Genomic DNA, 208,825 nt, shown 5'->3' with positions numbered 1-208,825 from the left:
CAACGGATAAAAGGTACTCTGGGGATAACAGGCTGATGATGCCCAAGAGTCCATATCGACGGCATCGTTTGGCACCTCGATGTCGGCTCATCTCATCCTGGGGCTGGAGCAGGTCCCAAGGGTACGGCTGTTCGCCGTTTAAAGAGGTACGTGAGCTGGGTTTAGAACGTCGTGAGACAGTTCGGTCCCTATCTGCCGTGGGTGTAGGATACTTGAGAAGAGTTGCCCCTAGTACGAGAGGACCGGGGTGAACGGACCACTGGTGGACCAGTTATCGTGCCAACGGTAGTGCTGGGTAGCTATGTCCGGACAGGATAACCGCTGAAAGCATCTAAGCGGGAAGCCCCCTTCAAAACTAGGTATCCCTTGAGGGCCGTGGAAGACCACCACGTCGATAGGCTGGAGATGTAAGCGCGGCAACGCGTTCAGTTGACCAGTACTAATTGCCCGATTGGCTTGATTTGATCCGGTAGAAGCCAGACCTCTGGCTCCGATCATAATCAAAAGCTGCATAGCAACTTGACTTGAAATCATCGCTTCTTCCTCGGTTTGGTGGTCATAGCACGAGCAAAACACCCGGCTCCATTCCGAACCCGGCCGTTAAGTGCCGTCGCGCCAATGGTACTGCGTCTTAAGACGTGGGAGAGTAGGTCACCGCCAAACCTAGAAAGAAGCGATGAAAAATCATCTCTCAAACAACGATGACAAACAAAATCCCGATCGCAAAAACATAAAGCCCTCGGGAAACAAACGCGGGATCGAGCACCCCGCAATCGCTACAAACTCTCCGAAAGAGTTTGAAAAACGCGATCGCCTCGTCAGGCTCATAACCTGACAAAAAAGGCAAACGCTCAACGGACGCGGGATGGAGCAGCCCGGTAGCTCGTCAGGCTCATAACCTGAAGGTCGTAGGTTCAAATCCTACTCCCGCAACCAGTTTTAGCGAACAAGCCGCACCCGAAAGGGTCGCGGCTTTTTTGCTGTCCGCAAAGCTCAACAGTTCCAACAGCTTGCCTTGAAGTTCGAGGGTGTGAACGCGCGAGTCTTCGTTCCAGGCGACAACAACCGTATCGACTAGCCTGTGCAGCTCGTCAGCTGCGGGACCTGCTACCGCCTCGTCGCTGAGCGTGCCCACCAGATCCCCGACATACGTTCTATAGAGCGCCGGCAGATCATCCGGCAGCTCAACGGGGGAGGGGACGAGCTTTTCGCGCTCGGCTCGCAACGTCGCGAGTTCGAGATCGACCGCATTCAGTCGTTTGATCAATGCATCCGAGAAGGTACCGCTTTCCACGGCGCGCAGCAGGTTAGCATGGGTCTTCACCGTCTCGCGAATCCGGTCATCATGTCGGCGCAGGGCCTCGCCAGACTCACGCTCCTGAGCGCGCATCTTCTCGACGAATTTCTTCCGGAAACCCTCATAAGCGGCGTCTTGCATAAGTCCGGAACGCAGGCCGCCGAGGATCGTCTCCGCCGCATCCTTTTCTGCAAGCCCGGGCATCCCGGCGCAGACGGCGGCACCCTTTTCCTTGGCATTCGCGCAATAGTACCTGCGCCTGTCGCCTTTCCCGGCGACAGTGAGATTGCCGCCGCATTGGCCGCAGCTCAGTAGCCCTGAGAGCAGATACTTCCGTCTGCGTGCGCTTTGCGCAGCACCAGCGCCAGACCGGCCATTGGCCTCTGCGCGGGTGCGCTGACTGTCGATCCCATCCTGCCGCGCCTTGACCTTGTCCCATAGCGCCTCGTCAATGATCCTCAGCTCTGGCTTCTCGGCGGTGAGCCAGTCTTCCGGTCGGTTCGGCTTCGAGACCCGGCGACCGGTCTCCGGATGTTTAGAATAGCTTTGACGGTTCCAGACGTGGCGCCCGATGTAGAGTTCGTTGTTGAGGATGCCGGTGCCGCGTGCGCGGTGCCCGTAGATCGTGTTGGCCTTCCAATGACCGCTGCCAGCGCCGCGTCCGCGCGGGGCAGGGACCGCAGCCGCATTGAGGTCCGCAGCGATCTGTCGGGGGGACTTGCCCGCAGCGTATTCCGTGAAGATGCGGTGAACGATATCGGCTTCGTCCGGCTCGATCTCCATGACGCTTCCGTCCGACTTCCCGCCTCTTTGGGGGAGCTGCTTCGAACGATATCCGTAGGCCCGTCCGCCGGTGTTTTTGCCGGACTCGATACGGCCGACGAGGCCGCGACGAGTCTTGTGAGAGAGTTCCTCCAGGAACAGCTGTGCAAAGGTCCCGAGGATTCCGATATCGAAGATCCCGAGCTTCCCGCGATGAAGCTGGTGCATCTCGACATCGGCGTAGCGTGCCTTCTTGTAGAACAACATCAACAGCTCAAGGTCACGCGCAAGCCGGTCAAGGTGCTCAAACAGGACGATGTCGCAGCCGCCCTCCGCGACGAAAGCCTGCAAGGCGTCGAAACCGGGACGGTCTCGTGTTGCCCCGCTGATGGCCACGTCGTCGAATACCTTCACCACCGTCCAGCCGTTCTGTTGATCTGCATGCTGACGGCACAGACGTACCTGGTCTTCGATCGACGTCGGGTTTTGGAGGTCGGTCGAATAGCGAGCGTAGATGGCGACGCGAAGAGGCTGAACGGATTGAATCATTTGGTGCTTTCAAAAAAAATTTGGAGCAGAGCTGCGAAAGCTGGTGCATTCCAGCGGCCTTGTCCAGCCGCTACCAAACCACGGATCCTGGGAGCAAAATATGACGCCAGCGCCATTTTGTTGCCCTATTCAATGCCCAGAGAGATCGGACCGCGTCCGGAGTGTCCGCCTTCGTGTTGCCCTCCCGGGCAGCCCGCTTGGCGGCAACTTCGGCGATGAGGTCGATCAGGTTTGCGAGGGCCATCGGTATCTCCTTCGGCTGTGGACAGCGAAGACCGACAGACCGACGAGACCCGAGCTCTCGCGTGTGATCGTCGAGCCCGTGCGGGGATGACCCGCACGGGCTTTTTTGCTGGCGCGCCGACATCTGTAGCAGCAGAAGGGGCGTCGGCGCGCCCTGCCGCGGGTGTTCAGTCCCGCGCGTCTCATCAGGCTGCGGAGCGCAGCCCCTCCAGCGCCTTCTCGGCGCGCAGGATGTCGTGCACCGTCGAGAGGGAGGCGTAGAGCTCAATCAGCACCGCCAGGGCGTTCGACAGCCGATCAGCCTCCGGGGTGAGGCGTTCCTGACCCCAGGTTTTGCAGTTGGAGACATTCTCCGGGCTGTGATCGTAGTGGGTCTCGATGTGGGTCCCCTCGGCGATCTCCGCGTCGAGAACGCCTAAGAGCTCATGCAGCATCGCAAGAGTGCCGTTGTCGAAGATCTTGCCAGCATTCAGGAGCGCGGCCAGCTTCTTGGCCTCCTGCTTGGGCTTCGGTGCGACGAGATCGAGCACGTCCTCTTCGATCGCGGTCGCCGCAACCCGTGCCAGCGGGAAGCACGAGGCGGCTATGGCGGTGATCTCGTCGAGGGATTTGAGTGGCATGTTCATTGATCAGTTCCTTGTGTTGATAGAGGGGAGGAGCAGCGGCGAGAGCGCGGTTCCCTATTGGAAACCGCACTCTCCGCGCGCCTGCTCTTCCCGCTGCCGTTCTTCGCGGTAGTAGGCCGCAATGTCGGCTTCGGCCCGGATGCGTGCCCGAACCGCATTCATCCGCTCCATGAGCGGCGCGTCCAGCCGACCGACGATCTGCGGGCCTTTGGTCCGGCCGTCGAAGCCGCTGTGGTTGGCATGCACGATGATGCGTCGGGCGCAGACGAACCGCGTGGGCTTCGTGAGTCCCGCTGTCGCACGCGCGCACGGGCGTTTGACGATTACCTCGTAGCCGCGATTGGCAGGCGTATCCGCCGAAGTGCCGTAGGCGATCTCGAAGAACGGGGAACCGCCGATGCTCAGGGTGTCGAGCACCAGACAGGGCCGTCGCTTGAGTGCGCCCGGTTCGGCGTCTTCCTCCGCGAGCGGAAAGCGGAAGAGCACGATGTCGCCGCGCTGTAGTTGGTTCGTGGTGCGCGCCGAAGCGAACGGTTGGGAACTATGGTACATAGAGGCCTCCTATGGCGTGAAAAACGACGCTCACTGGGAGAGGCTTTCTATTCGGGCCCCGACCAATTTCGTGCGTCAATCAACCGCACGAAATTGGTCGGGGCGCAAATCCTGAAGAGGCGCACTTCAGGTGAATTTATTTCCAATGGAAATCAAAGTCGAAAGTAACTTTAATACAAGTCGTCATATTCGAGGATCACGACGTCTTTGCCCACCGTCGAATAGCTCTCAACATTATAGACCTCAACTTCGGCATAGCAGAGTTGAATCTTAGGATTCCGCTGGGCTACAACGCCAGCGGCGAGAGTGGAGATTTTCGTGTTGAGTGGCGCCAAAATTATATTGTAGTCGCTAAGATTCCCCAGCAACTTAGTTAAAATTTCTTTTACAGAGGATGGGCTCGTTGCCGAAAAATCAAACTCCGTTCGTATCTGGTCGAAGTGAAGAGTCAGAAAGTTTCGTAGCTCCAGATTCTTTTCGTACAGTTGCGGAAGCACTGACTCACTCTCTGGGACCATGCCAAGAGAAACGCTAAATGGCTCGTAAGCCTCAATTATCGCCTTTGCCCTGTTGAGTTCTATACCGGACATAAGAATTAGATGGTTTTTTTTAAGGCTGTCAATCTCGCCTGCATATCCAATAACTGACCGAACCTCGCGGACGCTCCCGGAAAGCCAATTTGCCATAGAGCCGGCTTTGCCGTACAAAAACACCGTCCTATGCAGAACCGATCCGTCAAGTTGTCGGAGCTCATTCAATAGAATAAGTAGTTCTTCGCGACGAAATGTCGTAATATCAACTACTAGCCTCTCAAAGTTAGCGCCTCGAACTTTTTTGATGGCATCTGAGATGCAACATTGGCATTGGATCGGGTTGTCGGTCTCTAAAAAAGAGAAACTAATTTTGGGACCGTCCAAATCCAGGCGGAAATTTTTCGCCTTCTCTGTTTCATTTTCCGACGCAAAGAAAATCGCCTCGATTGGTAGGCTCCCTAAGAGAGCGTTGTAAATCGCAACGGATCGGTTTTCAAAGCTCACTCGCCCCAAAAAGAAAACGCTCGAATTATCCAGCGCTTTAGAAAGCTCGGAATAGGGGTATGCCAACGGCGTGCTCATGTATCGTCTCCAAAATCTAGTGATTTCTGTGGACTTGCGTTCCCCTCCGATCTAAGACGTGCTTTAACAAACGCCCTGGGGTCTCTTAGAGCTAAGAGTAAGTCAGCGCTTTTTACGGATAGATGCGCAGCATAACCTGACACGTCGAGCCGATAATATGGCCCAAGGCGTCGAGACAGAATATAGCGAGGACGCCTTCCGCCTGCGATCGACTTCGACGCTAAATCCGATTTTTGTAAATAACCCAATCGAACGCCGAGATGAAGAATGTTCTGTAGATGAGTGGTCGGGAGATCTGATAGAGCAAACGAGAAAACCCTTTGTTCACTTGCAGAAGGATCGAGCAGTTTTTCACGACACAGTAGGCCAATCGCGTCTAAAAGGTTGCCAAGTTCCTCATAGGTTTCCTTATTGTGACCTGCCGTATGGAGAGACGCTTCAGCATCATCAAACTCATCGTTGCCAGGGTCGACTGTCAACTTTTCTCGAAACGACTTAGACCATTTGAGTATTTCCGAGTCCTGGACGCCAACAGGAATATTTTCAGGTTTTCCTGTCGAGCGCATACTAGCTACTTCGTTATACATCTGTCCGGCCGGTTCAAGAAACCAACGAACTACACCGGAGGACAAATCAGTGAGGGACTGCAGTCCTGCGTAACTAAAGGTGTGGGCAGACTTTCCCGAGTTGAGCTCCCTCATTAAAGCAGGAATGGCATATCTTTGCGCATAGTCCCTACTGCGCGCAGGACCAGTTCCACGAAGCGAAAGATAGCCCTCTGTTTTGTTTTCTGATAAGTCGTCCCAAATTTCTTGTTTTCTTAGATCTTGCGCTGCATCCGAAGGAAAAAAATCTTCTGGAGAAGTGCTGATTCCGGCGTTTTTAAGCCTCTTATCAACAATCGCGCGTATTCTTCGAGCAAAACTCGCCTTGCTGGATGTGTAGACGCTTCCAATATTAACTTCTGAGAAGTCGTGGGGGCTCTCGATGATCCTATTGTCGATTGTCTTGTATGTCTTGTAGCCGAGCTGTGTAGTTACCTTGAAGCAAACATGTTGTGCTGCTCTTGTCGATATCCAGCTATTTAGCACCCGCTGCAATATTTCTGAAAGATTGTCAGCATCATCAATCATAAGGCAAAGAGGGAGAGGGCTGTTCGTAAATATGTCTTTTTGAACAAGCTGAATTATGGGAAGTAGGCAGTCGGAAAAACTAGCGAGCGCACCAGAATATATGGGTGCGTCACCGGTTGGGGGTAGCCTCACATAGTATTGGCGCACACGGCCGTTCTCTCGAGCACAAAAGCGCGCAAATTTGTCGAATGAACTTAGTGAAAGGATCTCGTCAACTTGTTCTTCGCCACCGCAATCTTCCCAAATTTCCGAAAATGCCTCAGTAAATGAAGTTGAGGGTGCGTTCTTGAGTTCTTGAATGGCAAAAAAAATATATTGCAGAACGTAAACGCATAGCAGGTGTTCTCCAAGCGCTGTGCCTTTCCAATCCCTAATTCTGAGATACTCAGGATTAGAAAAGAATGATCTCTTAATTGGGACGTGAATGGCGAAGAACGGAAGCTCTCCCTTGTTTTCCGGTTGGAGAAGACGTTGAACGGGTAATTCTAAGCTTCGGAGCATTATGCTCTTACCCGCGCCGCGCGCGCCGTGGATAAACATGTTTACCGGCTCTTTGAGCTTTGGAAAGTCAGTATACATCTCGACGAAATTTTGTGCGATACTTTCCGGAGTAAGCTGCTCTGGCGTGTGTACGATGAATGGATCTGTCATGACTTCATTCAACCTGTTCTATTTTGCGGTACATTTCGGCAATTTTTTCGCCGGAGAATTGTTCGTTTCCCAGGTCGAGATCATCATCAAGCTGGGGATATCCGCTTTCCTTCAGTTCGAAATGTTCATTGTGGAAATCGATATGCTCTTTCAGAAACTCAATATTTACACGAGTTTCGTGGAAAGTCGCAAACCCCCGGATAAACCGGTCACAATACCGTCTTTCAAGTTCAGCTTTCTTGACTCGCTTTATGATGTAGTCAACAAAGTACATTTTCGTACCTGTTTCGTCAGCTGAATAAAGTTCGCAATCTTTGTCAGAGACTGTGAAATCTAGCGAAACTCGCCTGCTGTCGTAGTCGATCCTAATGGATATGCACTGACAATAGCGGTTAGGATAATCCGAATCATCATTCTCGCGATAGTTGGATCGTCTGCTATTTTCCGCGAGTTCATCTGCATAACGAAGGATTGCGGCAAGGCGTTGAGGGTAAACCTTTGAGCTCTCTACTCCATCTTCAATTGGAAGCTCACCTATGGTGTCTTTACTGCCATTGCGCGCTTTACCACCGTGAGCTCGCGCTATGCGCGCGATCAAGCTTCGCTCTTTTTGTGGCAGTTCCGGGGCAACATCGCTCAATGCCTTGCGCCCGCGTTGTTCGTGTCCTGATCTACCACTGATGTTTCCGGAATCGTGGATCAAGCACGCCACCAGCAGAACAAAAATTTCGAATGATTTTAGCTGCGATATTGCCGGAGTGTCAGCATCTGATCCGCTTCCAAGCAGCTCTCCTGCCCTTCGAATTACATCGTCAACATGACCTAAATCGTGTCGCGTGAATGCTGCTCCCTGAGAATCGGCGGTTAGCGCGCTCCCAATATCGCGATAGTATTTGTCGTTTAAACTAGACTTTATTTTTTTATAGAGATCAAATCTATTAACTCCAATCGGAGGGAAGTCGGAGGGATCGTTGTTCGACGAGGCTCGGGCTTCCAACGCTCGTTCGAGACTGCTATCGAAATTGACATCATATCCGTTTGGCATGACCATTTGCCTCAATTTAATTGATCAAAAATGCACCGAAATACCTTTTCGGCCATAATTGGTGGTACTGCATTGCCGACCTGCTGCTGCTGCTGGCCTATTGTTCCCATGAACTCATAAGAGTCTGGAAAGCTCTGTAGTCTGGCAGCTTCACGGACCGAAAGGCCTCTGTCTTGTGTCGGGTGTATAAGCATATTCTTCCGGAAGTTTCCAAGGACAACCGACGGCTCGGTCGCGCTCAGCCGACGGTAGATTCCTGTGTGGCAGCGACTTGCATCTTTATAGCTTCCCATCAATCTCGGCGGGATATTACTCCAGTTTCCACCCTGAGGGACGTATTTATATCTCTCCACAATATGTGGTGCATTTTTTGTGACGATATGGCCAGTAGAAGCGCTTAGGTCTCCGCGTAGGGTCCTGGCGTAACCGGATATTGGTTCTCCGTTGTATGGTTTAATGTCTTCAGTATTCCCAACATCTAGATGTGGAAGATCAGCTATCGCATCGTGAACTGTTACTATCTCTGCGGTCTTTGAAATTTGCGAAAGCATAATTTTTTTTTGCTTTGCTGCGACGCAAAAATAGCGAACCCGCCTTTGAGGCAATCCTAAATCTGTTCCTTCAGCGAGGATTGATTCAACTTGGTAGCCAATCGCTTGAAGTTCAGATTTAAGTGAGCGTTCAAAAAAACCGCCCGCGGTATGAGTAATTCCAGAGACATTCTCAAAAACGACTACGTCAGGTTGTGTCTCGCGAGCAATTCTCACAAATTCCGAAAATAGCCAGTTGTTTGGATTGTTTAGATTTCTATTCTTCTGGTTTGACGTTGAGAAGCCTTGGCAAGGTGGCCCGCCAAAAAGTATCAGCGGTCGGCCTGATACGACGAAGTCCGCACCAGAGACTTTTCGTATGTCCTCCACGAGAACGTTCGTTGAAGGGTGATTGTGGGAAAAAGTCTTCGCTGCTGGCTCGCTAAAATCCACCGCGTGGGTGACTTGTACGCCTGCCCATTGCGCTCCGAGTGAAAGGCCGCCAGCACCGGAGAACAGCTCGATTCCAAACAATAAACACGCCTCCGGATTCCCTCACCTTTCAGTTACACCAATGGATTGCGTTGGGCAATCCGAGCGCATTGGTTCGGACTCATCGCTCAAAGTCTTGGGGTGCAGGGGCGTGGCGAACTGCCCCTGCGAGCAGGCGGGGGTTCGGGGGAGGAGTGCGGAACGACGCTCCCCCGGGAGCAGCGGTTGCAAGGAGAGTGCGGAACGACTCCTTGCCGCCCTCCGCGTAGGAGTGCCCGCCGCATAGGCGCCCCCGGAGGGCGGGGGGCCGGGGCAGAGCCCCCGCCGAACGACAGACCGAACGCAGGCACCGAAGGTGCCGAAGTGCGGGCTGTTTAGTGAGTAATGACTAATGACCCCACACATCCGTTCACGATCCCCTATGCCTGATTTCTCCGGTGCCAAGAAACATCAACCCATTTCCTGACCTCAACGTTTGGAGGTCAGACATGGCAAGCAAGAAACATCCGGTGGTCCTGCGGCTCGAGGGAATGGACCCGAGCGATATCGGTGGCTACGAGGCGCACCGCTATCGCAAGGGCGGCGACCTCGGACACATCGATCGCAACAAGCCGAAGCCCCGCCGCCTTCTCGGGACTGCGACGTGGGCCGAGGAGGCCCGTGCCGAGATCGAGCTTATGAGGGTCGAGACTTTCTCAGCGGAACTCGTGGCTCTCGACCGGCGGAACCGGCGCAAAGATCTCGAAAGGCGGCGAATCGAAGGACCTCGGGAGCCTTGGCGAGCTTCGCGCCATGGCCCGATGCGCGAGCTCCTCCTGACTGCCAACAAGGACTGGTTCGAACAGACCGAGAGCAGCGACGTGGAGTTCAGCACTTCTCGGCAAGAGCTCTTCGAAGAGCGAGCAGTCGCCTGGTTGCGCGAGAACTTCGGCGACGATGTCATCCATGCCCGCGCCGATCTCGACGAACAGGCCTACCACATCCACGCTGTCATCATGCCGCGCGCGACCGTCAAGAAGTATGGGGTCGAGTGCAGGGTTTTGCAGCCATCGATCCATCCACTCATTAAGGACTATGAAGCCGCGCAAGACAGTGTCGGCGAGTGGTTCAGCGAGATTGGCCTCGCGCGTGGGGAGCGTCGCAAGCAGGCAATCCGTGACGCGTTGAATGACGGGCGGGAACCGCCGTTCAATCCACGGCATGTCCGTCCCGCGGAGTGGCGCGCGAAAGAGGAAAAGCGCCTCGCCGAAAAAACTGCTGAACTCGAGATCCGCGAACGGGACGTTGTAGAGCGCGAAGAAAACGCAGCAACTGTCCTGGCTTTTGCGGAGGCGGTGTCCGAGGGCGAGATCGACACCAACGGACGTCCGGCGAAAAGCACCAATGCGAACCAAAACCCGCAAAAGCACCCACCTCTCGCAGCGGCAACTTTCGGTTTTGCCACTGCGCGCAACGCTTTCCGGGCCGTCGCAAAACGGCTTGGTGCGAGAGCAGAAGAGAAGGCTCGTCGTGAGGCCCAGGAACGCATTGCGTCCGAGGTCGCAGAGATCCGCGCAGCGGATGAAATCATCCTCGAGATCGCCCGCTCGTTCTCGCAAGACCAGCGAAATCGGATCGCACTTATCCGGCGCACTTTGACAGCGAAAATCATGGCGCTCGATCCGCGGACGAAAGGTCGTCCGGACGCGTTGCGGCCGGGCCCCGGAGACCCGAGATAGGCGCGTCTCTTAAGGTGACTTTCATATGAAATCGCAAATTTTCTTCTTCGTTTTTCAAGTGTTTGTGTCGTGCACTCGAATTTTTTCCTTCGGTTTGCTGAAGTCCAGAAGTTTGCGTTCCGATATGTTTTTTAGCCGGATGCGGCGGGCGACAACCCCAAGGCTCCGGTGACATCGAAACCGAACAATTGGAGTATCCCATATGAAGAAATCGCTGTCCCAGAAACCCGTCCGAAAGCCCCGCGCATCGCAGTTCGAGATGAGCCCCGCTATGCAGGCTCGCATGCATAAGGCGATGGTCTCGATCGGCAATATCGCGGACCAGCAGGCCCGCAAGAACGACAAAATCCAGCGCGAGGCCCGAATGGCTATCGCCGAGACCTTCGACGCCTGGCTCGACTGGCTGGCGGAAGCCGCACCCGAGCGGATTGAGGAAACCTTTTTCGAGCTCGGCTGCTTCGCGAGCGCAACCAACCGCCGCCGGATGTTCAAGCACGCGAAGGCGCCCGAAGGCGTCGCGGAACGTGCGCAGAACCAAGTTGATCAGTGGAAGGCTGAGGAAGAAGCAGCCAAGGCGGCCGTGACCGAGGACGTTCAACCAAAGCCCGACGCCACCGAAAGACACGCGTAATGATGTCGCCCCGCGCGCAGACAACGCGCGGGGGTGGAGGTCACCGTTTTAACTGCAAAATCGTTCGCCAAAGACCAAATCCAGCTCCCGCAACCAAATCTTCTGAACTTGGATCAAGACGCTGCGCAGCTTCAGGCTGGGCAAGTCCAATGAGCGCCGTGATGGCGCCCTCGAGTTCGACTGTCACCTTCTCTCCATCGACATGTATTGTCACCGAACTGATGAGACCTCGGATGGTCTCCAGCGCCGCCGTGCGGATTTCTGGGTCGGAAAGCGTCTGTGCGAGGTCCGTAACCTTGCGTCTATAAATCTCGCTCAGCCCCGGGTGAAGACGCACCGGAGAAGGTTGGGGCGCTGCCAGTTCTGCCTCGACGGAGATCTTGCGCGCTTCCAGGTCCTCGAGCTTTGCCATGAGCCCGGCCGTGCGCAGTCCGTCAGCAATGGCTTCGTAGAGGCCTTCCAACCTACGAGTGAGCTGTGCGAGTTCAGCCTAAAGGCGCGCCCGTTTGGCGGTTTCCTCCGCGCGCCCAGCATTCACCTCTTCTCCGTAGGCGGCAATGAAAGCGGCGACCGCTCTGGGCTGCATCAAGCGCTCGCGGAGCAGGTCGAGAACAAGGGCCTCAAGCTCTCCGCGCTTGAACGAGCGGCGCTGCGTGCAGGTGCCGAGCTTGCGTGCCGCCGAGCAGGCGAGGTAATCCTTGCCCACGGCCGCAAAGCCACCCCCGCAGCAGCCGCAGCGCAGAAGACCCGTCAGCAAATGGACCTTGCGCTTCTTCTCCCAGAACCTTGATGCTCGGATCGCCTGTACTCGGGGCTCGGCATCGATCTCGCCCTGCCGACGCTTCACCGCTTCCCAGAGGTTGTCGTCGATAATCCGCAGATCCGGGACCTCCTTGATGATCCATTCCTCCGGCGGATTGCGCCGCGAGACGCGTTTGCCGGTCTCGGGATCTTTCATGTAGCGCAACCTGTTCCAGACGAGGCGCCCGATATAGAGCTCGTTATTGAGAAGCCCCGTGCCCCGGATCCGATGGCCACGGATCGCGGTATCACGCCAGAGCGCGCCACGCGGGCCGGGGACATGGTCCGCGTTCAGGCGCTTGGCGATGGCTTTGGGCGAAAGGCCTTCGTTGAACTCTTTGAAAATGCGCCTGATTATCTCGGCCTCAGTGGGGTTGATCGTTCTCTCTCCCGTAACCGGCAGGCCGTCTGGCCCGAGGCGGCGCACCACGTCATAGCCATAGCTATTGCCGCCACCGGAATGCCCGCTTTCAACACGGCCGCGCAGGCCGCGGCGGGTTTTGGCTGCAAGATCCTTCAGGAAGAGCTGGTTCATCGTGCCCTTGAGGCCCACATGCAGCTCGGTGACTTCGCCCTCGGCAAGCGTCACGATCTTCACCCCATGAAACGTGAGCCTTTTGTAGAGCGTCGCGACATCGGCCTGGTCGCGGCTGAGGCGATCGAGGGCTTCGGCGAGCACGATGTCGAAGGCCCCGCGGCCCGCTTGCTCGAAGAGGCTTTGCAGCCCCGGGCGCAGGATTGTCGCGCCCGAAAGCGCCATATCGGAAAATACCTCGCTCACCGTCCAGTCGTCGCGCGTGGCGCGTTCCTGGCAGAGACGAACCTGATCTTCGATCGACGCTTCGCGCTGCAATTGGGTTGAGAAGCGGGCGTAGATAGCTACCCGGGTCATGATTTACCTCCCTTCAGGCTTTTGACGAGTGCCGCGTAATCGCGGCCGGCCTCTATAGTCTGGGCATGAATGTAATGGCGTTTTGCCGTCTTGAACCCTGAATGCGCCAAGACCGGGCGGATCAGACGCGCTGCATCAGGCGAGAGCCGCGCCAGCGTCGTCGCCGCGGCATCGCGGAAGAAATGCGGCGGGATCCGTTTGCCGGTGAGCCGCATGGTAAGATCGCCAATACGGGATCCCAGATAGTTCTCCTTCGGAATTTCACCCTTCTTGCCCACCCAGAGTCGGGCATGGTCCTGATTGCCGCGCGCCATCAGGTAGGGGCGGACATCTTCGATATAGCGACGCAGGACGGGCTCGACCTGCGATGGGACGGAGGCTTCCCAAGCTACGCCCGTTTTGGTCATCTCCTCGGAAAGCGAAATGGTGATCTCGTCATTCATGACGAGAACCGATTGCCCGAGCGTGAGCTCACAGAAGGACCGACGGCGCATCGGCATCAGGGCCAGCAGCGCGATCATCGTTCCATCGCGACGCCGCTTCATCGCCTCGAGCGGAGTCTCCGCTGCGTCGGCGTGCGGCCCCGCGTGGTGCAGGCCTGCCTCAAGCAGCACTTTTGTGGAGACGATGCGGCCACGCTTGCGCGCGGGTTCGCCGCGACCCGCGTCAAGCTTCAGAGCCCCGCGTAAGCGGCGATGCATGACCCAGTCCGCATCTGGTGCAGCGGCGCTGAGGACACGAATGACTCCGTCGACAAACATCAACCGGGTCATTGGCGCAGTATGTGCCAAATCCACGAGCCAGGCTTGAAGGCGCGGCAGGGAGGCACGTTCTGCAGGCGGCAGACCCAAGGCATCGCGTTCTGTGCACGAGAGCCACCCCAGCCAGCGGCCATATCTTATGCCCAATGTCTCAAGGGTACTCGCGCGCAGATGCGCGAGTGCGCCAGGATCGTCGAGAGGCCCGCCTTGCGCGCGCAGCGTGGTCCACATGGCCCGATCTGCTTCGGGCCAGTCTTCGATGGGAAGAACGAGGCTCATTTGCGAGCGCCTTTCTTGCGGTCGACGAGTTCGGCGAAGGCCTTTGTCGCTGCCTTGTTCTCAAGGCCGGAATACATGTTGATGGTATGGCTCACCTCGGAATGGCCAAGGAGGCGGCGGGCGGCCTCATAGGATCCGGGGCTGGCATCGAGCCAGTTCATGACCGCGAAATGGCGGAAGAGATGCGCATTCATCTCTAAGCCCGTCTCCTTGCGGATCCGCTTTTTAATCCGCTCTGAAAGTTGGTTCGGGTCGACGGAGTTGGAGCCGTCGCGGCGGGGGAAAAGCCACGGCGTACCTTTGGGGCACAACTCCGGCGCACGGCTTGCGAGATGCTTCTCGATCATGCGGACGACCTCGCACGGGAGCTCGAACTCGAGTGGTTGGCCGTTCTTCACCTCGTCCTCGGTCAACACTAGAAATACGCGGCCATCGCCGGGACGTTGCAGGTGCTGCTCGAGATGGATCCCCGCCAGGTTCCGGATCCGGATCGGGCAGTAAAGAAGGATCGCGATCGCGAGGGCATCCTCGCGGGCCAATGCGCGCTGATAGAGACGCGCTCCCGTGCGCGGCGACTGGTTGAATAGGTGTTCGGGAAGGTTGAGGAGACGTTGCGCCCAGCGTTCATCCTGAAGCACGCGCAGACGGTCCCGGTTCTTCCGTGTGATCCCCCGCTGCGGGCTGGTTGCCACCTTGCCCGCGAGGCCTTTGAGGCGCTTCTTCACATCCTCTGATTGGCCGGTAATGTTGCCCAGATTGCGCAGAAGGGCGGCAACTTCGCTAATCATCTTCGTTATCGAGTTCTCCGTGCGTGATAGCATTTGGCGCAACCCACGTTCCGCCATCGTCGGGTCGAGAAGGACGTCGAGGCTGGTCAGCGTCTCAGGCGAAACGCCGGAATGCACGAGCTCGGAGGCAAAGCGGATGAGTTGGCGGCGGTATTGCTTGAGCGTGACCGGGCGCAGGGCCCGTGTGCGCCCGTCCTCTGCTAGAGGGTCAGGCGTTGCTAGCCGCGCCATAAGTGCGTCGAGATCCGTGATGAAGCTCTGGGGCAGGGCCGCTTCATCAAGCTTGATGACGTTCTGGCGCGAGGGGAGAGACAAGATGATGCGGGGCCACTCGGGGATGCGTTTGACCGCCAGGTTCCAACCGTTCACAGCCGCGCGGTAAGGAACTTCGGGGTTCTTGCTGATCTCGTTGTGGATCAGCGCCTCAAGATAGGCGTCCGCGTCCTCGCCGGATACGTCCGCAGGGAGGGTGCCCCGGTTGCTCAGGAAAAACACGAAGCGGCGAAGTGCCAGCGGCAGGGTGGGATCCTTGGCTTCAAGCACGATCTGCCACAGGTGTTGCCATTCTCCGGTCAAATCGTAGATGCGGCTAGAACGGCGTTCCAAGATACCGACATGCGCCATCGCGGCGCGCGCGTCACTCACGGCATTCTGCCAGCTCTTGGAGGTGAGGTTGAGGGACGCCGGGGTGATCTTTGCGAGCCGGGGTTGCAGCCAGCGTCCGAAGCAGGGGACGTCCTGAGGCGGACGGCCAAGCGCTTTGGCGACGCGGCTAAGGCCGGAGATCATATCGCGGCGGCGGATTTCTTTGGGGGTCGCAAAAAGAAGCGTGAGCCAAGTGCCGAAAAGCCACTCTCTTTTACTTCGAGCAGGAGAGGCTCGGACTAAAGTATTCCACACTGTCGCAAGTGACCTGCCACTGAAGTTTCATCCAGCCGCGACCGGAGCCCAATTGGCGTTGATAAGATCAGGTTGACGCTCTTATCTTCCTACGTGAAACAAGTGCTTGTTCGGTCAAGGCCAATGCGAGCTCCCGCAACCAAAATATACATATGAATTACAATGTGATGGCGCCCTAAGGGGCGATGTCTTGCGTTCGTTCGTCGAACGGCAGACCTAACCATGCAGGCAAACTGGAAGCGCCAAGTGCATGAAAATCCATCGGAAGTGCTCAGGAGACGCCTCAAGACGATGCCTGCATCTCGGTTCCTTTTTGTAGTCTATTGACGCATTCGATGGCGCAAGAAGACGACGAAAAACGTCTCTTGAGGCAATCGCGCCCATGTGGGCCAAACGCGGCCTCAACAAGAGGCCCTTCTGAAAGGAACCTCAGAATATACCGAATTTGCGCTTTTTCTTTGGGGCGGGTGGCCTCAGGGCGGCAAGGTACTGACCGAAGTCATGCTCGCCCCGGATGACTCCGTCCGCCACCTCTTTGAACAGGGTGAGCGACGAGGCGTGGCGGGATTCAAAGAGGTGGAAAAAGTCGAGCTCACCATAAAATGTTCCAATGCCAAAGATCCCTCGATTGCCTAACGGCCACTTCGGCTGGATTGCGAACCGCGGGGCGATCATTTCGACGGTGAGACCGTTTTCCTGTGCCACATGGGTTAGCGGTTGGCCAACGTCCATATCCTCTGTGTCAGCCAGTGACGGTTGCCCTATGGCCGCATATACTTCCGATGTGCAGCCGAGGAACATTGGTCCAGCATAGGAATCGTTCCTTCCAAAATGGTTGCACACTTGCTCTAGCCCCACGATCGAACCGGCCCGGATTCGTTCGACAAATGCGACGAATGCGGGTCGATTGAGGGGGAAGGCATCGACATCGCAGACGACGATCAAGTCTTCGGTTTCTCCGAATGTCTTGTCCAGCCATTGGGCATGCGTCTGGCTATCGTCCAGAGTTTGAATCAACTCGATGCCGAGATGTTCAAAGACACGCGCCTGTGCAGTGATGATGTCAGTTGAGATATTGCTCCGGTAAAAAGTCCTGACCGGGGGGAGCTTTTCTGCCATTCGGAGTTTGCTCGCTTGCTTCAAGATGCCTCTAATTCTCGTAAATTACATGCTATTAGGATGCACGTCGATCCCGTTCAGGCTCTGTTGAGCCGCATAGCTGCTGGCATGCATTGCAGAATTTGGGCGGAGTAGGCTTCAGCCTTTCCAAGTCCATCATGGCGGAGGCATGAACTACCGTTCCGCTGGTGCAGCTGCAATTCGTCGACATTCAACCCCTACTCCCACCTGACCTCTCTATGGGGTGAATTGCCTTGCTGCAAACCTCACCCCTGCACTGGCCGCAGCCTGCGCAGTATGCCCCAGGCTCCCGTGTCGAGGAAGGCCGTTGCCCCGCCGCTCGCCTGAAACCGCGATCAGACCGTACGCATCAGCCGCAGGGCATCGTAGATTGCCGCATGGGTGTTGCGCGCGGCCACGGCGTCGCCGATGCGGAAGAGCTGATAGGCGCCGTTCGGATTTCGCGTGACCGTTTGCGGCTGGCCGGCGATCAGGGCTTCGTAATCGACTTCGCCCTGATTGATCGCGTCTTCGCGCAGGTCGAAATAGATGTCGTCCAGCGGTCGGGTGCCGTGATTGACGACGACCTGATCGACATGCCGCTCGCGGGTGAAGGCGCCATAATCGCTGCCGACGCTCGCGACCAAACCGTTGCCGTCCTTCGCCACGCCCGTCAGTTTCCAAAGCACGGTGAAAGTCACGTCCCGGGCCTGCAATTCGCGCAAAGACGGGGTCAGCGACATAGCCATGACCTCGGAGGAGAAATTGCGGTCGCGCGTCATGATCTCAACCTTCGCGCCGCTGGCGGCGAGGGTCTCGGCGGCCTGCAGGGCGGCGTAGTCTCCGGCGTCGTCATAGATCAGCACGTTGCTGCCGGGGCGGGCGTCACCCGAGAGGATGTCCCAGGACGAGACGACAAGATCGTCGCCTGCATCCAGAACTTCGGTATGCGGCAGGCCGCCGGTCGCGATCACGACGACATCGGGCTGTTCTGCGCGGATGGTGTCCGCGTCGGCATAGCTGTTGAACCGGAAACTCACGCCGAGTCGCTCGCATTCCGCGAAACGCCACTGGATCAGCTGGATCATCTCATGGCGGCGCTTGGATTGCGCGGTCAGGCGCACCTGTCCGCCGGGATCGTTGGCGGCCTCGTGCACGATGACCTCATGGCCGCGTTCCGCTGCCACCCGGGCGGCCTCGAGCCCCGCCGGACCGGCCCCGACGATGACCACGCGGCGCGGCGCATCGGCCTTGGCGATCTCATGGGGGACTTCCAACTCGCGCCCGGTCGAGGGGTTGTGCAGGCACAGCGCCATGCCGCCCTGATAAATCCGGTCGAGGCAGTAATTCGCGCCGACGCAGGGGCGGATGCGCTCTTCCTCGCCGCGCATGATCTTGGCGACGATATGCGGGTCGGCCATATGGGCGCGGGTCATGCCGACCATGTCGAGCTTGCCCTCCGCGATCGCGTGCCGCGCGGTGGCGACATCCTGAATCTTGGCGGCGTGGAAGGTCGGGAACTGGGTGGCGGCGCGGATCTCTCCGGCGAAATCGAGATGCGGCGCGCTGCGCATGCCCTGCACCGGGATTACGTCGGTCAGGCCCGCATCGGTGTCGATATGGCCCTTCACCACGTTGAGGAAATCGACCATGCCGCTGTCTTTCAGACGCTGCGAGATTTCCAGCCCCTCTTCGCGGGTGATGCCGCCGGGCAGGTCCTCGTCGCCGGTGTAGCGCACGCCCACGATGAACTCCTCGCCCACCCGCGCGCGGATCGCTTTGAGCGTGTCGAAGGTGAAGCGCAGGCGGTTCTCGAGGCTGCCGCCATAGGGACCGTCCAGATCGTTGGTCAGGGGCGACCAGAACTGATCCATCAGGTGGCCATAGGCTTGCAGCTCGATCCCGTCGAGCCCTGCCGCTTTCATCCGTTCGGCGGCGTCGGCATAGTCCTCGATGATGCGCGCGATGTCCCAATCCTCGGCCTTCTTCGGGAAGGCCTTGTGCGAGGCCTCGCGTTCGTGGCTGGGCGAGACGACCGGAAGCCAGTCGGCCTTGTCCCAGCGGGTGCGGCGCCCGAGATGGGTCAGCTGGATCATCACCGCGCAGTCGTGCTCGTGGCAGGCATCCGTCAGCTCTTTCATCCAGCCGACGACCTCGTCTTTCCACGCGAGGATGTTGTTGAAGACCGGCGGGCTGTCGCGGGCGACGGAGGCAGACCCCGCGGTCATCGTCAGCGCCACGCCCGCGCGCGCGCGCTCGACATGATAGGCGCGGTAGCGATCCTTGGGCATCCCGTCCTCGGGGTAGGCGGGCTCGTGGCTCGTGATCATCAGGCGGTTCTTCAGCGTCAGATGCTTGAGCTGATAGGGCTGCAGAAGCGGATCACTGGACATGGGCGGACTCCTTGAGGTCGGGTCTTGAGGGTAGGGGCGTCAGGCGTCAGGCGTCGATCGAGACGTCGCCGATCGGGTTCGAGCAGCAGGCGAGAACGTAGCCTTCCTCGATCTCGTCATCGGTGATGCCGCCATTGTGGACCATGTGGACCTGACCGCCTTTGGTCTTGATCTTGCAGGTGCCGCAGACCCCGAAGGTGCAGCCCGAAGGCAGCGGCACGCCCGCAGCTTTCGCGGCGGCGAGCAGGGTCTCGGTCTCCTTGATCTTCGCGGTCTTGCCGGATTTGGCGAAGGTTACCTCGACGGCAGCATCCTCGTCGGGGGTCACGTCGTCTTCGGGCTCGACCGGGCGATCGGCGATCGGGGCGTTGAAGCTCTCCTGATGGTAGTGGTCCATGTCGAAACCCAACCCGGTCAGCGCCTCGCGCACCGCGCGCATGAAAGGCTCGGGGCCGCAGCAGAACACCTCGCGCTCGAGATAATCGGGGGCCGCGAGGCCGAGGATCAGCTGGTTCAGCTGCCCCTTGATCCCCGTCCAGGGCGCGTAGCGGTCCTGTTCCTCGACCACCCAGGTCAGCGCGATCCCCGGCAGGCGCGAGGCCATATGCTCCAGCCGCTCGCGGAAGATGATCTCCGACGGTCGACGGGCGCAGTTGATGAAAACGATGTCCGGGTCGCTGCCCGCGTCATAGAGCTGCGTCGTCATCGACATCATCGGGGTGATGCCGGAGCCTGCCGAGATGAACAGGTATTTCGACGCCGGATGAACGACGTTCGAGAACATCCCCGCCGGTCCCAAGGCCTTGATCCGCATGCCGGGGCGCAGATTGTCGAGCATCCAGCGCGTGCCGAGCGAGTCCGGCTGCGCCTTCACCGTGACGGTGAGCGAGGTGGGGCGCGACGGCGAGGAGGAGATCGTGAAGGTCCGGTGCAGCGGGCCGCCCGCCACCGGCAATTCCAGCGTCACGAACTGCCCGGCATTGAAGTGGAACAGCGCCCCCGAGGGCGGGCGAAAGGTGAAGCTCGCCGTATTCGGGGCTTCGGGCAGGAAGTTGACGCATTCCAGCGGTTCGTCATCGGTCCAGAACTGAAGGAGCGGTTGAGCAGTTGCAGCCATGAGCCTACTCCGCCGCGACGCTGCGCGGGGCAATCGCGCGGGTCATGGTGTCGGCATACCAGTCGACGAACTGGATCACGCCGGACTCCCAGTCCGGGCTGTAGGGCCCCGGCGTATAGGCCGGAGAATTGATGCCGCGCTGGTTGTCCTCGACGATCTCGCGATCCTGATCGTTGGTGGCGATCCAGACTTCGGTGAGGCGATCCAGATCGTAATCCACGCCTTCGACCGCATCGCGATCCACGATCCAGCAGGTCGTCACCTCGGTTTGCGTCGGGCTGATCGGCATGACCCGGAAGGTCAGCGTGATGTCGGGCAGGAAGTGGTTCCAGGTCGACGGGTAGTGGAATTTGAGAAGCGATCCGGCATCGGGCAGGGCAACACGACCGAGGGGACGTCGCACTGCCGCCTGACCGTCCATCGTGTAGCTGACGGCATTGTCCTGCAGCGGCATCCGCGCCAGACGGTATTGGCCGTCGCCACCCAGACGGAATTGCGCCGGCGCGCCGGATGCCTCGCAGCGGTCGAAATGCCCCTGAAGCCGGGCCGAGATCGAACCATCGGCGGAGACGCCCGCGACTTCCGGGTCGAGCGGGAAGGAGTTGCACAGCTCGGGGTGGTTGCTCGAGCAGTGATAGCACTCGCGGTTGTTTTCCCAGACCAGCTTCCAGTTGCCTTCTTCGATGATCGACGAGGTGAAGGCGACCTTGCCCCGGTGCAGGTCGTGGACCTCCAGATAGGGGCGCGCCATCGCGGCGAAGGCTTCGAAATCCGGGGCGTCATCGGCCAGACAGATATAGATCAGACCGCAGAGATCGCGGGTCTGAACGGCATGCAGGCGATGCTCTTTCGGGTCGAATTCCGGCCCCATCTCGCGCGCCCAGAGCAGGCTGCCATCGAGATCGTAGGTCCATTGGTGATAGGGGCAGACGAGCTTGGCCACACGGCCCGCAGACGCCTTGCACAGGATCGAGCCGCGGTGGCGGCAGGTGTTGTGAAAGCCCCGGATCTCGCCGTCGCTGCCCTTGACCAGAATGACGTCATAGGCCCCGATCTTCAGGCGCGCATAGTCGCCGGTCTTGACCAGCTGGCAGGCCGGAATCGCATAAAGCCACTCGCGGTAGTAGATATGCTCGAGATCCGTGTCGAAGATGCCAGGGTCGGTATAGAAGGCCCGGTCGAGCGAATATCCGGGTTTGCGATGTGCGAGCAGATCGGCAAGAGGAGGTGTCACGGACGCGGCCTTTCCTATCCAAGCGTGATTTCACCTCATTTCAAATTTGCTTTTCTATGCCACTCAATGGCATAAAAACTCATCATGGATGAATTCAGTTCATCTTGGTAATATTTCGACGCAGAATGGTTCGAAACCGACATCATGCAACGTCCTTATGATCTGCCCTCGCTCACCTCGCTGAATTGTTTTGAGGCGGCTGCCCGAAAATTAAGCTTCAAGGCGGCCGGGTCGGAGTTGAACGTGACCCCGACCGCCGTCAGCCATCAGATTCGGGCGCTGGAGACCGAGCTGGGCCAAGATCTGTTCCGGCGCCAGCACCGCGGCGTCGAACTGACGGAGGCCGGGGCCTATCTCTTCAACGCCGTGCAGCGCAGTTTTGAAGCCATATCCGACGTGGTTCGGGATATGCGGGGCCCTGCCGCGGAGGATGACGTGATGGTGCTCGCCTCGACCGCGGTCAGTTCTTTGTGGCTCACGCCCAGATTGTCAGAATTCTGGCTGCATCATCCCGACATCAACGTCTCGCAGATCGTGAGCGACGCCGCCGACCTCGACGCGATCGTCGATCTGAGCCTTCACTATGGCGTGTTGCCCGAGGGCGACCAAAGCTGTGCGCAGCTCTTTCAGGATCGCATTTGCGCGGTCAGCTCTCCGGGTTTTGCCGAGCATCATGCAATACGCTCCGCGCGGGATCTGCACCGTGTCCCGCTGATCCATGTCACGCGTGAGCGTCATCCCTGGACTGAATGGCCCGATTGGCTATCCGAACTTGCCTGTCCGCAACCGACAGGCAAACGGGTTACGGTCAACAATTACATGATCGGGCTTCAAATGGCCAAAGAGGGTATGGGGGCCTTGCTTGGCTGGGACGGCCTTGTGGGGCACATTATCGAAGCTGGGGAACTGGTCACGCTTGGCACGGAAAGCGTCGTTTCGCCCCAGTGCTTCTACATCAAGACCCACCGTCGAGCGTCCGCGAAGGCGAAGAAATTCCGCGACTGGCTCGTCGCGCAGAGCGCCAAGGGGGAGGGCGGCTGACCCGCAACGCCCGCGTCGGGCTGGCGGCCATCCAACACTGAAAGCCCCCCGGTTGACCCGGATGGGTCTTCCGTGTCAGGCACGCGACCTTTCATGATGCACCTCGGCGCGCCTGTGCCGGGCCCAGCCGAAGGAAGGACATATGGCACTCACCCTCCGTCGCAACCGCGAGCGCGACCTGACCCCCTTGGCAGCGATGCTGCCGGACGCGGAAATCCCCTTGCTCAATCCCAATGCGAAAGTTCCCTTCGATGAGATGGAATGGCATCGCAAATGGCTTGGAGAGCATGAGGATGTCTCCTTCTACCTTCAGGATGCTGCGGGACGGGATGTGGGGTTTTTCGCCCTGCGCGAGGGTGTCGGGCCGGAAGTGCGCCACCTCACCTATGTCTATCTCGTCGAAGAGGCGCGCGGGGGCGCTGGCGCGGAGCTGACGGAACATGTGGAGCAGGCGGCGCGGGACCTTGGTGCGCTGACCCTGACCTTGAAGGTGGAGCTCGACAACGCGCCCGCCCTCAACGCCTATCTCTCGGCGGGCTACGAGGAGCTGTCGCGTCGTCAGGGCATGGCCACGATGCGGCTTGATCTGGAGGAGCGGCGCGCCGTGTAAGCGGCGCGTGGCCCGCGCGCGCCACAAAGGCCATTCGTGCCGCCCGGTGCCGGGGGCGCAAGAACTCGCCCCCGTCAGGCGGAAGACCCTCTACTGATAATGCAGGGCGTCAATCGGATCGAGCCGGGCCGCCCGACGTGCCGGAAAGTAGCCGAAGACCATCCCCACCACGGCGGAGAAGCCGAAGGCGAGGGCGATGACGTCCAGGCTGGGCGAGAAGGGGATCGCCATGATCTGCGCCGCGACATAGGCGAGGCCGAGGCCGAAGAGGATCCCGATGATCCCGCCCAGAACCGACAGCACCACCGCCTCGACCAGAAACTGCATCAGGACCTGATGCGCCTGCGCGCCGACCGAGAGGCGGATGCCGATCTCGCGGGTCCGCTCGGTCACCGAGACGAGCATGATGTTCATGATGCCGATGCCGCCCACGAGCAGGCTGACCGCCGCGACGGAGGAGAGCAGGCCGGTAAGAACCGAGTTGACCGAATTGAGCATCGAACTCAGTTCGGCCATATCGAAGACCGAGAAATCGTCGTCTTCGCCGATCGCGATGCGGCGACGCTCGCGCATCAGGGCCTCGATATCGGAGGTCGCCCGCTCCACGGAGGCCGTCCGGGCCACCTGAAGCGAAATCGAGGCGACGTCCTGACTGCCCATCAGCCGCCTTTGGACCGTTCGGACCGGCATCAGCACGAGGTCGTCCTGATCCTGCCCGAAGGACCCGGCGCCCTTGGATTTCAGCACGCCGATCACCTCGCAGGAGATCGACTTGATGCGGATCTTCTCGCCGGTCGGGTCGGTCGCGCCGAACAGGGTTGTCCGCACGGTCTCGCCGATGATGCAGAGATTGGCGCCGCTGCGATCCTCCGCCGGGGTGAAGCTGCGTCCGAGCGCGATCGTCCAGCCTCCGATCTCGAGATAGGGTGACGTCGTGCCGGTGATCGATGTCGTGCGGTTGTTGTTGCCGAAGACCACGGTCGCCCCGGTCGAGACGACAGGTGCGACGGCCGAGAGGCTGCTGAGGTCCTCCAGCGCTTCTGCATCCGATAGCTTGAAGGGAGGCGCTGTATCGCGCGATCCGGGCCCCATCATCCGCGCCCCCGAGCGCAGGACCAGCACATTCGTCCCGAGCGACTCCACATTGGCCGAGACCTGTTCGGAGGAGCCTTGCCCGACGGTCACCATCGCGATGACGGCGGCGACCCCGATCACGACGCCCAGCACGGTGAGAAAGGACCGAAGCGCGTTGCGGATGATCGCTGTCAGCGCGAGGCGGATGGTTTCCCAGAGCATCACAGGGCTCCTTCGTGCATCTTCTCGTCGCGCACGACGCGACCGTCGGTGAAGACGACCAGACGGGAGGCATAGGCGGCCATGTCCTCCTCGTGGGTGACCATGACGATGGTCAACCCGGACTCGCGGTTGAGGTCCTGCATCAGGTTCATGATCTCGACGCTGCGTTTGGTGTCGAGGTTGCCGGTGGGCTCGTCGGCGAGCATCACCATCGGCTCACCCGCCAGCGCCCGCGCGATGGCGACGCGTTGCTGCTGACCGCCCGAGAGCTGCGACGGCGTGTGATCCTCGCGCCCCTCGAGCCCGACCCGCGCCAGAGCCTGACGGGCCCGCGCCACGCGTTCGGCCTTGCGCATCCCCTTGTAGATCAGGGGAAGTTCGACATTTTCCAGCGCGGTGGTGCGCGGCAAAAGGTTGTAGCCCTGAAAGACGAAGCCGAGGTAGTGCCGGCGCAGAAGCGCGCGTTGATCGCGGTTCAGGGTCGCGACCTCGACGCCGTTGAACAGGTAATTCCCCGCGGTCGGCCGGTCGAGACAGCCGATGATGTTCATCGCGGTCGATTTTCCCGACCCCGAGGGCCCCATGATAGCAAGGAATTCCCCCGGTTCGACGCGAAGATCGACGCCGTCGAGGGCGCGCACGAGGGTTTCGTCGTGGCCATAGTGGCGCTCGATCCCGCGCAGCTCGAGAAGCGGCTCACTCATCGCGCCATGTCCCGCTGATCGGTGATGACCTGATCGCCGACGGCCAGATCGCCCGCGGTGACGATCGTGAACTTGCCATTGGTCGCCCCCGGCGTGACCGCCACTTCGACGGGGGTGCCGTCGCGAAGAACCCAGACGGATTTCCCGCTCGCGGTGCCGCTCTCCGAACTCGGTCGGCTCGGTATCACGAGCCCGATGAGCCCGCTCGCGCCATTGCCCGCATCTTCGACCTCTTGCGGGGGCGCGTAGCGCAGCGCCGCATTCGGGATCAGAAGCGCGTCCTTGGCCTCGTCCACGGTGATCGTCGCCGTCGCGGTCATGCCGGGGCGCAGGAGAAGATCGGAGTTGTCGACCGCCAGCACGCCCTTGTAGGTCACGACATCGTCGGTGGTCTCGGGGGCGTAGCGCACCTGCGTGATCGTCGCCGGGAATGAGCGCCCGGAATAGGCGTCGACGGTGAATGTCGCGTCATTGCCGACCGCGACCTGCCCGATATCCGCCTCGTCGATATCGACCAGCAACTGCATCCGGCGCAGGTCCTCGGCCAGCGTGAACAGGGTGGGCGCGGACAGCGAGGCGGCCACGATCTGACCGGCCGAGACATTGCGGTCCAGAACGACGCCATTGATCGGGGAGCGGATCACCGATTTCTCCAGATCGTCCTTCTCCAGGGCAAGGTTCGCCTCGGCCAAAGTCAGCGACGCTTTCGCGGCTTGAACAGCGGCCACGGCGCGATCGCGCTGCGCGATATAGGTGACGAAGGTGCTATGGGTTGAGACGCCGCGCCGGTCCAGCTCGGCTTGTGTCTCATAAAGCGCCGTCGCTTCTTTCTGCGTGGCCTCGGCCTGTGCGAGCTGCGCCTTGGCGGCCGCAAGCGCGGCTTCGGCATTGGCGACCTGCGCCTTGAATTTCGTGTCGTCGAGCCGCGCGAGCACCTGACCCACTTTGACCTCGTCGTTGTAATCGACGTCGATGCTATCGAGCGTGCCCGACAGCTCCGAGGAGACCTCAACCTCTGTCGTGGGCTGCACCGTGCCGGTCGCGGTGACCGTGACGGTCAGATCGCCGCGCGTGACGGCTTGCGTCACATAGCTCGTGCCGGTGGTGTCGCCGGAGGGCGCAAGCCAGAGCCACGCGCCGATCGCGATCACGACGGCACCCGCGCCGAAAGCCCAGAGTCGCCAGGGGCGTCCGCTCTTCGCAGTGGACAGCATTTGTTCGATTTCGTCGCGGCTCTGGCTTGGCATAGGTCTTCCGTTCCGGTGTCTCTTCCCGCAGGGCAGGGCAGGTTTACTACGTGCCGGAGCATGAACCCCGTCGCCCGCTATGGCTTTGCTCTAGAACAAGAAAGGAAAAAGAAACGCGCTTGTGATCGTCGGAATGATGAATTTGTGACCTGTCTTCGCCCTCGACGCGGAAAGCCTGCGCAGGAGAGTGTCAAAGGACGGTGCGTGTGAGGGTCTGGATCACCGTTTGAGAACAGCCGTCAGCTTCCACGGTGCTCACCTCCAGATCGAAGCGGCTGCGGCTCCCGTCGGGGGCGAGGACCGTGAGATCGTCGATATCCGAGGCGCGCTCCATCTGGTGACGCGCATATTTCGCGCCGCGCAGGTTCGGCGGCAGCTTCGAGTTGATGAGCCCCGCGATCTCGTCCGCGCCAGTCAGCACGCCGAAGGGAGAGGCGGTCGACCAAACCCCGTCGGGGTGAAACAGCTTTGCGGCCGCCGCACCGTCGCGCCGGTCCACGCAATCCAGAAAGCGCATCAGCAGCGAGCGCTCGGAATGTCTGGCGGCGTAATGGGTGTGAAGCAGGCGATGCGCGGTCGGGGAATTCGGCGCGCCCAGTTCCGAGGCATAGAGCGCCTGCACATCCGCATTCTCATAGGAGCGGCGGCGCGGCGCCTTCGCATCCACACTGTAGATCGCCTTGGCGCGTTTTTGCAGAATATGCGGGTCCATGGATTTCGGCTCGCCGCCGCCGCCGAGGCAGCCGCCGACGCAGGCCATGACTTCGATCGCGACATAGTCGTCGCGCCATGCCTCGTCTTCGAGCATGCGCTGGGCCGACGCGATCCCGTTGCACACGGCCACCGTGCCGACGCCGGGAATGGTCGCGGTCTTCACGCCCTCACGGACGCCGCGCAGCGCCTCCCATTCCAGCGGCAGATCGTGCTCGACCCCTTTGAAATGCGCAGCCGTGCGGACCATCGCCTCCATGACCCCGCCGGAGGCGCCGAATATCTGGGCGGCCCCGGTGCTCTCGCCCAGCGGGCTGTCGAATTGCCCGTCCTCGGAGAGCGCCCCGAACGGGATCCCGCGCGACCGGATCATCCGCGCCAGCTCTCGGGTGGTGAGCACATGATCCACATCGCCAGAGACGCCGGGGCGCTGGGCTTCGTCCTTCTTGGCGGTGCAGGGCATCACGCTCACGACATAGGGCTCGGCTTTGCCGTCTGCGAAATCGGGCCCCAGAGACCGTGCAAAGCGGCCCCGTTTCGCAATCGCGCCATGCATCTGCTGGGGGGATTTGGTCGTGCTCAGATGCGGCAGAAGATCGGGGCGGTTCAGCTCGACCCAATTCACCCAACCCGGACAGCAGGAGGTGAACAGCGGAAGCTCCGTCCCGGCCTCGAGCCGCGACAGCAGTTCGGTGCCTTCCTCCATGATCGTCAGATCGGCGGCGAAATTGGTGTCGAACACGTAATCGAACCCCAGAAGCCGCAGCGCATTGATCAGGCGCCCCGTGCTGACGGTGCCCGGCTCCAACCCGAATTCCTCGCTGATGGCGATGCGGGTCGCCGGGGCCACCTGAACCACGGAGACGCGCCGATGGGCATCGAGCGTTTGCAGCACCGCGTGCCAATGCGGCGCCTCGATCAGCGCGCCAACCGGGCAGACAAGCGTGCACTGGCCACAGGAGATGCAATTGGTCTGCGACAGCGGCACGTCGAAGACCGTGACAGGGCGGCGGTCAAATCCGCGATTGGCGAAGCCGATGACATTCTGGTTCTGGACGGCGTCGCCGCAAACCTCCGCACACAACCCGCATTCGATGCATTTCGACAGATCGCGCCAGATGCTGGGAGAGGTGTGATCGGTCGCGAGATCTTCCGAGGCGGCAGGCGCCCCGGCGGGCATCTTCGGCCAACGCTCCTCCCACTGGTTCTCATGGACGAGACGCTGCAGCTGGCACGCCCCGTTCACCTCGCAGCGCATGCAGTCATTGGGGTGGCGCGCTAGCAACCATTGGGCATCGGCTTTCCGAAAGGCTGCCAGCGCCTCGGTGTCCGTCGCCACGACGTCGCCCTCCTTCGCCAGAGTGCGGCAGGCCGGTTGCGGATTCTGGGTGCCCTCGATCTCCACGAGGCACATGCGGCACACGGCATGGGCGGGCAGGCCGGGGTAATAGCACAGCGTCGGGATATGGATGCCCGCCTGCTTCGCCGCATCCAGCAAGCTGGTGCCCTCGTCGACTTCGACGTGCCGTCCGTTGATCGTAAGCGTGATCATGCGAAGGGACCTCCCGTCTTCTCAGTATAGCAGAGGCCGTCGCCGTGGCAGAAGGCCTGCGTATTCAGCACTGTCTCACAGTGCCGTCACTTTCGGCAAATTCCCATTTTCGCGGCCAGCTGTGCTAGGCTGAGACTCGATGGTGCTCGAAAGGACGGCGTAAATGGCCAGAGCCACCCGGATAATTCAGCCCGCCTCGCACTGGGGGCTCGGCAGCTACTGGCAGGGCGACTGCCCGCCTTGGATCGCGCTCGTGGTGGTGCTGATCGGTGGGCGGTTGGCGGTCGCCGAGTTGTGGCAAGCCATGTCGTCGCCGCTCTCGATGCCGCTTTTCGCGTTGCTCTTCCTCGCAGACATGACACTGGCGCTGTGGCAGCTGGTGGGCGCGTGGCGCAGCCTGTCGCATTGGATCGACGCGCAGGCGCGGGGCCATGTGCTGCTCGCCGGACGCGTGGCGGTGGTGGCGGTCGCGGTGGTGACGGTGACCCATGCGCTCGATCAGGCCGCGCGACAGACAGCGGCCTTGGTGCCGGCCGCCTATGCCGGGCCGCAGCCGCTGGAGGTGCGCAACGGCGTCGCTTATCTGACCGGCGATATCGGCTACGATCTTCTGGCGCGGTTCGAGGCAACCCCGGCGACGGGCGTCTCGGCGGTCGAGCTCGACAGTGCCGGCGGGCAGGTCTTCGCCGCGCGGGCGCTGGCGCAACGCGTGCTGGCGCGGGGGCTGAACACGCAGGTGACGAGACGCTGCTATTCCGCCTGCACGTTGATCTTCATGGCGGGCGCGCATCGCGATCTTGGCCCGGAGGGCAGGCTGGGCTTTCACGGCTATAGCCTGGAAGCCTATCCGCTGCCGATCGACGTCGCGAAAGAGGAAGCGATCGACCGCGCCTTCCTGCGTGATCGGGGCGTAACGGCCAGCTTCGCCACACGCGCCTTCGCGACGCCACACCGCGATATCTGGCGCCCGGACCGCAACGCGCTGGTCGCCGCCGGTGTGCTGCGCGACTAAGGCTCGATTAAGCTTCGTATCTCTGAACTCGGCCTGAGCGGCGAGGACCGCCGCCCGCTTCAGGCGTCGACAGGTTTCACCTTGGGCGGGATCGGGGCCTCGGACGGGGTGATGCCGTGTTTGAGCAGCGCCTTGTGCATGTAGCTGCCGCGCCGGGGCCGGTTGTTCTCGGCCTCTTCCAGACGGGGCTTCATCCGGCGCGCCCACATATGCACTGCATAGGTGTCGTCGGTCAGGAAATCCTTCTCGACGTCGAAGCGCGACATGATCATCTTGTTCCGGTCCTTGAACGAGATCGGATAGAAGGCCTGTTGCGAGAGCGCATGGTCCCATTCGCCAGTCTCGCGCAGGAAGTGGCTCAACGCGGCAGGGCCGGTCAGTCCCCATTCCTGCTCGGAGAAATGCACCGGTGCGCCGCGATCGCGGGCCGCGCGCAATTCCTCTTGCTGCTCTTCCTTCAGCCACGGCCCGATCGCATAGGGATCGGCCACGAAATCGAGCAGCCCGCGCAGCGTCTGCGATTCCGCGGGCAGGCGCATCACCGCGTTGCAGATCAGGTGCGACTTCTCCAGCCCGAAGACGTAATCATCTTTGAAATCGAAGGGCTTCACGCAAAGCACATCGGCATCGACCCAGATGTAATCGGTCTTCTCCATCAGGTGCAGACGCCACAGATCGGCATGGATCGCAGGGCTACCGGTGCGCTTGTGGCGGATGATCTCGTCGCCCGGAAAGATGTCGCGCGCATCGCGCAGCGTCACCCCGGGCGGGGCGTTCGGGATCAGGTTGTAGCAATAGAGCAGCGTGTCATGGCCCGCATCGACGAAGGATTTCAGGCTCAGCTGTTCGAGCCAGGACAGGCGGTCTCCGATCCACAGGGTCGCGATCGTCGGCAGTTGGGACAAGGGTAGGCTCCTGATTGGGAAGGTCTTTCGCGGCGGTCAGGCTGCGGGAGGGCGGTGTCCGGTATGTCCGGTGGAGGTGTCGAGCGTGCAACGCGGGCGAGACTGCACAAAATAGCGTTCACAATATGACGGGTTCGACCCACTCCGCATTCTGCGGCTCAGGCCACGTTCTGCGCTCCGCTCCACTGTTGCCATAAATGTGCCCGATCTCTTTAGTTTTTCTTATGTCGCCCTCGCCGTGACGATAGCATTAAAACATCCGTATGTAATTGATCGGCGCAAGAAAAAATGTCAGACCTCAACCGATCCCGAGCAGGAAAAAGCGATCTCGATGGCCGATGATTTCGAAGACGACACCGCAGGTGGCGAAACCGGGCTCGAGGAGAAGCTGCCCGATTGGTATCGCGAGATTTTCCCCGCAGGTCCCTGCGACGGGTTCTTTGAAAAGCTGGGCGAACACGCGCTGATCCATGTCGCGCGCGATCCGGCCACGCTGGTCGTGACGTTCGACAACCTCTCGGATGCGGGCTATCCGGGCTATGACATCCGGCCCTGGGCCGAGAAATTCATCCGCGACAATGGCTGGAGCCATCTTGGCGTGGTCGCGCAGGGGCCGACTTGGTTTCGCGACGCACGGCTGATCGCCCGGATGGAGGCTTTGCGCGATCAGGGCTTTTTCGAAGGATACGCGCGGGTCGTGATGGCGGGCACCTCGATGGGCGGCTTCGGCGCACTGGCCTTCGCCGATCTCGCGCCGGGCTGCGAGGTGGTGGCCTTCAGCCCGCAGACGACGCTCGCGCGGGCGCTTGTCCCGTGGGAGCGGCGCTTCGCCCGTGGGCGCGATCAGGACTGGTCACTGCCGCGCTCGGATGCGGCTGAACATAGTGGTGCTGCGGCCAAGGTCTGGGTGATCTGCGATCCGTTTCTGCAAGAGGATATGCGTCAGTTCGGGCGTCTGCCGCGCGATAACGTCACGCTGCTCAAGGCGTTCGGGCAGGGGCACAAGACGGCGCTGGTGCTGCGCCGGATGGAGCTTCTGAAGGCGGTCCTTGCGCGCGCGGTCACGGGCGAGCTGAGCGAGGCCTGGTATTATCAGTCGACCCGAGGCCGCAAGGACATCTACCTTTATCGCAAGGTGATGGAAGACCATCTCGCCAGTCGCGGCAAGGAGCATCGCATCCCGCGTCTGGTCGCGGCTTTCAAGGCGCGTAGGCAAGCGCAAAGACAGGCGCGCGCCGCGACGACCTCGCCCGGGTCATAACGCCTTTTGAGGTGTGATACGCCGGGGTAGGGCGGCTTGCCTGCGTCTCAGCCGGACGTCGCCTCGCGTACCCGGGCGGCCTCGTGCATCATCGCGGTCAGCCGGGCGACTTCGGGGCGTTCGGTCATCTCGTGCTTCATCGTCAGCCCGACCGCGCCCGACATGAACTGTGCGCCCAGCGGCAGGCTCACCAGAAGCCCCGAGGCCAGTTCGCGCGCCACCACGCCGCGCGAGATGAACCACAGCATATCCGACCCTTCCAGCAGCCCGAGCCCGGTCGCGAGCGACACGGTCTCGATCGGGCAGCGCGGCTCGGTGATGCCCTGCGCGCCCAGATAATCGTCGACGATGCGCCGGATGATCGCGCCGCGCGTGGGCAGGATCACGTCGCATTGGCGCAGTGCCTCGGGGGCGGGGCTGTTCGCGAAAGGATGGCCCGCGCGCGCCGCGAGGATGACCTCTTCCTCATAGAGGAAATCGAAGCGCAGCCCCGGCATGTCCCCCGCCGCCGGCATCCGCCCGATCATCAGATCCAGCGCGCCGGAGCGGATCCGGTCGAGCAGATACAGGTTCGGCCCGGTGCTGATCGAGAGCCGCGTGCCCGGATGGGCGCGGCTGAAGTCGAGCGCGACGCCCGGAAAGATCGAGCCCGCCACGGTCGGCAGCGCGCCCACATTGATCACGTCGCCGATCCCGTCGCCGCTCAGCGCGGCCGCCCCGGCTTCCAGTTCCTGCAGCGCCTGTATCGCATGGCGGCGAAACGCCTCGCCCGCGGGCGTCACGGTCAACCGCCGTCCGCGCCGCTCCAGAAGCGCGCCGCCCAGCATCGCCTCCATCTCGGAGAGGGTTTTCGACAAGGCAGGCTGTGAAATCCCCTGTTTGCGCGCCGCAGCCGACACGCCGCCTGCCTCGATCGTGTCGAGAAAGGCGCGGATGTGCCGCAGCTTGAGACCTTTATGCATAGCCATGGGGTTATGGATTAACGTGCATTTTATATTTGGCTCAAGCGAAAACTTCAGAAAAGATTATGGTGGGAGGACGAGGATGCACGCACTTATTTGCGACTGGGGGCATATCCATTACCGCGAAGACGGTGTGGCACAGGGCGTTCCGGTTATATGTCTGAACTCGCTGGGCACCGATCTGCGGATGTGGGATGGGCTTGTCGCCCCGCTCTCCGGCTATCGTCTGGTGCGCATGGACAAGCGCGGCCACGGGCTGAGCGCGACCTCTGACGCTGCCCCCACGATCACCGATCTGGCGCGCGATGCGCTGGCGGTGGCCGATCATCTGGGCATCGAGCGGGCGGTTTTCGTCGGCTGTTCGATCGGCGGCATGATCGCGCAGGAGATCGCGCGGATCGCCCCTGAACGCGTGCGTGCGCTGGTGCTGAGCAACACGGCGGCCAAGATCGGCACGGAAGAAAGCTGGGCCGAGCGGATCGCCACCGTGGAAAGCCAGGGCCTGCCCGCGATGGCGCAAGGCGTGATCGCGCGCTGGTTCGGCCCCACCTTCCGCGCCCATCCCGATTGCGCGCTCTGGGTGACGGAGGTCGCGCGCACCGATGCCAAAGGCTATGCGAATTGCTGCGCGGCGCTCGCCCGGGCCGATCTGCGCGACGCTCTGCCCAAGATTACCGCCCCGACGCTGGTAATCGCGGGCAGCCATGACGGCGCGACCCCGCCCGAGCAGGTCATGGAGATGGCCGCAGCCATTCCCGGCGCGCGGGCCGAATTGATTGAAGGCGCGGGGCATATTCCCGCAATCGAGGCGCCCGAGCAGGTGGCGCGCCTCATCACTGAATTTCTGAAGGAGCACGAGCGTGTCTGAGCGATATGAAGCAGGGATGGAAACGCGCCGTCGCGTGTTGGGCGACGCCCATGTCGACCGCGCCGATGCGGGCAAGACCGAGTTCGATGCGCCGTTTCAGGAATTCATCACCGAAGGCGCCTGGGGCTCGGTCTGGTCGCGGCCCGATCTGACGCCGCGCGAACGTTCCATCGTGACGATCGCGCTTCTGGCGGCGCAGGGCAATCACGAGGAGATCGCGATGCATACCCGCGCCACCGCCAACACGGGCGCCTCCCCCGAGGACCTGCGCGAAGCGATGCTGCATGTCGCGGTCTATGCGGGCGTGCCGCGCGCCAATCACGCGATCAAGATCATCAAGGAAACGCTGAAGGAGATGGGCCAATGACATTCAACCTGATCCCGCGCGCAACCGTCAGCTTCGATATCTGAGCCATGACCCAGGACCCTTGCATCATCTGTGTCGCGATCACCGGCTCCGTACCGCAGCAATCCGACAACCCCGCCGTGCCGATCACGATCTCCGAGCAGATCGAGTCGACGCAGGCCGCGTTCGAGGCGGGCGCGACCATCGCGCATTGCCATGTGCGCAACGAGGACGGCTCGCCCAGCTCCGACCCCGACCGCTTCGCGCGGCTGATGGAGGGGCTGCACCAGCATTGCCCTGGCATGATCGTGCAGCTCTCCACCGGCGGCCGGTCCGGCGCGGGCAAGACGCGGGGCGGGATGCTGCCTTTGCGGCCCGACATGGCCTCGCTCTCGGTCGGGTCGAACAACTTCCCGACGCGGGTCTATGAGAACCCGCCGGATCTGGTCGATTGGCTGGCCTCCGAGATGAAGACCTACGATGTGCGCCCCGAGATCGAGTGCTTCGATCTCAGTCACATCTTTCAGGCCGCGAAGCTGGTCGGCGACGGGCGGCTGCCCGCGAATGTCCATGTGCAATTCGTGATGGGCGTGAAGAACGCGATGCCGGTCGACCGCGCGGCGTTTGATTTCATGCGTGAGACCCGTGCGCGCGTTCTGCCCGAGGCGACATGGTGCGCGGCGGGCGTCGGGCCGGGGCAGGCGATCGTCAATCAATGGTGCATCGAGACCGGCGGGCATTGCCGCACCGGGCTGGAGGACAACATCCGGCTCGATCGCGAAACGCTCGCGCCGTCGAATGCGGCGCTGGTGCAGCGCACGGTCGATCTGTGCGAAAAGGCGGGCCGTCCGGTTGCCACATGGCAGCAGGCGCGCGAGATCCTCGCGCTGCCGATGAAGGGGGCCGCATGAGCCTGTCGCCCCTCGACAGCCCGCTCTGGTCCGGTCTCTACGGCGATCCGGAACTGGGTGCGATGCTTGGCGATGCTGCGCTGTTGGCTGCAATGGTGCGGGTGGAAGTGGCGCTGGCCGAGGCCTGCGCGGCCGAGAGGATCGTGTCCGAGAGCGCGGCTGCCGAGATCGCGCAGCAGTTGACCGGCTATCAACCCGATCCGACGGCACTGGCCGCAGGAGCAGCGCGCGATGGCGTGCCGGTTCCGGCGCTGCTGGGCGATCTGCGCGGTAAGCTGTCGGAAGAGGCGGGGCAGGCGCTCCATTGGGGGGCGACCTCGCAGGACATTATCGACAGTGCAACGGCACTTGTGATGACGCAGGCGCTCGCCGTGATCGCGGCGCGGCTGCGGCGCGTGATCCGCGCAACCGGTGTGCTGGCCGGGCGCGAGGCGGAGACGGTGATGGCCGGGCGCACCCGTAGCCAGATCGGTCTGCCGGTGACCTTCGGCGCGCTGGTGGCGTCCTGGGGCCAGCCGCTGATCGACGCGGCGGCGCGTATGGCGGTGATGCAAGGCGCGGGCCGGATCTCGCTGCATGGCGCGGTCGGGACCGATGCGGCGCTGGGCGACAAGGCGCAGGCCGTGCGCAATCGCATGGCTGCGGCGCTGGGCCTGCAGGCCGAGGATCAGCCGTGGCACAGCCGCCGCGACGCGATGGCCGCGACCGGGGCGCAGGCGGTGCTGTTGACCGGTTCTCTGGGCAAGATCGGCACGGATGTCGTGACGCTCGCGCAATCGGGCATCAACGAGGTGCGGATCGCGGGCGGGGGCTCCTCGACCATGCCGCATAAATCGAACCCCGTGGCCGCCGAGGCGCTGGTGGCGCTGGCGCGGCACGCGGCGTATCTGCAGGTAAGCCTCTTCGAATCCGCGCTGCATGGTCAGTTCCGCGACGGTGCCGCCTGGGCGCTGGAATGGATGAGCCTGCGCCCGATCCTCGTGGCCTGCGGCGCGGCGCTGCGCCTTGCCGGAGAGATGCTGGACGGGCTCGAGGCCGACGCGCCCCGGATGCGCGCCAATCTCGAAGCGGCGGGCTTCGGCCCCTATGCCGAGCGCGCGATTTTCACGCTGGCCAAGACGCTGCCGCGCAACGCGGCGAAGACAGCGGTGCAAGAGGCGATGGCCGCACCCGATCCGGCGGCGGCTCTGCTGGCCGCCCATCCCGAACTCGACGGGGACACCCTGACCGATCCGCTTCTCGCGGCAGGGCAGGCCCCGGCGCAGGCGCGCGCTTTCGCGCAGCGCTGCAATGACCTTTGCGGAGGAGACGCATGAAGACCCAAGTCGCGATCATCGGCGGGGGCCCGGCCGGGCTGCTGCTGTCGCAATTGCTCGACCTGCATGGGATCGAGAGCGTCGTGCTGGAACGGCGCTCGCGCGACTATGTTCTGTCGCGGATCCGGGCCGGGGTGCTCGAACAGGGCACCGTCGATCTGCTGCGCGCCGCTGAAGTGGGCGCGCGGATGGACCGTCAGGGCGAAATCCATGACGGCGTCGAGATCTCGTGGCATGACGAGCGGCTCAATATCGACATCAAGGACCTGACGGGCCGCGGCGTGATGGTCTATGGCCAGACCGAGGTGACGCAGGACCTGTATACCGCCCGCGATGCGCGCGGCGGCACCGTGTTGCACGAGGCCGAGGTGACCGCGATCGAGGGGATCGAAGGCGACGGCGTCACCGTGCATTTCACCCATGAGGGCGAGGCGAAGACCCTGACCGCCGATTTCGTCGCGGGCTGCGACGGCTTCCACGGGCCTTCGCGCAAAGCGATCCCGGAAAGCCATCGTCAGGAATTCGAGCGTGCCTATCCGTTCGGCTGGCTCGGCCTTCTGTCCGAGACGCCGCCCGCCGCGCCCGAGCTGATCTACGCGGCCCATGATCGGGGCTTTGCGCTGTGTTCGATGCGCTCGCCCACGCTGAGCCGCTATTACGTGCAGGTGCCGCTGAGCGAGAAGCTGGAAGACTGGCCCGCCGAGCGGTTCTGGGACGAGCTGCGCACCCGCATCCCGGCCGATGTGGCCGAGACGCTGGTCACCGGCGAGCCGCTGGAGATGTCGATCGCGCCGCTGCGCAGCTTCGTCTCCGAGCCGATGCGCCACGGGCGTCTGTTCCTTGCGGGCGACAGCGCCCATATCGTGCCGCCGACCGGCGCGAAGGGCCTGAACCTCGCGGCCTCGGATGTCTATTATTTGCACCGCGCCTTCGACCGGTTCTACAACCACGGCACGCCCGCAGGGCTCGACGCCTATTCCGAGACGGCGCTGTCGCGGGTCTGGAAATGCGAGCGCTTCTCGTGGTGGATGACCTCGATGCTGCACGATTTCCCGGAAACGGGTGCGTTCGAGCGCCGGATGCAGCGCGCGGAGTTCGAGTATCTCCAGATGTCGGAGACCGCACGCAAGAGCTTTGCTGAAAACTACGTGGGCCTGCCTTACTGACGGGCCGAACCGCCCCCGCGCGCGGGGCATAAAGGGAGGAAATAACGATGAAATTTACGAAACTGCTGGGCCTGAGCGCCGCGGCCATGCTTTGGGCAAGCGGGAGCTTCGCACAGGAGATCACCCTCAAGCTGCACCATTTCCTTGGCGCCAAGGCGCCGGTGCAGACGCAGATGCTGGAGCCCTGGGCCAAGCGCGTCGAAGAGCTGTCGAACGGCAAGGTCAAGATCGACATCTACCCGGCGATGACGCTGGGCGGTCGCCCGCCCGAGCTGGTGCAGCAGGCGCGTGACGGCGTGGTCGATCTGGTCTGGACGCTCAACGGCTATACGCCGGGTCTCTTCCCGCGCACCGAAGTGTTCGAACTGCCGACCGTCTTCAACAACGACCCGGCCGCGACCAACCTCGCGATGCGCGACATGTTCGACAAGGAGTTGAAGCAGGAATACGAGGATAAGGGCCTCGAAGTGATGTTCCTGCACGCCCATGCGGGTAACGGCATCCACACCGTGGATACCCCGGTTCACAGCCCCGCCGACGTGAAGGGCATGAAGCTGCGCACGCCGTCGCGCACGGGCGCCTGGGTGATCGAGGCGCTGAACGCGCAGCCGGTCGCGATGCCGGTGCCGGAACTGCCGCAGGCGCTCTCGAAGAAGGTCGTGGACGGCGCGCTGATCCCGTGGGAAATCATCCCCGCGCTGAAGCTGCAGCAGCAGACCGAGTATCAGGTCGAAGGGCAGGACCATTGGCGTCTGGGCACCTCGATCTTCCAGGTGTCGATGAACAAGGCGAAATGGGACAGCCTGCCCGATGACGTCAAAGCGGCGTTCCGCAAAGCCTCCGACGAGGAGTGGCTGAAGCAGGTCGGTGATATCTGGCGCACCAGCGACAATAACGGGATCAAGGCCGCCGAAGCGGATGGCAACGAGCTGATCACGCTCTCGGCCGATGAGACCCAAGCCTTCAAGGATGCGATGCAGCCGGTCGTCACCCGTTGGGAAGACGAGGTGAAAGGCCAAGGCATCGACGGTCCGGCGCTGGTGAAAGAAGCCCGCGAGCTGACCGCTGAAGAAGAAAAGAACCTGGCGAGCCAGTAACCAACGGAGCGGCGACGATCATGCATTCTGCAACTGAGACTTTCTTGCGCAAGGCGATCTATGCCTGGGCCCTCGCCGGAGGCGGGGTGCTTGCAGCGATCGTCGCCGTAAACGTCTGGACCGTGGTGGGCGGCTTTATCGGGCTGCCCTTCGCGGGAGACTTCGAACTGACGGAGATGGGGGTCGCCATCGCGGCCTTCATGTTCCTGCCTTACTGCCAACTCGCCGATCAGAACGTGACGGCGGATATCTTCACCTCGAAACTGAGCGCCGCCGTGCAGCGCCGCTTCTCGTCGATCGGCTCGGTGCTGGCGCTGGGCTTCGCGGCGCTCCTTCTGTGGCGGATGTATTTCGGGATGCTCGACCAGAAATCCTATTCGCTCGCGACCACGATCCTGCAGATCCCGGTCTGGTGGGCCTACCTTCCCGCGCTTGCTTCGCTGGCGCTACTTTTCATCGCCGCAGCGCTGAGCCTGCGGGACAACTGGACGGGGCGTGCCTGATGGACCCGATTACTCTCGGCCTGCTGGGCCTCGCCATTCTCGTGGGGCTCATCGTGATGCGTGTGCCCATCGCCTACGCGATGATCCTCGTGGGCGCTGGCGGCACCGCGATCATCAACGGCCCGGCGATCCTGCTGAGCCAGCTCAAGACGCTCGCTTATGGCCAGTTCTCGATCTATGACCTCTCGGTCGTGCCGATGTTCGTCCTGATGGGGGCGCTGGCGACCAAGACGGGCCTCTCGCGCGACATGTTCCGCGCCGCGAACGCGTGGTTCGGCTGGATGCGCGGCGGCACCGCGATGGCCTCGATCGCCGCCTGCGCGGGCTTCGGCGCGGTCTGCGGGTCTTCGCTCGCCACGGCCTCGACGATGGGCAAAGTCGCTCTGCCGGAGCTGGAGCGCTACAACTATTCGCCGGCGCTCGCGACCGGCTCGGTCGCGGCGGGCGGCGTGCTGGGCATCCTGATCCCGCCCTCGGTGATCCTCGTGATCTACGCGGTGATCGTGGAGGCCAATATCGTCACCATGTTCATGGCCGCGCTGATCCCCGGTCTGATCGCCGTCGTGCTGTTCCTGATGACCATCGCGATCTATGTCCGCCTCGTGCCGAGCGCGGGCCCCGCGCAGGGCGTGTCGGACAAGGAAGAGTTCTGGGCGGCCACGCGCGGCGTGCTGCCGGTGCTGGGCATCTTCGGCGTGGTGATCGGCGGCATCTATGCGGGCTTCTACAACCCCACGCCTGCCGCTGCGATCGGTGTCTTCGCGGTCTTCGTCTACGGGCTCTTCCGCGGGCTGATGTCGCGCGAGGCGATGCGCTCGTCCATTCTCGAGACCGCGGGCACCACGGGCATGATCTACCTGATCCTGCTGGGCGCCGAGCTTCTGAAGATCTTCATGTCGCGGGCAGGGGTGCCGCAGGCCGCTGCCGATATGGCGGTGAATTCCGGCCTGCCGCCGATGATGGTGATGGCGATCCTGCTGATCGCGCTGATCGTGCTGGGCTGCCTGATGGACTCGATGTCGATGATCCTGCTGGTGCTGCCCTTCTTCTGGCCGGTGCTGGTCGAGATCAACGGCGGGCTTTACCAGATGGCGGACGGCTCTGGCTTCGGCCTCTCGACCGACGAGCTGAAGGTCTGGTTCGGTATCCTCGCGCTTGTCGTCGTGGAGTTGGGGCTGATCACGCCGCCGGTGGGGATGAATGTCTTCGTGATCTCGGCGCTGGCGAAGAACGTGCCGATGGGCACCACCTTCCGCGGTGTCTTCCCGTTCTTCCTGTCCGAGCTGGTGCGCGTCGCGCTCCTGCTGGGCTTCCCGGCGCTGACGCTGTGGCTGCCGCGGGTGCTGGGCGGCTGAGCCACCTCAGACAAGCGGATGAGACGAAACGGGGGGCGCAATCGCCCTCCGTTTCGCATTCAGCCCGCGCGCATCGGGGCGAGGGCTTGCCCGCAACAAGAGGTCGCTGTCGCCGGGCAGGGTTTCGCATGGGTCTGGAAACGGGGCGGAAGCGATTGAAAACTGGCGACCTTCGCGGGCAGATGCGCGGATGTGGCGCGCGAAGGCGATCCGAGGCGGGGTGAAGGGATGTACCCCGATTGACCATCCCGGCCCGCGTTGGTCGGCCTATGTCCACAAACTCAAGGAACATGGCGTGCGGATCGAGACGGTCCACGAGCGCCACGAAGGAGCCTTCCCCGGCACTCATCAGACCGACAACAAGGAGAGCAAACGACGCGGACGGGCCAAGAATTGCGAACATCTCCGTTCTGTTCTTTGCGTCCTCGATCTGATTATCCAACGCGGTGAGGCGCGCGAGGCCATCGGTAAAGTCGGCTTTCGTCGCGGCGTCTTGGTGGCTGCTATCCCGCACGTCTCTGAGGTGCGCTGCGAGTTGTCGTGCGGCTTGGTAGTCCTCCCGATAGTCAAAGAAAGCTCTTTCGGGTCTGAGAGCGATTCCGAGCGTGAGAAGCCAAATCACCGACAAAACTAGCCATAGACGAAAGAGTCCGTTCTTCCATCGCATCCTTCAACCGTCCTTTGATGAGTTCATGAGGCCAAGACCGACCAAGCCGAGAAGGCTGGCGATTATAGGGTGTGAGAACTTTGCCCAATCCCATGCCCATGTCGGGATACTCCAAGCGGCAATCGCACCCTCGACCACCGCTCGGAGCGGGATTGCTAGGATGCTCTCAACGGTAATCGTGTCGGACTGAGACAGCGCGAGGAATCCGACCACGAGAATGAGCATCGCCTTTAGCATACCCCAAAGAACGGCAGCGATGAGCCATAGAGGCCAGAGACCACCCAGAAAAAGGAGTGCTGCAATTGTTTCAAGCCACATACAAATCTCGAATTATGAAATTGAGAACAACGTTACCACAGGAGTCCCGTAACGTGGGCAGCAGTTTTCTCTGCACATCTTGGTCTTGAGAGGCAGTATGAATAGCTATCCGAAAGCGGGGTTTCCGAAACCAATACGCGCGCGCATGGGGTGGGGTGTTAGCTTGGACGCTTCGGAAACGGCATGGATCAAGGCACAACTGGCCGCAGCCCTTGCTCGCGAGCGAGCGAGACAGGCCAAGCGCCGTGTGCGCTGCGGAGCCAAGACCCGCAAGGGCCATCCGTGCAAAGCGCTCAGCCTTCCCGGCAAGCGGCGATGCAAGTTTCACGGTGGGCTATCGACCGGGCCGAAAACAGCCGAGGGGATCGAGCGCATCCGAGAGGCGCAGAGGCGGCGCTGGGCGTGCTCGTGCGATGTTGGAAAATGTTGAGCTTGGGGGGCGGCGAAAGGTTGGGAAGCCTGCGACCGGAAACCCGCGCTCCCGGTGCGTTTGCAATATGCTCAGCGCTAAGCCGGGGTAGGGGGCGATTTCCTCAATTGCGGATGTGCGCGTCGAGCGAACGCCCTGGTTTGCCGTTTGCCTCGCCCAGAGATTGGGCCACCCCCTTACCAATCGAGGGTCGCGCGATGCGTAGGGCAGCGAATCCCAAGCGTTTTTTCTTTGGTGGGCTTTTCGGTGGGTGGCGCCTGAGTAATTGAAAATAATTCAATTAAATCAAGGCGTAATGGCGGAGACGAAGGGATTCGAACCCTCGAGACCCTTCCGGGCCTACTCCCTTAGCAGGGGAGCGCCTTCGACCACTCGGCCACGTCTCCGCGGACCCGTATAGGGATCGTCTCGGGGGGAGACAAGCGGTTTTTCGGCGGAATTTCGGGTGGTTTGCGATTTCCCTGGCGTGGGGCGGCGGAGACGCAGGCAGGGGCGCGGGGCGGCATGGGGCAGGGGCGCCGGGCGCAAAGAAAAACGCGCGCGAGGTGTCTCGCGCGCGTTTCGTTTTCAAGGGGTTTCGCTTGGCTTAGCGGGTGGTCTCGCCGCGCCGGCGCACCACCACGTCGACCGTGATCGATGCAAGCAGCACCGCCGCCGTCGCCATCAGCTGCACCGCCGCCGGCAGGCCCAGAAGCGCCATGCCGTTGACGATGGCCGCGATCACGACGCCACCGAGGATCGCGTGGATCGGATGACCGCGCCCGCCGAACAGCGAGGTGCCGCCGATCACCGCGGTCGCGACGACGTAGAGCACGATCGTGCCGCCATCGAAGCTGGTGGAGATCGAGCGCAGGCGCGAGGCGTAGATGATGCCGCCCAGACCCGCCGTCGTCGCGGCCAGCGTGAAGGCTGCGGTCCGGATCAGGCGCAGGTTGATGCCGGCCCGGCGCGCGGCCTCGGCATTGCCGCCGATCGCGAGGACATAGCGGCCGAATTTCAGCCGTCCCAGCAGGAAGGACCATGCCAGCAGCACCGCGAAGACGATCGGGATTACCCACGGCATCCCCGAGAGCGGGAAGCGTGCGACGCCGCGGTTCATGTTGGAGATCGTCACCAGCACGATACCCGCGACCACGGCGGCCGCGATCTTCGCGATGGTGAGGCCCATCGGCGGCGCGACGAGGCCGCTCTGGCGGCGTTTCGCATCCTTGTGGAAGGTCATGATCGCGAAGACCAGAACCACCGCTCCGGTCATCAGCCACCCCATCAGGGGCGTCAGCGTGCCATTGGCGAAATTGTTGATCGTGTCACTCGCGACAGGGATCGTCCCCCCGGCGCCGAGCAGTTGGATCATCAACCCGTTGAAGCCCAGAAGGCCCGCCAGCGTGACGACGAAAGAGGGCAGTTTGAGCCGCGTGATCAGCGAGCCCTGGAAGATGCCCAGCACCGCCGGCACGGCCAGACCTGCCGCGACAGCCGCCCACCAGGGCCAGTCGGTGCCCGGCGCCACCAGCAGCGTCGCCACCGTCGCGCCGATCCCGGCCACGAAGCCGAGCGACAGGTCGATCTCGCCCAGCAAGAGCACGAAGACCTGTCCCATCCCGATCATCATGAAGACCGAGCCCTGAACGAGCAGGTTCACGACATTCCCCGGCGAGAGGAATTTCGGGTTCTGCAGCTGGAAGATCAGCGAGATCAGCACGAAGCCCAGAAGCACCGGCAGCACGCCGCTTTCGCCCGCCTTGATCTTCGCCCATGTGCGCGAGAGGTAGCTTGCAAAGCTCTGATCCTCGGTCGTGGCGCCCACCACGGCGGAGGGGCCGCTTTCGCCCGAGACCTCGCGTTGGGCCGCGACCTCCTTGGCGTTTTCGGCGGCGATCGAGGCGGCGGCGCGCATCGCGCCCGGCTCGACCACATGGTCGGATTTGCCCGTGGTCATCAGTTCGACCACGCGCTGGGTGTCGTATTCGTCGATCGGGCCCTGGCTGACCATCTCGCCCAGACGCAGGATCGCGATCCTGTCGGAGACCGCGAAGACGTCGTTGAGGTTGTGCGAGATCATCACCACCGCGAGACCCTGATCGGCGAGGCGGCGCACCAGTTGCAGCACCTGACCGGTCTGGGCCACGCCGAGCGCCGCCGTGGGCTCGTCGAGGATCACCAGTTTGGAATTCCACATCACGGCCTTAGCGACCGCGATCGATTGCCGCTGACCGCCCGAGAGCGCCGAGACCGGCGCGCGGATCGAGCGCAGCGTGGTCACACGCAGCCCTTTGAGCGTCTCTGCCGCGGCGCGCTCCATCGCGTCCTCGTCGAGCATCCCGTTGGTCAGGATTTCGCGTCCGAGGAACATGTTCTGCACGACGTCGAGATTGTCGCACAGCGCAAGGTCCTGATAGACGACCTCGATGCCCAGCTCCGCACTGTCGCGTGGCGAGCGGACGCGGACGTCGTTGCCTTCCCATTCGATCACGCCGCCATCGGCTTCATGGATGCCGGCGATGGTTTTGGTCAGCACGGATTTGCCCGCGCCATTGTCACCGACCAGTGCCGTCACCTCGCCGGGGCGGACGTCGAAATCGACCCCGCTGAGCGCCTGCACTGCACCGAAGCTCTTTTCGAGACCCCGAATACGGAGGATCGCGTCGCGATCCTCCGTCAGGGACCCGGTACCGTTACCCGTGTCCATCATTGGCTATCAGTTCCCGATGCCTGCGGCCTTGCACGCGTCGGCCGCGCCGCCCGCACAGAGCTTGGAGGTGTCGACGAAGCCGTCTTTCACGACGGTGTCGGCCATGTTCTCCGGGGTGACCCAGATCGGCTTGAGCAGGATCGAGGGCACGTCCATGCCGCCCTGGCTGTCATTGACCTTGCCGTTGACGAGGCCTTCGGGCGGGTTGTCGCCTGCACGCATGTAGAGCGCGAGCGCCGCTGCCGCCTGAGCTTCGAGATAGATCGGCTTGTAGACGGTGCCGCACTGGTAGCCGGTGAGCACGTTCTGCAGGCCGGTGACCGTCGCGTCCTGACCGGTGGTCGGGAAGGCTTTCGGCGGCACTTTCAGCGTCTTGAGATAGGAGATGACCGCGTTGGCGTTGTCGTCATTCGGGGTGACGACGGCGTTCATGTCCTGATGCGCGGTGAACTGCTGCTCGAAGGTGGTCCGTGCGACCGACGGATCCCAGGTGCCTGCAGGCTCGCCCGCATTGGTGTAGCTGCCGTCGTCGAATTTCGGCTTCAACACGCTCATGTAGCCCTGCTTGAACAGCGTGGCGTTGTTGTCATCGGGCGAGCCCGCCATCACGAGGATGTTCGGCTTCTCGATGTTCCAGTCGCTGAGGCACTGTTCCATGCCCTTGCCGATCAGCTCGCCGACATATTCGTTGTCGAAGCTGATATAGTAGTCGCGCGAGCCGCCAAGCGTGATCCGGTCATAGTCGATGACCGCGACGCCGTGCTCTTTCGCGTATTTCTCGACAGCCGCACCGCCGCCCGAGGAGATCGGGTCGATCAGCAGAACGGTCGCGCCCTGGCTGATATCGGTCTGCGCCTGCGTGAGCTGGTCGGCTTCCGAGCCTTGCGCGTTGGTGATGATCAGATCGTCCGCGGACAGGCCCGCCTCCTTGAAGGCTTTCTTCAGGTAGGGCTCGTCGAACGAGGTGTAGCGCGCCGAGCTTGCGGTGTCGGGCAGCAGAACGCCGACCTTGCCTTTGCCCTTGGCGGCGATGTCCTTGAGCTGACCCATGGCGGCGAAATCAGCACCGAAGCTGTCGGCGGTGACGCCTTGGGCTTGCGCGGCACCTGCAATCAGGCCAAGCGCGAGAACGCTGGTTCCAGCGAGACGCGCGGCGGTTCCGCACGTCGAGCGACGAATGTCTTTCATTATAATCCTCCTAAGGCCGGATGGGTTCCTCCCGTGGGGTGGCATCGCCTTGCCCCAGCGCGCCGCCTGTGCCGGTTACGGACAGGACAGCGCCGTGACGCGCATCCGGTACGCGTCCCGTTAGCGCAATCATGGCTTGAAATGTTGCTCTGAACAGGGGGGTGACGAACACAAAACACTCACGAAACTGCGAGGCCGTGGCGTTCCGGGGCAACCAAGAAGAGGAGGGGGAACGGGCGGCTGACTTCGCGCGGCACCGATGTGGCGCCCCGAGTGGTTGACACCCGCGCGCGCCGCTGTATAAGCCCGCCATTCCGGTAACGCGAGTTGCCGGGATTATTCATTGGTGTTGGTGGACCTCGCAAGAGGAAACCTGTCGCCGGTCGCCGCAAGGCCCGGAGGAGGACAACGCCCTTCGAAACTATAATGAAGGAGATCAGCCGTGACCAAACGCACGTCTGCCAAGTACAAAATCGACCGCCGCATGGGCGAGAACATCTGGGGCCGCGCCAAGTCGCCCGTCAACCGTCGTGAATACGGCCCTGGCCAGCACGGTCAGCGCCGCAAGGGCAAGCTGTCCGACTTCGGTATCCAGCTCCGCGCCAAGCAGAAGCTGAAGGGCCATTACGGCGACCTGACCGAGAAGCAGTTCCGCCGCATCTACGCCGAAGCCGAGCGTGTGAAGGGCGACACCGGTGAAAACCTGATCGGTCTGCTCGAGCGCCGCCTCGACGCGCTGGTCTACCGCGCCAAGTTCGTCCCGACCGTCTTCGCAGCGCGCCAGTTCGTGAACCACGGCCACGTGCTCGTGAACGGCAAGAAAGTGAACATCCCCTCCTACCGCCTGAAAGAAGGCGACGTGGTGGAAGTCCGCGAGAAGTCCAAGCAGATGGCTCTGGTTCTCGAAGCCGTTCAGTCGCCCGAGCGTGACGTTCCGGATTACATCGAAGCCGACCACAACAAACTGACCGCGAAATTCGTGCGCACCCCGGCCCTGTCCGACGTGCCCTTCGCGGTTCAGATGGAACCGAACCTCGTGGTCGAATTCTACGCGAAGAACTGATCTCTCAGTCTTCGCCGATCATTCGGAAAGGCCGTGCCCCCGGGGCGCGGCCTTTTTCTTTGGGGTTGCGTCTTTGCCCGGATCAGCCGCGCAGCGGCCCGGGCAGCGCCCGACCGCCCCCTCGGGCGGGCGCTTTTCGGCCTCACCGCGCGCGGCAAGCGTATTCGGATTTTGCGAGATAAAGCATCGACCACGCAGCGAGGCGCGCCCACCCGGCGGTCTGGCGCTGCCCTGCGGCACCCTTGGGCAATACATCTCTCATCGACGTGCTATGACATCCGTTGCATCCCTGCCGCGTCTGCTATGCGGGTGATCTTCTCACTAGCCCTGTCGCGCCATGGCGGATAGAACTCGGGCCACGATTCAGGAGTGCACAATGACCACGCATATTCGCCCCCAGCCCGGTATTATGGACATCGAGCTCTATCAGGGCGGCGCCTCCCATGTGGCGGGGCGCACCGATGCCGTCAAACTCAGCTCGAACGAGAACCCGTTCGGCCCCTCTGACAAGGCCAAGGACGCGTTCGCGAAATGCGCCCATTCGATGCATCGCTACCCCCCGACCGACCATGCCAAGCTGCGCACGGCGATCGGCGAGGTGCATAAGCTCGACCCCGACCGGATCATCTGCGGCGTGGGCTCGGACGAGATCATCCACTTCCTGTGCCAGGCCTATGTCGGCGCGCGCGACGAGGTGGTGTTCACCGAGCACGGTTTCCTGATGTATCGCATCTCGACCATGGCCGCGGGCGGCACCCCGATCGAGGTCAAGGAGCGCGACCGCACGACGGATGTCGATGCGATCCTGAGCGCCTGCACCAAGAAGACCAAGCTCGTCTTCCTCGCCAATCCGAACAACCCGACCGGCACGATGATCCAGCTGGCGGAACTGGAGCGGTTGGCGGCGGGGCTGCCGAAAGGCGCGCTGCTGGTGATCGATGCGGCCTATGCGGAATATGTCGAAGGCTATGACGGCGGGGCGGAGCTGGCCACGCGTCTGCCCAATGTCTTCATGACGCGGACCTTCTCGAAGATCTACGGTCTCGGCGGGCTGCGCGTCGGCTGGGGCTACGGCTCGCGCGAAGTGATCGACGTGCTCAACCGCATCCGTGGGCCTTTCAACCTCTCGACCGCGCAGCAGGAGACCGCAGAGGCCGCCGTGCGCGATCAGGACTGGGTCACGAAATGCCGCGATGACAACACCCGTCTGCGCGCCTGGCTGGCCGAAGCGCTGGCAGAAAAGGGCGTGCCGTCAGACACTTCCACGGCGAACTTCATCCTCGCACGTCTGGCGTCCGAGCAGGAGGCGGCCGATTGCGATACCTATCTGAAATCCGAAGGCATCATCGTGCGCCGGGTGGCGGGCTATAACCTGCCCAACTGCCTGCGCATCACCGTGGGCGACGAGCCCTCGTGCCGCCGCGTCGCGCATCTGATCGGCGTCTTCAAGGCAGGCGGGATCGAGGTGCCCAGATGAGCCAGCTCTACCAGCGGGTCGCGCTGATCGGGCTCGGCCTGATCGCCTCGTCGATGGCCCATGCGATGCGCGAGAAGGGGCTGGCGGGCGAGATCGTCGGTCATGCGCGCTCCGCCGAGACGCGCGACACCGCGCTGGAGATCGGGCTGGTCGATGCCGTCTACGAGACCGCCGCCGAGGCGGTCGCGGGCGCGGATCTGGTGGTGCTCTGTGTGCCGGTCGGCGCGATGGCGAAGATCGCCGAAGAGATCGCTCCGCATCTGGCGCCCGGCGCTACGATCACCGATGTCGGCTCGGTCAAACGCTCGGTGATCGACGCGGTCGGCCCGCATGTGCCTGAAGGCGTGCATTTCATCCCCGGCCACCCGCTGGCGGGGACGGAGCAGTCCGGCCCGCGCTCGGGCTTTGCGACGCTCTTTGCCAATCGCTGGTGGCTGTTCACGCCCATCGAGGGCACGGATCCCGAGGCGCTGACCCGGCTGAAATCTCTGGTCGAGGCAATGGGCGCGAATACCGACGAGATGGCGCCCGATCACCATGATCTCGTGCTCTCGGTCGTGTCGCATACGCCGCACCTGATCGCCTATACGATGGTCGGCGTGGCGGATCATCTTCGTCGTGTAACCCACGAGGAAGTCATCAAATATTCCGCTACGGGTTTCCGCGATTTCACTCGGATCGCGGCCTCGGACCCGACGATGTGGCGCGACGTCTTCCTGACCAACAAGGAAGCGACGCTCGACATTCTGGGCCGCTTCACCGAGGAGCTGTTCATGCTGCAACGCGCGATCCGCATGGGCGATGGCGACATGCTGCATGACTATTTCACGCGCACCCGCGCGATCCGCCGCGGCATCATCGAGGCCGGGCAGGATACGGATGCGCCCGATTTCGGGCGCGGTGCTCCGAAGAAAGACACATGAGCGCCACGGGTCGCAGCAAGGCGGTCGCGCTGATCGCCTTGGCGGCTGTGGTTGCGGTGGGCTCCTGCGGGCGCGGCGACGACCGGCGCTCGGCGCGCTATTCCTCCTCGGGCGAGCTTTGCGGCATTGCCGGGCTGGAAGGCGCGCATATCGCGCCGATCGACGGGCCGGGGCGCTGTGGCATTGCCGATCCGGTGCAGATCACCGCAGTCTCGGGCATCCGTCTGACCTCGCCGGTGCGGGTGAATTGCACGGCGGCAAAATCCTTCAAGCGCTGGGTCGATCGCGGGATCAAACCGGCGGTGGGGCGGCGCGGCGGCGGGATCGAGGCGATCCGCATCGCGGCCTCCTATTCCTGCCGGAGCCGCAATTCGCAGCCCGGCGCGAAGCTGTCCGAGCATGCCAAGGGCAACGCCATCGACGTCTCGGGCGTGATCCTGCGCAACGGCGCGACGCTGAGCGTGCTGGAGGACTGGCGCCGGGGTCGGGTGATCAAGCGGATGCACAAATCGGCCTGCGGCCCGTTCGGTACCGTGCTTGGCCCAAGATCGGATCGCTTCCATCAGGACCACATCCATGTCGATGTGGCCCGCTATCGAAATGGCACTTACTGCCGCTGACCTTTATTGACGCTGGGCGACCAGTTGCGGCGCGGGGCCCAGCGGCACCGGGCCGACGCTCATCTGCCCGTCCTTGAAGATAAGCGGCACGTCCAGCGCACCATCGGGGTTCTTCGCGGCCAGCATCGCACCGATCCCGGTCACGAGCTTCACCTCGTCCTTGCTGATCAGCCCCACGCTTTGCGCGATGCCGACCCAGTTGCGCCAAGAGGCGGAGCGGATCGTCAGCGTGCCGTCGGGATAGCCCGAGGGATCGACCGTCAGGTTGCCCTCGACCGAGACATCGTTGCCGCCCCAGCTCAGCGACAGGTCCGAGATCGCGACGGTCATCAGCCCCGGCATGCCTGCCTCCAGCGCGGTCTGGTCGATAGGCTCGCGGGTGCCGATCAGCGCGTCGAAATGAACCCGGGTAACGGTGTCGGGCAGCTCGCCCTTCGGGTCGATCCGCTCCAGCAGATCGCCCGGGAGTTTCAGCGATTTCGCCTCCGCACCCAGACGATAGGCGGCGGCGGGCATTACCAGATCGGCGGCCTGAGCCGAGGCCCCGATCGCGCCCTGCGCCTTGTCCTTGCGCTCGATCGCGAGGCGCAGCTGATCGGCCGAAACCGCGGGGGCCGTCTCGCCCGCGGGCGTCAGCACCGGCGCGGAGATCACTGCAATCGCCCGCTCCAGCGGCAGCGCGGTCGAATAGCCCACCGTCAGCGAGGCGCGCATGTCCTCTTGCGTCAGCTTGTAGCTTTGATCGCCCAGTTGCAGCGACTGGCCCGAGGGCAGATAGGCGATCACTTTATTGGGTTCGTATCCCAGAGCGAAGAGCTGCGCGAAGGGCGCGCTCCAGTGCCACAGGCCGCCCTGATCCTTCAGTTCGGGCTTGTCGAAGGTCAGATCGAAGCGCGAGGGGAAGCCCGCGAGCGAGACCGATTGCGCATCGCCCCAGCCTTCCTGCCGGGCCTGCGCGAGCATGTCGCGTGCGCCGTTTTCGATCTTGTGCGCACCGAAGAACCAGTAGCCGCAATAGGCCAGCGTCGCGACCAGCACCAGAATGATCAGTTTGCGCATCTTCGCCTCTTTGCAAATCGGGTGAACCCCATGTAAGCCCTGAGCCCATGCAGGACCAGTGCGATGACAATAGGATCTGGGTCTTCGGCTACGGCTCGCTGATCTGGAACCCCGGCTTCGATTTTGACGAGCGGATGCTCGCCCGTGCGCCGGGTTGGGAGCGCAGCTTCTGCCTGCGCTCGCTGGTGCATCGCGGCACGCCCGAAGCGCCGGGGCTGGTGCTGGCGCTCGACGAGGGGGAGGGCGCCTGCGCGGGGCTCGCCTTCGCGGTGAAGCCCGGTCAGGAAGACGAGGTCATGGCCTATCTGCGCGAGCGCGAGCTGGTGACCTCGGCCTATCTGGAACGTGAAATTGATGTGGAGCTCGATGACGGGCGGCGCCTGCGCGCGGTGACCTATGTGATCGACCGCCATCACGACCAGTATTGCGGCGGTCTCTCCGATGACGAGCAGGCCCGGATCATCGCCAGCGCCACCGGCGGGCGTGGTCCGAACCGCGATTATCTGTTCAATACTGCCCAGCATCTGCACGAATTGGGCATCCCCGATCCCCATCTTGATGCATTGGTGGCACGGCTGCACCACTTGTCGTGATAGGCCTTGGCGAAGGGCTGCGCCCTCGCTAGGCTCTGCGCAAACAGGCAAGAGGGGCAATAATGGAAGAGCCGATCCGGCTGGAGCCGCAATTCTCACAACCCGTGCGTCAGGTGATCCTGATGCTTCTGGTGCTCGGCTTGGTCGCTGCGGGGGGCTACTTCGCCTATTCGCGCATCTTCCCGATTTTCCTCGCCAATCCCTGGCTGAACGGGGTGATCCTCGCGGTCTTCGTCTTCGGCATCCTCGCCTGTTTCTGGCAGGTGGTGCAGCTGGTGAAGGCGGTGAACTGGATCGAAAGCTTCGCCGCTGACCGTCCCGGCCGTCCGCAAGTGCGCCCGCCGTCGATGCTGGCGCCGCTCGCGTCCCTTCTGGGCTCGCGCGAGGCGCGCCGCGCGGTGTCGTCCTCTTCGGGGCGCTCGATCCTCGAATCCGTCGCGACCCGGATCGACGAGGCGCGCGACATCACCCGCTATATCGCGAGTCTGCTGATCTTCCTCGGCCTGCTCGGGACGTTCTACGGTCTCGCTACCACCGTGCCTGCGGTGGTCGAGACGATCCGCGCCCTTGCGCCGAAAGAGGGCGAAAGCGCGATGGGGGTCTTCGACAACCTGATGACCGGGCTCGAGGCGCAGCTGGGCGGAATGGGCACGGCGTTCTCCTCGTCGCTCCTGGGTCTTGCGGGCTCGCTGGTTGTGGGCTTGCTGGAGCTGTTCGCAAGCCACGGTCAGAACCGGTTCTACCGCGAGCTGGAGGAATGGATTTCCTCGATCACGCGGCTCAGCTTCACCGCGCTCGAAGGCGGTGATGGCGAAAGCTCGATGGTGGCGGGCGTGCTCGATCACATGTCCGAGCAGATGGACCAGATCCAGACGCTGTTCGTACGCTCCGATGCCGGACGCGTGCAGACCGAGGCGCGGATCGCGCATCTGTCGAACGCCATTCACGACCTGTCGGAACGGCTCTCGGCGGAGATGGATGCGCGGAGCCGCCAGCAAGGCGCGCTGCAACAGATGGCCGAGGGGCAGGAGCGGCTGATCGGCGCGCTCGATCACCTCGCGCAACGCACGGCCGAAGGCGCTCCCGAGGCGGAGGCGCTGATGGAGACCCGGATGCGGCTGCGCTCGATCGATCAGCAGATGATGCGGATGCTCGAGGAAATCAGCGCCGGACGGCAGGAAAGCATGGCCGAACTGCGCCACGATTTCGCGGGGCTGACGCGCGCGATCCTCGGCTACAAACCGCATCGCGAGGATTAATTCATGGCTCTGGCACGGCGCGGTGGCAATCGGTTCTCGACCAATATCTGGCCGGGTTTCGTCGATGCGATGACGGCGCTTCTTCTAGTTCTGATGTTCGTCCTGTCGATCTTCATGATCGTGCAATCGGTGCTGCGCGACACGCTGAGCACCAAGGAAGGCGAGCTGGTCCAGCTCAACGAGCAGGTGTCGAACCTCGCCAAGGCGCTGTCGCTGCAACAGACCAAGACGCAGCAGCTGACCGGCGAGTTGGAGAATGCCAAGGACAAGGCTGACCAGCAGGACTCGCTGATCGCGACGCTGACCTCGCAGCTCGATGACCGCAAGGCCGCGCTGGCCGATGCCAAGCAGAAGATCACCGAATTCGAGGCCCGCGTCGCGCAGTTGGTGGGCGAGCGCAACGCCGCCCAGCAGGATGCGAGCGCCAAGGCCGACGAAATCCGGCTGAGCAAGGAAACCATCGCCGATCTGCGCGACAAGCTGACGAAATCGGGCGATGAGGTTGCGGCGATGACGCTGCAACTCGAAGAGGCGCGCAAACAGGCCGAGGACACGCTGACCAAGCTCGCCGCCGCGCAGACCGCGAAGGACGATCTGGAAAAGCAGCTCGGCAAGCAGCTGTCCGAGGCCGAGAAGCAGGCCGCGCTGAAAGCCACCGCGCAGAAGGCGCTGGCCGACCAGCAGGCGATCTCGGAAGGCGCGCAGAAGAAAGTGGCGCTGCTCAATCAGCAGGTCGCGGCTCTACGCAGCCAGCTCGCGCAGCTGCAAAACGTGCTCGACGAGGCGCAGCAGAAGGATGCCGCAGCCAAGGTGCAGCTCGACAATCTCGGCCAGCAGCTGAACGCGGCGCTGGCCCGTGCGGCCTCCGAGGAAAAGAAACGCGCCGATCTCGAAGAGCAGATGCGCAAGGAGGCCGAGGCCAAGGCGAAGGACCTGCAGAATTACCGCTCGGAATTCTTCGGCAAGCTGTCGCAGCTTCTGAAAGGCAAGCAGGGCGTGAAGGTGGAAGGCGACCGTTTCGTCTTCTCCTCCGAGGTGCTGTTCGCGCCGGCTTCCGCGACCCTGTCGGATGCGGGCCGCGCGCAGATCAAGCAGGTGACCGCGCTGCTCGACCAGCTGCGCGGGGAAATCCCGGGCGACATCCCGTGGATCATTCGCGTCGACGGCCATACCGACGACACGCCGCTGTCGGGGCTGGGCGAGTTCAAGGATAACTGGGAGCTGAGCCAGGCCCGCGCGCTGTCGGTGGTGAAATACATGGTGGACAGCCTTGGCTTCCCGCCGGAGCGCCTTGCTGCTGCCGGTTTCGCGCAGTTCGACCCGGTGAACACCGCCGACACGCCCGAAGCGCGCGCCCAGAACCGCCGGATCGAGTTGAAGCTGACCGAGCGCTGAGGCATCGGTCAGCTGATCTCCGTCAGCCAGTCGAGAAACGCGCCGAGTCGCCGCAGCCCGGCCGCGCGGGTCATGTAGACGGCCTGAACCGGCAGCGGCTCGACGCTGAGCCTGCCCGGAAACAGCTCGACCAGCCGCCCCTCGGCAATGTCGCGCGCCACCATGAAATCGGAAAACCGCGCGATCCCGAGACCGGCGCAGACGAGCGCGCGGGCCGCCTCGCCATTCCCGGCGGTGACCGAAGGCGCGGGCGTGATCGGTTCGGGGTCGTCATCGAAGCGCAGCTCGTTGATATGCGCGGGGCTCTGAAACCGCACCTGCCGCAGCCGGGTCAGATCGTGCGGTGTTTCGGGCCTGCCCATGCGCGCGAGATAATCCGGCGCGGCCACGAGCCGCCACACCGCATGGCCCAGGGGACGGCGCAGCAACTCGCTGTTGCCCAGCGTGCCCATCCGGATCGCGACATCGGCCTGCGCGCCGATCAGGTCGACGACGCTGTCGGTCATCTCGATGCTGATCTCGATTTCGGGATAGCGCGCGGTGAAATCGGGCAGGGCGGGGGCCAGCACATGCAGCACCCAGGGCACCGGCGCGTTGATCCGAAGCGGCCCGCGCGGCGTGCCCCCTTGCGCCGCGAGATCGGCCAGTGCCTCGGTCCGGTCGACGATCTCGCGCGCGGCCTCCAGTAGATCGCGCCCTTCCGGGGTCAGTTCCAACGCCCGCGTCGTGCGGCGCAGAAGGACCACCGAAAGCTGCTCCTCTAACCGGCTCACCGCGCGGCTCAGCGTCGAGGGCGCCACGCCCCAGCGCCGCGCAGCTTCGGCGAAACCGCCCGCCTCTACGACACCCACGAAGGTCGCCAGATCGCGGGTTTGCGGCAATTCGTGCATTTTGCGCAATGATCCTTTCCAGAGCTTTCTGTTCACGCAAAGCCTGACCCATGACAGATGGGATGTCGATATCCAATCCAACCAAAGGGAGATCGACATGCCTCTTGCTCTCTGGGCGCTCACGATCAGCGCCTTTGCCGTCGGCACGACCGAGTTCGTGATCGTCGGCCTCATCCCCACCATCGCCCAGTCTCTGGGCGTGCCGCTGCCCTCGGCGGGGCTTCTCGTAAGCCTCTATGCGCTTGGCGTGACCATCGGTGCGCCGGTGCTGACCGCGCTTGCCGACCGGCTGCCGCGCAAGACGCTGCTCTTGGCGCTGCTGGCGCTGTTCATCGGCGGCAACGCCTTCGCGGCGGTCGCCCTCAGCTATGGCGTATTGATCGCGGCGCGCTTCATCACCGGCCTCGCGCATGGGGTATTCTTCGCCATCGCCTCGACCATCGCGACGAGCCTCGTGCCGCGCGAAAAGGAATCGAGCGCGATCGCCATGGTCTTCATGGGCCTGACCGTTGCGCTGGTGACCGGCGTGCCCTTCGGCACATGGATCGGGGCGCATTTCGGCTGGCACGCGACCTTCCTCGGCGTGGTCGGGCTGGGCGTGATCGGCTTCATCGCCTCGGCTCTGCTGGTGCCGTCGAACCTGCCGCGCGGAGCGTCGCCCTCGCTGAAGCAACAGCTGAGCGTTCTGACGTCGCCGCGGCTTTTGCTGGTCTATCTGATCACGGCGGTGGGCTACGGCGGCAACTTCATCGCCTTCACCTATCTCGCGCCGATGCTGACCGATGTGACGGGGCTGAGCGCCGGATCGGTGAGCCTTGTGATCCTGCTCTACGGAATCTCGGTCGCGGTGGGGAATATCGCCGGCGGCAAGCTGTCGGACCGGATCGGGCCGGTGCCGGCGCTCACGCTGATCTTCGCGGGGCTGGCCGGGTCACTCGCGCTGCTGGGGCTGAGCCTCGCGACGCCATGGGCCGCGATTGCGGTGGTCCTGTTTTGGGGCGGGTTCGCCTTTGGTAACGTGCCGCCGCTGCAGGCCTATGTGGTCGATATCGCGCGGTCGGTGGCGCCGGGGGCGGTCGACGTGGCCTCGGGCCTCAATATCGGCGCCTTCAACCTCGGCATCGCGGGCGGGGCGTGGGTCGGCGGTCTCGCGGTCGGCCAGCTCGGCCTGTCGGTCACGCCCTTCCTCGGCGCGGTAGTCGTGCTGGGCGGTCTGGCGCTGACCCGGCTGAGCGGGCGTCGCGCGCGCGGCAGCGCGCTGCAGGCGGCGGAATGACGCCCGACAACGCGCTGATGTGACAACTGAAAAAGGCTGCCGGGTTTGGTCCCGGCAGCCTTGTCGCTTGTCGAATGGGCGCCCTCAACGTGGCGACCGGGCTCAATGCCCCATCATCATTTCACCCTTCGCCATCGCCAGATGGTGCGGCTGATGATGCGCGCCGACGGTGAGGATGCCGATGAAGCCGAGCGCGCGGATCTTCTGCACATCCGCGCCGGTCACGGTGAGGGCGCTGCCGCCGGGGATTTCCTCGGCGCTCATCTCCCAGCCCTCGACCCCGTTCATCGTCGCGACATGGGCCGGCACCATCGCACGGATCGAGGCGGTGACCTCGGGGTCGTCCGAGGTCGCCTCGAAGCGTGCACCACCTTCGATGTCGTCCTCTTTGACCTTGGCGCGCAGGGTGACGTTGTTCATGTCGATCAGATGCTGGCGCAGGCCCTCGATATTGACGCGGTTCCAATCCGTGTCGGGATCGGCGAGCAGATAGGCGACGATCTCCTGAATGGCCGCGAAGGCGGACTGGCCCGGCTCGGTGATCGCGCCCGTGTCACCGGATTGCATGCCGGGCATCTGCGCGGTCGAGGTCATCGGCATCTGCCCGTCGGCATGGGCGTCGTCGGACATCATGTGATCGTCATGGGACGCCATGTCGCCGTGATCGCCCATATCTTCATCGTCCATCATGTGATCGCCCGACATCATGTCATGCGCGCTTCCATCCGCATGGTCGTCCATCATCTGGGCGTGACCGAGCGTGGGCAACGCCACGAGGGCGAGAATAGTGAGAAAACGAGTCATGGGTCCTCCGGAGTTTTGCGTTACCCTGCCATCTTTCATCGGGGATGTCACAGCTTCAGCCTCCGCAGCCGCAACGCGTTGCCGATCACCGACACCGACGAGAAGCTCATCGCGAGCGCCGCGATCACCGGCGAGAGCAGCACGCCGAAGACCGGGTAGAGCACGCCCGCCGCGATCGGCACGCCTGCCGTGTTGTAGGCGAAGGCGAAGAACAGGTTCTGGCGAATGTTGCGCATCACGCCCTCGGCCAGACGGCGCGCGCGGACGATGCCGGTCAGGTCGCCCTTGACCAGCGTGAGCCCGGCGCTTTCCACCGCGACATCCGCGCCGGTGCCCATGGCGATGCCGACATCGGCAGCGGCCAGCGCAGGTGCGTCGTTTACCCCGTCGCCCGCCATCGCGATGGAGGCGCCGTCCTTGCGCAGTTTCTCGACCAGCGCGGCCTTGTCTTCGGGCGAGACCCCGGCATGGACCTCGTCGATGCCCAGCTCACGCGCGACGGCCCGCGCGGTGCCTTCGCTGTCGCCGGTGGCCATGACGATCCGCAGGCCTTCCTCGTGGAGCGCGCGGATTGCGTCCGCCGTGGTTTCCTTGATCCGGTCGGCCACCGCGATCACCCCGATCACCTTGCCGTCGCGGGCGAGATACATCGCGGTTTTGCCGTCCGATTGCAGACGCTCGACCGTCTCGGATTGAGCGGAGGTATCCGCGCCGATCTGCTCCATCAGCGCCGCGTTGCCGAGCGCGATCTGCGCACCGTCGACGTGCCCCGTGACACCCTTGCCGGTCACCGCCTCGAAGTCTTTCGCCTCGAGTTTGGGCGCATCTTCCGACCCTTGCACGATGGCCTCCGCCAGCGGGTGTTCCGATCCGCGTTCCAGCGCGGCGGCGAGGGATTTGACCTCGTCCTCGGAGGCCCCGTCCGCGATCACATCCGTCAGCGCGGGCTTGCCCTCGGTCAGCGTGCCGGTCTTGTCGACGATAAGCGTGTCGACCTTGGCGAAGCGTTCCAGCGCCTCGGCGTCGCGGATCAGCACGCCTGCGCTTGCGCCGCGTCCGGTGCCGACCATCACCGACATTGGCGTGGCGAGACCCAGCGCGCAGGGGCAGGCGATGATGAGGACGGAGACAGCGGCCACGGTCGCATAGCCCAGAGCGGGCGAGGGGCCGAAGGCCAGCCATGCGATGAAGGCGAGGATGGCGCAGATCACCACCGCGGGCACGAAGTAAAGCGACACACGGTCGGCCAGCCCCTGGATCGGCGCGCGCGAACGCTGCGCCTTGCCGACCATCTCGACGATGCGCGAAAGGGTGGTTTCCGACCCCACGGCCTGCGCCTCCATCACGAAGCTGCCCTGCTTATTCAGCGTGCCGCCAGTGACCGGCTCGCCCTGGGTTTTCTCGACCGGGACCGGCTCGCCGGTGATCATGCTCTCGTCGATGGCAGAGGAACCTTCCGTGACCACGCCGTCGACCGGTACCGTCTCGCCCGGGCGCACGCGCAGCTTGTCGCCCGTCTGCACCTGATCGAGGGGGACGTCTTCCTCGCCATTTTCGCCCACGCGGCGCGCGGTTTTCGGGGCGAGGTCCATCAGCGCGCGGATAGCGTCACCGGTCTTCTCGCGTGCCGTCAGCTCCATGATCTGCCCGACCAGAACCAGCACGAGGATCACCGCTGAGGCCTCGAAATAGACCGGCGGCAGGCCGTGCTCATTGAGCATCTCGGCGGGGAAGATCCCCGGCACCAGAAGCCCCGCGAGCGAGAACAGATAGGCCGCGAGCGTACCCAAAGCGATCAGCGTCCACATATTGGGCGAGACATTCACCACCGATTTCCAGCCGCGCACGAAGAAGGGCCGTGCGAACCACAGAACCGGGGTCGCCAGCGCGAATTGCAGCCAGAGGAAGGCTTTCGGCCCGATCCAGTCCGCGACGGGCAGCCCGATATGTGCGCCCATCTCCAGCACGAAGACCGCCGCCGCCAGCGGCCCCATGATCCACAGCCTGCGCCGGAAATCGACCAGCTCGGGGTTCGGGCCGCTATCGGCACTGGGGCTCATCGGCTCCAGCGCCATGCCGCATTTCGGGCAATCGCCGGGCTTGTCCTCGACGATCTCGGGATGCATCGGACAGGTATATTGCGTGCCTTCGGGCATTGCCTTGGCGGCAGGGCGAACGCCTAGATAATCCTCGGGCCGGGCTTCGAACTTGTGCTGGCAAGCTTCGGAGCAGAAATAGAACCGCTCGCCATCGAGCTTGGCCATATATTTCGCGGTCGCGCGCTCGACCGACATCCCGCAGACCGGATCGGTCGCCTTGATGTAGTCATCGGGCTTGGCCACGAACTTGTCGTGGCAGCCTTGCGAGCAGAAGTGGTAGCGATAGCCGTCATGCTCGGCACTGGGCTTGTCGGCATTCGGGTCGACCGTCATTCCGCAGACCGGGTCACGCGTGATCGCGTCCGCCGTCTCCTGCGTGTCGTGGGTCTCGTTGTGGGCGTGTTGCGATGTCATCCGTTCATCCTTTCGGCAACTTCGCTCGACCAGATAGGGCTTCCAGTAGATGGAGGGTCAAGAGATTTGCTGATCTTTTCTTCAACCCCGCACCGCGCCCCTATGTTCCCACGCCCTTCACGCGAGCGTGACTTTTGCCTCCAGCTGCTGGAAGGTTTATATTAGGCACAGGAGGCCTATGCAGATGAATATCGGAACCGCCGCGACGCAGACCGGGCTGCCGGTCAAGACAATCCGCTATTACGAGGAGATCGGCCTCGTCACGCCGGACAGGCGCGCGAATGGCTATCGCGATTTCTCCGAGGCTTGCGTAGAGCAGTTGCGGATTCTGGCGCAGGCGCGCCATCTGGGGTTCTCGCTCGAGGAATGCCGTCGCCTGCTCAGCTTGAGCGCCGATGAGGGGCGGGCCAGCCGCGATGTGCGCGCGCTCGCGCAGCAAAACCTCGAAGCGGTGCGCGAGAAGATCGCCTCTCTCGGTGCATTGGAGGCGCAACTCCAACGTCTGATCGCGCAATGTCATGGCGACGATGCCCCCGATTGTGCGATCCTCGACGACCTGATGGGGCAGCGCGGGAATTGACAGCCGCGCCAGAGCCCACCAGATAGAGGGCAGGGAGAAACCGGGAGAGCCATGCGCAAAGCGCTGCATATCGTCATCATCGGGCTGGTCTGTTTGATCGGTCTTTCGCAGTTGGGCGCGCCCGCTGCCGCGATGACCCATGCGCGTGCGATGGATGCGATGGACGCAATCACCGTCAGCGATTGTGCCGCCTGTCCCGACAGCCATCACGATGCGGGGCCGATGCAGGACAAGACCTGCCCCCATGCGCAGATGATGGTCTCGGCCACGCTGGACTTTGCGCCGGAATTCTCGCTGAGCCGGGCGGACCTGTCCGTGACGCTTCTGCCTGCGGAGACGCCCGCGCCATTGGCGCATGAGCCCCAGCTCGACCTTCCGCCACCGCGTATCTGATCGATCACACCGTCGCTGGCCCCTGAGGGGGCTCGTCTGTCGCGTCCGCAATCCGGGCGCATGATCGAACAGGATACTCCATGAAACGCTATATTCTTTCTGCCGCCGTCGTCGCGGCCCTCGCTGCGGGCGGTTGGCTCGTGATGCAGCCCGACACCGCGAGCGAGGCCGAGGCGGCCACGCCTGCCAAAGGCGATCCGCTCGTCGCCGTCACCTTGCCGACCTCCCTGACCGAACAGGCCCAGATGGGCAAACGCGCTTTTGACGCGACCTGTGCGGCCTGTCACGGCGCGAACGGCAGCGGCAAGATGGGCTTCGGCCCGCCCCTCGTGCACAAGATCTACGAGCCGTCCCATCACGGGGACATGGCCTTCCAGGCCGCCGTTCAGGCGGGCGTGCGCGCGCATCACTGGAAGTTCGGCAACATGCCCCCGCAGGAGGGTCTGACCCGTGGCGATGTCGCCAATATCGTCACTTACGTGCGCGAATTGCAGCGCGCGAACGGGATCGACTGAGATGCAGAATTTCCAACTGACCCGCCGCGCGGTCCTTGCCGGAATGGGGGCCACGGCGCTGACCGCGCGCATGGGCAGCGCACAGACCGCCCCGGTGCCGCTGACCGCGCAGCGCGCCATGGCCCAGATCGCCCCCGAGGGCTATCCGCAGACCGAGGTCTGGTCCTATGACGGCACGCTGCCGGGGCCGCAGCTGCGGGTGCCGCAGGGCGCACGCCTGCAACGGCGCTTCGTCAACAAGCTCGACGTGCCAAGCTCGGTGCATTGGCACGGCATCCGCATCGATAACGCGATGGATGGCGTGGCGGGGCTGACGCAGGACGCTGTGCCGCCCGGCCAGACTTTTGATTATGATTTCGTTGTGCCGGACGCGGGCACCTACTGGTATCACGCGCATACGAACTCGATGGAGCAGGTCGCGCGCGGCCTCTCCGGTGCGCTGATCATCGAGGAGCCGGACGCGCCGGATGTCGATCGCGACGAGGTTCTGCTGCTCGACGATTGGCTGCTCGATCCCGACACCGCGCAGCTGGAGCCGGATTTTACCCATCCGATGGACCTCAGCCACGGTGGGCGCTTCGGCAATCTGGTCGGGACCAACGGGCATTACGCCCTGACTCTGAAGGCGAAACGCCACGAGCGCTTGCGGCTGCGCCTGATCAACGCCGCCAATGCGCGGATTTTCGTGCTGCGGCTGACCGGGCTTTCGGGCTGGCAGGTGGCGCTCGACGGGATGCCGCTGCCCGCGCCGGAGCCCGTTCCCGAAGAACTGGTCCTCGCACCCGCGCAACGCGTCGATCTGATCGTCGATGTGACCGGCGACGGGGCTCAGGCGGCGATCGAGCGGTTAGGCAATGACGACCAATGGCACAGCCAGATCGCGTTCGAAATTGCGGGCGATGCAAGCCGGTCGCGGCGCGACGCGCCGGCGCCACTGCCGCCCAATCCGAACATGGCCCCGACCGATCTGACGCAGGCCCGCCCGCTGGAGATGAAGATCGAAGGCGGCGCGATGGGGCGGATGTCACGCAGCCAGATGCAGGGGCTGATGCAGAGCGGCAATTTCTGGACGCTCGGCGGCAAGGCCGGGCCGGGGGATGCGCCGTTTGCGCGGCTGTCGCGGGGCGAGCCGGTGCGGCTGCGCTTCGTCAACGACACCGCCTTCCCGCATGCGATGCACCTGCACGGGATGCATTTCCGCGAGGTGCTTGAAGATGGAAGCCTCGGCCCGATGCGCGACACGGTGCTGACCTTTGCCGGACGCAGCCACGAGGTCGCGTTCACGGCCGACAATCCGGGCAAATGGCTTTTGCACTGCCACATGCTCGCCCATGCGGCGGCAGGCATGTCGTCCTGGATCGACGTGACCTGAGTTTCCGATGAAAGGAGTGAAGATGAGACAGTCCCTGATGACGACCCTGTTCCTGCTCGGCTGGGCGCCGATGGCGTTCGCGCATGGCGGGGTGGAGGATCCGCAGGTTCTCGCTCGGATGGAAGGCATGAAGCGGCTCGGGACCGAGATGAAGCTTCTGAGCACGATGGCGAAGGGGGAGAGAGACTTCGAAGCCGAGAAGGTCCGTCGCGCGATCACCCGGATCGAAGCCGAGGCCGGACAGATTCCGGTGCTCTTCGAGCCCGAGGCGCAGGACCCGAAATCCGAAGCCCATCCGTCGATCTGGGACGAATTCCATGACTTCCGCGGTCAGGCTCAGGCGCTGGAGGAAGCGGCCAACTCGCTCTCGAAGCCGATCGAGTCCCGGCAGGCGCTTGGACCTGCTCTCGTCAAGCTCGGGGTGACCTGCAAGGAGTGCCATGACGAGTATCGGGAGTAAGCGGCGATGCGGATTGAGGCGATAGGTCTGGCTGTCGTGATCGCGCTCGGGGCAGGGGGCGCGCAAGCCGCCAGTCTGCTCGACGGGCGGGATGTCGCGGCGGGCGAGGCTCTTTATGCGCAGAACTGCGCGAGCTGCCATGGCGCGCAGCTCGAAGGTCAGCCGGACTGGCGCGAGGCGGGGCCCGATGGCGTCCTGCCCGCCCCGCCGCATGACGAAACCGGCCACACATGGCACCACGAGACCGCCTTGCTGTTCGATTACGTCAAGCAGGGCGGTGCGGCGGCGCTGGCCGCGCGCGGGGTCGTCGATTTCCCAAGCGGGATGCCCGGTTTCGGTGGAGCGCTGAGTGACGCGCAGATCCTCGATATCCTCGGCTTCATCCGATCGACCTGGCCCAAGCGGATGCAGGCGGTGCAATCGGCGCGCGACGAAAGCCAGAAATGAGACCGGCCATTCGCGAGCATGCGAATGGCCGGTGACAAGAGCGTCGCTATGCGAGGGGCGCGAAGCCCCCGGCTGCGTGCTTATTTCGCGATCCGGTCGAGGATCCGCGCCCAGGAGCGGATGCCCTTGTGGAAGCTTTTCACGTCGTATTTCTCGTTCGGCGAGTGGATCGCGTCGTCATCGTTGGCGAAGCCGATCAGCATCGCGTCCATGCCGAGGATCGACTTGAAGTAGTAGCCGATCGGGATCGAGCCGCCCATGCCGACGATGACCGCCTCGCGGTTCCATTCGTCTGAGAGCGCCTGACGCGCGGCTTCGAATTCGGGGCGCGAGGTGTCCATCACGGAGGCCGGTGCGCCGTCGAGGTCACCGTCCCAGGTGATGCGTGCATCGACCGGCAGGCGTGCCTCGACATGGGCGCGGAGCGCCTTGCGGACGTGGGCCGGGTCCATGTCGCCCACCAGACGGCAGGTGATCTTGCAATGCGCCTCGGCCGGGATCACGGTCTTCGAGCCCGCGCCCTGATAGCCGCCCCAGAGACCGTTGATCTCCAGCGTCGGGCGTGCCCATTGCTGCTCCAGCGCCGAATAGCCTTCTTCGCCATGCGGCACGGTCATGCCCGCGTGCTGAAGGTATTCCTTCTCGTCGAAGCCGCAGGTCTTCCACGCTTCCAGCTGCTCGGCCGGGACTTCGTGGACGCCCTCGTAGAAGCCTTCGACCGCAACGCGGCCCTGATCGTCATGAAAGCTCGCGATGATCTTGGAAATCTCGCGCAGCGGGTTCAGGGCAGGGCCGCCGTAATGGCCCGAATGCAGATCGATGCGCGGCCCGTGGAGGGTGAATTCCTCCTTCAGCATCCCGCGCAGGCTGCCCGCGATCGAGGGCACGCCGGGCGAGACCATCGAGGTGTCGCAGATCAGCGCCAGATCGGAGGTCAGCTCCTCGCGGTTGTTCTCGAGGAAGGGCACGAGCGAGGGCGAGCCCGATTCTTCCTCACCTTCAAGAAAGATCACAAGATTGCCAGGCAACTCGCCGTTCACGGCCTTATAGGCGCGGCAGGCCTCGATGAAGGTCATCAGCTGGCCCTTGTCGTCGGACGCGCCGCGACCACGGATGACGCGACCGTTCTCGGTATCCTCGATCTGCGGCTCGAAGGGGGGCGTGTTCCACAGCTCCAGCGGATCGACCGGCTGCACGTCGTAGTGGCCGTAGAACAGCAGGCGCGGGCCCTCGCCCTTGGAATGCGCAACCACCATCGGATGACCCGTGGTCGGGCGCAGTTCGGCGTCGAAGCCAAGCGATTTCAATTCCTTGACGAGCCATTCCGCAGCTTCGTGGGTCTCTTCGCGATAGGCCGGATCGGTCGAGATCGAGCGGATTTTCAGCAGCTCGAAAAGACGGTCCATCGCGGCATCCAGGCCGCTATCGATTTCGGTGAGAACCTCGTTCAGTGCCATGCAGGCCTCCTTTATTTTGGCCTCAGCCTAGGGCTGCGCGCGGGACTGTCCAGAGGGGGTGACGCGAGGGCGCGACAAATTGCGAAAATTGAATGTTTGCTTTTCATGACTATTTGCGACATTTTTGCCCTTCAGGGAGAGGAATTTGACATTTATCAATGTCGCGCTTTGTGGTGCCCGGTAGGGCAGACCCAGCGAACAGTCATGCAAGGGAAGCACGAGATGGATTACGACCGCGCACTCGATCAGGCGATTGACAAGCTGCACGAGGAAGGCCGCTATCGCGTCTTCATCGACATCGAGCGCGAGAAGGGTAATTTTCCCCATGCCGTCTGGACCAAGCCGGACGGGTCGAAGCAGGACATCACCATCTGGTGCGGCAACGACTATCTTGGCATGGGCCAGCATCCGGTCGTGCTGGCCGCGATGCACGAGGCGCTGGACGCCACCGGCGCAGGTTCGGGCGGCACGCGCAACATCTCGGGCACGACGGTCTATCACAAGCGGCTGGAGCATGAGATCGCCGATCTGCACGGCAAAGAGGCCGCGCTGGTCTTCTCCTCGGCCTATATCGCGAATGACGCGACGCTGAGCACGCTGCCCAAGCTGTTCCCCGGTCTCATCATCTATTCCGACGAGCTGAACCACGCCTCGATGATCGAGGGCATCCGCCGCAACGGCGGCGCCAAGCGTGTCTTCCGTCACAATGACGTCGCGCATCTGCGCGAGCTGCTGGCCGCCGACGATCCGGCCGCGCCGAAGCTGATCGCCTTCGAGTCGGTCTATTCGATGGATGGCGATTTCGGCCCGATCTCCGAGATATGCGATCTGGCCGAGGAATTCGGCGCGATGACCTATCTCGACGAGGTGCACGCGGTGGGCATGTATGGCCCGCGCGGCGCCGGTATCGCCGAGAAGCTGGGCGAGATGGACCGGATCGACATCTTCAACGGCACGCTGGGCAAAGCCTTCGGCGTGTTCGGCGGCTATATCGCGGCTTCGGCGAAGATGGTCGATGCGGTGCGCTCCTATGCGCCGGGCTTCATCTTCACCACCTCGATCCCGCCGGCGGTGGCCGCTGGCGCTGCCGCGTCGATCGCCTTCCTGAAAGGCGAGGGCGGTCAGGAGCTGCGCGACAAGCAGCAGCTACACGCGAAGATTCTCAAGATGCGCCTGAAGGGCATGGGTATGCCGATCATCGACCACGGCTCGCATATCGTGCCCGTGATCATCGGAGATCCCAAACATACCAAGGCCTTGTCGGACATGCTGCTCGACGAGTTCGGGGTCTATGTCCAGCCGATCAACTTCCCGACCGTGCCGCGCGGCACCGAGCGTCTGCGCTTCACGCCCTCGCCGGTGCACGACACCGGTATGATCGACGGTCTGGTCAAGGGCATGGATGCGCTTTGGGCGCGCTGTGAGCTGAATCGCGCCGAAGCCAGCGCGTAAGCCACATAGGCGCGTGCGCGGCTCGCTTGCTTGTGATAAGCCTTTGTTAATCGAAGGGGCTATTGGCTCCGAATCGACGCAGGCGGGAAAACGGCAGGGACAGGCAGCATGATCGGGCGAAGGGCGAAACCTTCGACGGAGGACGGAGTCAAACCTAAAGGGTTCGACGATTTCGAACTTCGTCTTGGCGATGTGATGCGCGGCGAGCGGGCGACGCTCGCCAAATCGCTCCTAGATGTCCAACGCGAATTGCGGATCAAAGCAGCCTATATCGCGGCCATCGAAGCCTGCGACGTGGAAGCTTTCGACACGCCCTCCTTCATCGCGGGCTATGTGCGTTCCTACGCGCGCTATCTCGGTCTCGACCCGGAATGGTCGTTCCAGCGCTTCTGCAACGAGGCTGGCTATTCGCCCGCCCATGGCATGTCCGAAGCCGCCTCCGGCCCGAAGCCGCAGCGCGACCCGAAGGACATGGCCGAGGCGCTCGCCAATCCCGCCTTCATTCCGCGCAAGGAATCGCTCTGGACCAAGATCGAGCCGCGCGCCGTGGGTGCGCTCTTTGTTCTGGCGCTGATCGGTGGCGGTATCGGCTATGGCGGCTGGACGGTGCTGCAGGAAGTGCAGCGCGTGCAGCTGACGCCCGTGGATCAGGCGCCCGGCGTGATGGCCGATCTCGATCCGCTCGACTCGGTCAAGGACGGGCCCGAGATGGCGCAGGCCGACGACACGCTGCCCGAGGTCAACCAACCCGAGCGTTCCGCGCGCATCTACCGTCCGGCGGCCCTCGACGCGCCGGTTCTGGTGTCGCGCGACGGGCCGATCGCATCGATCGACCCCAATGCGACCGGCGCGCTGGCCGGGCAGGGCGTGGGCGCGGCCGCTCCGGGCCTGACGCCCAATCTCATCGGTCTGGCCCAGCCGAGCACCTCCCCGAACACGCCGCAGGGCACGCAGCTCGCCGCTGCATCGGGCAACGAGTCGAATATCCAATCCGCCGTCGCCAAGGCGCTCGAAGCGGATCAGCCCGATGTCGTCGTTCTGGCCGTGCGCCCGTCCTGGGTGCGGATCAAATCCGCCGATGGCGCGACGCTGTTCGAGAAGGTCATGGATGCGGGCGAGCGTTACGTGCTGCCCAAGCTCGAAGAGCCGCCGACGATGCGCACGGGTGAATCCGGCGCGATCTATTTCGCGGTCAACGGCGTGACGCATGGCCCGGTCGGCAAGCGCGGTCAGGTCACGAAGAACATCAAGCTGTCCTCGGCTGCACTCGACGAGGACTATCCGGTCGCCAATCTCGCGCAGGACAAGGACCTCGCGAAGATGATCGCGGTGGCCGATGCGGGCGATGCCGCGACGCAGGCCGCGACCGACCAGCAATAAACCGCAGATCACGATCCGCCGCGGCCCGTTGCACCGCAGCGGGCCTTGGCGTATCAGGAGCCGAGGTCTCGAAGGAGCGTTTGCATGTCTCTCAACCCGGTCCGTCCGTGGCGCAATATCTACCGCCGCAAGTCTCGCCAGATCATGGTCGGCAATGTCCCCGTGGGGGGCGATGCGCCGATCTCGGTGCAGACGATGACCAATACCGACAGCTCGGACGTGCGCGCGACGCTCGATCAGGTGATCCGCGCGGCCGATGTCGGCGCGGATATCGTCCGCGTCTCGACCCCGGACGAGTCCAGCACGCGCGCCCTGCGCGAGATTTGCCGCGAAAGCCCGGTGCCGATCGTGGCGGACATCCATTTCCACTACAAACGCGCGATCGAGGCGGCGGAGGCGGGGGCGGCCTGCCTGCGTATCAACCCCGGCAATATCGGCGATGAGAAGCGCGTGGCCGAGGTCGTGCGCGCGGCCAAGGATCACGGCTGTTCGATCCGGATCGGCGTGAACGCAGGCTCGCTCGAGCGGCACCTGCTGGAGAAATACGGCGAGCCGTGCCCCGAAGCGATGGTCGAGAGCGCGATGGACCATATCCGCATTCTCGAGGATCACGATTTCCGCGAATACAAGATTTCGGTGAAGGCGTCGGACGTGTTCCTCGCCGCCGCTGCCTATCAGGGCATCGCCGAGGCGACCGACGCGCCGATCCATCTTGGTATCACCGAGGCGGGTGGCCTGACCTCGGGCACGGTGAAATCCGCGATCGGTCTAGGCAACCTCCTGTGGATGGGTATTGGCGACACGCTGCGCGTCTCGCTCTCGGCCGATCCGGTCGAAGAGGTGAAGGTCGGTTTCGAGATCCTGAAATCTCTGGGCCTGCGCACCCGCGGCGTGCAGATCATTTCCTGCCCGTCCTGCGCGCGGCAGGGCTTCGACGTGATCGCGACGGTGGCGGAGCTGGAAGAGCGGCTCGAACACATCAAAACGCCGATCTCCCTGTCGATCATCGGCTGCGTCGTGAACGGTCCCGGCGAGGCGCTGATGACCGATATCGGCTTTACCGGCGGCGGTGCCGGATCGGGCATGGTTTATATGGCCGGGAAGCAGGATCACAAGCAGTCCAACGCGGATATGATCGACCATATCGTTGAATTGGTTGAGAAAAAATCGGCCGAGATCGAAGCGGAGAAAGCCGCCGCCGAATAAGCGGAAAAGCGCCGCAGCGCCCCCGAAATCGGCCCCTATCACGCTGCCGTGATAGGGGTCCGGGGGAACGAATTGGCGCCCCTCCACATTTCCCTCCCCACAACGGAGAGAGGCCGTCCCTCGTGGCGGTCAGGGTAATGAAGGAGGTAAGTCCAATGACCCGCAAGTTCGCAACTATCCTCGCTGCTGCCGCCAGCACCACGATGATCGCCGGTACCGCTTTTGCCGAGACCAGCCCGCCGCTGATGGCCACCGCGCAAGGCGAGTTCGATATCCACGCCGGGGTCGAGGCCTCGTCGAAAACGATCGCCACCGTCGCCGACGGCACCATCGTCCCGGTGGAAGGCTGTCTGCCCGATGGCACGATCTGTCAGGTGACTTTCGATGGTATGAATGGCTATGCGCCTGCAGGCCAGCTGGGTGTGATGGTCGACGGCCAGATGGCGCTTTTGTCGACCGGCCCGCAATCGGTCACCGTGAACCAGATCCAGGTTCCGGGCGATAACGCCAATAAGGATGGCCAGGGCGCTGCGGCGCTGACCGGTGCTGCTGCTGGTGGCGCAGCCGGTGCGGCCGTGGGTGGTCCCGTGGGCGCCGTGGTCGGCGCTCTGATCGGCTCCGCCGGGGTGGGCGCTGCGGCCAAGCCCGAGCCCACCACGATCACCTGGGTCGAGAAGCACCCTGTCGCGCCGGTTTATCTCGAGGGTGACGTCGAGACCGGCAAGGTCATTCCGGACGTGGTAACGCTGACACCGGTGCCGGACAGCACCTATGCCTATGGCAATATCAACGACAACACGGTCTTCGTGAACCCTGATAGCCGCGCGATCGTCTACGTCGTGCCGGCCTCGTAAGGTTCGATGACAAAGATCACCAAGAAAGCCGGCGCCTCACCGCGCTGGCTTTTTTATCGCCGTAGGCAGTTCGCACGCAGTCCTATCCGGTTCGCAGCCGATCGTGATCGACTTGCCGCGTCGTGTGCCTCGGGAAGCGGCATGGTCCTCGCCGCTGGCAGGTTGCTGCGTTCCGGCTATTGAACCGGTGCAGTCGTTAGCTCGCCCGCGCAAGCGCTGCTCGGTCCTCCATCACAGCGGGCGAGGTCGAGAATTGCGTCACGGCTTCGCGGAGCGCCTCGGCGAGGTCGTCGAGCATTCTGCTCGCCGCGGTGGTTTCTTCGAACATCGCGACATTCTGGCGGGTGGCGTGGTCGAGCTGTTCGACCGAGCCGTTGATCGCCGCGAGGGTGCGGGACTGTTCCTCGGACGAACGCGCCATCTGGGCGACGCGCTGCGAAATCTCTTCGACCGATTTCACGATGCCTTCGAGCGAGGCGACGGTCTTGCTGACCAGTTCGACGCCGGTGCTGACCTGTTGGCCCGAGGCTTCGATCAGCGCGGTGATCTCTTTTGCGGAGGCGGAGGAGCGCTGCGCGAGGTCGCGCACTTCAGAGGCGACGACGGCGAAGCCGCGACCGGCCTCACCTGCGCGAGCGGCTTCCACACCGGCATTGAGGGCGAGCAGGTTGGTCTGGAAGGCGATATCGTCGATAACCGAGGTGATGCGCTCGATCTGTTTCGAACTGGTTTCGATTTCGTTCATTGCACGGATCGACTCGCTGACCACCGCAGCGCTTTCCTTGGCGACGGTTTCCGCATTGCTGGCGGCACTCGCGGCCTCGGCTGCCATTTTCGCACCCGATTGCACCGAGGAGGTCAATTCGTTGAGCGAGGCGGCCGCATCGGCAAGGGTGCCCGATTGCTTCTCGGCCCGGGTGGAGAGCGCGGCCGAGGCAGCGCTGATCTCGCCGATTTGTTGGCGGATGTCGACGCTGTGGCCGGTGACGAGGGCGATGGCGCCTTCGAGTTGCTCGATCGCCGTGTTGAAGTTGACGGCGAGCCCCGCATAGTCCGCATCGACCCCGCCGAGCCGGGCTTTGAGGTCCTTGCGCGAGAGCTGTTGCAGCGCGATTTCGAGCGCCTCGACGACGCGGGTCTGGCGTGCTGTGGTTTCGGCGCGTTCCTGGGCGAGATCTTCTTCGGCCAGGCGGGCGAGGCGGGTCGCTTCTTCGACCTCGCGCGCATTGCGTTCAGCATCGATGCGCAGCGCCTCTGCCTTCTGCGCTGCCTCGCTGGCGGCGTCCTGCATCTGCTGGGCGCGTGTGGTCTCTCCCTCCGCTTGGCGACGGGCTTCGTCGGCTTGGGCAGTGGCGTCGATCGCCTCTGCCATACGCTCTTCCATCGAGCTCTCCATGCGGCGGCGGTTGAGCACGGCATAGACGAGCACCGCCGTTTCGATGGCGACGGTCGCGCCGTGGAAAAGCGAGCGCGAGACATTTACCCAGATATCCGCGCTGGGATAGATCAGGCTGGGCGTCAAGACAGAAAGCGCAAGGTGATGCACCACCACAGTTGCGGCGGCGAAGAAGATCGCGCGGGTGTCGACCATCACGATCAGCACGGCCATCAGCGCGAAAAAGGAAAGGTGAGCGTCGATTTGCCAGGGATGCCCGGAGAGCGCGGCGGTGAGGGCAACGGCCTGACCGATCACCCCTTGCGCGAGGATGGTGTTGCCGCGCTGCCGATCGCGCATTCGCCACCCGAGCAGAGCGGCAGAGGCGAAGACCCAGGCGGTCACGCTGGCCACGAGGAAGGCCGTGCCCACCAGATAGGCGGCTGCCGTGACGATCGCGGCCATGGCGACTGTCCCGAAGGCCAGCAATTTCCGCACCTGGCGCATATGCGCGTCTTTCTGTGGCGCTTGCACAGTGGTCGGCCCAGCGGTGTTCCCGTCAATCATCAGAGGTCCCTCAAATCTCGGCCGCCCCGCAGAGCCAGGCCATCTTCTTGGCGTCGAGAACGACCCATGCGCCCGCCGCCCGCAGCCGGGCGAGCGTGCCCGGCGCATCTGCTGCCGCGAATTCCCCCAAGGGCGCGCGCACCGGTCCCACGGGATGCGCCCCTGCGGCGGCGATCACCTGATCGGCGGCGCGCCAGGGCGGGACCACGACGAGGTAAAGCCCCGGTCGGTCCTCTGGCAGCATGCCGAGGGCGGCGATCGGTGCGCAGAGCACCGAGAGGGTCATAAGCAGTAATTCGAGTCGCATCACAGTCCTTTTCGAGGGCAGGCTACGCCCGATCCATTAACGGCCCCCTAAGACGTGAAAACTTCGGACTCTCACGGTAAACGACATGAAAACGCCGCCCGGATCGCGATGGACCCGGACGGCGCTGGCAGCTTTGAAAAACTCAATCCGAAGAAGGCTTTGTGCGGCGTTCTTCAGATGCGGATCACTCGGCGTTGCGCTCTTCTGCGACCATTTTCGCCATCGCCGCTTCCGGCGCGTAGCCGCGCAGCAGCTGCCCGCCGATCACGAAGGCCGGGGTGCCCGAAATCGCCATGCGCTGTGCCAGCTGGTAGTTCTGACGCAGCACCTCGGTCACCTTGTCGTCGTTCATCTGCTTGAGGATCGGAGCGGGATCGAGGCCCTGGTCCTTTGCGATCTGGCTCAGGCTCTCGACGGTGAGATTGCCGCGCGCCTTCATCAGCGTGTCGTGCATCTTCGCATAGGCGTCGTCGCCGTCGATCTGCTTCGTCGCGACCGCGAAGCGCGCCGCCAGTTCCGACTGCTGGCCGAGGATCGGGAACTCCTTGACGATGAAGCGGATATTACCGTCTTTCGAGATCAGGTCCGAGACCTCGTCATAGGCTTTTTTGCAGTAGGTGCATTTGTAATCCATGAACTCGACGACGGTGATGTCGCCATCGGGATTGCCGCCGACCCAGCTGTAACCGTCCTCGAAGATATCCTTCGCATTGGTCTTGATCAGCTGCTTGTCGTTATCGGCCTGCTGCGCCTGTTGCTTGGCTTCCAGCTCGTTGATCGCCTCGACCAGAACCTGCGGATTGGCCATCAGATACTCGCGCACGGCGTCGCCGAAGGCGGATTTCTGGCTGTCGGACATGTTGGCGAAGTCGAAATCCTGTGCGGCTGCCGGGGTGAGCGGGGCGGCCGTGGCGAGCGCGGCGAAGGCGGTCGCGGCCAGAAGCGTGCGGAGCATGGGCGTATCCTTTGGATCGGGTCCTGTTGGTTCGCAAGCAACCTGACCGCTCGGGCGCGCGGGATCAAGAGGGCGTTAGCGCGCAGGGCGCGGCTTCATCGCGAGGCGCGCGGCGGCAGATGTGTGCAGTGACGCCGCATTGACGCTCGGACGGCTTCGGCCTAACCCCTTGGGCGAAATCTCAAGCGGCAAGGAGTTGGCAGGATGCGGCAGTCGAAACGCGGGCAGGTGGAACCGTTCATCGCGATGGATGTGCTGCGCATGGCGGCAGAGGCGGAGGCCGCGGGCCGCGACATCGTGCATATGGAAGTGGGCCAGCCGGGCACCTCCGCGCCAAAGGCCGCCAAGCGCCGTCTGGCCGAGGCGCTGGAGACCCAGCCGATGGGCTACACGGTCGCGCTGGGGCTGCCCTATCTGCGCGAGGGGATCGCGAAGCTCTACAAGCGTTGGTACGACATCGATCTGGATCCCGCGCGCGTGGTCATCACTTCGGGGTCGTCCGGGGCGTTCCAGCTGGCCTTCACGGCGCTGTTCGATGTGGGCGACAAGGTGGGGCTGGGCGAGCCGGGCTATCCGAGCTACCGCCAGATCCTCAAGGCGCTCTCGATCGAGCCGGTGGGCATTCCGACCGAGGCGCAGAACCGCTACCAGCCGACGCCCGAGGAAATCCCGGACGATCTGGCCGGGCTGATCGTGGCCTCGCCGGGCAACCCGTCGGGCACGATGCTGGGCAAGCCGGAGCTGCAGGCGCTTATCGAGCATTGTCAGGCCCGCGACATCGCCTTCATCTCGGATGAGATCTATCACGGGCTGCAATATGAGGGCCGTGCGGTCTCGGCGCTGGAGATTTCCGACGACGTCTTCGTGATCAATTCCTTCTCGAAATATTTCTCGATGACGGGCTGGCGCGTGGGCTGGATGGTGGTGCCGGAAAGCCATCTGCGCACGGTCGAACGCCTCGCGCAGCACATGTTCATCTGCGCCCCCCATGCGAGCCAGGTGGCGGCTCTGGGCGCACTGGAGAGCCTCGACGAGATGGCCGAGAATGTCGCGCGCTATGGCGAAAGCCGCCAGATGCTGCTCGAAGAGCTGCCGAAGATGGGCTTCACCCGGATCGCGCCGCCCGATGGGGCGTTCTACCTCTATGCCGACGTGTCGGAGCTGACCGAGGATAGCGCGGCTTTCGCTGCGGAAATCCTCGAGAGCGTCGGAGTGGCGGTCACGCCGGGGATGGATTTCGACCCCCATCGCGGCGCGCAGACGATCCGGTTTTCCTATGCGCAAAGCCCCGAGCGGGTCGCCGAGGGGATCAAGCGGCTGCGGAGCTTTATGGAGAACCGCTGAGGTTGCGATGAGGGGTGAGCCGGGTCAAACGGCCTTCCTGTGGAAGGACGTCCGGCGAACGCCCGTAGCGCAAGCGAAGGGCCAGACGGGCGCGGCCCGGGCTGGTCGCCCGCGCCGAGTCAGCCCCATTCGCCCTTTGCTCCGCGCGACCCCGGCCGCTATAGTGCCCGCAAAACGAAAGCGCATAAAAACGGGGCGCGTATGATCGGGCGGTTCATTCTACTTCTCGCGATGTCTCTCGCGCTGGCTCTGCCTGCGCGGGCGCAGGACCTGTCGGCCTTGGCGCAATATGTGCCCGACCGCAGCCAGATCGCGCAAAGCGGCGATAAGGTCGCGATCACGCTCGGCATCAGTCAGCCCGTGCCGTATCGCGCCTTTCTGCTGGCCGATCCCTACAGGCTCGTCATCGACTTCCGCGAGGTGAATTTCGGCGCCAACCCGCCCGAAAACCTGCTCAAGGGCAGCGATGCGATCAAAGGTCTGCGCTGGGGCAAGTTCCGTCCCGGCTGGTCGCGGATGGTGGCCGAGCTGGCCCATCCGATGCGCCTCGTCACCTCGGAGGAGCGCACCAAGGGCGACCCCGAGATCGCGCTGACGCTGGCGCAGGTGCCCGCGGTGAAGTTCAGCCCGCGCAAGGGGGCCGCCGATTCCGCCCTGTGGGATCTGCCGCAACCCGCGCCGACCGCCGCCCCGCATCGCCGTCAGGACGGGACGCGGCCGCTGAAGGTGGTGCTCGATCCCGGCCATGGCGGCATCGATCCGGGGGCGGAGGATGGCGGCGGGCATGAGGCCGATATCGTGCTGGGCTTTGCCCGCCAGCTGCGCGACGCGATGCGCCGGGCGGGGATGCAGGTGGTGATGACCCGCGATCAGGACGTGTTCGTGCCGCTCGAGACCCGTGTGACGGTGGCGCGCGCGGCGGGGGCGGATCTCTTCATCTCGCTCCACGCGGATTCCATCGCCGAAGGTCGGGCGACCGGCTCCACGATCTACCGGCTCGCCGATCACGCCGAAACCGAGGCGACCCGCAAGCTGGTGCAGCGCCACGACCGCGACGATATCCTCGCAGGTGTCGATCTGAAGGGGCAGGGCGATGCGATCACCCATATTCTCGTCGATCTGGCGCGGCGCGATACGCAGCCGCGCTCGGTCCGGCTGTCGCAGGTGCTGGCGGGCGCGATCAAGGGGGCGGGGCTGCATATGCACAAACACCCGGTGCAGGGCGCGAATTTCTCGGTGCTGAAATCGCCCGATATTCCTTCGGTCCTCGTGGAGCTGGGCTTCCTGTCCTCGCCCGCCGATCGCGCGCGGCTCAAGGACCCCGACTGGCGCGCACGGATGGCCGCGGCGCTCACCAAGGGCGTCGAGACATGGGCGCAGGGCGATGCGGCCGAGGCCAAGCTTTTGCGCCAATAATCGCGTTTTGTTCCCGGTCTGACGCGCGGTCATCCGCCCATTGGGCGGGATTGTGACCACGCGGAGTCTTCTCGGAAGCGTGAGCGCACATTACTTTGACCGTCACGAAGGCGCGATGTATAGGCTGGCGCGATGGGGTGATCTGCCCCGAGGCAAGGGGTGTATCAGTGATCCGTTTCATTCTCGGCTCGATCGGCGGCGTGTTTTCCTGGGTTGTGACCGGGCTGTTCTTTGCCGCGCTCACCATCGGGGCGATCTTCTGGATCTATTCGCGCGATCTGCCGAGCTATGACCAGCTTGCGCAATACCGCCCCAAGACCATCTCGCGTATCTATAACGGCGACGGTCGTCTGATCGACGAATTCGCCGAGCAGCGCCGCCTCTTCGTGCCGATCCGCGACATTCCCGACCGGGTGAAGGGCGCCTTCGTCTCGGCCGAGGACAAGAATTTCTACATCCACCCCGGTTTCGACCCGCGCGGGATCGCGGCGGCGATGTTCACGGCCGTGAAGTCGGGCGGGCGCGACGTGCGCGGCGCCTCGACGATCACCCAGCAGGTGACGAAGAACCTGCTTCTGTCCTCGGACCGCTCGGTGGAGCGCAAGATCAAGGAACTGATCCTGTCCTCGCGCATCGAGCATGTGCTCAGCAAGGACCGCATTCTCGAGCTCTATCTCAACGAGATCTATCTCGGCCAGAACTCCTACGGGGTCGCCGCTGCCGCGCAGACCTATTTCAACAAGCCGCTCGCCGATCTGACGGTGGGCGAGGCCGCCTATCTCGCGGCGCTGCCGAAGAAACCCGCCGATCTGCATCCCGTGCGCGACTACAAGACCGCCGTGGATCGCCGCAACTACGTGCTGCGCCGGATGTATGAGGATGGCCGGATCGACCGCGCCACGATGGAGGCGGAGCAGAACAAGCCGCTGAAATCGGTGCAGAACGGCGATTACGCCCCGTTCCGTGCGCAGCTTCCGCCGCGCGACTATTTCACCGACGAAATCCGCCGCCAGCTGTCGAAGAGCTTCGGCGAAGAGGAATTCTTCGGTGGCGGCCTCACGATCCGCGCGACCGTGAACCCCGATCTGCAATCCCATGCGACGAAGGCGCTGCAGCATGCGCTGGAGAAATACGACCGCGAGCAGGGCGTCTGGCGCGGCACCGGGGCGAAGATCGCCGAGGATAAGCTCGGCAAGGAGGCCGACTGGCGCGCCGCGCTCTCCGATGTCTCGACCGCGAAAGCCCCGCGCGACATCGACGGCTGGCACCCGGCGGTGGTGCTGGGCTTCGAGGGCGGCTCGGCCCGGATCGGCATCGAGGGGATCGAGGAAGACAAAGACGGCCACTGGATTCCGCCCGAGGACGTGACCTGGGCGCGCAAGCTGAAAGACGACGGCAAGCTCGGTCCGCGCGCGAAACGGGCGCAGGACCTGCTGGAGACCGGCGACGTCGTCGAGGTCCGCGCGATGACGAAGGATAGCGATGGCTCCTTCATCCGCTGGACGCTGCGTCAGGTGCCGAAGGTCGAAGGCGCCTTCATGGCGATGGACGTGAATACCGGCCGCGTGCTCGCGATGCAGGGCGGCTTCTCCTATCAGTCCTCGGTCTATAACCGCGCCACGCAGGCGATGCGCCAGCCGGGTTCGAACTTCAAACCCTTCGTCTATGCGGCGGCGCTGGATTCCGGCTTCTCGCCCGAGACGATCGTGGTCGACGCACCGATCGAGATCAACACGCCCCAAGGCATGTGGCGCCCGAAGAACGCGTCGAACAAATATTACGGCCCGACGCCGATGCGCACCGGGCTTGAACACTCGCGGAACCTGATGACGATCCGGATCGCGCAGGAAATCGGCATGGAGACGGTCGCGGCCTATGCCGAGAAATTCGGCGTCTACGACCATATGCGCCAGTTCCTCGCCAATGCGCTCGGCGCGCAGGAAACGACGATGTTCCGCCTGATCTCGGCCTATGCGATGTTCGCCAATGGCGGCGAGCGGGTGGAGCCGACGCTGGTCGACCGCGTGCAGGACCGCTATGGCCGCACGATCTACCGCCACGATCAGCGCAGCTGCGCCAATTGCGAGGATCCGAACCTGCCCGAGGGGCAGGGGCCGAAGATCGTCAGCCACCGCGACCAGATCATCGACCCGATCACCGCCTATCAGATGATCTCGCTGATGGAGGGCGTGGTGAAGCGCGGCTCCGGCTACGGCGTCGACCTGCCGGTTCCGATCGCGGGCAAGACCGGCACCACCAACGACGCGAAGGACGTGTGGTTCACCGGCTTCAGCTCGAACATCGTGGCCTCGTGCTACATGGGCTACGACAACCCGCGTAGCTTGGGCCGTCACGCCTATGGCGGCACGCTCTGTGTGCCCGTGTTCAACGAGTTCATGCGCGAGGCGATCAAGGAATTCGGCGGCTCGAAATTCAAGGTTCCGCCGGGCGGTACCTGGGCGAAGTTCAACCGCTATACCGGCGAGCGTCTGGACGACAGCGCCACCGGCGAATTCGTGCAGGCGGAATATCTGCGCCCCGGTCAGGACATGTCGGGCCTCGGCTCGCTGGTCGTCGATGGCGGCTTCGCGATGGGCTCGAACCTGCCGCTCTTTGCGCAGGGCGAGCGTGACGATGCGGGTTCCACCACGGTCACCACCTCGACCGGCCAGCAGAAGGTCATCCCGAAGAAGAAGGCCGATTTCGGCTCGCTCTCGGCAGGCGGCCTCTACTGAGCGCGCCGCGCGTCACAACCGACAGACACTAAAAAAGGGGGGCGTTGGCCCCCCTTTTTCCGTTTCTGCTCGATTATACATGCCAGAGCCCTCCGGCGCCGGGGGCCGCGCCCCCAAGCCCCGCTCAGAACCCTTCGTTGCCGTCGCCCTGCCACGGCTTGGCCAGATCCGAGAAGCGCGTGAACTGGCTCTCGAAGGCCAATTCCACCGTGCCGATCGGCCCGTGACGCTGCTTGCCGAGGATCACCTCGGCCTTGCCGTGCACGCGCTCGGCCTTCTGCATCCATTCGGCGAATTTCGGGTCGTCTTCCGGCGGCTTGAGACGCTCGTGATAATATTCGTCGCGATAGACGAACATAACCACGTCGGCATCCTGTTCGATCGAGCCGGATTCGCGAAGGTCGGAGAGCTGCGGGCGCTTGTCCTCGCGGCTTTCCACCGTCCGCGACAGCTGCGACAGCGCGACCACGGGGATGTTCAATTCCTTCGCGATGGCCTTCAGGCCCATCGAGATCTCACCGATCTCCTGCACGCGGTTGTCGCCGCGACCCGAGCCGCGCAGCAGCTGCAGGTAGTCGACGATCACCACGTCGAGCCCATGCGTCCGCTTCAGGCGGCGACACCGCGCGGCGACCTGACCGATCGGCAGGGCGGGCGTGTCGTCGATATAGAGCGGGCATTTCTCCAGCGCCTTCGCGGCCTCGACGAAGCGGCGGAATTCGCTCTCCGTCATGTCGCCGCGGCGGATACGCTCCGAGGGCACTTCCGAGGCTTCGGAAAGGATACGCGCGGCCAGCTGTTCGGCGCTCATCTCGAGCGAGAAGAACCCGACCACGCCGCCTTCGATCGCGCCCTCGACCCCGTCATGGCGCATGCCCTTCTTGTAGGCCTTGCCGATATTGAAGGCGATGTTGGTCGCAAGCGAGGTTTTCCCCATCGAGGGACGCCCTGCGAGGATCAGCAAATCCGACGGGTGGAAGCCGCCGAGCTTCTTGTCGAGATCGACCAGCCCGGTCGAGACGCCGGCAAGCCCGCCGTCGCGCTGATAGGCGGCGTTGGCCGATTGCACGGCCTCGGTCACAGCCGACAGGAACGAGGTCCAGCCCTTCTGCGCCTGACCCTCTTCGGCAAGATTATAAAGCCGCTGCTCGGCGGAGGCGATCTGCTCCTTCGGGTCGTCGTCGATCTGCGGCTTGCCCGCGCGCGACGAGATATCCTGACCCAATTCGATCAGCCCGCGCCGCACCGCCATCTCGTAGATCATCAGCGCGTAGTCACGCGCCGCATAGGCCGAAATCGCCGCCCCCGCCAGACGCGCCAGATAGGCCGGCCCGCCCAGTTCCTGAAGCCCCTCATCGTCTTCGAGATAGGCTTTCAGCGTCACCGGCGAGGCGAGCGCGTTCTTCTGGATCTTCGCTGCCGCGACCTCGTAGATGCGCTGGTGCACCGGCTCGTAGAAATGCTCCGGTTTGATGACGGAGGCGATCCGGTCGAAGATGTCGTTATTGGTGAGGATCGCGCCCAGAAGCTGTTGTTCCGCTTCGATATTATGGGGCAGTGCGGTGCCCTCTGCGGGCAAATTTCCGGGCTGTCCCTCATCGGGTCGTTGTGCCTGATCGTTCATGTACCTGCCTTGGTGTCCCCGTCCCTCTGCGCGGTCTTCTAGCCGCAGTCGGGGGAAAAGGGAATCTGGATAAGATTGGGGAAAACCCCGCTGTTTCAGCGGAGTTTTCGGAATTTATGGTGTTTGCCCGTAGGAAGCCTACCACATCTCGCGATCATTTTCGAAGCGCGAGATTCGCCGCCAAAACGCTCCCCAGAGCATCCACAGGATCATCCACAGGAATCTCCGGGCTGTTTCAGCCCTTGCGCGCGTCCTGCCACGGGCGCGGATCGCTCAGGAAGGCTTCGACCTCGTCAAGCGTTTCCTTCGAGAAGCTGCCCTGTGCGCGCGCTTCGGCCAGCACATCCCACCAGGTGCACAGGTGATGCAGCTCGACGCCATGTTCGCGCAGGTTCGGGACCGTCTCGGGGAAAATCCCGTAGTAGAAAATCACCGCGGTATGGCCGCAGCTCGCGCCGGTGTCGCGGATCGCGTCGACGAAGCTCAGTTTGGAGCCGCCATCGGTGGTCAGGTCCTCGACCAGCAGAACGCGCTGGCCTTCGGTCATCGCGCCCTCGATGCGCGCGTTGCGCCCGTAGCCCTTGGGTTTCTTGCGCACATAGGTCATCGGCAGGGCCAGACGCTCGGCCACCATCGCGGCGAAGGGAATGCCCGCCGTCTCGCCGCCTGCGATATTGTCGAAGGCCTCGAAGCCCGCCTCGCGCATCACCGTCACGGCGAGGAAATCCATCAGGGTCGAGCGGATACGCGGGAAGGAGATCAGCTTGCGGCAATCGATATAGGTCGGCGAGGGCAGACCGGAGGCGAGCGTGAAGGGCTCGTCGGCATTGAAATGCACCGCTTCGATTTCCAGAAGCATCCGCGCGGTCAGGCGGGCGATTTCTTCTTTGCTGGGGAAGGAGCTGGGGATCATCATCTCGTCCTTATCAAGGCTGGTTTCGGCTTGGTCTAAATATCCCCCGCGGAGCGTCCGTCGGCAGGCCCGGGAGCCTCCGGCGGGGATATTTCGAGCAGTTGGAAATCAGCGTTTTACATGCCAATGGACCGGGAAACCCGGATCGAAGAGGGTGACGGGGCCGGCGCCGGTCTCGATCTTGGCGGGCCAGCTGTTGGGCTGGTCGGTCTTCTCGAGCGTCAGCGTCGCCTCGTTGACCGGCAGGCGGTAGAAGGCGGGGCCGTTGCGCGAGGCAAAGCCTTCGAGCTTGTCGAGCGCGCCCTCGGCTTCGAATACATGCGCCAGAAGCGGCATCGTATGGGTGGCAGTGAAGCAGCCCGCGCAGCCGCAGGCGGTTTCCTTGGCGGCGTCCACATGCGGCGCAGAGTCGGTGCCGAGGAAGAAATGCGGATTGCCCGAGGTCGCGGCCTCGACCAGCGCCAGCCGATGCGTCTCACGCTTGGCCACCGGCAGGCAGTAGTAATGCGGTTTGATCCCGCCCACGAGGATATGGTTGCGGTTGATGATCAGGTGATGCGTGGTGATCGTCCCGCCCATGTCGTCGCCCTGCGCGGCCACGTAATCCACGCCGTCTTTCGTGGTGATATGCTCCATCACCACGCGCAGGCCGGGGGTCTTGCGCCGGATCGGGTCCAGCACGGTCTCGATGAAGACGGCCTCGCGGTCGAAGATATCGACTTCGGGGCGGGTCACCTCGCCATGCACGCAAAGCGGCAGGCCGATCTCGGCCATCTTCTCCAGCACGCCGCGCACCTTGTCGAAATCGCGCACGCCCGAATCCGAGTTCGTCGTGGCGCCCGCGGGATAGAGCTTCACCGCCTTGACCAGACCGGAGGCGGCGGCCTGCGCCACATCCTGCGGATCGGTCTTTTCGGTCAGGTAGAGCGTCATCAGTGGCTCGAAATCGCTCTCCTCGGGCAGCGCCTTCAGGATGCGCTCGCGATAGACGGCCGCATCGTCACCGCGCACCACGGGGGGCACGAGGTTCGGCATGATGATCGCGCGGGCGAAATCACGGGCGGTTTCGGGGGCGACACCTTCCAGCATCGCGCCATCGCGCAGATGCAGGTGCCAATCGTCGGGGCGGGGAAGGGTGATCGTGCTCATGAGAAAAGTCCTTAGCCCGAGGCTGCGTGCAAATCCAGAGGGAGCGCGCATGCCGCACTGCAGCATTTGCATGGCGGGGATGCGGAGATGGCGGTACCACTGGCAGCAAGCCTGACCTAAATTCAGTGCCAAGGGAGAAAACGACCTGAACGCTGAACCTCAGGAGGTTTCCAATGGCATTCGTTACCACCGCCCATGGCGGACAATCGATCTTCGCCCGCATGGGCCACGCAATCGCACAAGGCCTCGTCGCCTATATGCAGCGCCAGTCGCGCCAGGAGCAGATCCGTGCGCTCGACGCGAAAAGCGACGCCGAGCTGGCCGAGATGGGTCTGACCCGTGACGGCATCGTGCGCCACGTGTTCCGCGACCGCTTCTATATCTGATCGCGGTCCGGGGCGCCCGGGCGTCTCACATTGAAAAAGGGCGTGCCCCAGCCGGGGCGCGCCCTTTTTATGTCTCAGTCTCTCAATCGGGGCTCAGGCCGCGCCAGCCCGTTCTTGTGGCTCCGGCAACTCGATTCCCTGCTCGGCGAGCTTCTGGGCGAGCGCCTCATAGCGGTTGCGGAATTTCGGACGGTTCTGGCTCGTCCCGACGGCGCGGCACAGGATCGCTTCCAGCACCGGGCGGCGCGCGCGGCGCAGGTGGTCGACCAGCCGGACCACGTAGCGTTTCGAAAGTCGCCGGGCGCGGAAGAAGGTCCAGAACAGGGACGGGGTCAGCTTGCCCGCGCCCGCAGCGATCAGAACCTCGTCGAGAATATCCATATCGAGCAGCCCCGCCGCCGGGTCCGGGCCGATATGCCGGCACGGCATCAGCGACACGCAAGGCCGCGCGAACAGCGCCGCGTGCATCGCGTCGAGCCGCTCGAACGGGTCATAGAAGACGAAGGCCCGCTCCGCACCGTCGAGCATTTCGGGCGCGAAGCCGTAGCGATCGGTGAAGGACATCCGGCGGGTCTGCGGGAACCGGTCATCCCAGCCCGCGAGTGTCGGATCGAGCGTCGCCTGCGGTGCGAGCGCGATCACCGTGGCGCCGGGTGCCGCGACCGAAAACGCGGCCGCCGCATAGCCGCAGGGACCGGCGCCGAAGAACACAACACGGTCGAAATCTTCAAAGAAGGCTTCATCCACCAGCCGGTCGAAATAGGCATAGATGGCCGGGTCGCGGAACCAGCTCTCGTCCGAAGCGATCACGCTGAGCGCGGACCAGCCCTCATCGCGGGCGATCTTGTAGCCGAAGGGCAGGGCCTCTTCGGGATCGGCCTCGATCTGCGGTCGGGTCTCGAAGCTGACGATCAGGACGGGCGAGTCGTCGTGGAACAGCACTTCGTGATCGGCCCCGAGCGGCTCGTAATAGCCGGTCTCGTCCGCGATCTTTTCCAGCCGTGCACGCCAGTCCGTGTCTGCCTTGTTCACCTTCGCCTCTTTTCAGCTTTCGTGCGCGCTTCGCGTGCTGCGGGCGCGGGCGGGACACCGCCGGTTCTGCTCAACCAACGTATCACCGCAAGAAAGGGGCACAAATAGGAGCCAAGCGAGGAATCTGCCGCCACATTTCTTAACAGGCAACAATTGGCGCATTTAGTGGCGTTTGTTCACGATTGCTCGGAAATCGCCGCTTTTGCGAGGCGAACCATGAGTTTAGCGGCTTGCGGCGAGAGCGGACGGCTTGGCGGGCAGAGCAAGAGCCGTCCGAAAAGCGCGCGGTAAGGCTCCTCGCGCAGAAGCGTGCGGGCCTTCGCCTTGCGCCACGTAACCGCCGCATTGTGCAGTCGGGGCAGGTCGGGATCGGCGGTCAGCTCGGCGAGCCGCGCTTGCGTGCCCGCATCGTGGCGACGGATCGAATCGTCCTCCACGTCCGAGAAATTCCGCTCCACCCAGTAGGACATGTCGAAGGCGCCTGCCTGCCGGTTCGAGCGGCCGCGGTCGCATTTCACGAGGTAGCCCTCCATCGACCCAAGCGGGTAATGGTTGAGCTGAACAAGGTCGTAAGGCGCGCTGCCGGGCGGGGTGAACAGCTTCTGGCGCTGATATTGCGGCGGCAGTTTGCGTCCCGATCCGTCGACCCAGAGCGTGCCCGCCAGCTTGTCGTCCTGCGGCGCGCGGGGGCGATGGACACCGAGCTTGGCATAGGCGCCCGTATTGGCAAACAGCGTCTTGAACATCGACGCGCGCCACGGCCAGAGCATGTCCGGCGGCGCGCAGCGGGGGAATTGCTGCGTGACGGGGCGATCCTCGAAGCCGACCACGCCGCAATTGCCGAACAGCCGCCATGTCATCGCGAAAGCGGTGGCCTGCGGGACGGCTTCGATCAGCGCGTCCAGCGTGCCGTCGCCGGTCTTTATGGTGACGAATTCGTCAACGTCGATCACCGCGATCCAGTCGGCCTGAGCCACCAGCGGATGCGCATCGGCCTGTTTCAGCGCCGCCCATTGCGGGCCTTCCTTCCACGGGCCGGGATTGGGCACATGGGTCAGCCAGCCGATCTCCTGCAGCCGATCCAGCATCGCATCGGTGCCGTCGTCGCAGTCATTTGAAAAGACAAGGAAATCCGTGAAGCCAATGGCGCGGTGATGGGCCAGCCATTCCAGCAGAAACGGGCCTTCGTTCTTGACGGATGTGATCGCGAGCGCACGCATGGGCGGAGTGTGCCCGCCCGCAGTCATGCCCGCAAGGACCAAAGGGTGGCAGCGAAACGGCGAAGGCATGCATGCACGACGCGCGGGAGCCTCCGGCGGGAGTATTTCGGGCCAGATGAGAGGGCGTTCACGCCCTCCGCACGGGGCCTGTTTGCAGCAGCCGGCGGAGGGCGCTTCACCTGGCGCGGCCATCGGCTCTCCAGCCTGTTCCGCGAGATCAACGCTGCCAGTTCGCGTTTACTGTCGCGTTAAGATTGCCCCTTCATCTGGCGAAAAATACTCCCGCCGGAGGCTCCCGCATGTGCCACAAACGCAAAGGGCTGAGACTCAGTGCGTCGCCTCGTCTGGCGCCTCGACGGTGAAGAAGAAGTCGTCGGGCAGATCGCGGGCATGCAGATCGTCGGGGATCACATGCGGGCCGGTGTTGAACACGGCCGAGCCGAAGACATGCAGCATCCGCGAGAGCGCCTCGAAGCGCTCCGAGGTCAGGGTTTCGTAGAACTCGCGCTGATCGGGGCGCGCCATCAGTTCCTCGATCTTCGCGCGGTGGCAGGCGACGGAATGGTGATGCGCGGCGGCGATCTCGGGATCGGCCATCATGCGGTCGAACTCGGCGCGCGCGGCGGGCAGCATCCGCTGGATCGAGCGATCCTCGACCGCGTTATGGTTCATCCGGAACCAGTAGTTCAGCCCCTGATCGCGATCGACATGGTTCACCCGGCCCCGGTCGCGCTTCACGAGGAAGCTCTCGGCCGAGCGCACCGCGTAATGGTTCAGCTGCACCCAGTCATAGCCATAGGTGTCGAGCGTCGAGCGCCAGCCATTGCGGAACATCTCGCGCGGCATCGGCTGGCCCGAGCCGTTGAGCCAGTTCACCTGATCCCAGAGGTCCGGGTTCAGCCCCTTGGGACGATGGACGCCCAGCTTCTTGTAGAGCGCGATATTGCGAAACAGCGTCTTGAAACCCCAGGCCTGATGCGGCTTGCGCACGATCTCGGGGGCGCAGCGGGTGAATTGCCCGGTGATGAAGCTGTCCTTGAATTCATGGACATCCGCATTGCCGAACAGTCGCCAGGTCAGCGCGATCATGTTCGCCTCGCCCATCGCCTCGTAGAGCGATTTCAGCGTGCCGTCGCCGATCTTCACGTTGATGAACTCGTCCACATCCATGCAGATCGACCAGCCCGCCTTGGTGATGACCGGTTCGGTCTCCGCCGCCGCCAGCGCCGCGTGCTGCGGCTTCATGTCGACCATCGTGCGGAACGGGTTCTCGCGGTGTTGGACGTAGCCCTTGGCCTGCAGCAGGTCGAGCATCGTATCGGTGCCGTCGGTGCAGTCGTTGGTATAGACGAGGAAATCATCCACGCCGATCGCGCGGTGATAGGCGATCCATTCGAGGATGAAGGGACCCTCGTTCTTCATCGTGGTGACGATGGCGGTGCGGCCTGCCTCGACGGCCTGCGCGGGCGCGTCCTTCACCTTGGAGACCGGCGGGCGCACCGGCTTGAACCCCCAGATGTCGCGCGACAGATGCAGCAGCCGTTCGTCCTCGATCAGCGAGGTCTTGGGGGCGAGTTCCGCAGGCGAGGTCCCCGGGACCCGCAGCGCCATCGCGCGCCAGAAGCCGTAGATCAGCCCCGGATCGGGGCGGCAATAGCTGACACGCAGCAGTCGCCACGTATTCTCGAGCCCCGCCTTGCCGGGCGCGCAGCCCCAGCGGGCGATACCGCGCCGCGCGTCGAACTGGCGGCAGATATGGTCGGGGAAGCGCGCGGGCTGATCGTTGCGCACGCGCCAAGGGTAGATGCGGCGGCCCACCAGAAGGATCACGCCGTTTTCGGCCTCTTGCGTGGCCTCGAACGCCGAGGGCTGGCCCGGCTCGCGCGCGGCCAGCAGATCGGTCACGTCGAGCACCAGCACCGAGGCCGCCTTCGCGAAGAAGCGCCATTTCGCGATCTCGAAGATCAGCGCCTGTCCGAGCGGGCTGCGCTGCGGATCGGGGGTAGGCGGCTCCATCCGGTCCTTGCCGGGCGCGTCGGGCGCGAGGAAGACATGGTTCTCCGGCCCCATTCCCGGCTTGCCCAGCGGCAGCGGGCTTTCGAGGATCGCGACCGGCAGGTCCAGCTCGCGCAGCGCCATGCCCGCCTCAAGCGCATCGGCGAAACTCTCGCCGGTGCCTGCGGGGCTTTCCTCGGGCGCGCGGTTCACGATCACCGCGCCCGTCGCGCCGTGATGGTCGTGATGCCAGCTCAGCCAATCGAGCACCGTCTCGACGCTCTCCTCCAGCCGCAGCCCGAACAGGCAGTTGCGGCCTTCGAACATATCCCAATCGGGGGCGGCGGGGGGGATCTCGCGCAGGGTAGGGCCGTCCGGCCCGGTCATCGCGGCCTGGATCGGGCCCGGCGCGGTCGGCTCGTAAATCGCCATCACCGCGCCCGCGACATTGCGCCCCTCGGCCAGATGGGCAGCTCCGGGCACGGCGTCGAAGCTGAGATCCTCGGCCTGCGCGGGGGCGGCGAAGAAGGCCCGCAGATGGTGACGGGGCCCGAGATCGGTGTCCTCGGTCCAGCCCACCGCGTCGAGCAGCGCGGGCTTGCCCGTTTGCGCCTGCATCCTGCGCCGGATCACTCGTTGCTTGCCCATGTCGATCTCGAAACTGCCTCTCGTTCCAACTAGCACGCAGGGGGCGACGCGATAAAGAGCGCGCAATTGCCGGTAACCCGATTCCGGGCCGCGCCTGTTCGGGTTTCGATTTCGCCTCCGAACGGGGCGATTTCGCGCGGTGGGAATGGCGAAACCGGGGCAATCGCGGGGGCACGCACGCAAGACCGGATGGGACGGGAAGAAAAAGGCACTGAAAGTTCGGTCGGGGCGACTCGCTCGCGTGATCGCGCCGTGTGTCTTGAGAGCCCGAAAAGACAGGTCCGAAGGCGGGGCGTCGGGCTTCTGGTAAGGTTTTCCTCACACGCGGCTCACCGACCCTGTCAGAAACGTGACCATTGGAACAGTTTGTCGCAGTTCAAACCGGATGAGTTTTGACCTAAGTCAAGTTCAGCACACGGATACTCCCATATCACAAGTGCATCGGGTTCTTGATCTCCCTGACGCGGCCCAAACCGCACAGAACCCGACCCGAGGAACAGACGTTCTCCCTCGTCTTTTCCCCAAAATGCGCCGCGGGTCTCCCTCCCGCGGCGCTTTAATTTTTTGGGGTGTCCGCGAAGCGTTTTGGTCCGCTATGCGCGCTGTGCGAAACTCGCGGCACGCGCGAGTGCCGTTCCCTGTGCCAATGCGTCCCGATGGGGAGGATGCGACCTGTCGGGGCGGGACGCGGGCTCCGGAAAAACATACATCTTATTGACTACAATCAACGCAGGCCGCGGCCTCGCATGTTCTCCTAGCGCCGACGCCAAGGCGTCGTGAATTAGGAGGAAATGGAAATGCGCAATTCAATTTTCACGAGTAAATCCCGCACCTCTCTCGTCGCTATTGCAGCGGCACTGGGGCTTGCCGTCGCATGGCAGGCACCGATCAACGGTCCGTTCAGTTCCGCGGCCTATGCCCAAGGATCCGGCGGCCAAGGGAGCGGCAGCGGAAGCGGAAGCCAAGGCGGTCAAGGTCAGGGCAGCGGGGGCTCGCAGAGCGGGCAGTCTCAAGGCCAAGGTCAGGGCGGACCCGGCGGCGATGCCGAGGGCAAGGGGCCGCAAGCCGGGGCGCCTTCTTCGTCGGGTGGCGGCAAGCCGACCTGGTCGCAGGAAGGTATTCCGGAGGTCGAACTGGGGCGTCTGAACGTCGCGCGGTCGCCGGGACATGTGCTCGATCAGGCCTATGAAGAGGCGCTCGCGTCGATCTCGCCCGAGATGGTTTCGTTCTACAACCTCTCGCTCGACAGCGCGATCGAGGAGCTTTCCCTGAACTGGGACAACGTGACCTTCATCGACTCCCCGCTGCAGAACCTCGCGCTGCTGCAGGCGACGCTTGATGGGAAGACGCCGCTTTCGAGCGATGGCGTGACGAATGATGCTGACACGCTCGCCGCGATCTTCCTTGGGGCGGCGTCGGACAAGACCGTTCCGATCTCGACCGATACGGTGATCGCCGTCACGCAAATCCTCGGGGTGCCGGTGACGGGGGCTGCGGCCGAGTCGCTCGCGGCCGATGCCGAGGCTGTCCGGATCGCGATCCTCGCCGGCCATGGCTGATCGCGCCTGATGCGCCAAGACCCGGGCCCGCCTATTGGCGCGGGTCCGGGTCGCGCGTGCTGCCGAGTACGCCAATCGGTTGATCTCTTCATCCCCCGAAATGCGCGAACCGCCCGCGACGGGCCATGAAAAAACCCTCCCGGTGAGGGGAGGGTTCAAACCATCTCGCGATGCTCGGGCGCTTATTTCGCCGGGGCGATCATCATCACCATCTGGCGGCCTTCGAGCTTGGGCATGTTCTCGACCTTGCCCAGTTCGCCCACATCGGTGCGGACGCGGTTGAGCAGCTCGAGACCCAGATCCTGGTGCGCCATTTCGCGACCACGGAAGCGCAGGGTGACCTTCACCTTGTCGCCGTTCTCAAGGAACTTCACCACGTTGCGCATCTTGACGTCGTAATCGTGCACATCGGTGCCCGGGCGGAATTTGACTTCCTTGATTTCGATCGTCTTCTGCTTCTTGCGGGCTTCGGCTTCGCGCTTTTGCTGTTCGTATTTGAACTTGCCGAAATCCATGATCTTGCAGACGGGCGGATTGGCGTTGGGCGAGATCTCGACGAGATCGAGCCCGGCCTCTTCGGCCATGGACATCGCTTCGCGCGGGGTAACCACGCCGACATTCTCGCCTTCCGCGCCAATGAGTCGAATCTCGTTCGCGCGGATACGGCCGTTCACTCGGGGGCCGGTGTCACGGGTCGGCGGGGCGTTATGGGGTCTGCGGGCTATGGTGGGAATCCTTCTGTAGCCATTAAGTAATTCGGCCGAAAAGATAGTCCTGCGCGCCGCCGTATTCAACCGCAAAGGCGCGGGAACCGAGCGGGGAGGATTCGCGTTGTCTTCTGCCGGGCGGGGCCAAGGTGATCGCGGTGCAATCGCAGGCCGCGCGGGTGGCTGAGCCCAGTGGTCGAGGCAGGGCGTAGAGTGCCCGCAAAGAGAGACAATCAAGGGAAATAGCGCGATGAACAAGCTTGTGGCAGCGGCGATCTTGGTGCTGGCGGTGGCCGCCGGACTGATCATCCTCAATACCGATATCGCGGACGGACCCGAGACGTCCGATGCGACCACGAACGCGACTACGGGCGCTGAGAACGCCGACAAGAGCGTGGCCGAGAAGGCCAGCGATGCGGTGAAGTCCGCGGGCGAGTCGGTGAAGGCCGCCGCCGACAAGGCGAGCCAGGCGGCGTCCGACGCCGCCGATAGCGTGAAGGAAAAAGCCTCGGGCGCGATGGATGCGGGCGCAAACGCGGCGGCGGATGCTGCCGATGCCGCGAAAGAGGCGGCGCAGAGCGGGGCCGATCAGGCGCAAAGCGCCGCCTCCGACGCCGCCCAAAGTGCGGCCGACACCGTCTCGAAAGCGACCGAGACCGCGCAGCAGGCGGCCGGCGACGCGAGCGATGCGGCCAAGGATGCCGCCTCGGCTGCGAGCGAGGCCGCGACAGCCACGATGAATTCCGCAAGCGATGCGGCCAGCGCGGCGGCCACCGATGCCGCTGATGCCGCAACGGCGGCGGCGGAAGCTGCCGCGAAGGCTGCGAATGCGGCCGCCTCGGCGGCCAGCGGCGCTCAAGAGGATGCGACCGATAGCGCGGTCGAAGGCGCGAGCACGGCAGCGAAAGCCGCAGCCGAGGCCGCCAGCGAAGCCGCAAATGCCGCGGCCGACGCCGCAGCCGCCGCGACCAATGCCGCGCAGACGGCTACCCCGGCAGCTACCGCGAGCGGCGGCGACACGCAGGCATCGGTGCCCGCGCAGGGTGTGATGGCTGCGGCGAAGGCGCTGACCGTGGAAGGGTTCGACGCGGACCGCGTGATGGATATCGTCGACACGTCCGAGCTGCCCGAGGCCACGAAGGCGCAGTTGCGCACGGCGGTGCAGAGCGCACGCGACAATCCGCAGCTCGTCGAAGGCGTGGTCGATCAGGTTCGTGCGGCGCTGGGCTTCTAAGCCCCACCTGCCGCCACATCCGATGACACCGAAGGGCCGCGCGAAATCCCCTCGCGCGGCCCTTTTCTTTACCCATTCGGCGGGCGGGGTGGGAACGCCTGCGCAACACCTCGCGTTCGCTCTTCAACGAAAGGAGCCCGCCATGAGCACCCGTCTCGAATTGCAAAGCATCACGCCCGTCACCCATGACACGCATCACCTCGTCTTCCCGCGCCCCGAGGGGTTCGACTTCGCGCCCGGTCAGACGGTCGATCTGAACCTGACCCGCGAAGGGTGGGCCGACGAGCAGCGCCCCTTCACCTTCACCAACCCGGTGGATGGCGACACGCTGGAATTCGTCATCAAATCCTATCCCGACCATGACGGCGTGACCGAGCAGATCGCGACGCTCACCCCCGGCGAGGCGGTGGAAGTCTCCGATCCGTGGGGTGCGATCAAGGACGAGGGCCCCGGCACCTTCATCGCAGGCGGGGCAGGGGTGACGCCCTTTATCTCGATCCTGCGCGCGCGTCTGGCCCGCGAAGGTACGCTGGAGGGCTGCCGCCTGATCTTCTCGAACAAGACGGAAGCCGACATCATCCTGCGCGACGAGTTCGAGGCGATGGAGGGGCTGGAGACCGTCTGGACCGTCACCGGTCAGAGCGATCCCGGCAAGGGAGTCATTTCGATGCATGTCGATCGCGGCTTCCTCGCGCCCTTCGTCGAGAAGGAGAGCGGCAAGTTCTACGTCTGCGGTCCCGACAAGATGGTCGACGAGATCGAAGCCACGTTGAAAGACCTCGGAGTGGCGGAAGATCGCATCATCCGCGAGGATTTCGACTGAGGCTGTCCGATCACGTCTAAGTGCCCTGAGACAGCGCGCCCTGCGCCTTCCCGCCCCCTTGCCCCCGGTGAGGGGGCGGCCTAGTTTGCCCTCGCGCAAATTTCTGCCAAGAACAGGCGACAGACAAAGCCGGGGGCCCGCACGCATGAGCGAGAAACGTAGCATCTTCGAGGAAGTCGGCTCTGACGGCGCCACGACACGGGCCGAGCCCAAGGGTGGCATGATCGACGCCAAGCCGCGCGGCGCGCGCCGCGCGATCCGGATGTGGCTCTTCGTGCTGTTCACGCTGGTCGTGGCGATGATCGCCGTGGGCGGGGCCACGCGCCTCACCGATAGCGGGCTGTCGATCACGCGCTGGGATCCGATCTCGGGGGCGATCCCGCCGATGAGCGATGCGGACTGGCAGGCGGAATTCACCCATTACAAAGAGAGCCCGCAGTTCAAATACATGAACCCCAACATGACCGTGTCCGAATTCAAGGGCATCTTCTGGTGGGAATGGGGCCACCGTCAGCTGGGCCGCCTGATCGGCATGGTCTGGTTCATCGGCTTCGTCGGCTTCTGGCTGACCAAGAAAATCCCGACGGGATGGACCGGACGGCTGTTCAGCCTCGGGGTCTTGGGTGGTCTGCAAGGCGCGATCGGCTGGTGGATGGTGTCCTCGGGCCTTGTGGGGCGGATGACATCGGTCGCGTCCTACAGGCTGGCCACGCACCTCGGCCTCGCCTTCATCATCCTCGGTCTGATCTCCTGGTTCGCGCTGCAGCTCTCGCGCCCGGAATCGGCGCTGCTGCAGGCCCGCCGTCTGGCCGAGCCGCGCCTGAGCCGGATCGGCTCGGTGCTGATTGGGCTGGTCTTCGTGCAGATCATCCTCGGCGCGCTGACGGCGGGGATCGACGCAGGGCTCGCCTTCCCGACATGGCCCTCGATGAACGGGCAGTTCCTGCCGTCGGAGAGCTTCGACTACACGCCGATCTGGCGCAACTTCTTCGAGAACCCGGCGCTTGTGCAATTCATGCACCGCATGGTCGGCTATCTCGTCTTCGCCTCGGGTCTTTACGCCGCATGGCGCGCGCGCAGCTCGGCCCATCCGCGCACCAAGGAGGCCTTCGCGCTGATGGCGGCGATGATCTTCTTCCAGATGGTGCTGGGCATCACCACCGCGCTTGAGCTGGTGAATTACTGGTGGCTGGGCCTCATCCACCAATTCGGTGCTATTATCACCTGGGTCCTCGTGATCCGCGCGCGTCACATGGCGCGCTTCCCCCTTGTTCGTTCCATCCGGGAGGGCCGCGTATGAGCGCCTATCAGGACCTGCTCGCGCATCAGCGCGAAACCGAAGCGCTGGGCAATATCGCCGGGCTCCTGAGCTGGGATCAGGAGGTGATGATGCCGCGCGGCGCCGCCGATCAGCGCGCCGAGGAATCCGCCGCGCTGGAATCGGTGCTGCATGCGCGCCGCACCGATCCGCGCATCGAGGACTGGCTGGCCCGCGCCGAGGCCGATGATGCGGTCAGCGCGCGCGTGCTCGATCTGGTGGGGCGCAGCTACAACCGCGCGACCCGCATCCCGGCGCGCCTCGCGACCGAGATGGCGCGTCTGACCTCGCTGTCGCAAGGCATCTGGGCCGAGGCCCGCGCCAATGAAGATGCCTCCGCCTTCCTGCCGACGCTGGAAGAGGTCGTGCGCCTCAAGCGCGAAGAGGCGGAATGCCTGTCCGAGGGCAATCTCTACGATGCGCTGCTCGACGATTTCGAGCCGGGCGCGACGTCGAAGGAAATCGCCACCGTCTTCGACCGGATGCGTGGCCCGCTGGTGGAGCTGCGCGACCGGGTGCTGGGCTCCGAGGTCTCGCCGCAGCCCTTCGACAAGGTCTTCCCCGAGAACGCCCAGCTGCGGCTGGCGCGCAAATGCGCCTCCGCCTTCGGCTATGACTGGACTCGCGGGCGGCTCGATATGTCGGTTCACCCGTTCTCCTCGGGCGGCGGCGACGATGCGCGCATCACGACGCGCATCTCCGAGAGCGACCCGTTCGGCAATATCTACTCGACGATCCACGAGGTCGGGCACGCCACCTACGAGCAGGCGATCAACCCGGCCTATCGCTTCACGCCGCTGGGCCACGGCGTCTCGATGGGCGTGCATGAAAGCCAGAGCCGGATCTATGAGAACCAGCTTGGCCGCTCGGCCCCGTTCACCGGCTGGCTGCATCAGCGCATGACCGATGCGTTCGGCGATCTCGGCATGGATGCGGAGACCTTCCACGCGCTGGTCAACCGCGTCGATATGGGCTTCATCCGCACGGAATCGGACGAGCTGAACTACAACCTCCACATCATGCTGCGCTTCGATCTGGAGCGCGATCTGATCTCGGGCAAGCTGGAGGTCGCGGATCTCGAAGAGGCGTGGAATACCCGTTTCGAACAGGATTTCGGCGTGAAGGTCACCAAGCCCAGCCAGGGCTTCCTGCAGGATGTGCATTGGTCGGTGGGGCTGTTCGGCTACTTCCCGACCTATGCGCTGGGCAATGTCTATGCGGGCTGTCTCGACGAGGCGATGCGCGCGGTCACGCCGGGTATCGACGCGGCATTGGCCGAGGGCGATGCGAGCCCCGCCAAGCAATGGCTCGACGAGAACCTGCGCGTCCACGGCGGGTTGCGCACCCCGCGCGAGACGATCCAGAACGCCTGCGGGTTCGAGCCGACCGAGACGCCGCTGCTGGCTTATCTGACGCGGAAATTCGAGGGCATCTACAAGCTGTGATGCGCCGCGCTGGTTGAGGGGGCAGGCGCCTCCGGCGGGGATATTTGGATCGAGAAGAAGGGGCGCGCGGCCCCTTCATCGATCTCAGTCCTGCTCGGCGGTCTCGAGTTTCTCCAGCGCCGCCATCCAGAGCGCCTCGGCCTTTTCCATCGCCTTGGTCGCCTCGGTATGCTTGGCCTGCCAGATCGCGAGATCTCGGGCTTTTTCAGGCTCGTAAAGCGTGGGATCGGCGAGTTTCGCGTCGAGCTTCTCGAGCATGTCGCTCAGCTTCTCGACCCGGGCTTCGCAGTCGCGGACCTCGCGCTTCATGGTGGTCATCGCACAGCGCGACGGTTTTGCGGCTTTCGGCGCGGCCGATTTCGCGGGCTTGTCCTCGGGCGGCGGCGCCAGAAGCTCCGCGCGGTAGCTTTCCAGATCGCCCTGATAGGGCGCGACCGCGCCGCCCTTGACCAGCCAGAGCCGGTCGGCCACCAGCCCCAGCAGGTGCATGTCGTGGCTCACAAGGATCACCGCGCCGGAATATTCGGTGAGCGCCGTCACCAGCGCCTCGCGGCTCTCGATGTCGAGGTGGTTGGTCGGCTCGTCGAGGATCAAGAGATGCGGCGCATCGAGCGTCGCCAGTAGCAGCGACAGCCGCGCCTTCTGCCCGCCCGAGAGCTTGCCCACCGCCGTCTCCGCCTGATCCGCGCCGAGGCCGAAGCCCGCAAGCCGCGCGCGCAGCTTGGCGGGATGCTCGTCGGGACGCTCGCGCTTGAGATGGGTGAGCGGCGTCTCTTTCAGGTCCAGCTCGTCGACCTGATGCTGCGCGAAATAGCCGATCCGCAGCTTGGACGAGCGCGTGATCTTGCCGTCCATCACCTGAAGTTTGTCCGCCAAGAGCTTGGAAAGCGTGGATTTCCCCTCACCGTTCCGGCCCAGCAGCGCGATCCGGTCGTCCTGATCGATGCGCAGGTTGAGCTGCTTGAGGATCGCGGGCCCGCCATAGCCCACGGCGGCACCTTCCATCGCGATGATCGGCGGGGAGAGCTGTTCCGGCGCGGGGAAGGTGAAGACCTGTTTCGCCGCTTCTTCCGGGGCGGTGATCGGCTCCATCTTCTCGAGCATCTTGACGCGCGCCTGCGCCTGCTTGGCCTTGGTGGCCTGCGCGCGGAAGCGATCCACGAAGCCCTGCAGATGGGCGCGGCGCGCCTCCTGCTTCTTGGCTTGGGCGGCCTGCGCCTCGCGGCGCAGCCTGCGGGTGCGTGCGAAGGTGTCGTAGCCGCCTTGATAAAGCGTGAGTTGCCGATCCTCGAGATGCAGGATCGAGCCCACCGCGCGGTTGAGCAGATCGCGGTCGTGGGAGATCACGATCACCGTATGCGGGTAGCGCATCAGATAGCTTTCCAGCCAGAGCGCGCCTTCGAGATCGAGATAGTTCGTCGGTTCGTCCAGAAGCAGCAGATCGGGCTGCGCGAACAGCACGCCCGCCAGCGCCACGCGCATCCGCCAGCCGCCGGAGAAATCCGAACAGGGGCGCTTTTGCGCCTCCATGTCGAAGCCGAGGCCCTTCAGAATGGCGCTCGCCCGCGCCTCGCCGGACCACGCGTCGATATCGACCAGCCGCGTCTGCACCTCGGCGATGCGATGCGCGTCGGTCGCCGTCTCGGCCTCGGCCAGAAGGCTCGCGCGTTCCTCGTCGGCGGCCAGCACCGTATCGAGAAGCGAGGTCGAAGAGGACGGCACTTCCTGCGCCACGCCGCCGACGCGGGCGCGCGAGGGCAGGCCGATCTCGCCGCCATCCAGCGTCAGCTCGCCCCGGATCAGCCGGAACAGTGTCGTCTTGCCCGCGCCGTTGGGGCCGACGAGGCCGACCTTGTGGCCTTCGGGGATGGTGGCGGAGGCGTTCGCAAAGAGCGGACGGCCTTCGATCGAAAAGGAGATATCGGAGATGCGCAACATGGGGCCTGACTTGGCGCAGGGGCGGGCAACAGTCAATCGCTGCCGCGCGCCGCGGCCCTTTCGGCTTGGCAAAAATATCCCCGCCGGAGGCATCTGCGGGCGCAAACCCGCGCGGCGGCCTGTCGATCGGCCTTGACCAAACGGTCACAAAACCACGCTAGTGTCGCCGCAAGCCCGCCCATGAGGGCTTTTCAAGGCTTCCCCTGCATGATAGCAGGCGCGGCAGATATTTCGGACCGGATACCGGCCACGAACCACAAGGAAAGGGTCACACATGGCCATCGAACGCACGCTGAGCATCATCAAACCCGACGCGACCAAGCGCAACCTCACCGGCAAGATCAACGCCAAGTTCGAGGAAGCGGGGCTGCGCATCGTCGCGCAAAAGCGCATCCAGCTGACCATGGATCAGGCCGGCAAGTTCTACGAAGTCCACAAAGAGCGCCCCTTCTACGGCGAACTGTGCGAGTTCATGGCGTCCGAGCCGGTCGTCGTTCAGGTGCTCGAGGGTGAAGGCGCGATCGCCAAGAACCGCGAAGTGATGGGCGCGACCAACCCGGCGGAAGCCGACGAGGGCACCATCCGCAAGGAATACGCGCTCTCCGTGGGTGAGAACTCGGTGCACGGCTCCGACGCTCCGGAAACCGCTGCGGAAGAAATCTCGTTCTTCTTCTCGGGTCTCGAGATCGTCGGCTGATCTAGCGTTTCGCGATCAGACCAATTTCCGAGAGGGCCGCGTCCAGCCGGGCGCGGCCTTTCTCTTTTGCGGATTGGGTGCTGCTGTCGTCCGACGCGATCCGCGCCTTAAGTGCATCGAATTTCTTGCGGAATTCGGTCTTCTCCGCGCCACGGCAGTCGTTCCACGGGCGACCTTGCAGCGCCATGTGCAGCGCGTAATAGCCGATGAAATGGGCGGGGTTCCCGACCTCGATCCAGGCGGCATAGGCGGCGTCCGCGCCGATCTCGCGCAGCTCCTCGGCCGAGGTGATCCCGGCGCGGATAAAGCCCTCGGCGGTGGCGGGGCCGATCCCCTTGATGGATGTGAGAGAGGTGCTCATCGTGCCGGACGGTCCTTCGGGGCGCGACGCGTTTGCAGCGCGACGGCTTGGCGGATCATCGCAGTTTGAGAGCGGGCTTCGCGCCACGCAAGAGCAGCGCGAAGGAGATGTCGGTTCGCAGGCAGCGCGCGCCGGGTTGCGGCCGCGGGGCCTGCGCGCGCCGCTGTTATCGCGGCGCGAGAAAGAGCGTCAGATCGACGCCCAATCGTCGAATACGGTGCCGTTCTGTTGGGTGGTGTTACCCGTTTGACCTTGCTGCTGGCCAGGACGGTTCGTGCCGCCTTGCTGTTGCTGGCCGGATTGAGTGCCCGATTGCTGTTGCATGACCTAAGCCTTGTGATGAGTCGTGTTTTGCCGGGAGTGTCCCGTTACTGCGACAAGTAGCCACAGGCTCTCGCTGGCGAAAGGGGGGGTCAAGCGAAACTGAATTCTGGTCGCTTTGCCGTGATCGGGTGTCATAAAACTGTGACGTTGCCGCAACGGAAACACCGCTGTGCACGGGAATGCGTCAGAAATGTGGACCAATCGGCGCGGCCTCTATGCGGCGGTTATTCCGCGGCGCGTGCCGTGGCGCAGATCGAGAGCGACTGCAGGCCCTGAAGGCTGAGCATCGCTTCCAGCGCGGTGTTGTTGTCGACCAGATCGGCGAGGGTCTTGCGGTCGAGCGTCCCGTAGAAAGCCTCGAGCGCCTCGCGCAGCGCATCGCGGAACAGGCATGCATCGCGCAGCGGGCAGGTGTTGGTCTCGGTGTCGAAACATTCGGCGAAGGGCAGGGCGGCCTCGAAGGCGCGCAGAACCTTGCCCACGCCGATCTCTTCGGGCGGGCGGGCAAGCTGCATCCCGCCGGCGCGGCCGCGCAGGGTGGTGATGAAATTCTCGCGCGCGAGTGTGTTGATGACCTGCGCGAGATGGTTCTCGGACGCGTTACAGGCCTCCGCGATCTCGTGTTTGCGCACGGTTCGATGCGGATTGACCGCGCAGAACATCAGCACGCGCATCGCGAGATTGGTTCGTGTGGTCAGACGCATCGTAACTCCTCCAGCTCACGAAGCGGTGATATAGGTAAGTTTACGTCGCAGGTTTGACCTATGTCACGTTCCTCGAAAATTTTCGTCACACAGAGAGGCGGGCTCCAGCGGGGATCTGCCGGGGGGCAATATCCGCTGGACGGAGCCACGCGCGGCACCCGGCGCGGCGAATGCGTCCATTTGTCAGACTCCTCAAACACGGGCGCGTGAGTAAATGAGAGATGTTGCCCGTCGTGTCATTCGGTCCGGCCGATCCGGCGCTGCGCGGGCGATCTGATCCGTCGCGGAGCGGCCATTTCGGGCGTGGGCGGCGATTCCCACGGGGAGGGCAAGATGAGCAGTCTGGCTGAATCGAGTGCCGCGCATAGCCGGCTCGAGCATTTTCCGATCACCTTCTATGCGACGACGATGGGGCTCGGGGGCTTCACGCTGGCGCTGCGCGCGGCGTCCAAGCCGCTCGGGCTCGGGCCGTTGCCCTATCAGGTGAGTTTCGCGGTGACTGTCGTGGTCTTCGTGCTGATCTCGGTCTTCTATCTCGCCAAGGCGCTGAAGCACCCGCAGGGCGTGAGTGCGGAATGGCATCACCCGATCCGGCTGGCCTTCTTCCCGACCGTCGCGATTTCGCTGCTGCTGCTGGCAACCGGGGCGCTGACGGTCTCGACCTCGCTTGCCCTCCTGCTGTGGCTGGCGGGCACGACCCTGCAGGGAATCATGACGCTCGCGGTCGTGACCAACTGGATCGGGACGCGCAGTTTCAAACACGGGCAGCTGAACCCGGCATGGTTCATCCCGGCGGTGGGCAATGTGATCGTGCCGGTGGCGGGCGCGCAGCTCGGTTTCATCGAGATCAGCTGGCTGTTCTTCTCGGCCGGGATGCTGTTCTGGCTCGTGCTGCTGACGCTGGTGTTCAACCGGTTGATCTTCCACGACCCCCTGCCGAGCAAGCTGCAGCCGACGCTGGTGATCCTGATCGCGCCGCCCGCGGTGGCCTTCATCGCGTGGCTGCGCCTGACCGGCGAGCAGATCGTGCCCGGGGCCGGGGTCGGGCAGGGCGTCGATCCTTTCGCGCATATCCTGCTGTCGCTGGCCTATGTCTTCGCGGCGCTCGTTGCGGTGCAGCTGCCGCGCATCCTGCGGCTGCCCTTCGCGATGAGCTTCTGGGCGCTGAGCTTCCCCATCGCGGCGCTGACCATCGCGACCTTCCTGCATGCCGAATACGCCCATTCCGACCCGCATCTGCGCATGGCGGTGGCGTTCCTCGCGATCCTTGCCGTGGTGATCGTGGGGCTCGTCTGGCGCACGGGGCTTGCGATCCTGCGCGGAGAGATTTGCCAGCCGGAGTGAGGGGGGCGGCGTTCAGGTCTGAGATCGCCCGGGGCGACCAGCCCCGGGCCGCGCCCGACCCTCCCCCCGGGAGGGCGCGTTGGCGATGTCAGCGCGGGCCCACGCGTCATTCGGGCTTGCGAGATAAAGCGACAAGCCACAGAGCGCGTCCAGCGCCCACCCGAGGTCGGGCGCGGCCCTCTCCACATAGATGCACGGCAGCTTGACCTCCCGCGAGGGCTGGCGCAGATTTCGCGGGCGAAAAGGAGGGGCGGTCATGGCTCTGGAAGATGCGAAAACCCAAGTGGATCAGGCTTTTACGCGGGCAGAGGCACGTGGCCTGAGCTTCGAGAACACCTTCGGCGGGGCCACCAGCTTCCTGCGGCGGCGTTACACCAAAGATCTCGCGGGTGCGCAGATCGCCGTGACCGGCATCCCCTTCGATCAGGCGGTGACGAACCGTCCCGGCACGCGCTTCGGGCCGCGTGCGATCCGCGAGGCCTCGACGCTGCAGGCGTTCGACGCGCCCTATGGCTGGGGCTATGACCCGTTCTCTGAACTCGCCATCGTCGATTACGGTGACATGCCCTTCGACTATGCCAATGTGCCGGAAGTGCCGGGCCGGATCGAGGCGCATCTGGGCGCGATCTTCGGGGCGGGCGTCGTGCCGATCACGCTGGGCGGCGATCACTTCATCACCCTGCCGATCCTGCGCGCGGCGGCTGCCGCCCATGGGGAGATCGCGCTCATTCAGTTCGACGCCCATTCCGACACCTGGGCCGATGACGATATGGACCGGATCGACCACGGCACGTTCCTGTATAAGGCGATCAAGTCGGGCGTGGTGAAGGCCGAGAACACGGTCTCGGTCGGTATCCGCACCGACAATCCCGATACGCTGGGCGTGACGATCGTTGATGCGCCTTCGGTGCATCGCGAGGGTGTAGCGGCCACGCTGGAGCGCATTCGCGCGGTGGTGGGCGAGCGGCCCTGCTACGTCACCTTCGATATCGACGGTCTGGACCCGGCTTTCGCGCCCGGTACCGGCACGCCGGTCTGGGGCGGTCTGGCCAGCTGGCAGGCGGCAGAGCTGTTGCGCGGGCTGAAGGGTATCAAACTGATCGGCGGCGATGTGGTCGAGGTCTCTCCGCCCTACGATCCGACCGGCGTGACGGCCATCGCGGGCGCGCATGTCGCGACCGAGCTGATCGCGCTGGCCGGTTGGGGGCTGCGGGAGGGCGCGGAATGAGCCGGGCCGTGACGATCCTCGCGCTCGGGCTGGCCGTGGTGGCCGTGGCCGATGGCTGGGTGCGCTTCGCCTCGATCGACCCTGCGCGCTACAAGATCGAAGGTTTGGCGAAAGCGCCCGGCGATCACCCCGAGACGGGCGGGTTTCAGGCCGCGCGCGAGGTGGCCGACCCGCTGGCGCAGATGGCCGCGCTCGACAAGATCATCCGCGCCACCGCGCGCACCAAGCACGTCGCGGGCAGCGTCGATGAGGGGCATGCGGCCTATGTCACCCGCTCTGCCTTCTGGGGCTTTCCCGACGTCACCACGCTTTGGGTCGAGGGCAACACGCTGCAAATCCGCGGTCATCTCGTCTACGGCAGATCCGATCTCGGGGTGAACAAGGCCCGGATCATGGGCTGGCTCGACGAGGCAGGGCTGTAGCGGGCTTGATCCGAGGCGCGGCTTCCGCGTCTCGCGGCGCGTATCCCGCCGCCTTGATCCGCGCTCGCCGGGTCACAGCGATCAACTCTGACGGCGCGCTCCCTTGCGAAGAGAGGGGGCGGAGCCTAAGTGAGGCCCCATGCAGCCGGAGCCAGCATGACCATCATGTATCGTTATTTCTCCTGGGCCATCGCCGTCACCGTTGCGGGGCTGGTCGGGTCTTTCGCGCTGGGGTTCACCCAGACCGGCGGGCTTGGCGGCGCGGTCTCTTTCCTGATGATCACGGCGGTACTCGCCGTGCTGGAAATCTCGCTGAGCTTCGACAACGCCATCGTCAACGCCAACAAGCTGCACCAGATGACGCCGAAATGGCAGCGTCGCTTCCTGACCTGGGGTATCCTGATCGCGGTCTTCGGGATGCGTATCCTGTTCCCGCTGCTGATCGTCGTGGTCGCCGCCGGCATCGGGCCGTGGGAAGCGGTTCAACTGGCCGCGAAACACCCGGCCGAATATGCCGAGATCATCGAGGACGCGCATCTGTCGATCGCGGGCTTCGGCGGGGCCTTCCTGATGATGGTCGCGCTCACCTATTTCATCGATGAGGGCAAGGAGGTCGACTGGATCCGCACGCTCGAATGCCGGTTGCGCTCGCTCGCCTCGATCCGCGGGCTCGAGATCGGCCTCGTGCTGCTCGTCATTCTGGTCTTCACCTGGATCTTGCCGGAAGGGCGCGAGGACGATTTCATGTTCGCCTCCATCTGCGGGCTTGCGACCTTCCTGGGTGTCGAAGTCCTGAGCCACGTGCTCGACCGGACGAATATCGCCGCCGAGACGGCGAAGGCGGGCCTCGGTGCGTTCCTCTATCTCGAAGTGCTCGACGCGTCCTTCAGTTTCGACGGGGTGATCGGGGCCTTCGCACTGACCCAGAACCTGTTCCTGATCGCGATCGGTCTGGGGATCGGCGCGATGTATGTGCGCTCGATGACGCTGATGCTGGTGGAGCGCAACACGCTGAGCGAATTCCGCTATCTCGAGAACGGCGCCTTCTGGTCGATCCTGATCCTCTCGGTCGTCATGTTCGCGCAGACGCTGGTGGAAGTGCCCGAGGTGATTACCGGGCTGATCGGGGCGGGGCTGATCGGGCTGGCGCTGCTGTCCTCGATCCGGTTCAACCGGCGCAGCAGAGCCGCCGTCGAGAGTTGAAATTTTCTTGACAGACTGCGGCGCGCGCGGCACAGCAGGGGCACTTCGGTTCCGCCTTGGCGGATGAAAAGGGAACCCGGTGCGATGCGTGCATTCATTCCGGGGCTGCCCCCGCAACTGTGAGCGGCGAGTGACGGCTGACTGAGCCACTGGGGAAACCCGGGAAGGCCAGCCGAAACCAAGACCCGCGAGCCAGGAGACCTGCCGAGGCGCTCATCCTTTCTGCCTGTGCGGGGCGCGCAGCGGAGGCGGTCTTCCGTCAGTGGTGACATTCTCACCGTCGGCGGAAATTCCTAATTTCCAAAGACTTACGATACGAAGTTCACGCGACCGCAGAGTCGCGATACGAGGGAATTGGATATGATCCGCACCCGTTTGACCATGGGCCTGATGCTCACCACCGCGCTGGCAGGCCCCGCGCTTGCGCAAGACAGCCAACCTTACCAACTCGATGAGATCGTGATCTATTACGGCGCGCTCGAGCCGCAATCTGCGGACAAGACCGGACAGGCGGTCACTGTGCTCTCGCGCAAGGATATGGAGCGTTCGGGCGAGACGCGCCTTGCCAATCTGATCGCGCAATCGCCGGGCGTCGGCATCCTGTCGCGCGGCCCAATGGGCGCGCAGACCGGCTTCACCATTCGCGGCGTGTCGCAGAACTACGTGAAGGTTCTGGTGGATGGCATCGACGTCTCCGATCCCTCCGCGACGCAGGTGCTGCCCGATCTGGGCCGGTTCAACACGTTCAACTACGACCGGGTCGAGATCATGCGCGGCTCGCAATCGGCGGTCTATGGCGGGCAGGCGGTCGCCGGTGTGATCAACCTCGACACGCCGCGCCCGACCGAGGATGGCGTGAGCCAAAGCGTCAAGGTTGAGCTCGGCTCCTACCAGACCGCGAATGCGGCCTATAACTTCGGCTGGAAGAAGGGCGATGACGAGCTCGCGATCCAGCTGTCGAAAGTCTACACCGCAGGCTTCTCGGCGGCCGACAAGAAAAACGGCAATACCGAGAAAGACGGCTACCGCGCTGACCGCGTGAGCCTGCGCGCGCAAAAGCGCATCTCCGACAACCTGCTGATCGGCTTCAACGGGTTTGCGCAGAACGACCGGGGCGAGTTCGATAACGGCTTCAGCTCGCCGCCCACGGACAGCAACGAATACACGATCCACAAGGAGCGGGGCGGGCGTCTCTTCGCCGAATTCACGACCGGTCCGCTTGATCACGAGCTTGGCCTGACCTATTACACGACCTCGCGCTGGTATCCGGTCTATGACTATGGCTACGAGGGCAAGCGCCGCAAACTCGTCTGGAAAGCCTCGACCGATCTCGGGCCGGGGCGGCTGACCTTCGGGGCGGATCGCACGCTGGAAACCTATACCGGCACCTATGTCACGGGCGATGTCCTGACCGCGGATACGGGCGTCTTCGGCGAATATGCCTTCTCGCCGATGGACGGGGTGAACGTGATCGCCTCGGCGCGCCATGACGATCACTCGGATTTCGGCGGCAACACCACGGGCCGTCTGGGCGTCACCTGGCAGGCCGATGCCGCGACCCTCGTCCGCGCTTCGGTGGGCAACGGGTTCCGCGCGCCGTCGGGCTACGAGCTTTATGACGGCTATGCGGGCAATCCCGATCTCAAGCCCGAGAAATCGCTGAGCTACGATCTGGGCGTCGAGCGTGATTTCGGTGCGCATAAGCTGACCGCGACGCTGTTCCATATCGAGGTGAAGGACCTGATCGACTACAGCAACGCGACCTACAGCTATTACCAGACCTCGGGCACCGCCAAACGGCAGGGTCTGGAGCTGGGCCTGAAGGGGCCGATCTCCAACAAGGTCAATTACAGCCTCGGCTATACCTATCTGGACTCGAAGAACCCCGACGGTCTCTCTGCCGGCTCGACGTGGAACTCGGCCTTCGGGCGGCATACGCTGACCGCCGGGATCGACGCGCAGGTGACTGACAGGCTCACGCTCGCCGCCGATATGCGCGTGGTCACCGATCGTCAGAGCCAGCCCGATTACGGCCTGCTGAATGCGCAGATGACTTACGATCTGGGCAATGACAAAGAGGCCTATCTGCGCATCGAGAACCTGACCGACACCGATTACCAGCTCTGGCCGGGCTACGGCACCTCGGGTCGCGCCGCCTATGTGGGGCTGCGTGCGCGGTTCTGATCTGAAAGGGGCGGTTTGCGTCGCCCTTTTCGCCGCCTTGGCGGCGACCTCCTCCGCATGGGCGGAGGAGCCTGCGCGGGTCGTGTCCATGAACCTTTGCACGGATCAGTTGGCGCTGGCGCTAGCCGATCCGTCGCAGATCGTCTCGGTCAGTCATTTCGCGACCGATCCGTCGATGTCTGTGCATTGGAAGCAGGCTGAAGAACTACCCGTAAACCACGGTCGTGCCGAGGACATTTCGATTCTGCACCCCGATCTCGTTCTGGCCGACACATGGTCGAACCCGGACACGATCCGCATGTTGCGCACGCTCGGGATTCGGGTCGAGCAACTGCCGCCCGGTACCTCGCTGCCCGAGATCCGCGGCCGGATCGAGACGATGGGCAAGCTGCTCGGCCACCCCGATCGCGCGGCGAAAATGCTCGCGGATTTCGATGCGCGGCTGGCGGCGATCAAGACACCCGCGCCGGGGCTGAAAGCTGCGATCATCGGGCCCTCGGGCTATGGCTACGGGCCGCGGACCCTTGAAGGGCAAATCCTTGAAATGGCAGGGTTTCAGAATGTCGTCAGCGGGCCGGGGCTCGACTGGGGCGGGCGGTTGCCGCTGGAAGATCTGGTGATGGATCGCCCCGATCTGGTCGTCGTCGGCGGCTCGCAAGGCCGCACCGGTACGAGCCGCGCGCAGGAGGTGCTGGCGCATCCGGTGCTGCGCGATCTGCCGGTCGTGCGGGGCCTGCGCGATGCAAGCTGGACCTGCGGCGCGCCCGCGATGCTGAATGCGGTGGAGACGCTGGCAAAGCTCGGACGTAAAATCGAGAAAGAGAAGCTGACGCAATGAGTTATCGCACGATCCTCATCCTTCTCTCTATCCTTTGTGCGGTGCTGTTCGCAGCCTCGCTGCTGATCGGGCCGTCAGGCATCTCGCCGCTTCACGGCCTCTCCGCGCTGATTTCCGGCGATGGTGCCGCAGGGCTGGTGATGCGCGAGTTGCGCCTGCCGCGCGCGATCCTCGGGATCGGCGTCGGTGCCGCGCTGGGGCTGTCGGGCGCCGCGATGCAGGGCTTCCTGCGCAATCCGCTGGCCGAGCCGGGGCTGATCGGCACCTCTGCAGGGGCGGCGCTTGGCGCGGTGATCGCGATCCAGACCGGGCTTTACGCGCTCTTCGCGCTGGCCCTGCCGCTGGCCGCACTGGCCGGAGCTGGCGTGGCCGTCGCGCTGATCCTGATCCTTGCGGGACGCGAGGGCCGGGCGCTGGTGCTGATCCTCGCGGGGATCGCGGTCTCGGCGCTGGCGGCGGCGGCGACCGCGCTGGTGCTGAACCTCGCGCCGTCGCCCTATGCCGCGGCCGAGATCGTGTTCTGGATGATGGGCTCGCTCGCCGATCGCTCGATGACCCATGTGGCGCTGGCGCTGCCGTTCCTGATCGTGGGCGCGCTGATCCTGCTGCGCGCGGGCGCCGGGCTGGATGCGCTGAGCCTTGGGGAAGATGCTGCAGCTTCGATGGGTATCTCCTTGAAAAGGCTGCGGCTTCAGATCGTCTTCGGCACGGCGCTGATGGTCGGTGCGGCCACGGCTGTCGCAGGGGCGATCGGCTTCGTCGGCCTCGTCGTGCCGCATCTGTTGCGCAAATCCGTGGGCGCGCGGCCGTCGCGGCTGTTGCCGGCTTCGGCGCTTGGCGGCGCGGCGATGCTGACGCTGGCCGATATCGCGACGCGGGTGATCGCACCCGAGCGCGACCTGAAACTGGGCGTGTTGACCGCGCTGGTCGGCGCGCCGTTCTTCCTGTCGATGATCCGCAAAATGGGGCGCGAGGGCTGATGCTGAAGCTGGAAAACCTCACCGTTCTGCGCGGCGAATGTCCGGTGGTCGATCGCGTCTCGGCGCAGGTCGGGCCGGGCGAGGTGATCGGGCTGATCGGGCCCAATGGTGCGGGCAAGACCTCGCTGCTGCGGGGCGCGATGGGGCTCTTGTCGCATCGCGGGGACAGCTCGCTTTCTGCGCTCGACCCGATGGCGCGGGCGCGGGCGGCGGCGTGGCTGCCGCAGGCGCGCGAGATCGCCTGGGGGCTGTCGGTCGCCGATCTGGTGGCGCTGGGGCGGCTGCCGCATGGCCGCGATCAGGCGACGCGCGGGGCGGCTGCGGTGGAGGAGGCGCTGCGCCGGATGGGGCTCGACACTTACCGCGATCGTGCCGCCACGCAGCTCTCGGGCGGCGAGCAGGCGCGGGTGCTGATCGCGCGGGCGCTCGCGCAGGAAAGCCCGCTGATCCTCGCCGACGAACCCATTGCAGGGCTCGATCCGGCGGCGCAGATCGCGACGATGCAGGTCTTCACAGCCCATGCGCAGGCGGGCGGCGCGGTGGTCACCTCGCTGCATGATCTGGGGCTGGCCGCGCGCCATTGCACCCGGCTTTGGGTGATGGATCGCGGGCGGCTGGTCGCGGACGGTGCGCCCGGCGAGGTGCTGACCGAGACGCTTCTGGCCGAGGTCTTCCACATCCGCGCACACTTTAAGGTCACGCCGGAAGGTCCCGTTTTTCAACCGCTTTCCACCTTGGGGGGCTGATGGCATTTCCGGCCGAGCGCATCGTCTGCCTGACCGAGGAGACGATCGAAACGCTCTATCTTCTGGGTGAGGACGCGCGCATCGTCGGCGTCTCGGGCTACGCGGTGCGGCCAAAACGGGTGCGTCAGGAAAAGCCGCGCGTCTCGGCCTTCATCTCCGCCGATCTGCCGAAGATTCTCGCGCTGAAGCCGGACCTCGTTCTGACCTTCTCCGACCTTCAGGCCGATATCGTCGCGGGGCTGGTGCGCGAGGGTGTGGCGGTTCATGCGTTCAACCAACGCTCGGTCGCGGGTATCCTCGACATGATCTGCACGGTGGGCGCGCTGGTGGGCTGCACCGAGCGGGCGGAGCTGCTCGCCGCGGGTTACGAGACGCGTCTGGCGGAGATCGCCGCGAAGCCGCGCCCGAGCCGTCCGCGCGTCTGGTTCGAGGAATGGGACGAACCGCTGATCTCTGCCGTGGGCTGGGTGTCGGAGCTGATCGAGATCGCGGGCGGGCGCGACGTCTTCGCCGACCTGGCGAAAGAGGGCAAAGCCAAGCATCGCATCGTCACTCCCGAACAAGTGATCAACGCCGCGCCCGAGGTCATCGTGGGGTCGTGGTGCGGCAAGAAGTTCCGCCCCGAGAAAGTTTCCGCAAGGCCAGGCTGGCAGGACGTTCCGGCTGTTGCGCGAAACCGGCTGCACGAGGTCAAATCGACCCTGATCCTCCAACCCGGGCCTGCCGCGCTGACCGACGGGCTCGACGCGCTGGAGGCCGCGATCTGGTCCGATCCGGGCCCGATCCGGGGTTGCGGGCGTAATTGTTCTTCGACATAGAACCCGCGCGCGCTAGAGTGGGCGTGCATAAGAACACACGATAAAAAAACCCCGCGGGAGGGGGCATGTTCACGCGTTTTATTCGGTTTTCTCCGCTCGTCCTGTCAGCGCTGCTGACCCTCGGCGCGCTTTCCGGCTTGATCCTCACGGATTGGTTTCTGGTCGCCGCGATCCTCTTCGGTTTCCTGACGCTGGTCGGGATCCACGATCTGATCCAGACCAAGCACGCGATCACCCGGAACTATCCGATCCTCGGCCATCTGCGGTTCTTCTTCGAGGAAATCCGCCCCGAGATCCGCCAATATCTGATTGAGGGGGACGACGAAGACATTCCGTTCTCCCGCGCGACGCGCACGATTGTCTATCAGCGCGCCAAGGATATCGAGGATGCCAAACCCTTCGGCACCCGTATCCGCGTCTCGGAATCGGGCTATCAGTGGATCACCCATTCGGTGAAGCCGCGCCATATCGAGGATAGCGATTTCCGCGTCGAGATCGGCGGGGAGGCGTGCAAGCAGCCCTACAAGGCGTCGATCTACAATATCTCGGCCATGTCCTTCGGGGCGCTGTCGGCCAATGCGATCACGGCGCTCAACAAGGGCGCGAAGATGGGCGGGTTCGCGCATGACACGGGCGAGGGAGGTATCTCGCGCTATCACCGTGAGGGCGGCGATCTGATCTACGAGGTCGGCTCGGGCTATTTCGGCTGCCGCAACCATGATGGCAGCTTCAATCCTGAGAAATTCGCCAAGCGCGCGCAGGACCCTCAGGTCAAGATGATCGAGCTGAAGCTGAGCCAGGGCGCGAAGCCGGGCCATGGCGGCATGTTGCCCGCGGCCAAGATCACCCCCGAGATCGCCGAGGCGCGCGACATTCCGATGGATCGCGACTGCATCTCGCCCGCCTCGCATTCCGCTTTCTCGACCCCGCTGGAGATGATGGAATTCATCGGCCAGCTGCGCGAGCTGTCGGGCGGCAAGCCGGTGGGCTTCAAGCTCTGCGTCGGTCACCGCCGCGAATTCATGTGCATCGTCAAGGCGATGCTGGAGACCGGCATTACCCCCGATTTCATCGTGGTCGACGGCAAGGAGGGCGGCACCGGCGCGGCCCCTCTGGAATTCGCCAATCACATGGGCTTCCCGCTCGTCGAAGGTCTCAGCTTCGTGCACAACACGCTGCGCGGGGCGGGGCTGCGCGATCAGGTGAAGATCGGGGCCTCGGGCAAGGTCGTCACCGCTTTCCATATCGCCAAGGTTCTGGCGATCGGGGCGGATTGGGCGAACTCGGCGCGCGGCTTCATGTTCTCGATCGGCTGCATTCAGGCGCAGTCGTGCCACACGAATAAATGCCCGACCGGGGTGACCACGCAGGACCCGATCCGTCAGCGCGCGCTGGTGGTGCCTGAGAAGTCGCAGCGCGTGGCCAATTTCCACCGCAACACGATGAAGGCGCTGGCCGAGATGACGGGGGCCGCGGGGCTCACCCATCCGGGGCAGTTCCTGCCGCATCACCTGCTGGTGCGCGACCGCGAGCGCGATTTCAAAGTGGGCGACGAGATCTATCACTATATGCCCGAAGGGTTCCTCCTGCGCGAGGATGACGACCGCTTCGGCTATCTCAAGCGCTGGAAGCGTGCCCGCGCCGAGGCGTTCGAGCCCTTCGACAGCGGCGTGTGAGATCGGATTTCACGGTATCGTGGGAGAGGCGGCGACGGTGGTTGCCGCCTTTCTTTTTGGCGATGAGGGGAGCGCCCGACCTCGGGTGGGCGCAGGCACGGTCTCGGTGGTCTTCGCTTTATCGCGCCTCACACCTCCGACGCTGATGCGCGCAGTCTGGCTGCAAAAGCGCCCTCCCGGGGGGAGGTCGGGCGCTGCCCGGTGTTGGTCACACCGGGCAGGTCTCACTCACTCCGCGAGCAGGGCTTTTGCCACGGTCTGTTCCGCCGGTCCCTCGAAGGGGCCATGCGTGAAGGCGGCGGCGGTGCGGCCGGTCTCTCGGGAGTGATAGACGGCGTTGGAGCTGAACGGCCCTGCGCCGGAATGGCCGAAGACACGCATATCGCCCCAGTCGCCGCACATCAGCCCCAGCCCGTACCCATGCCGTGTCCAGGGGCGGTTGGACAGTGCGCCTCCCAACTCGCGGCAGGCGGTCATGCGCGCGAATGAGGCTTTGGGCAGCAGCCCGCCCAGCCCGTGCAACAGCCGCGCGGCATCGCCCGCCGTGCCGATCAGCGTGCGGTGATAGACCCAGCCGGGGTGGTAGTCGCGCGCCTCGGGCCAGTGAAGTGCGGCAAAATCGGCGGGCGTTTGGGCGAGCCGGACACTCTCCAGCTCCAGAGGCCCCGCGATCCGCTCTTGCACCAGTTCCGCAAGGCCCATCGCCGCCGCGCCTTCGATCACCTCGCGGGCGAGCATGTAGCCGAGATTGGAGTAATTCCATCCATCGCCCGGCGGAAATGGCGCACGCTGTGCCAGCACCCGCGTCACCAGCAGATCGCGCGGCCACGGCGCGCGTCCCGCCGCGACATCCGCGTGATAGGCGGGCAGGGAGCCGTAATCGGGCAGGCCCGCGCTGTGATCGAGCAGATGGGCGAGCGTGCAGCCTTCGGGCAGCTCCGGCAGATCGAGCGGCGTGTCTAATTCGAGCCGCCCCTCGGCCTCGAGGATCAGCGCGAGCGCGGCGATGACCGGCTTGGTGAAGCTCCAATAGGGGAAGAGGGGCGCGCCTTCCTGCGCCGTTTGGCAGCGAGTGTCGCGGTCAATCGTCGCGGTGAAGGCGGTGGCGGGTTGGGGCAAGGCTTTGTCTTTACATAATTTTCCCGGTGGAGCGGGCAGGGCGCTTCCCGAGTTTATGTCATTTGCCGCATCGCGGCGCTGAAAAAAGTTGAAACGGCTTTGGCGATTTGTATCATCACCTATGAATATGATCATGGGAGGAAGGGAGGCTTTCATGAGAGACGCACCCAAAGCATTTTGGTCACCGCTCGCCGCCGGCACCGCGCTCGGCTTGGCGTTGCTGTTGACCTTCGTCGTGACCGGGCATGGGCTCGGCGCATCCGGCTTCGTGACCCGCTTCGCGGCACAGGCCAATGACTGGGTCGCCCCGCAGGCGACCGCAGACAATTCCTATTTCGGCCCCTTCATGGCGGCGGGTAGCCCGCTTCTGAGCTGGATCACCTGGGAAGTGGTCGGCGTCCTGATCGGGGCGTGGCTCGGCGCGAAAGGCGCGGGCCGGATTTCGGTCAAGGTGGAGCGCGGCCCGCGCACCACGAGCGGCAATCGCCTCGTTTATGCGCTGCTGGGCGGCGCGCTCGTCGGCTTCGGCGCGCGTCTGGCGCGCGGCTGCACCTCGGGTCTGGGCCTGTCGGGTAGTGCTACGCTCGCCGTGGCGGGCTTCGTCTTCCTGATCGGCTTCTTCGCGGCGGGCTTCGCCGTCTCCATGATGATGCGGAGGATCTGGCAATGAGCATCCCTCTTTACGATAGCGGCATAGCCTCGGGCCTCCTGTCGGGCATTCTCTTCGGCTACGCGCTGGAGGCGGCGGGCTTCGGTTCTCCGCGCAAGCTGACGGGGCAGTTCACCCTGCGCGACTTCTCGGTCTTCAAGGTGATGTTCACCGCCGTGATCGTCTGCGCCGTGGGGCTTTACGTGCTGCGGACGATGGGCTGGATGGGCCCGGCCGCGGTCTTCATCCCGACGCTCTTCTTCTGGGCGATCCTGCTGGGCGGCGTCTTCATCGGCGCGGGCTTTGCCGTGGGCGGCTATTGCCCGGGCACGTCCGTCGTCGGTGTGGCCTCGGGCCGGATCGACGCGGTGGTCTTCGTGATCGGCATGGTGCTCGGCACCTCGGTCTTCGCCTGGGTCTTCGACCCGATCAAGGATTTCTACCTCGCAGGTCAGGGGCCGACGGCACAGACCCTACCGCAGCTCTTCGGGCTGCCGGAATGGGTGATCCTGCTGGCGCTGATCATCATCGCCGCCGTGGGCTTCCGCCTCGGCACGATCCTCGAGCGGTCGCGCGGCGGTCCGTTCACCGCCGAAGAGGTCTGCGCCCCGGATGACGAGGCCGACGAGTTCGCCCTGACGTCCGCATCGGCAGATGCGCGCGGGTAACGGTTTGTAATACGGACGAAATTCTAGGGAGGAAAAAGTCCATGAAACTGCATAAGAAACGCAAGAGCCTGCTGCGCGCCGCGATGGTGCCGGTGACTGCGGTCGCGATGAGCGCCGCCGTTCCCGCCACCTCCAGCGCGCAGGCGACCAACCCCTGCGCTCCGGCTGTGACGAACCCCTGTGCGCCGGCCAACCCCTGCGCCCCGGCGGCCGCCAACCCTTGCGCACCGGCTGCGGCGAACCCCTGTGCGCCCTCGGCGGCGAAGGCTGCGGATGCGGGCAGCGACGCGGCGCCGATGGCCAGCGGGCCCTATGACACCACGGTCAAGGCAACGCAGGCGCCCTATGGCGACAAGATGCCCCCGATCGTCGACAACTACCTGCGCGCGACGCCCTATGTCGGCACCGGTGGCTTCATCGACCCGACGGGCATTCCGATGCTCAAGATGCTCGGCTTCAAGACCGTCGTGAGCCTGCTCAAGCCCGACGAGGGCGCGCCGAACGAGGGCGATCTCGTGCAGAAGGCCGGGATGAACTACATCCAGATCTCCGTGCCGACCAAGGCGCCGACCGAGGCGCAGGTCGCCGAATTCGCGAAGATCGTCGAAGACCCGGCGAACTATCCGATCCTGCTGCATTGCGAGAGCTCGAACCGGGTGGGCGCGATGTGGGCGCTCTATCGCGCGTCGAAAGGCGTGCCGAACGAGATCGCCATTGAGGAAGGCCGTCAGGTCGGTCTGAAGACCTCGCGCGAACCGGCTGTGCGTGAAATGCTCGGCATGGAGCCGCTCTGAGCGCAGATGTCGCGATGACAAGGACGGGGTCAGCGCCTAGGCTGGCCCCGTTCGCATGAGGAGAGACCGATGACCCGACCCGAAACGCCCTCCGAGATGTCACCCGACAGCGCCAACCCGGCGACGCCCGCGCCCACGCTGCGCATCGCCAATCCCGGGATCGAGGGGCTGCCGCGTGCGCGCCTCGAAGAGATGCATGACGCGGCCGAGACCGTGCTCGAATGCGAGACGGTGCTGGCGAAATCGGGGATGAGCGTCGTCTCGGAAGTGCTGCGCGGGCAGGGGGATTTCCTTGTTTGGTCGCGCTATCCGCAGGGCGATGTCTTCGATACCGAGACGCATTGCCACTATTTCTACCACGCCCATGACGCGCGCGAGATGGCCGAGGGGGAGAACGGGCATTTCCACCTGTTCATGCGCCCCGAAGGGATCATTCCGGGGCTGGAGCCGTGGGACCTGCCCGGTGCGAAGATCCCCGAGGATACGGCTGCGCGCTTCGTCCATATCGGCGCGATCAGCGTGGATGCGAAGGGCCGGGCGATCCGCATTTTTACCACCAATCGCTGGGTCACGGATGAATGCCTCTACCGCGCCGAGGACATGATCCGGCTGCTCGATCATTTCGCGATCGAACTGGCGCATCCGAACTGGGCGGTGAACCTGTGGCTGAGCGGAATGGTCACGCTCTACCGTCCGCAATTCGCGGCCCTTCTGCGCGCGCGGGATGCGCAGATCGAGGCGTGGCTGGCGGATCATCCGGGCAGCGAGGTGCTTGAGGATCGCGGCTTGCAGAATATCAGCCAGTGGCCCGTCGATCCCGTCGCTCAGATCGGCGCGATCGAGGATAAGCTCGACCTCTGAGCCGCGGGTCTACACCGGCACGCTCGAGGGTGCGCAGTCATTGACCGAGAGGATCTCGGGCGCGCGGGTCTTCGCGTTCCACTCCACCTCCCAGGCGCGGCAGGGGCCGGATTTGTTCTTCAGCTGCCGCCAGCGCAGCCGGGGCGAGTCCACCCCCTCGCGCAGCAGCTTGTCGTAGACGGGCATCGCGTGCCAGCGCGTCTCCGCCGCGTTCGAGCCGCCATCGGGCAGGATCAGGCACAGCCCCGTCGCGCGGCCCTCCTTGGCGGCCAGTTGCAGCCGCCGCCCGGCCGTCAGCCCGATCTCGCGCGGCAATTCCCCGATCACCAGCGGCACCGAGCCGTCGCGCAGCGCCTCTTCCATCACCGCGAGCGTGTCGGTCTGATCCTTGCCGCGCGCCAGCAGAAGCCGCGCCGGGTTGAAGAAGCTCACCAGCCCGCGCGGATTGAGTCCCTCGCGGCGATGGCGTTCGTTCACCCAGAGGATCGGCCCCGTGGTGCTGGCGCAGACCGCGCAGGCGAAGCTCGTGGCGCCGATGCCGCAGACCTCATGGGTGCGGCCTTCGCGCAGGGGAAACGGGTGGGGCGTGGTCATCGGTGCGGCAGCGGGTCAAGTGGAAACAAAACATGAACACGCTAGGCAAAAAACACCCGGCCCGCAAGGGATCGCAGGCCGGGACAGCGGGTGGCGTTACTTCAGGAACTCAAGCAGCGCGATGTTGAACTCATCCGAATGGGTCACGTTGCAGCCATGCGGTGCGCCCTTGATGATGAAAAGCTGGCTGTCGGGGATCGCCTTGTAAGTCAGCGCGCCGGAGCCTTCGAGCGGCACGATCGCGTCGCTGTCGCCGTGGATCACCAGAACGGGCACGCGCACTGCCTCCAGATCCTCGCGGAAATCGGTGGTGCCGAACGCCTCCATGCAGCCAAGTGCTGCGCTCTGGTCGGACTGGTGGCACAGCGTCACCGCCTGTTCGCAGTCCTCGGCAGAGGCCTTGAGATCGCCGTCGACGCTGTAGAAAGCCTTGACGAATTGCGGGAAGAACGCCTCGCGCCCGTCGCGCAGCCCCTGTTCCATCTCGGCTGCGGCCTCCTTGGTCAGCGGGCCGTCGGGATTGCTCTCGCCCTGCATCAGGCAGGGCGTCACGGCGGAGGCGAAGACGGCAGCGCGCAGCCTGTCCTCGCCGTGGTTGCGGATGTAGCGCGCGACTTCGCCGCCGCCCATCGAGAAGCCCACCAGCGTCACGTCATGCAGATCCATCGCGGTGAGGATCGCATCGAGATCGGCGGCGAGCGTGTCGTAATCGAATCCTTCGGTGGGTTTTTCCGCGAGACCGAAGCCGCGACGGTCATAGGTGATGACGCGGTGACCGGCAGCGATCAGGGCGGGGACTTGTTTCTCCCACGCCTTGCCCGAGAGCGGCCAGCCGTGGATCAGGACCACGGGCCGACCCGAGCCGCCATGGTCGATTGCGTTGAGCTGGCCGGGGCCGAGCGGGGCTGCTGTCATGGGGGTCCTCCTGCGTCTTCAGTGGTCGAAGATCTCGCCTGTTCATTGGAGGTAACGCGGGCGAGGCGGGCAAAGGTCCGAAATCTCATATATTTTTTGCATGTTTTCACAGCCCGGCGGGAGGGCGCCGAATTGCGCCGATCGCAGTGCCGTGCAACCCCCTCAGATGCTTTGATCATTGCAATTAGGGCCCTTTCGCCTTATGTCTTCTCTCGCTACGTTTGATTCCCAGATGCACTGTCTCCTTACGGCTTCAGTTTGCTTTCAAGAACTGACTACGCCGAGCTGACGCATTTCGCAGGCAGCATAATTTAATAGGAGACTCACGATGGCCGAAGGCACCGTGAAATGGTTCAATAGCACCAAGGGTTATGGCTTCATCGCACCGAACGATGGCGGCAAAGACATCTTCCTTCACATCTCCGCCGTTGAGCGCGCTGGCATCCAGCGTCTCGATGACGGTCAGAAAGTGACCTACGATCTGGAAACCGGCCGTGACGGCCGCCAGTCGGCAGGTAACCTCGCGCTCGCGTAAGCTGAGCCCGTGTGACGGTATGAGACGGCCCGTGCAATCGCGCGGGCCGTTTTAATTTGGGCCTTACCAGACGTCCGGGTCGATGCCCTTCGCGCTGAGTTCCGAGAACTTGTCCTGCAGGAAGCGCTGGAACGGCTGATCGGCATAAGCGCCGCTGGCCACGTATTCGAGCCCCGACAGATGGTGGAAGGGCTTGAAATAGCCCGGCATTCTGAAGGCTTCGGCCTCGCGCACGGATTGCGCGCCTGCGCTCGCCGCCGGGATCAGCACCTGCGTCGGCGTGAAGTTCACCGCCCATTTCTGCGCCAGCGCGCGCTCTTCCAGCGCCTCGCCGTCGAAATCGGTGACCTCGCGCGCACCCCAGAGATCGAGCTGCACGACCATGTAGCTCTTCTCGATCAGCCCGGTGATCTCGGGCCGCTCGAAATTCACCAGATGCATCTCGCGGCAATAGGGGCAGCCGCGCTGCTCGAAGAGCACCAGAAGCCCCTTGCCCTGATCGGCGGCCTCCTGAAGGTCCTCTCCCAGATCGAGAAAGCCCTCGTGGAAGAAGGGCTGCTGATAGAGCCCGCCATCGCCCATCACCGCCTCGGCCTGCACGGGCCGCGCGCCTCCCAACGCACCTCCCGCCGTCATCGCCCCGACTGTCAGGGCCAACATCTCGCGTCTGTTCATCGCGTCGTCCTCCCTTCTTGAGAGGCCGAGTATAGCACAGGCCGGGCGAATGGCGGGAATTCCGCGCCGAGGGCCGCGCCCGACCTCGGGTGGGCGCTTCGCTCCGCATGTGACCGGGCCCTTTATCTCGCAAGTCCGAATGTAGGTTGTGCCCGCGATGACGTCGCCAATGCGCCCTCCCGGGGGGAGGTCGGGCGCGGCCCGGGGCTGGTCGCCCGGGCGTTGAGCAGGCCGACCCGTAACGAAAATGGGCTGGCCGCAAGACGTGTTGGCTCGCTCCATGCCCGCAACAGGAGGTTCATCACGCCTTTCTGCGGACCGGTTTCGGAGAACCTCAACGGCTACATCCGTTGGCTGGAGCTGAGGTTGGCGGGCGCATTGCCAGATGACGTGAAACGAGTTTCATAGAAAGATGCCGGCGATGGCCTTTGTCGACGTCCATTCCGCCTATCAGGGCGTGCTCACGGGAGTTAGTTAGACGAATGACTGCAAGTTCTTACATTTCAACGTTGAGATCAAAGATTGGCAACGATCTTCTCTTGATTCCGAGTGTGGCGGCGCTCATTCACGATCGGCACGGACGGCTGCTTCTTCAAAGAAAAGCTGGCCCGGAAGGTTGGAGCCTTCCGGCCGGAGGTATTGAGCCTGGCGAAACTCCGAACGATGCCCTTCGGCGCGAAGTGCTCGAAGAAACTGGCGCGAAAGTCCTCAAGGCTGACGTCGTATCAGTTTTGGGCGGAGAAGCATTTCGTTACCGATACCCCAACGGGCACTTGGTGGAATATACGGTGATCGTCTTCAAATGCGCAGTGGCACCGACGGATTCTCCCTGCATTGATTCAGAGACCGAGGAGCTTCGATACTTTTCGGCAGCTGACATGCCAAATCTTGCGCTTCCCTATCCCAAGGCGCTCTTGTTTTCAGGGTAACATTTATCCGCTGAGTAGACCGGCACGCATTGCGGACATTCCAAACGAAAAAGGCCCCGCGCTCGCGGGGCCTTCTCCAATCTCGTGACCGTCAGCCTCAGGCTTTGGCGAGGTTGCGCAGCACGTAGTGCAGCACGCCGCCGTTCTTGAGGTATTCGATCTCCACCGCGGTATCGATCCGGCTCTTGAGCTTGATCTCCTTGGTGGTGCCGTCCTTGTAGGTGATGGTGCAGGGCACGATCGACTGCGGCTTGATTTCGCCTTCCAGACCTTCGATCGAGACCTCTTCCTCACCGGTCAGGTTCAGATCCTTGCGGGTCTGGCCTTCGGTGAACTCGAAGGGGATCACGCCGAAGCCGACGAGGTTCGAGCGGTGGATACGCTCGAAGCTCTCTGCGATCACGGCCTTGACGCCGAGCAGGTTGGTGCCCTTCGCCGCCCAGTCGCGCGAGGAGCCTGCGCCGTATTGCTCACCACCGAAGATCACCAGCGGCTTGCCGGCTTTCTCATAGGCCATCGCCGCGTCGAAGATCGAGGTCTGCTCGCCATCGGGGCCCTTGGTGAAGCCGCCCTCGACGCCGTCCAGCATCTCGTTCTTGATGCGGATGTTGGCGAAGGTGCCGCGCATCATGACTTCGTGGTTACCACGGCGCGAACCGTAGCTGTTGAAGTCCTTCGGCGCGACCTGACGCTCGACCAGGTATTTCCCGGCCGGGGTGTCGGGCTTGAACGAACCCGCCGGCGAGATGTGGTCGGTGGTCACGAAGTCGCCCAGCACGGCGAGGATACCCGCGTCCTTGATGTTCGAGATCGTGCCAGCTTCCGGCGACATGCCTTTGAAGTAGGGCGGGTTCTGGATGTAGGTCGACTGCGGCGGCCAGTCATAGGTTTCGCCGCCTTCGACTTCCACGCCCTGCCACTTCTCGTCGCCTTTGAAGACATCGGCGTATTTCTCGATGAACTTCTCGCGGGTGACGACCTTCTCGACGAGATCGGCGATCTCCTTGTCGGAGGGCCAGATGTCTTTCAGGTAGACGTCCTTGCCGTCCGGCGTCTGCGCGATCGGGTCGCTCGACAGGTCGATGTTCATGTCGCCGGCCAGCGCGTAGGCCACCACGAGGGGCGGGGACGCGAGGTAGTTGGCGCGCACGTCGGGCGAGATCCGGCCTTCGAAGTTCCGGTTGCCCGAGAGCACCGAGGTCGCGATCAGGTCGTTGTCGTTGATCGCCTTCGAGATTTCCGGCTGGAGCGGACCCGAGTTACCGATACAGGTGGTGCAGCCGTAGCCCACGAGGTTGAAGCCCACCGCGTCGAGATCTTCCTGAAGGCCAGCGGCTTCAAGATATTCCGACACGACCTGCGAGCCAGGGGCCAGCGAGGTCTTCACCCAGGGCTTGCGGTTCAGGCCCAGTTCACGCGCCTTGCGCGCCACGAGACCCGCGCCGATCAGCACGTAGGGGTTCGAGGTGTTGGTGCAGGACGTGATCGAGGCGATCACCACCGAGCCGTCGCGCAGCTCGTAATCTTCACCTTCGACCTTGGCGGTTTTGCCGATCGTCACCGATTTGGTCGCGATCGGGCCTTCGTCGGCCATGTTCTTGGCATCCGACGAGATGTCGATGCCGCGATAGTCGGCCACGACGTTCTCGAAGGCGTCGGCGGCTTGGGTCAGAGCGACATAGTCCTGCGGACGCTTCGGGCCCGAGATCGCCGGAACGATGGTGTTCATGTCCAGTTCGAGCGTCGAGGAGTAGACCGGCGCGTAATCCGCGTCGCGCCACATGCCGTTTTCCTTGGCATAGGCTTCGACCAGCGCGATGCGGTCCTTGTCGCGGCCCGTCTGCTCGAGATAGCGCAGGGTCTCGTCATCGACCGGGAAGAAGCCACAGGTCGCACCGTATTCGGGCGCCATGTTGGCGATGGTCGCGCGCTGAGCCAGCGGCAGGTTGTCGAGGCCGTCGCCGTAGAATTCGACGAACTTGCCGACCACGCCGTGGGCGCGGAGCATTTCGACGACTTTCAGCACGAGGTCGGTGCCGGTGGTGCCTTCGACCATGGAGCCGGTCAGCTTGAAGCCCACGACTTCCGGGATCAGCATCGAAATCGGCTGGCCGAGCATGCCGGCTTCAGCTTCGATACCGCCCACGCCCCAGCCGAGAACGGCCGCGCCGTTGACCATGGTGGTGTGGCTGTCGGTGCCCACGAGCGTGTCGGGGTAAGCGACTTCCGTGCCATCCTGATCCTTGTCGGTCCAGACGGTCTGGGCGAGATATTCGAGGTTCACCTGGTGGCAGATGCCGGTGCCCGGCGGAACCACGCGGAAGTTCTCGAACGCGGTCTGGCCCCACTTGAGGAACTTGTAGCGCTCGATGTTGCGCTCGTATTCGCGGTCGACGTTCATCTGGAACGCGCGCGGGTTGCCGAATTCGTCGATCATCACCGAGTGGTCGATCACGAGGTCGACGGGCACGAGCGGGTTGATCTTCTGTGCGTCGCCGCCAAGACCCTTGATGCCGTCACGCATCGCGGCGAGGTCGACCACGGCCGGAACGCCGGTGAAGTCCTGCATCAGCACGCGGGCGGGGCGGTAGGCGATCTCGCGCGGGTTCTTGCCGCCTTGCTCGGCCCATTCGCCGAAGGCTTTGATGTCGTCGGTCGAGATCGTGAAGCCGTTATCCTCGAACCGCAGAAGGTTCTCCAGAACCACCTTCAGCGAGGCGGGCAGCTTCGAGAAATCACCCAGGCCAGCCTCGGTGGCGGCGGGGATCGAGTAATAAGCATAGGTCTTCGAGCCGACGCTGAGTTCGCGGCGGGTCTTCGCGGTATCCTTACCGGTAACGATGGGCATGAGAATGGCCTCCCTTCAAGGGTCCTAAGGGTGTCGCTGGCGTGTGTTTGCCCCAAGCGCGCGATCCGTTCAAGAGGGTCGGGGCATTTTTAGTATACCATTGCACACAAAAACGCGCGACTGGAGCGACCCTGCGTCAGTTTGAACCGCGCTTGGGCCTTATACGTTGGACATATATCGTTTCGCGCGCCCGGACAGAAAGAAATCTCTCAAAACATTGATTAGGCATGGTCAGAGCAGAAACGCTAGGTATAAAGACGGCGAAGTGAGGAGTGTTTTTCGAGTGCGCGCAGGACGTTTGACCGCGATGGGAGCTGCTTTCGCCGCAGGGCTGGTAAGCTTTGCGGAATTTGCGTCTGCCCAAGGGGCAGCCGACGCGCCGCCCGGGATGCGTCTCAACGCTTCCGAGGCGCTTCTCGACCAGATGGCCTCCGAGAAATCCGACACGCCCGCGAAGCCGAACCCCGTGGCGCCCGATCCCGACACCGAAGGCGAGCACGACCCGGTCGTGGTCGAGCTTTATACCTCGCAAGGCTGCTCGTCCTGCCCGCCGGCGGATGCGCTCTTGAAGGAGCTCACGGATCGGGACGATGTGATCGCGCTGGCGCTGCATGTCGATTACTGGGACTATCTCGGCTGGAAGGATCCCTTTGGAAAGCCTGAGTTTTCCGCCCGGCAGAAATCCTACGCGATCGCCGCGGGCGAGCGCACGGTCTACACCCCGCAGATGATCATCGCGGGCCGCGAGGCCCTGATCGGGCCGCGGGAAGCGGCGCTCGATGCCGCCATCGCACGCGAGAGCGACGCCCATCCCGAGGTCGATCTGAAGGTCACGGGGAAGGGCGATCATTACGAGATCGCGCTGAGCCCGGTCGATAAGCTGGAGACGCCCGCGATGGTGCAGCTCGTGCGCTACAAGCCCTCCGCCACGGTCGACATCCTGCGCGGCGAGAATGCCGGGCGCACGGTGACCTACAAGAACATCGTCACCAGCCTGACCGGCATCGCCGAATGGGACGGGCGCGCGCCGGTGACGCTCTCGGTCGATCTCGACGGGGACGCGCCCGCCGTGGTGCTCGTGCAGGAGACCCGCCCGAGCGAACACGGCCCGCTGCCCGGTCCGATCCTCGCCGCAGGTCATCTCGACTGACCGGGCCGGGTCGAACTGCGCCGAGCCTTTGAGGGCAGGGCGCAATCGCCCCTTCGGCACCCTGATTTTTCCTTGCATCCAGATGCGCATCCCGTATAAGGCCGCATCTTCCGCGTTTGCTATGAACCGGCGGAGCCTCTCGTGTTGGGTTGCGGAAGTGTCAGACGCCCAACTTTGAAGCCGCCTCGAAATACAGGAGTTCGCATGCCGCTTTACGAGCATGTCCTCATCGCGCGTCAGGATCTGTCCAACGCGCAGGCCGAAGGCCTTGTCGAACATTTCTCCACGGTCCTGTCGGACAACGGCGGCAAAGTCGTCGATTCCGAATACTGGGGCGTGAAGACCATGGCCTACAAGATCAACAAGAACCGCAAGGGCCACTACGCCTACCTGCGCACCGACTCCCCGTCGGCGGCCGTGCAGGAAATGGAGCGTCTGGCCCGTCTGCATGACGACGTGATGCGCGTCCTGACCATCAAGGTCGACGCCCACGAAGAGGGCCCCTCGGTCCAGATGCAGAAACGTGACGAACGCGACAACCGTCGCGAGCGCCGTTGATCGGTAGACAGGAGTAGACACCATGGCAAAACCGTTTTTCCGCCGTCGTAAGGTCTGCCCGTTCTCGGGTGAGAACGCGCCGAAGATCGACTACAAGGACACCCGTCTTCTGCAGCGCTACATCTCTGAGCGCGGCAAGATCGTCCCCGCCCGCATCACCGCCGTTTCGGCGAAGAAGCAGCGTGAACTGGCCCGCGCGATCAAGCGCGCCCGCTTCCTCGCCCTGCTCCCCTACGCCGTGAAATAAGGAGACCGACCGATGGAAGTGATCCTTCTCGAACGCGTGGCCAAGCTCGGCCAGATGGGTGACGTCGTCACCGTCAAAGACGGCTTCGGCCGTAACTACCTGCTGCCGCAGGGCAAGGCGCTGCGCGCCAACGAATCCAACATCAAGAGCTTCGAAGAGCGCAAAGCGCAGCTCGAGGCCCGCAACCTCGAAACCAAGAAAGAAGCCGAAGCTCTGGCGTCGAAGCTCGACGGCGAGACCTTCGTCGTGATCCGTTCGGCTTCGGACGGCGGCAACCTCTACGGTTCGGTCACCACCCGCGACGCGGCGAACATCGCCTCCGAGCAGGGGTTCACGGTCGACCGCAAGCAGGTCATCATCCGCCAGCCGATCAAGGTTCTCGGCCTGCATGACGTCGAAGTGCACCTGCACCCCGAAGTCGTCGCCGAGATCCAGCTCAACGTCGCACGTTCGCCCGAAGAGGCCGAACTGCAAGCGTCGGGCAAGTCGATCCAGGACGTGGCGGCCGAGGAAGAGGCTGCAGCCGAATTCGAGATCGCCGAACTGTTCGACGATATCGGCGGCGCGACCTCCGACGACGACGATGGCGGCCCCGTTGCCACCCCCGAGGCGGCAGCCGAAGAAGAAGACAAGGCCTGATCGGCCACGTCGGTTCTTCAGCCGGAAAGATAGTGAACCGCGCCTTTCGGGGCGCGGTTTTTTCATGCTTGCCTGTTGGGGCGCTTCTGTCGAAATATGTCTAATGACATAGTGGGTGCCCGGCGCGCGGCGCGGACCCCGGAACCGCGTGCCGCAATCCGGCGTTGGCCCCTAAATAGCCCTCAGGGCTTTGAAAACAGGGGACATGCATGACGAAACGATCGGGGCAGGGCCCACGCGACGACGCATCGAGCCGACGCGACCGGCTTGTGCAGGCGGGGCTTCTGGGTTTCGGCGTCTATCTCATGTGGCGGCGCTATCAGGACGATCGACAGGCCGCGCTCCACGGGCCCACGGAAGGCCGCAGCGCTCGCGATGTTCCCGCGACCCGCACCGACCGCTACGACCGGCCCGCCGACCGCGCACTGGGACGTCAGGCGGAAAGCCCGTTCGAGATCCCCCGCGCGGGCTGGAAGGCCATCGCCAAACGCGCTTACGGCCAGATCGACGACGACCGGGTTCTGGCCGTCGCTGCCGGCGTGACCTTCTACGCATTGCTCGCGCTCTTTCCCGCGTTGACCGCAACCGTCTCGATCTACGGCATTTTCGCGGACCGCCAGACCATGCTGCAAGACCTCGATGCGCTCAAGAACGTCATCCCGCCCGAGGCGCTGAGCCTGATCCGCAACCAACTGGAGCAGCTGATCGGGTCCAGTTCGAACGCGCTCGGCCTCGCTTCGATCTTCGGCGTCCTTCTGGCGCTCTGGTCGGCCAATGGCGGCGCGAAGGCGATGATCGGCGCGCTCAACGTGGCCTATGGCGAGAAGGAGCGGCGCAGCTTCGTGCGGCTCAATGCCTTCGGGCTGGGCATGACGATCACCGGGATTGTCATGGTCTGCGCGTTGATCCTCGTGGCGGCGGTGCTGCCCGTGCTGCTCGATTACATTCCGATGGGCGGGGCGCTGGATGCGGTGCTGCGCTGGGGGCGCTGGCCGGTGATGGCGCTGGTGCTGATGGGGATGCTGATGCTGCTCTATCGCTTCGCGCCCGCACGCAACGCGCCGCGCTGGGTCTGGGTGATGCCGGGGGCGATCGTGGCGTCGATCCTGCTGCTGATCGTCTCGGCGGGGTTCTCCTTCTACACTTCGAACTTCGCGAATTACTCGAGCACCTATGGCTCGATCGGCGCGGTGGTGGTGCTGATGATGTGGATCTGGCTCTCGATGACGGCGGTGCTTCTGGGGGCGGAGATCAACTCCGAGGCCGAACATCAGACCGCGCAGGACAGCACCGTCGGCGCGCCGCGTCCCTTGGGTGGCCGCAATGCCGTGGTCGCCGATGCGGTGGCGCCAGCCCCCGCGCGCAAGGGCTGAGCGCGGAGGGGCGCGCGAAACGAGCCTCAAAATCGCCGTTTTTACAGGAAATCCTGTCCGGGCAAGCAACCCTGACGAGGCCCTGCCATGCGGCTGTTTTCGATCCTGCACTTCGCGCTGACCCACACGATCCTCGTGACGGGCGGGCTTTTGTACCTGCACGATCCCGAAGGCGCGCGCGACCGGCTCGCATCGGCGGGCGAGGTGCTGCGCACGGCGATCTATGACCGGATCGAGCCCGGTAATCCCGCGGCGGATCGCACCGCGTCCCTGCATGTGGATCGCGCGGCCCAGAAGCTGCGTGAGGTCGCGACCGCGACCGATCTTCCCTCGCTGATCCCGAATGCGAAATTCCTGAAAGTGCCGACTGCGGAGTGAGGCGCGAAGAGAGTAGCGGCGGGCGCGACCCGCGCCACCTCCAATCCACGAACGCAAAAGGCCGCCCCGAGAGGCGGCCTTCGCTAGTGCTGGGCTGAGCGCCCGAAGATCACAGCTCGTCGAGCTTCTCGATCTCTTTCTGCAGGTCTTCCTTGGAGACTTCCTTGTCGTCCACATTGGCTTCGCCAGCGATGTAGTCGACAACCTTGTCTTCGAAGAGCGGCGCGCGCAGCTGCTGCTGCATCTGCGGGTTCTGCTGCACGAATTCGAAGAAGGCGCGCTCCTGACCCGGGTACTGACGTGCCTGGTTCATAATCGCCTGGGTCATCTCGGCGTCGGAGACCTCGATCTCCTGCTTGCGGCCGATTTCGGCGAGCAGCAGGCCAAGACGCACGCGGCGCTCGGCGAGGGTGTTGTGCTCGTCGGTGGTCTCGATCTCGCCGTGGTCATGGCCGTGATCGTCGGGGTTCTCTTCGTGATAGAGCTGGTGCGCGATCTGCTTGGCCTCGGCTTCCACGAGCGAGGGGGGCAGGTCGAACTTCACCTGATCGTCGAGCTGGTCGAGCAGGCCGCGCTTCATCACCTGACGCGCTGCGCCCTGGTATTCGGCTTCCAGACGCTCTGCGACCTGCGCTTTCAGCGCGGCGAGGTCTTCGGCGCCGAACTGCTTGGCCATCTCGTCGTCGATCTCGGCAGCCTTCGGCGCCTTCACTTCGTGGACCGTGCACTTGAACAGCGCTTCCTTGCCCGCGAGATGCTCCGCGCCGTATTCGGTCGGGAAGGTCACGGTCACTTCGACGTCGTCACCGGCGCTCGCACCGGTCAGCTGCTCTTCGAAGCCCGGGATGAACGAACCCGAACCGATTTCCAGCGGGTAGCCTTCGCCCTTGCCGCCTTCGAACGCTTCACCGTCGACGAAGCCTTCGAAGTCGATCACGACCTGATCGCCGTTCTCGGCCTTGCCTTCTTTGGTCTCGAAGTTCTTGGCGGTGGCGGCGAGGCTTTCCAGCGCTTCGTTCACTTCGCCTTCGTTGGCCTTCACGACCAGACGCTCGAGCTTGACGCCCGACAGATCGACGTCCGGGATGTCCGGCAGCGCTTCGTACTCGACGGTCACGATCACGTCGTCACCCTCTTTCCAGTTCTCGCCGTCCTTCATCTCGATCTTCGGCTGCATCGCGGGGCGGTCGCCGGTCTTCTCGAAATGCTCGCTCATCGCGCCGTCGACCGATTCCTGCATCGCTTCGCCGAGGATGCGCGGGCCGAATTGCTTGCGCAGCATCGCCATCGGAACCTTACCCTTGCGGAAGCCCTTCATCTCGATCTCGGGCTGCGCTTCGGAAAGCTTCGCGGTGACCTTCTCGTCGAGTTCCTTGGCGGTGATGGTGATCTCGTAGCCGCGCTTGAGGCCGTCGTTCTGGGTCTCGGTGACCTGCATGGTTTGTCCTTTGTCTCTGGGCGCCGCGCGGATCGCGGCCGGTTCTCGAATTTCAGGCGTCCTTCTATTGAGCCTCAGCCATGGTGGCAAGGCGAAAAGGGGCTGCGGGGCGGCCTCCGGGCGGTGAAATACGCGCGCGGGCGGGCGCGTGCGAGGAGATGCCGGGAACACAGGATCGAGAGCGGGCAGGGCGGGCGCTGACAAAGCGGCGCAAGGCGCGGGGCGCGGCTGCGGCGGATCGGGAGGGAAGTTGCAGCCGGGACGCACCACCCCACAATGGTCGCCCCGGCCGCGAATCCGGGATTGCGCCGAACGGGCGCGTCGTCGTGATCTCTCGCCGCTTCGGCGGATCCGCCCCCTTGTTTGCGGAACCCAAGCGAAGACGTCACGATCTCCCTGAAGGACCACTCTAAGCCGGAAGTGTTTGAAACTCAGCGGTCATTTTCGGACAGATCGAGTCTTTGCGGCCCGTGTTGCGCCCCGTGTCGCGCTCGGAAAACCGCTCTCTCGTCCTCAGGCGACAGCGTGCCAGCCACGCTCGACGCATTCGAACTTCACCGCCTGCCTGCGGAAATGGTCGCGCACGAACCCGGGCGAGAGCCAGAGCCGACCCCGCCTGCGCGGCAATTCCCACCCAAGGTGGCCCGCCTCTTCGGCCTTCTGGATCATTCGCTTGATCTTCGAGACCGAAATCAGGAACTGCTCCGCCAGCGCGGCGATGCTGACCGGTTCGAGATAGATGCGCCCGTCTGTCTCGCGCAGGTCGGTGAGCATGCGGATCAGCGCATGGAGCAGGATGCCGCCGGTGTCGGAGCCGAGGAAATGCGCCATCGAAGGCGGCGGCGCGCGCCATTCCGGATCGGCGCGGATGATCTCGACCATGTGCCGCTGCATCGCGAAGGGAAGATCGGGATCGCCCCGCGCCGCTGCCAACCGCGCGCCGCCGTCGAGCATATCGAGGCAATGCAGATGTCCCTCGCACCAGCGCCGCATCCCCTGTTCGGCCATGAGCGTGGTGGTGACGGGTCGCAGCCGCCGGTCGCCCTTGGGCTCGGAGGGCGGGGCGAGCAGGCCATGCACCTCCATCTCGCCCAGATACTGGCTCAGCGTCTTGCGGTTGATCTCCACATGGGGCGTCAGCGCCGCAAGAAGCCGGCCCGGTGTCAGCTCCGGCGCGTCCGGCCCCGTCTTCGCCTGCATCGCCAGCGCGAAACTGGTCTGGCTGACGAGCCAGCGCCGATGCGAGGCCATGTGCCGCGCGATCCGCGGCGTCTGCGCCTGCACGTCGAGCAGCATCGTCGCCACCACTTTCTGCGCGGCGAAGAATTTCGGATCGGTGGCGATCGCGTCGCGGCTGAGCGCGTGGCTGGAATTGGGGGAGCGCGAGCCGGACTCCGGCGCGTTCTCGACAGGCCGCCGGGGCGGCATTTGCGGGCCTTCGACCATCACGCCTCCCACGCTTTCGGTCACCAAAGCGGGGGCGTAGCAGGCCCGCGCAGCCATCCGAAATTAGCACGCTCGCGTGATAAGGCGAGGGTATCTTGTGATATTCCGCAAGTGGGGAGTGGTGCGGGTGAAGGGACTCGAACCCCCACGCCAAAGGCGCCAGAACCTAAATCTGGTGCGTCTACCAGTTCCGCCACACCCGCATCAGGGGCGTAATAGCAACAGCCTGAGGGCTCGGAAAGAGGAAGATTCGATTTTGCTCGTCTTAACGCGATGGTGAGGGTTAGCCTTTATCCAAAGGCGCGTCAGACGCCGAAGTTACGAGTAGGCAAGAGCAGGTATCGCCATGGGACAGGCACCAGGGCGGGGGGATGGCATGGCCATGCTCCGCCAGATAATCGAATCCAATCCACGCCACGCATTGCCGGGCCCGGCCGGCCCGGTCGTGACAGAGCGCGCATCGCCGCCCGAGGCGCGCAGGCCGAAGCCGGATCTCAGCGCGGGGATCGCCGCCGGGGCGCGGGTCTACACGCTGGACGGGGCCATCCCGATCGAGTTTCTCGAACCCGGCGACCGGATCGTGACCCGTAGCGGGACATGCAAGCTCAAGGCGTTGCGGGCGGGCGATTATGTGGGCGCGCTGATCCGCATCTCGCCGGGCGCGCTTGGCCATGACCGACCCGGGGCTCCGCTTCTGGTTGCAAAGGGCGCGCAGCTGATGATGCGCGACTGGCGGGTGCAGGTGATCTACGGCAAGCGCGAGGCGCTCCTGCCCGCGCAGTCGGTCGTCGACGGGCACTACGTCACGCTGGGCCAAGGCCGCGCGCGGCTCTTCGTGCTGGAATTCGAGACGCCCGAAGTGATCTATGTCGACGGTGTGGAAATGGCCGCCGCAGTGGCAAGCGTCGACGCCTGATCCACGCGGAATTCTCGACAATTTCCATAAGTCTCAGGGGGTTGCGAGGTATCTTCTCGTCACATCTGCGATAGTGATTTGACATAAACGCACCTAATCACGCGGATGTGTTGACAGTCTGATATGTCATTTGCATAGTCTTATTACGCACTAGGGGACGAGTACGCAGTTTTGCTGCGAGACGTGTGGGTAAACCTGTTCGGAGGCTGTGATGACGGCACCTTTGCGAAATGCAGAGGCGATCTTGCATTGCGCAGGTTGCAACGGGCGCAACCAAGGCGTGTGCGGGTCCCTCTCGGATCGAGCCTTGGCTCGGGTCGTGGAGCAGGCGCGCACGATTACCTGCGCGGCCAATGAGCGGCTTTGCGACGAAGATGTAACTTGCAACCATATCGCGCTGGTTCAGCGTGGCATGTTGCGGATGCAGAGCCATTCGCTCTCGGGGCGACGCAAGATCACCGGTCTCGTCGTGCCGGGCGACAGCGTCGGGCAGATTATCAACGGAACGCGCGACTCCGCGATCGAGGCCGTGATCGACACGGAACTTTGTCTGTTCGAGACGGCGCGTTTCACGCAGCTGATCGATCAGGAGCCCGAATTGCGTCGGGCGCTGTGTCATCAGGCGGAAAGCTGGATCCACAAGGCGCGGCGGCTGAGTTGGCTTCTTGGGGCCTGCGGGCCGACCGACCGGCTGCGCGTGCTGCTTCTGCTCTCGCGCAATATCATGCCGTGGCAAACCCTGCCCAAAGGGGGCGGCATGTTGACGATGTTGCTGCCGCGTCAGGATATCGCCGATCTGATCGCCACGACGCAGGAGACGGTCAGCCGGTCGTTGCATCAGTTCCAGAAGGGCGGGCTGATCGACATCCTGAATTCCCGACAGTTCCGGCTGAACGATCTCGACGCCTTGGCCGAGGGGCTGGAAGAGTTTCTCGAAGGCTGAGCGCGCTCAGTCGTCGCGCATCTCCAGCGAATTGCCCGAGATGTCGATCAGCGCCGCGAGATCCGCAAGCTCGATATCGTAAGGGGTGACGAGACGGATCGCGCCCCTGCGCTCGAGCTGATGGAATGCCCGGCTCAGTGATTCCGGCGAGGTGCCCAGCAGATGGGCGATATCGACCCGCTTGATATGGATATGCAGGCGCAGCTGGACAGGCTCATGCGCGGTGCCTTCGGGCGTGCGGTATTTGTGCCGGCTCAGGATGATCAGGAGCGAGGCCAGCCGCTCGACGACTTTCGAGCTGCCCAGCACCATGACCCATTCGCGCGCGGCATCAAGTTCGTCGAGGATGCTCAGCAGAAGCAGCCGTTCCGCCTCATGCGAGCGGCTGATGATCGCTTCGAATTTCTGCCGGTCGCAGGTCAGAACCGCGCCACCGCTGAGCGCTTCGATCCGGTAGCCGGAGGGCCCGTTGAAGGCGCGTCCGAACATATCCGATGGCGTGATCAGCCCGATGATGTGGCGATGCCGGTCCTGCAGCGTTTTCGACATGGCGAGAAAGCCGTCGGTGACGAAGCCGATCCGGTCCGCAACCTCGCCGTCCTCGATCAGCACATCGCCCGGCGAGAAGCGGATGATTTGCCAAAGGGGTAACATCTCGGTGCGAAGATCGGGCGGCAACGCATTGAGAAGGCGTTGCAATTTGCCCTGCGCCAAGGCGCCCTCAAGCTCTATCGGCTCCCCGGCTTTCGAGTGCTCGTTCATCGCGTTTCGCCTCCCTGTCGCGTGAAAGAGTCTAATCACGCTCGGAGGGGGATGCGAGGGGTGGAGCCCGAAAAGCCGCGTTTTCGCCGGTCTTTTCATCGCCCTGTCGCAAGATTTCGCAGGAAAAAACGTGATGCGCAGTTAGCACGTTGATCGGCATCAAAGAATCACGCTGAATAGTCACGGTAAAATAACCTGCAACAAAGGAGAGACAGATGAAAAACCTGCTTATCATTCTTGGCGTGACTGCGGCTCTGGCTGGCTGCGAAACGATGACCGGTCCGGCAGCGACCGACATGAACGACGAAGCGATGATGGCTCCGGCTGGCACCTCGACGGACACGACCTCGGGCACCCATACGCAAGACCAGGACCGCTCGCGCGATCAAGCGTCGCAGTAACCTGATATGGGCGGTGAGGGGCCTTGGCCTCTTGCCGCCCGTTTCGTCTGGTCGCTTGGCGTCAAAGGGGTGACGATGACCGAATTCGATACCGGCGGGCGCAGGTTGCAACGCGCACGGCGTATTCTGCGTGGCGGAGCGATTGCTCTGCTGCTTTGCGTTTTCGGATCCGGTCCCGTGGCCGCAGAGGTTCCGGTCGTCGATGCGATGACGGACGCGGCGCTGTTGCAGGTTCTGCGTTCGGGCGATTGGAACGCCGCGGAGGCTGCGGCGCGCGCACGTCTGGCGCGCAATCCCGACGATGTGGCCGCGCTCGTCGTGCTGGCGCGGGCGCTTCGTGCGCAGGGCGACCCGGCGGGGGCGAAGGCGGCGGCCTCCCGCGCCAATGCGCAGGCCCGGACACAGCAGGAAAAATACGTCAGCGCGGTCGAGATGGCGGCGGCGAATTACGATCTCGGTCATCCGCTCGCAGCCCAGCTTTGGCAACGCCGCGCAATCGAAATGGCGCCGAACGACGCCGTGCGCGCCTCGAGCGTGCGGGATTATCGCGCGCTTTCCGCGGCCAGCCCGTGGAGCTTCTCGGTGAATTTCGACGCGGGCGCGTCGAGCAATGTCAACAATGGCAGTCTCGCGGATACGGTCGATATCGGCGGCATCGATTTCACGCTCAATCCCGATGCCAAGGCGCTGTCGGGCTACGAGATTTCGCTGTCGTTGAAGGCACGCTACAAATTCGCGGGTCTGGGGGAGCTGCCCGCGAGCTTCGGCGCGCAGGTCTATACCAAGCAGGTGATCCTGTCGGGCGATGCGACGGACAGCGTGCCCGATGCGCGCGGCTCGGATTACGCGTTCAGCGCGATCGAGACGACGCTGGGGCAGGCGCTCAGCCCGGCCGATGCGCCGCTGCGCTATCGCTTGGATCTTCTCGCGGGCAAGAACTGGTATGGCGGCGACGATCTGAGCAATTATCTGCGGCTTTCGGGGAGCGCGCAGTGGGGCGATCCGCGCCGCGCGCTCACGCAGGTGACGCTTTCGGGCGAGCGGCAGCTGCGCCTCGACAGTTTCCGCAATTCGGCGACGATCCTCACCACGAGCCTGAGCCATCAGCGGCAGCTCCGGTCGGGCGATCGGCTGGGCCTGTCCTTCGCCCTGCGCGATGCCACCTCCGAGGCGGTCGAGATCGATCATCAGGCGGTGCTGGCGGGCGTGTTCTACGATTTCTCCAAACGGCTGGCCGGCACCGTCACGGTCGGCGCGGCGCTGGAACTGGAGCGGCGCGACTATGATGCGACGCTCTACGGGCCGGGGGCGCGTCACGATGTGCGCGGGCGGCTGGCGCTGCAATTCGGGTTCCCGAAGCTCGAATTCTACGGCATCTCTCCGACGCTGCGACTGGAGGGGGAAGAGACCCGCTCCAATGTCGATTTCTACGACAGCTCGCAGGTGAAGCTCCGGCTTGGGCTGCGGTCGAATTTCTGACCTTTCGCACCGGCGCGAGAGGTCTTTTCCCCCTGCAAAGATGCCACGTCTGCGACCGAGAAATCACGTCGCCGGACTGCTTAGGGTTTCATTGACACATATCAATGCGAATCACGAGGCATTCACATGAATGTGACTCGCGGTGAACGGTATTTTCGCAGCGAAATCAGGTCGATAGGCCTCATTTTTCTGACCGGACGCCACTGAACGCGGGGCCGTGACGGATGAGAGGCAGGCAAGTGCCTGAGGGTTCGTCGGTTCGCTCATATGCAAAAAGGGGACGCAGACATGGCGACACAGATTGACCCAAGCAATGTCGACGACTGGGACGAGCCGCTGAACACAGATCCGATGTTTCGCTCGTCGCATGTTTTCAGCACGGCGGATATTACGGTGACTTTCGACGGGATGACGGTCGGGAACTCTGAGCTACCCCCTGAAATTCGGACACTGACATAAGCTACGATTTGCAGTCTGCTGATCTTCGACGAGAAGGAGATCAGAGATGTCGAAACGCAAGCAGCACGCGCCCGAGTTCAAGGCAAAGGTCGCGCTGGAAGCCCTGAAGGGTGAAGAGACAGCGGCCGAACTGGCGAGCCGGTTCGGGGTGCATCCGACGATGATCCATCAATGGAAGCGGGCCCTGCTCGAAGGCGCGTCCGGCGTGTTCGAGCGCGGGGGCCGCAAGAAGCCCGAGATCGACGAGGAGCAGGTGAAGGAGCTCCACGCCAAGATCGGGGAGCTGGCGGTGGCCAACTCTTTTTTGGAACGAAAGCTGAAGCCCTGGGGCGGGAAGTGAGGCGCGGCATGATCGAGCCTCACCACCCGGACCTGTCGATCGGCCAGCAGTGCAAGCTGCTGTCGATCGCGCGCTCGTCTTTCTACTACACCCCCAAGGGCGAGACCGAACAGAACCTCGGCCTGATGCGACGGATCGACGAGCAGTTCCTGGAGACCCCGTTCTTCGGCGTCCGGCAAATGACCTGGCATCTGCGTAACGACGGACACTTGGTGAACGAGAAGCGGATACGGCGACTGATGCGCCTGATGGGGCTGATGCCGATTTACCAGAAGCCCAACACCAGCAGGCCCGCAAAGGGCCACAAGACCTATCCCTACCTGCTGCGAGGTCTGCGAGTGGATCGCCCGAACCAAGTCTGGTGCTCGGATATCACCTACCTGCCCATGAGGCGCGGATTTCTATACCTCGTTGCGATCATGGACTGGCACACGCGAAAGGTCTTGGCCTGGCGGATCTCGAACACGCTGGAGGCCGACTTCTGCGTCGAAGCGCTGAACGAAGCCGTCCACAAGTTCGGCCCGCCCGAGATCATGAATACCGATCAAGGGTCTCAGTTCACGTCCTTCGCCTGGACGGACACGCTGCGTCGATCCGGCGTGCGCATATCGATGGATGGGAAAGGCCGCTTCCTGGACAACATCTTCATCGAGAGGCTGTGGCGCACCCTGAAATACGAGTGCGTCTACCTGCACGCTTGGGAGACAGGATCGGAGACGAAGGCGGCCATCCGGAAATGGATGACCTTCTACAACCACCAGCGCCCTCACTCAGCCCTCGGCGGCAAGCCACCGGCGCTGGTGTATTGGCAGAGAAATGATATCAACCAACCCGGTCAGCAGGTGCAACGAGTAGCTTAATTTACGTCAGATCCTGTCCAAGAGATGGGGAGTAGCTCACTCCGAAGACCCGCAGGCGGTCTTCGATACAACCGGAACGAATGGTACGAAGGAAACCAAGGAAGGAGTGACGCTCTATCCGATCGAGAGCGAGTTCGGTTATAACGTCGCCGATTTCCAAGACGCGACCCAAAAGGTCATCGATCCCGAAAATCCTGACTATGCCGAAGGCTGGGCAGGCGATGTCTACGATGGCGAGGGCAATCAGCTTGGTCTCGTGATCTCCGACGCGCCGACCGACACGTTCAAGACGCCGGCGCTCTACGGTACGTGGCTCGCGGGTCTCGGCGGTAACACGGTGAAGGCCTCGACCGAGCATTACGTCGTGATGCAGAACATCCTCTCGGATCAGAAATTTCCCGGGGATCCCGACGCGATCTACAAGCTCGATGACGCGCTTCGGGTTGTCAGCAGCGATGAGGCGCTGAACGGCAGACTGGTCGCCGATGTGATCACTGAACTTAGAGATCTCCCTAACATGGAGGGCGACAAAAACGGCGATGGTGTCATCGATATCAAGGATGTTCTCGCGCCCAACGAGACCGAGATCACCGAAAATATCGCGGTTAGCAGCGATTACTCGGTGACGGTGAAGGATGACGGCAAGCTGCTCTATCGCTGGGGCAACACGATCAAGAAGCCCAACGATGTGCGCCTTGAAGCGACGATGGACCTGCCGGACGAGTGGAGCGACTACAACCCCTACACCTCGCTGCGCAACATCTACCACGTGACCGAGGCTGAGCTGGTCGTGCACCACACGATCACCAACAACCCCAACGATCAGGTGCGCCCCGAAGATTTCGAGAACGAGGCCGCGATCGGCACGCTCCCGACCTATACGATCATCTCCGATTACAATGTCGACGGTCTGGGCCCGCGCGAAGTCTGGGTGACGACGGATGACTATTACGCAGGCGACGGCACGCTTTACGAGGCGGGCACGATCCTGCGCGATCAGTATCTCGCCGATCAATGGGATGCGAGCGATCTGGCGGCGATTGGCGCGGAAGATGGGGCCGAGGGCTTCACCAATGCGTGGTACACCACGATGGACCGCGAGCCCTTCGAGCCGGTGCTGAACGAGGATGGCACGGAATATGCCGATAGCGGCCCGCGCTGGCGTCTGCAGCCCGACAAATACGGCCAGGATCTGCCCTCGGTGGTCATTCCCGACGATCCGAGCGACCAGCCGCCGCCCACCAATGACGAGGTGAAATACGAAGTCGGCGCAGAGACCCAGACGGTTCTCAACCTGCTCGACTGGGGCTATCCCGCCCAGCCGCTTTCGGTCAGCGCAGGCTGGCAGGACAAGCCCGGCGATGTCTCGATCAACGGGATGAACTATTCCGACGGCTTCGATATGGCGGTCTATATCAAGGGCGATATCAAACCCGCGACGATCTATAGCGCCGAGCTGCTGATGGATTATGAGCGGATTCCCCTTTACGCGGAGGGCGCCGCGATCACCGGCACGGAAGGGGATGACTTCCTCGTCGGGATCGGCTCGAACGCCTTCACGGGCGGCGCGGGCACCGATCTCTTCGTGCTCAGCTACGGGGCCTCGGTTGAGGGCGTGCCGCTGACCGCGAGCACGATCAGCGATTTCGAAGTCGGCACCGATGCGATCGGCCTGATCGGTCTGGGCGTCTCGGACACGAATTTCGCCGATAACATCTCGCAAGCGGTGAACGGGACCGATCTTGAAATCTACCTCGATACGGATGGGGCTGAACCCGGCGCCGACCCGGTTCTGATCGCAACGCTGACCGACGTGGCGGGCGATCTAGGGCCGAGCCAGGGGCTCGTCATGGAGGAAGACTTCCTTCTGGCCAACCCGGGTGCGGGCGATGCGCCGGTCTCCGAGGTGCCGATCGAAGGCACCAGCGGCAACGATCATCTAACGGGGACGCTCGGGGACGATACGATCCTCGGTCTCGCGGGCAATGATGTCCTCTATGGTCTTTCCGGGAATGACACTCTCGATGGCGGGGCTGGTGTCGATCTTCTTTATGGCGGTTTGGGCGACGACGTTTTCGTGTTCGCCGAAAACACAACGCTTGATGTCGTGTTCGATTTTGAAGACGGAGCCGACAAAATCTCTCTTTCCGGTATGACTTTCGACGATTTGTCGATCTCCACGTTCAACAGCACAGATACCGAGATTTCTTTCGGTACCGACCGTCTACTTCTGGTCGATGTCGATGCCGGTCAGATCACGTCCGATGATTTCGTATTCTTGAACGCTTGAGCGACACCGGACAAAATAAGGAAAACGTCCCATGAAACTTGAAACCAAAACCTGTGCTGTTGTTGTGCTCGGTCTTATCCTCTCCGGATGCGGTGGCGGAGGAGGAGCATCCGTGGAGCCGACGCCCGATTATGCAACGTTAATGGCAAATGCTGATGCCATGGAAGCGGATGCTTACTTCGACAGCAACTCCCAAGCGATCCCAGCCCGCACGCAGTTGCCGACTTCCGGAACGGCCGACTACAAAGGATATGTCCGTGGCGACGTAGGTAGCGCGGGGCTGATTGGCGATTTGACACTGACTGCTAATTTCGGCAACGCCGCAATCGACTATGCTAAGGCGGACAGCTTCGTAACTGAAGGTAATCAAGTGCTCACCGGGCTCGTTGATACGAGCAGTCCTTTCACGTTTGCTGGAAGTAAAGTGGCGTTGACCATGGAAGGCACGGTGGACGGCCAAGCATCATCGATCGTGCTTTATGGTGACTTCTACGGTGGGACAGATGACACTAATACTGTTCCGCTGTCAGTTGGTGGAAGTGCAACCGGTACGGGGGCAACAGATTTGTCCAACGGCACCTTTATCGCGACCCAGCAGCCCTAAGCATCGCCCCCACTTTCATCAGTGGTACAAGAAAGGCCCGGCGGAGTGATCCGTCGGGCCTTTCTCTTGCTTGCAGTATGACGCAGCAGCCTGACCTGTGACGAGGTCAAAAAACGGCCCGGCGAGGTGTTCGCCGGGCCGTTCATCTTGATCGTTAGTGACGCTGCCTGAAGCGGGACCCTTGCCCCCCTCATTCCCCCCGGAAGGCGCGGTTGAAATAGATCGTCAGCGGCTGGGTCAGGTAGGAGAGCGGCGTGCGCGCATCGGTCTTGAGGAAGGCTTCGACCGGCATGCCGGGCATCAGCTTGACCTCGGGCAGGGCGGCCAGCGCTTCCGGGTCGGGCTCCACCGTCGCCTCGTAATAGGTCTCGCGGTTCGCCTCGTCGGTCTGCACGTCGGGCGAGACCCGCAACACCTCGGCCGGGATCGCGGGCGTGGTGCGGCGATTGAAGGTCGAGAATTGCAGCGAGACCTGCTGGCCGGAATAGACCTGATCGATGCTCGTCGGGTCGACGCGGACCGAGACATAAAGCGGCTGATCGCTCGGCACGAGGAACATCATCGGCTGAGCCGGCTGGATGACCGACTGCAGCGCGAAGACCTGCGAGCCGAACACCACGCCATCGACCGGCGCGCGCACGTCGAGCCGCGCGAGCTTCTCGCGCAGGGTGGTCTCGCGCTCGACCAGCGAGATCTCGTTATATTGCAGGTCGCGCAGCTGGGTGATCGCGGCTTCGCGGCGATCTTCGGACAGGCCGACGACTTCGATCTCGAGCGAGGAGATCCGCACGCGGGCCTCCGCGATGACCGAGTTCAGCCGCCCGATCTCGCCGGTCAGCTTGGCGTGTTCGCGCTGGGTGGCGAGCACGCGCGAGGCTTCCATCAGCTTGCGCTCGTAAAGGCTCTGCTTGTCCTCCATCTCCTGCGACACGAGGTCGAGCTGCTCCATCAGCGAGACGCGCTGCGCCTCGACGCCTTCGATCTGTTTTTCGATCTGCTGCTGTTGTTCGCGCAGCTGGTTGATCTTCTTGGCCATCGTCGCCTGACGCGCGGCAAAGAGGTTGCTCTGGCCCTCGCGTTGCTGGGCGACCTGCTCGGGATCGAGCATCGGGAAGTCGGGCAGGACCGTGAAATCGACCTTTGCCAGATCGTCGCGTTCGGCGGCCAGCCGCGCCTTGCGCACCGCGATCTCCAGAAGCTGCGCCTGCACGATCGCAAGCTCCGAGCGCAGGAAAGTCCCGTCGAGGCGCAGCAGCACGTCGCCCGCATGCACCTGATCGCCGTTATGGGCGAGGATTTCGCCCACGACGCCGCCGTCGGGGTGCTGGATCACCTGCCGTTCGCTCTCGACCTTGACCACGCCGCGGGACACGACCGCGCCGTTGATCTTCGCACCGACGCTCCAGGCGCCCATGCCGCCGACGAGGAGGGTGATCGCGCCGAAGCCTGCGGCGAGCAGAAGTCGGCTATTTGCGAAATCGGAGGATTTGCTCATTTCTCGGCCCTCATCGTCAGAATGCGTTGCACGTCCTGCGCGTTCTTGATCATCGACTGGATGACCTCGTCGCGCGGCCCCTGCGCGGTGATCTGGCCGCTCTCGAGGATCACGAGGCGCGAGCAGGCTTTGATCGCATTGGTGCGGTGGGTCATCAGCACGACCGATTTGCCTTCCTCGGTCATCGCTTTCACCACGGCGTTCAGCGCCTCGGAGCCCTCGGAATCGAGCGCCGAGTTCGGCTCGTCGAGCACCAGAAGCACCGGATCGTTGTAGAGCGCACGGGCCAGACCCAGCCGCTGGCGCTGGCCGCCCGAGAGCTGCGCGTCGCGCGCGCTGATCTGGGTGTCATAGCCCTTGGGCAGTTGCAGGATGATCTCGTGGATATGCGCTTTCTTTGCGGCGGCCACGACCCGCTCGGCATCCGGCGATTGCGCCATCTGTGCGATGTTCTCGGCGATGGTGCCGTCGAAGGTCTTCACCACCTGCGGCAGGTAGCCGATGAACTGGCCCAGCCGCTCGGGGCTGTACTGGTCCAGCTTGGCGGCGGCGAGGCGCACTTCGCCCGCGGTGGGGGAGACGAGACCGACCAGCGCCCGCGCCAGTGTCGTCTTGCCCGAGCCGCTCTTGCCGATCACGCCGATGGCTTCGCCCGGCGCGACATCGAAGCTGACATTGAACAGGATCGGACGCTCGCCGCGCTTGCGCGAGACCGAGACGCCGCGCACCGAGAGATTGCCGGTCGGGGCGGGCAGTTCGGTCGGCTGGCGCGGTTCGGGCACCGAGCCCAGAAACGCCCGCAGCGAGGCCCAGCCGTTGCGCGCGCGGTGCAGCAGCGTCCATTGGCCCAGCACCTGCTCGACCGGGGCCAGCGCACGGCCCAGCAGGACCGAGCCCGCGATGATCGCGCCGGCCGTCATTTCGTGATTGAGCACCAGCCACGCGCCCACCGCCAGCACCGCCGATTGCAGCAGCATCCGGAAGCCCTTGGAGAACGCGCCGAACGCGCCGGTCCAGTCGGCCGCGCGCAGCATCTTGCGCTGGCCCTCGGTCTGGGTGTCCTGCCAGCGCGCGCGCATGGTCTCTCCCATGCCTTGCGCCCAGAGGTAATCGGCCCCGTCCTCGACCTGCCGCGCGATCTGGTTGCCCGCGAAAGAGGTGCCCTGCGCCTCGGTCAGGCGGGTCTGGGTGATCCAGTGGTTGAGCAGCGAGGTCACGACCAAAAGCGCACCGCCCGCCAGCGCCAGCCAGCCCAGAAGCGGGTGGAAGATGAAGATCGCGGCGGCGAAGACCGGCGTCCACGGGATGTCCAAGAGCGACAGCAGCACCGGCGACGCGAAGACGGTTTTCACCGCATCGAGGTCCTGCAACGCGCTCGCGCCCTTGTCGGTGCGCCCCAGTGCTGCGCGCTCCAGCGAGGCGCGGAAGACCCGGTCGGAGAGATTGGCATGAAGCCGTGCGCCGACCCGCGCCATCACGCGGGCGCGGACGAATTCCAGAATGGTGTAGAACAGGTAGAGGAACACCACGAGGCCGAACAGCGCGACCAGCGTCTCTTCCGAGCGCGAACCGATCACCCGGTCATAGACCTGCAGCATGAAAAGCGGCCCGGTCAGCAGCAAAAGATTGGTAAAAAAGCTGAACAGAATAGCCGAGCCGATCAGACCCCGGCTCCCGGAAAAAGCGCGCCGCATTTCCGACCGCGCGCCCGAAGAAGAAAGTCCCACGCCAATACCCCAAAAGTTGCGTTTCCCGTGTTCATTTTCACGACGCGGTGAGGGGTATCATTGATTGATGTCAATTTTGCGCGAGGCAGGTCGAAAAAAGCGAAGCGCGGAGCCGGGCGCGCGGGTGGCGTCAGCCCTGCGCCGTCAGTGCGCGCAGCACCTGCGGGACCGCTTCGGGCAGGTCCTCGGCAATCAGGCCGGGGCCGAAGAGGCGCGCGGCCTCGACATGGAGCCAGGCGGCGGAGGTCGCGGCGTCGAAGGGGGGGAAGCTGCGCGCAAGCAGCCCCGCGATCAGCCCGGCCAGCACATCGCCCGCGCCTGCGGTCGCAAGCCACGGGGCCGCGCGGTCCTGCGTTGCCGAATGCAGCGCGACGCGCCCATCGGGGTCCGCAATCGCGGTGTCCGCCCCTTTGAGCAGCACCGTACAGCCCGCGCGCGCCGCGGCGTCGCGGGTTGCGTCCAGCTTGGAATAGGTCGGGTCGTCGCCTGACAGCTTCTCGGCCAGATCGGGGAAGAGCCGTTTGAACTCGCCCGGATGCGGGGTCAGCACACAGGTCGCGTGAAGCTGGCCGAAGAGCACGCTCGGATCGTCGGCAAAGGCGCTGAGCGCATCGGCATCGAGCACCGTCGCGCGTTGGCCCCAAAGCGCGGCGGGCACCATCTCCTGCGCGCGAGCCATGCCCAGACCGGGGCCGAGGCAGAGCGCGTTGAGACGCTCGTCGCCCAGCATCCCGCGCAAGGAATAGGCGTCGGGCAGGGCGCTCAGCATGATCGCGTCGAGATGGGCGGCATTCTCGGCCAGCGCCTTGGGGGGGCAGGCGAGCGTCACCAGCCCCGCGCCGATCCGCAGAGCCGCCCGCGCCGCCATCCGCGCAGCGCCGCCTTTGCCCGCGCCGCCCGACAGGACCAGCGCATGACCGTGGCTGTATTTGTGCCCCGTCCGCTTCATCAGGAAATGCGAGGGGCGGTCGATCAGCCATGCGGCCCCGGGGATCGCATCCTGCGGCAGGCCGATATCGGTGACGACCAGGTGGCCGCGCATCGACGCGCCGCCGCCGGGCGCGTCGGGCCCGTCCGAGGGGTCGAGGTAATGGCCGCATTTCGCGCGGTGGAAGCTGACGGTCAGATCGGCGGGGAAAGCGCCGCCGAGGTTGCGCCCGCTATCGGAGGAAATCCCGCTGGGAATATCGACCGCGACAAAGCGCGGGCGCTGCTCCGGCGGGTTGGAGAACAGGCGCGGAGAAATCGTGCGCCATGTCTTCGCCGTGTCCTCGGGCATGGGACGGGTCAGGCCGGTGCCGAACAGCGCGTCGATCACCAGCCCGCCCTCCATCGCGTCGATCCGATCCTCGATCGCGGCATCGTCCCAAGGCAGGACCGCGCCGATCTGCGCCCAGCGGTCGTGATTGCTCTGCGCATCGGGGGGCAGGCGGGTCGGGTCGCCGTAGGCGTAACAGGCGATGGTCCAGCCGCGCTCGGCCAGAAGCCGCGCGATCACATAGCCGTCGCCGCCATTATTGCCCGGACCGCACAGCACCACCGCCTGCGAGGGCCCCGGATCGGGCCAGCGCGAGAAGATCGCCGTGACGACGCTTTCCCCGGCGCGCTCCATCAGTTCAAGGCCCGTCACCGCGCCGCTCTCGATCTCGGCGCGTTCACATTGGCGCATTTGGCTCGCGGTCAGGATTTCGGGCATGGTCCTCGGGTCTTCAAAGGAATCGTTTTCAAACTGCTGCTTTTTTGTGCTACTTGCACGAATTGCGGGCGCGGCTTTCGGAATTCCGATCCCCATTCCGCTCCCGTCCAGCCTAGCCGATTGCGGGGGCTTTGGGAAAGTGGTCTGAGGGGGTCGGAACGAAGACCTGACGGAGGAGTCGGCGGCATGAAAAAGGTGGAGGCGATCATCAAGCCCTTCAAACTCGATGAAGTGAAAGAAGCGCTTCAGGAAGTTGGTATTCAGGGCCTTTCGGTGATCGAGGTGAAAGGGTTCGGACGCCAGAAGGGCCATACCGAGCTTTATCGCGGCGCCGAATATGTCGTGGATTTCCTGCCCAAGGTGAAGATCGAGATGGTGCTGCCCGACGACCTCGTCGATGCCGCCATCGAAGCGATCACGAACGCCGCGCGCACCGAGAAGATCGGCGACGGCAAGATCTTCGTCTCTCCGATGGAGCAGGCGATCCGTATCCGCACCGGCGAGTCGGGCGACGACGCGCTGTAACTTCCGCCATTCCCGACGGGCCCCGTTGCGGGTCCGGGGATAACCCAAGCTCAACGAAAGGGTAATGTGACATGAGCATCAAGGACGCTCTTAAACTGATGAAGGACGAAGACGTCGAATACGTCGACGTTCGCTTCACCGATCCGCGCGGCAAGCTGCAGCACGTGACGCTGATGCATACCGAGGTCGACGAAGATTTCTTCGAAGAAGGCTTCATGTTCGACGGCTCCTCGATCGCGGGCTGGAAGTCGATCGATCAGTCCGACATGAAACTGATCCCGGACGCGTCCTCGGTCTATATCGACCCCTTCTACGCCGAGAAAACCATGTGCGTGCACTGCACCGTGGTCGAGCCCGACACCGGCGAACCCTATGCCCGCGACCCGCGCGGCACCGCCGAGAAGGCCGAAGCCTATCTCGTCGCCTCGGGCATCGGTGACTCGGCTTTCTTCGGTCCGGAAGCGGAATTCTTCCTCTTCGACGACGTGAAGTTCTCGGTCTCGATGAACAAGGTCTCCTACGAGGTCGACGCGCTCGACGCGGCCTGGAACACCGACACCGATTACGAGATGGGCAACATGGGCCATCGTCCGGGCGTCAAGGGCGGCTACTTCCCGGTCAACCCGGTGGATGACGCGCAGGACCTGCGTTCGGAAATGCTCTCGACCATGAAGCGCATGGGCATGAAGGTCGACAAGCACCACCACGAAGTGGCTTCGTGCCAGCACGAGCTGGGTCTGATCTTCGGGACGCTGACCAAGCAGGCCGACGACATCCAGAAGTACAAATACGTGATCCACAACGTGGCGCACGCCTATGGCAAATCGGCGACCTTCATGCCGAAGCCGATCGCGGGCGACAACGGCACCGGCATGCACGTGAACATGTCGATCTGGAAAGACGGCAAGCCGCTCTTCGCAGGCGACAAATACGCCGACCTGTCGCAGGAAGCGCTGTACTTCATCGGCGGTATCCTGAAGCACGCGAAGACGCTCAACGCCTTCACCAACCCGTCGACCAACTCCTACAAGCGTCTGATCCCGGGCTTCGAGGCTCCGGTTCTGCGCGCGTATTCGGCACGTAACCGTTCGGGCTGTGTCCGTATTCCGTGGGCTGAATCCCCCAAGGCAAAGCGCGTCGAAGCTCGTTTCCCCGATCCGTCGGCGAACCCCTACCTGTGCTTCTCGGCTCTGCTGATGGCTGGCCTCGACGGCATCAAGAACAAGATCGACCCGGGCCCGTCTTCGGACAAGGACCTCTACGATCTGCCGCCGGAAGAACTGGCCGCGATCCCGACCGTTTGCGCCTCGCTGCGTGAAGCGCTGGAATCGCTCGAAGCCGATCACGACTTCCTTCTGGCCGGTGACGTGTTCACCAAGGACCAGATCGAGGGCTACATCGCACTGAAGTGGGAAGAAGTGTACGCGTTCGAGCACACCCCCCACCCGGTGGAATACAAATACTACTACTCCTGCTAAACGGGAGAGGGACAGTGATAGGAAGGGGCGTCCGGTCGGGCGCCCCTTTCGCTTTGGGCCGGTCAGGACAGCCGCAGCGAATAGACGTTGTTGAGGTAACCCTCGTCGCCGATGCGGAAATGGGTTTCGCCGACCTGCTCGAACCCCTGCGAGAGGTAGAAGGCGATGGCCGGCGTGTTCTCGGCATTCGTGGTGAGCCAGACGGAGGGGCCGCACAGTCGCGACAGTGCTGTAGGGCGGCTTGCAGCAGTCGCTTGCCGATCCCTTTTCCGTGGTGGCGCGGCTGCACGTAGAAGGTTGCGATTTCCATGTCGGAGCAGCCCTCCACCGGGGGCGTGCTGGCGGAAGAGACGCGGATGAACCCGTCGATCCCTTCGATATTTTCCGAGACCAGAATGAATTCACCGGGATCGCGGATCAGGGTCTCGAATTTCGCCGGTGTGAAGGCGGAGAGGGCGTAATCGGCGAAGAAGGCGGTCACGCCGCGCTTGAGATAGGTGCCGATCCAAACTTCGATCGAGATGGCGGCGAGGCTCGAGGCGTCGGAAATCGTGGCTCTGCGAAGGGTCATGCCTGACAGATCGGGAATTGGCGGGGACTGTCAAGCGCAGGGGCGGCCGCGCTACAGGCAGACAGGCGTCCGGGCCCCGCCACTTGACAGACTCACCCGCGCCGCCCATCTGTCGGGCCTTGGCTGCCGGATGCCTGCCGCCCGCGGGGTGTGACCCATGGTGAAATCCGGTTCACGATCGCTCTCCATTCTTTCGGGGGCTCTTCGGCAATGCGGGCCCCGAGGCGGTGGATCATCCCCGTGGAGACGAGACGATGACTGTGAACACAGTGAAAGACGTGAAGGCGCAGGCGCGCCGTCTGGCCGATGCGATGGCACGCGCGGGCAATCCCGTTGCGCTGTCGAAAGCCTATGAGCTGACCGCGCAGGCGGCGGGTCATGCCGATTGGAACACGATGGTGGCGGCGCTCAAGCGCGCCGAACCCGCGGTGCAGTCGCCGGGCTATGCCCTAGGCGATACGGTGAGCGGACGCTATTTGGGCCATCCGGTGAGCGGGCGCGTCCATGCGCTGCGCCGCAAGGGCGCGACCCATTACGACATCGAGATCGCGCTGGACGAGCCGGTCGATGTGGTTGAAAGCCCGGCCTTTTCCTCGATGCGGCGGCGCGTGCGCGCGACCATCGGCGCTGATGGGCGCTCGATCGGGCGGCGCTCTGACGGGGTCGCGCATCTCGAACTGGACTGAGGAGAAGGGGCGCATCGAGCGCCCCTTTTTCTTTGCGCGCGGCTGGGGCAGGATCGTCCGGCGATGGGACGGGGAGGGATCATGCGCTCTGAGAAGGACAAGATGCTGGCGGGCGAGTTGTATCGCGCCGAAGGGCCGGAGATCGAAGCCGATGTGGCGCGGGCCGCGGCGTGGATGGACCGGTTCAACGCCACCGTGGCGCATTGCGCCGAGGACTGCCATGCGCTGCTGTCGGAGTTGTTCGCCGAAGTCGGGCAGGGCGCGCGTATCCGCCCGCCATTTCACTGCGATTACGGCAGCAATATCCGGCTCGGGGCCGGGGTTTTCCTGAATTACGACTGTGTCATTCTCGATGTGGTCGCGGTTACGATCGGCGATCGGACGCAGATCGGGCCGAAGGTGCAGATCCTGACCGCCGATCATCCGCGCGATCCGGAGGCCCGCCGGACGGGGCTGGAATTCGGGCGGCCCGTGCGGATCGGCGAAGATGTCTGGATCGGCGGCGGCGCGATCATCCTGCCCGGTGTCACGGTGGGCGATGGCGCGATCATCGGCGCGGGTGCGGTGGTGACGCGCGACGTGCCTGCGGGCGCCACGGTCGCGGGAAATCCGGCGCGGATCCTCGGGCAGCACTAGCGAAACTTGCCCCGCCGCGCCCTTCTCGCTAAGGGAAACCAAAGATCAATCAGGAGGATCAGGCATGAGCCGCGCATTCGTATTCCCCGGTCAGGGCGCACAGGTCATCGGCATGGGCAAGGCATTGGCCGACGCCTATCCCGCGTCGAAAGCGGTGTTCGAAGAGGTCGATGACGCGCTCGGGCAAAAGCTGAGCACGCTCATCTGGGAAGGCGAGCAGGACGAGCTGACGCTGACCGCCAACGCCCAGCCCGCGCTGATGGCGACTTCGATCGCGGCGCTGCGGGCGCTGGAGGCCGAAGGCTATGCGGTGACGGACGCGGCCTATGTCGCGGGGCACTCGCTGGGCGAATATTCGGCGCTTTGCGCGGCGGGCTCGCTGAGCCTGGCCGATACCGCGCGCCTGCTGCGCGTGCGCGGCGATGCGATGCAATCGGCCGTGCCGGTGGGCGTGGGCGCGATGGCCGCGATCCTCGGGCTCGATTTTGAGGCCGCGTCGAAAGTCGCAGCCGAGGCGGCGCAGGGCGAGGTGTGTCAGGCGGCGAACGATAACGATCCGAGCCAGGTCGTGATCTCGGGCGACAAGGCGGCGGTCGAGCGCGCCACCGTGCTCGCCAAGGAAGCGGGCGCGAAGCGCGCCGTGATGCTGCCGGTCTCCGCCCCGTTCCACTGCGCGCTGATGCAGCCTGCCGCGGATGCGATGGATGCCGCGCTGGCGGGCGTCGAGATCAAGGCGCCGGTCGTGCCGCTGGTCGCCAATGTCCGCGCCGAGGCGGTGAGCGACCCGGCTCTGATCCGCGAGCTGCTGGTCGAGCAGGTCACGGGCTCGGTGCGCTGGCGCGAGAGCGTGGCGTGGATGGCCGGTCAGGGCGTCGACGAGATCTGGGAAATCGGCGCGGGCAAGGCGCTGTCGGGCATGATCCGCCGGATCGCGAAAGAGGTGACCTGCCGCGCGGTCGGCACGCCGGAGGATATCGCCGCGCTGAAGGGCTGAGGGCTGCGCCGGGGGATCCTCCCCCGGACCCCCTGGGACATTTCCGTCAAGAAGAAGCGCAGGCCGACCGGTTCGAAATCGAATTGGTCGGCTTTTTCATGCGTTTGTGATCGCGATGCGCGGCTCCCACGGGCAGCGCAACCATGGCGTGTGGCACTTAGAGTTCCCTAACGGCGCATTCGCTGCTAAGAGAGCGCCAACTTAGATATGAGGTAGCATGATGTTCGATTTGAAAGGCAAACGCGCGCTTGTCACCGGGGCTTCGGGCGGAATCGGCGCCGAGATTGCGCGAGCCCTCCATGCGGGCGGTGCGTCGGTGGCACTGTCGGGCACGCGGGTCGAGCCGCTCGAGGCACTGGCTGCCGAGCTGGGCGAGGGCGCCTATGTCTGCCCCGCGAATCTGAGCGATCCGGACTCGGTCGAGGCGCTGCCGAAAGCGGCGATCGCGGCGATGGGTGGTCTCGACATCCTCGTGAACAATGCTGGCATCACGCGGGATCAGCTGACGATGCGGATGTCGGACGAAGATTGGCAATCGGTGATCGACGTGAACCTGACGGCGGCGTTCCGCCTGATGCGCGCGGTTCTTCGCCCGATGATGAAATCGCGCTGGGGCCGGATCATCAACATCACCTCCGTTGTCGGTCAGACCGGCAATCCCGGTCAGGTGAACTATGCGGCCGCCAAGGCGGGGCTCGTCGGCGCGTCGAAATCGCTCGCGCAGGAAGTCGCGACGCGCGGTGTGACGGTGAACTGCGTGGCGCCGGGCTTCATCGAGACGCCGATGACGGAAAAGCTCACCGATGCTCAGAAAGACGCGATCCTGTCCGGTATCCCGGCCGGGCGCATGGGCACGCCCGAAGAGATCGCGGCTGCGGTGCGCTACATCGCGAGTCCCGAGGCGGGCTACGTCACCGGTGCGGTGCTGCACGTCAATGGCGGCGGGACGATGGCCTGAGCGCAATGCCGGTTAAATTCTGACTGCGGCTGGCGTGACACAGCTTTGTGACCCAACGGCACTAAGGCGTTTGCTAGGCTAGAGAAACGTCTTGCCATGGCGCATCGCAATCGCTAAGAGCGCAGCAGATGAGCTTGGCGGGTCGCCACAGCTCTGAATTGCGGTCTTCGGGTTGACCCGGGGCGCGCGGGTTGAGACGCTCGTAATCGAGCAAGCATGAACGGGCTACGCCCTATAAACTTTGAGGAATTGACATGAGCGACATCGCTGATCGCGTGAAGAAGATCGTCGTGGAGCATCTCGGCGTGGAAGAGGACAAGGTCACTGAGAGCGCCTCGTTCATCGACGACCTCGGTGCGGACAGCCTCGACACGGTCGAGCTGGTCATGGCCTTCGAAGAAGAGTTCGGCATCGAGATCCCCGATGACGCCGCCGAGAACATTCAGACCGTCGGCGATGCGGTGAAATTCATCTCGGAAGCGCAGTAAGCCTTTTACGGCTGACGCTGAGAGAGAGTTAAGGGCGGCGCTTCGGGGAACCGGAGCGCCGCTTTTCTTTTGTGCAAAGCGCGCGCCTGCGTTCGGGGGAGGGAAGATGCGGAGTTTCGTCGCGATCGAGCTGCCCGAGGCGCATGTCGAGGCCATCGAGCGGTTGCAGCAGGCTCTGGGCGCGGGCCGGATTGTGCAGCCCGAGAACCTGCATCTGACGCTGGCCTTTCTCGACGAGATCGACGCAGCCCAACTCGAGGCGCTGGACGAGGGGCTGCGGGCGGTCGACTGGGCGCCCGGGCCGGAGGTGGTTCTGGCGGGGCTGGAGATTTTCGGCAGTGCTGCGCGTCCGGAGGCGCTGGTACTGGGCGTGCAGGCCGAACCCAACCTTGCACGCTGGCATCGCGCGGTGATGGGGGCTGCGCGTCTGGCGGAGATCGACCTGCCGCGGCGCCGGTTTCGTCCGCATGTGACGCTGGCGCGGTTCGGCAAGCGCGCGAACCCGGGGGAGTTGCTGCGGCTGGGGCGTTTCATGGCGGCGCAAGGCGCTGTGAAGCTGCCCGCCTTCGCGCCCGAGCAGGTGGCGTTGGTCCAGTCCACGCTGGGACACGGGCCGCCACGCCATGAGGTGTTGATGCGCTATCCGAGTGAAAAATTTGTGCAATTCGCAAATACTTGACCGAAAGTGCAATCGCGTCCGCGTGAATGTTAACCCTTCATTAAGGAATTAGGCGTCCTTCTGAAGAGGACGCGGGTGTCTCATGATAAGCGTTCTTTTGCCCGCGCAGAGAAGGTTTCGTCATGTCTGTGTTTCGCCGGGCGCGGGTCCTCATTCGTCCTCTTTTGGTTTTCGCCGCCGCGCTTGCGGGGTTGGCCCTGTTGGCGCATGTGGCCACCGCGCTGTCGGGCGAGGATATGGTCGTTCGCGCGCTCACTTCGTGGAACGCGATGGGCGCATGGACGGCGCTGGCCATTCTGGCGATGGCGGGGGCGATCGCGTTCCGGCGCGAAGCGCCGAATGTGGCGCGCGGGCTGGCGGCGGGAACGCTGCTCCTGTGCCTGTTTTCGAGCGTAGCGAAGGTCTATGACCTGAGCGGCGCGGGGGCGATCGGGGGAGGCGCGGCCGCGTTACTGGGGATCACCGCGGCGGGGTTCTTCGCGCTGGAGGCGGGCGCCTATCTGTTTGGAACGATTGCCTATCTGACGGTGTTCGGCGGGGCTTTGATGTACCTGCTGTCGCACAGTATCGCGACCAGTCGGCTGGCGGAGGGCGTGTCGATCGGGGCGGCGCTGGCGATCATGTGTCTCGCCTATGCGGGGCTCATCTGCCGCAGCGATCGTGGGGTGATGCGGGTATTGCTCAACGAGCATGCCTCGGGGCGGCAGGCACGGGCGCAGATGCTTCTGGGGGTCGTCGCGCCCTTCCTGCTGGGCACGTTCTACCTGCTCAGCGATGAGGGGAGTCAGGTGCGCGCGGAGCTGCTGTTGCTGGTCGCGACCATCGTGGGGGTGAATATCGGGCTGATCATCCTGATGGCGGTCTCGCTGGAGCGGGTGGATCATGCGCGGCGCAAGGCCGAGCGGGAGCTGGTGAACCGGGCGATGCGCGACGGGCTGACGGGGCTGTTCAACCGGGAGATGCTCGGGCGGCGTTTCGCGCAGTATTTCGCGCAAGGTATGCGCGAGCAGGTGCCTTTCACGGCGCTGATGATCGATCTCGACCATTTCAAGCAGATCAACGATCTGGGCGGGCATTCTCTGGGCGATCGGGTTCTGCGCCGCACGGCGCGGGCGATGCGGGCGCAGCTGCGGCTGGAGGATACGATGGCGCGGGTCGGTGGCGAGGAATTCGCCGTGATCCTGCCGGGGGCGGGGCTGGTCGAGGCGCTCGAAGTGGCGGAGCGGTTGCGCGCCTGTGTGGCGGGGCTGCGTTTCGAGGAGCAGAACGGCGCGGTGCTGCAGGTCACCGTCTCGATCGGGGTGGCCGAATGGGAGCGCGGGGAGGAGCTGCGGAGCCTCTATGCGCGCGCCGACGGGGCGCTCTACGCGGCGAAGAATGGCGGGCGCGACCGGGTGTTGCTGGCGCCGCCCACCACTCAGATGCGCTGCACCGCGCTGACGCTGCCGCCCCTGAGCACCGGGCGGGCGCCTACGGCTGTGCCGACGCTCCCGGCACGGCAGACTGAACCGGTTCGCGCCCCGCAACGCTAGGCCCCTCACGCGCCGTCCGTCCTGAACGGTAACCCGCCTGTCGCAATGGGTTATGATTGCGCCTTTGCGCGCCCCCGTGTATCAGGTCTGCCAAGATATTTGGCTGAGAAAGAGGTCGGGCATGCGTCGGGTAGTAGTCACGGGTCTGGGGATGGTCACGCCGCTGGCTTGCGGGGTCGAAGAGACCTGGTCGCGGCTCATCGCGGGTCAGTCGGGGGCGGGGACGATCTCGCGCTTCGATGCGTCCAATGTGACCACGAAATACGCCTGCGAGATTCCGCTGGGCGACGGGTCCGACGGCACGTTCAATGCCGATGACTGGATGGAGCCGAAAGAGCAGCGCAAGGTCGACGATTTCATCCTCTACGGAATGACGGCGGCGACGCAGGCGGTGAAGGATGCGGGCTGGGAGCCGCAGGACGAAGAAAGCCGTCTGCGCACCGGCGTGATGATCGGCTCGGGCATCGGTGGTCTCAGCTCGATCGCGGATACGGCCGTTCTGATCAAGGAAAAGGGCGTCCGCCGCGTCAGCCCGTTCTTCATTCCGGGCGCGCTGATCAACCTCGTCTCGGGGCAGGTCTCGATCCGCTTCGGCTTCAAGGGCCCGAACCATGCGGTCGTCACCGCCTGTTCGACCGGCGCGCATGCCATCGGCGATGCCGCGCGTCTGATCATGCTCGGCGATGCCGATGTGATGGTCGCGGGCGGCGCGGAAAGCCCGATCTCGGAGATCGGCATCGCGGGGTTCAACGCCTGTAAGGCGCTGTCGACGAAGCGCGGCAACGAGCCGGAGGCTGCGAGCCGTCCGTGGGATGCCGATCGCGACGGGTTCGTGATGGGCGAGGGCGCGGGCTGCGTCGTGCTGGAGGAATACGAGCACGCCAAGGCGCGCGGCGCGAAGATCTATGCCGAAGTGCTGGGCTATGGCCTGTCGGGCGACGCCTATCACATCACCGCGCCGTCCGAGGATGGCGATGGTGGCTTCCGCGCGATGAAAGCCGCGCTGGAGCGGGCCGATCTGAACCCCGATCAGGTGGATTACATCAACGCGCATGGCACCTCGACCATGGCCGACGTGATCGAACTGGGCGCCGTGCAGCGCCTGCTGGGCGATGCGGCGAGCAAGGCCACGATGAGCTCGACCAAGTCCTCGGTCGGCCACCTGCTGGGCGCTGCCGGTGCGGTGGAGGCGATCTTCTCGATCCTCGCGATCCGCGACCAGATCGCACCGCCGACGCTGAACCTGGAAAATCCGCCGGAAGAGGCCGTGATCGACCTCGCGCCGAAAGCCGCGGTCAAGCGCAAGATCGACGTCGCGCTGTCCAACAGCTTCGGCTTCGGCGGCACCAATGCGAGCCTCGTGATGGGCAAGGTGGATAGCTGATGTGGCGTAACATCGTCTCGAATTTCCTGACGCTGCTGATCGTCATTCTCGTCGCGCTTGGCGGGTTGGTAGCCTGGGCGAAGAACCAATATGTCGAGCCGGGCCCGCTGGCCGAGGCGATGTGCCTGCGCGTCGCGCCGGGCGAAAGCCTGCAGGGCGTGTCGTCTACTCTGAAAGACAAGGGGGCGATCTCGTCCTCCTATCTGTTCCGCACGGGCGCCCAGTATGAGGAAAAGGCCGACAAGCTGAAATTCGGCTCCTACCTGATCGAGCCCAACGCCTCGATGCAGTCCATCGTCGGGCAGATCACTGCGGGTGGTCCGTCGACCTGCGGCTCGGAACTGGTGTTCCGGATCGGGGTGAACGGCAACGAGGTGCTGCTGCGCGAGCTGGACCCGACCACGGGCGATTATCAGAAGGTCGCGGAATACAATCCCGAGAGCGAGAAACCGCCCGAAGGGTTCGAGGACAAGGCCGACCGCGTCGATGTCCGCACCCGCGTGACGGTGGTCGACGGCGTGACCAGCTGGCAGATCGTGCAGGGGCTTCAGGAAGCGAGCTTCCTGTCGGGCAAGATCGACGGGGTGCCGGGTGAAGGCACGCTCGCACCTGACAGCTACGAGGTGACGCGCGGCGCCGACCGGCAGGCGCTGATCGATCTGATGGCCGATCGCCAGTCGAAGATCCTCGCGGCCGCCTGGGACGGACGTGCCGAGGGGCTGCCCTATGACAATCCGCAGCAGGCGCTGACCATGGCGTCGATCGTCGAGAAGGAAACCGGTGTGCCGCAAGAGCGCCCGGAAGTGGCGAGCGTCTTCATCAACCGTCTCGAGAAGGGGATGCGTCTGCAGACCGACCCGACGGTGATCTACGGCGTGACCGAAGGCAAGGGCGTGCTGGGCCGCGGTCTGCGCCAGTCCGAGCTGCGCAAGGCGACGCCCTACAACACCTATGTCATCGACGGGCTGCCGCCCGGACCGATCGCGAATCCGGGCAAGGCGGCCATCGAGGCGGCGCTGCATCCCGATTCGACCGACTACCTGTTCTTCGTGGCCGATGGCTCCGGTGGGCATGCGTTCTCGAGCACGATCGAGGAGCATAATCGGAACGTGGCGAAGTGGCGCGAGATCGAGAAACAGCGTCAGGAAGATGCGTCAAGCAACTGATAAAGCAGAAAGAACCCCGGTTTGCGCCGGGGTTTTTTCTTGGCCGGATCGCACAACCCAGAATTTAGAGCTTGACTTTGCGAACGCTCTCGGGTAGAGATTTGACATGCTAGGAGAAGTGGGCAAGCGCTGCGGGGAAAGCCGACGGCGTTTTTTCATGTCTCTCGAACGGACCAACTTGGAACGGGTGGGTTCGTAAGTGATGCAAGACAACAAGATGAACGAGGCGGGGGCGCCGGTCGATCTTCTGGATCAGACCGAAGCGCTCTATCGGGACGTGGCCGAGGAGCTGGCGCAGGCGTTGCAGGGGGTGCGGCGCGGCGACATATCCGAGGCGAAAGCGGCGGTGCAGGCGGTCAAGGACCTCCGCACCGCTTTTCATTTGGTGATGGAGGAACGAACGCGTGTCGAGAAACTCCGCAGACAGCTGGCAGGTGTCGCCGCCGGACGCGATGGCGCGCTCGACTTCGATGCCGCCAGAGCTGAAATCGGGCGCCGCCTGGCTCGCCTCCGCGACGCCTGAGAGCGTCGAGGCGTTTCTCGACGGGCTCGACGACAATGCATTGCTCGCGCTGCCCTGGATCTTCGAGTTCTGGGCGCTCGATCATCAGCTTCCGCCCGAAGGGGATTGGAAAAGCTGGGTGATCATGGGCGGACGCGGCGCGGGCAAGACGCGGGCCGGGGCCGAGTGGGTGCGTGCGCAGGTGGAAGGCGCACGCCCGCTCGACCCCGGAAGGGCGCGGCGCGTGGCGCTGGTCGGCGAGACCTTTGATCAGGTGCGTGATGTGATGGTGATGGGGGAGAGCGGGATCCTTGCCTGCTCTCCGCCCGACCGCAGGCCCGACTGGGAAGCGGGAAGACGGCGGCTCGTCTGGCCGAACGGGGCCACGGCGCAGGCCTTCTCGGCCTATGAGCCCGAGGCGCTGCGGGGGCCGCAATTCGACGCGGCCTGGGTCGATGAGTTGGGCTGTGCGGCGATCGACAAGGGCACGAACGAGCCGAACAAGTTCCTCGATCCGAAAAGCTCGGAAAGCGCGCTGCCGCATTACTCGGATGGGCGGCGCGATGACTACATCCAGATGCAATATCTGCGGGCGATGACGTCCTATTGGGGGGATGCCGCGCGGAACCCGGTGTCGGAGTTCTATGGCGGTCCGATGGTGGATATGGCGCGCGCCCATGTCTGGGCGTGGGATGTGCGGCCCTATCCGCAATTTCCCGGTCTCCCGGAGGTATGGGACGACGCGGCGAATTATGCGCGGGGGCATTGGATTTCGGGGCGGGCGACGGCGCAACCTCTGGCGCATGTCGTGGGCGAGATTTGTGCGCTCGCAGGGGGCGAGATGTTCGATGTGAGCGCGCTGCACGGGGTGGTGCGCGGATATGCGATGCCCGGGGGGATCACGCCGCGCGGCGCGTTGCAGTCGCTGAGCGTGATCTACGGCTTCGATGCGGTGGAGCGCGACGGGGAATTGGTGTTCCGGATGCGCGATGCGTCGGTCGATGCGGAGGTGGTGCCACCGCTGCTTGCGCTGGATGGCGACGATCAGAGTCTGGAGACGCGCCGTGCGCCGGAGGCGGAGATCGCGGGACGCGTGCGACTGGCCTATGTCGAGGCCGATGGCAGTTTCGAGACCCGCGCCGTGGAAGCGATCTTCCCCGACGAGGAGAACGGCCCCGCCTCTGCGAGCGAGACGCCCCTGGCGCTGACGCGGGCGGAGGGAATGCGCGTCGTGAACCGCTGGCTCTCGGAGGCGCGGGTGGCGCGCGATATGGCGCAGTTCACGCTACCGCCCTCGATGGGGTGGCTCGGGCCGGGGGATGTCGTGGTGCTGCAGACCGAGGAGGGCGCGCGGCGCTACCGGATCGACCGGATGGAGCGCGCCGAGGCGATCCGTGTGGAGGCGGTCCGGGTCGAGCCGGGGATCTATGAGGCCTCGGAAGAGACCGACGAAGTTGCGCGGATCGAGAGCTTCACGCCGCCTGTGCCGGTCACACCGGTATTCCTTGATTTGCCGTTGCTGACAGGCGCGGAAGACCCGTATGCGCCGCATCTGGCGGTGACGGCGAGCCCTTGGCCGGGGACGGCAGCTTTGTATTCCGCGCTCGAGGATGCGGGCTATGCGCTGAATACCAGGATCGAGACGCAAGCCGCGATCGGGGTGACACAGACGATCTTGCCGCATGCACAGAGCGGGCTCTGGGATCGCGGGCCGAGCCTGCGCGTGAAGATGCTGTCGGGGACCTTGGAAAGCGCGAGCGAAGAGGGTGTGCTGGCGGGACTGAACGCGATGGCGATCGGGGATGGCTCGTCGGATCGCTGGGAGGTGTTCCAGTTCCGGACCGCCGAGCCGGTGGAGCCGGGCGTCTGGGATGTCTCGATGCGCTTGCGTGGGCAGGCGGGGAGCGATGCGCTGATGATGCACGATGCCTGGCCGGAAGGCTCGGTGGTCGTGCTGCTCGACGGGACGCCGCGCCAGATCGAGGTGCCGCCCTCGGCGCGAAATCAGGCGCGTCACTACCGGGTGGGGCCTGCCGGTAGTGGCTATGATGACCCCTCCTATATTCATACGGTTCAAGCCTTTGCGGGGATCGGGCTGCGGCCCTTGTCGCCTTGTCATTTGCGCGCGCAGGCGCTGGGCGGCGATCTGCGGCTGAGTTGGGTGCGGCGGACGCGGATCGGGGGCGATGACTGGGAGGCGCTGGACGTGCACCTGAGTGAGGTGTCGGAGCGCTACCGGGTGCGGGTGTTTGAGGGGCAGGTGATCCGGCGCGAGGTGATCGTGAGCGCGCCGGATTGGACCTATGGCGCGGCAGAGCGCGCGGAAGACGGGATGATCGGCGCGCCGAGCTTCGAGGTGGCGCAGGTCTCGGATGTCTTCGGCCCGGGGCTGCCGGCGCGGATGACCTGGACCGGGTGAGATGCGCGCGGTGCTGGACGGCGATCTGATGGCGCTCGCGCGGGTGGTGATGCTCTGGCCCGATGCGCGGCGCATGGACCGACTTCACCGACTCCTCGACCGGGTTCATGCGGCGGACCTCTATTGCAAGCGATTCCGCCGTGCGCATCCGTACTGGGGGAACGGCTCGGTCCTGAACATGGCGCTGGGCCTGCCGCGGGCGAAGGCCGGGCCGGGCGATCCGCGTTATCTGCACGCGCTGGGCTGTGTCTGTGTGGGGATGGCCATGTGGCGCTTGACGCGACAGCCCCTTAAGCGAAATGACGAAACGCCCCTTACTCTATTCGCCGGAAAGCCTATGTGTTAAGTTCTTGCGCGCGAAGAGGGAGTAATCCGATGAACAAGCAGATGGCCAAGGTTACCACCGTCGATCCGGTCTGGACGCAGATTTGTGACGAGGCGCGGGCTGCGGTGCGTGACGAGCCGCTTCTGGGGTCCTTGATCCATGCGGGCCTCTTGCATCACCCGACGCTCGAACGGGCGCTGGCCTATCGTTTCTCGATGAAACTCGCCTCGGCGGAGATGAGCGAGCAGCTTCTGCGTGAGATCGCCGAGGAAGCTTTCGCTGCCGATCCCGCCTTGGGGCAGGCGGCGCGGGCCGATCTGGTGGCCGTGCATGAGCGCGACCCGGCCTGCCACCGGCTGATCCAGCCGCTGTTGTTCTTCAAAGGGTTTCAGGCACTGCAAAGCTACCGGATCGCGCATTGGCTGTTCACGAACGGTCGCCGCGACATGGCCTATTTCGTGCAGATGCGCACCTCCGAGCTGTTCGGTGTGGATATCCATCCCGGCGCGAAGATCGGGCGCGGCATCATGATGGACCATGCCCATTCGATCGTGATCGGGGAAACGGCTGTGGTGGGCGACAATGTCTCGATGCTGCATTCGGTGACGCTTGGCGGGACCGGCAAGGAAGACGAAGAGCGTCACCCGAAGATCGGCAATGGCGTGCTGATCGGGGCGGGTGCGAAGGTGCTCGGCAATATCCATGTCGGCGATTACAGCCGGATCGCGGCGGGCTCGGTCGTTCTCTCCGACGTGCCGCGCTGCACGACGGTGGCCGGCGTGCCCGCGAAGATCGTGGGCGAGGCGGGCTGCGACCGTCCCGCGCGCGAGATGGATCAGCTTTTGCACAGCAAGTGAGCGCATCTCACATGGAATAGACAGGCGGGGCTTCGGCCCCGCTTTTTTCATGACTGGCTTTCGCCAAAGTGAACCCGGGCAGGGGCTCGGGGCGTAGCTCTACTGACTGATCACAGGAGAGCGACATGAAACCGATTTGGATGAACGGGCTTGCGGCCCTTCTCGTTTGGGCGCCGATGGGGCTTCCCCGCGCCAGCGCCAGCGCGAGCAACGAACTGCAGACGCTGCCAGCCGATCAGAGCGATCTCGCGCCTTATCGCTGGGATCGCCGCGTGGTGCTGATATTTGCCAATTCGGAGGCCGATCCGCAGTTTCGCACGGCGCGCAAGATGGTGACCGCGCAAGCGGATGGTGTCGCCGAGCGCGACATCACCGTGCTGGCCGATACCGCGCCGAACGCGGGCGGCGCGTTGCGCGACAAGCTCGGGGTCGACGGATTCCGGATGCTGCTGATCGGCAAGGATGGCGGTGTGAAGATGGACCGCGCCGAGCCGATCCCGGTTGAGACGCTGTTCGCCACCATCGACGCGATGCCGATGCGCCAGCGCGAGATGCGAGCCGACTGATCCCTCGAAGATAAGCGAAGGCCCGGACCAAGCGGTCCGGGCCTTTTGTCATGTCTAGGGATGATGTGACCTCAGGCCAGCATCAGCATCGGGTTCTCGAGGTTCTCGCAGATCGCCTTCATAAGCTCCGCGCCGAGTGCGCCGTCGATCACGCGGTGATCGACCGAGAGCGTCATGGACATGACGGTCGCCACTTCGATCTCGCCCTCGTCATTCACGACCGGCTGCTTGATGCCCGCGCCGACGGCGAGGATCGCGCCGTGGGGCGGGTTGATGACCGCGTCGAAATTCTCGATCCCGAACATGCCGAGATTGGAGATCGCGAAGCTGCCGCCCTGATATTCATGTGGCGCGAGCTTGCGGTCTCGGGCACGGGTCGCGAGGTCTTTCATCTCCGCCGACAGCGTCGAGAGCGACTTCATCTCCGCATCCTTCAGCACCGGCGTGAACAGCCCGCCTTCGATCGCGACCGCGACGGCCACGTCTGAGGGCTTCAGCTTGAACACCTTGTCGCCGGCCCAGACCGCATTCGCATCCGGCACCGATTGCAGCGCCAGCGCGCAGGCCTTGATGATGAAGTCGTTGACCGACAGCTTCACGCCGCGCCCCTCGAGCTGCTTGTTGAGCTGCGAACGGAATTTCATCAGCGCGTCGAGTTTGACGGAGCGGCGCAGGTAGAAATGCGGGATCGTCTGCTTGGCCTCGGTGAGACGCGCGGCGATGGTCTTGCGCATCCCGTTAAGCTCGATCTCCTCGTAGTCGCGCCCCTCATACATCTTGGCGATGGCCGAGGAAGAGACGGTCGGTGCTGCCGGGGCAGGGGCCGCGGCCTCCGCTTTCGGTGCGTCCGCCTTGGCCGGGGCTGCCTTGCCACCTTCAGCGGCTTCGACATCGGCCTTCACGATACGACCTTTCGGACCCGACCCCTTGAGGGCTGCCAGATCGACACCCTTGTCGGCGGCGATGCGGCGTGCGAGCGGCGAGGCGAAGACGCGCTTGCCATCCGCATCCTGCGGGGCGGCGGGCGCTTTCTCGGTCTTCGGCGCGGCGCTCGGGGCCGACTTCGCGCCGCTCTTTTCGGCGGGCGCGTTGTCGGCGTCCTTGGTCTCTTTCGCATCCTCAGCGGCTTCGGCTTGTGCTTCCCCGGGAACGGGGCTCTCGGCCTCGTCCACGGCGCTTGCATCCTCGCCCTCTTCCAGCAGCACGGCGATCGGGTCGTTGACCTTCACGCCCGAGGTGCCTTCCGAGACGAGGATCTTGCCGATCACGCCTTCATCCACGGCCTCGAATTCCATCGTGGCCTTGTCGGTCTCGATCTCCGCGATGATGTCGCCAGAGGAGACTTCGTCACCCTCTTTCACGAGCCATTTCGCGAGTGTGCCTTCCTCCATCGTCGGCGACAGGGCGGGCATCAAAATCTGGGTTGCCATTGCGCTATCCCCTTACCGGTAGGTGACTTTTTTGACCGCATCGACGACCTCGTCCGAGGTCACGAGTGCCATTTTCTCAAGGTTCGCCGCGTAGGGCATGGGCACGTCCTTGCCGGTGCAGTTGATCACCGGCGCGTCGAGCCAGTCGAAGGCGCGCTCCATGATCACGGCCGACAGGTGGTTGCCGAAGCTTGCCACGGGGAAGCCTTCCTCGACGGTCACGCAGCGGTTGGTCTTGCGCACCGAGGCGAGCACCGTGTCGTAATCCACCGGGCGCAGGGTGCGCAGGTCGATCACTTCGGCGTCGATGCCGTCTTTCTCGAGCTTGTCGGCGGCCTCCAGAGCGTGGCTCATGCCGATGCCCCAGCTGACGATGGTGACATCCGCGCCTTCGCGCCAGATTTTCGCCTTGCCGAAGGGAATGGTGAAGTCCTCCAGATCCGGAACCTCGAACGAACGCCCGTAAAGGATCTCGTTTTCGAGGAAGATCACCGGGTTCGGATCGCGGATCGCCGATTTCAGCAGGCCTTTCGCATCGGCTGCCGAATAGGGCTGCACCACTTTCAGACCCGGAACATGGGCATACCATGCGCCGTAATCCTGGCTGTGCTGGGCCGCCACGCGGGCTGCCGCGCCGTTCGGGCCGCGGAACACCATAGGCGCGCCCATCTGGCCGCCCGACATATACAGCGTCTTCGCCGCCGAGTTGATGATCTGGTCCATCGCCTGCATGGCGAAGTTGAAGGTCATGAATTCGACGATCGGGCGCAGGCCACCGAAGGCCGCACCGACGCCGAGACCGGCAAAACCATGCTCGGTGATGGGCGTGTCGATCACGCGGCGGTCGCCGAACTCGTCCAAGAGGCCTTGCGTGACCTTGTAGGCGCCTTGGTATTCGGCGACTTCCTCGCCCATCACGAACACGCTGTCGTCGGAGCGCATCTCTTCGGCCATCGCATCACGCAGCGCCTCGCGGACGGTCTGCGTCTTCATCGGCGTGCCTTCGGGCCAATCCGGCGTGGTGTCGGGCTTGGGCATGTCGTCGTCCGACGATTTCGCCTGAGCGGGAGCCTTCGCGGGTTCGTCGCTCTCGTCGCTTTCAGCCGCATCCGAGCCGGTGTTCGGCGCTTCGGCCTCTTCGGCGGCGGAGGCGTCTTCGCCTTCTTCCAGCATCACCGCGATCGGGTCGTTGACCTTCACGCCGGAGGTGCCTTCCGCGACGAGGATCTTGCCCAGCGTGCCTTCGTCGACCGCTTCGAATTCCATCGTGGCCTTGTCGGTCTCGATCTCGGCGATGATGTCACCGGCCGAAATCTCGTCGCCCTCTTTCTTGAGCCATTTCGCCAGCGTGCCCTCTTCCATCGTGGGCGAGAGCGCGGGCATCAGAATCTTGGTTGCCATCTGTCTTTCCCCCCTCAGGCGTTCTGCGGCGCGACATCGGTATAGATGTCGGTGTAAAGTTCATCCGCGGAGGGCTCGGGGCTCTCCTTGGCGAAATCGGCGGCGCCGTTGACGATCGCCTTGATATCCTTGTCGACCTGCTTGAGCTCGTCCTCGGTCGCGTGCTTGCCGGTCAGCAGAAGTTGGCGGATATGCTCGATCGCGTCGCGCTCTTCGCGCATCTTCTGCACCTCTTCGCGGGTCCGGTATTTCGCCGGGTCCGACATCGAGTGGCCGCGATAGCGATAGGTCTTGATCTCGAGGATGTAGGGGCCCTTGCCCGAGCGGCAGTGCGCAACGGCCTTCTCGCCGGCCTGCTTCACCGCCAGCACGTCCATCCCGTCGACCTCTTCGCCCGCGATGCCATAGGCGATGCCGCGCTCGTAGAAGTCGGGCGACTTGGTCGCGCGCTTCACGCTGGTGCCCATCGCATATTGGTTGTTCTCGATCACGAAGACGACCGGGAGATCCCAGAGCTGCGCCATGTTGTAGGTCTCTGCGACCTGTCCCTGGTTCGCCGCACCGTCGCCGAAATAGGTGAAGGTGACGTTGTCGTTGCCCTTGTACTTGTCTGCGAAGGCGAGGCCCGCACCGATCGGCACCTGCGCCGCGACGATGCCGTGGCCGCCGTAGAAATGCTTCTCTTTCGAGAACATGTGCATCGAGCCGCCCTTGCCCTTCGAATAGCCGCCATCGCGGCCCGTGAGCTCGGCCATCACGCCTTTCGGGTCCATCCCGCAGGCGAGCATGTGCCCGTGGTCGCGATAGGAGGTGACGCGCTTGTCGCCTTCCTTCGCCGCAGCCTCGAGGCCGACGACCACCGCTTCCTGCCCGATATAGAGGTGGCAGAAGCCGCCGATCAGACCCATGCCGTAAAGCTGACCCGCCTTCTCTTCGAAGCGCCGGATCAGCAGCATGTCATGGTAATATTGCTTGAGTTCCTCGGCCGAGACATTCGCGCCCGCTTTGGCGCCGCTCGCCGAGCCTTTCCGTGCTGCCATTGGTCAGACCTCCCTTGGCCGGAATAGTTTAGCGTTAAACCATTCCTTACAGTAATGCCGGGCCGAAGGCAATGACCCCACGGTATCGCAGGGCAGGAATGGCGTTCACTTTCCAACTAGGGCCGGAGGGGCGGTTTTCGAGCGATGTTTATGCCGCGAAAATGGGCAGACCGGGAAGCCTCTCAGCGGATCACGATCTCGTCCGAGCGCATCGCGCCCAGAACTTCGCGCGCCCGGCTGTCGAGAAGGTCCAGATCGAGGTAATCGTCGGAGAGGCGATGGGTCAGGTTGGCCATCCGGTCGACCTTGGCGCGCAGCGCATCGCGCTCGGCGCGCTTGGCATCGATCTCCGCTTCGATCTGCACGCGGCTGAGAATGCCGTAACGCCCCTGCACGGCGGCAAAGGCGAAATAGGCGCCCAGCACCACTGCCACGGTCACGAAAATCAGAGGCCCGATCGTGGGGCGTCTCATCACCATTGTCCTGCCTCGCTTCTTCGCTGGTCGCGTGCCTGTCCCCCAGACCCGCGCCACGGCCTCTGACGGGCCCTGTGTCTCGAATCATGTCACATGTGATTCGTCATTGGAATCCCCCGGATGATCAATTCTGCAAAGATTTCGCACGACGTTGCGCGCTGGTTTGCGCACTGGTTTGCGCGGAGAGTTGCGCGCAGGATTGCCCCATGGGCGGCCCGCCTCTCACGCGCAGCCCCGGGAGGCGCACAGACTTGCCCCGGCACGCGCATCTGGCTAGGCAGGTTTCGCAGCAGGAAAGGCGCGCATGTGAGCATCTCTGGGTTCATCAAGGCGATCGGGTCGAAGAAGATGCGGCTCTTCGGCATCACCGCGCCGCGCGCAGCCGAAGGGCGCGAGGGGCTGGCCCTCGTCGCCATCGTGAAGAACGTGGGCGACTACATTCTCGAATGGCTGGAATTCCACACGGCGGCCGGGGCGCGCCACGTCTTTCTCTATGACAATGGCTGCACTGACGACACGCTGGCCAAGATCGCCGCGTCGCCCTTCGCGGCGTCCGTCACCGTGACCCCCTGGCGTATGGCGGGTTACGATCCGGTCACGGAGCGCCGCATCTCGCAGCAGGTCGGGGCCTATGCCCATGCGGTGACGACCTTCGGCGCCGATTTCGAGCGCATGGCCTTCATCGATATCGACGAATTCCTCGTCCCCGATCCCGGGCTGAGCCTGATGGAGGCGATCACGCAGCATGGCGATCACTCCAACATCTCGCTGCCCTGGCACATGTTCGGCCATGCGGGCCACGAGACGCGCCCCGATGGCTGGGTGACGCGCGCCTTCACCGACCGCGCACCGGTTCCCTACGCCCGCGACAGCGATCTGCTGCGCTTCAAATGCATCGTTGATCCGGCCCGCGTCTCGGCAGTGGGCGTGCATAGCTTCGAGACCGTGGACATGGGCGAGCGCACCGCCAACGCGGCGGGGCAGGTGGTGTCGAACCACGCGCGCAAGCAGGAGAGTTTCTTCACCTCGAGCCCGCTGCAGCTGAACCACTACTACCTGCTGTCGAAAGCCGAGCTGGAGACCAAACTCGCGCGCGGCCCGATCAATTTCGGCGGCGCCGAGGGCTATCGCAAACGCGTGCTGGCGAAAGTCTCCGAGATCGAACGCGCACCGGTCGAGGATCGCAAGGCGGTGGCATATTTTGAGGGTGTACGCGAGGGCTAAGCGGAGTAGTTTGCCTCCCGGGGAAGATCGCTAATGTAGGCGGAAGGTGATACCGGTGATACTCGAAAAAATCCGACGTTCTTACGATGCTAGGCGACTGCGTAAGAAATCGAGAGCCTTGGGGCGGCATTTCCTTATCGCGCCGACACCCGGGCTTACGATCGATCTTTCTGAATATGGCTCGGACCGGGATGCGTTGACTGCCGCACCTTGCGTGATCTCCTTCGGGACGCGCGACGGGTTTTACGATCGCTTCTGCGAGACGCTTCAGAAATCCTGTGACGCACACGGCGTCGCACACTCGATCGAGACGATCCCGCCCTGCGGGCGCATAAATGCGTGTCTGTTCAAGCCCAGCTTCATTAAGTTCAAGTTACTTACGCTTAATCGGCCGGTCATCTGGCTCGACGCGGATGCGTCGCTCGAAGGTGAATTTTCGTTGCCAGATTCCAAATGGGATATCGCGACGCTCTCGAATAACCGGGAGTCCGAGATCAATAAGAAAGCGGCCGTTTGTATTGCGTTTCAGCCGACAGTTGCGTCACTGCGATTTGTAGAGACGTGGGAGGGGTTTTGTTCCTCGCAATGGACGGCACCTGGCCTCGATCATGAAAGAATGAATTACACCCGAGAGGTCATGCACGGGCAGTATGTCGAAGAGGATTTAACCCCGCACGTTTCGGGTAAAATTGTGCGGGATTCCGGACGAAAAAAAGAATTCAGATACTGAAGTTGCTTCGAGATGTGTTCTGAAAATACTTTCTCTCAACTCTCTTGAGTCCCTTGTTTTTAAAGAGATTTCTCATGCCTACGACGCTTTCTTTTGAGCCATTTCTTTCTAGGCTCAGGACTCATAGCCAGTAGATGACCGTGGCGGCGAGAGCGATGGCCGAGAGGAAGACCTTCGGGCACCTATCGTATCGCGTGGCTACCCGCCGCCAGTCCTTGAGTCTGCCGAACATAATCTCGATCCGGTTGCGGCGTTTATAGCGGCGCTTGTCATACTTCACCGGTGTCTTCCGCTGCTTACGGCCCGGGATGCAGGCGCGTATCCCCTTGTCTTTCAACGCTTCGCGGAACCAGTCGGCGTCGTAACCGCGATCCCCGAGCAGCCAGTCGACATCCGGAAGACTGTCGCAAAGCGCCCGGGCACCGATGTAATCGCTGACCTGTCCTGCCGTTACGAACAGGTTGAGAGGGCGTCCCTGGCTGTCGCAGATGGCATGCAGTTTCGTGTTCATGCCGCCCTTGGTCCGTCCGATCAGGCGGCCGCGCCCCCCTTTTTGACGCCCAGACTGGACGCCGTGCGGTGGGCCTTCAGGTAAGTGGCGTCAATCATCACGGTCTTCTTCTCGCCATGCCCGGCAGCCAGTCCGGCCATCATCTTCGCGAAGATGCCTTTGTCGCTCCAACGCTTCCAACGGTTATAGAGCGTCTTGTGGGGGCCATACTCCTTCGGCGCATCTCGCCATCGCAACCCATTACGATTGATGAAGATAATACCGCTCAGGACGCGCCGATCATCGACGCGCGGCTTACCATGGGACTTCGGAAAGTAGGGCTCCAGACGCGCCATCTGCGCATCGCTCAGCCAGAATAGATCAGACATGTCACCGCTCTGTTTTCGTGCGGTGAATCATGCCCTTCTGCTGAAATCAATGGGTCCTGACCCTAAGGAAGCTAGGCTCAGGACTCATAGCCAGTAGATGACCGTGGCGGCGAGAGCGATGGCCGAGAGGAAGACCTTCGGGCACCTATCGTATCGCGTGGCTACCCGCCGCCAGTCCTTGAGTCTGCCGAACATAATCTCGATCCGGTTGCGGCGTTTATAGCGGCGCTTGTCATACTTCACCGGTGTCTTCCGCTGCTTACGGCCCGGGATGCAGGCGCGTATCCCCTTGTCTTTCAACGCTTCGCGGAACCAGTCGGCGTCGTAACCGCGATCCCCGAGCAGCCAGTCGACATCCGGAAGACTGTCGCAAAGCGCCCGGGCACCGATGTAATCGCTGACCTGTCCTGCCGTTACGAACAGGTTGAGAGGGCGTCCCTGGCTGTCGCAGATGGCATGCAGTTTCGTGTTCATGCCGCCCTTGGTCCGTCCGATCAGGCGGCCGCGCCCCCCTTTTTGACGCCCAGACTGGACGCCGTGCGGTGGGCCTTCAGGTAAGTGGCGTCAATCATCACGGTCTTCTTCTCGCCATGCCCGGCAGCCAGTCCGGCCATCATCTTCGCGAAGATGCCTTTGTCGCTCCAACGCTTCCAACGGTTATAGAGCGTCTTGTGGGGGCCATACTCCTTCGGCGCATCTCGCCATCGCAACCCATTACGATTGATGAAGATAATACCGCTCAGGACGCGCCGATCATCGACGCGCGGCTTACCATGGGACTTCGGAAAGTAGGGCTCCAGACGCGCCATCTGCGCATCGCTCAGCCAGAATAGATCAGACATGTCACCGCTCTGTTTTCGTGCGGTGAATCATGCCCTTCTGCTGAAATCAATGGGTTCTGACCCTAGTCTTGGAGAGCGATGGAGTGGAGCCTTCAGTCCTCGAACTCCTGCACTTCAAATAAAGAAAACGCCACAATCGAAAAAGCGGGCCGCCTCCCGACGCCCCGCTTCGGCTTGGTTCAAATGTCCCGGGGGAGCTCCCGCAGGGAGTGGGGGCAGCGCCCCCTGATCGGTTTACCGATCTTTTACCCCGCCACCGAGGCCGCATGGATCGAGGTGATCGCCTCTTCCAGCATCGCGTTGAACGCCTCGTCCGACTGCTGGGCCGAGAGGCCCTCGGTCAGCGCGCGCGAGAAGGACGCGATCATGCCGGTGTTCTTGGCCAGCTTCTCATTCGCCTCGTCGCGCGAATAGCCGCCCGAGAGCGCCACGACCTTCAGCACCTTCGGGTGATCGACCAGCGGCTTGTAGCGGTTCGGCTCGGTCGGCAGCGAGAGCTTCAGCATCACCTGCTTGCCCTCGGGCACCGCGTCGAGATGGCTCAGAATCTCGGCCAGCAGCATCTGCTCGGCCTCGTCCTTGTCGGAGATCGAGATCGTCACTTCCGGCTCGAGGATCGGCACGAGCCCGTGGCTCAGCACCTGCATGCCCAGCTCGAACTGCTGATCGACGATCGCCTTGATGCCGCCGACATTGGCCGCCGAGATCACCGAACGCTCCTTGGTGCCGAAGATGCCCGCCTTGGCCGCCCGCGACAGCAGATCGTCGAGGCCCGGGATTGGCTTCATCAGCTGCACGCCGTTCTCTTCGGCCTCCAACCCCTTGTCGATTTTGAGGAAGGGCACGACGCCACGCTTTTCCCAAAGATAGGTGGCGGTGGGCGTGCCGTCGATCTCGCGATCCATCGTCTGCTCGAACAGGATCGCGCCGACCACTTTCTCGCCGGTGAAGGCGGGGGATTTGATGATCCGTGCGCGCATCTGGTGGATCAGATCGAACATTTCCTCTTCGCCGTTATAGGCGTCTTCCTCGATCCCGTAGAGCCGCAGCGCCTTGGGGGTGGAACCGCCCGATTGGTCGAGGGCTGCGATGAAGCCGTTGCCCTCGCGCATCTGCTCGGTCTGCTTGGCGTTGGACATGGAAATTCCTCCTGCGGGATATGGTGTTGCCAGAAGGGATAGTTTCCGCGCCGGATCGATGCAACGCTGGTGACGCTAACATCGCGAAATGGCGTGAATTTTGGCGTGACCTCGCCGCCGCGCGCGGTCCTGCGCCGCGAAAAGACGCGCAAATGAGAAGGGCCGGGGCGCTCTCGCAGCCCCGGCCCGATCCGTCTCGCCGCCCTGTCACAGGGCGTGAGGCTCAGCTTTTCTGGTCGAGCGCAGCCACGCCCGGCAGGACCTTGCCTTCCATCCATTCGAGGAAAGCGCCGCCTGCGGTCGAGATATAGGAGAAGTCCTTCGCCGCATCGGCCTTGTTGAGCGCCGCGACCGTATCGCCGCCGCCTGCGACCGAGATCAGCTTCTCGTCGCGGGTCAGTTCGGCCGCTTTCGCCGCCGCCGCATTGGTCGCCGCATCGAAGGGCGCGATCTCGAACGCACCGAGCGGGCCGTTCCAGATCAGCGTGCGCGAGTTCTCGAAGACCGATCCGATCTCCTCGACCGATTTCGGACCGGCGTCGAGGATCATCGCATCCGCCGGGCAGGCGTCATTGGCGACGGTCTCGTTCTCGGCGCCCACCTTGAACTCGCGCGCCACGACCACGTCGACGGGCAGGTGGATCTTGCAGCCAGCGTGTTTGGCCTTCTCCATGATCTCTTGCGCGGTGCCCGCCATGTCGCGCTCGGCCAGCGATTTGCCGACATCGATGCCCTGCGCCACGAGGAAAGTGTTCGCCATGCCGCCGCCGATGATCAGGTGATCGACCTTGGCCACCAGATTGCCCAGCAGGTCGAGCTTGGTCGAGACCTTCGCGCCGCCCACGACCGCCGTCACCGGGCGCTCGGGATCGCCAAGGGCCGCGTCGAGCGCTTTCAGCTCGGCTTCCATCAGGCGACCGGCGGCTGCGGGCAGGATCTTCGCGATGCCTTCGGTCGAAGCGTGCGCGCGGTGCGCGGCCGAAAAGGCGTCATTGACATAGACCTCGCCAAGCGCGCCCATCTCGGCGGCCAGCATCGGGTCGTTCTTCTCTTCGCCGGCGTGGAAACGGGTGTTCTCCAGCAGCAGAACTTCGCCTTTCTGCAACGCGCCCACGGCTTCCTTCGCGGGACCGCCGACGCAGTCCTTGGCGAATTTCACCGGGAAGCCCAGAGCCTTCTCCAGTGCGGGAACCAGCGGCTCGAGGCTCATCTCGGGCACGACCTGACCCTTGGGGCGACCGAAATGCGCCAGCAGCACCGGCTTTCCGCCCTTCGAGAGAATGTCGGTCACGGTCGGCACGATCTTCTCGATCCGCGTCGCGTCGGTCACTTTTCCGTTCTCCACGGGCACGTTGATATCGACGCGCACCAGCACGACCTTGCCGTCCAGATCGACCTCGTCGAGGGTTTTCCAAGCCATGAAATCACTCTCCCTATCGGCGCAGGGGACCATCGTGAATGTGGCCCGCTCCCGCGGCTTGCGTTCTTCATGCCTGCGGCGATGGGTCGCGTCAACGGGCGCGGCCCAACTGCGGCGCTTTGTCCTTGCCGCGCAGGGGCCTCGCTCCTATGGTCGGGCCAAATTTCAATGGAGGACCCAATGGCCGATATCAAGGATCCCGAGAACACGATCATCATCGAGCTCAAGGACGGGCCGGTCGTGATCGAGCTGCTCAGCGACGTCGCCCCGAAACATGCCGAGCGCATGAAGCAACTCGCCCGCGACGGCGCCTATGACAACGTGGCCTTCCACCGCGTGATCGAGGGCTTCATGGCCCAGACCGGCGATGTCGCGAACGCGAATATGGAAAAGGACTACAATCCGGGCCGCGCGGGCACGGGCGGGTCGCAATATCCCGATCTTCCGGCGGAATTCTCGAAGCTGCCGCATGATCGCGGGACGCTGGGCGCTGCGCGCTCGCAAAACCCGAACTCGGCCAATTCGCAGTTTTTCATCAACTTCAAGGACAACCATTTCTTGAACGGTCAATACACGGTCTATGGCCGCGTGATCTCCGGGATGGACAATGTCGACAAAATCGCGCGCGGCGAGCCGCCGGCGAACCCCGACCGGATGATCTCGGTGAAGGTGGCCGCCGATGCGTAATATCCTGCGCCGCACCGTTCTCGCCGCCGCCGCAAGCCTCGTCGTCGCAGCACCCGCTGCCTTCGCACAAGACAGCTCGGGCGTGGCCGATACCGGCGGGCCGAAGCTCGTCCTGCAGATCGGCGGTCAGACCGAGGGCAAGGTCGTGATCGACCTGCTCACCGACAAGGCCCCGAAATCCGCCGAACGGCTGATGACGCTCGCCAAGGAAGGCAAATACGACGATGTCGTCTTCCACCGCGTGATCGACGGCTTCATGGCCCAGACGGGCGATGTGCAATTCGGCAAGAAGGGCGGAGATACGTCGATGGCCGGTATGGGCGGCTCCGATCTGCCCGACCTTCCGGCGGAGTTCTCGAACATCTCCTTCCAGCGCGGCATCGTGGGCATGGCCCGCTCCGCCGATCCGAACTCGGCCAATTCGCAGTTCTTCATCATGTTCGCCCCCGCGCCCCATCTCGACGGGCAATATACCGTCGTGGGCCATGTCGTGAGTGGCATGGATGTGGTCGACAAGATCAAGAAGGGCGACGCGGCGCGCAACGGCGTGGTCGAGGACCCCGATTACATCGTCAAGGCGACGGTGGAAGACAAGTAAACCGGGCAAGGGGGCTTCGGCCCCCTTTCTCTTGCGCTGGCTGCCTCTTTCGGCTTGGCCCAAATATCCCGGGGGGCTTCGCGTCAGCGAAGCGGGGGCAGCGCCCCGTGCCTGACCGATAGTTGCCGCTTGGCACTGAAAATATCGACGATGCTCGGCGTAACGCCCCCCGCAGAAAGCAAAGCGCCGAGATCAGAAACGATCTCGGCGGCAAGCGCATCGGGTGCATCAGGGTCGGGTCTCAACTCGACCAGCCTTATGAGTTCTCGCAAATGTTCGTTGGCCTGGTGAACGAGCTCTGGGTCGGCGAGCAGTGTCTCGAGTTCCTGCACGGCGCGCGCAAAGAGCGCGGCACTGTCGGTCGGAAGTTGCGGCAGAACTGCGCGGGTCTTTTGATGCTGATCCAGCTCGGCTTCAAGATCGGAGATCTCACGTTCGAGCTCTTCCGCGCGCGTCTTGTAAGCACTGTAGGGCGCGCCTTGCTCGATGGCATCGAAGATCCGCTGGCGGCTCGTACGCGCTTTCTTAAGACGACGCTCGAGCCGCGTTGCGGTATCTGCGCCCTGGGCGCTCGCCAGCGCCTTGTACTCAGCCTTAAGCGCGGCGTCGAAGCTCGCGGCCAGTTCCGGCGTCAGAAAGGTGCCCCGAAGCTTCGCGAAGACACGCGTCTCAATCCGGTCGCGGTGGATGGTCGTCTTGTTTTTGCACGCCCCCTTGCGGGCTTCGCGGCAGCCGAAATGGGTTCGGCCGACTTTCACATAGGTCGCGCCGCAGCAGCCGCAGACCAACAAACCGCTCAACAGGTGCTTGCTGCGCCGGGCCCCGACGGGGTTGCCTTTGCTTCGGGTCTTCGAGGCTTGGATCGCAAGCTGCCCCTCCACTCGCTCCCACAGTTCTTGATCGATGATCCGGAGGGCCGGAATCTCGATCTCCGCGGCCGCGCTCGGGGTTTCGTAGACTTCTTTGCTGCCGGTTTCGGGATGATAGCGGCGTGACGTCTTCGCGACGCTTGCAATGCCGATGTAAAGACGATTGCGCAGCATGCCTTCGAACCGTGCCGGGTTGCCACGGATTGTGCTGATGTCCCAGGTGCCACCGCGCGGCGCCGGAATACCGTCTTGGTTCAGCCGCTTTACGATCGCCTGCGTCGAATGCCCGTCGGCAAACTCACGAAAGATGCGGCGCACGATCTCTGCTTCCTCGGGATCGATCTCGCGGTTTAGCCCTTCGTCACCGTCACGCTTGCGGTAGCCGTATGCGCTCGTGTGAAGCCGTTTCCGGGTGAGCCCCTGCACCATGCCACGGCGCGTGTGTTCGCCGATCATCTGCGCGTAAAGCTGCGCGCCGAGCGCATTGATCAGAACTTTGAAGAAGTCTTGCTGACCCTCGGCAACCGAATAGAGCTCGGCCTGCTGGAACTGGAACAGCTCGTAGTGATTGAGCGCGTCGGCGATCTTGCGTGTCAGACGATCCACGGCTTCGATGACGATCGCATCGACCTGCCGCGCGTTGACAGCAGCACACAGCGCCTGAAGTCCCTCGCGGCGCGTGTTGCGGCCCGATTTCTCATAATCCGTGAAACGATGTGTCACCACCCATCCGTGCTCGGCCGCGAAACGCTCCGCCATCGCGATCTGATCGTCGATCGAAGTCTGCTTCTGGAGACCTGAGCTGTAGCGAGCATAGATCGCGACACGTTTCGTCATTGTGCTTCGTCCTTTCGAGGCGCGGTAGGGCTGTTGGCGGGGATCGTATTCGCGAGATCCCGGACAACAGCGCGCGCCAGCAACCGTGCGATTGCGCTGCAGGCTGGTGGCACTGTCGTCGATTCACCAAGTGTATCGTTGGCGGCGGTGATATGGGCGGATGGCATGAAAAGCTCCTTAGTGTCGGTGTCCTACTAAGGAAGCTGGGTTCATCTGTCAGAGCGCGGAAACGCGATCACGAAGAAACTGAAACTCGCGATGGGAAAAGGTTGGCATGAAGCTCAAGTTCATGGCGAACGAGCCCGCCCTAGCGTTCGCCTCAGGAGCGGACTCGCGCTCAGTTGGGGAAGATCCGGTACACTCGCTGCGGCGAGCCGCGACGTCCGGTTCTGTTCTCACCGTTCCGAAAAAGTCCGCGCTGTAACGCGGTCCAAAAGCGAAGGCAGTGCAAGTTGGGTCTGGCCTAATCGATGGTGACCGAAAAATCCCGTGGCGGGTCAGCGGCGTGCTAGCTTTCCGAATTCGCTATCCAAAAGGGTCCGGAGCTTTTTCGCTGCACCGTGCATGGCAGCTTTGGCATTCGCATCGCTATGGGTGACGGCCAGCGGCTTCATCCCCTCGGGGCGCGCCTCAATGGTGCAACGAATGTCGTCGGCCCCGCCTTTTGCACCATTTACATCGGCCAAGTGCACCTCAAGCCGGGACAGACGATGAGCCAAGTGTCCTAGCGCGGCAGTGACAATCTTCTCGGCGTCATCAACCAAATGTCGATCGCCATGAATGTCGGAACCTGTGTTCATTTGAAACTGCATATCACCTCTCCTTTTTTGCATTTTACCAAAGATTTTCGTCGCGATAATTGACACAGAACAAGCCAATCGCGGCCGCAAGGTCTTCTCGCGAAACTGGAAGCTCAAGTGCTGCGCTGTCGGTCACATTCTCGAGGAGACCGGAGACCAACTCTTCAACTTCACCCGCCTTGACGCTTCGCAATGAAAATCGGCAAGGACCACCAACGCGTTAGAGTGCCTGAACGGAGCCAATTTCACCTGCCGCGAGCTCTCCGCCAAAAAAAATCCTGCGACCTTCTAGACACGATCCACATCGACCCATCATCGAAGACGTGGCTGGCGCGTTGACGCCCAACCTGCTGTATCGAAGATGCCATATCAAACCGAAGCCTGCACCCAACCGACGGCATTGCCGAGCACCGATTGCATGACCGCATCGATACCTGCGATCAGGACGACCGTAGTGTCCGACGCTACAGACCTCGTGGTGTCGAAGCATCGCGTTCCAATAATCTGGCGGTCAGCTTCGCCGATTAGGGTCATCTGCAAGGCGAGATGGACCTGGGCCGAGGTCGGGTCGGGGCCGATCAGTTCGGCTTGGAACGCCTGTATCTCGCACATCAGCGTGAAATCAGGCATAAGCCCTGCCCCCACCCTGCTGACCAGCCGGAACCCGCCTCGATTGAGAAACGAGTTAACGAGAAGCGTCTGCACCATGGCCGGAGTTGGCTCGGACCAACGAGCATCGGGCAGATACTCGGCCTGAAGTGGAGACACCTTGATCAGGACACGGTCGGTGGCGAGCTCGCCACCGACCGTCGGCATCTCGACGACCAAGTGGTGCGAGCCTCCGGGCCGCGTCTGTGTCGGAGCGAGCGGCGAGAGCGTATAGGTGTCAAGCGGTTCGCTCGCCCTCGAGACCGCAGACACGGCGCTGCATCCCGCGAGGCCAGCCATGGCAGAAAGCGATAGAAGGTTGCGACGCGAAAGGGTCATTGGGCTCTCCTGTAGTCCGGTGTCTTGTTGCCGAGAAGAAAACGCCCCGGATCGCTGCCGATCTGGCGAGCGAGAGCGTCAAACCGCGCGATCACCGCACGTGCGTCCGCGATCAGGCCGCTGATCTGCATCGAAAGGCGCGGCAGGTCATTTCGGGTCGCGCCTCGCAGGCCATCCATGGCCCCCGCCGTACTGTCGACAGCTAATTGCAGGCCCGCGACCAGCGCGGGTATGTCACGCTCCAGCAGGTCATCACCGGAAGCAAGGATCGTCTCGACTGCGTCCAGCGCCGTATCGAGTTGGAGGAGCGTTGTCTCGGCTCGGGTGGCGAGCGCATCTACCCGCCCGGTGGCGTTCTGCAGGTTGGCGAGGATTCCCGCGATCGCATCGCGGTTCTCGGGCGTGGCAAAACTCCGAATCTGAGAAATAAGCGCGGTCGCCTCGGCCAGCAGCTCGGGGCCGCTGGTCATCAGGTCCTGCACGACCGATTTCTCCGACCGGATCACCGGGACCTCTGCCGGAGGCTCCACCGCCAAGCGCGCCGCCGTGGCGCTGCCGCCTTCCAGCGCAACGAAGGCGACCCCTGTAACCCCTTGGGAGGCAAGAGTAGCGATGGTGTCGGTGCGCACCGGCGTGTTCGCGAGGATCTCGATGCGCACCCTCACCAGCGCGGGATCGTCGCGATCGAGAGCAATGGTCAAAACCCTTCCGACATCGACGCCATTGTAGCGCACGGTAGCTGTCTGGTTCAGTCCCGTGACGGTGCCGAAGAGGACGTCGTATTGCGCATAGGTCCGGTCGAGATCGACCTTGGCCAGCCACAGCATGAACCCGAGCGCAGAAAGAAATCCAAAGATGGTGAACAGACCGATCAGAATGAAGCGCGCACGAGTTTCCATCAGTCTTCCTCCAACCCTAACGGCACATGGGCGCGCGACCCGTGAAAATAGGAATGGACCCAAGAATCGTCGAAGTCCCGCATCTCAGCGAGAGTGCCAGTCACCAGCACCCGTCGCTGCGCCAGCACCGCGATCCGGTCGCAGGTGGCCTGCAAGGTGTCGAGGTCGTGGGTCACCAGAAACACCGTAAGGCTCCGGGGAGGACCGTCTTTCGGACTTGAGGCAGGCGGCGTAGGTCCGGAGCTATGTCCGACCATAGATACAGACCCGAAATTGAGATCCTTTCTGTCACCGATACCGGGCGCCGTCGGCGTTGGACGGATGAAGAGAAGGTGCGCATCGTTGAAGAAAGCTTTGGCGGTAGAGGGCGTGTCGCCGAGACAGCCCGACGTCATGATATTGGCCGCACCCTGCTGGTGCGCTGGCGTCGCCAATACCGCGAAGGCAGGCTGACGAGCGGCGATGCACGACCGCAGTTCACACCGTTGGCCATCGCCGCTCCTGAGGGAGCTGAGGATCAAGGCGGACCGTTTGCACCGGTTCCGACGCCAGAGACAGCCGAGGTCCTGATGGCAGATATTACCCTCGCGAATGGCCGTCGCCTGTCTGTGGCGGCCACGATTGACCCGATGGTGCTGGCGCGCCTCGTGCAAGCCCTGGATCCGTCATGATCGCGTTCCCGGCGGGGGTGCGCGTCTGGATCGCGGGCGGAGTGACTGACATGCGGCGCGGTATGAACACCTTGGCGTTGACGGTGCAGCAGGGTCTGGGGCGCGATCCGCATGCCGGCGAGATCTTCTGCTTTCGCGGGCGCAAGGGCGACCTGGTCAAGCTTCTCTGGCACGACGGGGTGGGCATGTCGCTCTATACCAAGCGGCTGGAGGCGGGGAAGTTCATCTGGCCGACCAGTGGAAGCGGCGAGGCGGTGCAGATCTCCGCGGCCCAGCTCGGTTATCTTCTGGAGGGGATCGACTGGCGCAATCCACGCTGGACCCAACGCCCTGCAAAGGCGGGATAAATTGGCCTCATCGACCCTATTTGCATGGGCTTTCCGATGCCGGCATGGTAGGTCTTGGCCATGTCGAACAACGCTTCCGAGATTGCCAGATTGCGCGCCGCGCTCGCGGCCTCCGAGGCCCGTGCCGAGGCCGCCGAGAGCGAGCTAGCGCAGACCCGGGCGGTGGTCTCGACCTCCGAGGCGATGATCAAGCATCTCCGGCTCGAGATCGCCAAGCTCCGACGCGAGCAATACGGCCACAGCTCGGAACGCCGCGCCCGACTGATCGACCAGATGGAATTGCAGCTCGAGGAACTCGAAGCCGCGGCCACCGAAGACGAGATTGCCGCCGAGAAGCTGGCGAAGACCACGATCGTCGCGGGGCTCAAACGTCGCCGCCCGGCGCGCAAGCCTTTCCCGGAGCATCTGCCGCGCGAGCGCGTGGTGATCGCGGCGCCCACGGCCTGTTCCTGCTGCGGCTCGGATCGCATCGTGAAGATGGGGGAAGACGTCACCGAGACGTTGGAGGTGATCCCGCGGCAGTGGAAGGTGATCCAGACCGTCCGCGAGAAGTTCACCTGCCGGACCTGCGAGAAGATCAGCCAACCGCCGGCGCCCTTCCACGCCACGCCGCGCGGATGGGCTGGCCCGAACCTGCTGGCGACGATCCTCTTTGAGAAGTTCGGACAGCATCAGCCGCTCAATCGCCAGGCCGAACGCTATGCCCGGGAAGGCGTCGATCTCAGCCTGTCGACGCTCGCCGACCAGGTTGGCGCCTGCGCCGCCGCGCTGGAGCCGATCCATGCGTTGATCGGTGCCCATGTTCTGGATGGCGACCGCTTGCATGGCGACGATACGACAGTGCCGCTGTTGGCGAAGGGCGGGACAAAAACCGCCCGGCTCTGGACCTATGTCAGGGATGACCGACCCTTCGGCGGCGGGGCTCCACCTGCCGCGCTGTTCCAGTTCTCCCGCGACCGAGGAATGACCAACCCGAACCGGCATCTCGCCGGATGGCAGGGTATCCTGCAAGCCGATGCCTATGGGGGCTACAACGACCTCTACCGCGCCGACCGTGACCCGGGGCCGGTCGAGTCTGCGCTATGCTGGAGCCACGCCCGGCGCAAGTTCTTCGAGCTCGCCGATATCAAGGGGAACGCCCGGAAGGGCAAGCCGGCCCATGACATCTCCCCCGTCGCGCTGGAGGCCGTGGCCCGTATCGACGCGATCTTCGGCATCGAGCGCGGAATCAACGGGCTGACGGCTGCAAAACGGCAGGCGGCCAGGCACCAGCTGTCCCGGCCTCTGGTCGAGGAGCTTCATGACTGGCTGCGTGCCGAGCGCGACCGGCTGTCGAAGCACAACCCGGTCGCCAAGGCGATCGACTACATGTTCAAGGCGGAGCGCTGGCCAGCCTTTACCGGGTTCCTCGAGGACGGCAGGATCTGCCTGACGAACAATGCCGCGGAGCGGGCGCTGCGCGGCATCGCCCTTGGCCGCAAGTCCTGGCTCTTCGCCGGCTCCGAGCGCGGCGGGGACCGCGCCGCCTTCATGTATTCCCTGATCGTCACCGCCAAGATGAACGATGTCGACCCTCAGGCCTGGCTCGCCGATGTCCTCGTCCGGTTGCCTGGCACGACCGCCTCCCGGGTGCCGGATCTATTGCCCTGGAACTGGGCCCGGGCTGAGCAAAGGATAGCCGCATGACCCTGATCGCCCGCCTCCGGATCATCCTGAACGACGTCGACCCGCAGCCGATGCGCCATATCGAGGTGCCGCTGAAGATCAGGCTCGACCGGCTGCATGCGGTCATACAGGCTGCCATGGGCTGGACAGATACCCACCTCTACGAGTTCCGCGCCGGTGATGCCGGTTGGGGCGTGCCCGACCCGGACGGGTTCTACGACGGCCCCATGGACGCGAAGAAGACGACGTTGGAAAAGGTGCTCGAGGACACCGGTGCCAGGACGATCCAGTATATCTATGACTTCGGCGATGACTGGGACCACAGCATCCGTATCGAGCGGGTCTACGAGGCCATCCCCGGCATGATCTACCCACGGCTTCTCAAGGCGACCGGTGCCTGTCCACCCGAGGACGTCGGCGGTGCCTGGGGCTACGAGGAGTTCCTCGAAGCCCTCGCCGATCCCGATCACGAGCAACACGAGGACATGCTCCACTGGTCCGGTGGGGACTTCGACGCCGAAGATGCCGGGATCGACAGCATCCTTGAACGCTTCAACCGGCTTGCCAAGAAATGGGCCCCGCGGGCCCGCAAACCCAAAGCCCCCAAGGGCACGACCTGAGAATTGCTCCCATGTGCGGTCCACGCCGGATGGTTACGAAACACCGTTAGGCCCAAGGCTTCACTCAACGAATTCAGGAGCCCATCGAAGGCGGAGGCGCCGATCGGATCGAGGCCCGCCGTTGGCTCGTCCAGAAACAGAATCTTCGGATCTAGAGACAGGGCACGTGCCAAACCCGCACGCTTTCGCATCCCGCCCGACAACTCGGCCGGATAGAGGTCGCCCGCCTCTGGCGGCAGGCCAACCATCGCGATTCTAAGATCGGCCAATGCCGCGCGGGTGTCGGGGTCGATCGCCAACCGCTCGCGCATCGGCGCCTCGACATTCTCGCGCACGGTAAGCGCCGAGAATAGCGCACCGTCTTGAAACATCACGCCGGTGCGCGTGCTTACCCTCGCCCGGTCGGCCGGGTCCGCTCCAAGCACATCCGTGCCAAGCAAGTTGATCTGACCAGCACTTGGCGTCTGTAGCCCCACAATACTGCGCAGAAGCACCGATTTGCCACTGCCCGAGGCGCCGACGACCCCCAGCACTTCACCCTGCATCACGTCGAGCGACAGGTTCTCGTGGACGACGGTGGTGCCGAACCGGTTGGTCAGCCCGCGGATCGTGATGACGGCCTCGCCTTCCATCACACCCCCGAGAGACCGAAAAAGACTGAAAAGAGCGCATCCACCACGATCACCAGGAAGACCGCGATGACCACGGAACGCGAGGTCCGCATGCCCAGAGACTCTGCATCGCCCTTGACCAGGAAACCCTGCTGGCAGCCGACCAGTGCGATGATCACCGCAAAGACCGGGGCCTTGGATAGGCCCACCATCGCCTGGCTTGCGCCGACATTCGCCAGGAGTTGTGTCCGGAATTGGCTGGGCGAGATACCAAGCTCGAACCAGGCCATGAGCCCACCACCAACCAGTCCGGCGAGATTGGCGACGAAGCCCAGGACCGGCAGCAGGATCACCAGCGCCAGAAGGCGAGGCAGCACCAGCAATTCGATCGGATCAAGGCCCAGCACACGCATGGCGTCGATCTCCTCGCGCATTTTCATCGACCCGATTGCGGCAGTAAAGGCCGAGGCTGAACGCCCCGCGACGATGATCGCGGTCAGAAGGATACCAAGCTCTCGCAGGATCGACACCGCGATGAGGTCCACGACAAAAACCTCCGCCCCGAACTGGCGTAGCTGCGTGGCTCCCTGGAACGCCAGCACGACGCCGATGAGAAACCCCATCAGCGCCACGATCGGCACGGCGTTCAGCCCGACGTCCTGCATGTGATGGACAAGCGCGGTCAGCCGCAGCCGGCGCGGACGCACCAGCGTCATCGCCAGCCGGGCTACGATCAACCCGGTGAAGCCGATGCCTTGCGCGCTCGTTAAAATGAAACCGGCGACCCTCGCGCCGACGTCCGCCAGCACGTCGCCTGGCTGGAGCCGCGCCTCTCGCTGTTCAGACTTGCGCGGGGGCGGCATTGCGGCCTCAACCCTGCGCAACAGAAGGTCCTGCGCGGGGGCTGCTGCCTCGATGCGCATCCCTTGATGACCGAGCAGCAACCAGGCCCCGGCAGTGTCGAGAGCCGTAACCGCCGAGAGATCGACATGGGACACGGTTTCGGCGCCGCAAAGTAGGGCACGCACCTCATCAAGCGTGTCAAGCGTCACCGACCCTGAGAGGGCCAGCACCGAGGACGGCACCGCGTCAGCCATGTGTGCCCTCAGTCATAGGTTCTCATTGCTCCGAGCCCTTCCAGCAGGCCGAAGCTGCTAGACAGCCAAAGCACGACGACGATCACGACAAACCCGTTCAGGATCGTCTTTATCTTTTGATCCATCGGGATGTAAGTGTTCACTGCCCAGAGGGCGATGCCGACGACGACCAGCGTGATGGCCAGGTTGATGAGTGACATGATAGGTCTCCAGCCAGAAGATCCGAGGTATGGCGCGCAATGCGCTGTCCTGTTTTGGGCTGTGTAAGGACAATGAAACCCGTCGCGACCCAAAGGAGGCGGAACCAAGCGCCTTGCCAACAATATATGCGGAATTCTTCGCTTGGCGCGCTCACATGGATCAGTTTCGGAGGTGGAATGACAGCTCGTCACCGCGAAATCAGGTATTCCGCCTCACCACATGTCGACCGAGACCTCTCAAACTCAACGTGCGATACGATTGCCTATCTCGAAAAGTTTGCCGCTCATCTGATCATTTGGGGCAAAAGATCCTGATCCGGAACAGTGAGCGTTGCGAGATCAGCCGGGCAAGAGCTTCGAACAGCTTCTCGGCTTCCTGGGTGATCACGCGCGGGGCACGATCGATGACACGAAGCGTACCCCCAGAAACAATTGTCGTTGCGAATGGTCGGCAACGAGATAAAGATTGAAGTCCCGTATTGCAGCTGCGTCTGGGGACCGCGGATAATCTCGCTCGCTTCGACATCAGCGACAGAAATGGTCGATCGGCATCTGCGGACCTCCAAACATCTCGTCGATGCGAGTTAGGGTTCGAGCCATTCGCCAATTTTTGTCTAAGTCAGACTTGTTGGTGAGCGAACATGCAGGGGCACTCCGCCATCTGCCGGACGCTCCCAGTCACAGCCGACGCACGAAAATCCCGCCTGCGATGATTCTGCGGATCTGCTCTGCCGCGGCAAGAACCAGACGCGCCTCGCCCTCCGTGAGAAAGCCGCGATCACTCATCGCTAACACCGGCGTTATATCTTTCACAATCAATCCGTTGCGGCCGTGCAAATCGGGTAGAATCCGAACTTCACCTAACTGAAATTGCTGCGCTTGGTAGCCAACGGCAGGTCACCTGCACCGCAGTGATCAGGATCATAGTCAATATCAGCTCAAGGCAGACATCGACGTCTCGGTCAACAGGGCCGCGCGAGTTAAATTCGTCGATAAAGAGCCTATTACAGCTCAAGCACCGCAACGCTGCATGTCCTGAGCGCAGAACAGCTTGGGTTCAAGAAACTTTGGGCGCGCCGGTTCCGGTTGAGTTTGGAGCATATGCGGAAAGGATTTGTTGGCGCGCCCAGGCGGATTACCACCGCTATCTCTTCGATGCCGTTCGGCGTCATATCTTCATCATGCGGCTCGCTGGATGCTGGTCGTGCACTCGGCACCGAGATCCGCGACAATGCGATGCGACCCGTTGATTGCGTCCCGCAGTCGACGCATCGCGCTGTCGAGTTCGCGTGCAAATCGTTCTTCGGGTTCGATCCGCGCGAGGTGGCGCAGAATCTCCGCACCCGCCTCCCGGAAATCCTCGCCAAAGACGTCGCCCTTAGTCACAAGTCGTTCGCAAAAATCGCGATCGCTCTCTGCTCCCCGACAAGCGTCAGCCGGCAGCGCATCGAGAGCGTCGATTGCCACGCGTGCCATCGCTTTTACATCGTCAATCAGGTTCGGTTGCTGAAACATCTGACATCCTTTCAAAGCTGAACTGCGGGCGCTGCGGCCCTCGTCGAGGGGCCGCAGCGGTTGCGGTTCAGCCGATCCCGTCAGGATCATTTCTCGCAAATTCGCGATCACGCATCGCAGCGCATCTCGCCGAGCGCATCGAGCGCCTTCTGCGCCCAATATGCTTGTCCCTCGAGTTGCGTGCGGATCCCTCTCAGATCTGTCGCGACGGCTCGCATCGCGAGATGCGGCGGGGACTCTTCGACGGAGAACCGCGGTCCGAGGCGCATGTATCCGTCTTCGAGATAGACCCACTCGAGATCGTCATCGAGCGCGATGAGAGCTCGCGTGATCAGCTTTCGGGTCCGACCGCTGGCTTCCGTCAGGCGGCCAAAGAGCGAGATGTCTTCGAAGCCAGTGAAAAGCATCCAGTCTTCGAGAAGCGGCGCGTTCTCGAGGTCTTTCGGGGACGGCGTCGCGGTCGCTCCATGGACGACGTTTGCGAGCACGCTGCGTTCTTCGCGGAGCTCGGCAGCGGTGAGTTCGGAGGGATGTTTATCGTGGGTCATGTGTGATCTTTCGAAAATTTGGGGGTCAGGAGACGAAGCAGAGCTGCAAGATCCGTCCGCCTCGGTGAGAAGGCGGACGAACGCTGCAGCCCCGATCGGCGGCGCGCTCTAAGGTTGGATGAGAGGTTTCGGGCGGTAGATCGCGACACGCGGCCTAAGCCGTGATCGAACCTCGCGCGGTGCGGTTGCGAGCAGCGTCTCGACCGCTTCGAATTGTTCGCGCTGTGCCGGGCCGAGGCGCCCGATACGAGAATTGCGCTCGAACAAGTCGGACCCGGTCGCGATGAAGAGCCGATGCGATGCGCGAAACATCGTGGGGCGATAGAGCCCGCAAGCGGCGGCTTGATCGTCGCCAGCAATGACGATGTCGTCTTCGCGCAGCAGCCGGCCCTCGGGGCTAACTCCGGGCGCGACGATGTTCATCGGTGTATCTCCGATCAGCCCGCGCGAGAGGAGCAAGCAAGGGCGCGTGCCGGGCGGGATGTCGAACTCGCCATCACGTTTGCGGTCGGAGCCATAAGGGAAGCGCATGAGGAAGATATCGCCGGGTTTGAGCTGTCCACCGGGGAGCAGCCGAAGGTATCGATCGTGGAGCATGAGTGCCTCGTGTCGTTGAAAAGGAAAACGACGCGCGGAACCTCACCAACGAACCCCGATACGCGGCCTCGGGGCTTGGCTTGATTGCGTGCGTCAAAGACGCTGCACGCAAGCAAGACATGCGCCGTGGCCTGCCCTCCCGCGACCCATTGATCGCCCGTCTGCGGGCAGATCACGCGGGTGCCGGGGAGAGCGTCGAGAGGGGTGACATCCCTCTCGACCCGCCGGGGGCGCCGGGAGAGTTCGGAGAGGGTGGCGCGCGCCTCTTCGATCCGTCGGAAGGACGCCGAGAGGGTCCGGGGAGATTGGCGAAAGTCTCCCCCGGTCCGCCGGATGGGCGCCTTAGGGTGCAGGGAAAGTGGCGAACGATCCCTGCCCTGGGGGTTTGGGGGATGTGGAGCTTCCCCCATGCGGCGCGCAGCGGCGCCGGGTCTGGGGCTGTGCCCCAGCGAACGCACGGGACGCGCTATCGGCCGAAGGACGATTGCGCGGCCTGTCTAGTGAGTAGAGGCCCCTGCGCACCGGTGAGGAAAAGGCGTGTCGAACGAGGGAGTGCGTGGGGCAGCTGCGTTCGAAGCGCGGGCGGGCGGACCAGTCTTGGAAAGGGACAGCCAACGGAGAAATTCATCTGCATCAGCCTTCCGCAATCGGCCCACAACTGCCATTGACTGTGATTCCGTTCGCCGCGCCACGGTTCCCCTTACCTGAAATTGACTGCCAAGCGCAGCAATTTCAGTTGTCGGACGTTCGCTCAGCCGACAAATCTCCCATTTAATCAACAAACGTGAAGTTTGGCTCCAACACGCTTTGCGTGGCCGTTACAGAGTGGTTGTGAAAGAAATAACATCGTTTTCCGAGAAGCGGGATTTCATATTAGGATAGATCATCGGGAGCGCGATCGAGAAAGACAGAGCTCGCAATCACACGCGCCGCCCCCATATTGAGATCAATACCTGCCCAGGTTTGGGACCGCTGATGCGAGTTCGCCGAGTTCGCAAGACTACTTCTGCCGATCTCCTGATTTTCTGCGAATAAGAGGCCCGAACCACGCGCCCGATCTGGATAGGTGGGCGCCCGACCGCATACACATCGAGGAAAAAGCAACATGGCATCGCCGCCCCCGTCCAATCCGTCGACGTCCGAGGACGCAGACAACAAATTGCGTATCAAGATCGGCTGCCGGTTTGATCTCCGACTGACCCAGCCGACCCCGATGATAGCTCTGCTCAATGTGCATTTCTCGCGCGCTGGTGATCTGGAATATCCTGACCACGTTATCACCACGCCAAAGGTCCCGCTCAGTGCCTATCGCGACGGGTTCGGCAATTGGTGCACACGTCTTGTCGCTCCCGAAGGCCTGTTCAGCATAGGCACCGACACCATCATTGCAGACAATGGTCTTGTCGATCCAATGCCGCCTGAGTCAGGGACAGACCGAATAGAAACGTTGCCGGGCGAAGTACTCGTCTATCTTCTGGGTAGCCGCTACTGCGAGACCGACGTCTTGTCCGAGACGGCTTGGCGCCTTTTTGAGTGCACGAAACCGGGCCGAGAGCGCGTGCAGGCGATCTGCGATTTCGTACACGCCCACATCCAGTTCGACTATCTCGCCGCACGTCCCACGCGAAGCGCCGCACAGGCTTATGCCGAGGCGCAAGGCGTGTGTCGTGACTACACTCATCTCGCGATCACTTTCTGTCGATGCATGAATATCCCAGCGCGTTATTGCACTGGCTATCTCGGCGACATTGGACAGCCGCCGCCCTACGCGCCTGGCGATTTCGCCGCTTGGATGGAGGCCTGGCTGGACGGTCAGTGGTGGGTCTTCGATCCACGCAATAACACCCCGCGGATCGGGCGCATCCTTGTGGCACAAGGGCGCGACGCTGCCGATGTTCCGCTGATCCATTCCTTTGGAATGAATACCCTTGAGGGCTTTGAGGTCTGGTCGGATCAAATCTCTTGATATCGTTTGCAAGCGTCGAGAAGAGGTCCTTCAGGACTTGCTTTCTGGAAGACAAGGTCAGCTTAGGTATGCCGCGCAACGTTATTTCCTTGTGAAACCTGTCCCCTTTGTCGGTTCCAGTCTGCCGATTTGAGCTGACTGAGCCTGGATGCCACCGTCTGCGGACGGAATTCATTCCACGCACTCGTGGTAGCGTCCGGTGAAGAGAATGAGGGCATGGCATTCGATCATGTCCGCCAGCTCGCCTGCTGGGGCGGTTCCACTGTCGATTCCCAAGTGCATCTCCGGTCTCCTGTCAACGCAGTTCATCAATTGCGTCGTATGCGGGGGAGAGGTGGCTGGCCAATGTAACGCCAAATTTGCGAGCCAAGGCTATTCGTGGTGATAGGTTTTGATAGCTGCCGTTAACGCTGCAAAGTCCATAAGAGAGCTAAAAGTTAGCTGCCCCCGAAATTCAGACACTGACACAAGCTACGATTTGCAGTCTGCTTATCTTCGACGAGAAGAAGATCAGAGATATGGAAACGCAAGCAGCACGCGCCCGAGTTCATGGCGAAGGTCGCACTGGAGCCCCCCGAATGACACACCTGCCGCCCTACGAACCTTATCTTGCGCTCATACTCCTCTTGGTTCTCTTCGCCGGTTTCCTATACGAGCGGTACGCCCCTGAGGTGACGGCCGCTGCCGTCGCGGCGTTGTTCGTCGTTTTTGGCTTGGTGCCGGAAGACGCTGTTCTATCGGTCTTTTCGAATCCCGCGCCTATTACCATTGCCGCAATGTTTGTTCTCAGCGGCGCCCTGGTACGCACCGGGTTACTTGATGCGTTGGCAAACTGGGTCGTCGCCGCCGCTGGTCATCGTCCCATCGCGGCAACAAGCGTGTTTCTGGCTTCAATTCTCGTGGCTTCGGCTCTCATGAACAACACACCTGTCGTGCTGGTGCTCATCCCGGTTGCCATACGACTAGCCCAAAGCCTTGGGCTGGCGGCGACGCGCCTGTTGATCCCGCTCTCTTACGTAGCGGTGCTCGGCGGAACCTGCACGATGATCGGAACCTCGACAAATCTGCTGGTGGATGGTGTTGCGAGAGATATCGGGCTGACGCCCTTCTCGATACTGGAAATTACACCCGTCGGGCTGGTGGCCGTGACTGCAGGCGGACTTGCCTTGCTGCTTCTCGGGCCGTTTCTGCTTCCTAACCGCAAGGATCAGACGGATTTGGGTGCAGCAGGTGAAGCGGATTTCCTGACCGAGCTGCGACCCAGAGATGATTTCTGGGGTCTCGGTCGCCGATTGGGGGATATCGACGATCTGATACGTCCGGGAGTGACGGTGGTCGGAGTACGTTCCGGTGCAGAAGTTAGACGTCACAATGTGCTCGATCACGTCCTAGCCGCTGGTGATCGGCTGATCGCGGTTATCCGAACGTCCGAACTTCTGACATTGAGAACCAGGGAAGGATGGGATGTCGGACTACGTCAGGGACCGGCGACCGGAGAAAACACAGAAACTACAGTCGCAGAGGCGATCGTCACACTATCGCATCGCAGCCGCGGTGTACGTATCGCGCAGCTCACCATCGGGTTCAGGTATGGCATGCGTGTTCTAGGCGCACATCGCCATGGGGAAAGCCTCGGACCCGACCTCTCGACCATGCGCCTCAGACCTGCGGACAAATTGCTACTGGAGGGAACGGACGAAAGCTACGGCCGTTTGATAGAGGCCGGGGACTTGGCTGGCGTCACGAGGGCCGGTGGGCGTCCGTTTCGACGTGGCAAGGCCCCGCTCGCGCTCATGGCGCTGACTGCGGTTGTGGCCCTGGCTGCAATGGGTGTGGCGGACATCAGCCTTGTTTCCCTTGTTGCCGTGGCCTTCATCCTCGTCCTACGCTGCATCGACAACGACGAGGCATGGAGCTCTATCGACGCGGGAGTGCTCGTCCTGATCTTCTCTATGCTCGTAGTCGGCGCGGGACTGCAGCACTCGGGTGCGATTACCCTGATCGTCGGCGCCGTTGCGCCTCTACTCGTGGACATGCCCCCGATCGTCGCCTTGGCAGCGGTCTATTTGCTTGCTTCAATCTTGACCGAGGCGGTCACCAACAGCGCCGTCGCGGTTGTCGTGACACCTCTGGCGATCGGGCTGGCAGTCCAGATTGGAGTTGATCCGCGCCCCTTTGTTGTCGCAGTCATGTTTGGAGCGAGCGCGAGCTTCGCGACCCCGATCGGCTATCAGACCAATACGCTGGTCTATGGAGCCGGCAACTACAAATTCACGGACTTCATCAAGATCGGCCTGCCGATGAACATTATCGTGGGTGTCGCCGCAGTCCTGGCAATTCCAGTGTTTTTTCCCTTCTAAGTCAGCCGATGAAAGAGCGGCCTCGAAAGCTCCTTGGCTGGCAAAGTGTGATCACGATATGTGCATGGCCTCCACACCGCCAGATCAATACTGCAGTGCTGGGAGCCGATTTGGATCGTGTTCAGTTGAACGGCACCTAATCGCGGACCAGATCAAACTGCGCCGAGCCACAGGCTAATCCGCGTGCGATGACGCGCCCGAAGGTTCGAAGAAAGACGCGGCGCCACAGCCCCTCCTTGTAGCCAAAAAAGCTCAAAAGGAAATGAGCGAGGCTGAGACGAACGTGGAACTCGACGCCGCCAAACGCGCGCTTGGTTGACATTCCAGTGTCTATCGCGACACGCCTCAGAAGCGTGCCGAGGGCTGAGGGGGCGACCGGTCATTTCAGAAGCGGCCCGGTCTGATCCAGATACGCCGGATCAAACCCGGCGAAATCCACCAACCGGCTGTAGTCGTGAAACGTCACGTGGCTGTCCCGGAAGGTCACCAGGCAGCTTTCGCGCAATTGCCGCAACACGCGGTTCACATGTACCGCGCTCAACCCAAGCGCATCGGCAAGATGATATTGCGTGAGCGGGCAGTCGTATCCTGCCTTGCTCCCCATGCCCACCAGAGCCAGTCGCGATCCCAGTTCCAGCAGGAAATGCGCCATACGCGCACCCGCGTCCCGCCGCCCAATCCCGACGAGATGTTCAACCACCATCGCCTCATCCCGCGACGCCGCCCAAAGGATAGCCGTTGCGAGCCGCGGTGTCTGCGCGAACGCATCGAGGAGATCGCCCGTCAAGACTTCGGCTGCCTGTATGTCCACGACTGGCTCGAAACTGTGGTCCGAGGTGCGCAAAAGTACGCTTCGCAATCCCAGAAAATCGCCTGGCACCTGGAAATCGACGATCTGTCGCGTCCCATCCGGCTGTATCTTGTAGGAGCAGACCCAGCCCGCGGACAGGATGTAGGCGGCCTGATCCGATTGCCCTTGATGCGCTATATCTCGCCCTGTGACAAAGGACCGCCGACGTCCGTGCAGACGCGCCAGCACGGCAAGTTCGACCTCTGACAAAGCGACGAATGCCGATAGCTTTCGGGCGAGCGGGCTTGCCGTGGCCGGTATCGTGAGCCGTTCCTTTCGGTTGCGAAGGATCTGCCGAGATTAGTACAGGGACTGCTCTCGATCAGTTCAACATAGAGCATTTCGTGCAAGAAGGGGGATCGCATCGACCGGCTTCACGGCCAGACGTGATACGATGAAAGGACTACACCGGATGTCTACGTCGAACGACGCTGCAGGACTGGCTGCCCTTTCGATATGCGAGTCGCTTCTACTTGCAATGAATGATCGCGGGCTGCTGCCGGAGAGCGAGATAGTTGGTGTGCTGCGCGACGCTGCAGCCACCCACGAGAACACCATAGACGCTGAGCCTGACGCCGAAATCCACCGGGTAGTGGCGGCCCTCATCAACCAAATCATCGCGGGGGGCAATTCAGTGCGGAGACCACCAGCATGATGCATCAAATCGCAGCGGAGATGCACCACCCATGAGGTTTTCGTCCTACACAGGCAACAAACAGCCACAACAGCCTAGCCAATGGAAGGCGACTGGAACATTCAGGACGCAGCCCTGCAAGGAAGTTCACACTATGCGTAGCTCGGTATCCTGCGCTGGATCAGCGCAAACATCGGAGTTCACCATGTGCATCATCTGGCCAGTCGCATTCCCTTCTACCGCCTGGACGAGGTTATCCGGAACCACGACGTCCTGGCGCAGACTAAGCGCATAACACTTTGGGAAAGCTTCGACTGCGCGCGCCTCCTCCTCTGGGATGAGCAGCGCCACAGACTCTTGTCGTTCGCGAAGGCCCGGGCACTTTCGGCCTAAGGCTGTGCGATTTGGCTGAAGGACACAGAAACAAACCCCGGTTGCGCGCGCAGCGCCACTCAGGATGGAAAAAGGCAAATCGGTCCAATGATCGACAACCTTACAACTCTGCCACGTGAAGCCGCCGACAAGCTCGCGCGACCCTTTGCACGCTTTCTGAAAATCGAAGCGGCAGCCGGTGTCCTTCTTCTCTTGGCGTTGCTACTGGCTTTGGCACTGGCGAACTCGCCTTGGCACCACGTCTTCCTGGATTTTTGGGAAACTCGTATCGGTCTGACACTCGGTTCATGGGATTTCACCCGCTCCCTGCGCCACTGGGTCAACGACGGGCTGATGACACTCTTCTTCTTTGTGCTCTCGCTCGAGCTCAAGAGAGAAATCGTTCTGGGCGAATTGAGAAACCCAAGACAAGCCGCCCTACCTTTAGCGGGGGCCGTGGGCGGCATGGTGGTTCCAGTCGCAGTGTATTTGGCGCTGATGTCCGAGGAACCCGGAATGCATGGTTGGGGAACCGTGATGGCAACCGATACGGCATTCGTGATCGGGTGTCTGGCGCTTTTCGGAAACCGGGTTCCACCTATCCTGCGTCTTTTCTTGCTCTCGCTGGCGATATTCGATGATGTCGGCGCAATCCTTGTGGTCGCGCTCGGATACGGAGGCGCCCTGAACTGGTCTGCAGTCGGGTTAGGTCTGTTGGGCATTGGAGTCGTTGCAAGCGCCTCGCGGCTCGGTATCAGAAGTTTCCCGGTCTATTCAGTGATGGGAGTGGGAATCTGGCTGTGTTTTGACGCATCCGGCGTCCATCCGACCATCGCTGGCGTCATTCTAGGCCTCATGACCCCCACCCGCATCTGGGTCAGCGATGCACGTCTACGAGGAATCCTGGGACGTTTGCTGGCCCATCCTGCAGGCGAGTATTGGAGCGGCGACACCGCAGAACGCGATGATCTACTCCAGGCCAGGATAGCCGTTACGGAATCTGTCTCTCCAGTCGAGCGTCTCGAGATGATTCTGCACCCTTGGGTCGGCTTTGCAATCATGCCGATCTTCGCGCTGGCGAATGCTGGCATCACGTTTCAGAGTGCCGATTTGCGACAAACGGTCTCTTTGGCGATCATTGCCGGACTGGTATTGGGAAAACCGATCGGCGTTCTCGGTTTCAGCTGGCTTGCAGTTCGTTCCGGCTTTGCGGCTCTTGCGCCGGGCCTGTCCTGGCCCTTCGTCGTGGCCGGCTCGTTTCTCGCGGGAATTGGGTTCACGATGTCACTATTTATCGCGAGCCTGGCCTTCGATGCGACGATGCTTAACGCTGCGAAACTGGGGATTCTATCAGGGTCGGCCATCGCTGCCATACTGGGCACTCTGATACTGCTTCAATTGACGCGACTCACGACGCGGGAATGAGAAGCAATGCAAGACGGAGCTCCCGGACGGCGACCTTAGAGTGTCCAGGATTTGGGATTTGAGCCGAGGCGCGGCAATCCATCTCCGATCGGCGACTTGACGAGAGCGTTGGCCGCACCGCCCCTTGCCATGAGCGCGACACTTTGCACCGTCGGAAAAACCACTCCCCGAAGCCTTCGCTCGGAAACGGAGACAGAGACGCTCTTGCGTTACATCGTTGAGTGCTCACACATGCCGGTGAATTTAATCTACGAGTTCGTTCATCGACCCGCACCATCCTCTTCGATCAACCGTGCCAGATCAGCAAGCGCGCGCTCGATGAGTTCCTGTCTCCTGCCATCGCGGGCTTCACCGGTTTCGGAGTAGCGCCGTATCAGATACTGCGCCTTGAGCGCTGCCTCGTGCCAGTTGGCGGCAGGTTGGGCGAGGAGCTGCACTTCAAGTTCCTCCTGCCGCAAGCGGAGCGCTCTCTGGTCGGCTTCGAAATCCTTCAGGGAATGCCGCCGGATATCGGTCGCGATTCTGCCTTCGGCGCTGCGCCTTGTATCGAGGTCAACCGGGTCGTCCGTCATCGCCGTTTTCTCCCTTGCATCAGCGTTCGACCACATTTTCGGGTCCTGCGGCGGGAGGCAATAGGTCTACGCTCGACGTTCCTGCTTCCATTGCCCTTAGGTATCCGAAGAGCTCGCTGTCAGTCGTGAGAACGAGTGTCGTTTCTCCCGATATCATATCCTTGTAGGCCTGCATGGTCCGAGTAAACGCATAGAATTCAGCAGCCTCGGGATTGATATTGTAGGCTCGTGCGTAGATGTCCGCTGCAGAAGCATCTGCCAGACCCCGGATTTCTTCCACGTCCCGATAAGCTTCGGATTGTATCTTATTTAAGTCCCGCACACGATTGCCGCGGATACGCGCAGCTTCGCCATTGCCTTCGGACAGGAAACGCTCGGCGATCTGACGTCGCTCCGAGATCATGCGATCGTAGATTTTCGGCCGCACGCTTTCGTTGTAGTTGATCCGCTTGAAGCGAATGTCGAGGAGGTCTATCCCGAAGACGCGGACCTTCTCTGCGGCGGCCGCGAATATCTCCTGCTCCACCATTGCCCGGCCCTTTTGTATGGGGACCAGCGCGCCGATGTCTTGCGCGCGTTCTTCATCTGTCAGCAGCGTGTCCCGTAGCGGCACTCGGTCTTTCGTTGTCCGAATGATTTCGATCAGCTCGTGCTTGGCGACGGCATTGCGGGTCTCACTGCCAAGAATGTCGTCGAGCCGCGATTGCGCGCTGCGCTCGTCGCGCAACCGAAGAAAATACTGCAACGGATCAGTAATTTTCCAACGGGCAAACAAGTCCACGGATATATAGAGCTTATCCTTGGTTGGCATGTCCGAAGGGTTGCCGTCCCACTCGAGAACCCGGCGGTCAATCCGATTGACCTCCTGAATGAAGGGAAGTTTCAACTTTAGGCCAGCTGTCGTAACCGGCTTCCCAATGGGTTTGCCAAATTGCGTAATGATGGCCTGCTCGACCTCGCCGACCGTATAAAAGGCTCCCGGAGCGGTCACGACAACCGCCATTGCGAGTCCTGCAAGAATTCCAAATTTCATTTTCATGGCTTATCCTCACGGGCCCGATCAAGCGTCAGAAGCGGAAGAATGCTCGCGGTCGAGCCGTCGACGATAATCTTCGAACCGATTTCTGGCAGCACGTCCTGCAGCGTTTCGATGTAGATACGCCGCCGCGTAACTTCGGGCGCCTTCACGTATTCGGCCAGAAGCGCGGTGAACCGTGCGGCGTCGCCTTCGGCCTCGTTGATCCGCCTCAGGCGGTAGCCGTCCGCTTCACGGATGCGCTGGTCTTTCTCGCCCTCGGCCAGCGGAATGACTTTGTTGTATTCGCGGCGCGCTTCGTTGATTAGGCGCTCCTTCTCCTGCTGCGCCTGATTGACCTCATTGAAAGAGGCTTGAACAGGTTCGGGCGGATTGATGTTCTTCAGCTGCACCTGGTCGATGCTGATTCCCATCGCATACTTCGTGGTCAGCGCCTGCATCTTCAGGAGCGCTTCGCTCTCGATCTCCTGCCGGCCTATGGTGATGACTTCGTCGACCGTGCGGTCGCCGACAACCTCGCGCATCACGGACTCGGAAACATAGCGAAGCGTCGCGCCCGGCTGACGCACCTCGAAGAGGAATTTCAGAGGCTCCGAAATGCGGTATTGCACCACCCATTCAACGAGAGCGGCATTCAGATCTCCGGTTACCATCTCGGTTTCGCGGCGCCCGTCGACCGGGCTTTGAAACGGATCACCCGCACCCGGTGTTGTAAAGCCGAATTCTTGTTTCAGCTGACGTTTCACGGGGACTAGAGTCGCCGCATCAATGCCAAGCGGAAACTTGAAGTGGAGCCCCGGCGGAACCTCTGCAGTGTATTTCCCAAATCGCTGAACGACTGCGACTGAGTCGCTTGGAACCGTGTAGTAGGACGACCAGGCGACAACCGCGAAGAAGGCGGCCGCCCCCAACACCGCGATGCTCCTGGCAGGCGGCAGACCACCGGGCAGTAGCCCCCCCAAACGTTCGCGACCTTGGCGGAGAATGGCCTCAATCTCTGGTGGTGCACGGTTCTGTTTCGTGCCCCAAGGCCCTCGATCGTCCGGGCCGTCATCATGATCCGGCATGCTGTTTTCCTCTTTTTCTGGCGTGGCCAGGTCTGATGAGAGAGGGAACCGAAGTGTCTGCTTGCGGCCAAGGCGCGGCGATCGTACGTTCAGCCGTTGCCTCCGGGACCTTCGGTGAGAAATGCGTGATCCGGCCGGACGATCTGCACGCGGTTGCGCGGTCTTGCAGATATTCGTGTCCGCACAGCCAGTCGTTACCGGAATATTGCAGAAAGGCGTTTGCCGGTGCGGGGATCGGGTCGCAGGGTGCCCCACCCACCTTTTCGTATCCACCGCGGCATTCCCATCCCGCTCCGTAGAAACGATGCGCTACAAAGGCATTCGCCGCGATTTCGGTGGCGACGCTCTTAGCACCATCTACCCGGTGGCCCACATGGCAGAGTTTCAGCCTCCGCTATAACTGCGTGCCTTCGCGCTCTCCGGGATCGTTCTAGTGCCGTCCTGAGCAAGAACGGGAAACGCGAGAGAGGTGGCCACGGCAGTCAGCTTCACAATAAGGTCCCAAAGGACCTGCTACGTGGATGCTCATCTGTTTGATGTGCTCGATCCTTATCTTTTCGCTGCCGGTGTCCGGGGGCCGTTCCATTTGGACGCGTTAGAGTTCGAGCTTCGCGAGACAAGCTTGCGCGATGTCGCGGTCCGGAGCGTCGGTTCCGGGTACGGTCGCCCATCCGGCCTCCATCAGGACAGCGCGCTTCTGGTAGGTTGAGGCAGCGCGAATTGTTTCCAGCTTTGCATCCCGCTCCGGGTCGGTCCGGGCCATTTCCACGCAAACGGGGACCATGGCCGCGACAACATCGTCATGAGCCATGGTCATGGCCCTGTCGCTCGCAGTTCCGCCGGTCACCCAACCGCCCCAGGTAAATCCAACAATGCCAACAATGACCGCGCCGATTGCAGCTCCATAGATGCCAGGATTGAGCCATTCAGGAGTGTTCATTTCAAGTCCTCCGACGGGGAAAGCGCCGTCTCGCTATTTTGCTTCACGGACCTTCTGTCCGATTCAAGTGCCGTTTCCAGATCGTGCTCGCTGGTCGATCGCAGTTCGACCTGTCTCTCCATTCGTCCCTTTTGCGCGGACGATGAGATGCGTGGTCGTCCGTCGGTAGACCGCGAAGCTGAGGCCTTCCGAAAAACTCTTCCTCAACGACCACGTCGTAGTCGTCGGCGGGCAATTCATCCGCGTAACCACAACGGGAGAAGATAAACGGGTGTCTTCTGTCACGGTCGAATTGGTCGAGCGGATGGCCATACCTGGTCTCCGTTCTGTCTCCAGGGGGGCAGCACCAAGTCCACGCACACGCCATGGTTTCGGGGAGACGGCTTAGGTTACTGATATCGATAACTCTACTCGGCGACAGGAAGTCATGCACTGACTCATGTTAGCCTCGCTCCCAATGGTGAGCTTCCAGACAAGACCGGGCCAGGTATGGCAGTCAGGGGCGAGGGCTTGGCGGCAGACTGATCTACGTCAGCACGCATAAGGCCGAATACGGGCAGGATCGAAGCAATTCGATGGATCTTCAGCTGGTCTTGGCGAACCAAGCCATACTGCCTCCAAACCTGCTGCGATCCGGAACTACATAGAATAGGGAAAAAACAATGTCTGCGGCCGGTATCCTCACCCCCCATGACCCCGCAATGGAACGGTTTCTCTACGCCTCGGTCGGCGAAGACCGAAACGGCTCCATCGTGACTGTGCTCTCTGCGCTTGCGAGGCTAGACCTCGATCCTTGGGAAGTGACCGCCGAGCTCGTGTCTTCGGGTCGTGAGGCTGCTGTCTCGCGCTTGAGTACGCTGCTGTCACGCTGCCGAGACGTGCCCGCACTTGCGACAGAGAATGGGGAGGTGGCACGCACCCTCGCCCCTCTTCTCCCGGTTCCCGCACCGGCCGCTGCGAGTTTCAGCGATGCGATGAGTAAGGGGATCGTGTTCTCGCCGGGAACGATCCTGGCAGCAGCGGTCGTGATCGGGATCCTGATCCAGGTTTTCCTTTCCGGCACATGGGAGACAGCCGAATGACCCTCTCCGTACCGCGAAGGACGACTCGCGACCATGCTGCAAATAATATTGGCAGGGCATCTCCACCGGATCAGGAAATTCTCTGGGAAATGGAAGAGCGCTTCTGGACCAGTGGCTCCGAGAACGCGCGCGCCACAACCGCAGATAACGCAGTCATGATCTTTCCCTATCCGCCAGGTATCCTTCAAGGTGATCAGATCTGGCATGGCCTTAAGCGGAGAACCGGCTGGCGGTCCGTGGTGATGGCTGAGCGTCGAGCAACGCAATGTGGCGATGTTGTCATTCTCAGCTACCATGCCTCCGCTGAGAAACCCGATCTGCCCATCTATGAAGCACTTTGCGCCTCCACCTACTTGAACGATACGGGCCGCTGGCTACGCACTTCACATCAGCAAACTCCAGTCGACTGAGCCGCGTAATGTGCTCCTAGAGCGTTTCCGTATTTGTCTGAAACGAGGTCAGATTCCCGATAGGGTTGTTCAGAATCTGGTTGAGAGGGTCAGCATCGGAGACGAAGCCGTTTGCAAACAATCTTCGAAAGACCCAAGCTCGGAAGCGGAGCGGTCTAAGTATTTGTCGGCATCAAATGCACACGGCCGCAAGGTTGGGAATTATCCTTTGGCGCCGTGCCTCATCTAGCCGCTTGCCCCCACCATGCGCCAAACAAGTACCTTCCGGGTAGATATCGGGGGAAATTCACAGCGATTTCCGCGCCAAATGACATGAACCCATCTCGATCTCACAAGCACGGAGATCGACTATGTCATCAGCACCTAAAACCTACTACCCAATCGTCATGCGCATGCAAGGCATGCACCCCCGTAATCTAGCGGGTTACGAGAAGCACCGGATGCGCCGTGGGGGCGACCACGGCCATTGCGAACGCACTCTCATGGCGCAAAACCGGCGCCTCATCGGCTCCGAGAGTTGGGCGCAAGATGCTTGGGACGAGATCCAAGACATGCGCCATGCAAACCATCTCCTCGAATTGGAGCAACTGCGCCGCCGGCGTCGGAAGACGGAGCTTAAGAATGCGCTTTTCCGGGGGCCGCGCGACCCTTGGCGCGCAACCCGGCACGGTCCGCTGCGCGAAATCATTCTGACGGTAAACAAAGAATGGTTCGACAAAGACCTCACCGAGTTTCTCGGCGAGAGCGGCCCGACGCGAGAAATGCAATTCGAGACTCGAGCCAAGGAGTGGCTCGTGACGAACTTCGGCGATGACTGCGTTCATGCACGCGCCGATCTCGACGAAACAGCATATCATATCCATGCGGTGATCATTCCTCGCGCAGTAACAACCGATGGTCGGCGTATGCTGCAGCCGGCAGTCCATCCGCTGATCCGTAGCTATGAGAAAGCGCAAGATAGCGTCGGCGCATGGTTCGCAGAGATCGGCCTCCAGCGCGGCGAGCGTCGCAAGCAAGCCCTGAGGGAGGCGCTCAAGCACAACAAGAAAGTCCGCGAAGCGCGTGCGAATGGAGCGGCCGATCCTGGAACCGAGATCGCGCTGCCAGAACATCGCGAACACGTCAGCCCACGGAAATGGCGCGAGAGCCAGGAGATTGAACTCGCCACTCGCGACAAGGTGGTGAAGGAGGTCGAGGAAACCCTCGCTGCGGAAAAATCGGCGCTCGCAGATCAAGAGCGTACCGTCACGCAGCGGCAGCGAGAGGCTCAGTCCGTGCTCGATGTCGCTGCTGCCGTGGCTGAAGGCCGCGTGGATATTGTCTCCGAAACAGACGAGACGGCGCGACAGGATGCTCAAGCCGATACGGGATTGCCGGTGCAGACCATGTTTGGGCGCGCGCTCGAGGTCCTCCGACAACGAGCGCGCAAAGAAGCACGCACCGAACTCGATGATGAGTTCACCCAGATCAAGGCGGCAGACGCAGCGCTCCTCGAGATCGCGAAAACGCTGCCCGACAAAGCCCGGGAGCGTCTCGCACAAGCGCGCAGATCGCTTTCGTTGCCGCTTAATGCACTTCGCCGCCGCTTGTCGCACGCCCACTCGGACGACACCGATCGAGGCCCTACCGAGAAAACCTGAAAAAGTTCGCGAATTCGATTTCCGCGCTCAGCGCGATGAACCCACCTCATCATCAGCGGCCAAGAAGCTTCGCGACAGGCGCGAGGCGGACGCTGCAATGACCGCCACGAAAGGATTGGACCACATGGCACAGAAAAACCGACATCCCGTCATCGACTGGAACCGCATGACCGACCGCCAACGGCAAATGAAAGCGCGGGCGGAAAACCTCACGGCGCAGATCGCTCTTGATCAGCACCGCGAACATGACCGCGCGAATAAAGCCCTTTTCGCAAGCCTCGAGAGCGTCTTGGCACAACTTGCAGGTACGCCCAAAGCAGTCGAGTTCTTCCGCCTGTTCAGCGAAACAGCAACGCTCGCCAACGCCAAACGAATCGCAAATCATCCCGACTGCCCGGACGACGTGCGCGACGAAATCGCGCAGCGGATCGAGAAGGCTGGTGCCGCCCGTAGCCACGAAGGCGTTGCACGCGCTGCGCTCGGGAAGCCGGACAACGCCAGCGAAGGCTAACGGGGCTTAAATCATCCAAGACGAACAGAAAGGGCGCGGTGTATTCCGCGCCCTTTTCTCTTTGTCACGGGCTGCGCAACAAGTAGCCAAAGACGGAAACGGGCAAGCTCAAGCGAATACCGCTAGTCAGTTATGGAAAGCCAGGCTATCTCGCTGACAACTATCGGTCGGGCTAGGCCCCCTGTCCCTTAAGTTTGTCGCCCTACGGCGACGGGGGGCAGAACCCCTCCGCGCGTTACAGCCGCGCGATCCGCTCGGTCAGGAGCGTGTAGAACCCTTCGGCATCCAGATCGCCCATGAACATCGCGTTCGGCGCCCGGTCGGTCACGCGCCACCAGTCGGCGACGGTCATGCCCATGGTCAGCTCCGAAGTGGTCTCGATTTCCACGTTGATATGCCGCCCCGAGAACAGGTCGGGCTTGAGCAGATAGGCGATCACGCAGGGATCGTGCAGTGGCGCGCCCTCGGAGCCGTATTTCGCCATGTCGAAGCGCTCGAAGAAGTCGGTCCAGCTCGCGACCGCATGGCCGACGCGGGTGCCGAGATTGCGGAACGCCTCGACCCGGGCGCGGGTGGTGAGCGCCTTATGCGTCACGTCGAGCGGCATCACCACCAGCGGCACGCCGGATTTGAACACGATCTCGGCGGCCTGCGGGTCGACATGGATATTGAATTCGGCGGCGGGCGTGGTGTTGCCCACCTCGAAATAGGCGCCGCCCATCAGCACGATCTCGGCGATCTTCTCGGCGATATCGGGGGCGCGGCGCAAGGCGGTCGCGATATTGGTGAGCGGGCCCAGAGGGCAGAGCGTGACGCTGCCGGCGGGATGGGCGCGCAGCGTCTCGATCAGGAAGTCGACCGCGTGCTGGTCCTGGAGCGGCATCTGAGGCTCGGGCAGGTCGATCCCGTCGAGCCCGGTCTTGCCATGGACATATTCCGCCGTGACCAGTTCGCGCGCGAGCGGCCGGTCGCAGCCTGCATAGACCGGCACATCCGTCCGCCCGGCCAGTTCGCAGACCACGCGCGCGTTCTTCGACGTCAGCGGCAGCGGCACGTTCCCGGCGACACAGGTGATGCCCAGAACTTCGAGGTCGGGGCTGGCCAGCGCCAGCAGGATCGCCACCGCGTCATCCTGTCCGGGATCGGTGTCGATGATGATCTTGCGCGCCATTTTCGCCTCCTTCGCGGGTCCGGCGCGACCTTGGCGTGGTGTCGCGGCGATGTCCAGATATGGGTGCGCATGACCCTCGGGCACACCAAATGGACATTACCTATGCGTGTGTTCGCCGCGAAGCTTTCCTGCGGTCGGCCACATTTGGCCACATTCGGTATTTAGACCACTAACTGCAGGGAAGGACACCCAGACATGAACCAGCATCACATCTTCATCGCAGCGCCCGCTTCGGGTGGAATGAGTGGCCAGATGGCACGCACGCTTGGCTGTGGGCAGGACGCTTTAGCCCGCGCAGGCTACGGTCCGGCGGTGATCGGGGCTGCGGCTGGCGGGCGTGTCCACCTCGATTCGCAACTGATCGGCGATGCGGCGGCGGGGCTCTATCACCTCTTCGCCCGGGCGCAGGAACGGGCCGAGCGCTTCCGCGAGGCGCTGAGCGGTTCGGTCGGGCGCGTGGTGCTCTACGCGCCGAGCTATGAAGATTATTACCCGGCGCTCTGGCGTGATCTCGCCGCGCGCCGCCCGCTCAAGCCTTTCGCCGAGCTGACGCCGCGCCTGATGGCGCGTCCGCGCCGCTGGGTGAACGTGGTGCGCGATCTGAAAGCGGGGCTCAACCCGCGCGAAATCATCGTGCTGCCGCATGGCTCGAAGATCGGCGAGGCGATGGCCGCGCTGGTGCCGGGCGCGTCGCTCGATCCCGCGCCCGATGCCGAGACTGCGCATGCCGATACGGTGATCGCGATGATGCAGCGCCTGCACCATTCGGGCGTCGTGATCGGGCCGAAACAGAAGCGCCGTCTGGCGCGGTTCCATCACCAGCAGCCGCAAGGCACGCCGATCGCCGAGTTCGATCCGCTCGACCGGGCCTCGCTGCAGCGCCGCTACGAGCAGGATCTGGAACAGATGGCCGCCATCGACGGTGTGCGCATCGGCCCCGACGAGGCGCTGCAGATCGCGGCCCAGTAACCGCTACGGTTGCGCTCCAATTCCGGACAATGAAAAAAGCGGCGCCCGCTGGACGCCGCTTTCTTTGTTTCGGGTCTGATCGCGATCAGCCGTCGAGATCGACCTCGTCGATCAGCTTCAGCGCGGTCGGGCGAAGCTCTGCCAGCGTCGCGAGATCGAGCGTGTCGGGCGTGAACTCGCCCCAGCTTTGCACCAGTTCGGAGCGCGCAACGCCCGGCTTGATCGGGAATTCGTGGTTGGTCTGGGCGTAGATTTCCTGCGCCTCATCCGAGACGAGGAATTCCATCAGCTTGAGCGCATCGTCGCGGTTCGGCGCGGATTTGGTCATCGCCATGCCCGAGACGTTCATATGGGTGCCGCCTTCCTCGAAGACCGGGAAGGTGATGCGCACGGAATTGGCCCATTGCGCCTGCTCGGGATCGGCGAGCATCTGGCCCATGTAATAGGTGTTGCCCAGCGAGATGTCGCATTCGCCCGCCCAGATCGATTTCACCTGGCTGCGGTCATTGCCTTCGGGCGTCTTGGCGAGGTTCGCCTTCAGCCCTTCGAGCCATTCCTTGGTCGCCTCTTCGCCGTGATGGGCGAGATAGGCCGAGGTCAGCGCGACATTGTAATCCGAGGTGAAGGAGCGGGTGCAGATGCGGCCCTTCCATTTATCGCTCGCGAGGTCTTCATAGGTCGTCACCTCATCATCGGCCACGCGCTCTTTCGAGGCATAGACGATGCGGGCGCGCGAGGTCAGGCCGAACCAGTGGTTCTGCGGGTCGCGGAATTCGGCGGGGATCGCGTCTTGCAGCGCCGGGTCCTCGACCGCTTGCGTCACGTCCGCATTCACCACTTCGCTCAGCCGCGCGATGTCGACGGTCAGCACCAGATCGGCGGGGGAGCGGTCGCCCTCGGCTTTCAGGCGCTCGACCATGCCTTTCTCGACATAGGCGATGTTCACCGCGATCCCGGTCTCTTCGGTGAAAGCGTCGAGCACGGGCTGGATCAGTTCGGGCTGACGGTGGGAGTAGATGTTCACATCCGCAAGCGTCGGCGTGGCGAGGGCCGTGCCCATCAGGGCGAGGGCGAGGGTCCGGGTCATTGAAGTCTCCATTCGCGTTTTCGTGAGCGAAGAGGTAGCTGCCGTTCACGAACGCGTCAATGCCTGAGTGAAACAATCGGAAATAATTTGCCGCCCGCTTCCTGCCCGCTTTTTGGGCGTTCGATTTCCCGACAGGCAGGGGCGGGGCGCATTTTTCGAAATTGTCGCTTTTACCGAAGCCCTTGCTCCGTCATCGTGATCTGGCGAAGACCTATTGCGGGAGCGAGACTTATGGCGATCCATGCCAGCATTTATCACCTGACCCATTACACCTATGACCGTCCGGTGACGCTCGGCCCGCAGATCATCCGCCTGCGTCCCGCGCCGCATTCGCGCACCCGGGTGATCTCGCATTCGCTTAAGGTCTCGCCCGGTGGGCATTTCGTGAATCACCAGCAGGATCCCTATGGCAACTGGCTCGCGCGCTTCGTCTTTCCCGAGCCGGTGACCGAGCTGAAGATCGAAGTGGACCTGACGGCGGACATGACCGTCTACAACCCGTTCGACTTCTTCACCGAGGAATTCGCCGAGGAATGGCCCTTCGACTATCCCGAGGAGCTGCGTGACGACCTGTCGATCTACCGCACCCCCGAGCCGGAAGGCCCGCTGCTGGCGCAGTTCATCGGCGAGATCGACTATACGATCAAAGGGACGGTCAATTTCCTCGTCGCGCTGAATGCGCATCTCTCGAAGGTCGTGGATTACACCATCCGCATGGACCCCGGCGTGCAGACGCCCGAGGAGACTTTGGCGAAACGCTCGGGTTCTTGCCGGGACAGCTCGTGGCTCTTGGTGCAGGTGCTGCGGCATCTCGGCTTCGCGGCGCGGTTCGTCTCGGGCTACCTGATCCAGCTGAAACCCGATCTGGAGGCGCTCGACGGGCCGTCTGGCACCGATCACGACTTCACCGACCTGCATGCATGGTGCGAAGTCTTCATCCCCGGCGCGGGCTGGATCGGTCTGGACCCGACGTCCGGGTTGCTGACCGGCGAGAGCCATATCCCGCTGGCGGCCACGCCGCATTTCCGCAATGCCGCGCCGATCTCGGGGGGCTTTTCCTCGGTCGGCAGCCCGGAGGTGAGTTTCGCCTTCGACATGACGGTGGACCGGGTGGCCGAACATCCGCGCATCACCAAGCCGTTTTCCGACGTGGCGTGGGACCGGCTCAATGCGCTGGGGCGCAAGGTGGATGAGAGCCTTAAAGCGGGCGATGTGCGCCTGACCATGGGGGGCGAGCCGACCTTCGTCTCCATCGACGACTTCGAGAGCGACGAATGGAACACCGCCGCCGTCGGCCCGCAAAAGCGTGCGCTGGCCGATGAGCTGATCCGGCGGCTGCGCGATCGCTTCGCGCCGGGGGGCTTCCTGCATTACGGGCAGGGGAAGTGGTATCCGGGTGAGAGTCTGCCGCGCTGGACCTTCTCGCTTTACTGGCGGCGCGACGGCAAGCCGATCTGGCGCGACGAGGATCTGATCGCCAAGGAGGGCGACAAGACCGGCGCGGGGCCGGAAGAGGCCGGCACGCTGATGCGCGGGATCGCGGAGCATCTGGGGATCGAGCCCGATCACGCCCAGCCCGCCTATGAAGACCCGGCCGAATGGATGCTGAAAGAGGGCAATCTGCCCGCCAATGTCACGCCCGAAGACAGCAAGCTGAAGAACCCCGAGGATCGCGCGCGTTTCGCGCGGGTCTTCAATCGGGGGCTGGAGACGCCCACGGGTTACATCCTGCCGGTGCAGCGCTGGCAGGCCAAGGCGAAGCCCGGCCATCGCTGGCGCTCGGAGAAGTGGAAGACCCGGCGCGGCAAGCTGTTCCTGATCCCGGGCGACAGCCCCGCGGGGTTCCGTCTGCCGCTGGGCGCGCTGCCCTATGTGCCGCCCGCGCAATATCCCTATCACTACGTCACCGATACCTCGCTGCCGAAAAGCGATCTGCCCGATTTCCATGCCGAGATGGAGGCCGCCGCCGAGAAAGGCTTGGTCGACAAACCCACGGAGGAACACAGCCAGCCCGTCTCCGAGGCGCAATCGGCCGAGCCGGGCCAGACCATCGTGGAGCAGGATCTGGATACGGTGGGCGATGTCGTGCGCACCGCGATCTCGGTCGAACCCCGCGACGGGCGGCTATGCGTCTTCATGCCGCCGACCGAGGATCTGGAGGATTACCTCGAACTGATCGCTGCCGCCGAGGAAAGCGCCAAGGCGATGGGCCTGCCGATCCATATCGAGGGCTACGCGCCGCCGCATGATCCGCGCCTCAACGTGATCCGGGTCGCGCCCGATCCCGGTGTGATCGAGGTGAATATCCATCCCGCCCATAGCTGGGAGGATTGCGTCGCCACCACCGAGGCGATCTACGAGGAGGCCCGTCAGTCGCGGCTGGGCGCCGACAAGTTCATGATCGACGGGCGTCATACCGGCACGGGGGGTGGCAACCATGTCGTCGTGGGCGGGGAGACGCTCCTCGACAGCCCCTTCCTGCGCCGCCCCGATCTGCTGAAATCGCTCATCCTGATCTGGCAGCGGCATCCCTCGCTCAGCTACCTGTTCTCTGGCCTCTTCATCGGCCCGACCTCGCAGGCGCCCCGGATCGATGAGGCGCGGCACGATACGCTCTACGAGTTGGAAATCGCGCTGAGCCAGATCCACCCGCCCGAGGCTGGCAACGTCCCGCCGCCGTGGCTGGTGGACCGGCTGCTGCGCAACATGCTCACGGACGTGACGGGCAATACCCACCGGGCGGAAATCTGCATCGACAAGATGTATTCGCCCGACGGGCCGACCGGTCGCCTTGGCCTCGTCGAGTTCCGCGGTTTCGAGATGCCGCCGGACCCGCGCATGTCGCTCGCGCAACAACTGCTGCTGCGCGCCATCATCGCGCGGTGCTGGAATGCGCCCGTGGAGGGTCGCCCGGTGCGCTGGGGGACGGTGCTGCATGACCGCTTCATGCTGCCGCATTACCTGTGGGAGGATTTCACCGATCTTCTCGCCGATCTGCGCCGCCACGGTTTCGATCTCGATCCGCAATGGTTCGAGGCGCAATCGGAGTTCCGCTTCCCCTTCTGCGGTCAGATCGAGGCGGAAGGCGTGCATCTCGAGATCCGTCAGGCACTGGAGCCTTGGCATGTGCTGGGAGAGACCGGCGCCATCGGTGGCACGGTGCGCTACACCGACAGCTCGGTCGAGCGTTTGCAGGTGAAGATGACCTCGCTCCATCAGGACCGCTACAAGGTGATGTGCAACCGTCGTCCCGTGCCGCTGGCGCGCACGCAGGAGAGCGGGGTCTCTGTCGCGGGGGTGCGGTTCAAGGCGTGGCAACCCGCCGAGGCGCTGCATCCGACGCTGCCGGTCAATGCGCCGCTGACGTTCGACATCTATGACGACTGGACGGGCAGGGCGATCGGGGGCTGTGTCTATCACGTGGCCCATCCGGGGGGGCGCAACTACGACACCTTCCCGGTGAACGGCAACGAGGCGGAAGCCCGCCGACTGGCGCGGTTCGAGGGGCATGGTCATACCCCGGGGGCTTATCGTCCGGAACCGGAGACCCCCCATCCGGAGTTTCCTCTGACGCTTGACCTGCGACGTCCTGTCGGGCTGAGTTGATCCGAGCCTAACGGAGACCCGATGCAAAGCCCCGATACGCCCGACGCTGCGAGCCCGCTCGAACAGCACCCGCTTCTGGCGGGCTATGCGCCCGTGCCGGGCGTGGCCGACGAGCTGTTCGAACGCTCCGGTGCGATGCGGCGCGTCTGGCGGCCCTTCGTGGAGAAGTTCCTGCAGCTCGAACCCGGGGAAATCCCGCAGCGCTTCGAGCGCGCCAACCAATACCTGCGCGATGCGGGCGTCTATTACCGGCAATATTCCAACGACGTGCTGGCCGAACGCGAATGGCCGCTGAGCCATATCCCCGTGATCTTGCATGAAAGCGAGTGGTCCGGCATCTGCGAGGGGCTGGCACAGCGCGCCGATCTGCTGGAGGCGGTGATGGCCGACCTCTACGGGCCGGGAAGTCTCGTCGCGAACGGGCATCTGCCGCCGGAACTGATCGCACGCAACAAGCACTGGATGCGCCCGATGGTGGGGGTGGAGCCCAAGGGGGGGAATTACCTGCATTTCCTCGCCTTCGAGATCGGGCGCTCGCCGGACGGGTCGTGGTTCGTGCTGGGGGACCGGACGCAGGCGCCCTCGGGGGCAGGCTTCGCGCTGGAGAACCGGATGGCCACGGGGCGGATCTTCCCCGAGAGCTTCCCGCGCGATCATATCCACAAGCTCGCCACCTTCTTCGGCGATTTCCGCGCCGCGCTGGAGACACTCGCGGGGCGGGTCGATGGCGATATGCGCCGCGCCGCGATCCTGACGCCGGGCCCGGCCAATGACAGCTACTATGAGCATACCTATATCGCGCGCTACCTTGGCCTGTCGCTTCTCGAAGGCGAGGATCTGCTGGTGCAGAATGGCGAGGCGATGGTGCGCACGATCGAGGGGCCGCAACCCTTGGGCGCGCTCTGGCGGCGGATGGATGCGGGCTTCGTCGATCCGCTGGAGATGGACCCCGACACGCAGATCGGCACGCCGGGTCTGATGGAGGCGGTGCGCGAAGGCAATCTCGCGATGGTCAATGCGCTGGGCGCGGGCGTGCTGGAGACCCGCGCGCTGATGGCCTTCCTGCCGAAGATTTCGCGGGTGCTGACGGGGCAGCCGCTTGCGATGCCCAATATCGCGACATGGTGGTGCGGCGGCGCGTCAGAGCGCGCCCATGTCCGCGCCAATGCCGAGACCATGATGATCGGCCCCGCGATGGCGGTGAACCTGCCCTTCGATCTGGATGCCGCGACCGCGCTGGGCGGACATTTCCGTTCGGGTGCGGAGGCGTCCATCGCGGATTGGCTGGAGGCCGAGGGCCAGCATCTGGTGGGTCAGGAGGCGGTGACGCTGTCCACGACCCCCGCATGGCATGACGACGGGCAGGGCGGCGGCTCGGTCCGGCCCTGTCCGATGACGGTGCGGGTGTTTGCGGCGCGCACGCCGCAGGGCTGGCAGTTCATGAAAGGCGGCTATGCCCGGATCGGACCGGAGGGCGATGCGACCGCGCTGTCGATGCAGCAGGGCGGGGCCGTGGCCGATGTCTGGATCGTCTCGGAAAAGCCGGTGCCCTCGGCGAGCATGGCGCCGCGCCAGACCGGCACTTTCCGGCGCAAGATCCCCGGCACGCTGCCTGCGCGCGCCGCCGACAACCTCTATTGGCTCGGCCGCTATATCGAGCGCTGCGAAGACTCGATCCGGGTGATCCGTGCCTATCACCTGCGCCTCGCCGCGACCGGCAGTCCGGAAGACGCGCGGCTGGCCCGTTTGGCGCAGTTCCTCGGCGCGCATGGCTTCGACATCTCGCAACCCGTGCCCGATGCGCTGTTGCAGCGGCTCGATGCGGCGCAGGCCTGCGCGTCGAAACTGCGCGACCGGTTCTCGACCGATGGCTGGCTGGCGCTGAAGGACCTGTCGAAGACCGCCCGCGGGATGGTGAGCACCGCGCGCCCCGGCGACGATACGGCGCGCGCGATGGGGGTGCTCTTGCGCAAGATCACCGGGTTCTCCGGTCTCGTGCACGAGAACATGTACCGCTTCGAGGGCTGGCGTTTCCTGTCGATCGGGCGGGCGCTGGAACGCGCCGACGGGCTGGCCGCGCTGCTGATCCGCTTCACCGCCGAGGATGCGCCGGAAGGCGCGCTCGATCTGGCGGTGGAGGTGGCCGACAGCGTCATCACCCACCAGCGCCGCTACCGGGTGCGCACCAATCGCGAGACGGTGCTGGACCTGCTGGTGCTCGACGCCGCCAACCCGCGGGCAATTTTGTTTCATCTCAATCGCTTGAAGGGTCTTCTTGATGAGTTGCCCGAGGCCGAGGTGGCCGGGCGTCCGGGCGATCTGCTGCGCGCGCTGATGCCTCTGCGCACGCAGCTCTCGGTGATGGAGCCCGAAGAGGTCACGCCCCAGATGTTGCAGCAGATCCGGTCGGACCTGTTCCGTCTCTCCGATCTCGTTTCGCAGAAATATCTGAGGTAATCCTATGCGTTACGAGGTGAAGTTAAAGCTGAGCTACCGGTATAACGCGCCCTCCGATCACGCGCGGACCGTGCTTCGGGTGCTGCCCTCGGACATTGCGGGGCTGCAGACGGTCACGTCGCGCGCGCTCAGCTTCGATCCGCCCCCCGATGAGCGTCACGACTCGCGCGATTTCTTCGGCAATGCGATGACTTCGGCGGTCTGGCACGCGCCGATCGCGGAGATCGGCGTGACCCTCGCCGCCAAGATTGACCGCGGGCTCGCGGAGCCGGGGCTGGACCTGTCCTCGCCACGTGAGGAGCTGGCGCAGGAGATCGCCCAATTCCGCAGCCTCGCGCCCAATGCGCCGCATCATTTCCTCGCGGCCTCGCGCCGTGCGGCGCCGACGAAAGAGATGACGGCGTTCGCTCAGGCACAGTTGCAGCCGGGCCAGACCGCGCGCGGCGCGATCGAGGCCGTGGGCCGCGCGCTGCATCGCGAGATGCGCTTCGATGCGGGCGCGACCGATGTGAACACGCCCGCCGCCGAAGCCTTCGCGAACCGCCACGGGGTCTGTCAGGATTTCAGCCATATCATGATTTCCTGCCTGCGCGGGGTGGGGATCCCTGCGGGCTATGTCTCTGGCTTCCTGCGTACCTATCCGCCGCCCGGCCAGCCCCGTCTGGAAGGCGCGGATGCGATGCATGCCTGGGTGCGCGCCTGGGCGGGGGCCGAGACCGGCTGGGTCGAGTTCGATCCGACCAACAATCAATATGCGGGCGAGGATTACATCACCGTCGGCTACGGGCGCGACTACGACGACGTGCCGCCTCTGCGCGGGGCGATGCGCGGCGCGGGCGGTCAGCAAAGCGCGCAGGCGGTGGATGTGATCCCGCTCGATTGAGGCTGCGAGACCCGGCGCGCGACCGTGCGGCGCTGCGCCCGAGACACACGCCCGAGGCACACGAAAGTCTCACTGGCTCGTGACCCGCGACGTCGCGGCATTCATTGACCACTCGATCAAAGCACGATTTACTCCTCACCAGTTTGTGTTTGAACCGTCCCACGATGTCGCGCTCGCGCGGCCGGGAGGGGGCGGCAGCACTCACGAAAAGACCAACCAACAGGAAGGACAGACCATGACCATTCGCTCGATGCTTTTGGCGGGGGCTGCCGCGGTGATGATGACCGCAGGCGGGGCCGGCGCCAAGACGCTCGTTTATTGTTCGGAAGCGTCGCCGGAAGGCTTCGATCCCGCGCCCTATACCTCGGGCACGACGTTCGATGCCTCCTCGAAGCCGGTCTATGACCAGCTCGTCGAATTCAAGCCGGGCACGACCGAAATCGAACCGGGCCTCGCAGAAAGCTGGAACGTGTCCGATGACGGGCTGACCTATACGTTCAACCTGCGCAAGGGCGTGAAATTCCACTCGGTCGAGGGCTTCACCCCGAGCCGTGATTTCAACGCCGATGACGTGATTTTCTCGTTCGACCGTCAGGGCAACAAGGACAACCCCTATTATTCTTACGCGCCGGGCGTTTCCTATGAATACTATGCCGGCATGGACATGCCGACGATCATCAAATCGATCGAGAAAGTCGACGATTACACGGTGAAGTTCCACCTGTCCGAGCCGAACGCGCCGTTCCTCGCCGACCTCGCGATGGACTTCGCGTCGATCATGTCGAAGGAATATGCCGACAAGCTGGCCAGCGAAGATCGCAAGGCCGACATCAACAACGTGCCCGTCGGCACCGGCCCGTTCGAATTCGTCGCCTACCAGAAGGACGCCGTGATCCGCTACAAGGCGAACCCGGACTACTTCAAGGGCAAGGCGGCGATCGACGATCTGATCTTCGCGATCACCCCCGATCCGGCGGTGCGCATGCAGAAGCTGCAGGCGGGCGAGTGCCAGATCATGCCGTACCCGTCGCCGGCCGACATTCAGGCGCTCAAGGACGACTCGAACATCAAGGTCGACGAGCAGCCCGGTCTGAACGTGGCTTACCTCGCCTACAACACCACGCAGGCTCCGTTCGACAAGGTCGAAGTCCGCAAGGCGCTGAATATGGCGATCAACAAGGACGCGATCATCGACGCGGTCTTCCAGGGCGCGGGCCAGGTTGCCAAGAACCCGATCCCGCCGACCATGTGGTCCTATAACAAGGACATCAAGGACGACGCCTACGATCCGGAAAAAGCAAAGAAAATGCTTGAGGATGCTGGCGTGAAAGACCTCACGATGAACATCTGGGCGATGCCCGTGCAGCGGCCCTACATGCCCAACGCACGCCGCACCGCGGAGCTGATGCAGTCGGATCTCGCCAAGGTCGGCGTGACCGCGAACATCGTCTCCTACGAGTGGGGCGAATACCTCAAGAAGTCGAAAGATCCGAACCGTGACGGTGCGGTGATCCTCGGCTGGACCGGCGACAACGGCGACCCGGACAACTTCCTCGCGGTTCTGCTGGGCTGCTCGGCGGCTGAAAGCGGTTCGAACCGTGCCTTCTGGTGCGATCAGAAATTCGACGATCTGATCACCAAGGCGCGTCAATCGAGCGATCAGGCCGAGCGCACCAAGCTCTATGAGGAGGCGCAGGTTGAGTTCAAGAAACAGGCGCCGTGGGACACCATCGCCCACTCGACCGTGTTCATGCCGATGTCCAACAAGGTCACCGGTTATGTGATGAACCCGCTGGGCGGTCACGACTTCTACGGGGTGGACATCTCGGAGTGATCCTGAGACTACCTGCATGACAGAGGCGCCCGGGAAACTGGGCGCCTCGCAATACATTCAGGGGCCGAAAATCGGGGGCCAAATGACCGCGAGCGCCACGGAGCGCGGCGGTCAGGGGCTGCCGCGAAAGGTATCCTGAAGAACCGCAAACAGGACCGGTGACATGTTACGTTTCATAATCGGCAAGATCCTCTGGCTGATCCCCACGCTGATCGGCATCACGATCGTGGCCTTCGGCTTCGTTCGGGTGCTGCCCGGGGACCCGGTGCTGCTGATGGCAG

At 63.4% G+C, this 208,825-nt stretch carries 190 protein-coding genes, 3 tRNA genes, 2 rRNA genes, 2 pseudogenes and 1 riboswitch (2 of these 198 cut by a window edge); of the genes and pseudogenes, 114 read left to right on the top strand and 83 right to left on the bottom strand.

Annotation, left to right across the window (positions count from 1 at the left end; translation table 11 throughout):
• The 3 genes from AC2TZ7_RS14780 to AC2TZ7_RS14770 all read left to right on the top strand — a co-directional run.
• Positions 1 to 464 (top strand): 23S ribosomal RNA (locus AC2TZ7_RS14780); it begins 2,370 nt to the left of the window's first position.
• A gap of 84 nt (positions 465 to 548) precedes the next feature.
• A 5S ribosomal RNA gene (rrf, locus tag AC2TZ7_RS14775) occupies positions 549 to 663 on the top strand.
• 196 nt (positions 664 to 859) lie between these two features.
• Positions 860 to 936, top strand: a tRNA-Met gene (locus AC2TZ7_RS14770).
• On the opposite strand, the gene AC2TZ7_RS14765 is transcribed toward AC2TZ7_RS14770, so the two are convergent.
• From AC2TZ7_RS14765 to AC2TZ7_RS14735, 7 genes are all read right to left on the bottom strand, one after another.
• A complete protein-coding gene (locus AC2TZ7_RS14765; protein WP_489866822.1) occupies positions 893 to 2,608 on the bottom strand; it encodes a recombinase family protein in 1,716 nt (571 codons plus the stop codon). The two genes, AC2TZ7_RS14770 and AC2TZ7_RS14765, sit on opposite strands and share 44 nt — an antisense overlap.
• 428 nt (positions 2,609 to 3,036) lie before the next feature.
• On the bottom strand, positions 3,037 to 3,477 hold the full coding sequence (locus AC2TZ7_RS14760; RefSeq protein ID WP_489864812.1) for a hypothetical protein: 441 nt from the start codon (positions 3,475 to 3,477) through the stop codon (positions 3,037 to 3,039).
• Between the two features lie 54 nt (positions 3,478 to 3,531).
• Positions 3,532 to 4,029: a hypothetical protein gene (locus tag AC2TZ7_RS14755; protein WP_489864811.1), complete on the bottom strand. Its 498-nt coding sequence runs from the start codon at positions 4,027 to 4,029 to the stop codon at positions 3,532 to 3,534.
• 170 nt (positions 4,030 to 4,199) lie between these two features.
• The gene (locus tag AC2TZ7_RS14750) at positions 4,200 to 5,144 is read right to left on the bottom strand and encodes a hypothetical protein (protein ID WP_489864810.1); all 945 of its coding nucleotides are present in this window, start codon (positions 5,142 to 5,144) and stop codon (positions 4,200 to 4,202) included.
• Entirely contained in the window at positions 5,141 to 6,928 is a 1,788-nt protein-coding gene (locus tag AC2TZ7_RS14745) for an ORC-CDC6 family AAA ATPase (RefSeq protein ID WP_489864809.1), read from the bottom strand. The genes AC2TZ7_RS14750 and AC2TZ7_RS14745 overlap by 4 nt, the downstream gene beginning before the upstream one ends.
• 4 nt (positions 6,929 to 6,932) lie before the next feature.
• The gene (locus AC2TZ7_RS14740) at positions 6,933 to 7,973 is read right to left on the bottom strand and encodes an HD domain-containing protein (RefSeq protein ID WP_489864808.1); all 1,041 of its coding nucleotides are present in this window, start codon (positions 7,971 to 7,973) and stop codon (positions 6,933 to 6,935) included.
• 11 nt (positions 7,974 to 7,984) lie between these two features.
• The gene (locus AC2TZ7_RS14735) at positions 7,985 to 9,037 is read right to left on the bottom strand and encodes a DNA cytosine methyltransferase (RefSeq protein ID WP_489864807.1); all 1,053 of its coding nucleotides are present in this window, start codon (positions 9,035 to 9,037) and stop codon (positions 7,985 to 7,987) included.
• Between the two features lie 446 nt (positions 9,038 to 9,483).
• On the opposite strand from AC2TZ7_RS14735, the gene AC2TZ7_RS14730 reads away from it, so the two are divergent.
• Entirely contained in the window at positions 9,484 to 10,713 is a 1,230-nt protein-coding gene (locus AC2TZ7_RS14730; RefSeq protein ID WP_489864806.1) for a plasmid recombination protein, read from the top strand.
• 202 nt (positions 10,714 to 10,915) lie between these two features.
• Positions 10,916 to 11,344 carry a hypothetical protein gene (locus AC2TZ7_RS14725; RefSeq protein ID WP_489864805.1) on the top strand — a complete coding sequence of 143 codons (429 nt, stop codon included), beginning with the start codon at positions 10,916 to 10,918 and terminating at the stop codon, positions 11,342 to 11,344.
• A gap of 40 nt (positions 11,345 to 11,384) precedes the next feature.
• Here the strand turns inward: AC2TZ7_RS14725 and AC2TZ7_RS14720 are convergent, their stop codons facing one another.
• The 8 genes from AC2TZ7_RS14720 to AC2TZ7_RS14685 form a co-directional block, all read right to left on the bottom strand.
• Positions 11,385 to 11,756, bottom strand: coding sequence for a hypothetical protein (locus AC2TZ7_RS14720; protein ID WP_489864804.1), 372 nt, complete (start codon positions 11,754 to 11,756; stop codon positions 11,385 to 11,387).
• Between the two features lie 78 nt (positions 11,757 to 11,834).
• Positions 11,835 to 13,037: a recombinase family protein gene (locus AC2TZ7_RS14715; protein WP_489864803.1), complete on the bottom strand. Its 1,203-nt coding sequence runs from the start codon at positions 13,035 to 13,037 to the stop codon at positions 11,835 to 11,837.
• On the bottom strand, positions 13,034 to 14,077 hold the full coding sequence (locus AC2TZ7_RS14710; RefSeq protein WP_489864802.1) for a tyrosine-type recombinase/integrase: 1,044 nt from the start codon (positions 14,075 to 14,077) through the stop codon (positions 13,034 to 13,036). The genes AC2TZ7_RS14715 and AC2TZ7_RS14710 overlap by 4 nt, the downstream gene beginning before the upstream one ends.
• On the bottom strand, positions 14,074 to 15,654 hold the full coding sequence (locus AC2TZ7_RS14705) for a site-specific integrase (protein WP_489864801.1): 1,581 nt from the start codon (positions 15,652 to 15,654) through the stop codon (positions 14,074 to 14,076). Before AC2TZ7_RS14705 ends, AC2TZ7_RS14710 begins: the two co-directional genes overlap by 4 nt.
• 540 nt (positions 15,655 to 16,194) lie before the next feature.
• The gene (locus AC2TZ7_RS14700; RefSeq protein WP_489864800.1) at positions 16,195 to 16,884 is read right to left on the bottom strand and encodes a hypothetical protein; all 690 of its coding nucleotides are present in this window, start codon (positions 16,882 to 16,884) and stop codon (positions 16,195 to 16,197) included.
• 356 nt (positions 16,885 to 17,240) lie between these two features.
• The gene (locus AC2TZ7_RS14695) at positions 17,241 to 19,277 is read right to left on the bottom strand and encodes an oxidoreductase (protein ID WP_489864799.1); all 2,037 of its coding nucleotides are present in this window, start codon (positions 19,275 to 19,277) and stop codon (positions 17,241 to 17,243) included.
• Positions 19,278 to 19,323: 46 nt separating this feature from the next.
• Positions 19,324 to 20,394 carry an FAD-binding oxidoreductase gene (locus AC2TZ7_RS14690; RefSeq protein WP_489864798.1) on the bottom strand — a complete coding sequence of 357 codons (1,071 nt, stop codon included), beginning with the start codon at positions 20,392 to 20,394 and terminating at the stop codon, positions 19,324 to 19,326.
• Between the two features lie 4 nt (positions 20,395 to 20,398).
• Positions 20,399 to 21,628, bottom strand: a complete 1,230-nt coding sequence (locus tag AC2TZ7_RS14685; RefSeq protein WP_489864797.1) for an aromatic ring-hydroxylating oxygenase subunit alpha — start codon at positions 21,626 to 21,628, stop codon at positions 20,399 to 20,401.
• A gap of 144 nt (positions 21,629 to 21,772) precedes the next feature.
• Here AC2TZ7_RS14685 and AC2TZ7_RS14680 point away from each other — a divergent pair, with 144 nt between their 5' ends.
• Positions 21,773 to 22,669, top strand: coding sequence for a LysR substrate-binding domain-containing protein (locus AC2TZ7_RS14680; RefSeq protein WP_489864796.1), 897 nt, complete (start codon positions 21,773 to 21,775; stop codon positions 22,667 to 22,669).
• Between the two features lie 142 nt (positions 22,670 to 22,811).
• Positions 22,812 to 23,279 (top strand): GNAT family N-acetyltransferase, encoded by a 468-nt coding sequence (locus tag AC2TZ7_RS14675; RefSeq protein WP_098411288.1) that lies wholly within the window; start codon positions 22,812 to 22,814, stop codon positions 23,277 to 23,279.
• Positions 23,280 to 23,369: 90 nt separating this feature from the next.
• On the opposite strand, the gene AC2TZ7_RS14670 is transcribed toward AC2TZ7_RS14675, so the two are convergent.
• The 4 genes from AC2TZ7_RS14670 to AC2TZ7_RS14655 form a co-directional block, all read right to left on the bottom strand.
• On the bottom strand, positions 23,370 to 24,575 hold the full coding sequence (locus AC2TZ7_RS14670; RefSeq protein WP_489864795.1) for an ABC transporter permease: 1,206 nt from the start codon (positions 24,573 to 24,575) through the stop codon (positions 23,370 to 23,372).
• Positions 24,575 to 25,279, bottom strand: a complete 705-nt coding sequence (locus tag AC2TZ7_RS14665) for an ABC transporter ATP-binding protein (RefSeq protein ID WP_078541903.1) — start codon at positions 25,277 to 25,279, stop codon at positions 24,575 to 24,577. Before AC2TZ7_RS14665 ends, AC2TZ7_RS14670 begins: the two co-directional genes overlap by 1 nt.
• Positions 25,276 to 26,493, bottom strand: coding sequence for an efflux RND transporter periplasmic adaptor subunit (locus AC2TZ7_RS14660; RefSeq protein WP_489864794.1), 1,218 nt, complete (start codon positions 26,491 to 26,493; stop codon positions 25,276 to 25,278). Before AC2TZ7_RS14660 ends, AC2TZ7_RS14665 begins: the two co-directional genes overlap by 4 nt.
• 223 nt (positions 26,494 to 26,716) lie before the next feature.
• Entirely contained in the window at positions 26,717 to 28,789 is a 2,073-nt protein-coding gene (locus tag AC2TZ7_RS14655) for a [FeFe] hydrogenase, group A (RefSeq protein WP_489864793.1), read from the bottom strand.
• A 163-nt stretch (positions 28,790 to 28,952) separates the two neighbouring features.
• Here AC2TZ7_RS14655 and AC2TZ7_RS14650 point away from each other — a divergent pair, with 163 nt between their 5' ends.
• Positions 28,953 to 29,801: a COG3904 family protein gene (locus AC2TZ7_RS14650; protein ID WP_489864792.1), complete on the top strand. Its 849-nt coding sequence runs from the start codon at positions 28,953 to 28,955 to the stop codon at positions 29,799 to 29,801.
• A gap of 59 nt (positions 29,802 to 29,860) precedes the next feature.
• On the opposite strand, the gene AC2TZ7_RS14645 is transcribed toward AC2TZ7_RS14650, so the two are convergent.
• A complete protein-coding gene (locus AC2TZ7_RS14645; RefSeq protein ID WP_489864791.1) occupies positions 29,861 to 30,706 on the bottom strand; it encodes a hypothetical protein in 846 nt (281 codons plus the stop codon).
• Positions 30,707 to 31,037: 331 nt separating this feature from the next.
• Between AC2TZ7_RS14645 and AC2TZ7_RS14640 the strand changes: the two genes are divergently transcribed.
• Positions 31,038 to 31,967 carry a hypothetical protein gene (locus AC2TZ7_RS14640; RefSeq protein ID WP_489864790.1) on the top strand — a complete coding sequence of 310 codons (930 nt, stop codon included), beginning with the start codon at positions 31,038 to 31,040 and terminating at the stop codon, positions 31,965 to 31,967.
• 47 nt (positions 31,968 to 32,014) lie between these two features.
• Here AC2TZ7_RS14640 and AC2TZ7_RS14635 read toward each other — a convergent pair whose 3' ends face one another.
• Entirely contained in the window at positions 32,015 to 32,935 is a 921-nt protein-coding gene (locus AC2TZ7_RS14635) for a LysR substrate-binding domain-containing protein (protein WP_489864789.1), read from the bottom strand.
• A gap of 76 nt (positions 32,936 to 33,011) precedes the next feature.
• Here AC2TZ7_RS14635 and pcaD point away from each other — a divergent pair, with 76 nt between their 5' ends.
• The 10 genes from pcaD (at position 33,012) to AC2TZ7_RS14585 (ending at position 41,906) form a co-directional block, all read left to right on the top strand.
• Positions 33,012 to 33,797, top strand: coding sequence for a 3-oxoadipate enol-lactonase (gene pcaD / locus AC2TZ7_RS14630; RefSeq protein ID WP_489864788.1), 786 nt, complete (start codon positions 33,012 to 33,014; stop codon positions 33,795 to 33,797).
• Entirely contained in the window at positions 33,790 to 34,164 is a 375-nt protein-coding gene (pcaC, locus tag AC2TZ7_RS14625) for a 4-carboxymuconolactone decarboxylase (protein WP_210402154.1), read from the top strand. Before pcaD ends, pcaC begins: the two co-directional genes overlap by 8 nt.
• Positions 34,165 to 34,211: 47 nt before the next feature.
• A complete protein-coding gene (locus AC2TZ7_RS14620) occupies positions 34,212 to 35,054 on the top strand; it encodes a 3-oxoadipate:acetyl-CoA acetyltransferase (protein WP_489864787.1) in 843 nt (280 codons plus the stop codon).
• Positions 35,051 to 36,370 (top strand): lyase family protein, encoded by a 1,320-nt coding sequence (locus AC2TZ7_RS14615; protein ID WP_489864786.1) that lies wholly within the window; start codon positions 35,051 to 35,053, stop codon positions 36,368 to 36,370. Before AC2TZ7_RS14620 ends, AC2TZ7_RS14615 begins: the two co-directional genes overlap by 4 nt.
• A complete protein-coding gene (pobA, locus tag AC2TZ7_RS14610) occupies positions 36,367 to 37,536 on the top strand; it encodes a 4-hydroxybenzoate 3-monooxygenase (RefSeq protein ID WP_489864785.1) in 1,170 nt (389 codons plus the stop codon). Before AC2TZ7_RS14615 ends, pobA begins: the two co-directional genes overlap by 4 nt.
• Positions 37,537 to 37,583: 47 nt before the next feature.
• Positions 37,584 to 38,633, top strand: coding sequence for a TRAP transporter substrate-binding protein (locus AC2TZ7_RS14605; RefSeq protein ID WP_489864784.1), 1,050 nt, complete (start codon positions 37,584 to 37,586; stop codon positions 38,631 to 38,633).
• Between the two features lie 20 nt (positions 38,634 to 38,653).
• Positions 38,654 to 39,136, top strand: coding sequence for a TRAP transporter small permease (locus AC2TZ7_RS14600; RefSeq protein ID WP_098411275.1), 483 nt, complete (start codon positions 38,654 to 38,656; stop codon positions 39,134 to 39,136).
• Entirely contained in the window at positions 39,136 to 40,491 is a 1,356-nt protein-coding gene (locus AC2TZ7_RS14595) for a TRAP transporter large permease (protein WP_078540486.1), read from the top strand. Before AC2TZ7_RS14600 ends, AC2TZ7_RS14595 begins: the two co-directional genes overlap by 1 nt.
• 190 nt (positions 40,492 to 40,681) lie before the next feature.
• The gene (locus AC2TZ7_RS14590; protein ID WP_489864783.1) at positions 40,682 to 41,125 is read left to right on the top strand and encodes a winged helix domain-containing protein; all 444 of its coding nucleotides are present in this window, start codon (positions 40,682 to 40,684) and stop codon (positions 41,123 to 41,125) included.
• 448 nt (positions 41,126 to 41,573) lie between these two features.
• On the top strand, positions 41,574 to 41,906 hold the full coding sequence (locus AC2TZ7_RS14585; RefSeq protein WP_489864782.1) for an HGGxSTG domain-containing protein: 333 nt from the start codon (positions 41,574 to 41,576) through the stop codon (positions 41,904 to 41,906).
• A 296-nt stretch (positions 41,907 to 42,202) separates the two neighbouring features.
• Here the strand turns inward: AC2TZ7_RS14585 and AC2TZ7_RS14580 are convergent.
• From AC2TZ7_RS14580 to AC2TZ7_RS14570, 3 genes are all read right to left on the bottom strand, one after another.
• Positions 42,203 to 42,292 (bottom strand) — tRNA-Ser (locus AC2TZ7_RS14580).
• A 200-nt stretch (positions 42,293 to 42,492) separates the two neighbouring features.
• Positions 42,493 to 44,598, bottom strand: coding sequence for an ATP-binding cassette domain-containing protein (locus AC2TZ7_RS14575; RefSeq protein ID WP_489864781.1), 2,106 nt, complete (start codon positions 44,596 to 44,598; stop codon positions 42,493 to 42,495).
• A gap of 6 nt (positions 44,599 to 44,604) precedes the next feature.
• Complete coding sequence (locus AC2TZ7_RS14570) at positions 44,605 to 45,786, bottom strand: sugar ABC transporter substrate-binding protein (protein WP_489864780.1); 1,182 nt, start codon at positions 45,784 to 45,786, stop codon at positions 44,605 to 44,607.
• Between the two features lie 442 nt (positions 45,787 to 46,228).
• Here AC2TZ7_RS14570 and rpsD point away from each other — a divergent pair, with 442 nt between their 5' ends.
• From rpsD to AC2TZ7_RS14550, 4 genes are all read left to right on the top strand, one after another.
• The gene (gene rpsD / locus AC2TZ7_RS14565) at positions 46,229 to 46,849 is read left to right on the top strand and encodes a 30S ribosomal protein S4 (protein ID WP_075775099.1); all 621 of its coding nucleotides are present in this window, start codon (positions 46,229 to 46,231) and stop codon (positions 46,847 to 46,849) included.
• A gap of 376 nt (positions 46,850 to 47,225) precedes the next feature.
• A complete protein-coding gene (gene hisC, locus AC2TZ7_RS14560; RefSeq protein WP_078540515.1) occupies positions 47,226 to 48,326 on the top strand; it encodes a histidinol-phosphate transaminase in 1,101 nt (366 codons plus the stop codon).
• Positions 48,323 to 49,249 carry a prephenate/arogenate dehydrogenase family protein gene (locus tag AC2TZ7_RS14555; RefSeq protein ID WP_489864779.1) on the top strand — a complete coding sequence of 309 codons (927 nt, stop codon included), beginning with the start codon at positions 48,323 to 48,325 and terminating at the stop codon, positions 49,247 to 49,249. Before hisC ends, AC2TZ7_RS14555 begins: the two co-directional genes overlap by 4 nt.
• Positions 49,246 to 49,869, top strand: a complete 624-nt coding sequence (locus tag AC2TZ7_RS14550; RefSeq protein WP_489864778.1) for an extensin-like domain-containing protein — start codon at positions 49,246 to 49,248, stop codon at positions 49,867 to 49,869. Before AC2TZ7_RS14555 ends, AC2TZ7_RS14550 begins: the two co-directional genes overlap by 4 nt.
• A 3-nt stretch (positions 49,870 to 49,872) precedes the next feature.
• Here AC2TZ7_RS14550 and AC2TZ7_RS14545 read toward each other — a convergent pair whose 3' ends face one another.
• On the bottom strand, positions 49,873 to 50,928 hold the full coding sequence (locus tag AC2TZ7_RS14545; protein ID WP_489864777.1) for a DUF2125 domain-containing protein: 1,056 nt from the start codon (positions 50,926 to 50,928) through the stop codon (positions 49,873 to 49,875).
• Positions 50,929 to 50,975: 47 nt separating this feature from the next.
• On the opposite strand from AC2TZ7_RS14545, the gene AC2TZ7_RS14540 reads away from it, so the two are divergent.
• From AC2TZ7_RS14540 to AC2TZ7_RS14530, 3 genes are all read left to right on the top strand, one after another.
• Complete coding sequence (locus tag AC2TZ7_RS14540; RefSeq protein WP_489864776.1) at positions 50,976 to 51,521, top strand: gamma-glutamylcyclotransferase; 546 nt, start codon at positions 50,976 to 50,978, stop codon at positions 51,519 to 51,521.
• A gap of 62 nt (positions 51,522 to 51,583) precedes the next feature.
• Positions 51,584 to 52,780: a biopolymer transporter ExbB gene (locus AC2TZ7_RS14535; RefSeq protein WP_489864775.1), complete on the top strand. Its 1,197-nt coding sequence runs from the start codon at positions 51,584 to 51,586 to the stop codon at positions 52,778 to 52,780.
• A 3-nt stretch (positions 52,781 to 52,783) separates the two neighbouring features.
• Positions 52,784 to 54,175, top strand: coding sequence for a peptidoglycan -binding protein (locus AC2TZ7_RS14530; RefSeq protein ID WP_489864774.1), 1,392 nt, complete (start codon positions 52,784 to 52,786; stop codon positions 54,173 to 54,175).
• Between the two features lie 8 nt (positions 54,176 to 54,183).
• Here the strand turns inward: AC2TZ7_RS14530 and AC2TZ7_RS14525 are convergent, their stop codons facing one another.
• Entirely contained in the window at positions 54,184 to 55,065 is an 882-nt protein-coding gene (locus AC2TZ7_RS14525) for a LysR family transcriptional regulator (protein ID WP_489866821.1), read from the bottom strand.
• Between the two features lie 97 nt (positions 55,066 to 55,162).
• Between AC2TZ7_RS14525 and AC2TZ7_RS14520 the strand changes: the two genes are divergently transcribed.
• Positions 55,163 to 56,341 carry an MFS transporter gene (locus AC2TZ7_RS14520; protein WP_489864773.1) on the top strand — a complete coding sequence of 393 codons (1,179 nt, stop codon included), beginning with the start codon at positions 55,163 to 55,165 and terminating at the stop codon, positions 56,339 to 56,341.
• A 102-nt stretch (positions 56,342 to 56,443) separates the two neighbouring features.
• On the opposite strand, the gene AC2TZ7_RS14515 is transcribed toward AC2TZ7_RS14520, so the two are convergent.
• The gene (locus AC2TZ7_RS14515) at positions 56,444 to 57,145 is read right to left on the bottom strand and encodes a hypothetical protein (protein WP_489864772.1); all 702 of its coding nucleotides are present in this window, start codon (positions 57,143 to 57,145) and stop codon (positions 56,444 to 56,446) included.
• A 47-nt stretch (positions 57,146 to 57,192) separates the two neighbouring features.
• Positions 57,193 to 59,658: a heavy metal translocating P-type ATPase gene (locus AC2TZ7_RS14510; RefSeq protein WP_489864771.1), complete on the bottom strand. Its 2,466-nt coding sequence runs from the start codon at positions 59,656 to 59,658 to the stop codon at positions 57,193 to 57,195.
• Positions 59,659 to 59,842: 184 nt separating this feature from the next.
• Between AC2TZ7_RS14510 and AC2TZ7_RS14505 the strand changes: the two genes are divergently transcribed.
• The 6 genes from AC2TZ7_RS14505 to AC2TZ7_RS14480 all read left to right on the top strand — a co-directional run bounded on the left by AC2TZ7_RS14505 (position 59,843) and on the right by AC2TZ7_RS14480 (position 63,425).
• Positions 59,843 to 60,238 (top strand): MerR family transcriptional regulator, encoded by a 396-nt coding sequence (locus AC2TZ7_RS14505; protein WP_489864770.1) that lies wholly within the window; start codon positions 59,843 to 59,845, stop codon positions 60,236 to 60,238.
• Positions 60,239 to 60,289: 51 nt separating this feature from the next.
• Entirely contained in the window at positions 60,290 to 60,631 is a 342-nt protein-coding gene (locus AC2TZ7_RS14500; RefSeq protein ID WP_078599097.1) for a hypothetical protein, read from the top strand.
• An 80-nt stretch (positions 60,632 to 60,711) separates the two neighbouring features.
• Entirely contained in the window at positions 60,712 to 61,146 is a 435-nt protein-coding gene (locus AC2TZ7_RS14495) for a c-type cytochrome (RefSeq protein WP_489864769.1), read from the top strand.
• Position 61,147: 1 nt separating this feature from the next.
• Positions 61,148 to 62,518: a multicopper oxidase family protein gene (locus tag AC2TZ7_RS14490; RefSeq protein WP_489864768.1), complete on the top strand. Its 1,371-nt coding sequence runs from the start codon at positions 61,148 to 61,150 to the stop codon at positions 62,516 to 62,518.
• A 22-nt stretch (positions 62,519 to 62,540) separates the two neighbouring features.
• Complete coding sequence (locus AC2TZ7_RS14485; RefSeq protein ID WP_489864767.1) at positions 62,541 to 62,978, top strand: c-type cytochrome; 438 nt, start codon at positions 62,541 to 62,543, stop codon at positions 62,976 to 62,978.
• A 6-nt stretch (positions 62,979 to 62,984) separates the two neighbouring features.
• A complete protein-coding gene (locus AC2TZ7_RS14480) occupies positions 62,985 to 63,425 on the top strand; it encodes a c-type cytochrome (protein ID WP_489864766.1) in 441 nt (146 codons plus the stop codon).
• An 80-nt stretch (positions 63,426 to 63,505) separates the two neighbouring features.
• Here the strand turns inward: AC2TZ7_RS14480 and AC2TZ7_RS14475 are convergent, their stop codons facing one another.
• The gene (locus AC2TZ7_RS14475; RefSeq protein WP_489864765.1) at positions 63,506 to 64,882 is read right to left on the bottom strand and encodes a dipeptidase; all 1,377 of its coding nucleotides are present in this window, start codon (positions 64,880 to 64,882) and stop codon (positions 63,506 to 63,508) included.
• Between the two features lie 222 nt (positions 64,883 to 65,104).
• Here AC2TZ7_RS14475 and hemA point away from each other — a divergent pair, with 222 nt between their 5' ends.
• The 4 genes from hemA (at position 65,105) to AC2TZ7_RS14455 (ending at position 69,774) form a co-directional block, all read left to right on the top strand.
• Entirely contained in the window at positions 65,105 to 66,334 is a 1,230-nt protein-coding gene (hemA, locus tag AC2TZ7_RS14470) for a 5-aminolevulinate synthase (RefSeq protein ID WP_098411230.1), read from the top strand.
• Positions 66,335 to 66,442: 108 nt separating this feature from the next.
• Positions 66,443 to 67,714, top strand: coding sequence for a helix-turn-helix domain-containing protein (locus AC2TZ7_RS14465; RefSeq protein WP_489864764.1), 1,272 nt, complete (start codon positions 66,443 to 66,445; stop codon positions 67,712 to 67,714).
• Between the two features lie 84 nt (positions 67,715 to 67,798).
• A complete protein-coding gene (gene ispG / locus AC2TZ7_RS14460) occupies positions 67,799 to 68,920 on the top strand; it encodes a flavodoxin-dependent (E)-4-hydroxy-3-methylbut-2-enyl-diphosphate synthase (protein WP_134332810.1) in 1,122 nt (373 codons plus the stop codon).
• A gap of 155 nt (positions 68,921 to 69,075) precedes the next feature.
• Positions 69,076 to 69,774 carry a DUF1236 domain-containing protein gene (locus tag AC2TZ7_RS14455; protein WP_098411227.1) on the top strand — a complete coding sequence of 233 codons (699 nt, stop codon included), beginning with the start codon at positions 69,076 to 69,078 and terminating at the stop codon, positions 69,772 to 69,774.
• Positions 69,775 to 69,970: 196 nt separating this feature from the next.
• Here AC2TZ7_RS14455 and AC2TZ7_RS14450 read toward each other — a convergent pair whose 3' ends face one another.
• From AC2TZ7_RS14450 to AC2TZ7_RS14440, 3 genes are all read right to left on the bottom strand, one after another.
• The gene (locus AC2TZ7_RS14450; RefSeq protein ID WP_489864763.1) at positions 69,971 to 71,656 is read right to left on the bottom strand and encodes a methyl-accepting chemotaxis protein; all 1,686 of its coding nucleotides are present in this window, start codon (positions 71,654 to 71,656) and stop codon (positions 69,971 to 69,973) included.
• Positions 71,657 to 71,726: 70 nt separating this feature from the next.
• Entirely contained in the window at positions 71,727 to 72,023 is a 297-nt protein-coding gene (locus tag AC2TZ7_RS14445; protein ID WP_078540530.1) for a hypothetical protein, read from the bottom strand.
• A 184-nt stretch (positions 72,024 to 72,207) separates the two neighbouring features.
• A complete protein-coding gene (locus tag AC2TZ7_RS14440) occupies positions 72,208 to 72,978 on the bottom strand; it encodes a DsbA family protein (protein WP_489864762.1) in 771 nt (256 codons plus the stop codon).
• Positions 72,979 to 73,182: 204 nt separating this feature from the next.
• On the opposite strand from AC2TZ7_RS14440, the gene AC2TZ7_RS14435 reads away from it, so the two are divergent.
• The 3 genes from AC2TZ7_RS14435 (at position 73,183) to AC2TZ7_RS14425 (ending at position 78,473) form a co-directional block, all read left to right on the top strand.
• On the top strand, positions 73,183 to 74,322 hold the full coding sequence (locus AC2TZ7_RS14435; protein ID WP_489864761.1) for a pyridoxal phosphate-dependent aminotransferase: 1,140 nt from the start codon (positions 73,183 to 73,185) through the stop codon (positions 74,320 to 74,322).
• 201 nt (positions 74,323 to 74,523) lie between these two features.
• A complete protein-coding gene (locus AC2TZ7_RS14430) occupies positions 74,524 to 75,738 on the top strand; it encodes an N-acetylmuramoyl-L-alanine amidase (RefSeq protein WP_489864760.1) in 1,215 nt (404 codons plus the stop codon).
• 167 nt (positions 75,739 to 75,905) lie between these two features.
• On the top strand, positions 75,906 to 78,473 hold the full coding sequence (locus AC2TZ7_RS14425) for a penicillin-binding protein 1A (protein ID WP_489864759.1): 2,568 nt from the start codon (positions 75,906 to 75,908) through the stop codon (positions 78,471 to 78,473).
• Between the two features lie 124 nt (positions 78,474 to 78,597).
• Here AC2TZ7_RS14425 and AC2TZ7_RS14420 read toward each other — a convergent pair whose 3' ends face one another.
• The 3 genes from AC2TZ7_RS14420 to pyrC all read right to left on the bottom strand — a co-directional run bounded on the left by AC2TZ7_RS14420 (position 78,598) and on the right by pyrC (position 82,159).
• Entirely contained in the window at positions 78,598 to 80,097 is a 1,500-nt protein-coding gene (locus tag AC2TZ7_RS14420; RefSeq protein ID WP_098411221.1) for a replicative DNA helicase, read from the bottom strand.
• A gap of 235 nt (positions 80,098 to 80,332) precedes the next feature.
• Entirely contained in the window at positions 80,333 to 81,010 is a 678-nt protein-coding gene (locus AC2TZ7_RS14415; RefSeq protein WP_078550681.1) for an orotate phosphoribosyltransferase, read from the bottom strand.
• Positions 81,011 to 81,118: 108 nt separating this feature from the next.
• Positions 81,119 to 82,159, bottom strand: coding sequence for a dihydroorotase (pyrC, locus tag AC2TZ7_RS14410; protein WP_489864758.1), 1,041 nt, complete (start codon positions 82,157 to 82,159; stop codon positions 81,119 to 81,121).
• A gap of 173 nt (positions 82,160 to 82,332) precedes the next feature.
• Here pyrC and AC2TZ7_RS14405 point away from each other — a divergent pair, with 173 nt between their 5' ends.
• On the top strand, positions 82,333 to 82,545 hold the full coding sequence (locus tag AC2TZ7_RS14405) for a hypothetical protein (protein ID WP_489864757.1): 213 nt from the start codon (positions 82,333 to 82,335) through the stop codon (positions 82,543 to 82,545).
• Between the two features lie 93 nt (positions 82,546 to 82,638).
• Here the strand turns inward: AC2TZ7_RS14405 and AC2TZ7_RS14400 are convergent, their stop codons facing one another.
• The 3 genes from AC2TZ7_RS14400 to AC2TZ7_RS14390 all read right to left on the bottom strand — a co-directional run bounded on the left by AC2TZ7_RS14400 (position 82,639) and on the right by AC2TZ7_RS14390 (position 87,440).
• Positions 82,639 to 83,577: a phosphoadenosine phosphosulfate reductase gene (locus tag AC2TZ7_RS14400; RefSeq protein ID WP_489864756.1), complete on the bottom strand. Its 939-nt coding sequence runs from the start codon at positions 83,575 to 83,577 to the stop codon at positions 82,639 to 82,641.
• A gap of 176 nt (positions 83,578 to 83,753) precedes the next feature.
• Positions 83,754 to 84,797, bottom strand: a complete 1,044-nt coding sequence (locus AC2TZ7_RS14395) for a glycosyltransferase family 2 protein (protein ID WP_489864755.1) — start codon at positions 84,795 to 84,797, stop codon at positions 83,754 to 83,756.
• Between the two features lie 327 nt (positions 84,798 to 85,124).
• On the bottom strand, positions 85,125 to 87,440 hold the full coding sequence (locus AC2TZ7_RS14390) for a glycosyltransferase family 2 protein (protein ID WP_489864754.1): 2,316 nt from the start codon (positions 87,438 to 87,440) through the stop codon (positions 85,125 to 85,127).
• Between the two features lie 797 nt (positions 87,441 to 88,237).
• Between AC2TZ7_RS14390 and AC2TZ7_RS14385 the strand changes: the two genes are divergently transcribed.
• On the top strand, positions 88,238 to 88,999 hold the full coding sequence (locus AC2TZ7_RS14385) for a hypothetical protein (protein WP_489864753.1): 762 nt from the start codon (positions 88,238 to 88,240) through the stop codon (positions 88,997 to 88,999).
• Positions 89,000 to 89,181: 182 nt separating this feature from the next.
• On the opposite strand, the gene infC is transcribed toward AC2TZ7_RS14385, so the two are convergent.
• Positions 89,182 to 90,015: a translation initiation factor IF-3 gene (infC, locus tag AC2TZ7_RS14380; RefSeq protein WP_489864752.1), complete on the bottom strand. Its 834-nt coding sequence runs from the start codon at positions 90,013 to 90,015 to the stop codon at positions 89,182 to 89,184.
• Here infC and AC2TZ7_RS14375 point away from each other — a divergent pair.
• From AC2TZ7_RS14375 to AC2TZ7_RS14360, 4 genes are all read left to right on the top strand, one after another.
• Complete coding sequence (locus tag AC2TZ7_RS14375; RefSeq protein ID WP_489864751.1) at positions 89,957 to 90,940, top strand: hypothetical protein; 984 nt, start codon at positions 89,957 to 89,959, stop codon at positions 90,938 to 90,940. The genes infC and AC2TZ7_RS14375 overlap by 59 nt on opposite strands.
• Positions 90,941 to 91,082: 142 nt before the next feature.
• The gene (locus tag AC2TZ7_RS14370) at positions 91,083 to 91,763 is read left to right on the top strand and encodes an FAD-binding oxidoreductase (RefSeq protein WP_489864750.1); all 681 of its coding nucleotides are present in this window, start codon (positions 91,083 to 91,085) and stop codon (positions 91,761 to 91,763) included.
• A gap of 145 nt (positions 91,764 to 91,908) precedes the next feature.
• Positions 91,909 to 93,063 carry a heme A synthase gene (gene ctaA, locus AC2TZ7_RS14365; RefSeq protein ID WP_489864749.1) on the top strand — a complete coding sequence of 385 codons (1,155 nt, stop codon included), beginning with the start codon at positions 91,909 to 91,911 and terminating at the stop codon, positions 93,061 to 93,063.
• A complete protein-coding gene (locus tag AC2TZ7_RS14360) occupies positions 93,060 to 94,526 on the top strand; it encodes a carboxypeptidase M32 (protein ID WP_489864748.1) in 1,467 nt (488 codons plus the stop codon). The genes ctaA and AC2TZ7_RS14360 overlap by 4 nt, the downstream gene beginning before the upstream one ends.
• Before the next feature lie 84 nt (positions 94,527 to 94,610).
• On the opposite strand, the gene AC2TZ7_RS14355 is transcribed toward AC2TZ7_RS14360, so the two are convergent.
• Positions 94,611 to 96,464, bottom strand: coding sequence for an ABC-F family ATP-binding cassette domain-containing protein (locus tag AC2TZ7_RS14355; RefSeq protein ID WP_078570894.1), 1,854 nt, complete (start codon positions 96,462 to 96,464; stop codon positions 94,611 to 94,613).
• Positions 96,465 to 96,738: 274 nt separating this feature from the next.
• On the opposite strand from AC2TZ7_RS14355, the gene ndk reads away from it, so the two are divergent.
• A complete protein-coding gene (gene ndk, locus AC2TZ7_RS14350) occupies positions 96,739 to 97,161 on the top strand; it encodes a nucleoside-diphosphate kinase (protein WP_078520946.1) in 423 nt (140 codons plus the stop codon).
• 1 nt (position 97,162) lies between these two features.
• Here ndk and AC2TZ7_RS14345 read toward each other — a convergent pair whose 3' ends face one another.
• From AC2TZ7_RS14345 to AC2TZ7_RS14335, 3 genes are all read right to left on the bottom strand, one after another.
• Positions 97,163 to 97,522 carry a TfoX/Sxy family DNA transformation protein gene (locus tag AC2TZ7_RS14345; protein WP_489864747.1) on the bottom strand — a complete coding sequence of 120 codons (360 nt, stop codon included), beginning with the start codon at positions 97,520 to 97,522 and terminating at the stop codon, positions 97,163 to 97,165.
• Between the two features lie 189 nt (positions 97,523 to 97,711).
• Positions 97,712 to 97,846, bottom strand: coding sequence for a hypothetical protein (locus AC2TZ7_RS14340; RefSeq protein ID WP_489864746.1), 135 nt, complete (start codon positions 97,844 to 97,846; stop codon positions 97,712 to 97,714).
• Positions 97,847 to 98,070: 224 nt separating this feature from the next.
• The gene (locus AC2TZ7_RS14335) at positions 98,071 to 98,550 is read right to left on the bottom strand and encodes an RrF2 family transcriptional regulator (protein ID WP_489864745.1); all 480 of its coding nucleotides are present in this window, start codon (positions 98,548 to 98,550) and stop codon (positions 98,071 to 98,073) included.
• Positions 98,551 to 98,883: 333 nt separating this feature from the next.
• On the opposite strand from AC2TZ7_RS14335, the gene AC2TZ7_RS14330 reads away from it, so the two are divergent.
• The 10 genes from AC2TZ7_RS14330 (at position 98,884) to AC2TZ7_RS14285 (ending at position 109,989) form a co-directional block, all read left to right on the top strand.
• Positions 98,884 to 99,894: an SLAC1 anion channel family protein gene (locus tag AC2TZ7_RS14330; RefSeq protein WP_489864744.1), complete on the top strand. Its 1,011-nt coding sequence runs from the start codon at positions 98,884 to 98,886 to the stop codon at positions 99,892 to 99,894.
• Between the two features lie 256 nt (positions 99,895 to 100,150).
• Entirely contained in the window at positions 100,151 to 101,122 is a 972-nt protein-coding gene (speB, locus tag AC2TZ7_RS14325; protein ID WP_489864743.1) for an agmatinase, read from the top strand.
• Positions 101,119 to 101,544 carry a DUF1499 domain-containing protein gene (locus AC2TZ7_RS14320; RefSeq protein WP_489864742.1) on the top strand — a complete coding sequence of 142 codons (426 nt, stop codon included), beginning with the start codon at positions 101,119 to 101,121 and terminating at the stop codon, positions 101,542 to 101,544. Before speB ends, AC2TZ7_RS14320 begins: the two co-directional genes overlap by 4 nt.
• A gap of 156 nt (positions 101,545 to 101,700) precedes the next feature.
• A complete protein-coding gene (locus AC2TZ7_RS14315; RefSeq protein WP_489864741.1) occupies positions 101,701 to 102,747 on the top strand; it encodes a DUF475 domain-containing protein in 1,047 nt (348 codons plus the stop codon).
• A 29-nt stretch (positions 102,748 to 102,776) separates the two neighbouring features.
• Positions 102,777 to 102,970, top strand: a riboswitch (cobalamin riboswitch).
• Between the two features lie 137 nt (positions 102,971 to 103,107).
• The gene (locus AC2TZ7_RS14310; RefSeq protein ID WP_489864740.1) at positions 103,108 to 104,931 is read left to right on the top strand and encodes a TonB-dependent receptor plug domain-containing protein; all 1,824 of its coding nucleotides are present in this window, start codon (positions 103,108 to 103,110) and stop codon (positions 104,929 to 104,931) included.
• A gap of 88 nt (positions 104,932 to 105,019) precedes the next feature.
• Positions 105,020 to 105,769 carry an ABC transporter substrate-binding protein gene (locus AC2TZ7_RS14305; RefSeq protein WP_489864739.1) on the top strand — a complete coding sequence of 250 codons (750 nt, stop codon included), beginning with the start codon at positions 105,020 to 105,022 and terminating at the stop codon, positions 105,767 to 105,769.
• Entirely contained in the window at positions 105,766 to 106,749 is a 984-nt protein-coding gene (locus AC2TZ7_RS14300; RefSeq protein WP_489864738.1) for a FecCD family ABC transporter permease, read from the top strand. The genes AC2TZ7_RS14305 and AC2TZ7_RS14300 overlap by 4 nt, the downstream gene beginning before the upstream one ends.
• Positions 106,749 to 107,495 carry an ABC transporter ATP-binding protein gene (locus AC2TZ7_RS14295; RefSeq protein ID WP_489864737.1) on the top strand — a complete coding sequence of 249 codons (747 nt, stop codon included), beginning with the start codon at positions 106,749 to 106,751 and terminating at the stop codon, positions 107,493 to 107,495. Before AC2TZ7_RS14300 ends, AC2TZ7_RS14295 begins: the two co-directional genes overlap by 1 nt.
• On the top strand, positions 107,495 to 108,313 hold the full coding sequence (locus tag AC2TZ7_RS14290) for a cobalamin-binding protein (RefSeq protein WP_489864736.1): 819 nt from the start codon (positions 107,495 to 107,497) through the stop codon (positions 108,311 to 108,313). Before AC2TZ7_RS14295 ends, AC2TZ7_RS14290 begins: the two co-directional genes overlap by 1 nt.
• 65 nt (positions 108,314 to 108,378) lie before the next feature.
• Positions 108,379 to 109,989, top strand: coding sequence for an FMN-binding glutamate synthase family protein (locus AC2TZ7_RS14285; RefSeq protein WP_098411199.1), 1,611 nt, complete (start codon positions 108,379 to 108,381; stop codon positions 109,987 to 109,989).
• A gap of 228 nt (positions 109,990 to 110,217) precedes the next feature.
• Here AC2TZ7_RS14285 and AC2TZ7_RS14280 read toward each other — a convergent pair whose 3' ends face one another.
• Positions 110,218 to 111,108, bottom strand: a complete 891-nt coding sequence (locus tag AC2TZ7_RS14280) for a serine hydrolase domain-containing protein (RefSeq protein ID WP_489864735.1) — start codon at positions 111,106 to 111,108, stop codon at positions 110,218 to 110,220.
• 154 nt (positions 111,109 to 111,262) lie between these two features.
• Between AC2TZ7_RS14280 and AC2TZ7_RS14275 the strand changes: the two genes are divergently transcribed.
• The 4 genes from AC2TZ7_RS14275 to AC2TZ7_RS14260 all read left to right on the top strand — a co-directional run bounded on the left by AC2TZ7_RS14275 (position 111,263) and on the right by AC2TZ7_RS14260 (position 114,080).
• Entirely contained in the window at positions 111,263 to 111,778 is a 516-nt protein-coding gene (locus AC2TZ7_RS14275) for a YeeE/YedE thiosulfate transporter family protein (protein ID WP_078540566.1), read from the top strand.
• On the top strand, positions 111,775 to 112,425 hold the full coding sequence (locus tag AC2TZ7_RS14270; RefSeq protein ID WP_489864734.1) for a DUF6691 family protein: 651 nt from the start codon (positions 111,775 to 111,777) through the stop codon (positions 112,423 to 112,425). The genes AC2TZ7_RS14275 and AC2TZ7_RS14270 overlap by 4 nt, the downstream gene beginning before the upstream one ends.
• Before the next feature lie 41 nt (positions 112,426 to 112,466).
• Positions 112,467 to 113,219, top strand: a complete 753-nt coding sequence (locus AC2TZ7_RS14265) for a protein tyrosine phosphatase family protein (protein WP_083077371.1) — start codon at positions 112,467 to 112,469, stop codon at positions 113,217 to 113,219.
• A 69-nt stretch (positions 113,220 to 113,288) separates the two neighbouring features.
• Positions 113,289 to 114,080, top strand: a complete 792-nt coding sequence (locus AC2TZ7_RS14260) for a DUF6969 family protein (RefSeq protein ID WP_098411197.1) — start codon at positions 113,289 to 113,291, stop codon at positions 114,078 to 114,080.
• A 9-nt stretch (positions 114,081 to 114,089) separates the two neighbouring features.
• Here AC2TZ7_RS14260 and AC2TZ7_RS14255 read toward each other — a convergent pair whose 3' ends face one another.
• Both AC2TZ7_RS14255 and AC2TZ7_RS14250 read right to left on the bottom strand, forming a co-directional pair.
• On the bottom strand, positions 114,090 to 114,674 hold the full coding sequence (locus tag AC2TZ7_RS14255) for an ImuA family protein (protein WP_489864733.1): 585 nt from the start codon (positions 114,672 to 114,674) through the stop codon (positions 114,090 to 114,092).
• A gap of 96 nt (positions 114,675 to 114,770) precedes the next feature.
• On the bottom strand, positions 114,771 to 115,589 hold the full coding sequence (locus AC2TZ7_RS14250; RefSeq protein WP_489864732.1) for an alpha/beta fold hydrolase: 819 nt from the start codon (positions 115,587 to 115,589) through the stop codon (positions 114,771 to 114,773).
• Between the two features lie 328 nt (positions 115,590 to 115,917).
• Between AC2TZ7_RS14250 and AC2TZ7_RS14245 the strand changes: the two genes are divergently transcribed.
• Positions 115,918 to 116,124, top strand: coding sequence for a cold-shock protein (locus AC2TZ7_RS14245; RefSeq protein WP_075775053.1), 207 nt, complete (start codon positions 115,918 to 115,920; stop codon positions 116,122 to 116,124).
• A gap of 63 nt (positions 116,125 to 116,187) precedes the next feature.
• On the opposite strand, the gene AC2TZ7_RS14240 is transcribed toward AC2TZ7_RS14245, so the two are convergent.
• Positions 116,188 to 116,799 carry a thioredoxin family protein gene (locus AC2TZ7_RS14240; RefSeq protein ID WP_489864731.1) on the bottom strand — a complete coding sequence of 204 codons (612 nt, stop codon included), beginning with the start codon at positions 116,797 to 116,799 and terminating at the stop codon, positions 116,188 to 116,190.
• 482 nt (positions 116,800 to 117,281) lie between these two features.
• Here AC2TZ7_RS14240 and AC2TZ7_RS14235 point away from each other — a divergent pair, with 482 nt between their 5' ends.
• On the top strand, positions 117,282 to 117,728 hold the full coding sequence (locus tag AC2TZ7_RS14235; protein WP_165756955.1) for an NUDIX domain-containing protein: 447 nt from the start codon (positions 117,282 to 117,284) through the stop codon (positions 117,726 to 117,728).
• Between the two features lie 97 nt (positions 117,729 to 117,825).
• Here the strand turns inward: AC2TZ7_RS14235 and acnA are convergent, their stop codons facing one another.
• The gene (gene acnA, locus AC2TZ7_RS14230) at positions 117,826 to 120,576 is read right to left on the bottom strand and encodes an aconitate hydratase AcnA (protein WP_489864730.1); all 2,751 of its coding nucleotides are present in this window, start codon (positions 120,574 to 120,576) and stop codon (positions 117,826 to 117,828) included.
• A gap of 307 nt (positions 120,577 to 120,883) precedes the next feature.
• Between acnA and AC2TZ7_RS14225 the strand changes: the two genes are divergently transcribed.
• The 6 genes from AC2TZ7_RS14225 (at position 120,884) to AC2TZ7_RS14200 (ending at position 124,921) form a co-directional block, all read left to right on the top strand.
• Positions 120,884 to 121,726, top strand: a complete 843-nt coding sequence (locus tag AC2TZ7_RS14225; protein ID WP_489864729.1) for a DUF1223 domain-containing protein — start codon at positions 120,884 to 120,886, stop codon at positions 121,724 to 121,726.
• Positions 121,727 to 121,930: 204 nt separating this feature from the next.
• Complete coding sequence (gene rpsF, locus AC2TZ7_RS14220; protein ID WP_489864728.1) at positions 121,931 to 122,284, top strand: 30S ribosomal protein S6; 354 nt, start codon at positions 121,931 to 121,933, stop codon at positions 122,282 to 122,284.
• A 22-nt stretch (positions 122,285 to 122,306) separates the two neighbouring features.
• Positions 122,307 to 122,531, top strand: a complete 225-nt coding sequence (rpsR, locus tag AC2TZ7_RS14215; protein ID WP_038073027.1) for a 30S ribosomal protein S18 — start codon at positions 122,307 to 122,309, stop codon at positions 122,529 to 122,531.
• Positions 122,532 to 122,543: 12 nt separating this feature from the next.
• Entirely contained in the window at positions 122,544 to 123,170 is a 627-nt protein-coding gene (gene rplI, locus AC2TZ7_RS14210) for a 50S ribosomal protein L9 (RefSeq protein ID WP_489864727.1), read from the top strand.
• 209 nt (positions 123,171 to 123,379) lie between these two features.
• A complete protein-coding gene (locus AC2TZ7_RS14205; RefSeq protein WP_489864726.1) occupies positions 123,380 to 124,543 on the top strand; it encodes a YihY/virulence factor BrkB family protein in 1,164 nt (387 codons plus the stop codon).
• Between the two features lie 87 nt (positions 124,544 to 124,630).
• A complete protein-coding gene (locus tag AC2TZ7_RS14200; protein ID WP_078520921.1) occupies positions 124,631 to 124,921 on the top strand; it encodes a hypothetical protein in 291 nt (96 codons plus the stop codon).
• A gap of 109 nt (positions 124,922 to 125,030) precedes the next feature.
• On the opposite strand, the gene tig is transcribed toward AC2TZ7_RS14200, so the two are convergent.
• From tig to AC2TZ7_RS14185, 3 genes are all read right to left on the bottom strand, one after another.
• The gene (tig, locus tag AC2TZ7_RS14195) at positions 125,031 to 126,359 is read right to left on the bottom strand and encodes a trigger factor (RefSeq protein WP_489864725.1); all 1,329 of its coding nucleotides are present in this window, start codon (positions 126,357 to 126,359) and stop codon (positions 125,031 to 125,033) included.
• Positions 126,360 to 126,872: 513 nt separating this feature from the next.
• Positions 126,873 to 127,805 carry a hypothetical protein gene (locus AC2TZ7_RS14190; RefSeq protein ID WP_489864724.1) on the bottom strand — a complete coding sequence of 311 codons (933 nt, stop codon included), beginning with the start codon at positions 127,803 to 127,805 and terminating at the stop codon, positions 126,873 to 126,875.
• Positions 127,806 to 127,924: 119 nt separating this feature from the next.
• Positions 127,925 to 128,008, bottom strand: a tRNA-Leu gene (locus tag AC2TZ7_RS14185).
• Between the two features lie 179 nt (positions 128,009 to 128,187).
• Between AC2TZ7_RS14185 and AC2TZ7_RS14180 the strand changes: the two genes are divergently transcribed.
• Both AC2TZ7_RS14180 and AC2TZ7_RS14175 read left to right on the top strand, forming a co-directional pair.
• The gene (locus AC2TZ7_RS14180) at positions 128,188 to 128,721 is read left to right on the top strand and encodes a Hint domain-containing protein (RefSeq protein ID WP_489864723.1); all 534 of its coding nucleotides are present in this window, start codon (positions 128,188 to 128,190) and stop codon (positions 128,719 to 128,721) included.
• A gap of 307 nt (positions 128,722 to 129,028) precedes the next feature.
• Positions 129,029 to 129,664 carry a Crp/Fnr family transcriptional regulator gene (locus AC2TZ7_RS14175; protein WP_489864722.1) on the top strand — a complete coding sequence of 212 codons (636 nt, stop codon included), beginning with the start codon at positions 129,029 to 129,031 and terminating at the stop codon, positions 129,662 to 129,664.
• Between the two features lie 6 nt (positions 129,665 to 129,670).
• On the opposite strand, the gene AC2TZ7_RS14170 is transcribed toward AC2TZ7_RS14175, so the two are convergent.
• Positions 129,671 to 130,426, bottom strand: coding sequence for a Crp/Fnr family transcriptional regulator (locus tag AC2TZ7_RS14170; RefSeq protein WP_489864721.1), 756 nt, complete (start codon positions 130,424 to 130,426; stop codon positions 129,671 to 129,673).
• A gap of 215 nt (positions 130,427 to 130,641) precedes the next feature.
• On the opposite strand from AC2TZ7_RS14170, the gene AC2TZ7_RS14165 reads away from it, so the two are divergent.
• The 5 genes from AC2TZ7_RS14165 (at position 130,642) to AC2TZ7_RS14145 (ending at position 136,859) form a co-directional block, all read left to right on the top strand.
• Positions 130,642 to 130,827: a hypothetical protein gene (locus AC2TZ7_RS14165; protein WP_489864720.1), complete on the top strand. Its 186-nt coding sequence runs from the start codon at positions 130,642 to 130,644 to the stop codon at positions 130,825 to 130,827.
• Between the two features lie 75 nt (positions 130,828 to 130,902).
• Positions 130,903 to 132,306 (top strand): surface lipoprotein assembly modifier, encoded by a 1,404-nt coding sequence (locus AC2TZ7_RS14160; RefSeq protein ID WP_489864719.1) that lies wholly within the window; start codon positions 130,903 to 130,905, stop codon positions 132,304 to 132,306.
• Between the two features lie 505 nt (positions 132,307 to 132,811).
• A protein-coding gene (locus AC2TZ7_RS14155) for an IS3 family transposase (protein ID WP_489864349.1) occupies positions 132,812 to 133,965 on the top strand; the annotation gives its coding sequence in 2 pieces (ribosomal slippage) (positions 132,812 to 133,064 and positions 133,064 to 133,965; 1,155 coding nt in all).
• 106 nt (positions 133,966 to 134,071) lie between these two features.
• The gene (locus AC2TZ7_RS14150) at positions 134,072 to 136,255 is read left to right on the top strand and encodes a calcium-binding protein (protein ID WP_489864718.1); all 2,184 of its coding nucleotides are present in this window, start codon (positions 134,072 to 134,074) and stop codon (positions 136,253 to 136,255) included.
• Between the two features lie 31 nt (positions 136,256 to 136,286).
• Complete coding sequence (locus tag AC2TZ7_RS14145; RefSeq protein ID WP_489864717.1) at positions 136,287 to 136,859, top strand: hypothetical protein; 573 nt, start codon at positions 136,287 to 136,289, stop codon at positions 136,857 to 136,859.
• A 190-nt stretch (positions 136,860 to 137,049) separates the two neighbouring features.
• On the opposite strand, the gene AC2TZ7_RS14140 is transcribed toward AC2TZ7_RS14145, so the two are convergent.
• The 3 genes from AC2TZ7_RS14140 to AC2TZ7_RS14130 form a co-directional block, all read right to left on the bottom strand.
• Positions 137,050 to 138,354 carry an HlyD family type I secretion periplasmic adaptor subunit gene (locus AC2TZ7_RS14140; RefSeq protein ID WP_489864716.1) on the bottom strand — a complete coding sequence of 435 codons (1,305 nt, stop codon included), beginning with the start codon at positions 138,352 to 138,354 and terminating at the stop codon, positions 137,050 to 137,052.
• On the bottom strand, positions 138,351 to 140,081 hold the full coding sequence (locus tag AC2TZ7_RS14135; RefSeq protein WP_489864715.1) for a type I secretion system permease/ATPase: 1,731 nt from the start codon (positions 140,079 to 140,081) through the stop codon (positions 138,351 to 138,353). The genes AC2TZ7_RS14140 and AC2TZ7_RS14135 overlap by 4 nt, the downstream gene beginning before the upstream one ends.
• 130 nt (positions 140,082 to 140,211) lie before the next feature.
• Positions 140,212 to 141,777, bottom strand: a complete 1,566-nt coding sequence (locus AC2TZ7_RS14130) for an NAD(P)H-hydrate dehydratase (RefSeq protein ID WP_489864714.1) — start codon at positions 141,775 to 141,777, stop codon at positions 140,212 to 140,214.
• 186 nt (positions 141,778 to 141,963) lie between these two features.
• Between AC2TZ7_RS14130 and AC2TZ7_RS14125 the strand changes: the two genes are divergently transcribed.
• Entirely contained in the window at positions 141,964 to 142,302 is a 339-nt protein-coding gene (locus tag AC2TZ7_RS14125) for a P-II family nitrogen regulator (protein WP_075775041.1), read from the top strand.
• 71 nt (positions 142,303 to 142,373) lie between these two features.
• Positions 142,374 to 143,780: a type I glutamate--ammonia ligase gene (glnA, locus tag AC2TZ7_RS14120; RefSeq protein WP_098411178.1), complete on the top strand. Its 1,407-nt coding sequence runs from the start codon at positions 142,374 to 142,376 to the stop codon at positions 143,778 to 143,780.
• Here glnA and AC2TZ7_RS14115 read toward each other — a convergent pair.
• Complete coding sequence (locus AC2TZ7_RS14115; RefSeq protein ID WP_489864713.1) at positions 143,674 to 144,351, bottom strand: GNAT family N-acetyltransferase; 678 nt, start codon at positions 144,349 to 144,351, stop codon at positions 143,674 to 143,676. The genes glnA and AC2TZ7_RS14115 overlap by 107 nt on opposite strands.
• 254 nt (positions 144,352 to 144,605) lie before the next feature.
• On the opposite strand from AC2TZ7_RS14115, the gene AC2TZ7_RS14110 reads away from it, so the two are divergent.
• The 14 genes from AC2TZ7_RS14110 to AC2TZ7_RS14045 all read left to right on the top strand — a co-directional run bounded on the left by AC2TZ7_RS14110 (position 144,606) and on the right by AC2TZ7_RS14045 (position 157,543).
• Positions 144,606 to 145,037, top strand: a complete 432-nt coding sequence (locus tag AC2TZ7_RS14110) for a glyoxalase superfamily protein (protein ID WP_489864712.1) — start codon at positions 144,606 to 144,608, stop codon at positions 145,035 to 145,037.
• An 81-nt stretch (positions 145,038 to 145,118) separates the two neighbouring features.
• Complete coding sequence (locus AC2TZ7_RS14105; protein ID WP_489864711.1) at positions 145,119 to 145,673, top strand: sugar O-acetyltransferase; 555 nt, start codon at positions 145,119 to 145,121, stop codon at positions 145,671 to 145,673.
• 64 nt (positions 145,674 to 145,737) lie between these two features.
• A complete protein-coding gene (gene fabD, locus AC2TZ7_RS14100; RefSeq protein ID WP_489864710.1) occupies positions 145,738 to 146,667 on the top strand; it encodes an ACP S-malonyltransferase in 930 nt (309 codons plus the stop codon).
• Positions 146,668 to 146,887: 220 nt separating this feature from the next.
• Positions 146,888 to 147,625 carry a 3-oxoacyl-[acyl-carrier-protein] reductase gene (gene fabG, locus AC2TZ7_RS14095; protein ID WP_489864709.1) on the top strand — a complete coding sequence of 246 codons (738 nt, stop codon included), beginning with the start codon at positions 146,888 to 146,890 and terminating at the stop codon, positions 147,623 to 147,625.
• A gap of 254 nt (positions 147,626 to 147,879) precedes the next feature.
• Positions 147,880 to 148,113 carry an acyl carrier protein gene (locus tag AC2TZ7_RS14090; RefSeq protein WP_075775036.1) on the top strand — a complete coding sequence of 78 codons (234 nt, stop codon included), beginning with the start codon at positions 147,880 to 147,882 and terminating at the stop codon, positions 148,111 to 148,113.
• 106 nt (positions 148,114 to 148,219) lie between these two features.
• A complete protein-coding gene (gene thpR / locus AC2TZ7_RS14085; RefSeq protein WP_489864708.1) occupies positions 148,220 to 148,792 on the top strand; it encodes an RNA 2',3'-cyclic phosphodiesterase in 573 nt (190 codons plus the stop codon).
• Positions 148,793 to 148,914: 122 nt separating this feature from the next.
• A complete protein-coding gene (locus AC2TZ7_RS14080) occupies positions 148,915 to 150,324 on the top strand; it encodes a GGDEF domain-containing protein (RefSeq protein WP_489864707.1) in 1,410 nt (469 codons plus the stop codon).
• A 121-nt stretch (positions 150,325 to 150,445) separates the two neighbouring features.
• Complete coding sequence (fabF, locus tag AC2TZ7_RS14075) at positions 150,446 to 151,708, top strand: beta-ketoacyl-ACP synthase II (protein ID WP_489864706.1); 1,263 nt, start codon at positions 150,446 to 150,448, stop codon at positions 151,706 to 151,708.
• Positions 151,708 to 152,874, top strand: a complete 1,167-nt coding sequence (mltG, locus tag AC2TZ7_RS14070) for an endolytic transglycosylase MltG (protein ID WP_489864705.1) — start codon at positions 151,708 to 151,710, stop codon at positions 152,872 to 152,874. Before fabF ends, mltG begins: the two co-directional genes overlap by 1 nt.
• Positions 152,875 to 153,076: 202 nt before the next feature.
• Entirely contained in the window at positions 153,077 to 153,397 is a 321-nt protein-coding gene (locus AC2TZ7_RS14065) for a hypothetical protein (RefSeq protein ID WP_489864704.1), read from the top strand.
• Positions 153,327 to 155,795: a baseplate megatron protein TIM-barrel domain-containing protein gene (locus AC2TZ7_RS14060; protein WP_489864703.1), complete on the top strand. Its 2,469-nt coding sequence runs from the start codon at positions 153,327 to 153,329 to the stop codon at positions 155,793 to 155,795. The genes AC2TZ7_RS14065 and AC2TZ7_RS14060 overlap by 71 nt, the downstream gene beginning before the upstream one ends.
• Position 155,796: 1 nt before the next feature.
• Positions 155,797 to 156,141, top strand: coding sequence for a DUF7742 family protein (locus AC2TZ7_RS14055; protein WP_489864702.1), 345 nt, complete (start codon positions 155,797 to 155,799; stop codon positions 156,139 to 156,141).
• A gap of 29 nt (positions 156,142 to 156,170) precedes the next feature.
• Complete coding sequence (cysE, locus tag AC2TZ7_RS14050) at positions 156,171 to 156,977, top strand: serine O-acetyltransferase (protein ID WP_489864701.1); 807 nt, start codon at positions 156,171 to 156,173, stop codon at positions 156,975 to 156,977.
• Between the two features lie 125 nt (positions 156,978 to 157,102).
• Positions 157,103 to 157,543 carry a DUF4174 domain-containing protein gene (locus AC2TZ7_RS14045; RefSeq protein WP_489864700.1) on the top strand — a complete coding sequence of 147 codons (441 nt, stop codon included), beginning with the start codon at positions 157,103 to 157,105 and terminating at the stop codon, positions 157,541 to 157,543.
• A 71-nt stretch (positions 157,544 to 157,614) separates the two neighbouring features.
• Here AC2TZ7_RS14045 and AC2TZ7_RS14040 read toward each other — a convergent pair whose 3' ends face one another.
• From AC2TZ7_RS14040 to AC2TZ7_RS14025, 4 genes are all read right to left on the bottom strand, one after another.
• Positions 157,615 to 158,973, bottom strand: a complete 1,359-nt coding sequence (locus AC2TZ7_RS14040; RefSeq protein WP_489864699.1) for a pyruvate dehydrogenase complex dihydrolipoamide acetyltransferase — start codon at positions 158,971 to 158,973, stop codon at positions 157,615 to 157,617.
• A gap of 12 nt (positions 158,974 to 158,985) precedes the next feature.
• On the bottom strand, positions 158,986 to 160,374 hold the full coding sequence (locus AC2TZ7_RS14035) for a pyruvate dehydrogenase complex E1 component subunit beta (RefSeq protein ID WP_489864698.1): 1,389 nt from the start codon (positions 160,372 to 160,374) through the stop codon (positions 158,986 to 158,988).
• 14 nt (positions 160,375 to 160,388) lie between these two features.
• Entirely contained in the window at positions 160,389 to 161,414 is a 1,026-nt protein-coding gene (pdhA, locus tag AC2TZ7_RS14030; protein WP_078520888.1) for a pyruvate dehydrogenase (acetyl-transferring) E1 component subunit alpha, read from the bottom strand.
• A gap of 182 nt (positions 161,415 to 161,596) precedes the next feature.
• Positions 161,597 to 161,893, bottom strand: coding sequence for an FtsB family cell division protein (locus AC2TZ7_RS14025; RefSeq protein WP_152844401.1), 297 nt, complete (start codon positions 161,891 to 161,893; stop codon positions 161,597 to 161,599).
• Between the two features lie 303 nt (positions 161,894 to 162,196).
• Here AC2TZ7_RS14025 and AC2TZ7_RS14020 point away from each other — a divergent pair, with 303 nt between their 5' ends.
• Positions 162,197 to 163,114, top strand: coding sequence for a glycosyltransferase family 92 protein (locus tag AC2TZ7_RS14020; protein WP_489864697.1), 918 nt, complete (start codon positions 162,197 to 162,199; stop codon positions 163,112 to 163,114).
• 55 nt (positions 163,115 to 163,169) lie between these two features.
• The gene (locus AC2TZ7_RS14015; RefSeq protein WP_489864696.1) at positions 163,170 to 163,844 is read left to right on the top strand and encodes a hypothetical protein; all 675 of its coding nucleotides are present in this window, start codon (positions 163,170 to 163,172) and stop codon (positions 163,842 to 163,844) included.
• A 121-nt stretch (positions 163,845 to 163,965) separates the two neighbouring features.
• Here the strand turns inward: AC2TZ7_RS14015 and AC2TZ7_RS14010 are convergent.
• The 4 genes from AC2TZ7_RS14010 to AC2TZ7_RS13995 all read right to left on the bottom strand — a co-directional run bounded on the left by AC2TZ7_RS14010 (position 163,966) and on the right by AC2TZ7_RS13995 (position 168,124).
• Positions 163,966 to 164,723 (bottom strand): IS5 family transposase gene (locus AC2TZ7_RS14010; RefSeq protein WP_134330913.1). Its coding sequence is split into 2 segments (ribosomal slippage): positions 163,966 to 164,402 and positions 164,402 to 164,723, totalling 759 coding nucleotides; the frame shifts between segments, so codons are not numbered across the junction.
• Positions 164,724 to 164,807: 84 nt separating this feature from the next.
• Positions 164,808 to 165,565 (bottom strand): IS5 family transposase gene (locus AC2TZ7_RS14005; protein WP_134330913.1). Its coding sequence is split into 2 segments (ribosomal slippage): positions 164,808 to 165,244 and positions 165,244 to 165,565, totalling 759 coding nucleotides; the frame shifts between segments, so codons are not numbered across the junction.
• A 245-nt stretch (positions 165,566 to 165,810) separates the two neighbouring features.
• A complete protein-coding gene (locus tag AC2TZ7_RS14000; protein WP_489864695.1) occupies positions 165,811 to 166,704 on the bottom strand; it encodes a fructose bisphosphate aldolase in 894 nt (297 codons plus the stop codon).
• A gap of 223 nt (positions 166,705 to 166,927) precedes the next feature.
• Complete coding sequence (locus tag AC2TZ7_RS13995; RefSeq protein WP_489864694.1) at positions 166,928 to 168,124, bottom strand: phosphoglycerate kinase; 1,197 nt, start codon at positions 168,122 to 168,124, stop codon at positions 166,928 to 166,930.
• Positions 168,125 to 168,304: 180 nt separating this feature from the next.
• Here AC2TZ7_RS13995 and AC2TZ7_RS13990 point away from each other — a divergent pair, with 180 nt between their 5' ends.
• A complete protein-coding gene (locus AC2TZ7_RS13990; RefSeq protein WP_489864693.1) occupies positions 168,305 to 168,811 on the top strand; it encodes a peptidylprolyl isomerase in 507 nt (168 codons plus the stop codon).
• Positions 168,804 to 169,409, top strand: coding sequence for a peptidylprolyl isomerase (locus AC2TZ7_RS13985; protein WP_078601280.1), 606 nt, complete (start codon positions 168,804 to 168,806; stop codon positions 169,407 to 169,409). The genes AC2TZ7_RS13990 and AC2TZ7_RS13985 overlap by 8 nt, the downstream gene beginning before the upstream one ends.
• A gap of 83 nt (positions 169,410 to 169,492) precedes the next feature.
• Here the strand turns inward: AC2TZ7_RS13985 and AC2TZ7_RS13980 are convergent, their stop codons facing one another.
• From AC2TZ7_RS13980 to AC2TZ7_RS13960, 5 genes and pseudogenes are all read right to left on the bottom strand, one after another.
• Complete coding sequence (locus tag AC2TZ7_RS13980; RefSeq protein WP_489864692.1) at positions 169,493 to 171,115, bottom strand: recombinase family protein; 1,623 nt, start codon at positions 171,113 to 171,115, stop codon at positions 169,493 to 169,495.
• Positions 171,116 to 171,612: 497 nt separating this feature from the next.
• A complete protein-coding gene (locus tag AC2TZ7_RS13975) occupies positions 171,613 to 171,927 on the bottom strand; it encodes a ribosomal subunit interface protein (protein ID WP_078601416.1) in 315 nt (104 codons plus the stop codon).
• Between the two features lie 357 nt (positions 171,928 to 172,284).
• A complete protein-coding gene (locus tag AC2TZ7_RS13970) occupies positions 172,285 to 172,902 on the bottom strand; it encodes an ABC-type transport auxiliary lipoprotein family protein (RefSeq protein ID WP_489864691.1) in 618 nt (205 codons plus the stop codon).
• Complete coding sequence (locus AC2TZ7_RS13965; RefSeq protein ID WP_489864690.1) at positions 172,899 to 173,801, bottom strand: MlaD family protein; 903 nt, start codon at positions 173,799 to 173,801, stop codon at positions 172,899 to 172,901. The genes AC2TZ7_RS13970 and AC2TZ7_RS13965 overlap by 4 nt, the downstream gene beginning before the upstream one ends.
• Positions 173,801 to 173,992 (bottom strand): annotated as a pseudogene (locus AC2TZ7_RS13960) (ABC transporter ATP-binding protein); the annotation flags it as partial. The gene AC2TZ7_RS13965 and the pseudogene AC2TZ7_RS13960, both read right to left, overlap by 1 nt.
• Positions 173,993 to 174,046: 54 nt before the next feature.
• Here AC2TZ7_RS13960 and tnpA point away from each other — a divergent pair.
• The 4 genes and pseudogenes from tnpA to AC2TZ7_RS13940 form a co-directional block, all read left to right on the top strand.
• Complete coding sequence (gene tnpA, locus AC2TZ7_RS13955; RefSeq protein ID WP_489864689.1) at positions 174,047 to 174,472, top strand: IS66-like element accessory protein TnpA; 426 nt, start codon at positions 174,047 to 174,049, stop codon at positions 174,470 to 174,472.
• Complete coding sequence (gene tnpB / locus AC2TZ7_RS13950; RefSeq protein WP_009803441.1) at positions 174,469 to 174,819, top strand: IS66 family insertion sequence element accessory protein TnpB; 351 nt, start codon at positions 174,469 to 174,471, stop codon at positions 174,817 to 174,819. Before tnpA ends, tnpB begins: the two co-directional genes overlap by 4 nt.
• Positions 174,820 to 174,879: 60 nt before the next feature.
• Positions 174,880 to 176,505 carry an IS66 family transposase gene (gene tnpC, locus AC2TZ7_RS13945; RefSeq protein WP_489864353.1) on the top strand — a complete coding sequence of 542 codons (1,626 nt, stop codon included), beginning with the start codon at positions 174,880 to 174,882 and terminating at the stop codon, positions 176,503 to 176,505.
• Positions 176,502 to 176,948, top strand: a pseudogene (locus AC2TZ7_RS13940) (plasmid pRiA4b ORF-3 family protein); the annotation flags it as partial. The gene tnpC and the pseudogene AC2TZ7_RS13940, both read left to right, overlap by 4 nt.
• Positions 176,949 to 176,950: 2 nt before the next feature.
• On the opposite strand, the gene AC2TZ7_RS13935 reads toward AC2TZ7_RS13940, so the two are convergent.
• The 6 genes from AC2TZ7_RS13935 to AC2TZ7_RS13910 form a co-directional block, all read right to left on the bottom strand.
• Entirely contained in the window at positions 176,951 to 177,736 is a 786-nt protein-coding gene (locus AC2TZ7_RS13935) for an ABC transporter ATP-binding protein (RefSeq protein WP_489864688.1), read from the bottom strand.
• Positions 177,736 to 178,812, bottom strand: coding sequence for an MlaE family ABC transporter permease (locus tag AC2TZ7_RS13930; RefSeq protein ID WP_489864687.1), 1,077 nt, complete (start codon positions 178,810 to 178,812; stop codon positions 177,736 to 177,738). The genes AC2TZ7_RS13935 and AC2TZ7_RS13930 overlap by 1 nt, the downstream gene beginning before the upstream one ends.
• Positions 178,813 to 178,820: 8 nt before the next feature.
• Positions 178,821 to 179,012, bottom strand: a complete 192-nt coding sequence (locus tag AC2TZ7_RS13925; RefSeq protein ID WP_489864686.1) for a Thivi_2564 family membrane protein — start codon at positions 179,010 to 179,012, stop codon at positions 178,821 to 178,823.
• Positions 179,013 to 180,191: 1,179 nt separating this feature from the next.
• Positions 180,192 to 180,527: a hypothetical protein gene (locus AC2TZ7_RS13920; RefSeq protein WP_489864685.1), complete on the bottom strand. Its 336-nt coding sequence runs from the start codon at positions 180,525 to 180,527 to the stop codon at positions 180,192 to 180,194.
• Positions 180,528 to 180,634: 107 nt separating this feature from the next.
• Complete coding sequence (locus AC2TZ7_RS13915; protein ID WP_489864684.1) at positions 180,635 to 181,075, bottom strand: hypothetical protein; 441 nt, start codon at positions 181,073 to 181,075, stop codon at positions 180,635 to 180,637.
• A 108-nt stretch (positions 181,076 to 181,183) separates the two neighbouring features.
• Positions 181,184 to 181,672, bottom strand: coding sequence for a hypothetical protein (locus AC2TZ7_RS13910; protein ID WP_489864683.1), 489 nt, complete (start codon positions 181,670 to 181,672; stop codon positions 181,184 to 181,186).
• A gap of 1,105 nt (positions 181,673 to 182,777) precedes the next feature.
• On the opposite strand from AC2TZ7_RS13910, the gene AC2TZ7_RS13905 reads away from it, so the two are divergent.
• Complete coding sequence (locus AC2TZ7_RS13905; RefSeq protein ID WP_489864682.1) at positions 182,778 to 183,638, top strand: transglutaminase-like domain-containing protein; 861 nt, start codon at positions 182,778 to 182,780, stop codon at positions 183,636 to 183,638.
• 578 nt (positions 183,639 to 184,216) lie between these two features.
• Positions 184,217 to 185,998 carry an SLC13 family permease gene (locus AC2TZ7_RS13900; RefSeq protein ID WP_489864681.1) on the top strand — a complete coding sequence of 594 codons (1,782 nt, stop codon included), beginning with the start codon at positions 184,217 to 184,219 and terminating at the stop codon, positions 185,996 to 185,998.
• 136 nt (positions 185,999 to 186,134) lie between these two features.
• Here AC2TZ7_RS13900 and AC2TZ7_RS13895 read toward each other — a convergent pair whose 3' ends face one another.
• Together AC2TZ7_RS13895 and AC2TZ7_RS13890 are read right to left on the bottom strand one after the other, a co-directional pair.
• Positions 186,135 to 186,320, bottom strand: coding sequence for a hypothetical protein (locus AC2TZ7_RS13895; RefSeq protein WP_489864680.1), 186 nt, complete (start codon positions 186,318 to 186,320; stop codon positions 186,135 to 186,137).
• 57 nt (positions 186,321 to 186,377) lie between these two features.
• Positions 186,378 to 187,109 carry a Crp/Fnr family transcriptional regulator gene (locus tag AC2TZ7_RS13890; RefSeq protein WP_489866820.1) on the bottom strand — a complete coding sequence of 244 codons (732 nt, stop codon included), beginning with the start codon at positions 187,107 to 187,109 and terminating at the stop codon, positions 186,378 to 186,380.
• Positions 187,110 to 187,260: 151 nt separating this feature from the next.
• On the opposite strand from AC2TZ7_RS13890, the gene AC2TZ7_RS13885 reads away from it, so the two are divergent.
• Together AC2TZ7_RS13885 and nhaA are read left to right on the top strand one after the other, a co-directional pair.
• On the top strand, positions 187,261 to 187,503 hold the full coding sequence (locus AC2TZ7_RS13885) for a hypothetical protein (protein ID WP_489864679.1): 243 nt from the start codon (positions 187,261 to 187,263) through the stop codon (positions 187,501 to 187,503).
• A gap of 459 nt (positions 187,504 to 187,962) precedes the next feature.
• Entirely contained in the window at positions 187,963 to 189,279 is a 1,317-nt protein-coding gene (gene nhaA / locus AC2TZ7_RS13880; RefSeq protein ID WP_489864678.1) for a Na+/H+ antiporter NhaA, read from the top strand.
• Between the two features lie 260 nt (positions 189,280 to 189,539).
• Here nhaA and AC2TZ7_RS13875 read toward each other — a convergent pair whose 3' ends face one another.
• The 4 genes from AC2TZ7_RS13875 to AC2TZ7_RS13860 all read right to left on the bottom strand — a co-directional run bounded on the left by AC2TZ7_RS13875 (position 189,540) and on the right by AC2TZ7_RS13860 (position 192,894).
• Positions 189,540 to 189,851 carry a hypothetical protein gene (locus tag AC2TZ7_RS13875; RefSeq protein ID WP_078601403.1) on the bottom strand — a complete coding sequence of 104 codons (312 nt, stop codon included), beginning with the start codon at positions 189,849 to 189,851 and terminating at the stop codon, positions 189,540 to 189,542.
• A gap of 19 nt (positions 189,852 to 189,870) precedes the next feature.
• Positions 189,871 to 190,890 carry a protease modulator HflC gene (gene hflC, locus AC2TZ7_RS13870; RefSeq protein WP_489864677.1) on the bottom strand — a complete coding sequence of 340 codons (1,020 nt, stop codon included), beginning with the start codon at positions 190,888 to 190,890 and terminating at the stop codon, positions 189,871 to 189,873.
• Positions 190,887 to 191,954: an FtsH protease activity modulator HflK gene (gene hflK, locus AC2TZ7_RS13865; RefSeq protein ID WP_489864676.1), complete on the bottom strand. Its 1,068-nt coding sequence runs from the start codon at positions 191,952 to 191,954 to the stop codon at positions 190,887 to 190,889. The genes hflC and hflK overlap by 4 nt, the downstream gene beginning before the upstream one ends.
• A gap of 595 nt (positions 191,955 to 192,549) precedes the next feature.
• Positions 192,550 to 192,894, bottom strand: coding sequence for a hypothetical protein (locus tag AC2TZ7_RS13860; RefSeq protein ID WP_489864675.1), 345 nt, complete (start codon positions 192,892 to 192,894; stop codon positions 192,550 to 192,552).
• 701 nt (positions 192,895 to 193,595) lie between these two features.
• On the opposite strand from AC2TZ7_RS13860, the gene AC2TZ7_RS13855 reads away from it, so the two are divergent.
• The 4 genes from AC2TZ7_RS13855 (at position 193,596) to AC2TZ7_RS13840 (ending at position 196,537) form a co-directional block, all read left to right on the top strand.
• Positions 193,596 to 193,976: a hypothetical protein gene (locus AC2TZ7_RS13855; RefSeq protein ID WP_489864674.1), complete on the top strand. Its 381-nt coding sequence runs from the start codon at positions 193,596 to 193,598 to the stop codon at positions 193,974 to 193,976.
• Entirely contained in the window at positions 193,973 to 194,386 is a 414-nt protein-coding gene (locus AC2TZ7_RS13850) for a hypothetical protein (protein ID WP_489864673.1), read from the top strand. The genes AC2TZ7_RS13855 and AC2TZ7_RS13850 overlap by 4 nt, the downstream gene beginning before the upstream one ends.
• A gap of 350 nt (positions 194,387 to 194,736) precedes the next feature.
• Positions 194,737 to 196,026, top strand: a complete 1,290-nt coding sequence (locus tag AC2TZ7_RS13845) for a plasmid recombination protein (protein ID WP_489864672.1) — start codon at positions 194,737 to 194,739, stop codon at positions 196,024 to 196,026.
• A 97-nt stretch (positions 196,027 to 196,123) separates the two neighbouring features.
• Positions 196,124 to 196,537, top strand: a complete 414-nt coding sequence (locus tag AC2TZ7_RS13840; RefSeq protein ID WP_489864671.1) for a hypothetical protein — start codon at positions 196,124 to 196,126, stop codon at positions 196,535 to 196,537.
• A 235-nt stretch (positions 196,538 to 196,772) separates the two neighbouring features.
• Here the strand turns inward: AC2TZ7_RS13840 and AC2TZ7_RS13835 are convergent, their stop codons facing one another.
• A complete protein-coding gene (locus tag AC2TZ7_RS13835) occupies positions 196,773 to 197,708 on the bottom strand; it encodes a nucleoside hydrolase (protein ID WP_489864670.1) in 936 nt (311 codons plus the stop codon).
• A gap of 195 nt (positions 197,709 to 197,903) precedes the next feature.
• Between AC2TZ7_RS13835 and AC2TZ7_RS13830 the strand changes: the two genes are divergently transcribed.
• Positions 197,904 to 198,677, top strand: a complete 774-nt coding sequence (locus AC2TZ7_RS13830) for a hypothetical protein (RefSeq protein WP_078540622.1) — start codon at positions 197,904 to 197,906, stop codon at positions 198,675 to 198,677.
• An 85-nt stretch (positions 198,678 to 198,762) separates the two neighbouring features.
• On the opposite strand, the gene AC2TZ7_RS13825 is transcribed toward AC2TZ7_RS13830, so the two are convergent.
• The gene (locus AC2TZ7_RS13825) at positions 198,763 to 199,764 is read right to left on the bottom strand and encodes a Fe(3+) ABC transporter substrate-binding protein (protein ID WP_489864669.1); all 1,002 of its coding nucleotides are present in this window, start codon (positions 199,762 to 199,764) and stop codon (positions 198,763 to 198,765) included.
• Between the two features lie 231 nt (positions 199,765 to 199,995).
• On the opposite strand from AC2TZ7_RS13825, the gene AC2TZ7_RS13820 reads away from it, so the two are divergent.
• From AC2TZ7_RS13820 to AC2TZ7_RS13800, 5 genes are all read left to right on the top strand, one after another.
• Positions 199,996 to 203,370: a transglutaminase family protein gene (locus AC2TZ7_RS13820; protein WP_489864668.1), complete on the top strand. Its 3,375-nt coding sequence runs from the start codon at positions 199,996 to 199,998 to the stop codon at positions 203,368 to 203,370.
• Between the two features lie 21 nt (positions 203,371 to 203,391).
• Entirely contained in the window at positions 203,392 to 205,827 is a 2,436-nt protein-coding gene (locus AC2TZ7_RS13815) for a circularly permuted type 2 ATP-grasp protein (RefSeq protein ID WP_489864667.1), read from the top strand.
• A gap of 4 nt (positions 205,828 to 205,831) precedes the next feature.
• The gene (locus tag AC2TZ7_RS13810; protein WP_489864666.1) at positions 205,832 to 206,710 is read left to right on the top strand and encodes a transglutaminase family protein; all 879 of its coding nucleotides are present in this window, start codon (positions 205,832 to 205,834) and stop codon (positions 206,708 to 206,710) included.
• A gap of 235 nt (positions 206,711 to 206,945) precedes the next feature.
• On the top strand, positions 206,946 to 208,544 hold the full coding sequence (locus tag AC2TZ7_RS13805; RefSeq protein ID WP_176536016.1) for an ABC transporter substrate-binding protein: 1,599 nt from the start codon (positions 206,946 to 206,948) through the stop codon (positions 208,542 to 208,544).
• A 163-nt stretch (positions 208,545 to 208,707) separates the two neighbouring features.
• Positions 208,708 to 208,825, top strand: partial view of an ABC transporter permease subunit gene (locus AC2TZ7_RS13800; protein ID WP_098411147.1) — the start only. It continues 890 nt past the right edge of the window; the window shows 118 of its 1,008 coding nt (coding positions 1-118); the start codon lies at positions 208,708 to 208,710; its stop codon lies off the right edge, out of view.

Source organism: Thioclava sp. ISO4 (genome assembly GCF_058105145.1).
The sequence above is the reverse complement of the archived record's forward strand: the minus strand, read 5'-3'. Positions and strand labels throughout refer to the sequence as shown.

Excerpts from the sequence above, each read along its gene's own strand:
- AC2TZ7_RS14765 (WP_489866822.1), bottom strand. The coding sequence starts at position 2,608 with ATGATTCAATCCGTTCAGCCTCTTCGCGTCGCCATCTACGCTCGCTAT.
- AC2TZ7_RS14760 (WP_489864812.1), bottom strand. The coding sequence starts at position 3,477 with ATGAACATGCCACTCAAATCCCTCGACGAGATCACCGCCATAGCCGCC.
- AC2TZ7_RS14755 (WP_489864811.1), bottom strand. The coding sequence starts at position 4,029 with ATGTACCATAGTTCCCAACCGTTCGCTTCGGCGCGCACCACGAACCAA.
- AC2TZ7_RS14750 (WP_489864810.1), bottom strand. The coding sequence starts at position 5,144 with ATGAGCACGCCGTTGGCATACCCCTATTCCGAGCTTTCTAAAGCGCTG.
- AC2TZ7_RS14745 (WP_489864809.1), bottom strand. The coding sequence starts at position 6,928 with ATGACAGATCCATTCATCGTACACACGCCAGAGCAGCTTACTCCGGAA.
- AC2TZ7_RS14740 (WP_489864808.1), bottom strand. The coding sequence starts at position 7,973 with ATGCCAAACGGATATGATGTCAATTTCGATAGCAGTCTCGAACGAGCG.
- AC2TZ7_RS14730 (WP_489864806.1), top strand. The coding sequence starts at position 9,484 with ATGGCAAGCAAGAAACATCCGGTGGTCCTGCGGCTCGAGGGAATGGAC.
- AC2TZ7_RS14725 (WP_489864805.1), top strand. The coding sequence starts at position 10,916 with ATGAAGAAATCGCTGTCCCAGAAACCCGTCCGAAAGCCCCGCGCATCG.
- AC2TZ7_RS14720 (WP_489864804.1), bottom strand. The coding sequence starts at position 11,756 with ATGGCAAAGCTCGAGGACCTGGAAGCGCGCAAGATCTCCGTCGAGGCA.
- AC2TZ7_RS14715 (WP_489864803.1), bottom strand. The coding sequence starts at position 13,037 with ATGACCCGGGTAGCTATCTACGCCCGCTTCTCAACCCAATTGCAGCGC.
- AC2TZ7_RS14710 (WP_489864802.1), bottom strand. The coding sequence starts at position 14,077 with ATGAGCCTCGTTCTTCCCATCGAAGACTGGCCCGAAGCAGATCGGGCC.
- AC2TZ7_RS14705 (WP_489864801.1), bottom strand. The coding sequence starts at position 15,654 with ATGATCTCCGGCCTTAGCCGCGTCGCCAAAGCGCTTGGCCGTCCGCCT.
- AC2TZ7_RS14700 (WP_489864800.1), bottom strand. The coding sequence starts at position 16,884 with ATGGCAGAAAAGCTCCCCCCGGTCAGGACTTTTTACCGGAGCAATATC.
- AC2TZ7_RS14695 (WP_489864799.1), bottom strand. The coding sequence starts at position 19,277 with ATGTCCAGTGATCCGCTTCTGCAGCCCTATCAGCTCAAGCATCTGACG.
- AC2TZ7_RS14690 (WP_489864798.1), bottom strand. The coding sequence starts at position 20,394 with ATGGCTGCAACTGCTCAACCGCTCCTTCAGTTCTGGACCGATGACGAA.
- AC2TZ7_RS14680 (WP_489864796.1), top strand. The coding sequence starts at position 21,773 with ATGCAACGTCCTTATGATCTGCCCTCGCTCACCTCGCTGAATTGTTTT.
- AC2TZ7_RS14675 (WP_098411288.1), top strand. The coding sequence starts at position 22,812 with ATGGCACTCACCCTCCGTCGCAACCGCGAGCGCGACCTGACCCCCTTG.
- AC2TZ7_RS14670 (WP_489864795.1), bottom strand. The coding sequence starts at position 24,575 with ATGCTCTGGGAAACCATCCGCCTCGCGCTGACAGCGATCATCCGCAAC.
- AC2TZ7_RS14665 (WP_078541903.1), bottom strand. The coding sequence starts at position 25,279 with ATGAGTGAGCCGCTTCTCGAGCTGCGCGGGATCGAGCGCCACTATGGC.
- AC2TZ7_RS14660 (WP_489864794.1), bottom strand. The coding sequence starts at position 26,493 with ATGCTGTCCACTGCGAAGAGCGGACGCCCCTGGCGACTCTGGGCTTTC.
- AC2TZ7_RS14655 (WP_489864793.1), bottom strand. The coding sequence starts at position 28,789 with ATGATCACGCTTACGATCAACGGACGGCACGTCGAAGTCGACGAGGGC.
- AC2TZ7_RS14650 (WP_489864792.1), top strand. The coding sequence starts at position 28,953 with ATGGCCAGAGCCACCCGGATAATTCAGCCCGCCTCGCACTGGGGGCTC.
- AC2TZ7_RS14640 (WP_489864790.1), top strand. The coding sequence starts at position 31,038 with ATGGCCGATGATTTCGAAGACGACACCGCAGGTGGCGAAACCGGGCTC.
- AC2TZ7_RS14635 (WP_489864789.1), bottom strand. The coding sequence starts at position 32,935 with ATGGCTATGCATAAAGGTCTCAAGCTGCGGCACATCCGCGCCTTTCTC.
- pcaD (WP_489864788.1), top strand. The coding sequence starts at position 33,012 with ATGCACGCACTTATTTGCGACTGGGGGCATATCCATTACCGCGAAGAC.
- AC2TZ7_RS14620 (WP_489864787.1), top strand. The coding sequence starts at position 34,212 with ATGACCCAGGACCCTTGCATCATCTGTGTCGCGATCACCGGCTCCGTA.
- AC2TZ7_RS14615 (WP_489864786.1), top strand. The coding sequence starts at position 35,051 with ATGAGCCTGTCGCCCCTCGACAGCCCGCTCTGGTCCGGTCTCTACGGC.
- pobA (WP_489864785.1), top strand. The coding sequence starts at position 36,367 with ATGAAGACCCAAGTCGCGATCATCGGCGGGGGCCCGGCCGGGCTGCTG.
- AC2TZ7_RS14605 (WP_489864784.1), top strand. The coding sequence starts at position 37,584 with ATGAAATTTACGAAACTGCTGGGCCTGAGCGCCGCGGCCATGCTTTGG.
- AC2TZ7_RS14600 (WP_098411275.1), top strand. The coding sequence starts at position 38,654 with ATGCATTCTGCAACTGAGACTTTCTTGCGCAAGGCGATCTATGCCTGG.
- AC2TZ7_RS14595 (WP_078540486.1), top strand. The coding sequence starts at position 39,136 with ATGGACCCGATTACTCTCGGCCTGCTGGGCCTCGCCATTCTCGTGGGG.
- AC2TZ7_RS14590 (WP_489864783.1), top strand. The coding sequence starts at position 40,682 with ATGTGGCGCGCGAAGGCGATCCGAGGCGGGGTGAAGGGATGTACCCCG.
- AC2TZ7_RS14585 (WP_489864782.1), top strand. The coding sequence starts at position 41,574 with ATGAATAGCTATCCGAAAGCGGGGTTTCCGAAACCAATACGCGCGCGC.
- AC2TZ7_RS14575 (WP_489864781.1), bottom strand. The coding sequence starts at position 44,598 with ATGATGGACACGGGTAACGGTACCGGGTCCCTGACGGAGGATCGCGAC.
- AC2TZ7_RS14570 (WP_489864780.1), bottom strand. The coding sequence starts at position 45,786 with ATGAAAGACATTCGTCGCTCGACGTGCGGAACCGCCGCGCGTCTCGCT.
- hisC (WP_078540515.1), top strand. The coding sequence starts at position 47,226 with ATGACCACGCATATTCGCCCCCAGCCCGGTATTATGGACATCGAGCTC.
- AC2TZ7_RS14555 (WP_489864779.1), top strand. The coding sequence starts at position 48,323 with ATGAGCCAGCTCTACCAGCGGGTCGCGCTGATCGGGCTCGGCCTGATC.
- AC2TZ7_RS14550 (WP_489864778.1), top strand. The coding sequence starts at position 49,246 with ATGAGCGCCACGGGTCGCAGCAAGGCGGTCGCGCTGATCGCCTTGGCG.
- AC2TZ7_RS14545 (WP_489864777.1), bottom strand. The coding sequence starts at position 50,928 with ATGCGCAAACTGATCATTCTGGTGCTGGTCGCGACGCTGGCCTATTGC.
- AC2TZ7_RS14540 (WP_489864776.1), top strand. The coding sequence starts at position 50,976 with ATGCAGGACCAGTGCGATGACAATAGGATCTGGGTCTTCGGCTACGGC.
- AC2TZ7_RS14535 (WP_489864775.1), top strand. The coding sequence starts at position 51,584 with ATGGAAGAGCCGATCCGGCTGGAGCCGCAATTCTCACAACCCGTGCGT.
- AC2TZ7_RS14530 (WP_489864774.1), top strand. The coding sequence starts at position 52,784 with ATGGCTCTGGCACGGCGCGGTGGCAATCGGTTCTCGACCAATATCTGG.
- AC2TZ7_RS14525 (WP_489866821.1), bottom strand. The coding sequence starts at position 55,065 with ATGCACGAATTGCCGCAAACCCGCGATCTGGCGACCTTCGTGGGTGTC.
- AC2TZ7_RS14520 (WP_489864773.1), top strand. The coding sequence starts at position 55,163 with ATGCCTCTTGCTCTCTGGGCGCTCACGATCAGCGCCTTTGCCGTCGGC.
- AC2TZ7_RS14515 (WP_489864772.1), bottom strand. The coding sequence starts at position 57,145 with ATGACTCGTTTTCTCACTATTCTCGCCCTCGTGGCGTTGCCCACGCTC.
- AC2TZ7_RS14510 (WP_489864771.1), bottom strand. The coding sequence starts at position 59,658 with ATGACATCGCAACACGCCCACAACGAGACCCACGACACGCAGGAGACG.
- AC2TZ7_RS14505 (WP_489864770.1), top strand. The coding sequence starts at position 59,843 with ATGAATATCGGAACCGCCGCGACGCAGACCGGGCTGCCGGTCAAGACA.
- AC2TZ7_RS14500 (WP_078599097.1), top strand. The coding sequence starts at position 60,290 with ATGCGCAAAGCGCTGCATATCGTCATCATCGGGCTGGTCTGTTTGATC.
- AC2TZ7_RS14495 (WP_489864769.1), top strand. The coding sequence starts at position 60,712 with ATGAAACGCTATATTCTTTCTGCCGCCGTCGTCGCGGCCCTCGCTGCG.
- AC2TZ7_RS14490 (WP_489864768.1), top strand. The coding sequence starts at position 61,148 with ATGCAGAATTTCCAACTGACCCGCCGCGCGGTCCTTGCCGGAATGGGG.
- AC2TZ7_RS14485 (WP_489864767.1), top strand. The coding sequence starts at position 62,541 with ATGAGACAGTCCCTGATGACGACCCTGTTCCTGCTCGGCTGGGCGCCG.
- AC2TZ7_RS14480 (WP_489864766.1), top strand. The coding sequence starts at position 62,985 with ATGCGGATTGAGGCGATAGGTCTGGCTGTCGTGATCGCGCTCGGGGCA.
- AC2TZ7_RS14475 (WP_489864765.1), bottom strand. The coding sequence starts at position 64,882 with ATGGCACTGAACGAGGTTCTCACCGAAATCGATAGCGGCCTGGATGCC.
- hemA (WP_098411230.1), top strand. The coding sequence starts at position 65,105 with ATGGATTACGACCGCGCACTCGATCAGGCGATTGACAAGCTGCACGAG.
- AC2TZ7_RS14465 (WP_489864764.1), top strand. The coding sequence starts at position 66,443 with ATGATCGGGCGAAGGGCGAAACCTTCGACGGAGGACGGAGTCAAACCT.
- ispG (WP_134332810.1), top strand. The coding sequence starts at position 67,799 with ATGTCTCTCAACCCGGTCCGTCCGTGGCGCAATATCTACCGCCGCAAG.
- AC2TZ7_RS14455 (WP_098411227.1), top strand. The coding sequence starts at position 69,076 with ATGACCCGCAAGTTCGCAACTATCCTCGCTGCTGCCGCCAGCACCACG.
- AC2TZ7_RS14450 (WP_489864763.1), bottom strand. The coding sequence starts at position 71,656 with ATGCGCCAGGTGCGGAAATTGCTGGCCTTCGGGACAGTCGCCATGGCC.
- AC2TZ7_RS14445 (WP_078540530.1), bottom strand. The coding sequence starts at position 72,023 with ATGCGACTCGAATTACTGCTTATGACCCTCTCGGTGCTCTGCGCACCG.
- AC2TZ7_RS14440 (WP_489864762.1), bottom strand. The coding sequence starts at position 72,978 with ATGCTCCGCACGCTTCTGGCCGCGACCGCCTTCGCCGCGCTCGCCACG.
- AC2TZ7_RS14435 (WP_489864761.1), top strand. The coding sequence starts at position 73,183 with ATGCGGCAGTCGAAACGCGGGCAGGTGGAACCGTTCATCGCGATGGAT.
- AC2TZ7_RS14430 (WP_489864760.1), top strand. The coding sequence starts at position 74,524 with ATGATCGGGCGGTTCATTCTACTTCTCGCGATGTCTCTCGCGCTGGCT.
- AC2TZ7_RS14420 (WP_098411221.1), bottom strand. The coding sequence starts at position 80,097 with ATGAACGATCAGGCACAACGACCCGATGAGGGACAGCCCGGAAATTTG.
- AC2TZ7_RS14415 (WP_078550681.1), bottom strand. The coding sequence starts at position 81,010 with ATGATCCCCAGCTCCTTCCCCAGCAAAGAAGAAATCGCCCGCCTGACC.
- pyrC (WP_489864758.1), bottom strand. The coding sequence starts at position 82,159 with ATGAGCACGATCACCCTTCCCCGCCCCGACGATTGGCACCTGCATCTG.
- AC2TZ7_RS14405 (WP_489864757.1), top strand. The coding sequence starts at position 82,333 with ATGGCATTCGTTACCACCGCCCATGGCGGACAATCGATCTTCGCCCGC.
- AC2TZ7_RS14395 (WP_489864755.1), bottom strand. The coding sequence starts at position 84,797 with ATGCGTGCGCTCGCGATCACATCCGTCAAGAACGAAGGCCCGTTTCTG.
- AC2TZ7_RS14390 (WP_489864754.1), bottom strand. The coding sequence starts at position 87,440 with ATGGGCAAGCAACGAGTGATCCGGCGCAGGATGCAGGCGCAAACGGGC.
- AC2TZ7_RS14385 (WP_489864753.1), top strand. The coding sequence starts at position 88,238 with ATGCGCAATTCAATTTTCACGAGTAAATCCCGCACCTCTCTCGTCGCT.
- AC2TZ7_RS14375 (WP_489864751.1), top strand. The coding sequence starts at position 89,957 with ATGAACAAGCTTGTGGCAGCGGCGATCTTGGTGCTGGCGGTGGCCGCC.
- infC (WP_489864752.1), bottom strand. The coding sequence starts at position 90,015 with ATGATCAGTCCGGCGGCCACCGCCAGCACCAAGATCGCCGCTGCCACA.
- AC2TZ7_RS14370 (WP_489864750.1), top strand. The coding sequence starts at position 91,083 with ATGAGCACCCGTCTCGAATTGCAAAGCATCACGCCCGTCACCCATGAC.
- ctaA (WP_489864749.1), top strand. The coding sequence starts at position 91,909 with ATGAGCGAGAAACGTAGCATCTTCGAGGAAGTCGGCTCTGACGGCGCC.
- AC2TZ7_RS14360 (WP_489864748.1), top strand. The coding sequence starts at position 93,060 with ATGAGCGCCTATCAGGACCTGCTCGCGCATCAGCGCGAAACCGAAGCG.
- AC2TZ7_RS14355 (WP_078570894.1), bottom strand. The coding sequence starts at position 96,464 with ATGTTGCGCATCTCCGATATCTCCTTTTCGATCGAAGGCCGTCCGCTC.
- ndk (WP_078520946.1), top strand. The coding sequence starts at position 96,739 with ATGGCCATCGAACGCACGCTGAGCATCATCAAACCCGACGCGACCAAG.
- AC2TZ7_RS14345 (WP_489864747.1), bottom strand. The coding sequence starts at position 97,522 with ATGAGCACCTCTCTCACATCCATCAAGGGGATCGGCCCCGCCACCGCC.
- AC2TZ7_RS14340 (WP_489864746.1), bottom strand. The coding sequence starts at position 97,846 with ATGCAACAGCAATCGGGCACTCAATCCGGCCAGCAACAGCAAGGCGGC.
- AC2TZ7_RS14335 (WP_489864745.1), bottom strand. The coding sequence starts at position 98,550 with ATGCGTCTGACCACACGAACCAATCTCGCGATGCGCGTGCTGATGTTC.
- AC2TZ7_RS14330 (WP_489864744.1), top strand. The coding sequence starts at position 98,884 with ATGAGCAGTCTGGCTGAATCGAGTGCCGCGCATAGCCGGCTCGAGCAT.
- speB (WP_489864743.1), top strand. The coding sequence starts at position 100,151 with ATGGCTCTGGAAGATGCGAAAACCCAAGTGGATCAGGCTTTTACGCGG.
- AC2TZ7_RS14320 (WP_489864742.1), top strand. The coding sequence starts at position 101,119 with ATGAGCCGGGCCGTGACGATCCTCGCGCTCGGGCTGGCCGTGGTGGCC.
- AC2TZ7_RS14315 (WP_489864741.1), top strand. The coding sequence starts at position 101,701 with ATGACCATCATGTATCGTTATTTCTCCTGGGCCATCGCCGTCACCGTT.
- AC2TZ7_RS14310 (WP_489864740.1), top strand. The coding sequence starts at position 103,108 with ATGATCCGCACCCGTTTGACCATGGGCCTGATGCTCACCACCGCGCTG.
- AC2TZ7_RS14305 (WP_489864739.1), top strand. The coding sequence starts at position 105,020 with ATGAACCTTTGCACGGATCAGTTGGCGCTGGCGCTAGCCGATCCGTCG.
- AC2TZ7_RS14300 (WP_489864738.1), top strand. The coding sequence starts at position 105,766 with ATGAGTTATCGCACGATCCTCATCCTTCTCTCTATCCTTTGTGCGGTG.
- AC2TZ7_RS14295 (WP_489864737.1), top strand. The coding sequence starts at position 106,749 with ATGCTGAAGCTGGAAAACCTCACCGTTCTGCGCGGCGAATGTCCGGTG.
- AC2TZ7_RS14290 (WP_489864736.1), top strand. The coding sequence starts at position 107,495 with ATGGCATTTCCGGCCGAGCGCATCGTCTGCCTGACCGAGGAGACGATC.
- AC2TZ7_RS14285 (WP_098411199.1), top strand. The coding sequence starts at position 108,379 with ATGTTCACGCGTTTTATTCGGTTTTCTCCGCTCGTCCTGTCAGCGCTG.
- AC2TZ7_RS14275 (WP_078540566.1), top strand. The coding sequence starts at position 111,263 with ATGAGAGACGCACCCAAAGCATTTTGGTCACCGCTCGCCGCCGGCACC.
- AC2TZ7_RS14270 (WP_489864734.1), top strand. The coding sequence starts at position 111,775 with ATGAGCATCCCTCTTTACGATAGCGGCATAGCCTCGGGCCTCCTGTCG.
- AC2TZ7_RS14265 (WP_083077371.1), top strand. The coding sequence starts at position 112,467 with ATGAAACTGCATAAGAAACGCAAGAGCCTGCTGCGCGCCGCGATGGTG.
- AC2TZ7_RS14260 (WP_098411197.1), top strand. The coding sequence starts at position 113,289 with ATGACCCGACCCGAAACGCCCTCCGAGATGTCACCCGACAGCGCCAAC.
- AC2TZ7_RS14255 (WP_489864733.1), bottom strand. The coding sequence starts at position 114,674 with ATGACCACGCCCCACCCGTTTCCCCTGCGCGAAGGCCGCACCCATGAG.
- AC2TZ7_RS14250 (WP_489864732.1), bottom strand. The coding sequence starts at position 115,589 with ATGACAGCAGCCCCGCTCGGCCCCGGCCAGCTCAACGCAATCGACCAT.
- AC2TZ7_RS14245 (WP_075775053.1), top strand. The coding sequence starts at position 115,918 with ATGGCCGAAGGCACCGTGAAATGGTTCAATAGCACCAAGGGTTATGGC.
- AC2TZ7_RS14240 (WP_489864731.1), bottom strand. The coding sequence starts at position 116,799 with ATGAACAGACGCGAGATGTTGGCCCTGACAGTCGGGGCGATGACGGCG.
- AC2TZ7_RS14235 (WP_165756955.1), top strand. The coding sequence starts at position 117,282 with ATGACTGCAAGTTCTTACATTTCAACGTTGAGATCAAAGATTGGCAAC.
- acnA (WP_489864730.1), bottom strand. The coding sequence starts at position 120,576 with ATGCCCATCGTTACCGGTAAGGATACCGCGAAGACCCGCCGCGAACTC.
- AC2TZ7_RS14225 (WP_489864729.1), top strand. The coding sequence starts at position 120,884 with ATGGGAGCTGCTTTCGCCGCAGGGCTGGTAAGCTTTGCGGAATTTGCG.
- rpsF (WP_489864728.1), top strand. The coding sequence starts at position 121,931 with ATGCCGCTTTACGAGCATGTCCTCATCGCGCGTCAGGATCTGTCCAAC.
- rpsR (WP_038073027.1), top strand. The coding sequence starts at position 122,307 with ATGGCAAAACCGTTTTTCCGCCGTCGTAAGGTCTGCCCGTTCTCGGGT.
- rplI (WP_489864727.1), top strand. The coding sequence starts at position 122,544 with ATGGAAGTGATCCTTCTCGAACGCGTGGCCAAGCTCGGCCAGATGGGT.
- AC2TZ7_RS14205 (WP_489864726.1), top strand. The coding sequence starts at position 123,380 with ATGACGAAACGATCGGGGCAGGGCCCACGCGACGACGCATCGAGCCGA.
- AC2TZ7_RS14200 (WP_078520921.1), top strand. The coding sequence starts at position 124,631 with ATGCGGCTGTTTTCGATCCTGCACTTCGCGCTGACCCACACGATCCTC.
- tig (WP_489864725.1), bottom strand. The coding sequence starts at position 126,359 with ATGCAGGTCACCGAGACCCAGAACGACGGCCTCAAGCGCGGCTACGAG.
- AC2TZ7_RS14190 (WP_489864724.1), bottom strand. The coding sequence starts at position 127,805 with ATGGTCGAAGGCCCGCAAATGCCGCCCCGGCGGCCTGTCGAGAACGCG.
- AC2TZ7_RS14180 (WP_489864723.1), top strand. The coding sequence starts at position 128,188 with ATGCTCCGCCAGATAATCGAATCCAATCCACGCCACGCATTGCCGGGC.
- AC2TZ7_RS14170 (WP_489864721.1), bottom strand. The coding sequence starts at position 130,426 with ATGAACGAGCACTCGAAAGCCGGGGAGCCGATAGAGCTTGAGGGCGCC.
- AC2TZ7_RS14165 (WP_489864720.1), top strand. The coding sequence starts at position 130,642 with ATGAAAAACCTGCTTATCATTCTTGGCGTGACTGCGGCTCTGGCTGGC.
- AC2TZ7_RS14160 (WP_489864719.1), top strand. The coding sequence starts at position 130,903 with ATGACCGAATTCGATACCGGCGGGCGCAGGTTGCAACGCGCACGGCGT.
- AC2TZ7_RS14145 (WP_489864717.1), top strand. The coding sequence starts at position 136,287 with ATGAAACTTGAAACCAAAACCTGTGCTGTTGTTGTGCTCGGTCTTATC.
- AC2TZ7_RS14140 (WP_489864716.1), bottom strand. The coding sequence starts at position 138,354 with ATGAGCAAATCCTCCGATTTCGCAAATAGCCGACTTCTGCTCGCCGCA.
- AC2TZ7_RS14130 (WP_489864714.1), bottom strand. The coding sequence starts at position 141,777 with ATGCCCGAAATCCTGACCGCGAGCCAAATGCGCCAATGTGAACGCGCC.
- AC2TZ7_RS14125 (WP_075775041.1), top strand. The coding sequence starts at position 141,964 with ATGAAAAAGGTGGAGGCGATCATCAAGCCCTTCAAACTCGATGAAGTG.
- glnA (WP_098411178.1), top strand. The coding sequence starts at position 142,374 with ATGAGCATCAAGGACGCTCTTAAACTGATGAAGGACGAAGACGTCGAA.
- AC2TZ7_RS14115 (WP_489864713.1), bottom strand. The coding sequence starts at position 144,351 with ATGACCCTTCGCAGAGCCACGATTTCCGACGCCTCGAGCCTCGCCGCC.
- AC2TZ7_RS14110 (WP_489864712.1), top strand. The coding sequence starts at position 144,606 with ATGACTGTGAACACAGTGAAAGACGTGAAGGCGCAGGCGCGCCGTCTG.
- AC2TZ7_RS14105 (WP_489864711.1), top strand. The coding sequence starts at position 145,119 with ATGCGCTCTGAGAAGGACAAGATGCTGGCGGGCGAGTTGTATCGCGCC.
- fabD (WP_489864710.1), top strand. The coding sequence starts at position 145,738 with ATGAGCCGCGCATTCGTATTCCCCGGTCAGGGCGCACAGGTCATCGGC.
- fabG (WP_489864709.1), top strand. The coding sequence starts at position 146,888 with ATGTTCGATTTGAAAGGCAAACGCGCGCTTGTCACCGGGGCTTCGGGC.
- AC2TZ7_RS14090 (WP_075775036.1), top strand. The coding sequence starts at position 147,880 with ATGAGCGACATCGCTGATCGCGTGAAGAAGATCGTCGTGGAGCATCTC.
- thpR (WP_489864708.1), top strand. The coding sequence starts at position 148,220 with ATGCGGAGTTTCGTCGCGATCGAGCTGCCCGAGGCGCATGTCGAGGCC.
- AC2TZ7_RS14080 (WP_489864707.1), top strand. The coding sequence starts at position 148,915 with ATGTCTGTGTTTCGCCGGGCGCGGGTCCTCATTCGTCCTCTTTTGGTT.
- fabF (WP_489864706.1), top strand. The coding sequence starts at position 150,446 with ATGCGTCGGGTAGTAGTCACGGGTCTGGGGATGGTCACGCCGCTGGCT.
- mltG (WP_489864705.1), top strand. The coding sequence starts at position 151,708 with ATGTGGCGTAACATCGTCTCGAATTTCCTGACGCTGCTGATCGTCATT.
- AC2TZ7_RS14065 (WP_489864704.1), top strand. The coding sequence starts at position 153,077 with ATGCAAGACAACAAGATGAACGAGGCGGGGGCGCCGGTCGATCTTCTG.
- AC2TZ7_RS14060 (WP_489864703.1), top strand. The coding sequence starts at position 153,327 with ATGGCGCGCTCGACTTCGATGCCGCCAGAGCTGAAATCGGGCGCCGCC.
- AC2TZ7_RS14055 (WP_489864702.1), top strand. The coding sequence starts at position 155,797 with ATGCGCGCGGTGCTGGACGGCGATCTGATGGCGCTCGCGCGGGTGGTG.
- cysE (WP_489864701.1), top strand. The coding sequence starts at position 156,171 with ATGAACAAGCAGATGGCCAAGGTTACCACCGTCGATCCGGTCTGGACG.
- AC2TZ7_RS14045 (WP_489864700.1), top strand. The coding sequence starts at position 157,103 with ATGAAACCGATTTGGATGAACGGGCTTGCGGCCCTTCTCGTTTGGGCG.
- AC2TZ7_RS14040 (WP_489864699.1), bottom strand. The coding sequence starts at position 158,973 with ATGGCAACCCAGATTTTGATGCCCGCCCTGTCGCCGACGATGGAGGAA.
- AC2TZ7_RS14035 (WP_489864698.1), bottom strand. The coding sequence starts at position 160,374 with ATGGCAACCAAGATTCTGATGCCCGCGCTCTCGCCCACGATGGAAGAG.
- pdhA (WP_078520888.1), bottom strand. The coding sequence starts at position 161,414 with ATGGCAGCACGGAAAGGCTCGGCGAGCGGCGCCAAAGCGGGCGCGAAT.
- AC2TZ7_RS14025 (WP_152844401.1), bottom strand. The coding sequence starts at position 161,893 with ATGGTGATGAGACGCCCCACGATCGGGCCTCTGATTTTCGTGACCGTG.
- AC2TZ7_RS14000 (WP_489864695.1), bottom strand. The coding sequence starts at position 166,704 with ATGTCCAACGCCAAGCAGACCGAGCAGATGCGCGAGGGCAACGGCTTC.
- AC2TZ7_RS13995 (WP_489864694.1), bottom strand. The coding sequence starts at position 168,124 with ATGGCTTGGAAAACCCTCGACGAGGTCGATCTGGACGGCAAGGTCGTG.
- AC2TZ7_RS13990 (WP_489864693.1), top strand. The coding sequence starts at position 168,305 with ATGGCCGATATCAAGGATCCCGAGAACACGATCATCATCGAGCTCAAG.
- AC2TZ7_RS13985 (WP_078601280.1), top strand. The coding sequence starts at position 168,804 with ATGCGTAATATCCTGCGCCGCACCGTTCTCGCCGCCGCCGCAAGCCTC.
- AC2TZ7_RS13980 (WP_489864692.1), bottom strand. The coding sequence starts at position 171,115 with ATGACGAAACGTGTCGCGATCTATGCTCGCTACAGCTCAGGTCTCCAG.
- AC2TZ7_RS13975 (WP_078601416.1), bottom strand. The coding sequence starts at position 171,927 with ATGCAGTTTCAAATGAACACAGGTTCCGACATTCATGGCGATCGACAT.
- AC2TZ7_RS13970 (WP_489864691.1), bottom strand. The coding sequence starts at position 172,902 with ATGACCCTTTCGCGTCGCAACCTTCTATCGCTTTCTGCCATGGCTGGC.
- AC2TZ7_RS13965 (WP_489864690.1), bottom strand. The coding sequence starts at position 173,801 with ATGGAAACTCGTGCGCGCTTCATTCTGATCGGTCTGTTCACCATCTTT.
- tnpA (WP_489864689.1), top strand. The coding sequence starts at position 174,047 with ATGTCCGACCATAGATACAGACCCGAAATTGAGATCCTTTCTGTCACC.
- tnpB (WP_009803441.1), top strand. The coding sequence starts at position 174,469 with ATGATCGCGTTCCCGGCGGGGGTGCGCGTCTGGATCGCGGGCGGAGTG.
- tnpC (WP_489864353.1), top strand. The coding sequence starts at position 174,880 with ATGTCGAACAACGCTTCCGAGATTGCCAGATTGCGCGCCGCGCTCGCG.
- AC2TZ7_RS13935 (WP_489864688.1), bottom strand. The coding sequence starts at position 177,736 with ATGGAAGGCGAGGCCGTCATCACGATCCGCGGGCTGACCAACCGGTTC.
- AC2TZ7_RS13930 (WP_489864687.1), bottom strand. The coding sequence starts at position 178,812 with ATGGCTGACGCGGTGCCGTCCTCGGTGCTGGCCCTCTCAGGGTCGGTG.
- AC2TZ7_RS13925 (WP_489864686.1), bottom strand. The coding sequence starts at position 179,012 with ATGTCACTCATCAACCTGGCCATCACGCTGGTCGTCGTCGGCATCGCC.
- AC2TZ7_RS13920 (WP_489864685.1), bottom strand. The coding sequence starts at position 180,527 with ATGTTTCAGCAACCGAACCTGATTGACGATGTAAAAGCGATGGCACGC.
- AC2TZ7_RS13915 (WP_489864684.1), bottom strand. The coding sequence starts at position 181,075 with ATGACCCACGATAAACATCCCTCCGAACTCACCGCTGCCGAGCTCCGC.
- AC2TZ7_RS13910 (WP_489864683.1), bottom strand. The coding sequence starts at position 181,672 with ATGCTCCACGATCGATACCTTCGGCTGCTCCCCGGTGGACAGCTCAAA.
- AC2TZ7_RS13905 (WP_489864682.1), top strand. The coding sequence starts at position 182,778 with ATGGCATCGCCGCCCCCGTCCAATCCGTCGACGTCCGAGGACGCAGAC.
- AC2TZ7_RS13900 (WP_489864681.1), top strand. The coding sequence starts at position 184,217 with ATGACACACCTGCCGCCCTACGAACCTTATCTTGCGCTCATACTCCTC.
- AC2TZ7_RS13895 (WP_489864680.1), bottom strand. The coding sequence starts at position 186,320 with ATGTCAACCAAGCGCGCGTTTGGCGGCGTCGAGTTCCACGTTCGTCTC.
- AC2TZ7_RS13885 (WP_489864679.1), top strand. The coding sequence starts at position 187,261 with ATGTCTACGTCGAACGACGCTGCAGGACTGGCTGCCCTTTCGATATGC.
- nhaA (WP_489864678.1), top strand. The coding sequence starts at position 187,963 with ATGATCGACAACCTTACAACTCTGCCACGTGAAGCCGCCGACAAGCTC.
- AC2TZ7_RS13875 (WP_078601403.1), bottom strand. The coding sequence starts at position 189,851 with ATGACGGACGACCCGGTTGACCTCGATACAAGGCGCAGCGCCGAAGGC.
- hflC (WP_489864677.1), bottom strand. The coding sequence starts at position 190,890 with ATGAAAATGAAATTTGGAATTCTTGCAGGACTCGCAATGGCGGTTGTC.
- hflK (WP_489864676.1), bottom strand. The coding sequence starts at position 191,954 with ATGCCGGATCATGATGACGGCCCGGACGATCGAGGGCCTTGGGGCACG.
- AC2TZ7_RS13860 (WP_489864675.1), bottom strand. The coding sequence starts at position 192,894 with ATGAACACTCCTGAATGGCTCAATCCTGGCATCTATGGAGCTGCAATC.
- AC2TZ7_RS13855 (WP_489864674.1), top strand. The coding sequence starts at position 193,596 with ATGGAACGGTTTCTCTACGCCTCGGTCGGCGAAGACCGAAACGGCTCC.
- AC2TZ7_RS13850 (WP_489864673.1), top strand. The coding sequence starts at position 193,973 with ATGACCCTCTCCGTACCGCGAAGGACGACTCGCGACCATGCTGCAAAT.
- AC2TZ7_RS13845 (WP_489864672.1), top strand. The coding sequence starts at position 194,737 with ATGTCATCAGCACCTAAAACCTACTACCCAATCGTCATGCGCATGCAA.
- AC2TZ7_RS13840 (WP_489864671.1), top strand. The coding sequence starts at position 196,124 with ATGACCGCCACGAAAGGATTGGACCACATGGCACAGAAAAACCGACAT.
- AC2TZ7_RS13835 (WP_489864670.1), bottom strand. The coding sequence starts at position 197,708 with ATGGCGCGCAAGATCATCATCGACACCGATCCCGGACAGGATGACGCG.
- AC2TZ7_RS13830 (WP_078540622.1), top strand. The coding sequence starts at position 197,904 with ATGAACCAGCATCACATCTTCATCGCAGCGCCCGCTTCGGGTGGAATG.
- AC2TZ7_RS13825 (WP_489864669.1), bottom strand. The coding sequence starts at position 199,764 with ATGACCCGGACCCTCGCCCTCGCCCTGATGGGCACGGCCCTCGCCACG.
- AC2TZ7_RS13820 (WP_489864668.1), top strand. The coding sequence starts at position 199,996 with ATGGCGATCCATGCCAGCATTTATCACCTGACCCATTACACCTATGAC.
- AC2TZ7_RS13815 (WP_489864667.1), top strand. The coding sequence starts at position 203,392 with ATGCAAAGCCCCGATACGCCCGACGCTGCGAGCCCGCTCGAACAGCAC.
- AC2TZ7_RS13810 (WP_489864666.1), top strand. The coding sequence starts at position 205,832 with ATGCGTTACGAGGTGAAGTTAAAGCTGAGCTACCGGTATAACGCGCCC.
- AC2TZ7_RS13805 (WP_176536016.1), top strand. The coding sequence starts at position 206,946 with ATGACCATTCGCTCGATGCTTTTGGCGGGGGCTGCCGCGGTGATGATG.